The following is a 180,436-nucleotide window of genomic DNA, read 5'->3' as shown; positions in this document are numbered from 1 at the left end:
TAAGTATATATTTCATGTCTGGTAGCGATAGCGGAAAGGTCACACCTGTTCCCATACCGAACACAGCAGTTAAGCTTTCCAGCGCCGATGGTAGTTGAGACTTTGTCTCTGCGAGAGTAGGACGCCGCCAGGCATTTTTTTGTTTTAAATCGCCTCCACTACACCTTAATGGTTGGGCAATTGGCTGTTAATCAGCTATAAACTTTGTGTGTGGAGCTAATTATTTCCAAAACTTAATTGGCCCGTTGGTCAAGCGGTTAAGACACCGCCCTTTCACGGCGGTAACACGGGTTCGAATCCCGTACGGGTCACCATTTTTTTAGGAAGGCATATTAAATATGCAACGTCCTATTGCAACACATGTACTAGCATGTCCGATGCTTCGGAGGATTAGCTCAGTTGGGAGAGCACCTGCCTTACAAGCAGGGGGTCGCAGGTTCAAGTCCTGCATCCTCCACCATTATTTATATGTATTTTTACGATCACGGAGTGGAGCAAAGCCGAAACACCTCTGAATAGGCTTTGTGAGAAGTGTAAGCTTCCCCGAATTATCTCGAAACACGATGAACAGTCCTTATTCTATTATTATGCATTAACAAAACTTGCATATTTCTTATTATCGCGGGGTGGAGCAGTCCGGTAGCTCGTTGGGCTCATAACCCAAAGGTCGCAGGTTCAAATCCTGCCCCCGCAACCAAAAAATATTAATGCTAGTTGAATCGGTGGTACTTAGAAAGTGCAACCAAATAACATTAATGTTTTTAAAAATACAATTAAGGTCCGGTAGTTCAGTTGGTTAGAATGCCTGCCTGTCACGCAGGAGGTCGCGGGTTCGAGTCCCGTCCGGACCGCCACTATTATAAATGAATTATTATGGCTCGGTAGCTCAGTCGGTAGAGCATAGCGTAAACTTCTTCGAATTACTTCATTGTAGCTATGCGAGGAGTGCAACTTCGCCGAATAAGCTTGCAACACGACGAGCAACAACATCTTTGAACATGCTTCGAAACAGAACCCGAAGCGAGAGGCTAATTAAAATCAGTAATATTCCATGGCTCGGTAGCTCAGTCGGTAGAGCAACGGACTGAAAATCCGTGTGTCGGCGGTTCGATTCCGTCCCGAGCCACTTTTTTAAAAGCAGCACTACATAATATACGTTGGCCTAGCTCAATTGGTAGAGCATGCGAATTACATCCTTGCATGTACTTCTCCGAGGCGGCCTGCGAGGAGTGTACGCATCGTCGAATAATCTTGGAACACGACGAGCTTTCAAACTCCAAGCTCACATAATAAAACCAGCACCAAACTTACAACACGAGCCATTAGCTCAGTCGGTAGAGCACGCCGCGAATTACATCCTTGAGTGAACTTCTCTGAGGCGGCCTGCGAGGAGTGTACGCATCGCCGAATAAGCTTGCAACACGACGAGCTTTCAAACTCCAAGCTCATATAATAAAACCAGCACCAAACTTACAACGCGAGCCATTAGCTCAGTCGGTAGAGCATCTGACTTTTAATCAGAGGGTCACAGGTTCGAATCCTGTATGGCTCATCAATTGAATCACGGTTTTGGCGGGAGTCGCTAGTTGCAGAGGATCTCTAAACCTTCGCGGAGTCTGGTTCCGACTGAACCCCAGAACCATATAAAGCGCCCGTAGCTCAATTGGATAGAGCGTTTGACTACGGATCAAAAGGTTAGGGGTTCGACTCCTCTCGGGCGCGCCATATACATATTTGATTGCGTGAAAGCAGCTCAGAGATGACGGGCATAAAAAATACCAGTGAGGTAGTGAATTCAACTCCCACCGGTCACCCCATAAATACTGGACCCTTAGCTCAGTTGGTTAGAGCTATCGGCTCATAACCGATCGGTCGCAGGTTCGAGTCCTGCAGGGTCCATCGGTTCATCTAAAGAAGCATCATATAGTTCGGAGGTATACCCAAGTCCGGCTGAAGGGATCGGTCTTGAAAACCGACAGGCGGGTCAAACCGCGCGGGGGTTCGAATCCCTCTACCTCCTCCATTTTACATATGCGGGTGTAGTTTAGTGGTAAAACCTCAGCCTTCCAAGCTGATGATGAGGGTTCGATTCCCTTCACCCGCTCTTATTTCATGATGGGCCTGTAGCTCAGCTGGTTAGAGCGCACGCCTGATAAGCGTGAGGTCGGTGGTTCGAGTCCACTCAGGCCCATTAGAAAAACACTTGTTTCTGGGATAGGCAATACATAGTTTTGTAGGAAAATATATTGTTTATGTTGCGCTCTTAGCTCAGCTGGATAGAGCAACAGCCTTCTAAGCTGTAGGTCAGAGGTTCGAATCCTCTAGGGCGCATGAGCCATTCATTATTATTTAGCAGCTTAGGACTAGAATAGCCAACTATTTTACATATATTTTATCTTGGGGTCTTAGCTCAGCTGGGAGAGCGCCTGCCTTGCACGCAGGAGGTCAGCGGTTCGATCCCGCTAGGCTCCATCTAAGCAGGACTACAGTTAGCTTATTAGCTAATTGTAGTCCTTTTTTGTGGTAATTATTTCTTTTTCAATTCACGTTTAATTTCTACAACACGTGATACTGTTAATTCTGTAAAATTCGCTACTTCTTCAACCGCCATACCGCTACTTAGAAGGCGTCGTGCAGTTGTTTCGTTAGCAATTTTTTTACCTTGCTCTAAACCTTTTCTAAACCTTCATATAAACCTTGCTTTATACCTTGTTGGAGCCCTTGTTCTAGCCCTTGTTCTAATCCCTCCTTCATTATGCGTTTTCTACCTTCCTCGAGTCCTTCTTTCAATCGCAGTTCCATTTCTCGTTTAGCAGCTTCTTCATCTAAAATATATTTTAGCCTTGCTTCATAAGCAGCGTACTCCTTATCATTCATACTTAATTCTTCCCAATTTTTAAAGGCAGACTCTAATGATTTATCGTTCATTGCAATCTCCTCCAATTTTTGAAAAATGTCATCATAAACCTTTTTATTCTTCCTGTCAACAATTCCTAAAAGTAATAACCATCTTGCTAGTATATCATTCCAAGGGTCAAGCTGCTCTTTTTTCCACGCCTGGATGAGTTTAGGCATTTCTATAAAATGAAATTCCATCAACTCGGTCAGCTTGAACTTTTCTTCATCTTCGTACAGGTGATACGTGGTGTGGAATCGATCCGTTTGCATCAAGTAATTGAAGTTCATGATATTAATGGCAATGACTGGTCTTAGTTCCTTATAAGCCATACTCTTTTTCATTTGCCGGCGATAGATACCTGACCAATAATAAATCGAGCGGTTAATCATATTATGCTGATCCGTGAACTGGATTTCCACATTGATTCGTTCACCAGTTTCAGTTTCAACGATTATATCTAATCGTGACTGCTTGTCACCGTCATATTCCTCTACTTCCTCTACGTTTATAAAAATGATGTCCTTAATAGAGTTGCGATTCGTTTTTTGCAAAATTGCATTTAAAAATACCACAGTGATTTGTTTATTCTTTTCTGTACCAAATAACTGTTTAAAAGCATAATCAACTTTTAGATCCATAAATTTGTTCAAGGGTATCCGTTTGAGTAAAGTAGTATCCGAACGTTTTCGGTTTGACTTTGGTCGAACGTGTTCTTTGTCCTCCTTTACTTCCATTATGATTGGGGGAACAGTGGGATAAATTTCAGAGGTAGTATTTCGTGGCATATTGATGCTCCTTATTAAATTTTGAGGGTAGTTTCTGAGAGGTATTTCTACTGTAAGTATACCAAATATTTATATAAGATTCAGTTATTTTTTATCATTCCTCGGAGTATGAAGATGTGTAATTGTTATGGTGGCTCACTTTTAAGTTACCATATACGTAAATAATAGTTTTTTACACTTCATTGAAACAACCGAACAAATGTGCTAAGATAGATAAAGAATATTATCTTCTAGAAACCTCACCATAATATCTTAAAAGGACGGGATATCTTGGTAATGCCCCTAGTTATTAGAGAAAAAACGTCGACTTACACAAAACATGATCAGCTTCATAAAAAACTTATCCACACATTTTTCAAAGAATTTCTAAAAGTATTTTTTCCAGACGTGCATAAGCAGATTGATTTTCATGCGATTAAACCAATTTCAGAAGAAGTATATACAGATATAGTGGAAGGAGAGACTAGGCGGCTTGATATTGTTGTGGAAACTAAGATAAGAAATACAGATGTTGTGATCATTGTTCATATTGAACCACAGAGCTATGTGCAAAGGTATTTTCATGAACGGATGTTTCATTACTTCAGTTTGCTCTATAATAAGTATAGAAGACCGATTGTGCCCATTGCAGTATTTAGTTATAAGGAAAATTGGGAAAAGAACAAGTATACGATGGAATTTCCATTTCTTTATGTTTTGACATTTAACTTTCTGACCCTGCATTTGAAAAAGGAGAATTGGCGTGATTATATACGTTCGGATAATCCGGTAGCCGCAGCATTATTGAGTCAAATGGGATATGATAAAGTAGAAAAAATAGAAGTAAAAAAGGAATTTTTGCGTATGCTGACGAGAATGGAACTTGATCCGGCAAAACAACGATTAATATATGGCTTTTTTGAAACATATTTAAAACTATCAGAAGAAGAGGAGGAAAAGTTGATGAAGGAAATTAGGGATTTACCAGAGGCTGAAAAAATATTGGAAATTCCAATTTCGTATGAGGAGAAAGGAAGGGTTGAAGGGGTTAAGCAAGTAGCGATGGAAATGATAAAAGAAGGAGCCAGTTTAGAATTCATCTCTAAAGTAACAAAATTAACAATGGAAGAGTTAGAGAAATTAAAAAAGCATATATGAATATAACTTGAAGTTATTCCAAAAAACATTCAAGCTGGAGGGCACGTAAGTCTTCCCCAAGTGCTTCTTTTTGTTTTACGGGATCCAATACTAAATACTTCAAGATACCTTTCTTCGGCAAAACAACGATTAATATATGGCTTTTTTGAAACATATTTAAAAATATCAGAAGAAGAGGAGGAAAAGTTGATGAAGGAAATTAGGGATTTACCAGAGGCTGAAAAAATATTGGAAATTCCAATTTCATATGAGGAGAGAGGAAAGGAGCTAGGGAGAAAAGAAGGTAGAGTTGAAGGAGTTAAGCAAGTAGCGATGGAAATGATAAAAGAAGGAGCTAGTTTAGAATTCATCTTTAAAGTAACAAAGTTAACAATGGAAGAGTTAGAGAAATTAAAAAAGCATATTTGAATATAACTTGAAGTTATGCCAAAAAACCTTCAAGCTGGAGGGCACGTAAGTCTTTCCCAAGTGCTTCTTTTTGTTTTACGGAATTCAATTCTTCAAGATACCTTTCCTTGAACAGTACGAGGTCAGCTCGTTATGATGGGCGGGTTTATGTTAATGGATACTGAAAAGCGGGTTAATCAGAAAAACTTCTCTGATTAACCCGCTTTTTCTATTTCCTTATTCAAAAATACCCCCAAATCCCGACTAATCTCGATTATAGGAGTAAAAGGGAGGGAAATCAGATGGAAACACGTACCATGTCCGTTGAAGAAGTAGCTGCTTTCCTCGGATTGCACCGGGATACCATCTATGATCTAGTTAGAGAAAATAAGCTTCCGCATGTCAGACTTGGCGGCAGGATATTCTTTCTGGAAGATGTGTTGGAAAATTGGCTGCGTAAAAATATGGTGGAATAGGGCCGAGGCGCTAAAGATCGGGGGATAAAACCTTCGATCTGCAGTTGGCCTTTTTGGCGTGGTTTGCAAGTATAGCTAAAAAGCGGATTCATTTTAATGAAAGGGAGAGAAGAACGCATGACAAAATTAAATTTTCACAGGGAAAAGAATATGTTTATGGACTGGATCATGTTGAATGATATGTCTACAGGGGAGATTGCACTATGGCACACATTGATGAATATGGGAAATCGGCTGGGGCAGCGACGCTTGTTTAATGCGCCTGCTTCGACCTTAATGCGCTTAACCGGTCTATCCTTTTCTGAATCTGCACCAATGGAGTTCAGAAACTTGACCCAACAGTTGACCGAAGAGTTGACCATACATAAAGAGAAAGTTAAAGAAAAGAGAAGAGGAGGAAGCGGCGAAGAGGAACTGCACTCTATTTTTATAACGTATGAAAAAAATATCAACAAGCTGACCCCGCTTGTGAAAAGAGATCTATACCAATGGATACATGCACTTGGTAGGGAAGTGGTTGAAGAAGCGATTCACATTACAGTGAAAAAAGGCGGGAGGACATTCAGTTATACCGAAGCAATCTTAAACGAATGGGAATCCCACAACTTAAAAACATTAGAGGAAATCAGGCACTATGAAGCGGAGAAAGGGTTAAGAAATAGAAAGAAGCTGATCCAAATGCCGAGCAGTAAGCCTGACATAGAAGAAGAATCACTGGAAGAATGGGCAAGGGAGGTATTCCAATGACAACTGATGAAGCGCTGGAAATATTAAAGACGATTAATGAAATGTATCCGAAGTTTAATCTGACGAAAAGAAAAGCAAAAATCCTTATTCCAAGTTTAAAGCAAATGGACTATACCGGGGTCTTGAAGAATCTTAGCGCACACGTGATGCATCAATTGTACCCGCCAATGCTTAGTGAAATTGCTGCATATCCGCCAGTAACAGAGAAAGACTCGTCACTTGCGGAAATTGAAAAATGGGAAGAAGAAGCGAAAAAAGTGACACCAGAAATGAAACAACATTTCGAGGAGCAGTTCGAAAAATTACTTCAAAAGAAAGGATGGAATTAAACATGGATACGTATTATGCAGAAACAAGCCTGCTTGGTTCCATTCTACTCGAAAGTTCACTCTTTAAAGAAGTCGAGATTGATTCCAACTATTTTAACTATTCGCGGCACAAGGTAATTTTTGAGGCAATGGAGGAGGCTTATAAAGAGAAAGAAAAAATAGATGCAGTCATTCTCACGAGCGTGTTAGGAGAAAAAATCGGAGCAGTTGGAGGTGTCATGTACCTGACGGATCTCGCCGAATCTGTACCGAGCACTTCGACATTCAAACATTATGAGCAGATTTTGAAAGAATCCTATCAACTGCAGCAGGCAAAGTTAGCCGCACAGGAGTTTCTAAATCAACCCACTGTCACAAACTTAGACCGTCTGCTTGGTGACTTAAAGGATTGCAGTTCGTTAACAGCCTCCTCAATAAAAGAAAGCACCTATAGTGACTTAGTGGCGATCAGTGAGGAACTGATAGATCCTGCATCCGAACATATTGGGTATATGACCGGCTTAGGCTCATTTGATCAATTAACTGGAGGGCTGCAGCGGGGAGACTTGATGATCCTCGCTGCGAGACCTTCTGTAGGGAAGACGGCTTTCGCATTGAACTTGGCAGCAGGTCATTGTAAAAACGGCGGATCGACGCTTTTGTTTAGTCTCGAAATGGGAGACGCCAGCTACTCAAACGAATGATTTCCGCAGAAGCATTTGTGAACGGAGGCAAGTGGCGCGATATTAAGAACCGCTTTTCACCAGAGGATTACGAAAGAACGATGAACGCAATTGGAAATCTCACAAACTGGCAACTGGAGATTATGGACACGAAACGCAGCCTCGCAGAAATCCGTGCAGAAATACGGAAACACCTCCAAGATCCAGCAAAGAGGAATCATCTTGTCATTATCGATTACTTGCAGCTCATCACGCCTTCGATTCTGAGAAAAGATCGCCGCGATCTCGAAATCGGGGAGATTACAAGAGAGCTGAAGTTACTTGCGATGGAGCTGGATATTCCAATTATCCTTTTATCTCAGCTATCTCGGGGTGTAGAAACAAGGCAGGATAAGCGCCCGATGATGTCTGATTTAAGGGAATCAGGAAATATCGAGCAAGATGCGGATGTCATTGCTTTCTTGTATCGGGATGACTATTACGATAAGGATAGTGAAAAGGAGAATGAGCTCGAAGTAATAATTTCGAAGCATCGGAATGGGCCGATTGGGGTGGTGGAATTGGAGTTTTTGAGGGAGTATGGGAGGGTGAGGGAGTGGGATAGGGCTTGTGGAGGGAAGGAGCGGGAAATGTTGATTGTGTGATAGAAAAGATAAGAATAGAAGGAACGAAATAATAACTATTGGTTTAGTGTAAATTCAATTCCATCGACAAGCACGCATCCCCACCTCCCCGCAGTTAGGTTTATTAAAACTAGAAGTTTATTAGTACTGGCTATTAAATATGATATTCATTTAAAAATATTTTGATAAATTATTGAAGAACAAGAACGTATGTGCTATTATGCGAGTAGATGGCGGGTTTAAAGTATCGAATAATCAACCAAAAGGTTAGTCCCTATTGTCAGAAAAGTATTAGAGCAACATATAGTAGAGTTTAATATCTCCAAAAAATTTCAACTAAATCTATAAGAAGCTGTACTGATTACCTTCTTTGCCTTCCGCCATCTTTATAAAGAGTGCATAAATTTTTTACTACTCATCTGTTAAATCAATAATATCTCTAATGTCGTCAACACCCAATGCTTCTGCTATTTTTTCTATATGTCGGAAGTTAATGTTTTCTCTTTTATGGTTTGATAGCTCACTTAATGTCGCATGTCGAATATCGGTTAAGCGAGACAGTTCTCTTAATGATATATTATGTTCAACAAGTAATTCTTTGATTTTTATAACAACTTTTTTCTCCATAGGCCCCACCTAATAAAAAATATTTGACTATATGAAAAAGTTAGCATATACTACATGAAAACGTGGTACTTATATAAGTACCAACGAGGGCAGAAAAGTTAATACATCAAGTTTATGATTAATCGTAGAGGGTGGTGGTATCTTAATTGATTGTATCTCTAAGAGTACGTTGCGAGTGGTTAAAGTTATCCGAGTATAGGTGTGGGTGTAACTATTAAACTATTAGTTAGGAGGATTAATCACATGCTAAGGGAAAAAGTATTGAAAGAAGATCTTGTTAGAAATCTGTATCGCAAACTTGCCCTAGTAGAAATAGAAAGAGCACTCATTAAAATATCCTGTAGTTTGATGGAAGATGATGTATATACCGTTGACGATGCGGTAGGCGAACTAATAAAAATTATAGATTTAATTGAAATGGAGCGGCAGGGAATCGTGAGTGATATGGGCATTTCTTAAAGTCGTTTTAGGAAAAAAGTGATGACTAGGTAATAACGAGATTCTAGTATTTTTAATAATTAGTAAGGAAAGATTGTAAAAGGAGTATGCATCCATGCTATAAAGGAAAATGATGGATATTATCTATACTCTTTATTGATCGAGATACATTCTAACAATTTTAGATATAGAAGTCTAATCCTAAACTGAAGAAGGAAATAGGTTAATTCCACCTCTGCCATCTTTTTGGTCCACTTAAGACAGTTTTGAGCCACCGCTGCCAAGATTGAGCTAGTATGTTTGATACTATATATAGCAACACTCCCACCACCTTTGACCTTGTTTGTGTCCGTGTGGTTTTGATGCGGATGGCTAATAACCAGCCTTTAGAGCCCTATCCAAATCAATAGCATACCACAGACAATCGCTCCTAAGTTCCACTGGTGGGACTCCGAGCCCTTCCAGCCAGCATTAAGAAGTGGAATGGTAGTAAAGGGCGAGCGGCTAAAGCCTTGGTTAGATATTCTTATTTCTAGCAAGTGGTGTAAAGTTGCACACTATACCAGCTAAAAACGGGTGATTTTTTGCAAATTCGAACGGATATTTCTACGTTATTTCAGCCAAAATCTGGCGTAATGTACAAATTCACTACCATTTAATTACAATAATACGTTTGTGGCTTGACATGGAGCCTCTGTGGGCATGGGTTGTTGTGAAAGAGGAAATCGGCAAAACACCGATTTCACAAGGCTTATAGCCTACCATGCCCACTTCTCCATGTAAAGCCGTGTCACGGACTTTTGTTAGTATTTTCCAAGCCGGAATACTGTGCTAATGTGAATCTGTGATAATGTGGATATTTACACAAGTGGAACACCTCTGTCATAGCTGGATCATTTCCTTGTCAAGGTGAATCAAAAAGATGGCATAAATGGGGCAATCGGACGGCTGGAATCATCTGGAATCTATGCTGATTGCAGAATCTCTCCAATGAGTAAAACGAGTTTATGTAATAATCAAATTAAAAAGAAAGGGGAGAGCAAATGGATACAGTACTTCTTGTTTGTTCCATTGTAATAGTTATCTTCTTAGGTATTTATATTGTTGGGCTATGGAAGAAGCCAAAACTAGCTGCCCTTTATATAAAGCAAGTAAGAGCAACTTGGTACTTTGTCTTCCTAGCAGGTTCATTAGTATTTATCAATTCCTATCCAGAAAGTTTATTTATTCGCTGGGAGCAATATTTAATAGTATTAATTGGATTCTTTCTCATTGATTCTTTCATATTTCTAAATCTTTATGTTTCAAAATTTGGGGGAAATGAGCTAAAAGAACATCCAGAGGTAGAAGAAGCGATAGCGGAAACTCAAGAATTATTGAATCAAGCAAAAGCTAAAATAGACAATTTAACAGTTGTATTGCATGACCATAAGTTTGTGTCGTATACTGAAGATGAGGTATCTTATACACAAAAGTTTGAAGAGTTGATACAGGAATATTCTTCTTTAGAGAATTTAATGATTGACATCATTCCATACAGTACGGATGAAGAAATTAAGGATGTGGAAAAGGATGTTAGCCAGAGGTTCAAGATGAGAAGATGGTTGAGTAAGGACTTAACCTATTTTCATCCAAAGGAAAACTTCTTCCTACATCCATTATATATCTATGATAAAAAGTATGTGTTAAAGGGTACTCCATTAAATGAAACGAAAAACATCACCGAAACGGATGTTCAAGCAATTAATCTATTGTTTATCACCTATTCGCTAATGGTTGAAGTACAACCAAAGGAGGCAGATGTAGATGGGTAAGAATAAAAAACAAATTTATAAGAGCGCATCTGGTATAAAGATGGGTAAAGTCGGATTAAGTCCTGTTAGTAGGCGTGTAAAAAACAGAAATCAGGCATATATTGATGCTTATAAAAGTAGGGAAAAGCAAGGGAAAAAAGTAAAAATAATGTAATTAAGGCAGCACTCAAGAAATTTGAGTGTTTTTTCTTATTAATTTCATAAGTGACATACTTTTTGCATACCTTAACATAAGAGGTGACAAGTATGCAAAAAGAAAAAACGGCAAAATATATAAAGTTTGGAAGAGTTGACGATTCTCCCTATACACAAAAAGTAAAACAGAAGAACAAGTACATTATCGAAGCCATAAAAATGAAAAAAGCAGGACCATTTTGGTTTATAAAACAATTATTCAAAATAAAATAGGCAAAGGATAGGTGTTTAACATATAAGTTCCTTGTCAATATAAGAAGTAAAACTTTATTCACCAGGTTTTCCGGTTCTTAGATCGTTGTGTCACTGGTAGCATAACGAATCGCTTGAAATTCAAAGGCTTCTGAGAGGTTTAAAATATCTTGTTTTTCACGCTTAATTTCAATTAATACAATATCCCCTGTTATAAATTGCGGTCAAGTCACTGCCCCCCTTCCGCATTCCTTACTTCTTTCCGACAATCAGCATCAATTCTTCACCGTTACGAGTTATTTCAATATTTTGCCTTAGCAATTCCTCGATGTCTTTTTCTTTCATATTTAATTCCACAAAAGTGAGTGGTTCCAACTTGGTAGCATGATAATCAGAAATTCTATACATAATGATGCCACTTGTGGTAGTGATTATTGTAGCAGATGATTTTACATGTTTGAAATGACAATATAGATCAACTTCAACTTTACCTATACGAAAATTCGTTCGCTGGAAAGCAACAAATCTGGTAAGATATAGGTAGTAATACATACCCCACAAAATTAAAACTTGCTATCCATAAATACATACATATCAGCAATTTGTTTTTAGTTTACATCAAGGGAGAACAGAGAATGGGAAGTTATTTTTATCAGTTTCTAGAAGATATATCAGAAGAATTGGCGAGGACGTTGAACGAACTGGAAAAAGCAATCTACCAAAGTCCGCGCTCGATGTTGACACATAGTAGAACGTTTATCGAGGTATTGCTTGAAAAAGTGATGATCCACGAAAATATGCCCAATGAGCCGTATTTAACGATTAAAACCCGGATTCAAAATTTGGATGATAAAGGGTTGCTGAATGAAGAAGTGAAACATGCATTCCATGAGGTTCGGAAATTAGGGAACGTGGCAGCACATGACACACGACAATTCAGGTTTTCGGAGTCGCTCACGTCTTGGGAGCATATTCATACGATTGTGAAATGGTTCGTGGAAGTGTATGAATCCTATACGATTGTAGTTCCAGATTATGTGGATCCAATCATGAAACAGGAGCATTCCTATGGGTTAGAAGAGATGGCCCTGCGCTTCAAGAAAATTGAAGATTTGCTGAAGGAATCACTTGCGCATGAGAAACCGAAAGATGTCGAATTTGTAGAAAATGAGCTGACTGCAGAAGATAAAAAAGAGGAACGGAAGAAGAGGAAGGGCAGGCTTTTATTGCAGGAGGCTTTCAATGAAGAGCCTGGATTTATTCCTGTGCGTACGATTCACTATGGAGATGACTCCATCGATATCCCCTACTTTTTGCGTGATGCATTTCTACTTCCCCAGCGTTTTGAAGAGTCGGAGCGTTTTTTGGTTCGTCTAGGTGGAGAGCAACAAGCTAGAATAATGAGTGAACTGCCGAATTCATTGGAAGGTTTCCATTTAAGGGTAACGCGCTATACCGAATCTCATTCCGAAACATTCTTTAAAGAGTTGAAGGAATTTGTTGCGGAAGAAATTAGAAGGAAAAAGCTGATGAACAGCCGTCCAGGAGAGTTGTTCTTATTCTATAAGTCTAGTGAAATTGTGGTGACGGAGGACTTGGGTAATGTGGATATCAGTGTAGAGAATTTTACTGGTATGCCTGGGTTGATTGAGCAGTTGAATCAGGATGGGATTGATAAGGTTCGGGATTTGCCGAAGGAGTTGCTGATTCTTGGGAAGTATCGGAGAGTTGGGAAGAGTAGGGTGGAGAGCTTTTTTGGGCAGCTTGAGGAGATACAGGGGGATTTGGTGAAAGTTTTTGTTTGAATTTTAATCCTTAATGTGCAGTTAGAGTAATAGTAATAGTATTTTAGGTGTGAAGGTTTAATCCCAAAAGACAACATCAAGAATGTGTTTACAAACATGGAGGAAACGTAATGATTACATCAGATGATATTAAAAGAAGACTGTGGGACGGTGCCAATGACCTTAGAGGATCAATGGATGCTAGTCGATATAAAGATTATATGCTAGGGCTCATGTTCTATAAATTCCTTAGTGATAAAACACTTGAAACGTTTATGACAACAAGTGGTGTGAAAGGAAACGAAGAAGAGGTTGTTCAAGCTTATGAAGAGGCTTATGAAAGTTACGGGGACAATCTCATTCATATGATTCAGAATGTCCTTGGATATTATGTTTTACCGAAATACTTATATCAGACGTGGTTAAAAGATATTCGGGAAGGCGCATTTGAATTAGAGAAAGTAACAGAGAGCTTACAAAGTTTCGAACGGACGGTTGCGACGACTGGAGATATTGATGATTTTAAAGGACTTTTTTCTAGTTCAACGATTGATTTAACAGACACGGCATTAGGAAGTAACTTGAACGCTCGAAGTAAAAACATTCGTAAGCTAATTGAACTATTCGCTGACTTAAATATGGTTGCCCTGCAAAAAGGGGATGTATTAGGCGATGCTTACGAATATTTAATCGGTCAGTTTGCGATGGAATCGGGAAAGAAAGCTGGAGAGTTCTATACACCACGTCAAGTCAGTGAAGTCATGGCACAAATTGTTGCCAAAACGACGAAAGTAAACTCCATCTATGACCCTACTGTTGGTTCAGGATCATTACTGTTAACGGTTAGCCGATATTTAACAGAAGATAACCGCAAAGACCTTCATTACTACGGGCAAGAAAAAAATACGGCTACCTATAACTTAACTCGAATGAATTTATTATTACACGATGTCAGGCCGGAGAAAATGACCGTTAAAAATGGCGATACCTTAGGGCACGATTGGCCTGAAGATCCAGAACGCCCCAATGAAGGGGTTCAGTTTGATGCAGTCGTGATGAACCCGCCATACTCTGTTAAAAATTGGAATCAGGAAGATTTAAAAGTAACAGACCCACGTTTTGAAGTTGCTGGGGTTTTGCCACCAGATTCTAAAGGAGATTATGCATTTTTACTACACGGTTTATTCCACTTAGGTCAAGAAGGTACGATGGCAATTGTACTTCCGCATGGTGTCTTATTTCGTGGTGGTGCAGAAGGAGAAATTCGTAAACGATTATTAGATAAAAACTATATTGATACCATCATTGGGTTGCCAGACAAATTGTTTACAAATACAGGGATTCCTGTAATCGTGATGATTCTGAAAAAGAACCGAGCGCTAAATGATCCTGTACTTATGATTGATGCGTCTAAATCCTTTGTAAAAGAAGGAAAGCAAAATGTATTACAAGAGAAGGATATCGCTAAAATTGTTGATACATATATCGAACGAACAAGTGAGGCGGGATATAGTTATAAAGCAACGAAAAAAGACATCAAAGAAAATGAATATAATTTAAATATCCCACGTTATATTGAAACGGTAGAAGAAGATATTGCCCATGATGTGGACGCACATTTATATGGTGGCATCCCGCTAAGCCAAATTAATAATCTAGCAGTGCTCAACGAGATGACGAAAGATGTATTATACAATGCATTTACGGAAGTACGTCCAGGTTACGTAGAATTAACAAAATCAGTTAAAGACTTAACAGAAGAAGTGTTAACTCATAAAAACGTACAAAAACAAATCAAATCACTAACAGAAGCAACAAAAGCCTATATGGATACCTATTGGGAAAAGTTAAAAACAGTGCCTGACGTGAATGCTATTGACCAGTTAAAAGATGAAATGTTAACGGAAATTAAACTGTTATTAAAACAAGTTCCTCACGTTAGTACGTATGATGGTTATCAGATTATTGCAGAGTTATGGGAAAACACACTTGCAGGAGATGCAGAGAAAATTGCAATAAGCGACTTTTACACGGTTGCTCGAACACGTGAAGCGAATATGGTTACAAAAGGTTCCGGTAAAACGAAGCGAACGGAGCAAGATGGTTGGGTAGGAGCAATTGTTCCAAATGAACTTATATTAAAGGAACTCTATACAGAAGCATTACGTGATGTAGAAACAAAAAAAGAGACATTAGCAGCTATTCATGATGAAATAAATGAGCTCGTTGAAGCGGCAAAAGTGGAAGAAAGTGAAGAAGCAGAAGCATTAGGTGACACATTAAATGCTAGAGAAGACGACTTTACTTTATCAGCAGTAAAAGCAGAATTAAAAAAGGTTGCGAAAGACACCAGTGAAGCTGCTTTATTAGAAAAGGTTAGAAAACGATTAGATGAAAAATCATCTTTAAACAAAGCAATTAAAGAAAAAGAAAAAGTATTAACCGAACAAGTGGAAGAAAGAATAGAGAACTTAACAAATGAAGAAATCAATCAGCTTATGTATAAAAAATGGTTTGGTAATTTAATCGACGACATTACAAAGCTTGTAGAAGTACCACTTAAAAATGAACTGGATATATTGAAAGAGTTAAAAGAAAGATATGCGGATACTTTAAAAACGATTGAAGAAGAAAGTAAATCACTGGAGGAACAATTTGAAGCAATGCTTTCAGAATTGGTGGTGACGGAATGATGGAAGAGAAGAGATTAGTGCCGAAGAGAAGGTTTAAGGGATATTATAAAAACTGGTTTGAACTAAGACTGAAGGATTTTAGGGAAGAATCGGATAGATATTCATATACAGGGGGACCTTTTGGTTCTGATCTAAAATCAATAGATTATACTGAAACTGGTATACGGATCATCCAACTCCAAAATATTGGTGATGGTTTTTTTTCAAATAGTTATAAAATATATACCTCGAAGGAAAAGGCTGAATCGCTTTCATCTAATTTAATTTTTCCTGATGATATTATTATTGCCAAAATGGCAGAACCTTTGGCAAGAGCAGCTATAATCCCTAATGATGAAAGTAAATATTTAATGGCATCTGATGGCATTAGATTAAAGGTTGATAAAAGTAAATTTAACAATTACTTCATTTTAACTTTGATAAATCATGATAATTTTAGAAATAAAGCATTAGAGAATTCAACAGGGACAACAAGAAAACGTATTGGTCTGGTAACATTAGGAAATTTAGGTTCTTATGTACCTGAATTTGGTGAGCAACAAAAAATCGGTAAATTTTTTAAGATTTTAGATGAAAGAATTGCAAATCAAGAACGGAAGATTGCTAAAGTAAAAGCATTAAAGTCTGCCTATTTAACCGAAATGTTCTCACAAGAAGGCGAAACTGTACCGAAAAGAAGGTTTAAAGGATTTCAAAGTGAATGGTTAAGACGAAAAGTAGGGGATATATTTCAAGTGACAAGAGGTAATGTACTATCAACTACAAAAATTGAAAAAAAACAGAGTAAGAATTCACATTATCCGGTATATTCCTCACAAACCCAAAATGATGGTCTATTAGGTTATTATTCTGCTTATTTATTTGACACAGCTATTACTTGGACTACTGATGGAGCTAATGCGGGTACAGTTAATTACAGAGAAGGTAAATTCTATAGCACAAACGTTAATGGAGTCCTTATTTCTAATGAAGGGTACGCTTGTAAAGCTGTCGCTGAAATACTTGACTTAGAGGCATGGAAACATGTTTCTAAGGTTGGAAATCCAAAGCTTATGAATAATGTAATGTCAAACATAGAAATACTTATTCCTAATAATATAAAAGAGCTAGAAATGTTATCGTTGTTTTTCAAAAACTTAGATGATCAAATCGCTACCGAAGAAAAAAAACTACAAAAACTAAAGAAAATGAAAGAAGCCTATTTAGAAGAAATGTTCGTGTAGGAAGGAGGTACATACATGAGTAATGGCAGAAAGAATGCTGCAGAGAAAACTTTTCAAGATAAGTTCGTTGCTAAATTACAACAATATAAATGGATGGCGCCAGATTTTCTTGATGGAAATAAACAAAAAGTAACCGTACAAGATTTAGTTGATCATTGGCGCAAGGAACTAAATCGAATGAATGCGGATGTCTTGGAAAGTGTTCCTTTAACAGATAATGAATTTGCTCAAGTGATGGCAAAAGTATCGCAAATTGATAACAGTTATGAAGCGGCAAAAATTTTAGCAATGGAGCAATCGACTGGGAAAATTGATGGTATTTACCGGGATTCTCAACCAGACGTTACACGCGAACAAATTACATTGACAATCTTTAAAAAAGCACAAGTACGTGGTGGAGATTCGAGTTATAATATCGCTAGAGAAGTAGAAACACCGAACGGAAATCGTTTTGATATTGTTTTACTCATTAATGGTCTACCACTCATTAATATTGAACAAAAGCGTACAGATAAATCTTTAGAAGAAGCATTTAATCAGTTTAAACGTTATTATGCAGATGGTGAATATGTGAACAATTTTTTTGTCTTTTCCCAAATGATGGTGATGACATCGGAAGTAGCTACTCGTTACTTTGCAACACCGAAGTCCATTCAGGCATTTAATCCAAGTTTTGTTTTTCATTGGGCAAACAAATATAATCAACCCATTAATCATTGGGAAGATGTGATTAGTCACTTCTTAATGATTCCGATGGCACACCAAATGGTTGGTGATTATTTAGTCATTGATGAAGCAAAAGAAGAGGAAAATCGTAAACACATGTTACTACGCCCTTATCAAGTACATGCTCTGCAAGCTATCGAAGGTGCTGCACTAGGGTGGGATAATGATGATAAAGTTCCTCATGGTGGGTTTGTTTGGCATACAACAGGTTCTGGTAAAACGATCACGAGCTTTAAGACAGCTTTATTTTTATCAACTAGAGCAGGATTTGATAAAGTTGTCTTCTTAGTAGATCGCAAGGAACTCGACAGGAGGACGAGTGATAACTTCAAAGCGTATGCAAAATACGAATCGGTAACCGTCGATGATACAGCACATACCTATCAGTTACGTAGACTTTTATCATCTACTAGCACAGGTATCGTAGTCACTACTACATTTAAATTAAATAATCTCGTGAAAGATTTAGTTGAAGCGGGTGTTGAAAGTTTAGCAAATAAAAAATTAGTCTTTATTATTGATGAAGCCCACCGAACGACAATGGGTGAGATGATGGTAACCATTAAAAATTACTTCCGGAAAAATGGACTGTTCTATGGGTTTACAGGAACACCTTTATTTGACGAGAACCAAATTACAGGAATGATTAATGAAAAGAGTGAGCTCATCAATACAACCGAAAAACTTTTCGGACCAGAATTACATAAATATACGATAGATGAAGCGATTGCAGATAAAAACGTCTTAGGCTTCCATGTGGACTATATAAATACCGGAGAATTTGAAAGTTATGATAGATTACGTGATCAAATTGTTGACGATAAATTAGCTGAACAACCAGACGTACCAAGAAGAAAACTTGAACGCCTTGTGTATGAGCTTTCTGAGTTAGAAGTGGAAAAGGAAGCAAAAAAGCGTAAATTGCTGTTTTATCATGATGAGACACATATTCCGCGAGTAGTTGAGGAAATATTAAACAACTGGGAAGACCAATCACAGCATAAGTTTTTCAATGCCATTTTAACAGTTGCATTTAAACATCGCGTAATAGCTTACTATGAAGAATTTAAAAAGCAATTAGCCGAGCGAGATGATATTGCGATTAACATAGCAATGACCTTTAGTTTTGGAACAGATGCAGATACAAAACCTACCGACCCAGAACTAATTCAGACGATGTTTAAAGACTATGCCGTTTTCACTGGAATTGAATATGCTTACGGTGATAAACGACGAGGCGAAGATGCGTATTATGAAGATGTCGTCGAACGAGCAACACGCGGTGGAAGTGGTCGGAATCCGAAAAATATTGACCTCGTAATTGTAGCAGATCAGCTACTGACAGGTTATGACTCTAAATTTATTAACACGTTATATGTAGACCGAACACTAGCATTACAGGGATTAATTCAAGCATATTCACGCACAAATCGTATTTATGGAAAAGAAAAGGAATTTGGTTCGATTGTCAATTTCCAGTATCCAAGAATAACGGAAGAAACCGTAAATGATGCATTAATTTTATATGGTAGTGGCGGAAAGAGTAGTAAAGCAATTGTAGAGCCATACCCTGTAGCGGTCGATGAATTTGTAAAGTATTCACAAGAAGTGATGCAGATTTTACAAGATCCTACCGCATGGCAAGCCTTAGAAAAAGATGAAGAGGCGAAAGAAATTTTTGTAAAAGCTTTTAAAAAGGCAAACGGTCAGTTAAATACGATTCAACAATATTATGAATTTACTTGGGTAGACGACGTGTTCGGTATAACGGAGCATGAATGGATGCGTTATGTCGGTGCATATCGTAACGTAACAAGAGATGATAACGAGGATGATGATCCAGAAGATTTACCAGTATTACCTTTAGGTGAAGCAAAGCTAGCTGGTACACAAAAAATCGATGCTCACTATATTATCCAATTAATCGGGGATAAAGCTATTTCAACAGATGGAAAACAAACAGTTGACGCAGAAACATTACGGATTGTTTATCAACATATTGAAGAATTAAGTAATATGGGTGACTTTGAACAAGCCGAGCTACTCAAGCAATTTGTTGAAGAGGAACTAGAGCCAGGGAATGTATCGAGTGATGTGAACTTTGACGCGGCATATGAGGAATGGAAGCAAAGTAAATTACGCACAGAAATTTATCAGATTTCCCAAACGTGGGGCATCGATGAAGTTATATTTGAAAAGTCGGTAGAATCCTATTCAACCGCTAACCCAAAAGAAATCCCTTATATTGATGACATCACAAGAACCGTAGACTACAATTCTATTAAGCATCCGCAGACAAGCAATCAATTAGAGCATAATATGGAACTAATGAAGGCGTTGCCGGAGATTGTGCCGAAGTTGAAGAGGAAGTTTAGGTAGAGTATAAAGCATCTTCGCTATTTAATGTTTGGAGTAAAGTTAGAAGATGGAATTAAAGTTGATTTGATATGGATTCTCTGTGGGCATGATTTACGAGCTAAGCGCCAAGCATCAAGCATCAAGGGATGTTGATCCACGTATATTATGCTCTCATGCCCGCCTTCCCATTCTAACTTTCCATATTCAATAGCGAAGAAACAATTTCGCTATTGAATTCTAGGAAAAGGAGCTGCTAAGAATGAGTTTTGTTCACCTCATAAATGGTCATAAACTACCAATATTGTTCATAGGGTCTGGTCTTAGTAAAAGATATATTGATTCTCCAGATTGGGAAGGTCTGTTAAAACAAATATATAGTTATATGGGTAAAACGGATAACGACTATTCTAGACTAAAATCAAGAATAAGAAACACTTCTGACAATCGTGATATACCAGTTGGTGAATTAAATGCGCTCATTGCTACAGAAATGGAAAAATTATTTAATAATTATTATTTTAATAGTGACCTAATAGATAGGCATCCCGAATGGTTAAAAGATGAAATATCACCATTCAAATTATGCGTAGCCTCAATATTTGAGAACTATAAAATAATAGATGAAATGCAAGATGAGGTTGATTGGTTTAAAAAACTAAGAGGAAAAATGCATTCCATTATTACAACAAATTATGATCAACTTATTGAGGATATACTTGAATTTAAAGATGAAAGTATTTTCATAGGCCAGCATCAATTGTTTAATTCGTTGTCGGTGGAAATAGATGAAATGTACAAACTTCATGGTTGTGCGACTAATCCTGAACATATAATCATTACCAGTCGTGACTATGACCATTATAAGGATAATGCTAAACTCTTTAGCGCGAAATTGTTAACATTAATAAGTGAAAACCCTGTGGTATTTCTAGGTTATTCAATAGAGGATCCAAATGTACAAGATACATTAACGAACCTTGTAAGTTGTTTAACAGAAAAGCAAATAAAACAATTGAAAAGTCACTTTTTCATCGTTGATTATAAGCAGGGAGAGGTAGAGTTAATTGAACAACAATACATGTTTCCTGCTAAATCATATGATGGAGCCCAAGTCACTTTCCCTGTAACAGTTATAAGCACAGATAACTATTTAGAGCTATATAAGCAATTATCAAACCTAATGCCGGCAATGAACATTAGTGCAATTAAACAAGTCAAGCGAATTGTGAAAGATATTGTAATCGAGTCATCAGAAACTGTTCAAATAAAAGAACCCATTATTACTATTATGATGGAAGACCTTAATCAATTAACAAATCAAGGTATTGACAAGATGGCTATTGCGGTAGGAAATATTAACAAAATTAATGAATATGGCTATGGAGTAAAACCTAAAATTGAAATATTTGAAGATATATTATTAGATAATAAAAACTTAGATGCGATACGATTATTGAAAGGAACCTATGAGCAGCATTATTTGAAAATAAAACAAAATATTCCAATTTATAAGTACAGCACGAGTGTTAGTAAAACTGTAATTGATGATTGTCAATTGGTTACAGCTTACCTTGAAGAGAAGCAAACATTAAGTAACTATCTTAATAAATCACTATTAAAAGAATTGCGAAATGTACCAGAGGGGAATACATTAAAAGATATCCCAGATAGTTATACCTCAAGCCGCAGAAGAAAATACTTGTGGATTTTTAAAAATTTAGATAATATGAATTTGAAAGAAATAAAGGATTTTTTAGTTGAAGAATTGCCGAAGTATGATTCTTTTGATGGACATAATAAAAGTTATTATAATCGACTAATATCGATGTATGACTTGTTAAAGTATAAAAAATAACCCAAAGGAGTGTTCACACTTTACAGTGGGAATTCCTTTGAGTTATTCTATTTCTTTATTATCTATACTCATAATAAAGGATTATATTCTTATTGTCAATAGAAACTCTTGAGGATTATGCAATCAATGAGAAGTTGTTTCACTGGCAATCACAAAGTACGTTAAAAGAAGAAAGTCCTACAGCTGAGCGGTATATACATCATCAAAAGCAAGGACATCAAATAGCCTTGTTTGTAAGGGAATATAAAAAATAATATGGTTATACTGCACCATTTACATTTCTTGGTACATGTGAATATGTAAGTCATTCTGGAGAAAAACCAATTAGTTTTATGGAACCTGAAACATGAGATGCTTCCAGCGTTGGTGCCTGTTGCGAATAAGAGTATTATTTAATTAATATGCCCCGTATACTTCCTATCAATCATGTTAATAAATATTACTAACATGATAGTTTAGGGAGTGACACAAGATGTTAGTTTTAGAGTTAATTATCGGTTTAGTTCTACTGGCTGCATTTCTTCATTTCCGTTATACAAAAAGGAAACACCAACGGATAAACTCGCTCATTGATCGACATATCGAAGCAAGTGAAGAATTGAAGAAGACCCTTGCTATGGGGTTGTATTTACGATTCAAAACAGAATCAGCAGAACAACCGGTAAACTATTCTAGCATTTATCTTAAAGGTGATCCTATTTCCTTTGAATCATTTGTTGCGGACCTTATGAAAACAAGTAGAGGCGGAAGTATTTGGGTTTCTCCTTCCAGTAATGATCAAGGTGTGGATTTTGAACATACAACTGGTTCCGGATTATATCTAGGCCAAGTAAAATGCTATGAAGAAGATTTGCCTTTTGACCCGATTGCACTCATTCATTCGAATATGGTAAAACGGGATGCGGTTGGTGGCTATGTTATTACTACTGGATCTTTTACCGAAAATGCAAGACACTACGCACGAGGATTAAATATTGAACTGATTGATGGAGTTAAGCTTGTGGAAGAATGGTTTGCGGCTTTAAGGCACTCCGAGGAAGATATAAATAATTTGATAGATGATTAGTATCTAATCTTGTTTTTCGTCTCTGTTATATATTAAATAAAGTATGAAGGACAGGTTCCTTTACCATTGTTTTACCGAGAATCAATGGAAGAGGAGCCTTTCCTTTTATTTTTACTTTGATACAATAAATGTATCAATTAAAGGTGCTTTTTTGTTGAGGTATACGATAGGAAAAAATATGTAAAGGAATACTAGTATGAAAAAACTCTCGAGATTTATAAAGATTTTAATCATTGCAGTTGTTATCATATTTGTATTATTTAAAGTAGGGGATAAAATTTATGAATATTTTTCTCCTTTAAGTAATGATGGATATACCAGCCCACATATTTATCTGTTTGATAGAGAAACAGGGAATACTATTTATGAAAAAAATGTACATTCTAAAACATATCCTGCTTCACTGACAAAAATAATGACAGCGATTGTCGCCTTAGAAAATATTGATAACTTATCTGAAATTACCCCAATAGATGTAGAAACATACCAAGATATGGTTGATCAAAATGCTTCGATGGCAGGATTTTACGGGAGAGAGGCAGTCACTTATCGAGATCTGCTGTATGGAACGATTCTAAGTTCGGGTGGTGAAGCCGCCAACTCCTTAGCCATTCATGTAGCGGGAAATGTAAAAGACTTTGTTCAGATGATGAATGCTAAGGCTGCCCAACTAGGGTTGGAGGACACACACTTTACAAATCCAGATGGGCTCCACGATAAAAAACAATATACAACGGCTCATGATATGGCAAAACTTTTAGATTATGCATTAGATAACGGTCATTTTAAAGCGATTTTTACAAAAGAGACCTTCCAAACCACATCAACGCCTGATCACCCTGAGGGAATTTTATTAGAATCAACTGTTCTTACCTATCTGAATAAAGAGGAGCAAAAAGGGTTTGAGATTATTGGTGGGAAATCAGGTACAACCTATGAAGCAGGGCAATGTTGGGCAACCCTCGGAGTAGTAGAAAATCAAGAGTATATAAGTATTGTCATGGGAGCACCACTAGAAGATATTAGTCAACCAGACCAGGCACAAATAACAGACACGCTAAAGTTATTTAAACATATTAAATCTGGAAAATAGTTCATTATCGCTGTATTGTTAGAAGAAAGAAAATAACTACCCCTGAAGCCTCGCAAGCAGAAGAGTAGTTATTTTTTTAACCCCGGCTTTTGCAGTCAAAGTGAGATGAAAATAGCCTCGAACCCATCTGTTTATTGAATCCCCAGCTGTTTCTATTTGTCAAAAAGTTGTAATGTAAACCATCCCCGAGTTCTTTTAATCTCTCCTCATGATAGGCAATGAAAATGAAGTAAGCGCTTTTTTGAAGTATACTAGTTTTATACCTATAATCATCGTTCTAATTAACAAATGATAGATTTTGAATGGTTGCTAATTTTGTTCATCACGAAAAATAGTAGGATGCAACATTTATTACCATAAAATTCATACAAAGGAGCAGTGATCATGAAACAAATAGAGATTGTAGTAACGGGGATGGGGGCTGCCTCTCCATTTGGAATGGGTGTATCGACATTCTGGGATAATTTAATTGCCAATCGTTCTGCTGTAGCGGAAGTGACGGATGAGGAGTTACGTAGGTGGGCAAAGGTTGGTGCGCGTGTTCCAGAATTTCATGCAACGGATTTTCTTTCTAAAAAGATTGCCAGAAACACGGATTATTTTACACAGTTAGCATTAATTGCAGCCGAAGAGGCGCTAAAAGATGCAGAATTGTTAAAAGGTGATGGAGAATCCTTTGCAGCTGGCGTGGAAAGAGATCGAATTGGAACAGCGATTGGAACAGCATTTGGCGGTATTCAGTCGCTAGAGCAGGCTTCGGAAAAGCTCGCAACAGGGCGTGCAAAACGAGTTGGACCTCGTATGATTTCCAAGTCGATTCCCAATGCAGCGGCAAGTACGATTTCCATACAATATGGTTTTCGCGGTCCATCTAATACATATGTAACGGCTTGTGCGGCTTCAGCGAATGCGATTGGAGAATCTGCTTACTGGTTTTTCTGAGATGATGTAGATTATATTCTTGCTGGAGGAGTAGATAGCCTTTGGTCCAATGCATTTCTGTCTGGATTAGGAGATGCGGGGGCACTAGCAACGAAAGGGCCGGAAGACTTTTCGACATGGTCTCGTCCTTTCGATAAAGAGCGGACGGGAATGGTAATGGGAGAAGGGGCAGGTTTGTTTGTCCTAGAACCATTAGAACATGCCAAGGCAAGGGGGGCACATATTTATGCAATACTAAAAGGTTACGGGGCTTCCAATGATGCATATCATGATACGTCGCCAGACCCTGAAGGAACCAGCGCTGCATTGGCAATTGAGCGAGCGCTTCGTTCGTCAGGATTAACTCCTGCTGATATTGATTATATTAATGCACATGCGACGTCAACACCAGCTGGAGATATTGCAGAAACGAAGGCATTAAGACTTATCTTCGGGGAGAAGCTAGATGAAATACCTGTCAGCTCCATTAAAGGAAGTGTAGGACATTTACTTGGTGCAGCCGGAGCGATTGAGAGTATTGCGTGCATCAGAGCACTTGAAACAGGGATACTTCCTGCAACACTTCATTCTAATATTCGTGATGAACAAGCACCTTTAGATATCATTCCGAATAAGAGCCGCAAGCAGCGTATTACAACAGCGATGAGTAATTCATTTGGCTTTGGCGGTCAAAATGGAATTCTTATTTGGCAGGCTCCTTAATGAATGAAAGGGTGAATGGAGGGATAAAGATGCAAGAAACTCGATTAAGTGTAGAGCAAAGAAGAGAGGCATTAAAATTGGCTTATCCTAAATGGGAGAAAAAGACAATTGCAGCCCATTTCAAGGAGCAATGTCAACATTATCGGGATTATCCGCTGATTATGATGCCGGAAGATACTGTGACATACGAAGAGATTTGGGAAAGGTCACGACGTTATGCCAAAGCAATGATTCAGCTGGGTGTACAGCCGGATGATCATGTCGCTATCTTAATGGAAAATGATCCAGATTACATCGCTTTATTTATTGCTTCTTCGATGATTGGAGCTATTGTTGTTCCGTTGAATACACAGCTTCAAAAGGAAGAGTTGACCTATATGCTTCGCCAATCGGATACAAACTGGCTTTTCTTACATCAGGTTGCAAATAAAAAAGAACACGCGGAATCCTTAAAAGGCGTAATAGCAACCCTTCAGAGGGAAGCGGACAGTCCTTTTAAACAGGCTGTTTGTATTCCAATGAAGAAGGAAGAAGCTCCGGCAATTTACCAACATTGGAATTATTTTATAAAGGGGACAGAAGCGGTAGAGAATGTGGTTGTTGATCAACGTATGCTGGAAACAACTAATCCTGATTCCTGTGCTGCGATTATTTATACGTCAGGATCTACCGGTTTGCCAAAAGGTGTGATGCTTACGGATGATATGATGCTGCGTTCCGGATTTGCGACTTGTTATACAAGGGCTTATGAAACAGGAAGACGAATTTATGCACCGCTTCCGATGTATCATGTTTATTTTCTACAAGAAGGTTTATTTGCAGCCTCCTTTTTAGGGGGAGGGATGGTTACCTGTCAGGCCTTTCAGCCATTGCAATCATTGGAATTGATGGAAAAATACAATGTGCATGATTTTCTGGCGGTTCCTTCGATGCTGGTAGCTTTATTGAATCGACCGGAAATCAAAAATACCAAACTGAATCATCTCTATGCGTTGTTATGTTGTGCAGCTCCATCACCAGTTCCTCTGTGGAAACGTGCAGTAGAAGAGCTGGCAGTGACAGAGATTGGTACAGGTTGTGGGGGAACGGAAGCAGCCTCTACAACAATGCTGACAGAAATCGGTGATCCTTTAGAAATTGTATCGACAACTGTTGGAAAGGTGAAAACAGCTGGAGTAGCAGGAGACCCGGAGTTTGGAGATAAAAGTGTAACATACAAGGTAATTGATCCAGATTCTGGGGAAACCTTACCAAGCGGCTCCGTTGGTGAGTTAGCAGTTCGAGGCAACGTTGTAACAAAAGGCTATTATAAAAAACCGGAGGAAACGGCTTTTGCGATTGATGAAGAAGGCTATGTCCGTAGCGGCGATCTAGGAACCATTGATGAGATTGGCTATATCCGGCTATTAGGAAGAAGTAAGGACCTCTACAAGGTATCCGGAGAAACCGTAGCTCCAAAAGAGGTAGAGGACGTTATTTCAATGCATCCTGCTGTCAATCAAGTATACATTGTTGGTGTGCCAGATAAGTTAACGACTGAAACTGGTGCAGCGTTCATTGAATTGAAAGAAGGGGGGAGCTGCTCGAAGCAAGAAATCAGAAACCTGTGCCGGGAACGTGTAGCCCGTTTTAAAATACCGAGACATATTTGGTTTGTGAAGGCCTCCGAATGGCCGCTGACGGGAACCGGGAAAATTCAAAAGTTTAAATTACAGGCGATTGCAGAAGAAAGATTGAAAAAAGTAAAACAGACTGGAACAAAATAAATTTGTTTCAGTCTGAGTTCGAATAATAATTGAATATAGAAACGTATCTAAAGACTTCGTGGCTATATTGTCAGAAAAGAGAAAATAACCACCCTTGAAGCCGCACAAGCTGAAGGGTAGTTATTTCTTACTCCCAGCGAGTCGCCCCCTGAAGGGCTATTACACGCTTTGCCGCTTCATGTGATCAGCATGGAGCGGTTTCTTATATTATGATGATTCTCTACCTAAGTTAATACGAACAAAAAATGCTTGGGAGTTGCTATGTTCATCCAACAATACCACTCATTACACAACCCGTTAATTTATTTGATAGGTTTGCATGTCTAAATAGCCAATTTATAAGTTTTGGCTCTATAATAAATTCCTCAGCTCCAACTTTTCCTTCCGTAAACAGCAATGCCAGTTCACTTGTCAACGTAATAGGAATCCCTTCTTGCTTCCATCTTAATTCCGTAACCCAATGCTCATAACTGTCCAAATTCGTCTGGTGAGCATTATACCAATTTAAAATATAGTCGTCTCCAATCATAGCAACTAATTTCATATAAAAATCCGCAATATGCTCCTCGAAGACATTCTCTTTCAAAGTACCTTTCACAGTCTTGTCATCAACATGTAAGCTGTATTGCTCTAAATCGAACCGTTCATTTAAGAAGTTTTTCCATTCATTCTCGGACAATGCTCCAAATGACGTTGCTGTAAAATCTTTTACTATTCCAAGTGAGTAATATGTTGCCATTTTTTCACCTCATTTCTTGTAAAATTAGTTGTTAGTTTTCATTCTAACATAATATTTAAAAAATAAAATCAAATAGGGGAGCAGAGAGCAACCACCTCAAATCTATGTTGTTTTACTGCTCTGAGAAATCCAGTTATAGCTGACAATTAATCCGCTTCTCGGTTCGTTCATAGATAAGAAACGTTTCATAACAACTGCCCCTTTTTAATTACTGTAAGACCTTTCCGATAAGATGTTGCCATTTTTATCAAGGGCTTGGATTTTGAATTGCTCGGGTCTATCGGTTGGGAAAATACTATAACATGCATACAGATCTATGTATTTTTATGGAACAAAATTGTCTTGCATCCAGTTTTTTCATACGTTATTCTTAAGACAAGGAATCTCATTCTCTGATTTACAAGAAGACCACCTTTTTTCTATAGGAAGAGGTTAGCCGACCACTATACTTATGTAGTTGTTACACAGATTATAGCATAAGATTTATTAGAATAATAGATTAAATAGAATATATGTTTCCTCTTTTCAGTTAGCGTAATGGTATCTAGTTTCTTTTCCGAAAAGGGGGTGCCACAACTTGTGTGCTGCCCAAAACATCACTTATATCCATCGATTTCCCCCCCAGTTAAAAGTGCTGTTCCTCCCCGAATCATAGCAAATGTTGTGGAATTGCGAATTAGAGAGATAATTAAAGTATATAGAGGGAGTGATTTAATTGAGTAAGTGGGCTTTTCATATATTTAACATTATTATTTTACTTTTATTACTGTCGTTTAATCTCTTAGCCTTATTTGGAGCAGGAATAGGTGAGGGAGGAATAAGTTCCGGTATGTGGTTTATTACTGGTTCTTCATTGGTATTTTGGCTCATCTTTTACATTATTCAATTTGTAGGTTCTACTAAAATTTGGAGAATTTCCTGGTTTCTTTTTATGGTAGTATTTCTATGGTTTTGGGAAACAGGCCTTGGCTTTCTTGTCGGTGGAATGTGGTTTGATATGAGTTAAAAATATTCTATATCCATTTTGGAGTAGAGGAATCCGTATGACCAAGAACAAAATACGTACCGATAAAAGATTGAAGCTGGCAAGATTCAGCTTCTTCTTTTTTTGAGAATTTACACGTCTATCCATGAATCATAACTCTCAACCTGGGGAAACTATAAAAAATATGAATCCAAAAGGTGAAGTTATGTCATACATATGTTCAGTTGGCACAAGTATCCCGAAACACAACATCAACCAAGAAGAAGTAAAAGAATTAGTCCAGAACGTATTTGGCTATACCAATCGTGAGGTCAAACGGCTACTTCCCGTGTTCGACAATGCCCAGATTGAGAATCGGCAATTTGCTGTAGCTAAAACATGGTTTGAAGCAGAGCACACTTTTGCGGAGAAAAATAGTATCTATCAAGAAAATGCAATCCACTACTCGCTTGAAGCAATTGATGATTGTTTACAAAATGAACATTTCCTGAAAAACTCCATTCCTTATGAAGCGGTAGATTTAATTATTTATGTCTCCAGCTCTGGTCTATCAACTCCCACGATTGACGCTTTTCTGCTTAATGAAAGGCCCTTCCGACAAGACGTCCAACGAATGCCGCTCTGGGGATTGGGGTGCGCGGGTGGAGCAATCGGTTTATCAAGGGCTCATGACTGGGTCAAGGCACACCCTGAAAAAACTGCACTTATCATATGCTGTGAATTTTGCGGGGTGACCTTTCAAAAAGGAGACCATCGTAAAAGTAACCTTGTTGGTACCGCCTTATTTGGGGATGGAGTGGGCGCGGCACTACTTGTTGGAGAGAATTCGCAATACTTGGAGTATAAGAAACAGGCCGTCCCGCAAGTGATAGGGACGAGTTCACGTACAAAAAAGGATAGCACCGAGGTAATGGGGTGGAATGTAACGAATAGTGGGCTTGAAGTTATTTTTGCAAAAAGCATCCCTTCGCTTGTCGAATCTTTTTGGAAAGAACATATTGAGCTTTTCTTTCAACAATTTCAAGTGAAAAAAGAAGCAATACACACTTATATTGCCCACCCAGGAGGAGTGAAAGTGTTGCAAGCGATGGAAGAAGTATTAAAGGTGGAAAAAGATAAATTAAAGCATTCCTATAACGTGTTAAGAAATCATGGAAATATGTCGTCCGTCACTGTTTTATATGTCCTTAAAGAATGGATGAAAGAGGGAATAAAAGCTGGGGAGAAAAGCATCTTGTCCTCATTAGGGCCTGGTTTCTCGTCTGAATTACTGTTAATGGAGTGGAGTGAATGATGCCTGCTTATTTTTGGTGGATTTTTATATTTATTGCGTTAGAGCGTATCGTGGAATTAATTATTGCAAAGAGAAATGAAAAATGGATGTTGGAAAGAGGAGGGATAGAGTGGGGGAGGGAGCATTATAAATGGTTTATTGTTGTTCATCTGTTATTCTTCCTATCGATTTTGACTGAGGTTTCGATCCGTGATAATTCTAGTTTTGTAATGAACAATTATGTGTTTGCGCTCTTTCTCCTAACGCAAGCAGCAAGGGTCTGGTGTATTCAATCGCTTGGACCGTTCTGGAATACAAAAATCATTATCCTGCCTGACCGTTCTTTAATCAGCAGAGGGCCTTACAAGTATGTAAAACACCCGAATTATATCATTGTCGGTATCGAGTTATTCATTATTCCCATACTGTTTGGAGCGTATTTCACCGCAATTCTTTTCCCGATTCTTCATATTTCTTTAATGACCGTACGCATTCCAATTGAAAATAAAGCGTTAGCTGAATTAAAGAAAGGAACGTGACAGGCGTTCCTTTTAATTAGGGTGCTAAAGTTATACCTTCTATAAAGGCAATCCTGTTCCTGTTATCTCAATCGGCAAGATTTGATTCTTTCTCTAATATTTTCACGCTTTCCTTGTTTAGTCACTATAAAATGAGGGAATAAGCCTATCACGTATTAACGGTCTGTAATACCCCCACCTCTAACAAGAGGGAAAACCAAAATGTTAAGGTGGGGGATATACAGTCCGTAAATACCTGATTCTGTTCAACTAACATTCAGTGGGGGGAAGGAATTCCCCACTGAATGAAGTTTCACTTTACGAGCAGTTTTTAATTACAAAAGGGGGGGCATCAATTGGCACATACTTACAACGTTCAGTCATTTATTAAGAATAACAGGGGAGATTTCCGGTCGATGCTATTATCGGAGGCCGGGAATGTTACGGAGAAAATCAATCATATTTTAATAGAGGGAAACATTGATCTTTTGAAAAATGCAGAGCATATCTGCCTTTATGTATTGAGAGACAAGGAGAAGGAGCTCATCGCTTTTGCAGAAAAAGAAGGCATTACCTGGGCAAAACACGCTTTGACGCTATCCTTTAAATTGGAGTGGGTCCATGCAATAAGACGCACGTTATGGCATCTCCTTCATGAATGTAACCCGTCCGGCACTACTTCAAATTCGCTGGATGATTTTTTTGAGTTGGAGAAGAAAATAAACGATGGAATTGATGAATTTTTAAATACTTTTTTCATCAGTTATTCCAAATACAAAGATGAATTGTTCTTGAATCAGCGAAAACTTGTTGAACATCTGACAGTTCCAATCATCCCGGTTAGCTCTACGGTAGCTGTTTTACCGCTCATCGGTGAGTTCGATTCTTACCGAATGGAAATTATAGTGGAAAAAGTATTAAATGAAATAGCAAGATTAGAGGTAGAAACATTGATTATCGACTTGTCTGGTATCCCCGACATAGACGAATATATTATCCATACCTTTCAAACCGTGTTACATGGAATACGAATGATGGGTTCCAAGTCGGTCCTGACTGGCTTAAGGCCACAACTTGCGAAGAAAATAGCCTCTTTAGGAGCAGGCAATACTTTACAGACGGAAGTGAAAGGAACTCTCCAGCAAGCCCTACAGGAATATTTGACGGCGGAATCTGGAAAACTTGAGCACTTACCATCATAAGCAATTATTTCAACCTATTTCTCACATTTAACAAGTAGCTGAACCAGGGACACCCCTGATTCAGCTACTTATATTTTTGTGTTTTTCTTTTTTGCTCGCTGTTCCAATTGTGATTTAGGCTCCTGATTAGCAACATCCTCTGAATACCCTTGTGGATTCACGCTGGATCTAGCTCTTTTTTTCTTTGCATGGTCTGTTTCTTTTGACATGACAGCACCTCCAAGATTTAGTATGTGAAACGTTCTCATATATATACATGACCTCGTAGCGCGAGAAAATCGAAGTGGATAAATTCGTAGTATGAGGAGAATAGGATGAAAAACGTACGACAGCAATGACAAAGCACCCCGTGAAATCCCCAGGGTGCTTAAAGTGAATGTTAGTTAAGAAGATTGTTCCGATACACGTCCATCGTAAGCTTTCTTTCTTTTTCACGTCGTTGATTCAATTCTGACTCGAGCTGTCTAATGTAATGCGGGGGAAGGTCATGTTTTTTCGCCTGAAGCAATGTTTCCTCGAGGTACTTATCCGATTGATTCATCATGGTGCACATACCTCCTTTTTAATATTGAGAAACAATAAAAAATTTGCCCCGTAATGGGAGGCACAGTTTGTACGTTGCTGTGCAAATGCTCTTCGGTGGGACGAGTAATCGCAGTCCCAGGTGTTGCGAAACGAATCGCGTTTTAACCTGCAAGAGCGCTTGCGCCTTCGTACTATTATTGTTTCCGCTTACATGGAAGGTAAACGTAAAACTGGCTTACAAAATAGGGACAAGTTTATTACAGATTATGACAGAAATAGAAAAGTTGCCTTATGGTCATTCTATGCATAAAATCTCGATTTATGAATAAACCAAGAACAAACACATCTAGATAAAGAAGAGTTTGTTGCAGGTAGTTGTGTAGAGATTATATCCGTTGTCCACACTTCAATGTCAGATATATGTTTAATAATGATGAAGAAGGGAAATTTGTACACTGAAAGGAGTGGGCAACATGAGTGAAGGTTTCAAAAACAAAGTAAGTGGCGAGATTGATAAGGCTAAAGGAGAAGCGAAGGATAGGTTTGGAAAAGCAAGAGGTGATCTCTCCAAACAAGCCGAAGGGAAATTTGATAAGGCAAAAGGTGACGTTAAAAAGAAAATGGGAGAAATGAAAGATAAATTTGATCATGACTCGTCCGACCAAACAAAATAAATAATCTTATAAAGTTAAATGAGAAAGTGCTTTGCATTGCAGAGCACTTTTATATTGTCTCATACGCCCTGCTCGAATAATTCCACTACCAGAAGGGAAACTAATACAAATCTCTAAAGGAGGCTAAATTCATGGAAGAAAATAAAAATCGCCAATTTAAAGAACGTGGCCAAAGTGGCGAGCATCGCAATGGCCGTAAAAGTCAATTTAAGAATTATAACGCTGAAAAAGGAGAGGAACCGAACGAATTTTTGAGTAAGCGAGATGAATGAATTTAACCAATAAAAGAGCGGAGAATCCACACTCCGCTCGAAACGTAAAACCTTAAGCCCGTTCTCCAACTACCTCTTTCATCCTATTAGCAACGGAAATCGTCAATTTCTCGGTCGTTTTTGGGACAAACTTTTTTAAGATTTTATTAATCATCGGGCTCATCGCTCCACGAGCAGTTATATCTAAATAACCAGTCATTTTCGTGGAATTTTCATCAACTTTCTCTGCATCGAAATAGCCACCACCAGAGAAATTGTCAGACAGGCCGGAAAGATTGAAGGTAACAAAGTTCGGTTCTTTCCACTCGGTAATATCAACTTTTAGTTTGATTGTTTTCTTCATGAAGCCTAAATCTCCTTGAAACTCCCAGGTGGATTCGGAGTCATTAATAAGTTCATGGTTGATATAACCGGGGACAAGCGGAGCCCAGTTATTAATGGAACTTACAAACGTCCATACTTTTTCGATTGGTAAATTTAACCGTGTGCAATGTGATCCGTTAGGCATGATTTCATTCTCCTTTAATCAATTTGGTATACTCTTGCTTCATATGCGAGTAAACATCCTTGTATACGTGATTTGTACATATGTACAAAAATTTTCTTTATCCAGCTGCATGATTGTTGAATTAGTTAAATCTTATTATAATTTAAAATTCCGATGATGGGAAGTAGAGGGAATCTTTGTATCAGCTTATAATTTCCCTTCAAACGCTAAAATATATAATAAGGAGGTGTTTCGATGACGAAGAAAAAGTTAAGTAATGGTGGCTTCAGTGATGAGCAAGCTGTACGGAAAAAACTTTCCAAGAGTTTTGACCATGAATTTGCCAATGAGCCATTAACAGCGAATGAAAAGCTTAATAATAAAAAAACGAAGAAGCGTCAATAGCCTCGGTAACGGGAAAAAAAAGCTGGAGTTCAATAAATCGAACGACAGCTTTTTGTTCTTAGTAGTCGGTGCCCGAGATGCGCTTCAATTATTAATGCAGGCTTCTCAAATCTCCGTAGACAAGCTATAATAGTAACAAGGAGGGGAGAACCAGTGGAAGAAAAGGTAGCTTTGAAGGAAATTTTAAATGTATTACATGAACATTCGAAGCAGATCAATGAAAAAATGGACAAGCGCTTTGATGAAGTCGATCAGCGCTTCCAAGAAGTGGACAAGCGTTTTGATGAAGTCGATCAGCGCTTCCAAGAAGTGGACAAGCGTTTTGATGAAGTCGATCAGCGCTTCCAAGAAGTGGACAAGCGTTTTGATGAAGTCGATCAGCGCTTCCAAGAAGTGGACAAGCGCTTTGATGAAGTCGATCAGCGCTTCCAAGAAGTGGACAAGCGCTTTGATGAAGTCGATCAGCGATTTCAAGAAGTAGACAAGCGCTTTGATGAAGTCGATCAACGCTTCCAAGAAGTGGACAAGCGCTTTGATGAAGTCGATCAACGTTTCCAAGAAGTGGATAAACGCTTTGATAAAATTGATCAAAAGTTCGATAGTCTAAACCAAAAAGTAGGTGGAATTCGGATTGAACTTCAAGAAACGCAGGAAACAGCTGAATTTGCCGCAAGTAAAGTTATTCAACACGAAAAAGAACTTCGCCACATTAACACACAATAACTGTCCCCCCATACGATAATATTTCCTTACAATAAAGCCCTTGGCAACTTCCATTGAAGTCTCCAAGGGCTTAAAAGTCTCCAGGGAACATTACGAATTCTTGCTTTATATCGTTGAACCGCTGTATAAGGAGCGGTACGTACTTGCTTAGGACGCGGTATTCTTCTTTTTTCCATTTCTCATCGAAAGTTAACATTTCCAGTAACTTTTTCAAAAAAAATTTTCACGAAATGTTATGCGCTTGCATTACCATCAATTCAAGCAAACAGCTTAAAATGGACCTTCATTTCCTATTTATCTCCACTTGAGCTAGAAACTTCAATAAGCTATGATAGTAAGCATATTATTTTGATTTTTTAAATCAGCAAGATTTTTACATCTAAGAGGGAAGTGATCGTTTGGAATGGATAAAGTTAATTGGTATTGTCGTTATCGTCGTAGGCTTTTTATTGAAATTTGATACGATAGCAATTGTCATCATAGCTGCACTTGCAACTGCACTTGTTTCTGGTTTATCATTCCCGGAATTTTTGTCCAGTTTAGGTCAAGCATTTGTTGATAACCGGATTGTTACGCTGTTCTTACTGACATTACCATTGATTGGACTAGCTGAATCGCATGGGTTAAAAGAACAAGCGGTAAAACTCATTCAAAAGGTGAAAAGTTTAACAGCAGGGAAATTCTTAAGCGTTTATTTATTTATCCGCGAATTGGCGGGATTGTTCTCGATCCGTCTAGGTGGACATCCGCAATTTGTTCGTCCATTAGTTCAACCAATGGCGGAGGCTGCTGCAAAAACTACTGTTGGTGAATTAGATGAGAAAGAAAAAGAACAAATTAAAGCTAGATCCGCAGCTATGGAAAACTACGGTAATTTCTATGGTCAAAATACGTTCGTTGCAGCAGGTGGTGTCCTATTAATCTCTGGTTCACTAGAGTCACTAGGCTATCATGCACCAGCTATTGAAATTGCAAAAGCCTCTATTCCTATTGCAATTATCATGATTATCGTTGGGATTATAGATAACCAGCGATTTGATAATAAACTTAAAAACAATCAATCTAAAAGGAATAGGGGGTAGAGGTTATGGAAACATTTTTCGCTAATTTATTAGAATTTTTCTTTATTCTTATAGGAATTCAACTAGTTTATACAGCAGTTCGCGTATTTATGGATGAAACAAACCCTACCCGCTTAGGCAGTGGCTTATTCTGGTTGATTATCGGAGTTCTATTCGCTGTAGGTGAATACATCCCTTCTATGATAAGTGGTATTTTAGTAGTCATTCTTGGTGTGTTGACACTGTTCAAACAAGTAAATATGGGAGACGTCTATAATCCGGATCCGAAGAAAGCTGATGCTGAATCCGACCGTTTGAATAATAAAATATTTATCCCGGTCATATTACTGGCATTAATTGCATTAGTGGTTGCTACAATAATACCTGAATCTAGTGCATCGGTAATTGGTATTTCATCTATCATTGCGACGATCGTTGCTGTTGTTATTATTAAACCTAAAAATAGAGAGATTCTTATTGAAAGTGACCGGATGGTACAGCAAGTTGGTACAACAGGTATGCTGCCGCAATTACTCGCAGCCCTTGGAGTCATTTTTACGGTCTCTGGTGTTGGGGACGTTATTGCTGATATAATTGGTGGTATTGTTCCCGAGGGCAGCCAGTTAGCAGGTGTTATTGCATACGTAATGGGGATGGTTATCTTTACGATGATTATGGGTAATGCATTTGCGGCATTCACGGTTATTACAGCAGGAATTGGAGTTCCATTTGTCATGGCCGCGGGCGGTGACCCTGTTATTGCCAGTGCGCTCGCCATGACTGCCGGATTCTGCGGGACGCTCTTAACACCGATGGCTGGGAACTTCAATGCTCTCCCGGTTGCACTCCTGCAAATGAAGGATCAATTTGGCGTCATAAAAGTTCAAGCACCAGTTGCTGTTACAATGATCGTTATCCATATCGGGTTAATGTATTTCTGGGCATTTTAGTATTAATTAACAACGCACACAACATGAGATATAGGAGATGAAAGAAATGAAAATTTTAGTTACAGGTTTTGATCCATTCGGTGGAGATACGACTAACCCTGCGATTGAAGCAGTGAAAAGACTGCCTGATGAAATCAAAGGGGCTACAATCATCAAATTGGAAATCCCGACTGTTTTCTTTAAAAGTGCTGAAGTTGTAAAAGACGCAATGAAGAAAGAGGAGCCGGATTATATACTAAACATTGGCCAGGCAGGAGGCCGTTTCGGGTTAACACCTGAGCGTGTAGCAATCAACCAAGATGATGCACGCATTCCTGATAATGAAGGGAATCAGCCAATTGATACGCCGATTCAGCCAGACGGAGAAAGTGCTTATTTCTCCCAATTGCCGATAAAAGCGATGGTGGATGCGATGAAGAATGCAGGTGTTCCAGCATCTATTTCCAATACGGCAGGTACTTTCGTTTGTAACCATATCATGTATCAAACACTTTATTTGACGCATACAGAATTTCCAAATGCGAAGGCTGGTTTCATGCATATCCCGTTCTTAACGGATCAAGTGATTGATCGCCCGGAGACAGCATCGATGAGCCTTGATGATTTAGTAAAAGGGATCACAGCTGCAATCGAAGCAATTGTTGAATTTGATGGTAAAGAAGATGTGAAAATGGTTGGTGGAGCGACGCACTAATCATTTATAACGATTGAGAAAACCACAGAGGTGTTATCCTCTCTGTGGTTTTTACTATAGAAAAAAGTAACAGATAGGATAAGTGGACGGATAAAATTTGATGTCAGGACAGTTCTTGTGGTTTATTTTAACAAGAACTGTCCTTAGGTAATTTAATCATCTAGGGTCGTAATTTTCTAGCTTTAAATTATCTATTAATTCTTATACTCAAAAATGCGAAAACCCAATGGAGAGACTTTTATCTTATCTAACGCTGTCAGTTGAATAAGCTCTTGGGAATAGGCTGAATTGATGCTAGTTCCAACAACTAGTTCACTACAATATTTTTCAGGAAAATCTGGTAAAGCTAATGTCTGCTCCTCCGTACTATTATTTACAACAAAAAGGATACGCCGGTTACCCGCTTGCTTTTGATAGACTAATGTATTTGCTTCATTATCGTACATAACGATTTGGAATGTACCATCATTTCCAAAAGCAGGAATTGTTTTTCGCATTGTAATCAGATTTTTAACATACGTAAACAACTCTTTATCTTGCTTCGTTTCGTCCCATATCATACATGCGCGACAACCCGGATCTTGACCGCCTTCCATCCCAATTTCATCCCCATAATAGATACAAGGTGTACCAATGAAAGAGAGCTGAAAGAGATATAGAAGTTTCACACGATCCAACTCGCCATCTGCTAATGTCAAAATCCGCGGTGTGTCGTGGCTATCAAGCAAATTAAAGGCAACTTCATTCACATTCGCCGGATACATATGCAATACGTTGGTAATGGAATTCGCGAAGTCTTCAGGAGATCGCTCATTTTTTGCAAGAAAATCGATTGCACTATTTGTAAACGGATAATTCATGACAGCATCGAATTGGTCGCCGCCAAGCCAAGGCATTGAATCATGCCAAATTTCTCCTAATATATAAGCATCCGGTTTCACTGCTTTCACTTCTTTTCGAAAATCTCTCCAAAACTGGTGATCCACCTCATTCGCGACATCTAAACGCCACCCGTCAATATCAAATTCTTCAATCCAGTAGCGGGCAACTTTCAATAAATAGGCTTTCACTTCCGAATTTTCCGTATTGAGCTTCGGCATGGATCCAACAAAGCCAAACGCATGATAGTTTGGTACTGGCTCTGGTTTTACAGGGAATTCTCGAAGATGGAACCACTCCGTGTAAGCTGATTTCTCTTGTTTATCCAGTACATCTTGAAATGGAGGGAAATAATAGCCGCTATGATTAAATACCGCGTCAAGCATGACACGAATTCCCCGCTGGTGACATTCACGCACAAGGCGGCGGAAAGTTTCCTTATCTCCAAATTGCGGATCAATTTCCATGTAATCAATCGTGTCATATTTATGATTGGAATATGCTTTAAAAATTGGTGTGAAATAGATGCCATTAATTCCTAAATCAACTAGATAATCCAGGGAATCGATTACACCTTGGAAATCACCGCCAAAGAAGTTTGTAGCAGTCGGTGCAGCCGATCCCCATGGTAAAGTTCCCTCTGGATTTAATGATGGGTCACCGTTTCCAAACCGTTCTGGAAAAATTTGATACCAAACAGTGTCCTTAACCCAGTCTGGTGCTTGGAAGACATCGATTTGATTCAAGTATGGGAAGCAGAAGTAATTGGAAATATCTGCTGGAGGATCAGAATAAATACCACTCTCCATGTAATAGCATGTTTCACTAGAATCCGTACAGCGAAATCCATAGCGCATCCGGTAGAACTCAGGTTTTACGGCGATAAACCAATAATCATGTAAAGCGGTCGATCCTGACTTGATCATTTCAACCGTTTGCGTTTGCCATACCTCATCTTTCCAGTCATACGGGTCTCCAAACAGAAGTGCAACAGACTCCATATCATTCTTTTTCGTTTGCAGTACGATATGTAATGTTTCTTTGTCATAAGCGTATGCGAAGTTATTCTTTGGGCGGTGGTAGATTGCTTCTTTTAGCATTTAATTTTCTCCTTTCTAAAATAGAAACCCCGATTTCCGTAGTGTTGGAAATCGGGGTTGTTGTCATTTGTACAAAGCATTGCCCTTAAGTTGTTCTCCATTTAATGTAATGTAAGCGGATTAGGTTGTCAATAAAATTTATTGTTGCCAGTCTACAATTACTGTATCAGTCCCATCTTGAGGAGTTGTAACAGAATGGTTAATACCGGACTCCCACTCCACGTTTCCTACAGCGTCTTTTTTAATGAATTTATACTCTATGCTTTCATTGGCAGGAACACTTATATCATAATACCAACTAGGATACTCATATATAACTTGATTAAACATTGGCCCTATTGCTTCATCAGGATTCCAATTTCCTAGTTCGCTTACATTACCAACAATATAAACGTTCGAACCAAGAGTAGTAAATGCGTTATTTACCACAAAACGCATCGTTATTTGTTTACCAGTTAGTAATTCGAAATCATTATATGAATTACTACTATTATTATTTGCTGTGTAAACGGTTATATCATGTTTACCAGGATTGATGTTTGGAAGAAGAATTTCTATCTCTGTGTCAGACCAAGATTGAATCTCTACAGTAGATGAACCTAATTGAACTGTTCCCTCTTCAGTACCAAATCCCTCCCCATTTATCGTAACCGTATTTCCAGCTTTACCTACCATCGGACCGACATGTCCTATAAGTGGTGTAGTAGAAGATTCAGTGTACTGCCAAACGGATACGGCTCTTGGGCTGAGATTAAACGAGTCTACTGAACCATTTGAACTTACAGTTATATTATTACCGTCTAATAGAGTGTTCAGTTCATCATTATACCCTCCCTCTGGTAAAGAGGTATTCAAATTGGTAATATTATAACTTTCATGTCCACGATTTACAGCGGTAACAACAACATTATTTCCAAATTTTCTTTCATAAATATAAACATCAGAGTTTATCCAACGTTCATTGGTATCTCCGTATCCAAGTGCAGGGTTGGATTGTCTCAGCGATGTAAGTTGACTAGTAATTTGATAGGCATTTGTTGATGTATCAAAATTAGTCAGCGGTTTTCTGTTATCAGGATCGCTATCTCCAGTTAAATACTGTTCAGTTCCATAATATATAGTCGGAACACCTCGAGAGGTAAGTAATACAGCAAGGGCGATATCTGTATGTCTATTCGAGGATTCTTCTTCTGAAAATCTGCTCATGTCATGATTGTCTATAAAAGTTACTTGATCGATAACTTCATTATAATCTACAGAAGAGCTGTCAATCATTTCATGGAAATCGTACCAGTCAGAACTCCCGTCTTTCAATACATCACGGATTGATTGTCCGAATTGAAAATCCAGAAGACTCATGCCGCTCTCATTTGCAAAATGATGATTTTGTGGATCAATCTCACCCGATCCTAAAAACCACTCACCAAATGTAAAAACGGGTTCATAAGCATATATCTCACTCATTAAAGAAGTTTGCCAACCCTCTGGCATATGTTTAACAGCATCAACTCTGATTCCATCTATGCCTTTATCTAACCATAGCTTAATAGATTCTTTTAAATATTGATCCATTGTATCATTATGCAAGTTATAATCTGCCAAATCGTATAAGTTTCTATAGATACTGTCTTCATAGGAGGAAAAGTCGGTCCCGCCATTGTGATGGAATATATTTAATGGATCATTTGAATAGCTTCCCAATAATGTTCCGTTGTCGTATATGGCACCATTTTCTGCATAAGAAGGATCTGTCTCTAAAGCAGGGGAAGAATGATTAGGCGTGAAATCTACAATGACTTTTATGTTATTTGCATGTGCCGTTTCGATTAAACGGTCAAAATCATTGAAATCTCCATAATAAGGATTAGTTTTCTTATAATCTCTAGCCCAATACCCATGATAAGATGTATACCCACTGGGATGAAGTGCATAAACGTTTTCAACAGGTTGTGAGATCCAAAGTGCAGTTATTCCTAATCCAGTTAGGTAACCATCGTCTATTTTATCGATAATCCCTTGCCAGTCTCCTCCACAATATTTGTGAAGATTACTGCAGTCTGAACTATAAATATTGCCAGATGGATTATTTGTTGAATCTCCGTCGTAAAATCTATCAGTTACTATTTGATAGATAACATCTCTAGAATAATCAACCTTGTTTGAAACATCAGACTGCGCAGCCGTTGAAAAAGAAAAAGTGAAAAATAAAAATAAACTTAATGCAATCGATTTCATTAAAAGCCTTCTTTTATTCACCATATCACTCCTTAATAGTATGAGTTTTTTTAACTACACCCTCCTTCCTAGCAATATAATTAACCCCGGCTTTTATTTAATTAAAAGCCGGGGTTGTCTGTGATAACAAATCATTGCCCTCAAATTTTATATTTAAGTGTTTTCAAAGATGTTACTCAATTAATATCATAAATAGAGGGACTTATCAATGGGTATTTAGTATTACTTTTATCATTTTTGAAAAGTTTATGAAAACGCTTGCCAAATTAAATAGTTCGTTATAGAATGATATCAAAGCTAGGGCAAACGTTTGCGCAAAACTATTGTACTAATCTGATTTAGGCATATGTTTAGTTACTAGCTCAATTAGTTTAAAAGGGGAGAGGAATTGAGATGAAGAAAAGATACTTGTTATTATCGTTGGTTATGTTATTGTCTCTATTTGTTTTTTTGGCAGCCTGTGCACCAGACCGCGAGGAAGATATGAACAGTGGAAGTGAAGGTGAAGATAATGGCGAACAGGCGGAAAAACCAGAGGAGTTAACAGTCTGGGCAAATGATCAAGAAGAACAACTAGAAGCTGTTCGGAAAATAGCTGCCGATTATGAAGAGCAAGAAGGAATTAAAGTTAATGTGGAAGCGAAAAGTATGCTGGATCAATTACAAGAATTGTCATTAGCTGGCCCAGAAGGAAATGGCCCTGATTTATTCTATCAACCGCATGACCAAATAGGGAATATTGTGGCTCAAGGTCTTGCAGACCCGATTAATCTGACAGATGATGAACTAAGTCCCTATGCTGATGCTGCGGTGGAAGCTGTAACGTACAACTTTGATGGTGAAACAGATATATATGGAATCCCGGCAGTATTTGAAACATATGGGTTATTTTACAATACTGATATTGTGCCAGAAGCTCCTGAAACTATAGAAGACTTGAAGACGATCTTAGAAGAGAATACGAATGCAGCAGAGGACAAATATGGATTCTTAATGAAACCAGATGATTTATACTTTGCTTATCCGTTCTTCAAAAATTATGGTGGTTATATTTTTGGTGGAGATATAGGGGAGTATGATACTTCCGATATTGGTTTAAATAATGAGGGCGCTATAGAAGGTGGAGAGCTTTTCCAATCATTCTTTGGGAAAGGATTAATTCCTTCAGCAACAACAATTGATGTAATTGATGGATTATTCTCAGAAGGAAAAGTAGGCGCAGTTATTAACGGACCGTGGAGTATACCAGGTTATAAAGAGGCAATTGGTGATAGTCTTGGATTTGCTCCATTTCCTGCAATTAATGGTGAACCAAGTTCCACTTTAGTTGGAGTAAAGGCTTGGATGGTATCTTATTACTCTGAAAATAAAGATTGGACTAAAGACTTAGCATTGTTTATGACAAATGAGGAGAATTTGGAATATTACTTTGATGCGGCAGGAGAGCTCCCTCCAAATACGGCAGCATTAGAAAGTATTGATGACCCAATTTATGCTGCGTTTGCAGAACAAATTGAATATGGCGTACCAATGCCAAGTACACCTCAAATGTCTCAAGTTTGGGAACCGATGAACAATGCTTTACAATTCCTTGCTGAGGGTGAAGGAGCGAAAGCAGTTCTTGACGAGGCAGCTGAGCAAATTCAAACAAATATAGAAGCTAGTGGTGGAGGTCAATAAAACCAAAATAATAATGGGAAGGTTATTCTTCCCATTATTACTTTTAATGTTAAATAGAAAAAAGGAGGCAAAACGTTTTGTCTACTCCAGCAAAGAAAAATCCAGATGAAAATATAGAACAAAATAAAGTAAGGAAGAATGACAAATGGAAGAAACATAATCCGAAAGTGGCAATGATATTATCGATTGTTTTTGCAGGGTTCGGTCAATTATACAATAGGCGATATCTAAAAGGAACAATCTTTATTATCATGGAATTAGCTTTCCTTGTTGCATTTTTAGAATCTATTAACTATGGCTTATGGGGTCTACGTACACTAGGAACTATTCCCGGTACGGACCATTCTATCAGATTGTTAGTTTTAGGTGTATTGTCATTGATTGTAACAGTTATTGTGATCACTCTTTATGTATTTAATGTTATCGATGCAAAAAAACAAGCTGAAAAATTACGAGATGGTTGGAAGCCATTAAAGTTGAGAGCAACATTTAAAGAATTTTATGACCATGCATTTCCTTATATAATGACGTTTCCCGGTTTACTACTTATGATTTTTGTTGTTATCTTCCCTTTATTATTCTCTGTGCTTTTGGCTTTTACGAATTATGATTTATATAATTCACCACCTCGTAATCTAGTTGATTGGGTAGGGTTTGAAAATTTTAAAAACTTGGTTACAGTACCAATCTGGCAAGATACATTTATAAGTGTGTTTTCGTGGACTATTGTATGGACAGTTGTTGCAACTACATTACAAATTGCACTTGGTTTCTTTTTGGCTGTTCTTGTAAATGATCCACGAGTTAAATTTAAAAAATTGATTCGTACCATTTTAATTCTACCTTGGGCAGTACCAGCGTTTGTAACTATACTGGTGTTCTCAGCAATGTTTAATGATGATTTTGGAGCTATAAACAGGGATATTATTATTCCGTTATTAGGTGGAAATGGTGTATCTTGGTTGAGCGATCCTTTATATACTAGAATTGCCATTGTTATGATTCAAACGTGGCTTGGATTTCCGTTTATTTTTGCTTTAATTACTGGGATATTACAGAGTATTTCCACAGATTGGTATGAAGCAGCTGACATGGATGGTGCCTCGCGTTTTCAAAAGTTTAGAAACATAACATTTCCCCACGTGATGTTTGCTACTGCACCATTATTAATTATGCAATATGCTTCAAACTTTAATAATTTCAATGTCATTTATTTATTTAATGAAGGTGGCCCACCTATTCGAGGGCAAAATGCTGGTGGAACGGATATATTAATTTCCTGGGTATATAAGCTAACTTTTGATACAAATAATTACTCTATGGCTGCAGTAATCTCAATTATAATGGGGTTAATTGTTTCAGGATTTGCATTTTATCAATTCAGAAAGACAAGATCATTTAAAGAAGAGGGTGAAATCTAATGAATAGAAAGCAAAAGTCCAGAATGGAGTTAGCCTTCATTTATATAATAATTGCAGTTGTAGCAATTATTATATTTTATCCTTTAGTATGGACAGTTGGTATGTCTTTCAACCAAAGTACTAGTCTATATTCATCCAGTTTAATACTAGAAAATTTCTCATTAGATCATTATAAATGGCTATTTAGTCCAGACAGTGATTATTTACTGTGGTATAAAAATTCATTAATTGTTTCTATTGCAAATGCAATAGGAAGTGTAGTTCTAACTTCATTAGTTGCTTATGCATTTTCTCGATATAAATTTGTTGGAAGGAAAAATGGTTTATATATCTTCTTACTCTTGCAAATGTTTCCAGTTATGATGGCGATGGTTGCTTTGTATATCTTTTTGAATATGCTAGGTTTATTAGACACCCTGTCTGGTTTGATTTTAATATATCTTGGTGGTCAAATTCCGTTTAATGCATGGCTTGTTAAAGGATACTTTGATACAATACCTCGCGAATTAGATGAGGCAGCAAGAATAGACGGAGCAGGACATCTAAGGGTGTTTTGGAGTGTAATGCTACCACTTGCAAAACCCATTCTTGCAGTAGTAGCTTTATTCAACTTTATGACTCCTTTATTTGATTTTTTGCTACCCTCAATTGTACTTTCAAGTGAGGAAAATTATACATTAGCGGTTGGTCTATACAACTTTATTAATGATCAATTTTCAAATAACTTTACTAGGTTTGCCGCAGGATCTGTCTTAGTGGCAGTACCTATTGCAGCAGTATATTTATTCTTGCAGCGATATCTGATATCAGGACTGGCAGCAGGGGGAACTAAAGGTTAAACCTCTTAAAAAATTTACTGAAAACGTTTGCATGATTTTGAGATAGAATATATAATCAATAGAGAAATTGGGCAAACGTTTTCACAAATAATATTTGGAAAAGGAGAGATTTAATGACGAAAAGGTGAAGGTTCATTTATTTTACAGGAACATTTAGGCAAACGTCACGCAATTAGGAGAGGAGAAACAATGAAGATGAAGCACCACCAAAGAAGTATATCTATTTTTCTAACAGCTCTTATGTTTTTAAGTCTATTCTTTGGTATCCAACCAGTTTCAGCTGCAAGCTCAGAAAATCCTCATCAGAGTCCAGTGGTTGATGAGGAAGGGCTGAATGAAATTACGGATGATTCCAATTTGCCGACAGTTAAATTTGTTTATGAAAGGGAAAATCAAGATTACGAGGATTGGAATATTTGGGTATGGAACACAGGTGCCAAAGATGATCAGATTGATTTCGACGAAGTAGGAGAGGTTGCGACAGCGCATATTGAAGTTGGTTCAGCAACGAGCAGTATAGGCTTTAAATTAAGAAAAGGCGCGGATTGGGATGAGGTTGATGTAGACGAAGACCGCACGATTAACATCAGTCCGACAGAAGACCTGACAAAAGTGTTTGTGAAAGAAGGGGAAGTTGAATTCCGAACCGTTCCATTTATGCACCCCCCCAAAGTTGATGCGGGAAACGTGGAATTTTTCTATCGTGATGCTGATTTGTATCGCGGAGACGCAATGGATACGATTGAATCGGTTCAAGTGAAGCTGGATGGACAAGTTTACGATATGAATTTTGAAGCTGAAAACGAACGCTTTACTGGCACGGTGGAAGACTTGCCGGAAGGGGAATATGAGTATACGTATCTTGTTACGATTGATGGAGAGACGACAGAAATCGCTGATCCATACCATACCAATGGAGAAGGTAAATCAATCATTAATATTTCTTCAGAAGATTTAACAATTACGACGGAAGTGGCACCTCAAGAGATCGATTATAATCAACATGCAGTGTTGACATTACATATGGAGGATGACCTAGGACAAGAAGTTGACAAGGAATCGATTCGTGAGATGTATGTAGATTTAACTTCAGTTGGTGGGGCTGGTAAAACTGCTATTGACCCTGATTTAAAAGAAATAACAATCTCAGTTGCTGATCGTATTGGGGCTGGTACAAAGGTTTTGCCTGTTACAGTTATTGATGTATATGGCGGCACACATGAGGCAGAAGCTCAAGTAGATATCAAACCGCGGGCTGTCAACGGAGAAGAGGACTTCGACTGGGATGAGGCAAGAATCTACTTTATGCTGACAGACCGATTTGCTGATGGAAATGAAGAAAATAATAACAACATCGGCTATGATCCGACAAGTCCGGGTTCTTACCAAGGTGGGGATTTTAAAGGGGTTACTGAAAACCTCGATTATCTGGATGACCTTGGAATCAATACGATTTGGATTACACCGATTGTTGAAAATGTGTATCATGATGCTGCCTATAATGATGCCAATGCCGGTGGTATACCATACTATGGTTATCATGGATACTGGGCAAAAGATTTTGAGAAACTAAATCCGCATCTTGGAACGTTAGAAGAGTTCCATGAATTGATTGATGCTGCAAGTGAACGTGGTATAAAAATTATGGTGGACGTTGTATTAAACCATACTGGTTACGGCCTGAAAATGGATGATGGGAATTTGGAAGATCAACCGGAAGGCTATCCGACAGATAAAGATCGCATGAAATTTCGGGATATGCTTCGACAAGATGGTGGAAATCCAGGTGATGAAATAACTGGTGAACTTTCCGGACTTCCGGATTTTATTACAGAGAATCGGGAAGTACGTGAGCAAATTGTCGACTGGCAAGTAGGCTGGTTGGAAAAAGCGAAAACGGAAAAAGGGAATACGATTGATTACTTCCGGGTGGATACTGTTAAACATGTGGAAGATACAACATTGATGCATTTTAAAAATGAATTGACGAAAGTAATGCCAGAATTCAAAATGATTGGCGAAGCATTTGGGGCAACAATAACAAATGACTATGCCGATCGTTACTTAAATACAGGAACGATGGATTCACTTTTGGATTTTGAGTTCAAAAACATTGCAAGAGACTTAGTAAATGGAAATATACGTGCAGTTGATGGGAAAATCCAAGCTAGAAATGACTTATTGGATAATAAGGCAACAATGGGCCAATTCTTAGGCAGTCATGATGAGGATGGATTTTTACATTATATTGGTGCTGAGGATACGAGTAAGATAAAGGTTGCCTCTACACTACAAATTACTTCAAAAGGTCAGCCAGTCATTTATTATGGTGAAGAGTTAGGGCTTTCCGGAAAGGCAAATTGGCCGGAATATGACAACCGATATGTATTCCCTTGGGAGCAAGTGGAAGATAACGATGTTCATGAACATTACAAGAGGCTATTAAATATTCGCAATGATTATTCGAAGACCTTCTCTAAAGGAACCTATGAATTATTAGCTGGAGACAATGAATCCGGGTATATGATTTTTGAACGCAGTTATGAAGGAGAGTCAGTCATTGTCGGGATTAATACGACAGATGATGCGATAGATGTAAACATTTCAACTCCGTATGGTAAAAATGCGACTGCGGAAGATCTCTATAATGAAAAGTCTGTTGCAATTGGCGATGATCGCACTGTTACGGTGACATTACCGGCACGAACGGATGGTGGTACGTTCATTTTAGTATCAGACAGTGATGATGCTGAGGATGAAAATACGTTGCCGGAGATTCCTGAAGACACATTGCGTGTCCACTATCAACGTAACGACAATAATTATACCGATTTCGGATTATGGCTGTGGGAGGATGTAAAATCCCCATCAGAAAACTGGCCGACAGGAGCAACACCATTTGTGGAGAATCAAGTGACAGAGTATGGAGCATACCTTGACATACCGCTGCAAAGTGATGCGCAAAAGATAGGATTTTTAATATTGGATACCGCAACAGGTGATAAAGAGGGTGACGACAAGTTTGTCGAGTTATTCTCACCAGAAATTAATGAAGTATGGATTAAACAAGGTTCGGATGAGGTGTTTCTAGTAGAACCAATTGATTTACCAGACAATACGATTCGTGTCCATTATGAGCGTGCCGATCAAACCTATGATGGCTGGTCATTATGGTCCTGGGGCGATGTTGCAGCACCTTCTGATAATTGGCCGAATGGGGCGGAAGACGCGAATGGTATTGGGAAATACGGTGCATATTATGACCTTGTGTTAGCGGAAAATGCCGACGAGATCGAATTCCTTTTTATCAATAAAGATACAGAAGAACAAACTGGCGAGTATAGATTTAATATGCTTGATCACAATCAAATTTTCATAAAGGATGGGGATGACCAAATATATACAAATCCTTATGGGTCCATTCCTGTTATGCTTCTGTCAGGAGATTTACTGTCGGATGAGAAAATGCAGCTCCGATTTACAAAAACAGAGGATTTAACAGAAAATGATCTTCTGGAAGGCATTACGGTAGTGGATAAAGCTGGTAATGACGTTGTTATTGAACGCGTAAAAATAATGGATGATGCGATTGTAGAATTGTACAGTACATTTGATTTGGAGCAGGCGCCATTTTCGGTTACCTATGGAGAGAAAACAATTTCTGTCTCTGGTGGCTGGAAAATGATTGATGAAATGTATGCTTATGATGGTGAACTCGGTGCACGGCTGCATGATGATGGATCTGCGACATTAAAATTATGGTCACCGAAAGCCGAAAATGTTTCTGTTGTGCTTTATGATAAAGATGATCAGTTCAATGTTGTTCGTGAAGAAATTCCTATGACTTTAGGAGAACAGGGTGTTTGGGAAGTAACGCTAGATGACGAAAATACTGGCTTAAACAGTTTAAACGGGTATTATTATCATTACAAGATTACCCATGATGGAGAAGAAAAATTAGCACTTGATCCATATGCAAAATCGATGGCCACATGGGCAAACCCTGAAGCCGGCGGAGAATATCCGATTGGAAAAGCTGCAATTGTTGATCCGTCTTCCATCGGTCCAGACCTGGATTATGCTACGATTGATGGATTTGAAAAACGTGAAGATGCAATTATTTATGAAGTGCATGTGCGTGATTTTACATCAGATCCTAATATTTCCGATGAATTGGATTCACAATTTGGTACATTCCGTGCTTTTGCTGAGAAATTGGATTATATAGAGGACTTGGGTGTTACACATATTCAACTATTACCGGTCATGAGCTATTTCTTTGGTGATGAGTGGGCGAGTGATGAGCGCCTTATGGAGTGGTCATCATCGGATAATAATTACAACTGGGGATATGACCCGCACAGTTATTTCTCATTATCTGGCATGTATTCGGAAAATCCAGATGACCCAGAGTTACGAATTGCCGAGTTCAAACGTCTCATCGATGAAATTCATAGCCGTGGTATGGGAGTAGTCCTCGATGTAGTATACAACCATACAGCGCGTACAGAGATTTTTGAAGACTTGGTACCGAATTACTACCACTTTATGAATGCAGATGGCTCACCAAGAGAGAGCTTTGGTGGCGGTCGTCTTGGTACGACACATAAAATGTCCCGGAAAGTGTTGGTTGATTCGATTACGTATTGGGTGGAGGAATTTAAGGTTGATGGATTCCGCTTTGATATGATGGGCGACCATGATGCGGAAACGATTCAAACTGCTTATGATGCTGCAAAGGAACTCAACCCAAATATCATCATGGTTGGTGAGGGCTGGAGAACTTATGTTGGAGATGAAGGTGAACCGGTCATGCCGGCAGATCAGGATTGGATGCAATATACAGACAGTGTCGCTTCATTCTCTGATGAATTCCGCAATGAGCTGAAATCTGGTTTCGGCAGTGAAGGGGAGCCGCGCTTCTTAACAGGTGGAGCTAGAAATATTCAGCAAATCTTTGATAATCTAACAGCCAACCCCCATAATTTTGTGGCTGATGATCCGGGTGACGTGCTAACATACATTGCGGCACATGATAATCTGACATTACATGATGTGATCGCTCAATCGATTAAAAAAGACCCTGAATACCATGAAGAAGAGATTCATAAGCGGATTCGACTTGGAAATGCAATGGTATTGACCGCACAAGGTTCAGCGTTCATTCATGCGGGTCAAGAATTTGGCCGGACAAAACAGTTTAGAGCAGAAACGACGGAGGCACTGTATAAATCAACCTATATGACGGATGAAGATGGCAACCCATTTGTATATCCATATTTCATCCATGATTCCTATGATTCTTCTGATGCAATCAACAAGATTGATTGGGAAAAAGCAACAAATGAAGAACGCTATCCAATTCAGAATTTAACAAGGGAGTACACGACAGGATTAATTGAATTACGTCGTTCAACTGATGCATTTCATTTAGGAACAAAGGATGAAGTGGATCGTAATGTGACATTGTTAGATTTCCCAGAAATTGCAATAGATGATTTAGTAATTGCTTACCATGCGATTTCATCGGATCAGAACGAGGAGTATTATGTATTCCTTAACGCAGATAGCGAGGAACGTGCATTGTCATTAGGTGATCTTGATCTAAGCGATGGTGTCGTTATCGTTGATAATGATGAGGCTGGTGTGAGTGAAGTCACTGATCCGAGTGGATTTGAGCTTACTGAAGATCAATTGAAGATCGATGCGTTGACGACAGTTGTTGTGAAGCTAGAGGATAAAGCACCGGTAGACCCGGAGGACCCACCAGTAGATCCCGAGGACCCGGGTGACCCAGGTGATAAGGAGCCACCAGTAGATCCTGAGGACCCGAGTGACCCGGGAGACGTGGACCCACCGATAGACCCTGAGGACCCGAGTGACCCGGGAGATAAGGACCCACCGATAGATCCTGAGGACCCAAGTGACCCGGGAGATAAGGACCCACCGGTAGATCCCGAGGACCCGAGTGATCCAGGAAATGATAAGTCACCACCAGACCCGAAAGAACCTGGTGATGACGAAGGTAATGAAAAACCAGGGGCTGGTAAAGAAAAAGATAAAGGTCGAGATAAAGGGAAGTTTAACAACGGAAAAGATAATCAATTAACAGAAGGTAAAAAAGAAGGTGGAAAATTACCTAAAACAGCAACAACTAACTATAATTGGATGCTTGCTGGTCTCGTTTTACTGCTTGCAGGATTAATCACATATATCGTGCAGAGAAAACGTAGATTAAGGTAATAAAATAATAGCTGCTATATCTTAATTGGTATAGCAGCATTTTTATTTTTTAGTAAACGATAAAAATTCTTAGTGAAATCGTTTGCGCAAATCACAAGTTTAGTATATTATAGTAATAGAGGTTGTGCAAACGATTTCGCAAGCTAGTAAAACTACCATTTCGAAAGGAGATATCATACTTAAAACAAAGTCATTTTTTTTAGGCAATTTAAGAAAGCGTTTTAGTAGTTGTTCGGGGGTAAAAGATTGAATTAATCGACAAAAAACGAGAAAGAGGAGATGTAAAATGAATACAATGAATTGGAAAAAGTTCACATTAAGTATGATTATGGTTACAGTTCTGTTTCTAGCAGCTTGTAGTAGTGGCGAAAAAGACAAATCTGATTCATCCAATTCAACGGATGGAGGAGAAAGTACGGGATCCGCAACATTAGAAGTTGGGGTGGAGGATGATTATGTCAGCTTTATAGAGGAAATAGCTCCTGCATTTGAAGAAGAACATGGTGTCACCATTAAGGTTTCAGAAAAAGACATGTTCGACACGTTGGAGGCGTTGCCATTAGATGGTCCAGCTGGACTTGCACCAGACGTTATGATTGCTCCTTATGACCGTGTTGGAAACTTAGGCCAACAAGGACATTTAGCGGAATATACGTTCCCTGAAGATGGAAGATATGATGAAACAGACGAAATGCAAGTGACATTTGAAGAGAAAATTTACGGCGCTCCATTCGTTATTGAAGCATTAGTCCTTTATTATAATAAAGATTTACTAGACACGGCACCGGAAACTTTCGAGGAATTGGAAGCTCTAATAGATGATGAGCGTTTTGCATTTGCTTCTGAAAGTGGTAAGAGTACTGTATTCTTAGCAAATTGGTTGGACTTCTATAGTACATATGGACTCCTTGCAGGACACGGTGGTTATGTGTTTGGAGAAGACGGAACAGACCCGACAGACATTGGCTTGAATGATCCAGGTGCAATTGAAGGAATTGCGTATGCGACAGAATGGTTCCAGGATGTATGGCCACAAGGAATGATGGATGCAACATCTGCAGGAGATTTCATTGATGCCCAGTTCACAGGTGGAAACACTGCAGCTATTATCGGCGGACCTTGGCAAGCTGCGACTTATAATGAAGCGGGTGTCAATTACGGCGTATCCGCTATACCAACTCTTCCAAATGGTGAAGCTTACCAGCCATTTGCTGGCGGAAAAGCATGGGTTATCAGTGACTATGCAGAAGATAAAGAGTTGGCGGAAGAATGGTTGACTTATGTAACAAACGAAGAAAATCAACAAATACTATATGATATGCGAGCAGAAATCCCTGCTAACAATTTCACAAAAGAAGAAGTCAGCCAAGGAGATAACGAGTTAACAAGCGCGGTTATTGAACAATATAACACTTCTGTTCCAATGCCGAATATTCCTGAAATGGCTGAAGTTTGGACAGGTGCAGAAACATTAATGTTCGATGCTGCTTCTGGAAATAAAACGCCGGAAGAGTCAGCGAATGATGCAGTAAAAGTCATTCAAGAAAATATCGAACAAAAATATTAATAAGAAAAACAATGTAACGGCAGGGCCCAATTAGGCTCTGCCGGGCATTTTTGGAAAAGGGAGTGACACTGTTGTGGAACGTACAGAGGACGCGAAGAAGAGGGTAAGAACAGCGACATGGCTCTCGGTCATTCCAGGAATAGGTCAGTTTTATAACAAACAAACATTTAAGGGCATTGCCTTTCTAGCCGTATTTGCTTTGTTTATTTATGAGATGATTGTGTTTGGTTTTGCTGCGTTTACTGGTATGGTTACGTTAGGGTTAACACCAGGTGAGGATCATTCTTTATTCTTACTCATAGAAGGATCCTTGCAACTACTTTTGACAGTTATATTTTTATTGTTTTATGCTATTAATATTTATGATGCGAGAAAAGTTGCAATACAAATCGTTGAGGGAAAGAAAATAAATAAAACGGCGAAAGATATTTTGAAGAATGTGTATCATAATGGTTTTCCTTATCTATTCACGATACCCGCTTACCTCGTTATGATTTTTGCAATTATCTTCCCGGTTTTAGTTACGATCTTTATCTCATTTACAAACTATGACTTTTATCATATACCCCCAGCTAGCTTAATTGATTGGGTTGGGTTTGATAACTTTATTAATATGTTCTTCCTCAGCTCGTATCGTGATACATTTATAGCTGTACTTGGTTGGACGATAATTTGGACACTAAGTGCCACTACATTACAAATAGCCGTCGGTATATTCACGGCAGTTGTGTTAAACCAGAAGTTTATTAAATTTAAACGGTTATTTGGAATTATTTTCTTACTCCCGTGGGCTGTACCTGCATTCATTACCATTATGAGCTTCTCAAATATGTTTAATGATAGCTTGGGAGCAATTAATTCACAGGTCATTCCGTTTATCAATTCGCTTGTTCCTTTTATAGATTTGGGAGCTTTACCATGGAAGACGGACCCATTCTTCACTAAGATAGCAATTATATTAGTTCAAGGTTGGTTAGGATTCCCTTATATTTATGTGCTGGTGTCGGGAATCTTGCAATCTATTCCAGAAGAACAATATGAATCAGCAAAAATTGATGGGGCTGGTCCAATCCAGCGCTTTCGACATATAACCCTTCCTACGATATTAATGATTGCAGCGCCAGTGTTTATTACGCAATATACCTTTAATCTGAACAACTTCAACATGATTTACCTCTTTAATGAAGGGGGACCAGGAAGTATCGGAGCAGGTGCGGGTTCAACGGATATCTTGATATCATGGATATTTAAGCTTACAACTGGAACATCACCACAATATTCAATTGCAGCAGCGGTAACATTATTTATTTCGATATTTGTCATTGCTATTGCGTTGATTGTATTTAAAAAGACAAAAGCATTTGAAATGGAGGATTAACGATGAGTAATTTATTCCGATCACAAAAATCTTCCCGATTCTTTACAAAGTTTTTCACGTATGCATTTTTACTACTGGTAACCGTGATTATATTGTATCCTTTGTTGATAACAGCAAGCTCCGCATTTAAAGCCGGTAACATCTCGGTCTTTGATCTTAACTTCGATGCGACATGGACATTGGATAACTTCAGGAGATTATTTACAGAAACACTCTATGGCGAATGGTATATTAATACGCTGGTCATTGCATTTGTCACGATGATTATCCAGGTGGTACTTATTACATTGGCTGGTTATACATTTAGCCGTTATCGTTTTATTGGCCGTAAGAAAAGCTTGATGTTTTTCTTACTCGTCCAAATGATACCAACGACTGCTACTCTAGTTGCCTTCTACGTTATGGCATTGCTGTTAGGTGCACTCGACCAAAGTTGGTTCTTGATGTTCCTTTACATTGGGGGAGGTATTCCAATGAATACTTGGCTAATGAAAGGGTATTTTGATACGATACCATACGATTTGGATGAATCGGCAAAACTGGATGGTGCTGGTCACTTCAGGATATTCGCACAAATCGTGCTGCCAATGGCAAAACCGATGATTGCTGTTCAAGCATTATGGGCGTTTATGACACCGTTTGGCGAATACATGTTAGCTAAATTCCTATTGCGGTCACCTGAAAATTACACTGTAGCAATTGGATTACATACATTTATTAGTAATCCGCAAGAACAGAAAGTAGCACTCTTCTCTGCAGGGGCAATCTTAATTGCGATACCGATTAGTATCTTATTCTTTATGTTGCAAAAGAATTTTGTTTCCGGTTTAACTGCAGGCGGAACTAAAGGATAATCGATTTAAATCATAGAAATGAAGTGAGTATAGATGAAAACAGATATATTCCCATTAAATTACTTTAAAAGTATATTCAGGCCTACCGACATGTTTACGGGGAGACATCAATTAAACTGGTTGCAAATCATTCTTGTATTTTTCTTTTTAAATGGTTTGATTTTGATCCCAGTGTCGCTGGAGTTTGCGAAAATGGATACTTACGAAATTGATGAAACGTATCCGAATGCGTTTGCACTTATTGATGACGCGACCGTGACCTCGTTAGAAGATGCAACTTTCTCTCAAGGAGAAATGGAGCATGCTCCTATCTTTTTTCAAGAGAAAGAAACTGGCGTGATTGGCGGGAATTTATCAGAGGAAAAAAGAGAGCAAGCGCTGGAGATGGAAAATGCAGTCCTCTTCCAAAAGGAAGGCATAACAATTAAGGAAGCGGGACAGCCAATATCAAACATTAAATATACTCGGGGTTTCGATTTGTCAGGTGTAACCAATGAAAAAGAACTGCAAGCAGCGATTTCAAATCAATGGTTTACCCAGAATAAAGCAATCGTTGTAGGTGGCTTAATCTTTGCTGTTTTTAATATCGCATTTGCAAGCCTGCTCTTTTTTGTAATCGGTGCTTCATTCTTCATCTATTTGACGAAGAGAGGTCAATCCTCATCAATAAGGACATATAAAGAATCGGTCAATCTAATTGTAAACACACTTGGATTAGCAACTTTAATCGCAATGATTACGGGATTGTTAGGATTCGATGTTGCTGTCATTATGATGACACAGTCAACGGCTCTAATCTTTATCCTGCTCGCTGTGTTTTATTATACTCACTTCAGTGATGAGTACGTTGAAAGGAAACAACAACAGAAAATAGAGACCCAGTATGGGAAGTCAGGCTATTAAAGAAGTGAGGTGAAATGGAAAATGGTAACAATAAAAGACATAGCAAAGGCAACAGGTGTATCACCCTCTACTGTTTCTAGGGTAATTGCCGATAATCCGAGAATTAGTCCAGATACAAAGAAAAAAGTACGAAAAGCAATGAAAAAGCTAGGTTATCATCCGAATATCCATGCACGAAACTTAGTTGCCAAATCAACAAAGGCAATCGGTGTTATCTTGCCGTCATCTGCTGACAAAGCATTGCAAAACCCATTTTTCCCAGAAGTATTGCGGGGAATTGGATCTGTTACACATAAGGAACAATATACGATGATGCTTTCCAGCGGACAAACAGAGGAAGAAATACTTGCGGAAGTTGAACGTATGGTTTATGGCAGTTATGTTGACGGCATGATCTTACTTTATTCCCGAATGAATGATCCTGTTACGCAGTTCCTGAGGGAAAGAGAATTTCCATTTGTCATCGTTGGAAAACCCTATGAGAACATCAGCGAAACAACCCATGTCGATAATGATAACTTTTCAGCAGGAAAAGAAATTACCGAACATCTTATTGAACAAGGGCATGAAAAAATCGCATTTATTGGTGGGGCGAGGGATTTATTCGTAACAGTTGACCGTGAGGAAGGCTATAAAGCAGCACTGGATGAAGCTGGGCTAGAAAATAAAGAAGCGTATCAGATTCATACCGAATTTCTGAAATCAGGAGGGCGGGAAGCTGTAGAGAGTTTATTAGCGCTCGAGACCCCTCCGACAGCGATTGTAATTAGTGATGATTTAATTAGCTTAGGTGTTTTAAGCATGCTTGAAGATTCAGGATTGCATGTTCCAAAGGATATTTCGTTAGTAAGCTTCAATAATGTATATTTATCAGAAATTACGCGTCCTGCGTTAACAACAATTGATATACAAATCTATGAATTAGGCGCACAATCAGCTAAAGCGTTAATAGAAAAGACAGTTAATAAAAAGGAACCGGCAAAACGGATCATCATTCCGCACAACGTAATTTACCGTGAATCCGTAAGTGAATATAAGTCTGAGTGAATATGGAAGATTGACTAAACCCCTGCGCATGGAAAAGCGGATTCACCAGAGAAATAGCCGAGAAATAAACGAAGGAGGAATCGTCCTATGACAAAAATTCGTGTTGCTGTCATTGGCTGTGGAAGTATTGCAAAACACCGCCACTTAATCGAATACAACAATAACCCACATGTGGAGATTGTCGCAGTGTGTGACATTAATGAAGCAAGAGTAAAAGAAACTGCTGAAAAATATCATGCTAAAGCATATACAAGTTATGAAGCATTGCTGGAATCAGAAAATATCGATGCAGTGAGCGTCTGTCTCCCTAACTATTTACATGCAACAGTAAGTATCGCTGCCCTAAATGCAGGCGCTCATGTCTTATGTGAAAAACCGATGGCAACTTCCCGTGAAGAAGCTGAACAGATGATTGAAGCAGCTAAGAGAAATAATAAGAAACTCATGATCGGCCATAATCAGCGCTTCGTTTCTTCTCATCAAAAAGCAAGGAAATTAATCGAACAAGGTGAAGTTGGAAAAATTTATAGTTTCCGTACGAGTTTTGGACATGGTGGTCCAGAAGGCTGGAGTGCAGACGGAGCGGACAGTTGGTTCTTCAAAAAAGAGCAGGCCTTTATCGGAGCAATGGGTGACCTTGGTGTACATAAAGCGGATTTACTGCGTTATCTGTTAGGTGAGGAATTCGTAGAGGTAGGAGCTTTTGTCGAAATGAATGCGAAAGAAAATATCGATGTCGATGATAATGCAACGTTAATTTTAAAAACAACAAGCGGCATCGTAGGAACACTGGCAGCAAGCTGGGCATATACCGCAAAAGAAGATAATTCAACGATTCTTTATGGGGAAAATGCAACGTTAAGGCTTGAGGATGACCCCGAATACTCCCTTATTGTGCAATACAATAATGGGGAGGTAGTGAAGTATGAGTTGGATGGCATTCAATCGAATGAAGATGGTGGTCAAACAACCTCATATACAATCGATCATTTCGTCGAATCCATTCTTCATGATACAAATCCATTGATTGATGGCGAGGAAGGCAAGAAATCATTGCAAGTGATTCTAGGTGCTTTGGAATCAGTGGAAACGAAACGAATTATCAGCTTGGAGAAGTGAAATTGATGCGGAAATTGAAAATGGGAATCATCGGAGTAGGTGGGATAGCGCAAGATCGCCATATCCCAGCCTACCAGGCATTATCAGACAAAGTAGAAATTACCGCAATACAAGATCTTAAAATTACAAAAGCAAAAGAAGTAGCGAAAAAATTTAATATCCCTTACGTGTTTTCCAATTATGAAGAACTTTTTGCCGCCGTTGATGCGGTGACAATTTGCACACCGAATAAATTTCATGCAGAAATCTCTATCGCGGCATTAGAAGCGGGAGTCCATGTTTTATGTGAAAAACCGATGGCCATTACGGCCGAAGCGTGCGATTTAATGATTGAAGCAGCAAAGAAAGCGAATAAATGTTTAAGCATTGCGTATCATTATCGGTTCATGGAATCTGTTCAGCTGGCCAAACAAACAATGAAAGAAGTCGGGGACCCGCTTGTAGCAAGGGTCCAGGCATTGAGGTGCCGGAAAGTTCCAGGCTGGGGTGTGTTTACGAATAAACAATTACAAGGCGGAGGAAGTCTGATCGATTGGGGTTGCCATTTTTTGGATGCAGCACTTTGGCTATTAGATGAACCCAACGCAGTAGAAGTAACAGGAACAACGTATAACAGATTAAGCAAAACGCCAAATCAGCTCAACGACTGGGGCAGCTTTGATCATGAATCTTTTGATGTGGATGATCATGTATCTTCCTATATCCGATTTGAGAATGGTGCCTCTATGTTATTTGAATGCTCTTGGGCAGCAAATATAAAAGAAGATACGACAAATGTAAGCATATCCGGTTCGAATGGCGGATTGAATGTATTTCCATTTGAATTCTATCAGCCAAAAACTGGAGCATACCTAACAACCACAGCAAAAGTGGAAGATGATCAAGCAAAAGCAGGATTTCTTCAGGCTAAAAACTTTATTGAAAGCTGTCTTGGGGAAGCAGAATTAGTGAATAAACCTGAGCAAGCGAGAACGGTTACCAAAATAATTGAAGCGATTTACAAAAGTAGTGAAAGCAAATCAAGTATAACATTAAATTAACTGGAGGCGGTATCCATGAAATTAGGCGTATTTACAGTATTATTTAATGAAAAACCTTTTGAAGAAATGTTGGATCATGTAAAGCAAGCTGGACTAGAAGCAGTTGAAATTGGTACTGGTGGGAACCCTGGTACTGCTCATTGTGATGTGGATGAACTACTCGCGAGTGAGGATAAACGGAAGGAATTTATCGATAAAGTTCATTCAAGGGGCTTAACGATCAGTGCATTCAGCTGTCACGATAACCCGGTTTCCCCAAATAAAAAACATGCAAAAAAATCCCATGATACGTTCGTGAAAACCGTGAAACTTGCACAAATGTTGGATGTGCCAGTCGTCAACACGTTTTCCGGTACACCAGGAGCGCATGAAGATTCCAAATACCCTAACTGGCCTGTCACACCATGGCCAACCGAATACACGGATATTTTAAATTGGCAATGGGAGAAAAAATTGATTCCTTATTGGAGAGAGCAAGCCCAATTTGCAAAAGATCATGGGGTGAAAGTTGGATTGGAACTTCATGCAGGTTTTCTCGTTCATACTCCTTATACATTACTGAAACTTAGAGATGCAACGAACGACGCAATCGGTGCTAATCTGGACCCAAGTCATTTATGGTGGCAAGGCATTGACCCGGTTGCAGCGATTAAAATATTGGGTAAGGAAAATGCGATTCATCATTTCCATGCGAAAGACACATATATTGATCAAGATAATGTAAACATGTATGGCCTGACAGACATGCAGCCATATGCAGATGTAAAGACGCGTGCATGGAGTTTCCGTTCAGTCGGGTACGGTCATAGTATCCAAGAATGGTCTAACATTGTGAGTGCGTTACGGACGTATGGTTATGATTATGTCATGAGCATTGAACATGAAGATCCGATCATGTCGATTGATGAAGGCTTTCGCGCAGCAGTTCGAAACTTGAAAGCTATCAATATGGAAGAGGCCCCCGCTAATATGTGGTGGGCATAATCTTGCTTTACAGGAAAACAATTAGCTGATGTTTGATATCAAACCGTTCAGCTAAAGGAGGAAATAAGTATGACTAGCCAGTGGTGGAAGGAAGCGGTAGCCTATCAAATTTATCCGCGCAGTTTTATGGATTCAAATGGAGATGGTATCGGGGATATCCAGGGTATCATCTCGAAATTGGATTATTTACAGGATTTAGGGATTGATGTCATTTGGGTCTCACCAATCTATCCGTCTCCGAACATTGATAATGGTTATGATATTAGCGATTACCAAGGGATTTCAGCCGAATACGGAACAATGGAAGATTTCGATGAATTGCTGCGGGAGGTACATGCCCGTGGTATGAAATTGATTATGGACCTTGTCATTAACCATACATCAGATGAGCATGAATGGTTCATTGAATCCCGTTCTTCAAAGGACAATGCCTACCGGGATTATTATATTTGGCATCCTGGAAAAAATGGCAAAGCCCCGAATAATTGGGAATCTATCTTTGGAGGATCCGCCTGGGAGTACGATGAGAAGACTGGAGAATATTACATGCATGTTTTCGCCAGTAAACAACCAGACCTCAACTGGGAAAACCCGGAAGTTCGTCACGATTTGTATAAAATGGTGAATTGGTGGTTGGACAAAGGGATCGATGGTTTCCGAGTCGATGCGATTTCACATATTAAAAAAGTTCCCGGGTTTCCAGATATGCCGAATCCCGACAATCTAAAATATGTTCCTTCGTATGAGGGACATATGAATCGACCTGGAATTGAAGTTTTCCTGGAGGAACTGAGAAAAGAAACGTTTGATAAATATGATATTATGACCGTCGGAGAAGCGAACGGAGTCAAAGTTGAACAAGCGGATGCATGGGTCGGTGAGGAGAATGGCTTTTTCAATATGATCTTCCAATTCGAACACTTGGACCTTTGGGGCAAGAGTGCAACAGGCGGACTCGATATGCAAGGACTTAAAAAAGCGCTCAGTAAATGGCAAAAAGGTCTGGATGGTGTCGGTTGGAATGCGCTGTTCTTAGAAAACCATGACCAGCCTCGTTCTGTTTCCACATGGGGAAATGATACGGACTTGCGGGAAAAATCGGCAAAGAGCTTTGCAACCATGTACTTTTTAATGCAAGGAACACCGTTTATTTATCAAGGGCAAGAGATTGGGATGACGAACGTCGAGTTTGATTCCATTGATGATTATAATGATGTTGCAATTAAAACACTTTATAAAGAAGAACGGGAAGCCGGTAAGAGTCATGAAGAGGTAATGAAAATCATCTGGAAGAGCGGCCGGGACAACTCCCGCACACCGATGCAATGGAATAGTAAGGAAAACGGCGGATTTACAACGGGAACACCATGGATGAAAGTAAACCCAAATGTGAAGGAAATTAATGTAGAAGCCGAGCTGAAAGATCCTGATTCGATTTATCATTACTATAAAAAGTTGATTGAGCTGCGCCGTGGAAATGAGACACTCATATACGGCAGCTATGAACTTATCTTAGAAGAACATGAGCAAATTTATGCTTACGTACGAACGTTAGGCGAGGAGCAGTATGTTATTTTAACAAACTTATTGGATGGTACTGCTGATTTCGAGTTCCCTGAAGATTTACTAGGTAAGCAGGCGGAATTGCGATTAAGCAACTATCAGGTGGAAGAGGCTCATGAAACACTGGATACGATGACTTTCCGTCCGTATGAAGCCCGAGTGTATCAAATAAAATAAGATGTTGCTTGATCATTCAGGAGTAACCTGCTCATAAGGAAGCAATCCGCTAATCTTACATGATAAGGAGTACATCTAAATGGATGAGTTGATGATAGGTATAGATATTGGAGGCACTACTGTAAAAATCGGCTTAATCAATCATAATGGAGAACTTTTAGTTAAATGGCAAATACCAACGAACAAAGATAATGCAGGAAAGACAATTGTAAAAGATATTTGGGCATCGATAACGGATACCTTATCAAAGCACAAAATAGAAAATAAAATAATAGGAATAGGTGTGGGCGCTCCCGGTTTTATACATCCAGAAACTGGTATCGTTGAAGAGGCTGTGAATATTGGCTGGAAAAACTTCAATCTGACAGAAGAACTTCACCGATTATCAAGTTTACCTGTATTTATAGAAAATGATGCTAATTTAGCAGCATTAGCGGAGAACTGGAAAGGGAGCGGCAACTCTGCTGAAAACCTTATATTTATTACGCTTGGTACCGGTGTTGGTGGCGGAATTATCGCAAATGGAGAGATTTTGAACGGAATGAATGGCACTGCCGGTGAAATTGGACACATCTTGGTTGCGCCAAACGAATACCGCTGTAATTGCGGAAGAATGGGATGTTTGGAAACAATAGCTTCGGCAACAGGAATTGTGCACATGGCTATGGATCATATAAAAGAAGCTCCTCACGGTGTACTCGCTGCCCGTTATAACCAACGTGGTATGCTAGAAGCGAAAGATGTTTTTGATTGTGCAACGTCCGGAGATGAAGCGAGTCAAAGGATTATTGATCGAATGAGCGATGTGTTAGGTATGGCGATGGCAAATATGGCAGTTACGATCAACCCTAGTCAGATCATAATTGGTGGCGGCGTCTCCAAAGCAGGGGAGCCGTTGCTCGCTAAAATAACAGCAGCATTCAAAAAGTATGCCCTCCCTGGGGTAAGTGAATGTTGTGAAGTGAAGCTCGCACAATTGGACAATGATGCAGGAATGATTGGTGCGGCTTATCTTGTGAAAAGTCGATTTGAGAAGCAAGAGATTAAGCTGTAGTTTTTACTGAAATTGAAAATAATGCTGGGACATAACGCTTCCAACTTGGATTAAATCTAAACAAATCTACTGACTAGTTCTGGAATATCAGGAGACTACTGTAGTAAGAAAGGCATCAATGAGACCTCGCAGTGTATCGCACCCAAGGAGACTAATCAAGCCGCTAAAGGAAGCGCGAAGTTATATTCCTGGAGCGGCTGTTGATGCTCCTACACTTTGTTTAGATCGATCACCATATTTGGAAGTTATGTCTCGGCTATTATATAACTGGACAAACTGTTAACTATAAATTTCAGAATAATAAATATAGGTGATATATACATAATAATCAATCTTATGGTAAGCTATAAAGTAAAACTTGCTGAAAGGGAGGCAGGATTGAAAGATAACATGGTTGTTCTTGTAGTAGAATTTAAAAATTCCAAGGGGGAATGACGGATGCAACAGATGCTATTCAGCGACCCAATCAAATTAAATGCAATTCAATCAAGAGGAAATAATTGATTTTTGTTCCGGGAAATTAGCTAAATATAAGATCCCGCGCCGCGTAGATTTTGTAGATGAACTGCCGCGAAGTCTACAAGGAAAGTTACTAAAATATCAGTTGCGTGAGAGATATATAAATAATGTAACTAGTGAATAAGATGATTGATAGGTAAAGGGTCGAATAAAAAAATACTTCAAGTAAGAAATCGAGGAGGTATATTTCATGGAGAACATCGGAAACAAGATTCAATTTGAAATTTATTCAACGATGCATTGTCCTGATCCCAAAAGGCTTCCAGTGATTCTAGAAGATTGGGAAAAACTTGCCCGTGAGAAATTAGAAGATGGTCCATATTATTATATCGCGGGTGGAGCTGGCGGAGAACATACAATACGAGAAAATTTGAAAGCGTTTACCGGCGTGAAAATTATTCCGCGAATGCTTCAGGATGTTGATAAGCGGGACTTGTCGATAAATTTATTTGGTGAGATTTTCCCGTCTCCAGTTCTGCATGCGCCCATTGGTGTGCAATCTATTATTCATAAAGATGGAGAAATTGGTTCGGCATTAGCTTGTGCGGAATTGGGCGTACCTTATATAGCTAGTTCTGCATCGACTGTTCCCATGGAAAAAATTGCGGAGGCAATGGGTGATGCACCACGTTGGTTCCAGCTTTATTGGAGCAGAGATCCGGATATTACTGCAAGCTTTTTAAAACGGGCAGAAGCGTCCGGCTATTCAGCAATTGTTGTTACGTTAGATACGCCAATGATGGCTTGGCGGGAGTATGATTTGAAAAATGTATACCTACCGTTTCTTGCTGGTGAAGGAGTAGGGAATTATTTTACCGATCCAGCATTTCAAGCAAAACTTGAAAAAAATCCTCAAGAAGACCCACAAGCTGCGATTATGCATTGGACAAAAGTTTTCGGTAACACATCTTTATCGTGGAAAGATATTGCTTTTTTACGGGAGCATACGAACCTTCCTATCATTTTAAAAGGAATCCTCCATCCAGATGATGCGAAACTTGCTATGGAGAAGGGAGTCGATGGTATTATTGTATCTAATCATGGGGGACGCCAGGTAGATGGCGCAATCGGAGCATTGGATGCACTTCCAGAGATTGTGAATGTAGTCGAAGGAAATATCCCTGTACTCATGGATAGTGGAATTCGCCGAGGTTCGGATATTGTAAAAGCAATAGCCCTAGGAGCGGAGGCGGTACTAATTGGTCGTCCCCTTATGTATGGCCTTGCAGTTGCCGGTCAGCGGGGAGTTAAGGAAGTATTGCAGCATATGCTCGCCGATTTGGATATTACAATGGGACTTGCCGGACAAAGTTCTGTAAGTCGGCTGGATGAGTCGATTTTAAGAAAAAGTGAGTAGGGGATTTTTTAGATACGATTTTTTTCGCATATACTTACTATTTTGCAAAGCATGACTCAAATGACAATATTGATTTCTTGATTGTTGTAAAAGAAAAATAGCTATATATTTAGATATGATATGCTCCCCCGTATAGTATATTAGACTGAGAAATAATATAAGTCTCTTCTTCTATAGGGGGAGCATATGAGTGTTGTTCTTTTATTATACAGTTTAGATTAAATCCTCAAGCGGTGGAATATTGTCATTTTCATGGTTCGTTATTTCGTTTGTCTTACTTACTGACATTTACTTCAATTGGTTTGGAAACCAAATTCCAGTCTTCATCCAACATATTAAATGTATGCACAGCAAAGACTTCAGCTCTTCCAGGTGCTAGTGCTGTTATAGTATTGCCTGTCACATCTACATATCTATCATTATCGTGGCTATAAAGAGTAGTTTCCAGATTTTCTGAACGATCCATTCGATAATTTACAAATGTTTTTGCTTGAATGGTTGCGGATTTACCAACTTTTATATTCCGTTTTTTTATTGGCGTTTCAATAAATGTCGGTCCGTCGCTCAACCATTGTGTATAGTCAGTGATTGGGCCTATTAAGCCTTTTTTCAATAAATCCTTAAAAGGTTCCTGACTGCGGAAAGTCCAGTGCATATTGATTAATCCCCGTTGTCTCATATATGTTATAGATTCTTCAGAAAGGCTGCCATAACTTGCATTCAAGCGGGCACCAATACCTGTTGCATAGTTCAACATTCGTTCAGCATCTTGTATTCGTTGTTCCGGCGAATCGGGAACTGATGCAGAGTAAAGATAACCTACACTGATTTGCGGCGCGATTTCCCGAAATTTTTTCACACTTTCCATGTCAAAGCTTTGCAGGACGACATTTTCTTCCATGCCAACCTCGATGATTTCCTGAAGTACTTGTTCTTCTATTCCAATTCCTTTCAATTCCACAAGGAGCAGCACATCTTTGCCCTTGAAGCCTTCTAAAAATTCGCGGAAAGTAGGCACTTTTTCACCTGCGAATTCTTCATCGAAATGACTGCCGGCATCAAGCCCGCGAATTTCTTCCAGTGTCAATTCACTTACTGCACCTGTACCATTTGTTGTACGGTCGACTGTAGTATCGTGCATTATCACAAGATGACCGTCTTTTGTACGTTGGACGTCTGTTTCAATTAAATCAGCACCCAATTCATATGATAAGTGGTAACCAGCCATTGTATTTTCAGGTGCCAGGGATGGAACGCCTCGGTGTGCAACTACTATTGGACGTTGAACTATCGTTCTTTCAGGGTAATTTTCGAAAACTGCTGTAGTTTCTGCAGGATTACTGGAAATTATTCCATCGACACCAGCATGAATTAAATCATAAGCATTTTCTCCAATGCCCCACACAGAAATTGCCCGGGTATGGAAGTAGTGTGTATTGTCAATGGAAATATGTTGCTCCGGAAGAACTACTGTAAAGGAACGACTCATATTTGCATCTTCCACTAATTTCTTCAAGTCATGTTTATTCAAATGATTTTTCTCATAGAGAATGGCTCCCCGAGCGATTGGATAAGCAGATTTAATATTTTCCAATATGTCTACATTGGCTGATAATATATGCACATCATTGATTGACGTGGATTGTAAAGCATCAATGACACCTTCAACCGCATTCGGATCATCCACTTGAATGACTGGGATAACTTTTTCTTTTGAAACGGCTAGAATATCTGTTAAAGTGGAACCCCCGACCGTAACATGTCCATCATCATTTAATTCTGCTGGAAATAATACAGATGATACTCCTTCAAGTTCATCAAATTGATTAGGAATCTCACTTGATATTACAGTTGGTGCGTTGACGATATTTGTTTCAGGTTCCTCTGGTAGAAAGGCATTTGATTCTTCCAGTGGCGGGAGTTCCTGGGTGCTTGTTGTAACTTTAACATTGTCAAAAGCAACCGTGGCACCGGAAACTTGAAATCCTAGATCTCCTTCTAAATAGGTACCGACAAGATCTGAATCGATCACCAATTGATCATTGATATATTGTTGTACACGATCATGCTTTGCAATCACCTTTAACCGATATGTCTCATTATATTGGAAATCCTCTGGATAAAAGTTTGTCGCTTGTACATCCCACGTATTGGAAGGAGTACGTAAAGCCAACTCTATACCATTTAGTGCAGCTGTGCCTTTTCTAACAGCAAATTGGTAGTATGGATAGTTTTCATCTTGAATTCTATACATCAGAGAAGCCCAGCGGCCATCATCCACTGCTGATTTAAAAGAGACATCAGCCTCAAAGATATAATCACCCAGATCCTCCCCAACTGAAAATATAACGCGTGAAGGTTGAGATGTACTTGGTGACGTCAGCTCAAGCGCCCCATCTACAACGGATGCATTACCCTCAATTACTTTAAAACCATCTGGTAATCCTTCTTTTTCGAAGTCTTCTTCCAGCAGGATTTCCTCACTTGCTGCGGTACTTTGGGAATTCAGAAAACAAACACATAGAAAGGTGACGGTGAATGTTAATAGAAATGATAAGAATTTCTTCATTTTAAATCCTCCTTGTATATTTGTTTCTGTCTCTTCTAAGAGGTCTATGTTCTTGGGTTAATCCCTCCTTTACAAAAAAAATAGAGAAGACACCGAAGAGCCCCCATAAAAGGGTGACTCATGGTATCTTCTCTAAGACTCTACCTAAGTAATTATGAAATTACCATCAGTATAGCTGTGAAATAAATCCCTTGTCTATGGGGTTAATGGTTCATTTTGGAAAAATATCTAGGGAATAGGTAACAGATAACTAAATATTTCATTTTAACGCAATATTTTAATGGTTATGTATTTACAAATATGTAAGCGTTCGCTATAATGTTGATTAATCGAATATCTCTCGGAGATTGGAAGAGAAGAGAATGAAATAATACTTCTGCCACAGGAGTATGTTTTTTCAATCTCTTCTTTATTCATTTCCGAAAGTTTTTCGTAAATAGCAAAAGGGGGATGTAACATGAAGAAATTTCTATTGACTTTATTATTTTTAGTTTTATTTGTTGGGGCGCTTACAGCATGTGCAGGTGAAGAGTCTGAGTCCGAAGATGGGGAAGGATCTTCAAGTGATCCAATAACATTGTATTCACCGGAGACACCAGATTTAACTAATGAACTTGCTGCAAAGTATGAAGAATTATACGGACAGAAGGTTAATGTTCACTATGCGGGAACAAACGTTTTAGTGAATCAAATGATGGCGGAAAAAGGTAATCCCCAGGCGGATGTATGGTATGGGGGAGGGGGAATCCTTCCATTTGAATCTGCAGTCGAAAAAGAAATCATAACACAGTATATACCGGAAAGTGCAGAGGATTGGGAGGTAGTCGAAAATGGAATTAAGATGAAACATGAAGACGACTATTATGTCGGAACAGAATTATTTGTTCTAGGATTTTCTTATAATACTGACTTTGTGACGGAAGAAGAAGCTCCAAAGACATGGGAGGATTTATTAGATCCAAAATGGGAAGGGAAAATTCAGTTTCCCAATCCAGCAGCATCGGGAACGGCTACTTTAATGGTACTTAGTTATATGATGCAACATGGAGAGGAAGAAGGTTGGGAGTATTTTCAGCAGCTAGCTTCCCATTCCAATTCTATTCCTGACTCTGGCTCAGCTCCAACAAAAGCTGTAGCTATGGGGGAAGCCCATGTTGCAATTGGTTTTGACTTTATGGCGTATGAACATCAAGCAAAAGGAGAAACAGTAGATTTTGTTGTGCCGGATAAAACTCCTATTTTAGTAAATCCAGCCACTCTAGTTAAAGATGGGCCAAACCCAGAGGGTGGTAAGAAATTCATAGATTTCATGTTAGAGGAAGAAGCACAGCAAATTTTAGCGAATTGGTATCATATCCCTATCAACCCAGAAGTAGAGTCTGAGACACCATTAAATATTGACTCCATAAAGGATAATGCGGTGGACTTGGATATTGATTGGGTTAATGAACATTATGACCGAATTCGTAACGAGTGGACCAATAAAATAAACTAAAGGATGTTGATAAAATGGGGTCAGTTGTAATTGAGCAACTTAGAAAGGATTTTTCCGGATTAACTGTACTTCAAGATATAAACCTGGACATTAAAGAGGGCGAGTTTTTTGCCCTCCTCGGTCCGTCCGGCTGTGGGAAAACAACGACAATGAGATGTATAGCAGGTTTTGAAACACCAACTAGTGGCATCATTAAAATTGGAGATAAAAATGTGGCGAATTTAGCACCAAACGAACGAAATTGTGGAATGGTTTTCCAGAGCTACGCACTTTTTCCCCATATGAATGTATTCGATAATGTCGCTTATAGTTTAAATATTAAGGAATTGAAAAAGAGCAAATTCTTTAAAAAAGCTGGAGTTTATACACGAATGCTTAATAGTAAAATTGTAAAATATCCCCAACATATCGAGAGAAAGGTAATGGACATATTAGAGTACGTTGAATTAACAGAACATGCAAAAAAGCTTACCAGTGAATTATCTGGAGGGCAACAACAGCGTGTGGCGTTGGCAAGAGCGCTAGTAATGGAGCCTGAAGTACTTTTAATGGATGAGCCTTTGTCCAATTTGGATTTAAAGCTACGTCATACAATGCGAAATACAATTCGGCGTATCCAACAGGATTTAAAAATAACTACAATTTTTGTAACTCATGACCAGGAAGAAGCAATGAGCATGGCAGACCGGATAGCTGTAATGAAGGATGGAAAGATATTACAGGTAGGAACGCCTACCGATTTATACAGCAATCCCAACACGCCATTCATTGCAGATTTTGTGGGTACGTCTAATATCTTATCTGGTAAAGTTGTTGGAAGTGAAAAGGGGGAGACAATTGTGCAAATCGGTAATCAACAAATTAAGTCATCCACCCAAACGGATAAGAAAGATGTACAGGTAATCATTCGACCGGAAAATATTAATGTGTTAAATGGTGCTCCGGATGACTTTGGTAATTCCTTTGAGGGGACCATCCATTTGGCAACCTATCTTGGCTCAATTGTTCGCTACGATGTAAGAGTCGGTGAACATCAATTATTAATAGATACGACATATGAATCAGGTGACAGCATTAAGAAAAATGGTTCAACTATCCGTTTAGGTGTATCACCTGAAAGGGTGTTACTAATATGAACAAATTCAAACAAAACTTTATGGGATTGGGTTTAATTAAATTATTAATATACGGATTCTTTCTTTTGTTTTTAATCATCCCTTTATTATCCGTTTTTTTAGTCGCTTTTACAGATGAACCTATTAATGTGTTTGGCTCGCTCGTTAGCTGGGAGCAAATGCAAATTACAATTGACCAGTTAAAGAACGCTACATTAGATAATTTTAAAGCTATGTTTACTTATGGAAGTTATTTTAGAGGATTAATTAATAGTTTAAAGCTTTCTTTAATAGTTTCTTTATGGGTACTTATTATTTGTATTCCAATAGCGTATGGAATTGCACGCACAAAGATGCCGTTTAAAAGGACGATTAGCGCATTATGCACCGTGCCTCTAGTTATCCCGACATTTATTTCTGCCTATGCGTTCATTATTATGTTTGGACGTTCAGGATGGGTTACTTATATTTATGAAAAATTGGGTGGAGAAGGAATGTTGATTGATCCGTATTCGATGACTGGGATAGCGATTGTGCAAATTTTCTTTTTCTTCCCGTATGCACTTTGGCCAATGGTCGCGGCTTTTAAGATTAGTGATATATCCTTGGAAGAAGCCTCCCGTAATATGGGTTCTAGGGGTTGGTTAACATTTATAACAGTCACATTTCCACTGGCTTTGCCCGGTATGCTTTCTACTTTATTAGTAATATTTGCTGTCAGTTTTTCAGATTTTGGAACACCAATTATTTTGGCTCCAAATGATTTGAATCTTATCGTGGTGGATGCTTATCGGGAAATCGCTGGGTTCTTTAATTGGGGCGGGGCTGCTATTCTAACTGTAATTATGATCGCGGTTGCTGGGGTTGTCTATTGGTTGCAAAACTATCTTCTTAAGGATAAAAATTATGACGTACTTTCTGGCAAACCGAAGCAAGTGAAACTTAATAAAAATAAAGCTTTAACAATTCCGCTTACTATATTCTCAGGCATAGTTGTATTGATTCCAATTCTTGCTATGCTTACAGTTTTCTTGCAGTCCATAGCGACAACCTGGGGAAGGGATCCATTACCTAATGGATATACATTTGATCATTATCGCACCATATTTACTTCTTCTTTGGGGAATATCCAAAATAGTTTAGTCCTAGCGGGTGGAGCACTTATTCTAAGTGCAGTTATCGCTACATTTGTATCGTACTTTGTCGTCCGTCAGCGTTCGACAACCTTAGATTTTATGACAACTATTCCGTTGATTGTACCGGGAATTGCTTTTGGTATCGCCTTAATTCAAACCTTTAATACTGCACCTTTACAGTTGACTGGAACCGCTTTAATTTTAATCATTGCCTATAGTATCCGTAGATTACCATATATGGTTCGTTCTACAGTAGGAACGATGAGAGCTATAAAACAAGATATTGAAGAGGCTGCTGTCAGCCTGGGGGCTTCTACATTAACGGCAGCTACAACAGTCGTCGGTCCATTAATGCTTCCTGGTATTGCTGCTGGTTCTATTTTAGTATTTGTAACAGTTATAAAGGAAACCAGTGTTTCCATTTTAATGGCTCCTGCTGAATGGGCACCCATGAGTCTGGCGATTTTTCAAAATGTATTGAGAGCCGAATACTACTCAGCGGCAGCGATGTCAGTTATTTTGGTTATTATAGTTCTTGTACTGCAAGCTATCGCAAATAAGTTATCTGGAGGAAATAAGTCACACGAATAAAAAGGGAGCATTTTAGATAAATTTAAAGGGAGGATTAAGGTGAAAAGGGGATTTATCTTTGATTTGGATGGAACTGTTTATATTGATGATCAATTAATTGAGGGTGCACGAGAGGCTATCCAAGAATTACAAGAACGTGGCGATACAATAGTATTTTTAACAAATAAATCAATTGAAACAATTGCAAACTATGTGAAAAAACTAAGGAAACTAGGAATAGATATAAATCAAGAAAATGTAGTTAACTCAAACTATCTTACAGCTCGTTATTTAAAATCTAAATTACTTCCAAACGAGAAGGTGATGGTCATTGGGGAACAACCATTATATGACGAAATAACGAATATGGGGATAAAAATTTCAGGAAATGAGAATGAAGTTCGTTACGTTGTAATAGGATGGGACAGGAAGTTTACCTATGACAAATTGAATCAAGCTTTTCAAGCCTGGAAAAATGGAGCGATCGTAGTTGCTACAAATCCGGATCGAACTTGCCCTATTGAAGGAGGACAAATACCGGATTGTGGTGCGATGATAGGAGCCCTAGAAGGGGCAACCGGTGAAAAAGTAGAACTCATTCTCGGAAAACCCTCCCAGTTAGCGGCCAAATTCATTGTTGAGGATATACTTAGGCTCCCGCATCGTAGTTGTTACATGGTTGGAGATCGATTAGAGACGGATATTCGAATGGGAAATGACTATGGTTTAAATTCAGTTCTTGTTCTAACAGGCATAACAGAAAAAGCAATGCTAGAGCACGCAGAAGATCAACCAGACTTTATAATTAATAGTATTAAAGATTTACCAGAGTTAACTAAAGACTCAAATTCCAAAGCTTTGAATCACCTGCGGACATAGCCAAAGCGCCCGCTTGCAATCCATCTGTAATTTGATTTTTATTACTTACTAGCCCTCCTGCTATGATTGGTAGGTGGGTTAGTTTAGTCAAATTGTCAATGATGTCGGGCATGATTCCAGGAAGGACCTCAATTGCATCAGGTTTACTTGAGTGAGCAATTTCAATACCTTTTTTCATCGCATTTCCATCGATTAGGAATATACGCTGTATAGCCATAAGTCCTTCCTCCTTCGCAAATTTAATTAGATTACTTTTCGTAGTAATAATTCCTTTCGGTTGCCAGATATTTGCAATATATTCAATTGCACTTCTCGTGTTTGCTAATCCATCAATAAAATCTATATGAACAAATATTATCTTATTATATTTTTTTAAATGATTTATGTATTTTTTCGTCGTAATAAGATTTCCAGTTAATAAAAAAACAATATTAGCCTTAGAATTGGCAGCAAATTCTAACTGTTGTTTACTTTTTACAGAAGCAATTACTTGAGATTCAACTAAATCAACGATACCATTCACGAATATTCCTCCTAGTCATAAGATTTTATATTATTATACCATAGTGATTATACGGTGGGTTGTTTAGAAGAAAATGCTTCGTAATTAATTTTTGATAACACTTTGTTTTTAAGATACAGGGAAATGCGTGGTAATTAATTATATTTAATAGTTTTGGCTTAGATCTAAATAATTATTATGAACTTCAAAATGTTTGAAAGGTAGTTACCCATTGAATAGACAAATATTCAAGCGTTTACAGACCGGCTATATTGAGAAAAATATAATCGTTATCTGTAAAAATGGACCGATTGCCGTGCAATCAACAAAAGAAGCTGTTATCCGTTTGTTAAGTTTACCGATGGAGCTTGGTTTTCATGAAGAATGGAAATATGCGAGTAAAGCACTCGGAAGTGAAGATATTAAAGAAGGGTTGAAGGCTTTTGTTGAAAAGAGGGAACCGGTATATAAAGGGCAATAAAAATCTTATAATAAAATATAGACAAACTTCTATTATTTAATATTGCGGGTCAATCAGATACTTTAGTTGACCTGTTTTTTGTGTAATAAAAGAATGATAATCTAGGATCCTCGCGATTTTGAGCTTACTTTAAAACATTGTTGATATGCTATAAGAGGATGTTAATACATCCACTATATCCTACTAATTAAAACCTCTCCCATATCTTAATTTATAGGAGAGGTTTTTGTTAAGCTAAAAACTAAAATAAAACCAATTGTTTTATAGATTCCATATTCTCCTTCGACCATTTTGCAATCGGCATTGCAATTTCTTTTGCTAGATTTACTGGTACTGCATTTCCGATTTGTTTATATTGCTTGTTTAAACGATTATTTTTACTAGATTCCAGATTTCCTCCATCCGAAAATATAAACCAATCTGGAAACGTTTGGATGCGAGAAATTTCACTTACTGAGAGACGTCGATGCAATGAGGGATCATCTGGCAGTATCCAGTGATCCTTATCCACTTTTACCATTTCTGGTCCACTTGGGTGTAATGGGGCTTGCCTTCCAGAAGCTTGAATGGTAAAACTTTGTTCATCCCATTTCTTTTTTCTGTTTCGGGATAGATAGATTGGAGAAAAACCACCTTTATACCAATCTCCCGGATTATTTTCCAAATCACCTATTGCATTTTTTAAAGTAATGAATGGTTCCAGATCCTTTCCATGTCCATGTGTAGGTTCTGGGAACTTATAATTAAATTCTATATCATTTCGAATTCCAATGATAAATACTCTTTCTCTATGTTGGGGAACTCCATAGTCCCGGGCGTTTACAAGTTTAAATTTTACATTGTATCCAGCCGATGTAAAATCTTGCATAATCTGATTCATTACCTCTCCCTTGCCAAGTGTAAGCATTCCTTTGACATTCTCTGCAATAAAAGCAAATGGTTTTGCTTGTAATAAGCAACGGATAAAATGGATGTATAAAAAGTTTCTTTCATCATCTATTAATCGTGGTCCTGCTTCACTGAATCCTGGGCATGGAAAGCCACCAAGAACTAAATCCGCTGATGGAAACTCTTTTATTTTCCGAATATCCATTTCATGTTGAAATGTTGGTGGAAAGTTCAATTGATACGTTTCATTAGCTTCTTTAAATAGATCATTTGTATATATGGTGTGAAAAATACTTTCATTTCTAACAGCTCTGTAGTTCTCTCTGTCATGGAAGGCTTTTTGGGCTTTTTCCCTACCAATTACAGCTGCCAGACCTGCTAATTCAACGCCGAGATCCAAACCACCAGCTCCTGAGAAAAGACTGAGTACATTAATTTTATCATCTTTATATTGAACGATGGGTTTTGTCTCTTCGTATGCTAGTTTTTGTATTGTTTTTTGTTCTTCTTCTATTTTATTTAGTAACAGTTCCTTTACTATTTTTGGGTCATAGTCTCTTAATGGACGATGTTTTGCCCGTCCTCTTTCATTTATCTTCATGCTCATACCTCCCAAAGTATTTTTATTTTACCACTAAATGCAGCATAAGGCCAGTTTTAAGCTTTAGACAAAAATTCCCGTAATAGAAATAAATACGCTATAATTAGGTTGAGGTGTTTAATATGATAAATCCACGAAAACTTGGCGACAAGCATGTACACGAGGTTCATCAGGCACTTATGCTAGCAATTAATAAGAATCCACTAATTACAACATATCCCAAAACAGTAAGGGATACAGTGGAGTACATAATAAAATTATATCCAAATATCGTTTCTGCTCAATCTAAGTTTCAAGCGAAAAATACAAATTTAGCAAAAGACCTTACATTGCTCCTTGAGGATGGTAGCATCATCAATGTAAATTTGTTTTTGGTAAAAAGGAAAGCGAAAATACAGACTAAGAATTTAGGAGCAAAGAGTTTTTTTGCGAAATATTTTTTATCTGATTCTCTCCAAGAAAAATTTAATGAAGCATTTGAAAAGCATTACTTAGATTTTTTAAAAAACATAGTAAAATTAACGAAAAGAAAGATTTCTAATTCAGACGTAAAATCGTTGAAAAGAATCATCTCTGACCAATACCCTAAATTCAAGCCTGAAATCGAGGAGTACAGAAAGAAATTTTTATATAACATACGCGAAGAAGCTTTTACATTGTTGAAGGATTCCTATAATGATAGGAACAAAGGGTTTAATCATGCTTATCATAGCTTATTTATGACGGACGATACAACAATCATTACCCGTTATGGAAAATACGAAAGTTCTATATCTGTTGAGAGATTCAGTCCAAGTAGTCCATATTTTACAGCAATTGATATTTATAAGTCGGGGAAAAATTCAGTTGGTATTAAATATGGTGAAATAGCTTTAACATTAAGGTTTAAATTTGAAAGTGCTCCAACATCTTCTGTGAAGCTTGCTGTCAGTTATGAAACGTTTCCTAGTGAAGCAGAAAATGAAGCATCGAATAAACGGACGATAAGGAACATGACACATTTAATAGAAAATCACAACTATGAAGGTGGAAGAAATCAAAGTAATGCGATTGGCAAATGTCATGAAGCCTTAACATACTATTACTTTTTAAAATATTTTCCCGACGTTCTTCAAGTTGAGCATAATGAATGCGTTGAACAGCTGCACAAATATTATCACATTGTAAAGCCGGAAGTGCTCTCGGATCTCTTTCAATCAACTTCTACTATTATTCCTGCTATTAAAGACAAATTATATGAGAAATACTTGGATTATGAGATAGAAAGTATTGAATTAGTGCCTGAAAGCTATATAGATGATCGGTTGGATACTGGAGATCTTAAGTTGACCTTAAGGGTCAATAAATCCTATGAAATTGAAAGTATTTCTCTTAAAGCCACTGCTAAGAAGGGGAATAAATTGACGACAAAGAATCCTGGGATTGGCACTATTTTAGGACCTGCATATTTTGATATCGGTGATTTAAAGCCTGTAGTAGGATTGGTCAAACAAAGATTTGAAAGCGGGGAACTAAGTCATCGAGAGAGTTTAAAAGAGCTTGCTCAAGAATTAGGAACTCAATTAGAATATGCGTCTCAGGAGAACTTAAAACAAGGAATTGAAAGCTTGCTAGGTAAAGCAATGATGGCAATTACATACTATAAGGATTATGAAAGTATTTGTAAAGAGCATTCGCGCATCGATACTACAATACAAGTTCATACCCTAGTCCCTTCAGCTATTCAAAATACATTAACTTGGAATGAAGATGAAGAATCTATTAATCTTCGGGTAAAATTCAGTAGAGGACAACAACATGGATGGTCCTCTATTAAACTAACATCCGAGTATCAGGTAAGGTGAGGCTAGAAGGTAAAAGCACCTACATGTAATAGCGGGTCAATCAGATACTTTAGTTGACCTGTTTTTTGTGTAATAAAAGAATGATATAAGACCTGCTAATAAGTTATATTATAATTTAGTAATATTATTAATCCCAACAGAGGGTCCGCCTAACTGTTGGGATATTTTTCAAATACATCTTAGGATGCAATTTTCTCCCGATCCACAATCAACTTCGCATCAACCAACCGTTCTCTTACCTTAATACCAATCAAACTAGCCAAATAAGCTTTAATAAACCCTACCACAAGAAATGGATAGACACCAGCTACAAGTGCTGCATTCCATCCCAAATCCAATACAATTTTTAATTGTAACGTACCGAAAAGGAGCGTGACAAACATTCCTGCTATATTAGCAACAAGTGCCATCGTAATGGAGAATTTCGTTTTTTCAAGGATTAATCCGGTTACATAAGCAGCTGCGATAAAGCCAAAAATATAGCCGCCAGATGGTCCGACTAAAACTTGCGGTCCACCAGCGAAACCAGCAAAGACCGGGAGTCCAATCCCACCTATAGCTGCATAGCAAATCATGGCTAATGCGCCTTGACGACTGCCAAGAATTGTCGCAGCTATCCCAACTGCCAACGTCTGACCACTGATGGGGATGAGTGGTAGCGGGATTTCGATTTGTGCCAGTATTGCTGTTATGCTTGCGAAAATAGAACAATTAAGTAGAATTCTGAGTCTCCTGCTTTTTGCATTCATTGTACAAATCTCCTTTTTGATCAATCATCATTCATTCCATAGTTTTCTTATTAGTGGGATTGTATAATGTAAAAACTCGATTGTCAACTACTATTTTTTTGGGTTGACAATAGAACTATATGTTTCTAAATAAAAAGAAGAGGCTGCAGTTTAAGAATGGCTTTCTCCTTTTAAAGTTCTTTAGCAAAACGTTAAATAAAAGTTCTTTGATATTTTCCTGTAAATTGAAGAAACTAACAGGCAGAAAGGAGGTATTACAATGTCTATTAAAAATCCGTTAATAAGGTTAGTATGTGTATTTGCGGTGATCATGGTTTTTTCTAGTTTTGGCTCGCTACATGGGGTTGCAGAAACTGAAGCTCAGAATGCAGATAATGAGGTCGTGGTCGAATTGAACGATGATTTCTTTAATCCGGACGTAATTACGCTCCCCAATGAAGAAACGACAATTCTACTGCTTCAGAATAAAGGAATGAAAGAACATACCTTCACTGTAAAAGGACTAGCCATTGATGTGGAACTTCAACCGGGAGAAGAGAAAAAAATCTCGATAAAGCCCGGAAAGACTGGCACGTATGAATTGATATGCCGATACCATGAGCAGGAAGGCATGGTTGGAGAGGTAGTAGTTGAGTAATGAGGATTTGTTGACCATCGTTCTAATTACGCGTGCAGCATGACATCTCGGACAGAGAGGGTCATGCTTTTTTTATCGACAGGTGCTAGATACTTGCTGAAATAAGCTGCCGTTTTACCTGTTCTATTGATTCATCTAGGATGAGGGAAGAGGTCGTAATCGCCAGGTGGAAATGCCGCTGGAGTATGAGGTGGATGAAAATTAAGGGACAAACTGTTCTTATCCCGCCAAAGAGTGTATGATGGAAACATCACAACTTCAATATTTTAAGGAGCATACCACATGCCTAAAAAGAAATCTAACTACCTGGAAGATACCAAATCTATCATCGTCCAGGTGAAAGAACCCGATGAATTATTATCTTTTTTATTAAAGGTAATGTCTAACCGAAGCAGGAATTCGGTAAAATCCATCCTGGGTAGAGGCCAAGTAATGATTGATGACACAATCGAAAAACAGTTCAATTATAATTTAAAACCTGGTCAAACGGTCACTATTTTAAAAAACAAAGCTGCCATCAAACAGGATGCGTTAATTGGACTCCAGATTCTTTATGAAGACGATGATATTCTTGTCATCAATAAAGAAGCCGGATTATTGTCAATCGCTACTGAGAAAGAGAAAAGACATACCGCTCTGCATCAATTAATGAATTATGTGAAAAGGGAAAATCATGACAACCGAATTTTTATCGTGCATCGTTTAGACAAGGATACGTCGGGGATTATGCTGTTTGCTAAGTCGAATGACGTGAAAAGAAAACTGCAGGATAATTGGAATACTATGGTGAAAGAACGGACATATGCGGCTCTCGTGGAAGGAAAGGTTTCAAAAAAAGAAGGCTATATCACGTCTTGGCTCAGGGAAACGAAAACGCATGTTATGTACTCCAGTCAAACGCCAAATGATGGATTACTCGCAAAAACCCGCTATAAATTTATACAGGGTAATGCAGATTTTTCTTTATTGGAAGTAAATCTAGAAACGGGCAGGAAAAATCAAATTAGAGTTCATATGCAAGACCTGGGTCACCCGGTTGTAGGGGATAAAAAGTATGGAGCAAAGGAAAGAAATGCAATCGGCAGGCTCGGATTACATGCAAAGATCCTAGCAATGCATCACCCGACAATGAATAAATTGATGACGTTTAAAGCGGATGTACCAGCATCTTTCATAAAAAAGTCTAAATAATAAGAGGAGGGTGCAGTTTATCTGTCACCCTCCATTTTATCAGGCATTAACTGTAATGCCCCACTGAAGGAAATTTCACTTTATAAATGAAATTTCCTGGCGATTTTTTGCTTGATTCGCTCGGGCATCCCATATTTAACATAAATCATGATTAGTAATACAGGCAGTAGTTGCAGAACGGTAACAATCACCCAACTCAAAGGGTTTATTTTATTTTGATAATTTTGAATGAAAAAGTTAATCCACATCGTCAGAATAACAATCGCGATGAATAAGAATCCAATCACATTAAAGCCTCTAACCGATAACGCTCGAATCACACTCCAGTAACAGATTCCGATAACCGTTGTGCCAGTTACAATTGGAAATGCTAATGGGATAAACCATTCCAAGCTGCCGCTGAACATATCCAGGCCAAATAATAAGATAAGAGCATCTAAGCCGATCCCGATAATTACTTTATAATAATTTTTCACATATCCGAACGAAAAGTAAATCAAGACCCAACCTGCAAGCACGCTTAAGTTACTATATCTAGACCATGTAAATGTGTTATTCAGTTCATAGTCAATGTAAAACATAAGACTGACAGCTACGAATACTAATAACGTTATAAAGATAAAAATTCGATTTAGAACTCTTCTCGTATAAGTTGGATAGGGGTTTGTCGTTTTAGGGAACTTCTTGACCCTTAGAACATCCTCATTTTCTTCATGTACTTTTGGGATATGGAAGTTACATAGTGGACATGGCCGGTTATCTCTCTCCACTTTTATACCGCATTTTGGACAATAGGCCATTTTAATTCTCCTCATCGTTTGTTTCTACAGTTACTTCAATTCCGTGTTGCCTGAGACTCCGGAAAAATTCTCGCTCAACGACTCGATCTCTGGATAGATTTCCAAATGAAATATACATATGCTGTTTGTAGCTAATTAGTATGACCTTAACTTTATTTCCAATACTAGGTGGCGGATAACATTCGATCCTTTCGATGAATTCCTCCATTTCACTAGGGACTTGAACAATCCCCAAGTTGGATAGGCCACTTGTATATTGACCCTCGCCAAAAAATGAATAAATGGACGGAGCAACAATGTCTTTAATCGGTGAAGGCATTAATCGTAACGCCAAAGATTTCTCGCTGATAACACTACGCTTGATGTACTGCTTTAATTTTTTCGGTGTCAATAGGCGGCTGAATTCGATGTTTAACTCTTGAATAATTTCTTCAAAATCGTATTCGCCAAGCCGCGCATCAATCGAAGGTGTGATGCTTACAAAAAAGTTCCGCATCGTGTCGCTTGGAAAAAAAGCACGCATATTAACTGGAACATTGATGACAATCGGTTTTTTACGCCTTGACGTTTTTTCTTGAATTTTTAACAGACACTGGATATAAACAGCGGTAAGAAAAATCGTAATCGAGACATTATATTCTTTCGCTTTTTGCTTTAACGCTTCTACCGAGACAATTCCAGTTACGATATGATAATATCCCTTCTTATCTAATTCCAGCGGCAGTTTGTATGAACTTCCCACACGCGTTCTGGGAGCAGGTATTTTTTTATCATAATATTTGCGGAAAGCATTTTCTGTCTCCATTTGCAATTGCTCATTACTTATATTCTCCACCTCAATAGGGATAGATTCTTGCAAATGCAAGTATTGTTTGACGAGTTCATTTAAAAATTGTAACCCGCCAGTTCCATCCGTCATGCTATGCGACAACTCCAAAGCAATTCTATTGTTATAATAATATACCCGATAGGGGAAAGAACCACGCTTTTTAATCGATAAACTGATACATGGATAATAAATTTCCTTCTCTACTTTCGGCATTTGTTCGGTACCTTCAAAATAATACCAAAAAAAGCCTTGTTTTAATTGAACTTTAAAAAAAGGATAGCGTTCCAGTGTTAATTCGAGTGCTCGCTGTAAATAGGTTGGATCAATTTGAGTTGTAAGTGTAGCAGAAAGTCGGAATAAGGTTGTCGCGCGAGAGGATATGATAGAGGAATACAGTTTCCCAGCATTATCTAGTTTGTACCATGATTTTTCATTTCCCATAACTCCGAGCCCCTTCCGGATGTATCTTTATTACCTGGTCATTATACCATAAAAACTGGGACAGGGGGTCAGAGCATTTGTCCCAAAATTCTGGGACAAATACTCTGACCCCCTGTCCCGATGTCTGACACCTTTTTCATCATCTCATATTTTCCGAAGATGTTTGAGCTAAGTTCTCCTGCAAATCTTTAACAGCTCCTTTATTGCGAACAAATATAAAGTAGGAGGCGACAGTAAATACGGCTACTAGTGACGTAAGAATTGCTTGGATTCTTAACGATTCAATAAAGAACATGGCGCCGTAAATTCCAACAATAAATAGAATGGTTGCGTAGGTTAAATACGGGAATAACCACATTTTTATTTTCAGTGATCCCGGGTCTTCCGCTTCTAGCTTTCTTCTCATTCGTATATGGGAGAAGGCAATTACAAGATAAACGAGTAATGCAACCGCTCCTGACGAATTTACGAGGAAGAGAAATAGTGTATCTGGTGAAATGTAACTGAAAATCACAGCAACATAAGCAAATGATGTACTGAATAAAATAGCTCGAGCTGGTACACCTTTTTTACTCAACTTCCGGAAAGCTTTCGGAGCTTCGCCTTTCTGCGCCATTCCGAATAACATCCGGGAATTAGCATAGAGTGCCGAGTTTAAACATGAAAGGACAGCCGTTAGTACGACGAAATTCATAATCTGAGCTGCGGCCGGTATGCCGACATAATCAAGCACAGCAACAAATGGGCTGACTAAGATATTTGCTGAGTTCCATGGTAAAAGTGTTACAACGATTGCGATTGAGCCAATATAGAAGATAAGTATTCTCCAAATGACACTATTCGTTGCGATTCGAACGGATTTTGCTGGGTGTTTCGATTCGCCTGCCGCAATGGCGACAATTTCAGTTCCCATAAATGAAAAGATAACAACGGTTATTCCAATTAGGACGGAACTAAAACCAGTTGGCATGAACCCGCCATTACCGAATAGGTTGGATGTACCAGGTGTTGCAATCCCTGGGTACCAGCTGAAAATAACGCAGAGTCCTAATATTAGAAATGCAACAATACTAACAACCTTGATGAGGGAGAACCAATATTCAAATTCACCAAAGGATTTGACGGAAAATAAATTCGTCATGGTAAGGGAAACGGTTAGTATAAGTGCCATTAACCAGAGTGGAAAATCTGGAATCCAGTACTGGATAATGGCTGCACCAGCAATCGCTTCAATCGCGATAACAACCGTCCAGAAAAACCAGTATAGCCAACCAATCGTAAATCCTGCCCATGGTCCAACTGCTTCACTTGCATATGTGGAAAATGATCCACTTGTTGGACGAGCTGCTGCCATTTCTCCAAGCATTCTCATCACGAGGACGACAACTAGCCCTGCAAAGGCGTAGGACAGCAGCGCGCCTGGTCCTGAGGAATTAATGACTGCACCACTACCAATAAATAATCCTGCCCCGATAACACCTGCTATTGAGATCATGCTTATATGTCTAACTTTTAAATCTGATTTCAATTGTCCTTGTTGATTACCCACTAAAACCCCTCCCACTGTAATAGAGTTATAATCTTACTTTTTCAAACGAAAGATAGCGCTCACAAATAAGCGGATTGTTTGAAGTTCTTTCAATAATCATATAAAAAATCAAAGATAAAAGCTATAGATGAATTGAAAAAAGTGGGGTCAGAGCAATTGTCCCACCAGAATTTGGGACAACTGCTCTGACCCCGTGTCTCATCGAAACTTGGGACAACTGCTCTGACCCTGTGTCCCATCGAAACTTGGGACAACTGCTCTGACCCCAATGTCCCATTGACAACTTGGTTAGTATTAGTGTACTGTTTAAGTAGTACGCTAATACAACGTTTGGGAGGATGAAAAAATGAGTGCTTGGTTGGCGTTAACGAAGAAGGAGTTGCGGCTTGGTTTTCCAGTTTTTATTACTGCTTTGATTTTGTATGCTGGAATGATGGTTGGTGCGTATTTTTTAGGGAAACAAATTAATCATGAAGAGGCGTTAATGATGATGTCCTTTGCATTTGTAATAGCCCTTCATGTTCTTTTCCTAGTTTTTTATCTTTACTATACCTTGAGTTCTGAAAGAAAAAGATTACACCTTTGGTTGCATACACCAATGTCGATCGCTGGGTTACTTCTATCGAAATTGTTCACAGGGATCGTGTTTATGGCTATCACTTTCATTGTTAGCTTATCAGTAGCTGCCTTGTTTTTCAATCAGCATTTTGACTTTTTCAATGAGCAAACAATCTTTAACATTATGGGACTGTCAACGGTAACTGTCTTTAATGGGGCGATATGGTTAGCGGTCACATTTATCTTCTTCTGGTCGATATTTCTAACCTTTAGTCAGCGGATAAATGATTTTTTTAGTTTCATATTGACATTTATCCTTTTTCTTATCATCGGATGGATTTATAGTCTGATCTTGAGTATCGGATTTGTTGAAACGATTACGACATGGGGGCCAATTAACGTTGGTGATATTCTAGTTGGCTTTGAGTTTGATTATATAGATAATGCTTTCGAAGCGAACACGCTGAGTGAGGCTTCCATTTTCTATATTGGACATTTTATAAGAGACCTTATTGTTACCATTATTATGTTTTTCGCAGCTTGTTGGATGATTGACAGAAAAGTTGAGGTGTAGTGGAATGGCAGATTTATTCCATTCCTCAAAGCCGATTTATGAACAGATCGCGGAATTGATCAAGAAGCAAATTATTCGGGGGGAATTACATGCGGGTGATAAGCTACCGTCTGTTCGTGAGATGGCGATTGAGGTGAATGTTAACCCTAACACGGTACAACGAACATATAGGGAGTTAGAATCGATGGAAATTGCCCGGTCGAAACGAGGACAGGGAACTTTCATTACGGAGGATGCAGAAGTGCTTGCTGCAATCCGGGAAGAAATGAAAGCTGAAATTTTGCAGAATTTCACGCAACAAATGTATGAAATGGGCTATTCAAAAGAGGAAATTACACGGGGACTGGCGGATTTTTTAGAAGAGAAGGAGGACTAAGGGATGATTAAACTAACGGATGTCACCAAAAAGTATGGGACGAAAGCGGCATTGGATCAAGTGAATTTAACACTATCTAAAGGGAAACTAATTGGTCTTGTCGGGGAGAATGGGAGCGGTAAATCGACGACATTGAAATTGATTGCTGGATTGAATCACCCGACGCGTGGAGAAATTACGGTAAACGGTGAAAAAGTTACGCGGAAAATTGCTTCATCCGTTTCCTATCTATCGGAGCTGGATGAATATTACCGTTTCTTTACCGTAAAGGATGCAATTGAATTCCAAGCGAGTCAATTTGCGGATTTTGATATGGAGAAAGCGTATGAAATTATGAAGTTTATGAAGCTTGACCCGGAGAAGAAGTTGAAACATTTATCAAAAGGGAATCGAGGTCGGGTGAAAATTGTGCTTACTCTGGGACGGAATGCACCAGTCGTTTTGATGGATGAGCCATTTTCTGGGCTTGATCCGATGGTGCGAAATTCAATTGTTAAAGGGCTTATTTCCTTTGTCGATCTAGAGAAGCAGCTTATCTTAATTACAACGCATGAGGTTATGGAAGTGGAAAATATCTTGGACGAAATTGTAGGAATCAAAGATGGAAGCATTATCGCACACGATAACGTCGACGATATCCGAAAAGAAAACGAACAAAGCATCGTCGACTGGATGACAGAAATCTATGAATGATTGAGAGGGACAAAGGGGTCAGGGCAAGTGTCCCAATTACTGGGACACTTGCTCTGACCCCCTGTCCCGCCGCCGATTATCCGTTCATTGGAAAGAAGATGAGTTGTAGGAGGAAAAGGATGGCGAATAGGTAAATGAGCCAGTGGACTTCTTTGCCTTTTCCTCTTGCTAGTTTCATGAGTGGATAGGTGATGAAACCGACTGCGATTCCGGTTGCGATGCTTGATGTAAATGGCATGGCAATCATCGTGATAAAGGTTGGAAATGCTTCATCAAACGATTTCCAGTTGATTTTTGCTAAGCCTTGCATCATAAATGAACCAACGATTATCAAGACTGGTGATGTAATTGCCGGAACCCCAGCCACCACACTAATAATCGGCGTAAAGAATATTGATATTGCGAACAGCAAGGAAACGAAAAGGCTAGTCAGTCCTGTTCTTCCACCAGCCGCAACTCCTGAAGTTGACTCAATATAAGCTGTTGCCGGGCTCGTCCCGAATACAGAACCTACTGTTGTAGCTGTTGCATCTGCCAGTAATGCTTGTTTCGAGCGTGGTAATTTACCATTTTTCATGAATCCGCCTTGTTCAGCTACCCCAATAATTGTTCCGGTTGTATCAAATAATGTTACAAGTAAAAATGCGATAATAATTGTATAAAGTCCGTGTGAGAACACGCCAGCTATGTCTAAATCGAAAAAGACAGGGGTTGGTGGCGTTGATATGACACCTTCAAATTGGATTTGCCCCGTAAAGTAAGCAAGAATTCCAGTAATAACCATTCCGAGAAATAAAGCGCCTCGAATGTTTAACATATAGAACACTAATGTCAGGAATAACCCTGCAATTGTAAGCATCACCATGGGATCGGTCAAATCGCCCAACCCGATAATATTCGCTTCATTTGGAACGACAAGTCCTGAATTTTTTAAGCCGACGAAAGCGATGAAAAGTCCAATACCTGCAGTTATACCAAATTTCAAGCTGTCCGGAATTTTATTGATTAATGTCTCCCGTAAAGTCGTAAAGCTAAGGAGAAGGAATAAAATACCGGCGATGAATACAGTTCCGAACACGGTTTGATAGGATAATCCTTGTGTGGCAACAACCGAGGCGAAATATGCGTTCAACCCCATACCTGGTGCAATGGCAATCGGATAATTCGCAAGCAACCCCATCATTAACGAGCCAACGATGGCAGTGATGACCGTTGCCATAAATACTTGTTCAAAAGGTACTCCCGCACTATGAAGGATTGCCGGATTCACCACAACAATATAAGCCATCGTCAGGAAAGTTGTGAGACCTGCAGTGAACTCCGTCCGCACCGTTGTGTTATTTTCTTTCAGTTTAAAGAAGCTCTCTAACATACACACCATTCTCTCTTCAAATTATTGATCAACATTCCATATCATATCTATTATCCCCCCATTAATCAACAAAAAATATCTAAACATACCGTCATATGATTAATCCCATGCTAATCCGGGAAAAGTACATGCGAACGTACTTGGTAATCTTACATTCAAGGAGGTAATTCAACAATGGAAATGGAAAATAAGAATGGAAAAATAACCCCGCCTGCTCAAGTGCAGAACAAGCAGCCGGGAATTGAAGCGGAAATGAAGCCGGAACCGGAATATGCAGATCCGAATTATAAAGGAAGCGGTAAGTTGGAAGGAAAAGTAGCAATCATTACAGGGGGAGATAGCGGAATCGGCCGAGCTGTCAGTGTGTATTTTGCTAAAGAAGGGGCAGATGTTGCGATTATCTATCTGGATGAGCATGAAGATGCCGAGAATACGAAGCGGTTGGTGGAGCAGGAGGGACAGAACTGCTTACTTATTAGTGGAGATACTGGCAGTCAGACGTTTTGTGAATCAGCAGTGACACAAGTGTTAAAAGAGTATAAAAAAGTTGATATTCTAGTAAATAACGCAGGAGAGCAGCACCAACAGAAGGATTTTATGAATATTACGAGCGAACAATTGGAGCAAACCTTCCGTACCAATGTGTTCGGCATGTTTTATATGACGAAGGCTGTCTTGCCTAATTTGAAAAAAGGCAGCACCATCATTAACACTTCTTCTATCACCGCGTATCAAGGGAATGTGGATTTAATCGATTACTCTGCGACAAAAGGTGCTATCACTTCCTTCACACGTTCTCTATCCCAATCACTTGTGGGGAAGGGAATCCGTGTGAATGCTGTAGCACCAGGACCTATTTGGACACCGCTTATTCCGGCATCATTTGATAAAGAGAAAGTCGGGAAGTTTGGCGGCGATTCACCAATGAAACGACCTGGACAACCGAAAGAGTTAGCACCTGCCTATGTATATTTGGCAAGTAACGACTCCAGCTATGTTACAGGGCAAACAATCCACGTAAATGGAGGAACCATCGTAAACGGATAAAAAAGTGGGACAGGGGTCAGTGCAAGTGTCCCGATTGGGACATTTGCACTGACCCCCTGTCCCGATTCTAATAATAGTTACTGAATGTGTTTAGTTGTTCTATGTTTGTGATATCTTGGGATTGTAATGGTACATGGATGAGTTTTTGCTGCTGGAATGTATGTTTAATTTGTTCCAAGTACCGCTTTTCGTATTCTTTTCTCTTTATGAGAAATGCGCCGTCTGCTTCTTTTGGCAGTATTTTATTCACGATGACTGTGCGGACATGCAGGTCATATTTAGCTAGTAAATCAATTGCTTTTTTCGTTTCTAAAATCGGCAGCCTTTCTGGATTGAGTACAAAGATAAAGCTTGTCTTATTTTGATTCAACAGAATTTCCCGCGCTTTACTGAAACGATTTTTTCTTTCCAACAATACTTCATAAATTGGATCTTCAATTGGTTCCCCGTCATTCAATAACTGTACATAGTTTTCATTTGTTTTTTTTCTTTTCTTGAGCATTCCTTCTATCCAAACCCCCATCAGTTCCGGCAAGGTTAAGAGCCTGATTGTATGTCCGGTAGGTGCAGTATCGAATACAAGATGATCATAATCTTCACTTCCCTCAATAATAATGGAGATTAGCTTATCGAATAATGCTGCTTCATCTGCACCGGGTGAAGCTTTTGCTGTGTCCAGCTGGCGGTATACTTCGTCAGCCATGCTGGAATGAACGACTCCTTTTATATTAGCTTTGACTGAATTAATATATTTCGTCGTCTCATACTCCGGGTCAATTTCAAGTGCATATAAATTTGGAACGATTCTTCTTGCTTCTCCTCCAATCTTCACTGAGAAAATATCACCGAGATTATGAGCGGGATCAGTGGAAATAAGTAAAGTTTTTTTCCCTGCTGCAGCAAGTTTCCAGGCGATGGCTGAAGCTGAAGTTGATTTCCCTACACCGCCCTTACCGCCAATAAATAAAATCTTCTTTGTATCGTTTAGCATGTAAACCCACCTTTCAAGAATAATTCAACAGCAGCGAATACCAGATAGGGGAGACTTCTCCATGCCCATCCGTAAATGCCAGTCGTGGAACTTTTCGATCATGTAAGGATAGAGTTCCAACGTATAGTAATAGACGGGATTAGGAATCCCGATCATCTCCGAGTATAGTAAGAGTAAAAATAAATCATCCTCTTCCCGTAATTCACGAGCGATTTCCGTACGATGGGGCATACGGAGGATTTCTTCATATATCTCAATGATACGTTTCACACGGTCCAACATCATAACACCTTCTTTTATAATTAATATAAGAAAAGGGACCAAATGAATGATCCCTTTACAATTACTTATCCATCGCTTAATCGTCCGCGTTCTCTTGCTCAAATTTCCCTCTAAATACTTGTATCGCTGTCAGTGTTATCCATACGGCAAAGACGAAGATAATTGCTCCAAGGACAAAGAGTAAATTATTCGCTTCATTTCCGAACCAAATCCATTCAAAGAACACTTGTTGGAACATGGCGTACAAGGTCATGAACATGACAAAAATCATCGGTATGAGTGTAACAGCATAATTTATGCCTCTACGCTTCAACCAAATGGAAATGAGTAGTAAACTGATCCCTGCAAGCAACTGGTTCGATGTTCCAAAGAGTGGCCAGATTAAATATCCACCAGAACCAAATCCGCTCGGGCCTTCAGGAAGGATTGCTAAGGCAGCACTAGATAAAACGGCAACAGATGTAGCAACATGTTTTTTCGTAAGTGGTTGCACATTATATTCCGCACCAATCTCCGCAATAATATACCGCATTAGCCGCACTGCAGTGTCTAACGTCGTCGCCGCGAAACTTACAACAATGATCGAAACGATCGTTACTGAAATATGAGCAGGTATTCCAAGTCCACCTGCAAGTACGGATGCACCTTCGACGAAATTCCCAAGCCCAGCAGCATTTGCAGCACTGAAACTGGAATATGCTTCTTTAAAAGCAGCTGTATTGTTAAATAATGTTGCGACTGCAAGGATGGAGATAAGAGCTAATATACCTTCTCCAACTGCTCCTAAATAGCCAACAAACCGAGCGTCCGTTTCTTTATTCAATTGCTTCGCCGATGTTCCCGATGAAACGAGGCCGTGGAAACCGGATATGGCACCACAAGCGATTGTGATGAAGAGTAATGGCAGCCAAGGAGTATCCGGATTTGCATTTGTTGCCGGTGCCGTAATCGTAGGGTTTGTAAATAAGAGACCGAGATAAAGAATACCTAGGCCAACGACAAGTTGATGAGAATTAATAAAATCCCTTGGCTGAAGGAGCATCCATACCGGCAAAGTTGAAGCAAAGTAGACATAAATCATTAATATGACGATCCAGATCATAAACGCTGTTCCAACTGCACCTAAACCGAAGAGACCAGCCCCATTTTCACCGCCCATATATTGGACGAGATCGATTTGCAGAAATTGGTATTCAGCAGCAAGAATTGCAGCCAAATACATTACAGCAAGGGCAATTAACGAGGGAACAAGCATTTTCGCTTTCCGCTTGTACACCGCAAAACCAATCCAGATGGCTAAAGGAATTTGAATGAATACAGGGAATACACTTGCTGGATAGAAAATAAATAGATTAGCAATCACCCAAGCAAAGACAGCATTAACCATTAGAACGAGCGTAAGAATGATAAATAAAAACAGGATTTTCCCTCGTCTACCGATTAATTTTTCCGCAATGGTCCCGATGGATTGTCCTTTATTTCGCACTGAAATTGCCAGTGTTCCGAAATCATGGACTCCTGCTGCAAAAACCGTACCAAGGATAACCCATAGAAATGCTGGAAGCCAGCCCCAATATAATGCTATTGCGGGGCCTAAAATCGGGGCAGCCCCCGCTACCGAGGTGAAATGATGTCCCCATAGAATAATCTTATTTGTCGGAACATAATCGACCCCGTCATTGTACCTGTGGGCAGGTGTGACATAGTTCGGGTCAAGTTTGAAAATTCTTTCCGCCACAAATCTGGAGTAATAGCGATAACCGAGTGCCAACATAAGCATTCCAATAATAGCTACTAAAATTGCATTCACAGCATGTCTTCCTCCTTTATCACGTATTAACGGTCTGTAATACCCCCACCTCTAAACAAGAGGGAAAACCAAAATGTGAAGGTGGGGGATATACAGTCCGTAAATACCTGATTCTGTTCAACTAACATTCAGTGGGGGAGGGAAGGAAAGGGAAGGAAACCCCCACTGAATGAAGTTTCACTTTATCATAAGCTACTATTATGTATATTTTATTGTGTATAAAACATGAGAGATAATTTTAACCGTAAATAATTTGGAGAATATATAGAAAATCTATTCCACTTTGTTGACTTTTCTTTCTGAATAGATATATTATTAGAACAAGTGAATAAAGAAGATACACCTACTTGGAAGCGTTTACAGGTTGAGTTGTTTTGTTTCCAGGAAAATTATCCAAAGGGAGGCTACATAAATGCATACGGATGTTGGGGGAATTCAAGAAATCGTAAGGGAGAGCCAGTTGGTCCAGCCGACAGAGGAGGAACAGCAGAAAACGGAGCTTGGCAACAGTGAAGCTTTTACTGCATTATTGAAACGTTCACAAGAAGAGCCAGAAGCGTTTTGGGCGGAAGTTGCGCGAGAGTTGCACTGGTTTAAACCTTGGGAAGAAACGATGACGGGTGAATTGCCGAACTTTGAATTCTTTAAGGGCGGAATCAGTAACCCGTGTTATAACCTGCTAGACCGTCATGTTGAAAATGGCGCCGCTAATAGGACCGCGCTTATCTGGGAAGGGGAAGACGGGAAGACTAACTTTTATACGTATCAGATGCTTTTAGCTGAAGTAAGTCGTTTTGCCAATGTCTTAAAGTCTTTTGGAGTTAAAAAAGGTGACCCGGTTGCGATTTATTTGCCGAATCTTGCGGAATCCTTTATTGCGATTCTAGCATGTTTCCGGCTTGGAGCAGTATATAGCACAATTTTTTCCGGTTTTTCTGAGCAATCTTTACGTGACCGTCTACAAGCCTTTGAGCCGAAAGTAGTTGTAACTGCCGATGCAGCTGTCCGGCGCGGGCAAACAATTCCGCTTAAGCGTAAAGTGGACCAGGTTGTTCGGGATATTACAAGTGTTGCTGGTGTGATTGTTGTTGAACGGTTAGGAACCGAAATTGCAATGAAAAAAGGGCGAGATGTATGGTGGCATGAGGAACGGAAAAAAGTATCGCTCTATTGTGAACCGACGCCAATTGAGGCGAATGAGCCTGGAATAGTGTTTTATACGAGTGGAACAACTGGAAAGCCTAAAGGGGTAGTACACTCGGGAATGGCTTTTGTTATTCAGAATTATATTTATGCGAAGTATCATATGAACCATCGTCCTGACGATGTGTTTTGGTGTACGGCTGATGTGGGCTGGCTGACAATGCATATTTGGGGTGTCGCAGGTTCCTTGGCTAACGGGGTAACGACGGTTGTTTATGACGGGGCACCGAACTATCCGAATCAGGACCGAATCTATCAAATTATTGAAAAGTACCGTGTCAATAAGCTTTTCACAGCTCCTACAGCACTAAGGATGCTGCGGAGTCTTGGTGAGAAGACGCTTGAAGCGTATGATTTGTCTTGTCTGGATGTTGTATCTCTCGTCGGAGAGCCATTTGATCCAGATACGTGGCACTGGACAAGAGATGTTTTTGGCGCTGGCAAAATATGTGTAAATAATACGTGGGGACAAACAGAAACGGCGGGGACTCCTCTTGCTGGGGCAGCTTGGTTGACACCGATGAAACCTGGTTCTGCCGGAGTTGGCTTTCTTGGAATTGACGCGGCCGTTGTCGATGCTGCAGGTGAACCGGTTCCAGCAGGTACACTCGGAAACCTTGTCATCCGTAAGCCATTCCCGATGCTTTGCCGGACGTTATGGAAAGAACCCGAGCGTTATCATGCGACCTATTTTAGCCAAGTAAAAGGGAGTTATTATGCCAGTGATATTGCTCTAGTGGATGAAGATGGTTATTTCTGGGTTGTCGGTCGTTCCGATGATGCCTTTAATGTATCCGGTCACCGCTTGAGTACAATGGAAATTGAAAGTGCTGTACTTGAGGTTTCAGGGGTGTCGGAAGCTGCGGTCATTGGTGCGCCGGATAAAATTAAAGGGGAAGTACCAGTAGTTTTTGTGACGGTTGCAGACGGTTTTGTTGGAAATGAAGAATTAAGGGAAAATATTGAAGCGAGTATTGTTAAGGGGATTGGGCAAATAGCAAGACCACGTGATGTGTTCTTTGTCGAGGCGATGCCGAAAACAGTCAGCGGTAAAATTATGCGCCGACTATTAAAAGAACTGCAAGTAAAGGGAGATGTCGCTGGGGACTTAACAGGTCTAGAGGACCCGACAGCAATCCAGCAGATCAAGAAAATAGTCACTGCAAAGAAAAACTGAATGTGGGACATTGGGGTCAGAGCATTTGTCCCGCTGGGACAAACGCTCTGACCCCATGTTTCAATTATCAGAAAGTAGGTTATAGATAAAATGTAGCATTACATAGTTGGCGGTGGGTGAATGGATTGCCATTGTGGCTACAAAAAACATAAGGGGAGAGGATTTTAGATGGAAAAAGGGTTAAGAAAGCTTGGAGTCTTAGCATTTTTGTTCGGGCTAGTAGCACTGCTTGCGGCATGTGGAACGTCCGAAGATGGAGATTCAGACTCCGCTACCGAAGATGGGGATTATGACTTGGAAGATGCTTATACGGTTGTTAGTGATAATTCCTTCGTGCCCTTTGAATTCGTGGAAGACGGGGAACTTGTTGGTTTTGATATTGAATTAATTAAAGCGATTGCGGAAGAAGCAGGCTTTGCAATTGAAAATGATGAAATTGAGACGACGAACTTTGACGGAATTATCCCGGGACTGCAGACCGGTCAATTTGAAATTGCGATTGCTGGGATGAGTATTACGGAAGAACGCGCAAAAGTGATTGATTTCTCCGATCCATACTATGAATCTGGGATTGCAATTGGTGTGTTATCTGATCGGGATGATATTAACGGACTGGAAGATTTGGATGGGAAAACGGTAGCAACCCGCCTCGGAACTACTTCCGGGAACTACTTAAGAGAGCATGTTCCGGGCGCGGAAATCAATGAATATGAGCAAATGGATCAAGTTTATCTTGCTGTGGAAAATGGCAGCGCGGATGCAGTTATGTATGATCTTCCGAATATTGAATATTATATTGCAACAGAAGGAAATGGCAGATTGAAGGTCGTTGGTGATCTTTATCAGGCAGAAGACTATGGCATTGGTATAACAGCAGGGAATGAAGATTTAGTTGCTGCCATTAACGATGCATTAGCTACACTAAGAGAAAATGGAACATATGATGAGATTTATAATAAATGGTTCGGTGATGCAAGTAATGGTGATGCCGATGAAGAGGAAGAAAAATAGGTTATATTACGTAATCATAAGGCTTATCCGTTCCTGATAAGATAAGCCTTATTTTAATTGGAGAGGTGAAAAGATGCTGGAGCGATTTGAGCGTTTTAATTGGGCAAGTGTGATTGATTTCTTACCAAACTTAGGAACCGGGCTTTATTATACTCTATTAATCTCAGTAGTCGGACTGTTAATCGGTTTTATTTTAGGCGGGGTTTTCGGTCTCGGACGGATTTCTAAGAATAAATTTTTTTATGTAGTGTCTTCCATCTATGTAGAAGTGGTGCGTGGTACTCCAGTGCTTGTGCAAGCGATTTGGGTTTTCTATGCCTTACCGCTTATTACCGGATACAATATGGCTTCCGTAGCAGCCGGGATAGTCGTTATTTCGATTAACTCTGGTGCTTATATTGCGGAAATTGTCCGCGGGGCCGTTCAATCGATTGATAAAGGTCAGCATGAAGCAGGACGTTCCTTAGGGCTCAATCAGTCACAGACGATGCAATATATTATTTGGCCGCAAGCATTTAAGCGGATGATTCCTCCCTTAGGTAACCAGTTTATCATTAGTATTAAAGACACGTCGCTATTATCTGTTATTCTAGTTCCGGAGTTGATGTTCCAGGGTAGATTAATAGCTTCAAACCATTTTAATGCCGTTGAGATATATACGACAGTAGCGGTATTTTACTTGGTGATTACGTTGTCCCTTTCTTATATATTACGTTACGTTGAAAGAAGGTTGGATATCCAATGATTACGGTGAAGAATTTGCATAAATCGTTTGGAAACAATGAAGTTTTAAAGGGAATTAATTGTGAGATTGCCGATGAAGAAGTAGTTTGTGTGATTGGACCGAGCGGGTCTGGTAAGAGTACATTTTTACGTTGCTTGAACTTACTTGAAGCTATTACGGATGGAGAAGTAATTATAGATGGAGATAGCTTAGGTGATCCGAAAATAAATATTAATAAAATCCGGACAGAAGTCGGGATGGTGTTTCAGCATTTTAATCTATTCCCGCATAAGTCAGTTATTGAAAATCTAATGCTTGCACCAATGAAAGTTAGAAAAATATCTAAAGCGGTGGCGAGGAAGCGGGGGATGGATTTGCTTGAAAAAGTGGGACTTGCGGAGAAAGCGGAACAATATCCATCCCAACTTTCAGGCGGTCAGCAGCAACGGGTAGCAATCGCCCGGTCCCTTGCAATGGAACCGAAATTGATGTTATTTGATGAACCGACATCAGCCCTCGACCCAGAGCTTGTTGGGGAAGTGCTTGAAGTAATGAAACGTCTTGCAATGGACGGGATGACGATGGTAGTTGTTACTCATGAGATGGGTTTTGCCCGTGAAGTGTGCGATCGGGTCTTCTTTATGGATGAAGGGGTCATTATGGAGGAAGGAGACCCTAATCAAATCTTCACCGATCCGCAAAACAAACGAACGCAAGCATTCCTGAACAAGATTCTTTGAGAAATCGGGACATGGGGGTCAGAGCATTTGTCCCACTGGGACAAACGCTCTGACCCCCATGTCCCATATTTTTATCATCTCATGTAGAACTTCATGCATGTTATACACCTTCTCGTTTTTTTTATATGGATTTTTGTCATAATGAAATCGAAAAGAAAAGGAAGGTGATGGAAGTGCTGAAGTTGGATCAGATAACAAAGAAGTATGAAAAGAAGACTGCTTTGGCAAATATCTCATTGGAAATTCCGGCAGGTGTATGTTTTGGATTGGTCGGGCCGAACGGGGCTGGGAAATCTACCTTGTTGAAAATCATTGCCAGCGTCATTCGCAATTTTCAAGGGAAGATTCGGCTGACGAACCCACGGATGAAGATTGGTTATGTTCCCCAGGAAATAGCTCTTGAAGAAACAGTCACTGCCCAGGATAATCTTGTTTTTTTCGGTAAGCTTTATGGACTTTCCGGTAAGGTATTAGCGTTAAGGATAGGGGAAGTCTTGGAAGAAATCGGTCTTACGGAACGCGCGAAAGATAAAGTGACGACCTTTTCCGGTGGGATGAAGCGCAGATTAAATATCGGCTGCGCGCTCTTGCATCAACCTGATCTCATCATTATGGATGAGCCGACGGTTGGAATTGATCCGCAGTCCAGGCAGTATATTTTTCAAATGATTGAGCGGTTGAAACAGGAGGGGGCAACGATTATTTATGCGAGTCATTATATGGAAGAGATTGAACGAATTTGTAATGAAGCTGCATTTCTCGATCACGGTAAAGTTGTGGAAATTGGCAGTATTTCAATGATTTTAGAAAAACATGGTAAACCTTCAATATTCGTAAGTGGAAACGACTGCATGCCGTCCGGACTAGAAAGCTTCGGAAGGCTTCAAGAAAAAACAGAAGGCTATTTGCTTATCACGCGTCATCCGCTTCAGGCGATGGAATATATCGTGGGATATTGTAAGCAGAGCGGTAGTCATCCGGAACGACTGGAGCTTGCGAAACCACGTCTGGAAGATGTTTTCTTTTCTTTAACAGGAAGTCAATTAAGAGAATAAGGGGGGGCACATCATGAACGCGATCATCAAGTTAGAATTAAAAAAGAACATTCAAGACCGGGGAATGATTTTTTGGACGCTTGTTTTACCGATTTTGTTTACCGTATTATTTATCTCCGTATTCACTTCAGGACTTAATGAAGCAGAGAGCCAGCCTGTGATACTTTCAATTGTTCCTGGCTATACCGTAATGTTCGTCTTCTTTATTATGATAACGATGACAGAGTCGATGATAAAGGACCAGAAAAACGGTCTCGTTGCTCGGATTGCAAGCACCCCACTTTCAAGTTATTTATATTTACTAGGAAAATGGGTTCCCTACATGTATATTGTTTTTATACAGATTGTTATATTGTTATTGTTTGGTAAAGTTGTCTATAATGTTCCAATTGAACAGTTGTTTTATATCATTGTTCTTGCGTTCATTTTGACATTTATGGTGACTGGGCTAGGTCTCGCGCTCGCCATTCTAGTAAAAACGACAAATATGGGGATCGCACTTACGCAGGTGCTTGCATTAGGTGGCGCCTTAATTGGGGGATTGTGGATGCCGCTTGAAATGATGCCTGAACTATTGCAGACAATCAGCAGGTTCACACCACAATATTGGGGACACCAGGGCTTTCGCGAGGCGATGACCGGGACACTCGGGATGGGGGATTTCTTTAAAATCTCAAGTGTTCTGCTAGGTTTCGGTATCTTAGGATTTATACTAGCACTCATCGGTTATCCGAACTTTCTTAAACGAACAACGGGATAGGGGAAAGGGGGAGCTTCATGAAGATCAATATCGAAATTGATGATCAATATGATGAAACTTCCATCACGATTCAGACAAATGAATGGACAGAAGAGTTGGAAGAGATTGTAAAAATCTTAAGACGGAAAAATAGGAAGCGAATATTCGGGATGGAGGATGAGCAGACGATCCTCCTTGACCCGAAAAAGATTGATTTCGTTTATGCGGAAAGACGGAAAGTGTTTGCTTGTATGGGAAAGCGTCAAGTGGAAATTCGCATGAAACTGTACGAAGTGGAGGAGTTGCTAGCCCCGCATCATTTCATGCGCTTTTCCAAATCGGTCATCGGAAATTTAAGTCGAATTGAACGGTTTGAATTAGCTTTTAACGGGAATCTGTGTGTGTTTTTCCAGTCGGGAAATAAAGAATATATTACACGAAAATATGTGACGGCAGTAAAGAACAAGTTAGAGATGGGAGGCGATAACGGTGGTAATGGAAGCAATTAAAAGAAGTATGATGGGAATAGCGTTTGCAGGTATCATTTCATTAATTGCGATAACGATTCTGAAATTTACCGAGACGGAAACGACAATTTCTGAAATCTGGCTGGCCATGCTGCTATCATACGTACTCGGTATTTATTTCGGCTTATCTTCTTTCATCTTTACAGAAAATGGCTTGAGTATGCTTAAGCAAACGATAATCCACTATTGTATGTCCGTTGTCGTTTATTTCATCATCGCATTGTTCGGTGGTTGGGTACCGTTCACCTTTGTCGCCATACTTGTGACAACACTCGTGTTTACTGGAGTATATTCGATATACTGGACAGCTTATTACCTCTATTATAAAAAGGTAGAAGAGAATTTAAATAAGAGTTTACAGCGAGGCAGGGGCTCAGATTCAGATCTGACGTGACCCTGTTTCTCCCCGCACGAATCTTAGCACATGTTTCATCTGTTGATTCTGTTGCAAGGGAAAATATGCTTGAAATGGACACCCGATATCCTGCGCGCGCCGGGCTACTGTTTCAATTGTAAACTCGGACGGATTTAAATCTGTATCGACTTCATCCCAAAATAAAGGAGTGGCAACGGTACCTTCTTTTGTTAGTCTTGGGGAATACGGTGCGATAATCGTTTTCCCTTCTCCGTGCTGTACATAATCAATATATAATCTCCCGGCTCTTTTCTTTTTCATCCGCTCTGTTGTGAAATCATCGGGATAATTTGTTGCCAATGTTTTTGCAATCGCCTCTGTAAAAATTGCTGTTTCCTCATATGTCATACTGCCTTCGCGGATTGGAATGTGGATCTGGAGTCCTTTATTTCCCGATGTTTTAATAAAAGAATGAAGCTTCAGTTCATCAAGGAGAATCTTAATTAATTGTGCCGCTTGAACTGCCAGATGAAAGTGGTTCCTGTCTGGCGGATCAAGGTCAAAGACAATCTCGCATGGAACTGTGCTGCTGCTTCTCTCAAAAGGAATATGGTATTCGATTGCCCCGTGATTAGCGAACCAGCTCAGTGTTTCTAAGTTGTCACAACTAAAGAAAGTTTCTTCCTGTTGTCGTATCGCGGTTACAAATTCTGGAGCATAGCTTGGGAGGTGTCTTTGGAAAAAACTTTCTTTATCAACCCCATCAGGTGCCCGGATAATCGTGAGCAAGCGACTATTTAAAAATGGAAGAATATAAGGAGAGATTTCCCTTATGTAGGTGAGAAGGTCTCCTTTCGCAAGCTTGGGTTCTTTCCAGAGCAGTTTGTCTGTATTGGTAAGGGTAATTTCTTTAGGAAGCATGGCTAGATCAAGCTGCATTTTCTGAAACGTACAGGCTTCCGGTTTCATCTCTGGTATAAGTTGAACAAATTCAGGTTCCCGTAATTCATTGTCATATAAATCGAGAGTGTGGACCGCCGTGCAAATCGCTGGGGGAACGGTGTAACGGTTCCCGGCCTTTTTTCCATTTTCAATAAAAAATTGCTTTACCGTTGTGTAAGTTTCTGGATCTAAGCCATGCTTACATTTTCCCATATCTATTACGTTTCCGTTATGATAGACGCCGACATCGAAATAGCCGTTTTCCGTGTCGAAAGCTGTTAAGAATGTGAAAATCTGCCGCCAATTTTTTACTTTTTTCCAATCCTGATGGTTTTTCCCCTTTTTATATTTGCTCGTTAGCCGTTTGGCGACGATACCTTCTGCCTTTGAGTCGAACATTGTTTTTATAATTTTTTCTTTACTGTAATAAACCTTTACCGGAAAGACCCGCGCGGTATATGTTGTTAATATTTCTTCCAAAATAGCTTTTCGGAAGCTAAGTTTTTCTTCGGTATAATTCTTTCCATTTGCTTGCAAGACATCGAACACAATAAAGTTTGCCGGGCGAGAGGCTGCTGCTTGTGTGATTTTCATATTGTTCTTCATTCTTCCGCGGATTTGAATTTCAGCAAAGTTAGCCTGATAGCGGTTGTTTAACACAACAAGTTCCCCATCTAAGGTGAGTGGCAGAAACTTTTTCAAAGATGGAAGCATATCCTCAAGGCTTGCGATAATTTCCGGAAACTTTCCGGTGAGGTTATGATTATTTTTACTCTGTAATTGAATCCGTTCATCCGTCGTTATCGAAAGAACAGCGCGGAAACCATCATATTTAATTTCATATAACCATTCATCCCCCGTAGGTATATCCTCTATGTAGATAGGTTTCATAATCATCTTCAGCACCTCCTTTCCTTAAATTATGTAATTTGCGTCATAATAAACTGCATAAATAATTTTTGACTATACAAACTAGCTGTAAAGGAGGGATTGTGAGTGCATACGATGTGGAAAGGAACGATCAGCTTCGGGTTAGTCAGTATCCCTGTGAAGATGCATGCAGCAACAGAAAATAAAGATGTAAAGCTCCGCCAATTGCATAAAGAATGTCAATCACCGATAAAGTATGAGAAAGTTTGCCCGGTTTGCGATGTTGAGCTGAAGAATGAAGATATTGTAAAGGCTTATGAATATACGAAAAATAAATTTGTTGTCCTCGATGATGAGGACTTGGAAAATTTGCGAAAAGAACAGGAAGATAAAGCGGTCGAAATTATCGATTTTGTGAGCCTCGAGGATATTGATCCGATTTATTTTGAGAAAAGTTATTATCTATCCCCGAATGAAGGGGGAGGTAAAGCTTACGGATTACTGCGAAGAGCGTTAGAAGATACAGGAAAAATCGGCATTGCGAAAATAATTATCCGCCAGAAGGAACAACTAGCTGTTATTCGGGTATATAAAAATACAATTGTAGTGGAAACGATTCATTATCCGGATGAAGTACGGAATGTGGCAGATGTACCGAATGTACCGGAAGAAGTGAAGATTGTGAAGAAAGAATTGGATGTCGCAAAAATGCTGATTGAACAGCTGACAACGAGCTTTGATCCGGAGAAATATCAGGATGATTATCGCACAGCTTTACTTGAGTTAATTGAAGAGAGAAAAAATAATGCTGAAACAACAACTGCAAAAGAAAAGCCGTCACCGGATAATGTAACGAATTTGATGGACGCACTCCAAGCATCGCTCGATCGGGCTAAAAAAGATAAACCAAAACAAACGAAACGTAAAACCACACCAAAGAAAAAAGTTGCAACATAAATCGAAAGTGGGACATGGGGTCAGAGCATTTGTCCCGGGGACAAATGCTCTGACCCCATGTCCCTGTTCCGAAGATTTAACACTTTGTTAACAAAAATTCATCAATTGTTCATCGTTCGTTCATAATACTCCTGTATATAAGCTCTCCCTTATGGTAGATTAGGATATGTGGCAAATAAAACGTTATAAACAGGGATATGAGGAAAATATAGGATGGATATGTGAATGCGCTTTCCTATTACCAAAATCTACTAATCTACTGTTTATCGTAAATATTGAGGAGGAAAAGCAATGAAGTTTAGATTTCCACTTGGTATGTTGTTAGCTGCAATCATTTTCATTTTAGTTGCAACACCAGTGTCTGCACAAATTGCAGATGGTACATATCAAGTGCCTTATGAAATGAAGGAAAAAAGCAGTGACAATACGTCCATTGCCGATGGATACTTTGTCAGCCCCGCTACCTTAACGGTGGAAAATGGTGTACAGACTATTACGTTAACGGTAACGGGCAGTAATTACATCAAATCTCTATCTACACCTGCTGGAGCAGTCTCTGTAGTAAATGAAGACACAGCTAATGAAACGAGAACGGTGAGTTTCCGAGTAGATAGAGATCTAACCGCACCCCTGAACATGGACATGCATATCGTTGTTCCAGATTTATACGATACAGTACATACGGCTCGTGCAGTTTTCAATGTCAGCGGATTACCACAAGCTGGTGCTGCAGCTAGTACAGATGCGGGCGAAACGGCCACACCTGGTGACACAAGTAGTGCAACAGATGAGGCTCCAGCAACTGACGGGGGCGAAGCAGTCGAGAATCCAAAAACTGGAGAGAATACACCGATCGGATTGTACGCAGTCCTTCTACTCGTATCCGGAGTCGCATTGATTACAATTTGGAAATTCCGACCTGCACGTAACTAATTGAACACACAAGGGAGAGTATAAAATGAGAAAATGGTTTCTTGTTTTAATTGCCGCAGTACTGGCTCTGCCGCTTTTCGGCACATCGGTGTTTGCGGAAGAGGAAGTTGTTTATGAAGATGGGGATCATGCAATAAAAGCAATTTCCCTTAAAAAAGATTCAGATGATCCATCTGGTGCAGCTGGGTTCATTAATGAAAAAGCTGTATTAAAGATAGTGGATGGAAAAGCTATCTTGGTTATTACAGTGCCACATAATGAAATGGCTGAAGTTACAGGTATTCAAATTGAAGGGACTAAAGCTACTGTAACCGAGGATGCTGCTGCAAAGTATATGGCATTTCCGCTAGAAACTATTAAAGCAGAACTCAATGCCCAAGTGCAATATGAGGTTCCGGCAATTGATATGAAAGGTGACGAACCATTCCGATTTATTTTAGAGGGTTTGCAGGAAATACCAGTTGTTGAAGAGGAACCAGAAGAACCGGAAGAAGATCCAGCTCCTGAACAACCAGAAGAGCCTGCCAAACCGGAAAATCCAGAGCCTACTAAACCTGAACAACCAACAGAACCAGAAGATGACAACGAAGCGGATCAAGAAAAAGAAAACGTTGATTCAGAGTTTGCTCCAGATGAAGCATACACGATTACGTATAAATCAGATATTCCTTTAGAACGTTATTTCCATAATCCAGCTGCGTTATTATATAAAGATGGAAAAGCATACATCCAAATTGTTGGTAATATGGGGCAATACGTTGATTATCTGACGATCAATGGTGAGAAAATTACATTAAGTGATGTAGATACTAATGATAATTATATTGCCCAGTTCGAAGTTGCTTCACTGGATGCAACATATGAACTTGGTATGTACATAGACACTCCGATAGGCCCTATGGAACATACTGCAGAGATTTCGTTTGTAGAAAAAACGAAACAGGAAGTTGACGTGAATAACTACTCTTTGTTAGCACCAGAGCAAGGTAAGAAGCCAGGAAAAGATCCAAAAGAAGATAAAGACAAAGAAAAAGCACCAAAAGAAGACAAAGATAAGAATAAAGTAACACCAACAAAACCTGAAAAACCTGCAGGTAAAGATAAAGACAACAAAAAAACACCTAAAACTAAAGCACCGAAAAAAGATGATGGATTAGTCCCAGATAAAGCATATGAGATTAATTATGTAATCAAACATGAAACAGAGGATCGCCCATCTGCTGCAGACAGTTTCTTTGTTAAACCAGCTATTCTTTTAGAAAAAGATGGTGTCTACTACTTGCAAGTCACTGTTAAAGGAAGCGAGTTTATCAACTCCATCAAAAATGAGTTTGGCGAGTTCGTTTTCGTTCGAGAAAATGTGGATGGTTCTGTTGTTTATCAGCTAAAGATTGGCGGTAAATTAACGGACGAAATTATTCTTGATATGGTACTTACCGTTCCAGGAGTTTATGAAAACCAGGAGCACACTGCAAGGCTCATACTTGATCCGGGCAGTATGAAAGCTATTGATGTAAGCAATTATCTGTTAGTTGCATCAACAAATGCAAACGGACCTGATGCTGAAAATGCGCAAGATCCGGAAGAAAATGCTGGTATAACTCCAGGAAATAACAATCCAGGAAATAATAATGATACCAAATCTGGTAATAAAAAATTAGATCCAAACACACCGGAAAAACCGCTACTAGGTGATTCCAATAATATCACGGGAAATAAGTCTGTTGATACGAACACCAACTCAAGCGGGCCTAACCCAAAAACAGGCGAAGAAACAAACATTATGTTGTACTTGCTATTATTGATTGCATCAGCAATTCCGTTAGCTGTGCAACTGAAAAAACGCTTTGCGTAGAGTGAAACTTCATTTAGAAGGGGGAGACGCAAAAGATTTGCCGGGCCGTCGTAAAGACAGCTGCCCGTGCTTAAGTCGAGCGTTCTTTTCCCCACTAAATGTTAGTTGAACCAATCGAGCCGTTACTGGCTGTTAATCTACGCAAGACGGGACATGCAGAACCTGACGAACACCAGGATCTGAATTGTCCCGACTTGTATTTTAACTCCCCAACTTTCTAGCGCCTCAGATTATTTCTCCTTCTATCCTTTATACATAATGATGCGCAATTTTTTAAAAGAGGTGTAAACAGTGAAAAATAAATTATATGTATTTTTAATGCTTTTATTTATGATTGTACTAGCTGCCTGCGGATCTGATGAATCAGCAGCGAACCCGGACGAAAGTGCAGACTCAGAAGAAGCTGCTGAAACAACAGAGGAAACAGGAACAGAGGAAGAAGCTGAACCGGCCCTGGAAACAGATGGTGACATCATTGCAACAACCGTGGCAATCGTAGAAATGATGGACGAACTGGAATTAGATCTTGTAGGGGTTCCAACATCTTATAAAGATCTCCCAGCCCGTTATGAAGGCGTTACAGAAATCGGTATGGCGATGGAGCCGGATATGGAAGTCATCCTTTCCTTAAAACCAACAGATGTGCTTACCGTAACGACATTGGCCGATTATGTGCAAGATTCCTTTGCCCAAGCAGATGTACCAGCTACATATATGAATTTAGACAGTGTGGAAAATATGTATGAAGAAATTGAAGCACTTGGTGAAAAATATAATCGTGAAGATCATGCTGCTGAACTAGTAGCTGAATTCGAAGGGAAATTAACGGAAATAGAAGCGAAAATTGAAGGATTGGAATCACCAAAAGTACTTATTCTTCTAGGTGTCCCGGGCAGTTATCTTGTCGCAACGGAAAATTCCTATGTCGGTGACTTAGTCCGCCGCGCTGGTGGAACGAACGCAATTGCCGATACCGATCTAGAGTACGTATCAGCAAATACGGAAGTTTTACAGCAGACTGATGCCGATATTATTTTACGAATGGCCCACGGTATGCCAGATGAGGTAGTGGAAATGTTCAATAAGGAATTCCAGGAAAATGATATTTGGAATCATTTTAAAGCAGTTCAGAATGACAGAGTCTATGATTTAGAAGAGACCCGTTTTGGTACAACAGCTAACTTGGCAGCTGCAGAGGCACTGGAGGAGTTAGTCGGATTTCTTTACCCGGAATTAGTAGAGTAGGGCTTACGAAAGAGGTTTTTTAGATGTACAAAAAGTTAATCAGTTTTATTGCCGTGATTGGCTTGCTTCTTTTTGTAAGTCTTTATTCCATGATCACGGGCAGTATTGAAGTCGGACTTGGAGATCTTATTACTGGATTATTTACAGGTACAAATGAAAATGTGGAAATTATAAAAGATTTGCGCCTGCCGCGAATCATTATCGCTTTATTTGCAGGTGCTTGCCTCTCGGTTTCCGGTGTGCTTTTACAAGCAGTTTTACGGAACCCGCTCGCTGAACCAGGTATAATCGGGGTATCTTCAGGTGCTGGATTCGTTTCAATTTTGATGATCACCTTTTTCCCGACACTTTATTTCTATACACCATTATTCTCCTTCATCGGTGGGGCGGCAGCATTCTTGCTCGTTTATCTATTTGCATGGAAGTCAGGGCTTGATCCGCTGCGGATGATTTTGATCGGGGTTGCGATTAATGCATTGTTCACGGGGCTTAGTCAATTGTTATCCGCGCAAAATGCAAGCAGTCTCATGTCAGGTATTTCCGTTGATGCATCGACACTCACCATGAAGACCTGGGATGATGTGGGGATTATCACACTGTACGGGACGATTGGTCTTCTGCTTAGCCTGCTGCTTTATGCATGGTGTAACCATTTAGGTTTAAAGGATAAAACGTTGCGTAATCTCGGTTTCCAGGTGAACCGAGCGCGATTCATCATCTCTGTTGTAGCTGTTCTGCTTGCATCGATTGCAACAGCGATTGCCGGGATGTTCACCTTTGTCGGCCTGCTTGTTCCGCATATCGGACGAGTACTCGTTGGGAATGACCATAAAGTATTGATCCCATTTTCAGCGCTTGCGGGAGCCCTGCTTATTGTAACAGCGGATACTTTGGGGCGGACAATCATGGCACCAATTGAGATACCGGCATCGATCATTATGGCCGTAATTGGTGGACCATTCCTGATATTCCTACTTAGAAAGAGTGATCGGATTTATGGAAATTAAAGATATAACCTTTTCTTATCAGGATAAAGTAGTAAGACTGCATGGGATTGAAACTAGTATTACTCCAGGGAAAATTACGACGATACTTGGTCCGAATGGTTCGGGGAAGTCAACACTTCTTGGCGTCCTTACGAATAATCTCGCACCACAAAAAGGCAGCGTCATCTTAGATGGAAAAGCAATTAAACAATATAAACCGAAAGAACTTGCGAAAAAGCTTGGGGTTGTACATCAGCAAAATAACGCTCCGTCTGGAATGACGGTCGAAAAGCTAGTTTATTACGGAAGACTTCCCCATAAAGCAGCCTTCACGCAGCACGGAGACAAGGATGAAAAGAAGGTGACCTGGGCGCTGGAACGTACCGGACTAATCGAAAAGCGCCATGCCCCGTTAGACAATCTATCCGGCGGTCAGCAACAACGGGCGTGGATTGCGATGGCGCTTGCTCAGGATACACCGTATTTATTCTTGGATGAACCGACTGCCAACTTGGATATCTTTTACCAATACGAGATACTAGAATTGGTAAAAGAGCTATGTAAAGAGGAAGGTCTTACGATTGTGATGGTCCTCCATGACATCAATCAGGCAATCCAATACAGTCATGAAATCATTGCGATGAAAAACGGTCGGATCATTTCCCATGGTAATCCGCGGGATATTGTTACCAGGCAATTGATGCAGGAAGTGTATGGTGTAAATGTCGTTGTCAAAGATGATCCAGCGCTTGGCATGTATATCGTGCCAATTGGAATTTAACCGACTTAGGTGAGGTGGAGGTTATGAATAATAAAATGAAACGGATACTGTCAATTGGAGTAACACTCGTATGTGCAGGCGTTTTCGTCTATGCGGCCCATGGGTTAATCAGTACGTATCTTGATTATCACAAAAACAGTAAAACAATGGATGATCTTCAGCAAACCTTTTATGAAGGTGGAGGTTTTACAGAGTGGGCAGATAATGATGGCGATGAGCTGAAAGTCCGTTCGGGTTTCGATATTTTGCTAGGTGAAAATGAAGAGCTGGTTGGATGGATTACAGTAGACGGGACGCAAATTGATTATCCTATCCTTCAAGCGGATAATAACAATGATTATTTACGCAAGGATTTTTATAAAAATTATAATATTCTCGGCAGCATTTTTATGGATTACCGGAACGATGTTACATCCCTTGGCAAGAATACAATCGTTTATGGCCATCGCACAAAGGACCAATCGATGTTTGAAGGCTTAACGAAATACGCGGACAAAGCATTTTACGAAGAACATAAAACATTCACCTTTGATACGTTATATGAAAGCTACGTGGCAGAAGTTTTCGCTGTCTATAATACGACGACCGATTTCAATTATATTCAAACTGAATTTGCCGATGATGAAGATTTTAACGCATTGTTAAAGGAGAGTCTTTCCCATTCTTTATATGAAACGGATGTGGACGTCAATGCAGATGATCATATCCTTACCTTATCGACATGTGATTATGAGCTGGACGAATTTAAAGGAAGATTTGTCGTGCAAGCTAAATTAACGAAAAAAGACGGTGGCTCCATGCATGCCGTTCAATAAAAACGAGCAGGAACTCAAGGGGATTTTCGTGAGTTACCTGCTTTTTTTAGATGTATTGTGTTTTTCGATTTATTTCAATTGTTATCCAGTGTTAAACGCGCAAAAACTCTTCTTTATATGTTATTCCAATCTATCGGTATTTTAACTTTTTAATCATTATCGTAGTAAACCACTAATCTCTTAATACCTACAACAATCCAATCCACTGCCAATATGTGGCACTGAAAATAATGATGAGAAGATAGCCTATGACGGTTAATGGTATTCCCGATTTTAGGAAATCTTTTGCCGTAAAGGTTCCTGTTCCATAAGCAAGCATACTTTGCGGTGCATTCACTGGAAGCAGAAATCCGAAGCTTACAACAAACTGCATAATGACTACGAGCCCAATTGCATTAAAGTTAGTTGCCTCCATACTGCCTGCAAGCGCGATAACGATTGGAATGAATGCAGAAGCAAGACTTGTTGCACTTGCAAAGCCAAGGTGGATCAGTATATTAAAAGCAGCAAGCAATGCAATCATCATAACGAGTGGCATCGAATTAAGCCCCATCGCTTCAAAAGAGTTCGCTGATAACCAGGATGCACCCTCTGTGGACAATAGGACGGTTCCAAGTGATATACCGGTAGCAAAAACAATCAACGTTCCCCAAGGTACCTTTTGCTGAACTTCTTTCCAGCCAAAAATTCCGACAATCGGCGTCAACATGACGGCTACAGCGACAATCATAATGGTCGTCGAGTCGAATGGATGGAGCAATCCTTCCGTTGACCAGAGGATAAGCAGGGCGAGTGCAATAATGATAAGTTTCTTTTCTTTAGAAGACATCTTACCTAACTCGTCTAGTTGTTTTTTGAGACTGTTTCCTTTCGTTATATCTGGGATGTCAGGTTTAATGAGTCGAGTCATGACAATATACAAGACAACAGACATAATAATTGACCAAGGAGCGGCGTATAAGAACCATGCGCCCCATGTGATATCCATTCCATATTCGGCTTTGATAAAGCCTAAAGCGACCATATTCTGTGCGGCTGCCGTTTTAATCCCAATATTCCAGATTGAAATCGACTGAACTGCAGTAATCATCAATAAGGCCGCAAGCCTGCTTTCTTTCGCTAGACCAAAGGCGGCAACAATTCCTAGGAGGATCGGTACGAGTGTACCCGCTCTAGCTGTAGCGCTTGGAACAAATAAGGCTAGGACAAAACTTACTAAAATTGTACCCATAACAAGGCGGCCTGGCTGTGTACCCACTTTCGATAAGATATATAAAGCAATGCGCCGGTGCAAGCCAGTTATTTCCATCGCTGCGGCTAGAACGAGAGCACCACCGACAAGTAGTACGGCAGTGGAGCTAAATCCGCCGATTGCCATACTTAAAGCCTCGCTTGTACCGTACGTTACAGATGGGTCTTCTATTGTAGGGGATAGACCAATAAATAATGCGAGTAAACTGACGATCATCACAGCGCTCACAGGATATGTTACTGCTTCCGTTATCCAGAGAATAACGGCAAAAGCAAGCACGGCGAGAGCACGTTGTCCAGCTACAGGCAATGTTTCCGGATTTGGTAACAATAAGATAACGAACATGACAGCCGTTGCAATAAGTAGAATGCTGAAATTTCTGCTGTTAATTTTCATATGTAATTCCTCCTCTAACGTTGTATCTACTGCAGTATAACTGGCTGTAAAACTCCGAACTAAAAGTGTGGGATCAACAGCCAGTAACGGCCCGATTGGTTCAACTAACATTTAGTGGGGAAGAGAACGCTCGACATAACACGAGCATCTGTCGTAATGACGGAACCAGCTCATCTTGTGCGTCTCCCTCCACTAAATGAAGTTTCACTTTATCGCAGTGTAACTGGCTGTAATCCTCCCACTTCAAATTTTAAGAATGTTCAAGAATGCTGAGTGGGAGATCAACAGCCAGTAACGGCCCGATTGGTTCAACTAACATTTAGTGGGGAAGAGAACGCTCGACTTAACACGAGCATCTGTCGTAATGACGGAACCAGCTCATCTTGTGCGTCTCCCCCCACTAAATGAAGTTTCACTTTACTACTGAAAGCATTACCAACCCCTACCTTCATTATACGGTAATGGAAGATGCTATAATAACTTATCTCTGACATTTTGTTAAACTTTTACAGCTAACTTACTATTCCCCATATCGTGAAAACAAAACTGGCAAATAACAAAGGCGCTTGCGCCAGATGCGTGGCAAATTTAAGTTATCCAAAGAATTTTTATTTTAGTTTTCAAGACAAAGAAAAAAGAGGTTAAGCCGAACATATTAGTGGCTTAACCTCTTGATCACATTATTGATTATACTTTAAAGCACCGTTTGGCTCTGGAATTTCGTTTGGTTCGAGTTGGTTCATCTTGCAGAAATGTAAGAAGAATTCTTCAGCAAGTTGCAATTCATTTGGATCTTTCTTAAGTGCAATAATATCTTTCAAGATTTGCGCTGCCCAAATGTTATCGAAATAACGATATTTTCCTGTGTTCCATGTCATGCGGTGCGGATATTTTTCATTAATATAGTAATTCCAAAATAGCATGTCTTCTGCTTCTTCATCGGAAAGTTTTAATCTAAGTTCAGAATGGGCAGGAATGATTCCATCTTCTGCCAATCTGCCGATGAATGTTTCTTCCACCATGTAAAGGCCGACAATTTTTCGTTCCTTTTCCTCTTCTTTATCATCCCGTTTTGTTAACAAAACAAGACTATTTTGATGGAGACGCACGGGTTTGTTCGGTTTACCTTCGTTTTTACCGCTTCTAATTTCACCAGCGAATACTTGCCAATCGGTAAATGCTTGCTCTTCTTCTGTATCCTCAAGCCAAAATACTAATTGGGATTTATCATGGAGTCGATGGTTTTTCAGTAATTTTTTAAGTTCATTCATCCGTTGCTGTTCTAAAATTCGCTGTGCTTGTTCTTCTTCCCGTTCTTTCTCGAGTTGTTCTTGTTTGGCTTCAATCTTCGTAATAGCTTGTTTTAATGTAGCTTGTGCCGAATCATCTTTGAGCTTTAAAAACTTTCCAAAGGCATCAGGAAAAACAAACTTCTTCGTTACCTCATCAAAATCAATTGTTACAAACTCATCATCTTGGTCAACAATGCTACCATTACCGAAACTTTTGTGCATGACCTTTTTGTCAATCAGATTCATTTTTCCACTCCTTTAGATTATGCCCACGACATTCTTCTCGAGCGATACGACTTTTGCATGTATGCTTCCCTGTCCAACAGCAGGTGAGTTTTGGGACAAAAAGAGAGCATCCAAATTCAAAACTCAATGAAGATGCGCTGGAAAAGTATCGTCGTATAATTACAACAACTATATTATATCACTTTTCAGGGAAAGACACAAGTTATCTATTGACATCGATGTTTTACCTGTTGTATAATGAAAATTTTTCTGTATTAATATTTCAGCTGTTCCTACTGAAAAAGCTTAGAATCAAGGGAACATTTCCCAATCAGTCCCATAGATTCCATGGTTAATTAAATTATTAATGAGCTTCGCCATTTTATGCGGTGGCTCCTCCATTCCGCCAAGCAACCACATCTTCAACACATGCACACTTCCACTAATGATGAATGCAGTCAGATAAGAAGAGAGCTGTTGATCGGTTTGCTCAGATATGATCCATTCACTCCGAATGGAAGCTTGTGCAACTTCTCTTACTTTCCGTTCAAAAGACGTCTCATCACTAACATTTAACAGGATAATCAACTCTTCCTGCTTGGCGGCGAAATAGCTAATCAATTTCTCCGTCATCTTTAGTGCGTCTTCCTTTTCCTGTAAGTTATACGTGTTCATATATTGCTTCATATCCATAACGATTTCGTCTTCAATTGTTTCAAGAAGCTCGAATTGATCACGGTAATGGGCATAGAAGGTCGAACGGTTAATATCAGCTCGCTCGCATATTTCTTTGACTGTAACCTGGGAAAAGGATTTCTGCTTTAACAGCTGGAGAAGACTGTCCTTTAAAACCATACGTGTATATTTCTTTCTTCGGTCAAGTTTTTCAGATGTCATCTTTTTGTCCCCTTTATTTTAGAATTATCCAACACTTTCTTAAAGGAAGTTGGATATTGGACGAATTTTATCAAAGTGTTTGTTGATAAACCAACACTGTGTTTTATATAATGTTAGCGTGATAGATTATAAAAGTAAAGGTAAGCAGATAGAAAAGGGTGAGATACGATAAAGATTGCAGCTTGGATTATTGAAAAAAGAAAATCGATCGTTATTACGTTTGTAAGTCTTGCTATGATTAGTGTCATCCTCCAATTTTTCGTTTCCGTTAATTATAATATGGTTGATTATTTGCCGGATAATGCTCAATCAACTGAAGCAATTGAAGTGATGGAGGAAGAGTTCGAAGGAGCAATTCCCAATGCCAATGTCATGATTTATGATGTATCCATACAGGAGGCACTCGTATATAAGGAGAAACTCGAAACAATCGATGGGGTGACAGATGTTATTTGGCTTGATGACGTGATGGATATCAAGACCCCGATTGAAGTTGCTGATCAAGATGTAGTGGAAAGTTATTATCAAAATAATAATGCATTATTTTCCTTCGTTATTGCTGATGGAGAAGAGGTACGAATTACGGATGAAATTTATGAAATAATCGGTGAAGAGCATGCGCTAGCAGGTGAAGCGATGGACACGGCGACCCAGCAGAAGATGGCATTCACAGAAACGATGTACGCAACAGCGCTGCTCGTTCCGATTATCATTATTATCCTCATCCTTTCAACAACTTCATGGGTAGAGCCATTATTTTTCCTGATGGCAATTGGTATTTCAGTCCTGATTAACCTTGGAACGAATATCTTTATCGGAGAAATATCCTTTGTAACCCAGTCGGTTGCTCCGATCCTGCAGCTTGCCGTCTCACTCGACTATGCGATCTTCCTGTTGCATAGTTTCTCCGACTACAGGGAGAAGGTTGGGGATCCGAAAGAGGCAATGCAACTTGCGATTAAGCGCTCGTTTCCGGCAATTATTGCCAGTGCATCGACGACGTTTTTTGGATTTATTGCACTAAGCTTAATGAACTTTGAAATTGGTTCTGACCTTGGGTTTAACTTGGTGAAGGGAATCGTCTTTAGCTTTATTAGTGTTATGGTCTTCCTTCCAGCGTTTACGATCATGTTTTATAAATGGATTGATAAGACACAGCATCGTCTATTTATTCCCAGCTTAAACCGGGTTGGAAAGGGTTTAATGAAGTTAAAATATCCAGTTCTAATCCTTGTGATCCTTCTTATTGTGCCAGCATTTATGGCACAGAGCCAAACGGATTTTATTTACGGAATTGGTGAACAACCAGAAGAGACAAGGGCAGGTATTGATATTGTGAAGATTGAGGATGAATTTGGAAAAAATACACAGATGGTCCTGCTTGTTCCGAGCGGTGATATCGGGAAGGAAGAGCAGCTGGCCCAAGATTTGCTTAAAAATGATGAAGTGAAAAGCATCATGAGTTATGTTACGACGGTCGGTGCTGCTATTCCACCTGAATACCTGGATGAAGACATAACAGAACAGTTTTATTCAGACAATTACAGCCGGTTTATCTTAAATACGACAACGGAGGATGAAGGGGATGAAGCATTCGCATTAGTCGAAACAGTAGAAGAGATGACGAGCGATTACTATGAGGACTTCTATATGCTCGGGGAGAGTGTTACGTTATATGATATTAAATCTGTCGTCACAGATGATAATACATTCGTGAATGTGATGACGATTGTAACGATTGCGCTTGCACTTATTGTAGCATTCAAGTCTCTTTCCTTCCCGATTGTCTTGTTACTGACGATTCAAGCATCGGTTTGGATTAACCTGGCTATTCCGTACTTTACAGAAACACCACTTGTTTTCGTCGGGTATCTTATCGTAAGTACTGTACAGCTTGCGGCCACGATTGATTATGCGATTTTACTGACCGAGGATTATACATTGAAACGGAAGGAAATGCCGGCATTACAGGCAATAAAACAATCACTGAATGACAAGTTTTTTGCCATTTTGATCTCAGCATCTATTCTTTCTACTGTCGGCTTCATACTTTGGCTTACATCGACGAATCCAATTGTATCTTCCATTGGATTATTGCTCGGCAGAGGGGCATTGCTAGCATTTCTCTTAGTCATTATCTTCCTGCCGGCATTACTTGTGTTATGTGATAAGGTAATTGAAAAAACAACATGGAAAGCAAACTTTTTCAAGGAGTGATGATAAGAACGATGAAAAAAATCTTGATTGTTTTACTCAGTATTTTCCTCGTTCTGCCGGGAACATTCCCGGTCGCGGCTGCTTCCAGCAATGAAGAGAAGGAAGCCGGTGTGGACAATGCGGGGCAGGTAGTAGGTAAAGATGAAGTGGTTTATGCAACCTTAAGTCCTGATGGGATAGGGAAAGAACTTTATATCGTGAATAGTTTGGAGGTGAGCGAAGGAGGGCAAGTTGTAGATTATGGAAAATACAGCAGTGTAAAAAACCTTACCGATTTAACTGAAATTACTCAATCTGGGGATACGGTCGAATTGACAGCATCTGAAGGCAAGTTTTTTTATCAAGGGACGCTGGAACATACGAGTCTTCCATGGGAATTCCAAATTACGTATTTGCTGGACGGCGAAGAGGTAACGGCAAAGGAGCTAGCTGGTAAAGATGGGACCCTGGAAATCCTGATAGAGACGTTTGAAAATGAAGCAATCGATTCCGTTTTCTTTGATAATTATTTATTGCAAATATCCTTTACGCTGGACGGGGAGAAGACGAGTAATGTTGAAACGGAAGAAGGAGTCCTCGCCAATGCCGGTAAAGACATTCAAGTAACATACTCTGTCATGCCGGAAGAGGAAGCAGTATTATCAACGACGGCAGATGTAACGGATTTGGAACTGTCTGGCATCGATATAGCTGCCGTTCCGCAAAGCATGTCAATAGATGCTCCAGATGCAGATGAGTTTACGGATGAAATCGGCACACTCGCTGATGCGCTTCAAGAGATTGACCGTGGCGTGCTCGGATTAAAAAGTGGAACAGAAGAGCTTCATGACGGTACAACAGCACTGCAGAACGGTTCTAGTGAATATCAAAATGGGATTCATGCATTAAATAACGGTTCTAGTGAATTAATAAGTGGCTCAAAAGAAATCCAGGGGGCACTGGACGCAATTGATAAATCTTTAAGTGAATTTAAGGGAATGGACGGCAGTGGTTTTAATGAGATTACAATTGCTTTAGAAGAGTTTGCTAAGGCTCTAAGGGAGATTAAGGAAGGGCTTATCAGCTTGAAAAATGGTTTCAGTGGAGCGTATGAAGCCCTCGATCAAGCGATAGAGGCAATTCCCGCCCATGAGATTACCGAAGAAGAAATTATTGCGTTAAAACAAAGTGATGCGAATCAGGAAACAGTAGATAAATTGCTTGAAGTGTATACTGCCTCGCTGACAGTAAAAGGAACATATGCCGAAGTAAAAGAAGCCTTTACCTCTGTAACAAGCACATTGGAAACAATTACTGCTTCCCTGGAAACGATGGCAACCTCTATAGAAGATATGATGGACGGATTCCGTGACTTTCTTGATAAAATGGATCCGGCAGGTGGATTAAAAGAATTACAAGCAGGCATCTCGACGTTATCTGCTAATTACCAAGCATTCCATTCTGGTCTTGTTGCGTATACAGAAGGTGTTGGGGAACTTGCTTCGGGCTATGCAGAAATCAATCAGGGGATTGGTGAATTAAATAACGGTACTGGTGAACTGGCAAACGGTGTTTCTGAACTTCGTAATGGGACATCTGAACTTGCGGAAGCGACACAGGATATGCCGGAACAGGTAACAAAAGAAATTGATGAAATGCTTGCACAATATGATAAATCTGATTTTGAAGCCGTTTCATTTGTTTCCGAGAAGAATGAGGAAGTGAATTCAGTTCAATTTGTTTTAAAAACGGAACCGATTGAGAAAGTAGAAAAAGATAAGGAAGAAGAAGCAGAGCCTGAAAAGAAATCACTTTGGGAACGGTTTTTGGATTTATTCAGATAAAAAAGATGCACCTCAATATGGGTGCATCTTTTTGTTATCACGCATTAACGGTCTGTAATACCCCCACCTCTAAACATGAGGGAAGCCCAAGATGTGAAGGAGGGGTATACAGTCCGTAAAACCCTGATTCTGTTCAACTAACATTCAGTGGGGAGATAAGGAAACCCCAACTGAATGAAGTTTCACTTTATGTTACGCGTTTTTCTCTGCAATAGATTTCTTGTGTTCATTCTTAATTTGTTCGAGCAAAGTCTGATTCGAGAGCAGGCGGTAGCCGGTTGTTGCTAATGCCTTGGCACCGGTAAGGAGCGCGTGATCTCCCAGCTTGGATTTAGCGGCTTCTCGGAATTCAACCGTGTGGGCAACGAGATCCTCAGACCCAATTTTTATATAGCAGTGGGCAGTGGGAACCTCATGACTAATGTTACCGGCGTCTGTCGAGATTTTTCCTTCAGATTCCTGAATGACATCTTCTTCTCCCACTGCTGTTAATTCTTCTCCAAGCACTTTATCGAGCAGGGGAGTAATGACAAAGTCTTTTACTTCATTCTGGAACCGTTCAATTTCTACTTTTGCTCCGGTGGCAAGGGCTGCTCCTTCAGCAATCGCACGGACTTTAATTGCGACCTCTTCTGTTTTCTTCCACGATTCAGCCCGGATAAAAAAGCGAGCAGCTGCATATTCAGGGATGATATTTGGAGCGTCGCCGCCATCTGTTATGATTCCATGAATTCGCACGTCTTGCGGGAGTTGCTGTCTTAATGCACTGATACCGTTGAACAATTGGATAACCGCATCGAGTGCATTAATTCCTTTCTCTGGGGAAGTAGCCGCATGGGCCGGTTTCCCGTAGAACTTAAAATCAAGAGGTTCTACAGCGAGTGTATCTTGGGAATGCGTCGTTTTACCTCCTGGGTGGAGCATAAGTGCAGCATCAATATCTTTCAAGTAGCCATGCTTTACAAAGCTGCCTTTTGCGCTGCCATTCGGTCCACCTTCTTCGGCGGGTGTACCAAGCACAATTACGCGTCCGCCTGTATCCGCTACCACTTTTGAAAGCGCAATAGCAGCTGCAATACTTGATGTTCCGATAATGTTATGGCCACATGCATGACCAATTCCCGGGAGGGCATCATATTCTGCGAGAAATGCAACAGAAGGACCAGGTTTTCCGCTATCTTTTACCGCGTAGAAAGAAGTTTCATGGCCTGCAACAGCTTTATCAACTGTGAATCCTTCATTAATTAAGTTTTTAATATGTAAATCACTAGCGAAAAATTCCTCATTCCCAATTTCCGGATTTTCATGGATGGAATGACTCGTTTGTAAATAATGTTCTTTATTATTTTCAATCGATTGTATTAATACGTCTTTCACAGCTTGCGTTATCGCCACCAAAAACTCCTCCTTTTGAATTTAATAAACCAACAAACACGTCTAATGAATCCGAATCACTTCTATAATCGCCGTTCAGTTGCCCGGTGGACGGATGCGCATCCTAAGGCACAGCCGACGCCTCAACGCACAGGACGTTAATGTCAGACGTTGCCACATACGGGAGCGTTCTTAGTCTGCCTCGGGATGAGCACTAAGGGGTCTTCGGACTCGTGCTATTCCCGCAGGAGTCACCGTCCACCGGGCAACTGAACTGTAGAGAGGATTATTATTAATGGAAAATATCCCACCATGATAGGTGCCCTCTTACTAAAATGAAAAGTAGTGCTCCAAACTTGGCCTTTCCTCGGAGCAGTCCAGACACCTCGAGACTCCTGCGGGAGGATAGGCTTGGTGAGACCCCGCAGTGGGCTTGCCCACGAGGAGGCTCACCAGCCGCCCGCGGAAAGCGAGAGGTGTCTGGACTGCGGACCTCCAGAAGTAAGTTGCACATACTTACGCTGAATGAAAGTGATTACTTTGATATATACAGTATAAGTGATAATGGATACCTTGTGAAATCAAATAGGCTTATAGATCAATATAGGAGCATAAAAATGGTGAGATTGCGCAAAATAGAAGGAAAGGGCAATTCTATTGACAGGTTATTTTTGATAACTTACTATTGAGTTGTAATTAAATTTAAACAGAATAGGATGATTTAGATGACTAAAGTAGGTATAGTAGTAGGAAGTATCCGTAATAATTCATTCTCCGAGCAGCTTGCGAAAAATATTGTCGAGTTGTTCCCGGCAGGCTATGAAGCAGAGTTCGTCGAAATTGCAGATCTGCCACTTTATAACCAAGATTCTGATGAAAATATCCCGGAAGTGTATACTAATTTCCGTAACACGATAAAAGGTCTTGATGCAGTTATATTTGTAACACCAGAACATAACCGCTCGATTCCAGCTGCACTGAAGAACGCGTTAGACGTTGGGTCCCGCCCTTATGGCTCGAACGTTTGGGACGGTAAACCGGCTCTTATCGTGAGCCAATCTCCAAGTAATTTGAGTGGTTTTGGTGCGAATCACCATCTGCGTCAAGTGCTTGCATTCTTAAATATGCCGGTCGTTCAACAGCCGGAAGTGTATATTGCAAATGTCCACGAATTACTTGGTGAAGATGGTAAAGTCACCAATCAGGATACAATTGGATTCCTGCAATCGGTAGTAGACGCTTATGTTAGCTTTATAAAGCGGCACGAATCATAAGAATGACTCTAATTTTATAAAAACTTCATCCCATTAAAAAAAGGAAATGGTATAGTAATCATTTCCTTTTTTTTCTATATATAGAATTACTTTCTATTCCAGAATCGCATCTGGGCAATTGCTGATACAAAGTCTTCACCGAAGTTGGCATTATTTGCGGCAAATACGACACCTGCTAAATTATTCCCTGCTGAGGACTGAATAAAGCTCTCTCCAGTGGTTGCAACACCAATTGGTTTATAGTGCCGATATGCTACATGGACAAACTCTGTCACATCAACATTGAATTTCCTTTGATTGTTGGCACTACCTCCAACGACATATAGTGAGTCAACGAGATAAGGACTTGAGGTAAGAAATGTTTCATCTACTTTGAGCTCTGAGCCATCAGATCCGGTAACGGTACCAAGTGTTTCGCTGATAATGACAACAAAGACGCCATACCGCTCGAGCGTGTTCAGAACATTGTTTACTTCATTACTATTGAAGCCATCACCAATCAGTACACCTACTTTTTGTGTGTATGCGTATTTGGGAGTGTTTGCTTGGCTCAGGGAAGGGTAGCTGGTAGAAACAGGAACATTGGTGCCGCTAGGACGATTTACTCCAATATTATCTGCAATAATATTAGCTAATTCCTTATCCACGTTAACGAGAATGTCAACAACTTGCTGTCTGACAAAATCCCTTTTTACACTGCCTACCTGATAGCTAAGACCATCAATTGTATGTTGTTTTTCAACGGGAGTTAGACTATTCCAGAAAATTCTCGGTTGCGAATAGTAATCATTGAATGATTCACTTCGCTTTCGGATGACATGCCCTTCAACTTTTGTTGGATAATGCGCATACCCGCCTTCCTCAGGGGGCGTTGTATATGGGGTATTATTTGCTATTGAGTTCCTATGATAGTTTACTTGATCGACATCGATCCGATATCTCATAAACCCTTGTCGCTGGTTATTATGGAAAGGACAGATCGGTCGATTAATCGGCAGGTCTTGGAAGTTAGCTGAGCCAAGACGGTGGTATTGGGCGGTTTGATAAGCAATTAACCTACCTTGTAAGACAGGGTCATTCGAGAAATCAATCCCAGGAACAACGTTTGCAGGGTTAAAGGCTACTTGTTCTAATTCTGCAAATTCATTGTCCACATTTTTATTTAATGTCATTTTGCCGATGAGCTCAACAGGGATGAGTTCTTCCGGCCAAAACTTCGAAGGATCAAGAATGTCAAAATCATATTTAAATTCATCTTCTAATGGTATGAGTTGAACGCCCAATTCATATTCGGGGAAAGCGCCACGGTCTATTGCCTCTATCAGATCACGGCGATGGAAGTCTGGATCGAGCCCGCCGATTTTCAGCGCTTCATCTTGCAATAAAGAATGTACCCCGAGAACCGGTTTCCAGACAAATCTGACGAACGTTGCTGTCCCTTGTTCGTTGACGAGGAGATACGTATTAATGGACCAGGATTCCATCATACGATAGCTCCTTAAAATGCCGCGGTCAGACATAATCCAGAGCACCATATGCAGCGCTTCTGGGTTATTGGCTACATAATCCCAAAAATTATCGTGGGCCCCAGAAGCTGTAGGAATATCGGTACGTGGCTCGGCTTTGTAGGCATGCATCGCATCGGGAAATTTCATTGGGTCTTGGTTAATTAATACAGGCATAGCAATTGTGGTCAGATCATAATTTCCCTCTTCTGTATAAAATTTCGTCCCCCAACAACGTAAATCTCTTGCGGTATCATAAGAATCTTTGCCACCTTGTACAGTGGAGAAGCGGACGAATACAGAAGTCTTCTTCCCGGCTTCCTGCAAGAACCCGGCCTTTGTAAACTGCTTCATCGATTGATAACATTCAAACTCCCCGTGTGCCCCGTAGCCTCTTGCGTGAACGACTCGTTCCGGTATCCTTTCTTTAACAAAATGTGTCATCTTTTCAAAGTAGTGAAAATCCTCTAATAATCCAGGGCCCCGTTCTCCTGCTGTTAATATTTCCTCATCATTGGATATCTTTAATGATTGATTGGTTGTCAATGGTTTTCCGGTGTTTTTTACCCGGAATTTATCCAATTGTTCATTTTTTTCATTTTGGTTATGGGAGCCTTGATTTCTTGATGGCTTATCGTCCATTTATAAGCACCTGCCTTATTTTCTAAATTTCAATCCCATTTATATATCTATGCCTCAATCTTATTTCTAGAACTTAACTATCGAACCTGATTACTTTCATACAGCGTAAGTGTCTGCTCTTTCACTAATTAAGGCGCTCTAATCGCCGTTCAGTTGCCCGGTGGACGGATGCTTTCCGTGGGCACAGCTGGAGCCTCCTCGGGCTACCGCCCTGCGGGGTCTCCAGACTCGTGCTTTTCCCGCAGGAGTCACCGTCCACCGGGCAACTGAACTGGTAAGATGATTATTATTGAAAGCATTTATTCTAGTCCCATGTCACGATAGAAATTATATCTGTGGAATAATAAAGAGTGATCTAAATTAGGCTTTCCCTCGGAGCAGTCCAGACACCTCGAGACTCCTGCAGGAGGATAGGCATAGGTGAGACCCCGCAGTACGCAAAGCGTACGAGGAGGCTCACCAGCCGCCTGCGGAAAGCGAGAGGTGTCTGGACTGCGGACCTCCAGAAGAAAGTTGCACTTACGCTGGATGAAAGTGATTTGCTGTTTGGTTGGTGCAGGGCGGTGAATGACTGTCTCTTAACTAGGTTGTATTTTTCATAGATGAACAATAACTTTCATAAACATTTCATAAAGAAGGATGAATTCTATGGTAAAATAGGAGGAGATGTTATTTTGAAATAAGGTGATAGCTATCAGTAACTTAAGACGATGGGTTTATATTATATTAGGACTCATTTCTTTTGGGATTGGAGTGGCTGGGGCAATCTTACCAGTATTGCCAGGAGGACCTTTCTTCCTATTTGCTTCATATTGTTTTACAAAGAGCTCGGAACGTTTGGACAGATGGTTTAAGAGCACATCTTTCTATAAACAATATGTAGACCGCTACTTCATTAAACGATACATGACGAGATGGGAAAAAATTCGGATCAATCTTATTGCCGATTTTTTCATTATCCTCTCCGTCGTGATGATTGATATTCTTTTTATTCGGATCATCATGATTACACTAGGACTCGTCAAGCATTACTACTTCATTTATCATATTAAAACAATAAAACCGGAAGAAATAGCGTTCGTTATGGATAAATAGAAACAAGCGGGAAAATCAGTGGTATGCTGACGATCCTGCTTGTTTTTATTCGGCATCCGTAGTACAAAGAAATAAGAGGGGGGAAAGATCATGAAGAAAGTTTATTTAATTGATGGAGCAAGAACAGCTTTTACAGCATTTGGTGGTTCTTTCGCTAGTGTAACAGCAACAGAGCTTGGAACTGTAACAGCGAAAGAAGCGCTAAAGCGATCGAATGTTGCACCAGATCATGTTGACCATGTGATCTATGGGAATGTTATTCATTCCGAGACGAATGCAGCATACATCGCAAGACATATTGGGCTGGATGCAGGAGTACCAAAGGAAGTACCAGCTTATATTCTGAACCGACTCTGTGGTTCCGGGCTGCAATCCATTGTTTCCGGTGTGCAGGAAATATTACTGAACGATGCAGAAATCGTCCTTGCTGGTGGGGTAGAAAATATGTCCCAAGCACCCTATTCGAATTTTGAAAAAAGGTTTGGCGGTGGGAAACTTGGTGAACTAAAATTCCATGATATGCTTCTATCCACATTATTTGATGAATATACTGGATTTGGTATGGGTGTAACGGCAGAAAATCTTGCTAAAGCATATCATATTTCCCGAACAGAACAGGATGAATACGCAGTTCTTTCCCACGAACGGGCGAGTAAGGCGAGGGAGTCCGGCCGTTTCAGTGAAGAAATTGTCGCTGTAGACGTCAAATTGAGGAAGAAAAATGAATCCATTATCGAGGATGAACATATTAAACCGGATACGACAGTAGAGAAAATCAGTGGATTACGTCCATCATTTAAGAAAGATGGTACCGTAACTGCTGCCAATGCTTCTGGGATTAATGACGGAGCAGCAAGTGTTGTCATTGCGTCGGAACAAGCGGTAAACGAGCATGGATTACAGCCGCTTGCTGAAATCGTTTCTTGGGCTGTATCAGGGGTCGATCCATCGGTTATGGGTATCGGACCGGTTCCGGCGATTAAGAAAGCATTAGAGAAAGCAAGATTGCCACTTGAGAAAATCGATTTAATTGAAGTGAATGAGGCTTTTGCAGCCCAATACCTTGCCGTAGAAAAGGAACTTGGACTCGACAGGGAAAAAACGAATGTTAATGGTGGAGCAATTGCTTTAGGACACCCGGTAGGAGTAAGCGGTACTCGTCTAGCATTATCGGCGGCTTATGAACTAAGAAACAGCGATAAGGAATATGCACTTGTCAGTCTTTGTATTGGAGGCGGTCAAGGAATCGCGATGGTTATTAAAAGAAGTTAAGGAATCGGGTGACATTTTGCTCAAATATGTATGGAGATTTTTTACGATTTTTGCGATCTTAATATCTTTAAAAACATGGAAAGATACGAATCATGTAAAGGTAAATAAGGTAGCATTTAAAACGAATAAGTTCCGGGCCAATCAATCATTGCGAATTCTTCAGCTAAGTGATATGCATAATAAAAGGGCATGGAATATCCATCAACGTTTAATTTATAAAATAAATAGCTTATCACCGGATATTATTGTTTTAACAGGAGATTTAATCGACCGCAGAACAAGGAATTTCAAACAGATATTTGCTTTTCTTGATCAGCTGATTGCAATGAACAGGCCGATTTACTTTGTCACAGGGAACCATGAATGGGGAAATAGAAAAAGAAGAAAGTTCATGAAGAAATTAAGAAAACGAGACGTGACCATTTTAGGAAATGAAAACATTGAGATCGAGGTTGCGGGCATTCAGCTTACCCTCGTTGGCGTTCATGATTCATCCACACATCATGAAAATGTTGAGAAAGCGTTCCGACATATAAACGAAACAAGATATACGCTCCTTTTATCCCACTCTCCCTATGTGATTAAAACGTACCCGAATCTTCCCGCGGACCTCGTATTAAGTGGTCATACGCATGGTGGTCAAGTTCGCTTGCCGTTCATTGGCGCAATAATTTCGCCAGGAGGAGGAGTATTTCCGGAACTTGATAAAGGGACTTTTGAATGGAACTCAGGTAAATATATTTATGTAGACAGTGGATTAGGTACAAGTATGATACCCGTCCGTTTTCTGAATCAAAGTCAGATTAGTCTTATCGAAATAACAGGAGTCTGGAATACAACTAACTAAAACCGTAAATAAAAAGATTCCAAGCAATAAAAATTTGCTTGGAATCTTTTTTGGGATTTTCTCCATCTCCCAGCACTATTTTACCATTCATAGTGTTATAGAACGATTAGAGTAAAAGGATCCAGAAACTATTTAAGAATTCAAGACGATTATCTCGAAAGTAATGAAATGAATTTTTTACTTGACAATACATAACGAGGGTATGGTAATATAATGGCGAACAAAAAATTAGGAGGTAATGTAAATGGCAAATAAAACACTTCATGTACAAGGTATGTCTTGTGGACATTGCGTAAATTCTATTGAGGGAAGTGTAGCGGGACTGAACGGAGTAGAAACTGTAAAAGTTCATTTGCAAGATGGGAAAGTAGACGTAACCTTTGATCCAAAAAAGGTGGACTTGAAAGATATTACAGAAGTAATTGAAGAACAAGACTACGATGTTGCCTAAGAAGGGTGGCCGTGCTTCCATAGCATGATCTTCTTTTTTTAAAAAAATATACCCTTTGCCGGTATGTGAGGAAAAAACGATTAACTAAAATGGACCTGAGTTTTTGACGCTTCTGTAACATAAATGAATTTCTTTAGGTATGTTGTATATGCTGTTGGTTATCCTAGGATATGGATTAATCTCTGGAAAATAACCAACATGAAAATTCAGAAGTTTAAAAGGAGGGAAAGATAATGGATCATAGTCACAATGATCGAAAGGAGGTCAATTAACAGATGGCAAACTATCATTTGGAAATCTACACAAGACCTACTTGCTCGGATTGCTAAGACTTAAAGAAGTTCTTGAAAAAGCATCAAATTCCACACAAACAATATGATTTAGAAGAACAACCAGCTAAAGAAAAAGAGTTGAAAAAGCTAACAGGAAGCAGGATTGTTCCTGGAATTGTATTTTCTGAAACTTCCATTTTAGGCTTGAGAAGAAATACAAAAGGCATGACAGGATTTGAGCAGAATAAAGAGGAAATTAACAAGCTGTTAGAAGTTGGATAGTTTATGTAAATCAGAAAGGAGATATTGGCTGAACCGCTGATTCCCTCCTTTCTGAATTTTGGAATCTAATCGTTGTAACATTAAATTCACTCGAGTGGAGGAAAGGAAAATGAAAAATAAAAAATTATTAATTGGATTTGTTTCATTAATGTTTGCTTTTGTTTTAACGGCTTGTGCAGGAAATGATAAAACGACATCTAAAGATAATGCGGGCACAGAAAGTGAGTCAAATGAAAACAGGGATTTGAATGAAGGAGAGTCTGATTCCATGGAAGAGGGAATGGATCATTGAGCTACACGGATGCGGAGACTGGTAAGGAAGTGGAAAATCATAAATGGGTAACGGAAGCAGAACTTTCACCGGTGGAATAAATTGAAACTTCATTGGGGGTATCCTTATCTCCCCCAGTGAATGTTAGTTGAACAGAATCAGGTATTTACGGACTGTTTACCCCCTTCACATATTGGGTTTCCCTCTTGTTTAGAGGTGGGGGTATTACAGACCGTTAATACGTGATAAATTAAGCGAAGGGATGTTTCTACTTGCACAGCGCGTGAAGGACCATTTCGTGATAAGTTCAGCGGCGTTCTGTGAGTAGATATATCCCTTTAAAATTATCCCCTACTTAGGGGCGGTATTTATAAGAACTTTATGTTGATGTGGATAAATAGACGTAGCGTGAAAGAAGCTCCAGTTTTTATTCTTGGAGCTTGATCTTAATATTTCCAAGGATTTTTTACAAAATAGGAGATATTTTATTGACAAATATACTGTGCAGGGGTATAGTATAAATATAAAAGAAAAGGAAGTGATTCATTTGGATAAATTCTTACATGATCACCCAAGTAAACCAAGAACAAAAGATGAACAGCAAAAAGTCATTAACCGTTTAAAACGAATAGAAGGTCAAGTTCGTGGAATACAGAAAATGGTGGAAGATGATCGCTATTGTATGGATATTTTAGTACAAATAAGCGCAATTCAATCTGCCTTAAAGAATGTCGGTTTTGCTATCACCGAACGGCATATCAACCATTGTGTCAGTGATGCGATCAAACAAGGGGAAGGTAAAGAAACGATAGAGGAATTGATGGGAGTATTAAAACAGTTTTCGAAGTAAGGAGGGGATCTATGATGAGTGAAACAAATCATGCTACACTTGGGGTAACAGGAATGACTTGTGCTGCATGTTCCAACCGGATTGAAAAAACTTTAAATAAAATGGACGGTGTGGATGCCCAGGTTAATTTAACGACAGAAAAGGCAACTGTAGAATATGATCCGGATCAAACATCGATAGAAGATATTACGAAGAAAATTGAAAATGTCGGCTATGGTGTTTTAATGGAAAATGCTGAATTAGATGTGTTTGGAATGACCTGTGCAGCCTGTTCGAACCGTATTGAAAAGGTATTGAATAAGCAAGAGGGAGTTAAGTACGCAACAGTTAACTTAACAACAGAAACTGCATCGATTGAATATAATCCAGGACTTACAGATGTTAAAACATTGATTGAAAAAATCAAAAATGTGGGGTATGATGCGAAGTCTAAAGCGGAAGCAGCCGAAAAGCAAACACATAAAGAAAAAGAACTAAAACATCAGAAAACGAAATTAATCATTTCAGCCGTGTTAGCTGCACCACTATTAGTAACCATGTTAGTTCATTTATTTAATATGACGATACCGGATATATTCATGAATCCGTGGTTCCAATTTGCTTTAGCAACACCTATTCAATTTATCATCGGTTGGCAATTTTATGTTGGCGCATATAAGAACCTTCGTAATGGTGGAGCAAACATGGATGTGCTTGTTGCGCTAGGTACGAGTGCTGCTTATTTCTATAGTTTATACGAAGCATTCAAAACCATTGGCAACCCCGAATATATGCCGCATTTATACTTTGAAACGAGTGCTGTATTAATCACGTTAATTTTATTTGGTAAATATTTAGAAGCAAGAGCAAAAAGCCAGACAACGAATGCACTATCCTCTTTACTTAATTTACAAGCAAAAGAGGCTCGCGTGATAAGAAATGGCGAGGAAATCATGATTCCAGTGGATGAAGTTGTCGTTGGTGATCGACTAGTTGTAAAACCAGGAGAAAAGATACCTGTAGACGGGATCGTTGTAAAGGGAAGAACATCTGTAGATGAGTCGATGATTACAGGGGAGTCCATTCCAATTGAAAAAGAAATAGATGCTGGCTTAATCGGCTCAACGATAAACAAAAATGGTTCGATTGTAATGGAAGCTACAAAGGTTGGGAAAGACACTGCCTTGGCATCAATTGTTAAAGTTGTGGAAGAAGCCCAAGGATCGAAAGCACCGATTCAGCGATTGGCTGATGTCATTTCTGGTTATTTCGTACCAATCGTTGTAGGAATTGCCATTCTTACATTTATCGTATGGATATCCTTTGTCCAACCTGGTCAATTTGAATCTGCCTTAGTTGCAGCAATTGCTGTACTTGTTATTGCCTGTCCATGTGCGTTAGGTTTAGCAACACCGACTTCCATCATGGTAGGGACAGGAAGGGCAGCAGAGAGTGGCATCTTGTTTAAAGGTGGAGAACATTTAGAAAGAACACATCAGTTAAATGCCATTGTTATGGACAAAACAGGAACAATTACAAAAGGGAAACCCGAAGTAACGGACTTTACTGGTGATGAAGAAGCACTACAATTGTTGGCTAGTGCAGAAAAAGGGTCAGAACATCCACTTGCAGGAGCCATTGTGGCCTATGCAACGGAGAAGAATATTGACTTTGTAGAAGTGGATGAATTTGATGCTATACCTGGCCATGGTATTGAAGCTAAGATTTCTGGAAAACAAGTTCTCGTTGGAAACCGAAAATTAATGAATGATTATCAAATTGATATGGCAGGTAATGAAGAGGAATTAGTTGAATTTGAAACGGATGGTAAAACAGCGATGTTAATTGCGATTGATGGAGCTTATCGCGGAATTGTTGCGGTTGCTGATACCATTAAAGAAACAGCACCTCAGGCAATTAGAGAGTTAAAAGAACAAGGTTTAGAAGTTATCATGTTAACAGGGGATAACGAAAGAACAGCTCAAGCTATTGCAAAACAAGTAGGAATCGACCAAGTGATTGCCGGGGTATTACCAGAAGAAAAAGCGGATAAGGTCAAAGAAATTCAAGATGAGGGTAAAAAAGTAGCGATGGTTGGTGACGGTGTGAACGACGCACCTGCATTAGTGACTGCAGATATCGGAATTGCCATTGGAACTGGTACAGAAGTGGCGATTGAAGCGGCCGACTTGACGATTCTTGGTGGAGAATTATTACTCATACCGAAAGCCATTAGAATCAGTCATGCAACCATCCGAAATATTCGCCAAAACTTATTCTGGGCTTTTGGATACAATACAGCAGGAATCCCAGTTGCAGCGGTTGGATTACTTGCTCCGTGGATTGCTGGTGCAGCCATGGCGTTAAGTTCAGTAAGTGTTGTTTCGAACTCCCTTCGCTTAAAACGAGTGAAACTTTAAAGTTGGACTCATTTAAAGGAGGTGAAAAATAATGGAAAAAACATTAAATGTACAAGGCATGTCATGTGGTCATTGCAAAATGTCTGTTGAAGGTGCATTAAAAAAATTAGATGGCGTATCAGCAACTGAAGTTAATTTAGGAGCAGGCAAAGTAGACGTTACTTTTGACGAATCAAAAGTAAATGTGGATGCCATGAAAGAAGCCATTGAAGAACAAGGCTATGATGTGGAAGCCTAAACATAAGAAGCAACAGCTGGTTTTCTGTAAAGTGGAAAATCAGCTGTTTTTTTGTTGAAATGAAGTTTCACTTTATCCGCATTAACGGTCTGTAATCCCCCCACTTCTAAACAGGAGGGAAGCCCAAGATGTGAAGGGTCCGTAAATCCCCGATTCTGTTCAACTAACATTCAGTGGGGAGGTAAGGAATTCCCCACTGAGAAGTTTCACTTTATCAGAGGTTGTCTTTTTTGTGCATAAAAAAGTGATACTCACCATTTTCTAGCGCGTACCACTTATCTTTAATTACTGGGTTTTGTCCCAGTTCCTATTTTTCTTTTTCTGCAAGTTTGACGGCGGTTTCCGCAAATTGCTCAATCTTCTCAATTTCCTCGTTAGATGGTGTCAGATCAACTTTAAAACGTTCTGGTAAAAGCTTTGCACCAAGAAAATTAAGCTTATCGCCCATTAAATCGACAGACAAACAAAATTCATCATAGGCAGTATCTCCGGAACCGAATACAGCGAACACTGTGTTTCCAAACTCGGCTTCATCTAGTTCATCATAGAAATCTTCCGCTTCAAAGGGGACTTCGCCATCATCAGAAGAATGGGTTCCGATGAAGACGATATCATAGTCGGATAATTCATCAACATCGATTGGATCGAAGTCGAACGTTCTAATTTCTACATCATGATTTTTATATTCAAGATAGCCGGCAATTGCCTCGGCCATCATTTCTGTATTTCCAGTTGTGGAAATATAAAGTAGTAATACATTTGCCATTTTAAATTCCTCCACCTTCCACCCTCAATCTTAACGTATAGATAGAATTTGTTTCAATAAAAAGGACATTCTAGAAAAAATTTTACATCTGTTCTACAATAATAAAAGTAGGAGGAAATTAGAATTAGGTCTTTTTGGTCATATAAATCTGCTTAGAACTTTTAAGTAATGTAGAAAGCTGCCGATATAAGATAGGTAGACTTATGGAAATTCATAACATAGTAATCAATACATAGGGAAAAGGGTGAAGTGATTGAAGAAGGAACAGACCAAGAAGAAAAATAAGCGGCAAAAATTTATGACCGGTCTCCGTATGCAATTGACGATTCCATTTGTCATTCTAATCGTTCTCGCTGTAGGTATCGTCGCCTTTGTCAGTTACAACTTCAGTGTTCGAACGACAACAGACGAACTATCGAAAAATGTGGAACAGCAAATGAACAGTGTGAATCATACATTTGATATGTATTTTGGTCATATGGAGAACGCTTTAACCCGCATGGCGTCCAGTTCAACAATCCGTAAATATGGCGGGGATGATTACCTTGAATTATTTTCTTATTTACAAGAGTCGAGTTTAGCAAGTGAAGATCTGATGGCAACTTATGCAGGCTACGATGACAGTGAAGATATAATAATTTTTCCTCATGATGATGCGATAAAAGATATCAATCCTAAAGATCGGGGTTGGTATGTAGAAGCGGTGGAACGAGATGGGGGAATCATTTGGACAGAACCTTATGAAGATGCTCTATCAGGAGATATTGTAATTACAGCCGCGAAAGCTTTTTATGAATATAATCAGCTTGTGGGAGTAGCTGGAATTGACATTCATACGCAAGCCCTGTTTCGCTTGATTAATGATATTCAAATTGGAGATAACGGGTATGCAATTGTTCTGGACGAGGCTGGGAACTACATTACGAATCCTGATGAATCAAAAATGGGAGAAAATATAGCAGATGAAGCTTTTTTTCAAGAGATAATCGCTGCGGGGGATCAGGGTATGATTGAGACGACTGTAGGTGGAGAAGAGTTAACGATCGGTTTTATCAAAAACCCGACAACAAACTGGATTATTGCAGGAGTCATCAATCAAAGTGAATTTCGAGATAAGGCAAGTGCGGTAATGTTGCCGATATTTATTACCCTGCTCGTTGTATTAGCCCTTGCAATTAGTGCTGCAACAATTATCGCGAGTCGAATTATTAAGCCGATTCGTGACCTTCAACAATCAATGAAACGAGTGGAAAAAGGGAATTTAACGGCAACGAAAGTTCTTAATCGAAATGATGAAATTGGCGGGTTAAGTAAAAGTTTCAACTTTATGGTAAGTGAAATGCGGAATGTGATTGACCGAATAGCTTATAGTTCGAATAAAGTTGCAGATGCTGCGGAGAATCTTGTGGCGAGTACAGAAGAAAATACCGCGTCCGCAAATGAAGTTGCTCGAACGATGGAAGAGATTGCCGCTGGTGCGAGTAATCAAGCCGACTTAAATGAAAAGAATACAATGTCATTCCATTCCTTATCAAAGATGATTGAGGAAATTAAAGAAAAGAATGAGCAAATGTATACCCAGGCGCAAGATATGGGCCGGCTTTCCAGCACAGGTGTGGAATCGATTCAAGCACTAGCAACACGATCTGCTGAAACTGCAGAAGTTGCAAGTCAAGTGATGACAGCGATCGAACAATTAAATGAAAAATCCACGAACATCCATACAATTGTGGATAAGATTGCAACTATCGCTAGCCAGACGAATTTACTTGCATTGAATGCATCAATTGAAGCCGCCCGCGCCGGAGAGCATGGTCATGGCTTTGCAGTTGTAGCTAGTGAAGTAGGGAAGCTTGCTGAAGAGACGGCGGACGCTTTGAAAGATATTGCAGCAATCATCGAGGAAATGCAAGAGGAGACAGAGCAATCGGTTGAGCTTGTGCAGAACACAATGGAATTATTCGAACAGCAAAGCGAAAGTGTCGGTGATACAGGTCAAGCCTTCCTTGCGATATCTGGATCCGTGAATGAGAATAGTCAAATGACCGAACAGATTATGGAACTTACGAACAGGATTGTCGAAATGCAGAAAGAAATCATTCAGAATACGGAAAATTACGCGTCAATCAGTGAAGAAACAGCAGCAGGAACAGAAGAAATTTCCGCATCCATAGAAGAACAAACTGCTTCGATGGAAATGTTGAGTAATTTAGCTACAGATCTAGAAGCAATTGCAAATACAATGAATGAGGAAATTGATCGTTTTAAAATTAACTAAGCCGTTGCAAAAAGGCTACGGAACCGAGCTTTGGAAAGGATGTACGTGATGGAAACCAATCAATATCTAGATGTCTTTCTGGATGAAAGCAGGGAACATCTTCAAGTGATTAATGACCATACTCTAAGATTAGAAAATGAACCGCAAAATGAAGGATTAGTGAACGAAATCTTCCGTTCTGCCCATACATTAAAAGGGATGGCCGCAACAATGGGTTATGAAGACATCGCTTCATTGACACATAAAATGGAAAATGTTCTTGATTTAATTCGCAACAAACAATTACAAGCTACGACAGAAGTAATTGATATTATTTTTATCGCCATCGAATACCTGGAGGAAATGGTCGAGGCGATAAGTAATGGCCAGGATGGGAAGAAGGATGTCACAGAATTAGTTGCTCGCCTTGATCGTTTCGAAAAAGGGGAAGCAGCAGCTACAGCAGAACAGAACAAAGTAGAGGAGCCTGAAGATAATGCTACCGTACCTGTAGATCTGGATGAGTTTCAGATGACTATTATTGAACAGGGGGAGGAGCAAGGATTTGCTGCTTATCAGATCATCGTAGAGCTTTCCGATGAATCGATTTTGAAAGGCGCTCGAGCTTACATGGTCTTTGAAGCTTTGGAAGATAAAGGGGAAGTCATTAAAACAATTCCGGCGACAGAAGATATCGAGGAAGGTAATTTTGACAATTCCTTCGAGTTGATTTTTCTTTCCAAGGAAGCCCCTGAGAATTTTGAGCCTTTGATTTTAAAAGTTTCAGAGATTCGTAATGTCGTTATAAATCGGGTACGTTTCCATCAAGAGGAGGTCCAAGCTGAAGAACAGGAATTTGCAGTAAAAGAAGAATTGAATGAACGCAATCCTGTGGAGCACGCGGATTCAGCAGTCTCTAATCATCAGCCTGCAAAAACGATTCGTGTCAACTTAGATCGGATTGATGACTTACTTAATCTGTTTGAAGAAGTAGTCATTGATCAAAGCAGGTTAAATGTAGTAGCAGATGGGATTAAGAATCCAGAACTAACGGAAACGGTAGAGCATATGAACCGAGTATCATCTGATATGCAAAGCTTAATTTTAGCAATGCGCATGGTACCAATTGAACAAGTGTTCAATCGCTTCCCCCGTATGGTACGTGGTCTTGCCCGCGATTTGGAGAAAAAGATCAACTTGGAAATAATTGGTGCGGATACCGAGCTTGATCGAACGGTAATTGATGAGATTGGGGACCCGCTCGTTCACTTGATTCGTAATTCGGTCGACCATGGAATCGAACGACCAGAAGAGCGGAGAAATTCTGGGAAGGCGGAAGAGGGAAATGTCGTCTTACGAGCGTTCCATAGCGGAAATCATGTCTTTATTGAAATTGAAGATGATGGTGCAGGAATTAATTTAAATAAAGTTAAGAAGAAGGCTATCGATAATGGAATAATAACAGCACAAGAAGCGGATCAATTGTCTGAACAGGAAGTATGTCAATTAATTCTCGAATCCGGATTCAGTACAGCTGAAACAGTTTCCAGTGTATCTGGCCGTGGTGTCGGGCTTGATGTTGTAAAAAATAAAATAGAATCTCTTGGCGGTTCGATTTCTATTGAGTCGACGCAAGGGGAGGGGAGTATATTTTCCATTCAATTGCCATTAACCCTCTCGATTATTACAACCTTGCTCGTGAAATCCCAAGAAGAGACATACGCGATTCCACTTTCATCGATTATTGAAACCGTATTGCTTCAAAAAGAGCAAATCATGACGTCCCACGGTCAAAAAGTGATGGATTTCCGGGGGCAAATTGTTCCATTACTTGATTTACAGGAAGTACTGGCAATCCCGGAACTTGAAGCAGTGGAAGAAGAGCAGGCTGTAGTCGTAATGAAAAAAGGAGATAAACTTACTGGACTTGTCGTCGACCATTTGATTGGTCAGCAGGAACTTGTTTTGAAATCCCTAGGGGACTACTTAGGAGATGTATTTGCCATATCAGGAGCGACAATTTTAGGTGATGGACAAGTAGCTTTAATAATTGATCCGAACGCATTAATAAAGTAAGGTGGGAGTGGAATGGAAGAATCTCGTAAATATATATTATTCACATTACATGGGCAGGCCTATGCTGTAGATGCCCAGTATGTCATATCAATTGAACGGTTGCAGCAGATCACAGAGATACCGCAAACGAAGGAATTCATTCGGGGTGTAACGGAAATCCGCGACGAAACAACAGCAATTATTGACTTGCGAATCGCTTTAAGTTTAACGACGACGGAAAATACGAATGATACACGGATTCTCGTCGTTACATTAGAAGGTATGCAAATTGGCCTGATAGTAGATGCGGTGACAGAAGTGCTAGATATTAATTCAAATAATATAGAGGACGCCCCTTCAATCATTTCGGGAGTTCAAGCTGCTTACCTCGAAGGCGTTGCAAAGGTCAATGAACAATTGATCCTCCTCTTAGACATTGCTAAAATGCTTGATATGGAAGATAAAGAGGGATTAAAAGAAGTATTACAGTAGAAAAGTGGGACAGGGGGTCAGAGCATTTGTCCCAGGATTAGGGACAAACGCTCTGACCCCCTGTCCCGTTTCCTTATCGTTTTCGCTCAACCTTTGGTACAATGGTTTACGAACCGTATTATAAATGGGAAGTCCAATATTTATTTATATAGGAACAATAATTAGGGACGAATGGCAGGTCCATTAGTCGGTGGCTTTATAGTCGGTTATTATAATATTGAAATGTTGTTCTACTAATCGGACTACTTCTGATCCCTTCTATAACTACATTCCTGTATGACAAAAAATAAAAGCCGAGCAAGGAGGAGCATCATGAAAGATATTAAATTAATTGCATTAGATATGGATGGTACATTGCTGAATGACAATCAGGAAGTACCGGAAAGGAACCGAAAAGCAATAGAGCAAGCACTTGCAAAAGATGTTCATGTCGTATTAAGTACGGGTCGCGGATTTAATACGTGTTACCCTTACGCAGTTGATCTTGAATTGCCTTCATATCTTATTACTGCCAATGGTGCGGAAATTTGGACGATGGAGAAGGAATTACTTAGAAGAAGAAAACTGGAATCGGAAATGATCGAAAAGCTTTATAACATTACTACACAAGTAGGAGCAGAAATGTGGATGATTTCCACAGAGGGAGCATTTAATGGAAATTTCCCGAACGATTTCAATAAGTATGAATGGCTGAAATTCGGCTGTCATACGGACGATCAGCGGAAACTTGATATTCTTATCAAAGAATTTTCCAAGTTTGAGGAACTTGAGTTATCCAACTCGCTACCGATGAATATAGAAGTTAACGCTAGAGGAGTTTCCAAGGCGGATGCACTGGAGTTTTTATGCGAGCGAATCGGTATTACGATGGATAATGTGCTTGCCTGTGGAGATAGTCTGAATGATATTAAGATGATTCAAGGATCAGGAGTCGGTGTTGCAATGGGAAATGCCCAGGAAGCGATTAAGAAAGTTGCCGACTATGAATCTGTTACGAATAATGAAGGCGGAGTAGGAGAAGCAATTGAGAAGTTTGTATTAAATGTATAAAGTTAAGATACGAAAAGGCGATTCTTTCAACATGAAGAGTCGCCTTACTTTTATTCGACACTTTATGTAGTCAACAAAGTGAATCACTAGACACGTTTATTTTTACAAACTGCCACTTGCTTTCATTCAGCGTAAGTATTTTGAGCATTCATTTTATTGGCGTTCTAATTACCGTTCAGTTGCCCGGCGGACGGATGCTTTCCACGGGCACGGCCTCAGCCTCCTCGGAAGAAAACCGCTTCCTGCGGGGTCTTCGGACTCGTGCTTTTCCCGTAGGAGTCACCGTCCGCCGGGCAACTGAACTGGTCTAAAGGATTATTTTAAAAAGAAATTATTCCGTTATGATAAGGATTGTACTTTTGGAATATTAAACAGCAATCCAAATCACGCCTTTTCTCGGAGCAGTCCAGACACCTCGAGACTCCTGCAGGAGGATAGGCATAGGTGAGACCCCGCAGTACGCAAAGCGTACGAGGAGGCTCACCAGCCGCCTGCGGAAAGCGAGAGGTGTCTGGACTGCGGACCTCCAGAAGGAAGTGCACGCACTTACGCTAAATGAAAGTATCTCATTTATAAATTTAATTCAAATCATGTGCTTGCATTTTTTCTAATTCTTTTTCATGTTTTTTCTTTAATGACTTTCTCCCCTGATCCCATTGCTCTAATAGAAAGAGCAGTCCGATAATCAGGATGATGAAATAGAACCATAAACTATTAATACTGCCATTGATTAACGAGATGGTCATCCAAGTTGTAAAAACAACGGGTATTAGAGCGCCCCAATAGGGATTATTCCTAGTTGAAAGGAAATATTGTATACCGAGAAAAGCTGCAATGATAAATACATCATAAATTCCGTAACCAAACATTAAACTTCATTCCTTTCTTGCTTATATTTATCAATAATTAATTTCGCCTCTTCTAAGTTGATCCGATCATCAATCGATAGTTGTTTAATAAATTTGATAAAGCCCTCGTTTTCTACTTTCTCATTGATCTTAATCTTTTCAATTAATCTGTCGAGCCGGATTCTTACAGTAGGGTACGAGACATCATAGAGCTTGGAAATTTCTTTTAAGGAACCGGAGTGAATGACAAAGTTTTTGATGAATTCGATGTCTTCCGTTTCTAAAGCTAATATCCAGGCGGGAACGTTATTCATTTCCATCCTTTCACCTCATTTTTTATTATTTAAATATATCTTAACATAAAGATAAATAAAGTTAAAGTAAAAGTTAATATTATTTAAGTGTGCAATAAGAGATCGAGGCAGAGCAGTTGGCGAACGAATGAATTTGAGTTATGATACGGGGACAGATTATCTTATTATTTCGAAGTCAGGAAGTGTGTGAACATGGAGGAACATAAAGAAATGTCAAGGACAGAGACGAAGACCCCGACGAAAATGTTAACAATCACAGCCGCACTAGTTGCAATCAATTTAGTATTAAATCAATTTACTTTAGCATTTGGTACCTTACTGGAAATTGGCTTTGCCTTTTTGCCGATTGCAGTACTAGCCTATCTTTACGGACCAGTGAATGCAGGAATTGCTTCTGTTGTTGCTGATATTATTGGCTTTGTGTTACGGCCTGCGGGATTCTTTTTCCCAGGGTTTACATTTAATTCATTGTTAATCGGCTTATTATTTGGATGGTTTCTTTATAAGAAACCCGTCACACTCAGTCGGATTGCGTTAGCTAACTTGGTTGTTACCATTGTAATTACATTAATCCTAACACCGATTTGGTTGAATATTATGTTTGGAAGCCCCATTTTTGCTGGACCGCGGATGGTGAAGGCGATTGTTCTTTATCCGATTGAAGTAGGATTGTTATATGCCTTATTAAAATCGATTAGTAGGGTAGACTTAAAACTATAGTAAGTCGATTATCACCTGGGACTTTATCATGCATAAACTAAAGATATCAGGCTAGTAAAGGATGATTCTCTTGAAGCTTAAAAAATATTATGTTTCCGGAAATACAGCAGAAGGTTATATTGACAGCTTAGCGACTAATTTGCATGGAATAGAAGAAGTGATTCAACTCGACAATCCATCCTATAGAGTGAATACAGCGATATTACAGCAATTAATCGAACAGAATAAAGACGACACTCCGATTGAAGTGTTGAAAAGCCCAATCAGTGCAGAGTATCTTGAAGGGGTGATCTTTAGGGATAAGCAGCTCGCCATCTTGGGTAATCGGGAATGTCCATTTACGAATCAAGCATATGATCTATTTAAAAAAGGGTTGCGTATTCATGATGAACTCGAGCAAGTTTTTATCAAGGAAATGGATTTCGAGAAGGCAGATGATTTAGCAAAGAAATATATCGATGAACTGCTTCCGGATCATGTGAATGAAACTCGTGAGCCTTATATTTACCGCAGATTTTTCGGCACGAACACAATGGATGGTGTCGTAAATGAAGTGCCTAATCTGATTTCAGAACTTGATCTGATTTATCACATTAAAGGTCGAGCGGGCACGGGAAAATCGACATTTATGAAAAGAATTGTAAAAGCATGTCTTGAGCGCGGGTTGGATCTTGAATTATATCACTGCAGCTTTGACCCGAATAGTATTGATATGGTACTTGTGCCGGAACTAAAGTTCTGTTTATTTGATAGTACGGACCCGCACGCATTTGAACCAATTGACAAATCTAGAGAGAAAGTCATTGATTTATATGAGGAAACCGTTACACCAGGAACGGATGAAAGATATGCAGAAGAAATTGAGAACCTGACAAAGCAATATAAGAGCTACATGAAAAAAGGGGTGGCCGCCCTCCAAATGGAAGGTGCTGAAATCGTCGCACAAGATACGAAGAGGCCGTTCGATCAGATGGAAATAACGGAAAGTGTCAACAACCTCCAGGCGAAACTTGGTTAAAACTCTAATCCTTGGGCAAACTAAGCAAAACAGACAAGTTGGAGGACAAAGCATATGACGGGCCATACTATTCCAGAATATCCAGAATCCTACTGGTTAAAAAATAATGACACACTCCCAGAATATCCTCAACTTAAAGAGGATATCAAAGCAGATGTTACGATCGTTGGCGCAGGAATTACAGGGATTACTGCAGCGTATCTATTAGCAAATGAAGGACTGCGCATCGCAATAATAGATGCCGGACGTTTGATGAATGGCACGACGGGACACACGACGGCTAAGATTACGTCTCAACATGGTTTGATTTATGATGAATTAATAACAAATGTTGGAGTGGAAAATGCCAAACTATATTATGAATCCAACGAAGCTGCCAAGCAATTTATAAAACAAACCATTGAAGAGCAGAATATTGCTTGTGATTACAAAGAACAAGATGCAATCCTCTATGCAACGACTGAAGAATATGCAGTTAAAATGGAAAAAGAAGCTAAAGCATATGAACGCTTAGGGATTCCTGGTACCCTCACGACAGATATTCCGCTTGGGATTCCAATTAAGAATGCCTTGGTCATGAAGGAGCAGGCACAATTTCATCCGGTAAAATTTTTACAACATCTGCTTCATATCATCAAGGAAAAAAATGTGAGAATTTATGAGCATACAACTGCGGTGAAAGTTGAAAAAGGTGAAAATCAGAAGGTTGTTATGAGGAATGGTGCACAGATTTTAAGTAAACATATACTTGTCGCAAGCCATTTTCCATTTCATGAAGGACTCGGGTTATACGCAGCTCGCATGGATGTTGAACGTTCTTATATCATCGCGGCAAAAATGAAAAAAACCTTTCCAGGGGGGATGTATCTTCAAGTCGATCCACCTGTACATTCGCTCCGAAGTGTAACAATCGGCGGGGAAGATATGGTTCTGATTGGCGGGATGACCCATAAGACAGGGAAGGAAACAGAAACGAATAAGCTCTATGAATCGTTGCGAGATTTTGGTGACCAATTATTTGAAGTGGAGGATATTCCTTATCGTTGGTCAGCCCAAGATTTAATAACGTTGGATAAAGTGCCTTACATTGGAGAACTCACTCCAAACCATCCGTATGTGACCGTTGCAACCGGATTCCGTAAATGGGGAATGACAAACAGCGTTGTTGCAGCAAAACTTTTCCGTGATTATGTGTTAAGACAGAAAAATAAATATGAAGAGTTGTACACTCCGTCTCGCTTCCATGCAAAAGCAAGTATCCCATCTCTCGTGGAAGTGAATAAGAAAGTCGTAACGAGCCTTGTAAAAGGAAAGCTCGAAAGACCGGAGCGAACCCCGGAATCGCTTTCGAATGATGAAGGGGCAATCGTGACGTTGGATGGTCAAAGAAAAGGAGCCTACAAGGATGAGCAAGGGAACCTTCATATTGTTGACACGACTTGCACACATGCAGGGTGTGAGGTCAACTGGAATAAAGGGGAGCGAACTTGGGATTGTCCTTGTCACGGTTCTAGATTCGATTATACGGGGAAAGTAATCGAAGGTCCCGCGGAAAAACCATTAAAAAAATAAATAAAGTATGGACCTGAATGGTGATCAGGTCTGTACTTTTTTTATTCTGCAAAAATATTTTAGTAAATTACCCTTGTGTTTTTTAATGAAATCGGTTACAATTAATTAACTGAAAATTAGGATAGGACATTAAAAAAGGGTGGTGAAGTTATGGTAACGTTGAAAATGTTGAAACCTTATTACATTAAGAATGAGAAGAACTTTGTTCGGATTATTTTGGCTTATCAATATTTTTCGGTCATTATTAAGAACAAGGTTTATCAATTTATCCCTGTGGAATCAAATGAAATTCGCGTTAACCGCCGCACTGAAAAGATTGAGAATATCGATGCGGTATTTGCTTTTCAGAATGGAAAAGAAATTGTCAATGTCCCAATGGTGAAGCTCATTACTTTACCTGAGTTCCTGGAACAAATCCATGATATTGCAAGGCCATATTACTTCAGTGCCCAAAATGAAATAGAAGCAGAAGAACGTGAAGATTATACAGCAATTATTGCAGAATTAGAACGTCAAAACATACTGCGGCTTATTGATAAAGCATTGGACGAGAGGGATGAAGAAACATTTAAAGCAATGGCAACGGTCTTAAAGAATATGGATCAACAATGAAAAAGCTGGCAGAGAATTTTCTCTGCCAGCTTTTTTTAATCGTCTAGGAGTTTATTGCAGCAACATCTGCTCTGCGCACAAATGTATTACTATTTGAGTAAGCTTCTACAAGTAGTCTTCTTCCGCTTTTGCTATTAATCTTGATCATCTTGGTCTGGATAAAGCTGGTTAATCACTTCAACAAACTTTTCAACGGTATAGCCATTCGGTTTATCTTCCGTTTTTTCCATCATCATTGCGATTAAAATATCATGTGAATCATGCGGATATCCGACAAACCAGCTATTGATGGATCCACCCGCTTCGGCAGTCAATTTTAATTCGACCGTTCCCGTTTTTCCTGCAAGTGGAACATTCGCATCTTTCGCTTGTTGTGCCGTTCCATCTGTAACGACTGCACGAAGAATATCATCGATCAACTTCGCATCTTCCTTTGTAATAAGCTTATCTTTCCAGATTTGCCCTGTTTCTTCTTCAAGCAGTAAGGTAGGTTTCAACATATTCCCTTCATTTAAAAACATGGTATACGCAGTGGCTAAATGCAAGGCACTCATTTCCAGTTCTCCTTGACCGTAACTGGAGTTCGCAAGCAAGACTTCATCCGTTAATTCACCACTGTTTGAAAGGGTTGAACCTGCGATCGGATACTCGTAAGGAAGTTCTTCCTCAAAGCCGAACCGTTTAAATTCCTCTGTAAAAACGTCACTTCCCATGTCTACTGCTTGCATGGCAAAGTAAATATTGTCTGAACGGAGGAGGGCATCTCTTAAGTCAACAGGACCATTAGATTCTGATACCCGTGTAACTTTGTAATTTCCCCATTCTTCCCCCTTACTCCACTGTAACCCTTCAATTTCAAACGTTTCATCAGGGTCCAGGGTACCTGCGTGGATGCCAGCAGCTGCCGTTATTGGTTTAAGAACGGAACCCGGCGCAAAACTTGCGGCAAACCGGTTGAGAAGAGGTTGTTTTGGATCATTCTCTAATTTATCCCATGTGTTGCCGGAAGTTCCATATAGTATTTCATTCGGATCAAAGGAAGGTGCGCTCACAAGTGCGAGTGTCTCCCCGGTTTTTGGATCGATCGCTGCTGTAGTACCTGTATCATCCCCATAGCTGTCAAATATTTTTTCTTGAACATTAATATCAATAGTAAGTTGAATGGTTTCTCCATTTTCAACCGGTTTTTCAGCAATGGTCACTTCATTTCCATCTTCTTTACGGACGCTAACAGTGACACCTTTTTTACCCTTCAGCTGCTCCTCGTAAAGTTGCTCTAAACCACGACGGCCAACTTGATCATTTGGTCCGTACTCATCACTGTCTGTTTTTTCCAGAAAGTCTGCTGTAACGTTTCCGATATAACCAACCAAATGCCCAGTTGCTTCACCGCCAGGATATATTCGACCGGTTAATTCCTTTCGCTGCACACCGGGAATAGCCATTAGTTGATTATAAGTGTCTTCATTTGTCGGAAGGATTGTTGTAATGGGGACAAATAAATGATCCTCAACCCAAGCAGCATCTAGTGCTTCGTTAATTTTTTCTTCATCCATATTTAAAATGCTCGCAATCTGTTTTATGGATTGTTCCCGATTCTCTAAATCCTCTGGCTTAATACCAATTTGATAAACAGTATCATTCATTGCTAGCGGCATCTGATTTCTATCGAGGATTTCACCGCGTTGTGGCTCTACAGATTGAATTCCAATTTCCCCGCCATCCTGTAATTCCGGATGGATAAAACCAGCATCCCACTTAACAAACCAGTTTAATCCGGCATCATCTTCCTCGCTAATAGCTTCTTGAACGAGGGTAGCTTCATAATCAAAGCTGATCGGTCCTGCGAGAGATTCCATTTCAAGAGTGAATGGAAGGACCACACTCGGATCTTCTTCCTCTTTTACTGCTTGAATTTCTTCATCGGAAAGTTCATCAAACGTAATCTCGATATCTTTAATACTTAAATCTTCATAGATCTTTTTAAATCGTTCGATGGAGTCTTCTTTTGAAAAGTCCGATCTCGTTTCTTTGCTGAACATATCATAAAGCTTTTCAAATTCCTGCTCACTCCAATAGGAAGTAAAAGTAGAAAAACGTTCATTTGGTGAAACATCGTCTTCCTTGGAGCACGCAACTAAAGCTAAGACAATAAAAATTAATAGAAAAGTTCGCTTCATTTTAATAACTCCGCCCCCTGATTCGTCATATATATCTAGTATATCATCATGTAAGTATCGTTTATAGAGAAAAAACCATGAAAAAAATGTCACAAATTAGGAAAAGAACGCTAGAGGAGACCCCCTAGGCGTTCTTTTTTAACTTTCCATATGATTTCGGATCTCGGAATTAATCCGGTCGAACTCTGAATCTGGTACGACATAGTACCAGACACCATTAATGGTTGAACCAGAACCTTCAATTTCAAGTGTTTCTATATTATGTCTTGTTCCTAGATACCCAGTGAAAAGCTTCTGGATTTTTTTCATGTCAAGGTCGGTTTGAACATTTCCGCCTAAAATATCAAGGATCTCACCAAATTTAGTAATATTGGAGAAGCTTGCACCCTTTTCCATAGCAGCTGCAACTACTGCCCGTTGTCTGTTATTCCGCCCCATATCTCCACGTGGGTCTTGTTTACGCATACGAATGTAATCAAGTGCCTGTTCACCATTTAAGTGAATCGCTCCCTCAGAAAAATCGGAGCCGCCCTGGGAGAAGCTCTGATTATTATTCACTGTCACTCCGCCAATCGCATCAATACCTTGTTTAAATCCTTCCATGTTTACACGTGAATATACATGAACTGGAATGTCGAACGTTTCTTCCACCGTTTGCACCGCTAACTCTACTCCACCAAAAGCATAAGCGTGGTTGATTTTATCCATTCCTCGACCAGGAATATTCACATACGTATCCCTTGGAATACTTAGCATGATCATCGAGTCTGTTTTCGGATTCAAGGACATTAAAATCATGGTGTCGGATCGGCCGCGGTCACCAGGACGTTCATCGACTCCAAGTAATAACATATTTATCGAGTCTTTTTCATCAAGTAATCCTTTCAGCTCCTTTTGGCGTTCCGGGTCCTCGTCTCTTGCCAGCGGGGTATGCATTGTATTTACAGCACTGCCAAGCTGACTATAAACATAAAAAGCTCCCCCTCCGATTATAAGGATAAACAATAATAAAATTCCACCAACCCAATATGGCCATTTCCGTCTCTTTTTCCCACTACTTCTCTGCATTCTTGCCACTTGTAAATTCTCCTCTAATGTATAATGTTCTCTGTCACTGTTAACAGAGAAAGCGATTTTTCTCATGAAAACAGGACATAAAGTCCTTAACCAGTTTTAAGCTCTTTTACTGTATAAAATTATAGCCGAATTAGTCCATTTCGTCCATAAGAATTTACATGAAAATTGGTAAAATATGTGGGGATATGTCGGCGGCAATATAGAACAAAAATAAAAACCCGAGATGCGTTCACTCATCTTGGGTTTTTACAGGATATGCATACATAATGTAACGGTCTGGCGCATAGCCGACAAAGTTGAAAGGATAGCAAGTGGTAAGGGTAAGCACTTCTTCGCCGTGTGGAACAATAATTGTTCTGTCGTCTGCATCGACAATCTTCGTTTCTTTTATTTCATAGGTAAAGTCACCATAATCCATCTTAAGCACTAAATGATCACCAATCTCTAATTCACCCATCCGACGAAAGACTGTATCCCTGTGACCGGAAAGAACAATCTGTTCATTCTGCAACGGATAAGCTGTTCCCCGGTAATGCCCAACACCGCGGGCGAGATCATCTTCATGGGTTCCTTCAATAATAGGTAAATCAGCTTCAAGTGCAGGGATATGCAGAATCCCAGCTAGTTCTCCTGTATTTGGATCATAATTTTCTGCCGCAGCGTTTGCATCAAATTCATCCGCTTCTGTCTTGCGGGAAAGATCGCGCTCATCGATCATTGCTTGAGCTTCCGCTGTAGCTTCACTTTGGGCAGTAGTTGTTGTATACCACTGATAACCACCAAAGAATAGAACAACGATTCCGGCAATCATGAGCAAATAAGAAAGAAGTTTCATTTAATCCACCTCATTCTGAACGTTAACATTAGTATATCAAAATTACTGAATAAAAAGGAATGAAATTATAAAAAGATAACTAAATTAAAGGATTCGAGAGTATATTCAAGTAAAGTGTTCATTATATAGAACGAAAGGGCTTTTTTAAGGTTTTCTTCATTGAGCAAAATGAACTATACTACGGTCATGTTGTTCTTTAACGAGAACAAAGTATTCTTAAAAAGAACAACTATACATACAACAAAGAGGGAGGGGGCGAAGAAATAAACAGGCAATCTATCCCTTGTAGAGGGGGAAGCAAAGCTCTAACAACAAATATCAGGAGGAATGAAGCATGAATTTAAAGAAAAAAATAATTTCAGGTACTGTAACAGCATTATTAGGGATGGCATTAATTGGGGGCGGGACTTTTGCTTATTTTAGTGATACGGCAGAACAAACGAATAAATTTGCAGCTGGGACAATTGACTTGGACGTAGATCCTACTGTCCAAATACCAATGAATGAATTCAAGCCAGGTGACTGGATGCCGCGTAGCTTCGAGCTGCAAAATAATGGTTCTCTCGATATGAAATATGTTGATTTAACAACTGATTATACAGTCTATACGTCCAAGAATGAAAGTGTGCTTTTTGAATTTGATAACAAAAAACCGGGAGATACATTTAATCACAGCTTTAATATGAAAAATAACGGAACACTTGATATGAAGGAGGTTACCCTATATTCCGAACATACAACTTCTAATCGCGAGGGAACTCAGGAAAACAATGGCTTTGCTAATCAAATTGTCTTGCAGAGGATAGAAGTAGATGGTAAAAACATTCTTCAAAAACCAATGTCATTAGAAAAATTAAGTAAAACTCCAATTGTCTTAGAGAAGAATATAGCCGCTAATTTTCCAGCGATTCAAGTCTTTGTTGAATTCGAGTTCGAAAAGACGAAAGAAAATCAAAATGAGTTCCAAGGTAATCAACTGGAGCTTTTATGGACATTTGAAGCAATTCAAGCGGATGATTAAAGGGGAAATACTAAAAAAGGTGGAGAAGGAAGTGAGGATGACCCGCATAAGGAGATTCATAGATACCCATCGGCTTTTTTTCTTTATTAGTAAACTCGTTCTAATCTCGTATTTATTATTGTTTACTTTAACTTATTTGAACACGGCAACAGGGGCTGTTTTTACGGAAAGTTATACAGTAGTCAGTAACATCCATGCAGAGGCCGAGGAAGAAGTTATTGTGGAAGAAAATGAACCTGAAGAAGAAAAAGACATGGAAGAAGAGCAACGAATAGGGGAAGTAAAAGAAAAAATCCAAAAGAAGTGACAGATAAAACATCAAAAGCAGTGGAACCGAAAGAAGCGCTCGAAGAAACAGAACAAAATTCTCAGCCGGAAGTGGAGGAAGAATCCGTTAACCCGGAAGAAGACGAGAAAGAGGAGGAAGGAGCAAGTGAAAATGAAGACGGTATTTAAATGGCTGAATCGTATTGTTTCCACGATACTCATCGCTTTATTAGTAGCTGTAGCTGGATTAGTCATCGTGACGAAACTACAAGGTGGTACGCCAGAGGTCGCAGGATTCCAACTAAAGACAGTATTATCTGGTTCGATGGAGCCGGAAATCCAAACAGGTTCCGTTATTGCTGTTAAGACACTTCAAGAACAGGAGAAGAATGATCTCAAAGTTGGCGATGTCATTACCTTTATGGAAAAAGAAAATAAACTCGTCACGCACCGCATTATCGAAGTGAAACAAACTGTGGATGGTTCACTGTATACAACGAAAGGGGATAACAATAATGGACCGGACAGAGAAGCAGTTCTTGCTGCCAATGTTGTCGCAAGTTATGAAGATTTTACCGTTCCATATATCGGTTATATCGCCTCCTTTGCCCAATCGCCCAATGGTGCGCTAGCATTTTTAGTCCTTCCCGGTATTTTAATGGTTGGTTATTCGCTCATTACAATTACACTTGCAATTAGAAGAATCGATATGCAGGAAGAAAGTGAGCATGCTGACGCAAAATAATCGGCAGATAAACACAGAAGTAGGAAGGTGTATATGAAACGACGGAGATTATATATTCATCTTCCTGTCGTATTCCTGCTGATTTTATGTTTCGTGAGTTTTGATGTGAATACAGTTAGCGGGAAGACGGCCAAGGAAGAAATAATGATTGAACGTTACCCGGACGAAGCAATATATCAACTGGAGAATATGAAGCCAGGCGACATTGCCTACCGAACTCTTACCATTAAAAATAATAACAAGCGAGATCTTTTTTACACGATGGAGCTGAATAATGTTGGGGACCCAGCTTTATATAATGGGTTATTGTTGCGGATTATGTATTTGGACGAAGTTGTCTTTTACGGGAAACTGAAAGATTATGAGGGAGTAGTTGATCGACCGCTTACAGCTCAGACGGAAGAAATCATTAAGTTTGATTTAAAGTTCCCGGAAGAACTAGGGAATGAATATCAAGGTTTAACCGCAGCTTTCCGTTTTGAATTTACAGCAAGGACTGCAGATGATGAAAGTTTGATATCTACTATAACTAAAGGAGAGGGCGATTCTTTATCCAACCCCGGTAAAGGGATTGGCTCCGTTTTACCGAAAACGGCGACCTATATATTTACTTACTTGTTTATTGGTTTTCTCCTACTTATTATAGGTGCTCTGATAAGCTACCTGAATGAAAGAAAAAGACGCTTGGAAGCATGAAGCAAGTTCCAACATTTTCTGGCGCTATTACGTTTCCCGAATAAGAAAAGTCGACAAATGAAGTCAAATTATTCAATCAATTATATAGTATAATAGACATAGTAAGGAACCAACAGTTTACAGTTCATCTGTCCTACTAATGGGGCGAACGAAGTGATACTACAAAAAGGATTGATTTATACGGGAGGCGGCAAGGTGCAGAAAACGGAAAAAACTGTGAAGGTGGATTTAGAGTGGGTCGGATTAATCTTACAGGCGAAAGAGATCGGATTGAAGAAAGAAGAGGTGCGTTTTTTCCTTGAAGAACAAAAGGAAATTATTAAAACAATAAACAAAGGATAGAAGGCTCACCTATTATATGATATAATTCGAGTGAAAGTAGGTGAGTGGGTTTGCTTGGTGAACGAATTAAAACATTCAGAACAGAACAAAAAATGTCCATATCAGAATTAGCAGAAAAAGCTGGGGTAGCCAAATCATATTTGAGTTCGATTGAACGGAATAAGCAAACAAACCCATCCATTCAATTTATTGAGAAAGTCAGTGAAGCTTTAGGAGTTTCTGTCAATGAACTTCTCTATAATAGTGATGAAGTCGAAATTAAAGATCTGGACCGGGAATGGCTTGAAATTGTGTTGGAAGCAATGCAATCAGGAGTTTCCAAGAAACAATTTAAAGAATATCTCGAGTTTAATAAATGGAGAAAAGAACAAGAGTCAGAGTAGTCACCCCGTCTTTCTCTACATTAATCCAAGAAAGTCTGCAAACCATGGTGTCTTCCTATACTATGGTTTTTTACTGCAAGGAATACTATAAAATAAATATGCTCTAGATAACTGACGTGCCAAGAGTAGCCATATTTTCCCCGCACCAAGCAAAGCCCAAATGAATTACTTCTTGCTGCTTTTTCGAGGAATGTTTCTTCACTAAGTAAGTTTGCAGCACGGCGAGTGAGAAAATATTAAACTTTACACTCCCAGACCTAGGAAACTTACTGTAAGGGAACTTCCACCTTTGTTACGTTGTGAATAGATTGGAGAGTTTTCCGATTGGATAAAAAATATTGGTATTGGCTGCTTCCCGTTCTTTGGATGGGCATTATTTTCTATTCTTCCGCTACGCCATATGAACAGCAGGATATGAAACCATTTTTAGGTGAATCTGTGAACTTGGGGTTTCTCGAACCATTGGTAAATGAGGTGCGGTTTACATATAACGGATCCATTGTAAGCATCGAAACTCATGGTGTAGAGGGGATTGTAGAATTCTTCGTTCGAAAAGGTGCCCATGTATTTGTTTTTCTCTTCCTTACTTGTTTGTTTAAGATTGCACTTGCTAGGACAACGAGTCTGCGATTTAAAATCCAATTATTACTTGCCTTTTTACTAACCGTTGCATATGCTATTATGGATGAAATCCATCAGGGGTTCACCCCGAACCGTACACCATATATTGGGGATGTTTTCCTTGACAGCATGGGTGGTTTAATTGCTGTGGTTCTCCTAACTATCATTCGTAAAAGGAGCCTGTCCAAATAGCTTTTAATAAGCTTTCCCTAAGATATCTCATAAAAATTGCGAAAAAAGATGAAAATCTATGAAAAAAGTTGTATAATGTCCTATATGAAAAGTTAAAAAAACCCAAAGCTAGTACGTAAGCTATAACATTGATTCACCAACCTCTAGAGAAAGCTTACAATGACAACTGTTACAACGCTAGACTTCAAAAACACTAGAATTGAAAGCAATGAAAAGGCGGGAATAGAGTTATGGGTGAGCAAGAGCGGTACAAGAATATGTTAAGAAAAATAATCGACGAAACTGAAAATGAAAAGATTCAAACGTCTGAAGAATTAATTCGCACATTAATAAATGAACTTACAACAAATATTGGTGTGAAATCTCAACATCCTTTAGTCAAGTAAAGAAAAAAAGCTGCATTCTAATAAATGAATGGAGCTTTTTTGTTTTTAATAGAAAATTATTCTGTTGTGCTTTCAACATCGATTTCTAGATATTTTTCATCTGTAAAGTGGATATCTGCCTGGTCATTTGTTAAATCTATCATCCAATCTTTGAAATTATCCTTTTCCCCAGCTTCGACATAAACGATAAATTCAACATTCTCCAGATAATTTATCGTTTCGAGAACATGATCAGATTGTCTTAGCACATTTTCCAATTTACCGAGCAGACCGTAGTCGACCGTAACGGACACGCCTTGCATCAATACTCGTTTTACAATTCCCGTCGTTTTAATTGCTTGGCTTGTCGTATTGCCGTATGCGCGGATCAGACCTCCTGCACCGAGCTTAATCCCTCCAAAGTAGCGGGTCACGACTACTGCAGTATCTTTCAGATTCTGTTTCTTCAATACTTCCAGCATGGGTATTCCGGCAGTCCCGCTTGGCTCTCCATCGTCATTTGCTTTTTGAATTTCATTATTTTCTCCGATCATATAGCAAGAGCAGTTATGGGTAGCATCGTAATGCTTCTTCTTAATTTCCTGGATGAACGATTGAGCTTCTTCTTCCGTTTCGACACGACGTACATAGCCGATAAATCGGGATTTCTGAATGATTATTTCGTCCTGTCCTTCTTGTTTTACGGTAAAATAGTGTGATAGCATTGAATCACTCCTTATAATCTTCTTTGGGCAATCTTATCCCTGTATAGAGTACTTCATATCGGTAGATAATATTAGGTAAAAAGTTCTGAAAACGTGGAAGTAGGGAATAGACCCTATGAAAAATGAAATGTATCGCGTATATTATAACATACAGGGTGGTGGTAACGATGTTGATCAAAAATAGTGAAAAAGCAATTGATCAGGTCATCGATGAAATGATTCGTGTAGTCAAGAGTAGTAAGAATGAAATTTTTAATATTAGTGAACAGGCTCGTCACGAATATGATACCCTAAAAAAAGAACTGGAGGAAACGAAAAGACTTATAATAGAGTACATAGAAGAAGGCGATCGCTTGGAAATCGACATGCGGGCTTCTCGGAAGCGTCTAGCAGAGGTAAGTAAAGATTTCGTTCGCTACACGGAAAATGATATTCATCAGGCCTACAAGGATACCCATCAATTACAAGCACAGATGACGGTGTACAGGGAGAAAGAAGCAGACTTAAGAAAAAAACGCGACGATATCGAGCGCCGACTCGTTAATCTATATGATACAATTAATAAAGCGGAAGGGATTACAAGCAAGATTTCGGTGGTCGAACAATATCTTGCAGATGATTTCTTCCAGGTTAATGAGCTGATTGAAACTGCAAAAGAAAAACAGGCATTCGGTCTGAAAATCATTGAAGCGCAGGAAGAAGAGCGTAGAAGATTATCCCGTGAGATCCACGATGGTCCGGCCCAGATGCTTGCAAACATTCTGCTCCGTTCGGAAATTATCGAGCGGGTATTGCATGAGAATTCCGTTAAGGCGGCAATAGATGAGCTTCAAAGTGTACGAAAAATGATCCGTTCATCACTCTATGAGGTAAGAAAAATAATTTATGATTTACGTCCGATGGCACTTGACGATTTAGGACTGATACCGACAATCCGGAAATATATTGCAAATCTTATTGACTTCCACCAAATTGACATCGACTTTGTCTTTTTAGGGGAAGAAAAGCGTCTGAATGATAAATATGAAGTTGCTTTATTCCGGTTAATGCAGGAGTCTGTTCAAAACGCAATTAAACATGCCAATCCGACACTTATTCAAGTGAAATTACAAATTCAGAAAAAGAATATCATCATGATTATTAAAGATAATGGAAAAGGGTTCGATGTAAATATAAAGAACGAGAATTCTTTTGGTCTTGTTGGCATGAAGGAACGTGTGGACATGTTGGGCGGAGAATTAGACATTAGTTCAAAACAAAATGAAGGAACGACTGTCATCATACGCGTTCCTGACGCAGCAGAATAAGACACCGAAGTATTCACGAATAAAACAAATCGACAATTAAATGATTTTTGGGAGGAAGTACAGATGGTAAATGACAATATAATTAAGATTGTACTAATCGATGATCATAAGTTATTTCGTGAAGGAGTGAAGCGGATTTTAGAATTTGAATCATCCTTTGAAGTAATCGCAGAAGGAGATGACGGTACAGAAGCGGCAAAGCTTGTTAAAGAAAATAATCCAGATGTTGTCTTGATGGACATCAACATGCCGAATATTAATGGAATTGAAGCCACAGCTGACTTAGTCCGTTATTTCCCAGAAACGAAAGTCATCATCTTATCCATTCACGATGATGAAGCTTATGTTACCCATGCATTAAAAACTGGTGCACAGGGGTATCTTTTAAAGGAAATGGATTCTGATTCTTTAATCGAAGCGATCCGTGTAGTTAGTGAAGGCGGCTCTTACTTACATCCAAAAGTTACCCATAATTTAGTAAAAGAGTATCGTCGTCTTGCTACGGATAGCGTTGCAGCAGGTGCTGGTGATAAAGTTGTTGAATACCGTAAACCACTTCATTTGCTTACGAAGCGTGAATGTCAAGTACTCCAACTGCTTGCTGATGGTAAGAGTAACCGTGCAGTCGCAGAAACTTTATATATAAGTGAAAAGACAGTAAAGAACCATGTTAGTAATATCCTGCAGAAAATGAATGTTAACGACCGAACCCAAGCCGTCGTAACGGCAATTAAAAAAGGCTGGGTAGAGGTATTGTAAAGCTTAGGCTATCGCTAGCAATATTAGACACCTACGAGATATTTTTATGGTTTTCATATATAACCTAAAAAACCCTTGTTAAAACGAGGGTTTTTTATTTGGGAAATTATGTTGATGTTTAATGAATTTTTTCCGATTTTCATGTAAAATATAGGTCATACATTTGGGATTATAGAATACATACTTTAAAATAAAAAATAGTGAAATGAAGGAGAAGGTAAACGATGAAAATTGCTGTCATGACAGATAGTACAGCTTATATTCCGGCGAAAATTCGTGAAGAACTAAACATTCATATGGTACCATTGAGCGTCGTATTTGATGATACATCTTACCGTGAGGAAATTGATATTACAACAGAAGAATTTTATGAGAAACTAAAAAGTTATAAAGAACTGCCGACAACATCCCAGCCCTCCATCGGCTATATCGCGGAGAAGCTTGAACAGCTTGCTGAGGATTATGATGCTGTTATTTCCGTACATCTATCCAGCGGAATCAGCGGGACGTACCAGGCTGTTTTAAGTGCTGGTGAAATGGTTGAAGGCATTGATTTGTATGCTTATGATTCAGAAGCAAGTTGTTTTGTCCAAGCTTTTTATGTTTACGAAGCCGTGAAGCTTAGCAAGGAAAATAAAACACCGGAAGAAATTATTGTCCGCCTGGATGAAATGAAACAATCGATGCGTGCTTATTTTATGGTCGATGATTTAACGAACTTGACTCGGGGTGGACGACTTTCAAATGCTCAAGCTATTGTCGGAAGCTTACTGCAAGTTAAACCAGTGCTTCACTTTGTAGATAAATTAATTGTCCCATTTGAAAAGATCCGCACCCGTAAGAAAGCGGTGAACCGCCTTATTGGCATGCTTGAAGCAGAAGCGGAAAAAGGGAAAGACTTGAAGGTAAGCTTCATTCATGCGAATGACGAGGAAGCAGCTCTAGCATTGGAAAAAGATTTCAAACAAAAATATCCAAATATCGAAACGTCCATTTCCTACTTCGGACCAGTTATCGGTACTCACCTCGGCGAAAAAGCGATCGGAGTCGGCTGGTACGAGAAATAAGAAGTTGGTTAGCAGCTTTATACGCAATCCAAAAAAACAGTCTTTTACGGCTGTTTTTTATGGATTGAGTTACAGAAGCTTATGATATATACTAACAATTATAATAATTGAAGAAGGGATGATGCTAATGATCCAGCAACAATCAGTTCCTCCTCTACATGAACTTGCTGCCCTTTTAGATGGAAAACTGCTCCGCCTTGAAGAACTTCCCATTGAAGACAAGCTTGGTCGCCACCTCCTATCAGAAAACCTCTTAGCAACAAAGCCCGCCCTTCAAAAATCATTTCTCCGAACGAAATGCATGCGCTGTGGTAATGAATCTGCCCGCCAATTTGCTAAAATGCCCTGTAAAAAATGTGAAAATACCCATTTTTATTGTAGAAGCTGTATCGATATGGGGAGACTGATGGAATGTGATGTCCTTTATTATTGGAATGGGCCACCAGCAGTCTGGCCGAAACATGAAAATCCGTGTTCATGGGAAGGAACATTAACCAGGGCGCAAGAGAAAGCTGCTTTACGAATTACAGAAGCCATTTTAAACAGGGAGAACGAAATTCTGACTTGGGCAGTTTGCGGAGCAGGGAAAACTGAGATGCTTTTCCCGGCAATCTCCAAGGCATTGGAAGAAGGGATGCGTATTTGTTTGGCGACACCGAGAGCAGATGTCGTCCGCGAATTAAAGCCTCGGCTCGAGAAAGCCTTTCAGGATATCCCAATCCAAGCGTTGTACGGTGGCAGTAAAGATAAGCATAAACATGCACAACTTCTAATTGCAACAACCCATCAACTTCTTCGTTACGAGGATGCGTTTGACGTTATGGTTATTGATGAGGTTGATGCCTTTCCCTTTCACGCCGATCCAGCTCTTCCATTTGCCGAGAAGCGCTCTCGCAAATCAACTTGTACAACAATCTATCTCACCGCAACCCCTAGGGAAGTTCTGAAAACTAAGATTCTCCGAGACAAATTGGCGCATGTTTTCGTCCCGGTTCGCTTTCATGGCCATCCACTTCCCGTTCCACAATTAAAAATGTGGCTTGCACTAAATAAAGAACTTCCGAAACAGAATGCCTCTAATCCGCTCTTCCGCTGGCTTCTTAACAGGAGGAACCCAGAAAGACAGCTCCTTTTATTCCTTCCTACAGTAGAATTGACCAACCAACTGAAAACTCCATTTACGAATTTAATGCTCGAACACAAGCTCATCAACCATCCTGATGAATTAGATGCAGTTCACGCTGCTGACCCGGACAGGGAGGCAAAAGTCATGTCTTTCCGTGACAAAAAATTAAAAGTCATTTTGACAACGACTATTCTCGAACGTGGTGTAACTTTCCCTTCTGTTGATGTTGCGATTCTTGATGCTGGGCATGATGTATTCGATGAAGCAGCCCTCGTTCAAATAGCCGGTCGAGCGGGAAGAAATGCGAACGATCCAACAGGGGAAGTGATGTTTTTCCACGATGGGAAAACGGAGGCAATGCTTGCTGCCATTTATTCGATCAAACAAATGAATAAGCGAGGAGGTTTTTAGAATGAACTGTTTATGGTGTGAGGCAGAACAAAGTAGAAATATAGGTTGGAATAATTTCTTGTCTCTAATACAACCATCCGAACTATGTGATTCTTGTGTGACGAACCTAACGTTCTTGCAGGATGCCCCGAGTCGTTGTGCGAAATGTAGCAGAGAAACCGCGGAAGAGACTTGCTTTGACTGCCAACGTTGGGAAAAACGTGCACAGGGTGATCCACTTCAATTGAATTATTCTGTTTTTCAATACAATCCTTTCCTGCAAGAGGTCATTGCAAAATGGAAATACCGCGGTGATTATGTATTGGGAGAATTATTCCGTCCTTATTTACGGAAAGCGTTCTTTAAAAAATTCGGAAAGAAAAAGAAAGAATTAACAGCCGTCCCTATTCCTTTAAGCGAAGAAAGATTAGCAGAGCGCGGATTTAATCAAGCGGAAATGCTTGCCGATTTTTTGCCGGTCCAAACAAAGTCTGCCTTTATTCGAATAGATAGTGAAAAGCAATCCAAGAAGAGCCGTAAAGAACGAGTCACAGCTAAAAATCCTTTTTCACTCACCAAAAAAATTAAAACTCCTGTTCTTTTGGTCGATGATATATATACAACAGGAACTACATTACGGCATGCCAGCGAACTATTAATAAAACAAGGTTGTCCGCAAGTTTATGCATTAACGCTCATTCGTGGATAAAAATGCTATAATAAAGTGAAACTTCATTCAGTGGAGGATCCTTACCTCCCCCCACTGAATGTTAGTTGAACAGAGTCAGGGATTTACGGACTGTATATCCCACACTTTCACATGTTGGACTTCCCTCATGTTTAGAAGTGGGGAGTATTACAGACCGTTAATGCGTGATAAAAGAAGAACGAATAAAAAGGGGAATTTTTCATGGCAGAATTAGCTAACTGTTCCCGTTGTGGAGCAGTCTATGTAATGACGATTCGCGATATTTGTCAGGATTGCTATAAGAAAGAGGAAGAAGCATTCCAGACCGTATATCATTTTTTACGTGAGAAAAAGAACCGGGAAGCAACGATGATTGAAATTGTGGAAGCTACGGGTGTAGAAGAAAAAATGATTATGAAATTTGTTAAAGAAAGGCGTTTGTTGCCGACAGATTTTCCAAACCTTGCTTATCCTTGTGACAGATGTGGTAGAGGTATTACGACTGGTAAGCTTTGTGAGAATTGTCAAAAGGAATTGAAGAGTGAACTTGCTATACTCGAAGAAGAGGAACGGACAAAACAAGAACGTGAAGAAAGAGAACGAGAAAACGTCTATTTTTCTTTTAAAAAGGATAAAAACTAAATAATCCTTCATAACTTTGATTAGATGCCGATACTATTAATAGGTGTAAGTATAAAATAATTGCTCGTTATAGATAGATGGGAGGAGGAAGAGGAATGAAAATCAATCGACCGAATCAACTGAATTTCAATCCTTATAAACAACAGCTCCAAAAACAGACAGAAATGAAAAAAGCTGCAAAACGTTCGGATGAGCTACAAATTTCCAAGGAAGCTCTTAAGCTTCAGGAAAAAGGTCAGCCGAATAATAACCGTGCCAAAAAGGTTCAGGAAATCAAACAACAGATAGAAAATGGAGAATACAAAGTGGACCATGAAGTTGCTGCACAGAAAATGTTCGAGTTTTGGAAGAAGTAAGTTTAATGGGGAACAAGTCCATTCAAAGGAGGACCTATTAGTCCATGAATGAATTAAGACAAGCATTAACTGAATTAGTAGGCCTGCATCGGGAACTGCTCAGCATATCTGTTGAAAAAATGGAAGGTATCAAAGTTGGGAACATCGATAGCCTGCAACCTCTTTTAACCAGAGAACGGAAGCTTGTGCAAAAGATCGAGCAGGTGGAAAAGATACGCATTCAACTTGTAAATAATTGGATCGAAGCAGAAGAGATAACTGATGCAGAACCGACTATTACGTTCATACTGGAACAAATGACGAACGAAACGGAGAGGCTAGAGCTTGAAGAAGTGACGATTGAATTAACGAAGGTCATTACTGAACTGAAAGCTCAGGAAAAATTGAACATCGCCCTCATTAACCAATCCATGCAATTTGTACAAATGTCATTGGATTTAATGAGTCCGTCTCTAAAAAATATGAATTACTCGAATATGGATAAACCTGATGTTGAACAACCAAATCGATCCATATTTGATTCGAAGGCATAACTTAAGATAAAGGAGTAACAGCAAATGAGTACATTTCACGGATTGGAAATGGCAAAACAAGCATTATTTGCCCAGCAATCTGCTTTACATACAACTGGTCATAACATTGCAAACGCAAATACAGAAGGTTACTCGAGACAACGAGTGAATTATGTGACTGATATAGCGATGCCTAGCGCTTCAAAAAACCGAACGGGGATTCCTGGCCAAATCGGGACTGGGGTAAAAGCCGGTTCGATTCAGCGCATACGCGACCAGTTTCTTGATGGCCAGTTCCGCGGAGAGAATAGCTTAGCAGGGTATTGGGAAAAACGCGCGGACGCTCTTGGACGCATGGAGGATGTATTGAATGACTTGGATGATACTGGATTGTCCCAAGTGATGGACCAGTTCTGGAGTGCGCTTCAGGATCTTGCGGTGAATCCGACGAATGGCGGTGCACGTTCCGTCGTTGTTCAGCGTGGAAAGGCCCTAAGCGAAACATTTAATTATCTTAATCAGTCCTTAACGCAGATACGGAGTGATTTAAAAACGGAAATGAATCATGCCGTGGAAAGTGTCAACCGGATCTCAGAGCAGATTAGTGACTTGAATACACGGATTAAAGCACTTGAAATCAATGGCTATGTTCCGAATGATTTATATGATCAGCGTGACCTGCTTATTGACAAACTATCCGGAATCATACCGATTGAAGTGAGTTACGAGAAATCAAGTGAGCATGTTGGTGACGTCGCCCAAGGTCTTGCAGTGATTGAAGTGAAGACAGAGGAATTCACCGATGCAGATGGAAATATACAGAACGGTTATAAGCTTGTTGACGGAGCAAACTTAACGTACCAGTCGATTTCCCTTGAAGAAGCAGAAAGTGATGGCTTTTCTTATATTAGCGGAATTCAGCTTGATATAGACGGGGCCCCCCTAAAATTGGATACGGGAAAAGCTGGGGCATTGCAATCTCTGATTGATACTTACGGCAGTGGAGAAAATGAAGGAGAATTCCTGAAAGGTCTTAAAGATTTGGCTGCACTACGGGATAATTTTATCGATGCATTTAACGCGGTTCATCGTGAAGGAGTTCCAATTGGAGAGACTGACGGACCAGTTGATTTCTTTGTGATTGATGAGGATGGCAATATGGCTGTAAATCAAGATATTATTGATAACCCTAAATTGATCGCTGCAGCGCTTGAAGGAGAAGGCGACGGGAAGAATGCTCTAGAGCTTGCAAAAGTGTTTGATGAGGCAGGAATAAAAGAAGCTTACTCACAAATAACTGGTTCATTAGCCGTTCAAGTAGAGGACGCTGAAAGAATGAGAAGGAATACAACCGTGTTAGTCAGCCAGCTGGAAAACGATCGACAATCCATCGGTTCCGTTTCGCTGGATGAGGAAATGACAAACATGATTAAGTTTCAGCATGCGTACAACGCAATGGCTCGTTCGATGACGGCAACGGACGAATTATTGGACCGTATTATTAATAATTTGGGGCTTGTAGGAAGGTAGGTCATAATGATGCGTGTTACACAAAGTATGATTTCAAATAATCTATTAAGCAATTTAAATAGAAGCTATGCAAAGATGGATAAATATTTTGATCAGTTGAATACGGGGAAGAAGTTCAGCCGTCCATCCGAAGATCCAGTTGCAGCTTTGAAGGGAATTGGCTACCGGACGGAATTGCACCGAATCGAACAGTATCAGCGGAATACCGGTGAAGTGCAAAATTGGTTTGACAATACAGATGCCGCATTGGAACAGGCAAATAGTGGTTTGCAGCGACTTCGTTATCTCGCTGTCCAGGCAAGTAATGGCACATATGGTGAAGGCGAGCTAAAAAATATAGCTGAAGAAGCCGAACAAATTAAACAAGACCTCATCGATGTGGCAAATACAAAAGTAAATGATAAATATATTTTTAATGGTACGAAAACCAATGAACCGCCTGTCAAAATTGTAGACGGGGAAGTCGTTCCTAATTTTGATGAAAACGCGGTTGAAATCGAGATTGCAGCTGGTGTGAACATAACCGTGAACAGCGATGGGAATAAGATATTTACTGACGAAGAAGCGGATATGTTTGCAGTAATTGATTCGTTCATCGAAAGCTTGAAGAGTGGGAATGCTGACGGAGAAATCGACCAAAGCATTGCCGCTTTAGACGGAGTTATTGATAATGTAATCAATGCCCAGGCCGACCTTGGAGCGCGAATGAACCGGTTGGAATTGGTAGAGAACCGTCTAGAACAGCAAGAAATCGTAGCCACCGGATCTTTATCCGCAAATGAAGATGTGAATTATGCGGAAGCAATTACAAATTTGATTACGCAACAAAGTATTCACCAGGCGGCACTTGCCAGTGGTTCACGGATTATTCAACCAAGTCTTGTTGATTTTCTTAGATAAATAATAGAAGCCCTTAGCCCTATGAAAGGACTTTGGGTTTTTTTCTATGAAAGAAACCAGTCCCAAAACACGGTCGCCAAACCATGGAATGAGAGGAAGAATATTAATGAAACTTGATACGAAATATTTAGGTGTTGTAGAAATCGATGAAAGGAAAAAGATCAATTTTCCTAATGGTCTCCCGGGTTTCCCGGAAGAGACAGAATTCATTATTTTAGAATTGCCGAATAATGCAGCATTTCAATTACTGCAATCAACGAAAACGAGTAATCTTGCCTTTGTAATTACCAATCCATATCTATTCTATCAAGCGTATGAATTAAAGCTGGATGAAGATTTGCTCGATCTATTAAAAATTACAGCTAAGGAGGATGTGGCAGTCTACGCGATTGTGACATTGAATAAACCATTCTCGCAAAGTACGATGAATTTACGAGCCCCAATCATTATTAATACGAAGCAATTAATCGGTAAACAGTATATTTTAAGTGACCATACGTATTCTTCCAAGGTCGCGATTGCCCCAGACGAGAAGGGAGCTAGAACATGCTAGTTTTAACGAGAAAGAAAAATGAAGCAATCCAAATTGGGGACGATATTGAAATCAAGGTGCTGGGGATGGAAGGAGATCAAGTAAAGCTCGGGATTGAAGCACCGAAATCTGTAGATATTCACCGAAAAGAAATTTATTTGGATATTAAGGAACAGAATAACGCAGCAGCCAATCTTACGCTCGATTTGCTTGAGCTAATGAACGACAACACATTGGACAAGTAATTTGTAAATTCCCCTTCAAAACTTCGAAAACATGCCGATACTACTAGTAGATATATATGAGGGGGATGAATAGGGATGGCGATAGAAAAGATCGGATCTCAGCCAATCATTCAGAGCAACATTCAACTTAAACAAGAGAAGTCAGTTGATAGACCTATAATAGCTACGAAAGAAAACCAACAAAAAGAAAATTCAAATGTAAAAATTGAAAAATACGGTAAAATGCAAAGAGATGCGGTCGAAGAAGCGGTTGATAATCTCAATCAATTTTTAGAACCATCTCGCCGCAATTTGAAGTTCGAATTACATGATAAGCTTGATAAATATTATGTGACGGTAGTTGATTCAACAACGGATGAAGTAATTAAGGAAATTCCACCAAAGAAAATTCTCGATATGTATGCGGCGATGGCGGAATTCATGGGATTACTTGTCGATGAAAAAATATAAGGAAGTGAGCATATGCGTATAGGTGGCTTGGCCAGTGGTATTGATACAGATTCAATGATAAGAGACTTGATGAATGCGGAACGGATTCCGTTAAATAAACTCCAGCAGCAACGGACGAAAATGGAATGGCAACGTGACGCTTTCCGTGACATTAATAAGCAGATTGCCGAACTGGAACTGCTAATTGAAAACATGCGGTTAACTAGTGGCAATACAATTAACCCGAAGACAGTGAAATCTTCTATGGAAGAAGCAGTGACTGCGACAGGATCTGCTGTAGCTGGGAATGGTGCTTTTAAGATTGCTGTTACGCAACTTGCCTCTAATGCAATTAATAAGGGAAATGCTTCTAAGGAAGATATTGAGAGTAAAATCTCTGAATACGCTGATAAAGAGGTTTCTTTTTATACTTATGATGTAGAAGAAGGGGAAATGAAAGAGCGCAAATTTACTATCAGTGAAGACGATACGATTGATTCGATTGCAAAAAAAATCCAAGGTGCAGATAAAAATATTCGTGCCTTTTATGATGAAACATCGAAGACTTTTGTAATGGAAACGAAACGTTCTGGTAATTATAATACGACCGAAGAATTTGGTGGAAAAGAAATAGGGTTTGGAGAGGGAAGCGAATTTTTCCTTGATGTTCTTAATATGGATCAGGAACAAGAGAAAGGTGGAACAAACGCAAAATTTACCTATAATGATGTTGTTGAATTAGAGTCAAAGGATAATCGCTACACATTAAATGGTATGACGTTTACCTTCCACGATGTAACAGGAGTAGATGAAAATAATAAACCAATTAATGCAACCCTCACAGTTACGAATGATATTGATAAAGCTGTGGAAAATATTACAGATTTCGTCAATAAGTATAATGAACTCATTACAACATTGAACGGAACGCAACAAGAACCAATTTACCGCGATTTCCCACCACTTACGGAAGAGCAAATGGAAGAAATGTCTGAAAGGCAAATCGAGCTTTGGGAAGAAAAGGCAAAAAGCGGACTATTGCGCAGAGAATCTATTATTCCATCTGCATTAACAAGTCTCCGCTCGACCTGGTCGTCCACTGTTGATAATGAAGGGGCATTTCGCCTAATGGCTCAAATAGGAATTACGACAACGGAAGATTATATGGATGGTGGGCTTCTTAAAATTGATGAAAAAATATTACGTGAGAAGTTAGAAGAAGATGCAACATCTGTCCAAAATCTGTTATTCAATAGTTCGGAAGGTTCGAGCCGAGGATTATTAAATCGGCTGGAAGATTCGCTTGAGACGACAATTGGTAAAATTGAGCAACGAGCAGGAAAAGGTCACTTTACCAATCAGATGTATACAATGGGGCGCGAACTTGAAACAATGGAAAAACGGATTAAAGCATTTGAAGATCGCTTAGAGCAAGTTGAAGACAGATATTGGCGTCAATTCTCCGCAATGGAGCGGGCAATTTCCATGATGAACAATCAATCGGCGATGTTAATGGACTTCGGTGGTAATATGTACCAATAAGGAGTGATACAAGATGAATAGAGCATATCAAACCTATCAAAATAATGCAGTAAATACAGCATCTGGCGGAGAATTAACCCTTATGCTTTACAATGGTTGCATAAAATTTGTGAAGCAAGCTATGAAAGATATGGATGCAAATGACTATGAAGCGAAGAACAGAAATATTCAAAAGGCGCAAAATATAATTCGTGAACTATTAATTACATTAGATCCAAAAGTGGAGATATCTAAGCAATTCCAGCCACTTTATGAATTTATGCTTAATGAATTAACAGCTGCGAATATCGATAACAGCCCTGAAAAGCTAGAGAATGTTCTTGGTCTTGTAACTGAATTCAGAGATACATGGAAACAAGTACTCCTTCAGCATCGTAAGCAACAATATTCCCAAAGGCCAACAGTCTAATGGAAGTATTGGAGAAAGTCTATGAATTGACTAAAGAGTTGACAACATTACTGGAACAACCCGTAACATCAAAGAACCGGGATGATGTCATTCAACAGTTAAATGAACTTATTGAGGAACGGGGAAAATGGATGGAGCAACTGTCTCCTCCATACTCAGACGAAGAAATGAAGCTTGGTAATGAAATCGCCAAGTTGAATCCAAAAATTCAGATGAAAATGCAAAATCTTTTTACGGATTTAAAGACAGAAATGAAACAAATGCAACAACAAAAGAAATCCCAACAATTTTACACAAATCCTTATAAAAATGTATCCACCTTAGACGGTACCTTTTTAGACCGTAAAAATTAACAAGAAGGAAGTGCCATAACCTTTCGTAATCACAAGGTTAAAGTTATGGCACTTCCTTTTAATATACAAGAGAAATTGTCGATCACTTTCATTTAGCGAAATTGTGCAACGTACTTCTGGAGGTCCGCAGTCCAGACACCTCTCGCTTTCCGCGGGCGGCTCCAGCTGTGCCCGCGGAAAGCATCCGTCCACCGGGCAACTGAACGGCGATTAGAGCGCCTTAATTAGTGAAAGAGCAGACACTTACGCTGTATGAAAGTGCTTAGCAATTCATTGGAAAACAATATTAAAAAAAAGCCGTGTCTAGCCATATGCTTTGTCGACGAAAGCTGGGTTAACAAATTTGCTACGTGTAAGAGGAAATCTAGAGAAATATGAATCTAGTACAACGATATTGTAAATATAAATAAAAAAATGTTTCCAGCCTAAACATTGTTATATCAAGCTTTACCATTGCCCATCAGTGAAACCATTTACACAACGTAAACGTTTGAGGAGGAAAAGTACCGGGAAACATAGTATACTATATATATAAAGAATTAAAGGAGGACACTTTTATGAGATTTAACATTCGTGGAGAAAATATTGAGGTTACCGATGCTATTAGAGAGTATGTGGAAAAGAAAATCAGCAAGCTTGAGCGCTATTTCGATACTACTCAATCAACTGATGTTCATGTAAATTTAAGTGTCTATAATGATGAGCAGCGCATCGAAGTAACAATTCCAATGACCGACCTCCTATTACGTGGGGAAGTACGACACGACGATCTATATGCAGCAATCGATTTAGTAGTAGATAAGTTAGAAAGACAAGTTCGAAAATATAAAACCAAAATCAACCGTAAATCCCGTCAACATGGTGCACCTAAGCATGTATTTGCGGAAATGGAAAGAGAACTTGCGGATAATGAAGATACATCTGATAACTTTGAAATCGTGCGTACGAAGCGATTTGATTTGAAACCGATGGATTCTGAAGAAGCGATACTTCAGATGGATATGCTCGGTCACTCCTTCTTTGTCTTTAATAATGTAGAATCAGGTGAAACAAGTGTTGTGTATCGCCGAAAAGATGGTAAATACGGTTTAATTGAACCAACACTGTAAGAAATAGGATATTAAAAGGTTCCAAGCAAATTTTAAACGCTTGGAACCTTTTCACTTATTATTATTTTACTAGTTATGTCCGGCCTCTATTAGAATTATTCCTCTGCACCATAGCTGATTAAATTTGTGAAAATACGATATCCCCCTGGTACTTGACTGTCTATTTGACGATAGAAGACTAGGCTGGAATAAAGGTATGTTCCTTCACCATAATCTGCTAATAGGATACCACCGTCGAATGCCTCTTCATCGGGGTCTGCCATTTCTACGAATGTCTCGTAACGGTCATCCCAATTCATCGGGAAGTAGAGACCGCGTTCCTGCACCCAGTTGTCCCAGTCATTATCTGTGATCTGGTTTGGATAATTGAATAGCTTGTGCTCAGGCTGAGTCATTGTAACTTCTGCATTTTCATCGGTAACCCGCCATTCAATTGATGGTGAGCCGATCTCCAGATGATAAGGAGCTGAAGCTTCGACATCCCAGTTATCTCCTGGCTTGTGATATTGAACCACAAGGTGACCGCCCTCCTCTACATATTGAAGAAGTCTAGCGTTATTCTCGACTAAATCTGGTCGGGACAAGTTGGCTCTGATACCAGTCACAATAGTATCAAATTGAGATAAATCACTTGATGCTAGGTCTTCTTCTGTCAGTTTTGTAATATTAAAGCCAGCATTAATTAAGTGATTTGCGACATTATCAAATCCGCTTTCAATATAACCGACTTTAAGGTTGTCTGGGATAAGCAATTCAAAGGCTTCACCATCGGCAGCAGATGAATAAAGAAAATATTCATCATTTATATGATCATATTGAATCTCTTGCACTGTTGTGTCAAAGGTTTTTCCATTTGATATTGCATAAGCTTCAATTTCAAAATTGCCTTCCTCTATATCTGCAGGCGGACTAACAGTAAAGGTTACTTCCTGTTCTTCAAAACGCTCTGTGAATGAAACCTCTGTTGTATTTGGTTCACTTGTCCACCCTTCAGGCAATTTTAATGCTACTTCCGCATCTCGTGAATTTATGTCATAGTTCTTAACTCTAACCTTAAGTGGTATATTTTCTTTTACATCTGCGGTATTTACCATTATACTTTCAGGGTCAACGCTAACAGCAAGCTCCGGAAGCACAGCTGCGGTATTATCTAGTTCTAAAGGAACAGCCGTCTCTGTTCCTTTTTCCTTAAAGGACACGATAGGCTGTATTACAGGTTCATCATAAGGATGATAATATGCTTCATCTTCAGGAACTTCTAAATGAAATACTGCTGTTTTTGTTTCTCCCGGCTTCATATGTTTTACATTAACAGCCCCATTATATTTCCAGTTTTCAGGAAGTTCTAATGCAGCTTGTACATGATTAACTTTTTTATCTCCCTCGTTGGAGAGAGTCATCGTTACTTGCACTTTTTCACCTTGTGTTATTACAGATGAATCGATTGTCGTTTCAACATTTAGGTTTGATGAAACGAAGCTCACCTCTGTAAGCTGTTCGGCTTTCAATTCTAGTTTATGAAGTAAATCATGCTTTACATCTGGTGCTAGCTTAGCTTTATCCACTTTCTTTATTAAATTTTGTGTTTCTTTTAAAGCCTGTTGTGATTCAGGGAAAATTTCAGTTCGGTTCGGGTATAACTTGATAATTTTATCCAGCTTTTTTTGCAGCTTTTTTAGCTGGTTGCTTAGAACAGGCTGAGAAACAACCTCTGCCCATTCTTTTAAATCATAAGGAATACCCTCAAACAAATTATTTTCCTGTGTCGTTACTGCACTGTCAACTAATTCTAAATGCGTTTGCTTTGGTTCGGCTGGGATGTCTCTTCCCATTCCCTGGCTCTTATGCAGGTATCTCGATTCTTCTCCCAGCTGTGGGTAGGTCATATCGTAAACAGGATCATAATCACCAATTTCAATGGAAAGAGTGGCCGTTTCTTGTGATTCTGCAGGTAAATAAAGTTTTTTCACCTGCCAAGGTTCCAAGCCTTCTTCAAGTTGCTCAGGGAAAACGTTTGGATCTGCAGCATCAGTAAAAGCTCTTTCACTTAAAATTGTCATTGTACGATGATGACCGTGCTGACTATTAACATCTCGAAAGGAGGGCATGACAATATCAGGTTGATATGTTCTTATAAAGCGGATCAGACGCTCATAAGTAAGCTCTTCTCCCCATTTTTCCAAAGTTTCTTCAGGAGACTTTGAAAAGCCAAAATCATAAATAGAATCTGAAGTTGTTTCACTTAGATGGTAAGCTTTAACCCCTGTTATTTTCGCAGCTTCTTTCATTTCATTTGAACGGATAATGCCAAGTGCATTATCAAGCTCACTGCCGATTTCATTCTGACCGCCTTCTCCACGGTTAGCAATCAGGCTTGAGGTTTTTACACCTAATCCTCTGGATAAGTATGCTAGAAAATCACTGCGCTCATCATCGGGATGTGCACCTGTATTTAAAAAACTTACAGTAGTGCTCAGAGGTTTAACTGCATTCCATAAATCCATATCATGTTCGGTTTTTTTCTGAGCGAATCCAGACAAAGATACAGTTGGTAAAATAAGCAGGACTGCCATTAATAAAGTAAAAATCTTCTTCAATTTTGTAACCCCTTTCATTATATTAATTGTCAAATAACCTGCATAAGGCCTCCTTTCTATAAATAAGCTAAGTTAGTTAGCAAAACTAACTTAGTTAAACGCTATCACAAGCAATTAACGGTGTAAATATTCTAAAAGTTCCATGTTTTTCTTGATAAAATAATACTAGATAACAGATATTTTTATTGAAATGAGATATTACTGCTAGATTAAAATTATCCAAAAGGCTTGATACGGAATAAATTTAAGGGTGTCAGCATAGGTTAGAAGGATAGGCCTGATGGACTATTCTCTGAAAAATTAAAAAAAGACATTGACATGAAATCGCTTCCATATTATACTGGTCATACTTTGATAGTTAGCTTTACTAACTAAGTTTTTAAGTCAGCAAAAAAGAACGCGCTGTGCAGAAATGGTTGTGATGGCAAGTGAAAAAATCTACTCCTCAATTAGTTAAAATGATGAACAGAGAATTAATTATCAATGAATTAAGACGTAATCCAAAGCAGTCTCGGGCGGATTTATCTAAAAAGACAAAGCTCAGTAAGCCAACTATTTCAGAAATTGTCAGGGAACTGCTCGATGAAGAGTTAATTCTTGAAACAGGGGTAGGCGAGTCAAGTGGCGGTAAAAAGCCAATCTATCTTAAATACAATTCTCGCTTTAACTTTGTTGTTAGTGTTTTAATAGAAAATGATTCTATACATTTTGCATTAGGTGATATGAGTGGAGAAATTCTAACGCTATTTAAGCAGAAATTCATACCACACAGTGATGGAACGGTTATCATAGATTCAATTGAAGAAGGGGTTGAAAGACTTTTAGAGTTAGAGAAAGTCACGATGGATAAGGTGCTGGGCATTGTTGTTGGAGTTTCGGGTATTAAAATGGATTCCGATGACATGATTCGTTCATCACCGACGATTCGATGGGGAAATACGAATTTAAGAAAGGAATTATCTTCACGTCTGAAAGTTGATGTCATTATTGAAAATGACGTGAACTTGATGACAATTGGTGAATTTTATAAAGGACAAGGTCAAAACATCGCTAATTTCGTTTATTTGTTTATTGGTAATGGCATTGGCAGCGGGCTTTTCTTAAATGAAAAGTTTTATAAAGGGTCGCACTCTGCTTCAGGAGAAGTAGGCTTTATGATGATAGGAGATGAAAATAATATTAAGCAGGAGTTGGGTGTATTTGAAACAAATTATGGTTTATTTGGGGTCTCTGAAAGATTAAGAGAGTTAGAAGTTAATCTAGCAACGTGTGAGGCAGATTCTTTACTTCATATACTGCAATATCATCAAAATGATGCAAGGATAAAAGAAATTTTGGAAGAAACGATTGATCATTGGGCCAAAGCAGCGATTAATCTGATTAGTATTATTGATCCCCAGGCTGTCATTTTATCAGGAGAGCTTGTTAATATGAATCAAACTTCATTACATGCTTTTAAACAAAAAATTGAAAGATTTGTCCCGCAAATGCCTGAGATTAAAGTAACTGAATTAGGTTCTAAAGCCGGTATATATGGAGCGTTTCATCTTGGTTTAGCAGAATTTCATGTTGCTGGCTTTAAATATAAAAAATAACAATTCTATTTGGAGGGGTTAAGTTTGAAAAAGAAATTCGTATTAATATTAATGGCTGCCTTTATTTTAGTATTACTTGCGGCATGTGACGGCGATAATTCTTCAGATGGCACTGGGGAAAGCGATTCCGAAGAAGCTTCAGGAAATCTTGTCGTTTATACTGCACGTGATCAAACAGTAGTTGATAAGGTTGTAGAAATGTTTAATGAAGAATATCCGGATATTCAGGTAGATGTTCTGACAATGGGTGCACAGGAAATTATGGAACGTGTACGTGGTGAAAAGTCAAACCCAGGAGGAGACTTCTGGTGGGGAGGCACACAGTCTGCGTTTATGCAGGCAGCTGATGAGGATTTGTTAGAGCCTTTTACACCAAGCTTTGATGACGCAATTGAACCAGAACATAAGGATCCAGAGGGAAGATGGTATGGAGAAATGCTTTTGCCTGAGGTTATCATGATTAACAGTGATGTTTTAGATAAAGAATCTGGGCCTCAGGATTGGGATGATTTGCTAGACGAAGAATGGAAAGATGAGATTATCATTCGCGGCGTATTACCATCTGGAACGATGAGAACAATTTATGCTTCAATGATTTATCGTCAAGATCCGAATGATCCTGAAAAGGGTTATGAGTGGCTGGAAAAGCTTGATGCTAACACGAAGGAATATGCACAGGATCCTACTAATTTATACTTGAAACTTGCTCGTCAAGAAGGAACGCTTTCGCTATGGAACTTGCAGGATATCCTTATTCAGGCACATGCAAATAATCAACCATTCGATTATATTTACCCAGAGAGTGGTGCGCCGATTTTAGTTGATGCAGTAGGTATTATTAAAGACGCGAAGAATAAAGAGAATGCTGAACTGTTCTATGAATTCTTATTTGATTCTGAAACAGTTGTAGAGTTGTCAGAAGAAACATATCAAATCCCGTCACGGAATGATATTGATCCTGATGCAATGCCGGATTGGTACAATGAACTTGAACTAAAAGAACTTGATCTTGATTGGGAAGTCTTATCTGAAAATGAAATGGACTGGATGGATTATTGGGATAATAACATTAAAGATCAAAATTAATTTTAGCCTTAAATGTGTAGGGTGATGTACTCATATGTCACCCTGCTTTTTATCTCAGTGTAGCTGGCAGTAAGATCCCATCTCCTAAAAGTTGCGTTCCAACAGTCAGTAACGGCCCGATTGGTTCGACTAACATTAAGTGAGATGAAAAGATCCTCCCATTTAATGAAGTTTCGCTATAAAAGAAAGGTGAAGTTTATGAAAAGTGTCAGATTAGAACATATCACAAAGAAGTTTGGAAAAGCAAAGGGAGTAGAAGATGTTGATATTCATATCAAATCAGGTGAGTTTTTTACATTTTTGGGACCGAGTGGTTGTGGGAAAACAACAACATTAAGAATTATTGCTGGTTTCTACTTTCCAACAGAAGGTAAAGTCTATTTTGATAATGAGGATATTACAGGTTTAAAGCCGAATAAAAGAAATATAGGCATGGTGTTTCAAAACTATGCACTTTTTCCACATATGACTGTGTTTGAAAATATTGCCTTTGGTTTGCAAGTAAGAAAGCTATCAAGCAGTGAGATTAAAAACAAAGTAGAAAAGGCACAAAAGTTTGTCCATCTAGAAGGATATGGCAACCGGAAAATAACAGAGCTATCAGGTGGGCAGCAGCAGCGTGTAGCTCTTGCAAGAGCATTAGTAATAGAACCAGATATTCTATTGCTTGATGAGCCATTATCCAACCTAGATGCTAAGTTACGGGAAGAAACACGGATTGAAATTAAACGATTACAGGTTGAACTGGGAATTACAACGATTTATGTTACACATGATCAGCATGAGGCAATGTCGATGTCCGATCGGATAATGGTGATGGATAAAGGAGAAATCCAGCAAATTGGTACACCACAGGAGATTTATAATAAACCGGTTAATCATTTTGTTGCTTCATTTATAGGAGAATCCAATATTATAAAAGCCGATGTGAAAAACCTGACAGATACGCATGTCACGGTCGATATTGGTGGCGGTATCATACTAAAAGGATTAAGAGAGAATGGTTCTCCAATGCTTGACTATGCAAATGAAGATAGCGTGCTGCTCTCCATTCGTCCTGAAATGATTAACACTGGAGAGGGAGCAAATACATTAACCGGCATCATTCAATTGAGTGAGTTTACTGGGGTAAGTATTAATTATATTGTGAAAGTTGGAGATCACGAATTAAATGTAATGATTGTTAATGCAAGGACAAAAGTCTTGGAACGAGGTGATACGATTACATTGCATGTTCCTGAAAGCGGGATTTATTTTATGAGTGAAAAGAGGTAATAACATGACGACTAATAGTGAAACTCGTGCACCAAAACAAAGTGTGTGGAAAAGAATAACACAATCGAAATACTTTGTTTATGTTTTAATATCACCTTTGGTTTTCGTTTTATTAGCCTACGTCATCTTTCCGATGTACAAAACGTTTTTACAAAGTGTGGTCGATCAGGAAGGTTCATTGTCTTTAACAAATTACCTTAGATTTTTTACGTCAGAGGCTAACTTAGAATCCCTCTATAATAGTATATTTATTTCAATAGTTAGTGTTATCACTTGTGCAATCGTTGGTGTTGGGATGGCTTTTCTATTAAATAGATATGAATTTCCCGGAAGAAAAATATTATCTATCCTTGTTTTAGTTCCGATGGCATTACCGCCATTAATTGGTGCAATATCTTTTTCCTTTTTATATGGAAGCAGCGGGATTTTTCCGCGGCTCTTTCAATCGATCTTCCAGTTAGATAATGTTCCATTTGCGTTGGAGGGTATTTGGGGAATTATAATTGTGCATACCTTTACGATGTATACATATTTCTATTTGAGTGCATCGGCTGCAATCAGAGGTTTGGATTTATCACTTGAGGAAGCTGCAACTAGTCTAGGTTCCGGCCGATTGAGAATTTGGCGTAAAATTATTTTACCTATGTTAACCCCTGCGATGGTTGCATCATCATTATTAGTATTTATGATTTCTATGGCCTCGTATACAGCACCGCTTATGTTTGGAGTTGAGCGTGTGATGACAATGGCGATTACACTTTCAAGAACAAATGGAAATCTGGACATGGCAGCAACACAATCGACTATTTTGTCGCTTGTTTCCATTGCCTTTTTAATATTAATGACATGGTATCAAAATCGCAGAAATTATCAAAGTCAGAGTAAAGGTGTGGGTGTGCATCGAACGGAAGTAAGTTCACCAGTTGTAAAATACATCGCTGCTATTTTATCTACAATTGGGGTTTTTATTTTGATGCTTCCAATCTTGGTAATTGCCTTAATTTCGTTTGCGGTAGACGGTGAATGGACGACGCAAATTATTCCAACGTCATATACCTTTGAGCATTATATTGAATTATTTACTGATTCAAGAACTTGGGGACCAATTAAGAATAGCATTCAAATGAGTATTGTCGCAGTGATCGGGAATATTATCTTCGGTGTAGCAGCTGCTTACGCGATGGTGCGCTTTGCATTTAAAGGTAAAGTATTTATGGACATATTAATTATGGTTCCTTGGGCTTTGCCAGGGACTGTTGTGGCGGTAAACTTGATATCTGCGTTCAGTGAAGGGAATGTATTTTCCTTTAATCAGGTATTAGTTGGTACATTTTGGATTTTACCACTGGCTTATTTTGTTCGACAGTTACCGCTCGTTTTCCGGAATACACAAGCCAGTTTAATACAGATGGATGATTCTATTGAGGAAGCAGCGCAAAGTCTTGGGGCTACATGGTGGCATTCGTTTAGAAGAGTTGTACTGCCAATTATTATGCCAGGAGTTTTAGCAGGAACGTTGTTAGCCTTTGTACAAGGGTTAACAGAATTCGTTGCTTCTATTTTACTCTATTCACCTTCAACGATGCCTTTGTCTGTAGGTATATGGAATAAAATGTACTCCTTCCAATTTGGAACAGCCTGCGCTTATGGAGTATTGCAAACAATTTTGATTATTGTTGTTCTGCTCATAAATGAAAGGCTGAAAGGTGGCACAAATCAATCTGGTGCTTCAATTGGCTAATAACCAAAAGAAAGGATGTAAAAAAAGTGGTATCATTACATAGGCAAAAAATCTTAGAAAAAGAGGGTAACCAGTTTCCAGCGAAAACATATAAAGATTTGGTTCTTGAACCAGCGTATAATCAGGCGAAATTCAACGCCATTCGCCCAATGCTTCAAATTCATTTTGCACATTTGATTATGTTAGTTGAAGAGGGGATAGTTAAGAAGGAAGAAGCAGTAAAAATAGTCAAATCGCTTAATAAAATTGATATAAAAGAAGTCGGGGAACGATTTTATAACGGCTCTTATGAGGATTTATTTTTCGAGGTAGAGGATTTTCTTATTCAAGATGCTGGAGAACTTGCTGGGAATCTCCATATCGCTCGCAGCAGAAATGATATGGGAATCGCAATCTACCGTATGAATATTCGTGAGCGATTATTATATCTGATTGAAGCGGCTTTACATTTGCGGCAAAGTCTAATTGAGTTGACTGAAGAGCATATCGATACAGTGATGATTGGCTATACACATACACAACAGGCTCAACCTACAACACTCGGTCATTATTTTAATGCAATGACTGACATGCTTACAAGAGATATTGAACGGCTGCAGGCTGCTTTTGTAACGGTGAATAAGAGTAGTATGGGAGCAGCAGCGCTCACAACTTCAGGCTTTTCAATTAATCGTGGGACAGTTCAAGAGTTGCTCGGCTTTGAAGGGATAATAGATAATGCTTGGGACGCTGTTTCTGGTGCAGATTATATTGGGGAAACAGCAACTGCTGTCCAATTGGCTGCAATTGATTTAGGCCGTTCCACTCAAGATTTGTTATTATGGGGAACACAGGAATTTGGTGCGTTTAAGCTGTTTAGTCCGTATGTGCAAATCAGTTCCATTATGCCGCAAAAACAGAATCCTGTGTCTATTGAACATACACGTGCAATGTTATCGAGTGTGAAGGGGGATGTGGAAACGGTTTTATCCATGATGCATAATACTCCATTTGGAGATATTGTAGACACGGAAGACGACATGCAGCCATATATGTGGAACGCGCTTGAGAAGCTAACAAATATTTATTATTTATTGTCAGGTGTGTTAATGACAATGAAGGTAAATAAGAAAAAATTGCTGAAGCGGGCGAAGGAAAGTTTTGCCAATGTGACAGAGCTTGCTGATACACTCGTTCGCTCAAATAATTTATCTTTTAGAAAAGCACATGAAATTGTCAGTGCCTCTGTACAGGACTTAGTTGAAAATGACAAGGAGTCCTTGAGATATTTTACATTGGATCATCTAAACAAGCATGCACAGCAGATTATTGGACATAAGTTGAATATGAGATCAGAAGAATTGGCTGATGCATTAGATCCGGAACATTTTATTAAAATCCGTTCACTAGAAGGCGGGCCAAGTAAAGAAAGAATGCAGAAGACTGTTGAAGTAAGGTATGAGCAGCAACGCACAATAAGTGCCTGGCTGGCCGGCAAAAGAAAAGTATTGGAAGCGGCTAATAAAAAAATTGACAGTAAACTTAAAAGTTTGATGCCAGATGACGAGTAAAGAATATTTTTTCCATGCAGGTGATGACTTGAGCAAAACTTTTAAAAAATCCATACGGGAAAATCAACCAGCTGAACAAAAGGAATTGCCCATATTAGCCATTGATGGTGGAGGAACGAAGACAATTGCCGTGATTACAGATAAAGCAGGAAATGTATTAAGTACAGGGAAGTCTGGCACAGCGAACTACCATGTTGCAGGTAAAAAGGGTGCAATTAATACGCTTAAAGAAGTGATCGTAAAAGCAGTGAATAACCTAAAGAAATATCACTATCCAGATCGCTTTGTTGAAATAAGCTTTCATAAATGTGTGTTTGCTCTTGCCGGAATTGATACAAAAAAAGATCAAGTAAATGTAGATGAAATTGTTTCACAGGCGCTTGCACAGAGCGGTATCAAAATAGATAAAGTGATTATAGAAAATGATGCACTATCCGTTTTGCTTGGGGCAACTAATAATCAGCCTGGAGCCATTCTTATTGCGGGTACGGGCTCTATTGTTTTTGCACATGATGGAAAAGAAAATTATGTACGAACAGGAGGTTTTGGACACAGACTCGGAGATGAAGGCAGTGGCTATTGGATAGGGAAACAAGCCATTTCTGCGATTTTAAAAATGCATGATGGTCGAGGACCGAAAACGCTGCTACAGGAGCTAGTGTTGGAGCATTTTAATTTTACAGATCATGAAGCACTCTATAACTGGGTATACAGCCCCGATTTTTCCATTCATCAAGTTGGCGCTCTGGCAAAAATAGTTGAGAAAGCAAATTACGAGGGAGACGGAGCGAGCAGAACTATTTTAGAACAATCAGCTGACGAGCTTTATCAGCTTGTCAGCACTGCTGTGAATCGTGTTGGGATTGTGGATGTTCCATTTAAATTGCTGCTTCTCGGGGGTGTCCTGCAAAATAGTCATTTTGTGAAGGGACAATTATTAGATAGAGTGAAGCAAGCAATGCCAGGCGCTGATTTGCTGTATACGCATAAGAAGCCAATTGAGCTTATTATCCAAAGAGGGCTGAATGGGTGAACGGAATTGAGTGCAGGCTGGCAAAAGGATCGGAAAAGGAATTAAATGTCTTCCCGCGTAGGTTGATACCTCAAAAGGAAGCTGAATTTAGATGAATAACTCCTCATTGAGTATGAGGGGTTATTTTTGTAGATTACAAATATAAAAAAATGCAAACAGTGGGTGAGTAAAATCTTCTGTTTTACTTTTTACCCGGGCAAATTGGAGTTCATCGACGGGAAGAAATTTAACACGCATTCTCAGTTACTGCTTGGAATATCTGGTCGGGCTGCAAAATGGCTGTTGATTGGTTATGTCCCATTACTTTGGTTTTGGCTCTTTATCGAAAACGCAGTATCGTAACCGGTTGTTTTCGCCTTTGATTGTTGTCAGGCTTTGACATATAGTGTTATGATTATAGTGTTAAGGTATTGATTAGATTGAGGAGCGTATAATATATGGCAGGATTTCTGACAAAGATATTTGGCGATGGTAATAAGCGCCAAGTTAAACGAATTGAAAAAAGTACAGACGAAGTAGAAGCTTTAGAACCAGAGATGGAGAAGCTTTCAGATAATGAATTGAAAAATAAAACAGAAGAATTCAAGGAAAGAATTGAAAAAGGCGAGACATTGGACGACCTACTCGTAGAAGCTTATGCCGTAGTGCGTGAAGCATCAAGACGAGTGTTGAACATGCGCCCATTCAGGTCACAAATTATGGGAGCAATTGCCCTTCATGGCGGAAACATTGCCGAGATGAAAACGGGGGAAGGGAAGACTTTAGCTTCCACTATGCCGGCATATTTAAACGCTCTAGCAGGAAATGGTATCCATATTATTACCGTTAACGAATATCTGGCAGAGCGTGACGCAAATGAAATGGGTGAACTGTATAGTTTTCTCGGTCTAACTGTTGGATTAAACTTAAACAGCTACACGAAAGAACAGAAGCGTGAAGCGTACCAATGTGATATTACGTATGGAACAAACAATGAGTTCGGTTTCGACTACTTACGGGACAATATGGTCCTTTATAAGGAACAGATGGTACAACGGCCACTTAACTTTGCTATCATTGATGAGGTCGACTCGATCTTGATTGATGAAGCGAGAACACCGTTAATCATCTCAGGAGCAGCTAAGAAGTCTGCATCGCTTTATACTCAGGCGAACAGTTTTGTAACAACATTAAATAGAGAAACAGACTACACCTATGATGAGAAAACGAAAGGTGTCCAACTTACAGAAGAAGGTATTAACAAAGCGGAACGATTTTTCAATATCGAAAACTTGTTTGACTTGGATAATGTTTCCTTAACCCATCATATTAACCAAGCATTAAAAGCCCATGTGGCTATGCATCGTGATGATGATTATATGGTAGAGGAAGGGCAAGTTGTCATCATTGACCAGTTCACTGGTCGTAAAATGAAAGGTCGTCGCTATAGTGATGGCCTGCATCAAGCGATTGAGGCTAAAGAGGGACTACAAATTCAAAATGAAAGTATGACCTTAGCATCCATCACCTTCCAAAACTACTTCCGGATGTACAACAAGTTATCCGGGATGACAGGTACTGCGAAGACGGAAGAGGAAGAATTCCGTAATATTTATAATATGGATGTCATCGTTATTCCGACGAATAAGCCGATTATCCGGGAAGACCGTCCCGATTTGATTTATAAATCTATGGAAGCGAAGTTCCGCGCAGTCGTTGCAGAGATTAAAGAACGACATCAAGCCGGTCAGCCTGTACTTGTCGGTACGGTAGCTGTTGAAACTTCCGAATTGATTTCAAAAATGCTTAAAAAAGCTGGCGTTCGACATGAAGTGCTTAACGCAAAGAACCACTACCGTGAGGCGGAGATCATTGAAAAAGCCGGAGAAAAAGGTTCTGTAACGATTGCAACGAACATGGCAGGCCGTGGAACAGATATCAAGCTTGGAGAAGGTGTTCCTGAACTTGGCGGGCTTGCGGTAATTGGAACAGAACGTCATGAATCGAGACGGATCGATAACCAGCTTCGAGGACGTTCTGGCCGTCAGGGAGATCCTGGTGTAACACAATTCTATCTCTCCATGGAAGATGAATTGATGCGCCGCTTCGGTTCAGATAACCTCCGGGCTATGATGGACCGATTCGGAATGGATGAAGATCAACCGATTGAAAGCAAAATGGTGAGCCGTGCAGTAGAATCTGCACAGAAACGAGTTGAAGGAAATAACTTTGATGCGCGGAAGACAATTCTCTCCTATGATGACGTTCTGCGTGAACAACGGGAAATTATCTATAAACAGCGCTTTGAAGTGATCGATGCTGAAGACGGCTTAACTGAAATTATCATGAATATGATACGTTCCTCGGTAGATCGGGTAATTGATTCCCATACACAAGATGAAGATGAGGATCAATGGAACATCAATGCGATTATGGAACATATTCACGCGAATTTATTAAGTCCCGAAGCGATTAAGAAAGAAGATTTAATGGGTAAAGAACCGGAAGAAATGAAAGAACTCATCATGGAGAAAGTACAACAATCCTATGATGAGAAGCGGGAAGAGTTAGAACCGGATCAGTTCCACGAGTTCGAGAAGGTTATTGTACTTCGCGCGGTCGATTCGAAATGGATGGATCATATCGACCAAATGGATCAGCTCCGTCAAGGGATTCACCTGCGTGCATACGGACAGACAGAACCGCTCCGTGAATACCAGATGGAAGGATTCCAGATGTTTGAGCAAATGGTTCAATCCATTGAAGATGAAGTTGCAAGATTCATCATGAAAGCACAAATTCGTGAGAACCTACAACGGGAAGAAGTCGTGAAAAATACGACAGCAGCTCACGGGGGTCAAGACGGCAAGAAAAAGGTACGTAAACCTGTTATAAAAGAAAACCGAGTCGGCCGAAATGACCCATGCCCATGTGGCAGCGGCAAGAAGTATAAAAACTGTCACGGTAAAAACTAAAGAACTTTAACGAGGTAGGAGACATGACGATTCCGACCTCGTTCTTTTCCTTAGAATAAGAAATTATAAAATAAAAATGCTGTGGTAACATAGGTATCCAGGGCTAGCCACGTCCGGCTCCAACGCCCAGCAACTATCAAACTTCACACTCCTCTAATCGATAAGTCAACATCAACAACTCAAAACTAAAGGAGGGCCGCCTAAGTACGGGCTAAAGCCCAACAGCGGCATACCCCTAAAAGGGGCATGTTTCCTTTATCTCATTCCGTAAAGGGGAAGTTCGATTAAGTTCGCTCACGTATGGGGCAACATCGAACTACCTCCCGTCCTGGGAGGCACAGTTTGTACGTTGCTACGACGCACAGGATGTGCTAGTACAGGCGTTGCGACAGGACGTCGCGTTTTTAGCCTGTAAGGGCGCTAGAGCCTTTGTTCTTTAAACTAAACTTTTTATGAGGTGATGTGTCATGGATTTAGCGGAAATCAGAAATGAATTGGATAAAATAACTTCACGAGTTGAAGCTTTCAGGGGGTCTCTTTGACTTAGATGACAAGCGTGCTCGTATAAGTGAATTAGAACAACAAATGGCAGACCCGGCATTCTGGGACGACCAAAAGGCCGCACAAAAAGTCATTGACGAAACGAATGGCTTGAAATACCAAGTTGAATCATTTGAAAAAATGGAAGCAACACTGGAAGATCTTGAAGTTTCCTACGAACTGGTTAAAGAAGAAGCAGATGAGGAATTATTCCAAGATTTAAATGAACAATTGGAAACATATATGGAAAAGATAAACGATTTTGAACTGGAAATGCTTCTTAGTGAACCTTATGATGCGAAGAATGCGATTCTTGAACTGCATCCGGGTGCAGGGGGAACCGAATCCCAAGACTGGGCAAGCTTGTTATTAAGACTATACCAGCGCTGGGCAGAAAAGAAAGGTTTTACGGTTGAAACACTTGATTACTTACCGGGTGATGAAGCTGGAGTGAAAAGCGTAACCTTGCTCATCAAAGGGCATAATGCCTATGGTTATTTGAAAACAGAAAAAGGTGTCCATCGTCTCGTGCGTATCTCACCTTTCGACTCGTCAGGTCGACGTCATACATCCTTTGTTTCCTGTGATGTCACACCGGAAATGGATGATGATGTTGAGATTGAAGTGCGAGATGAAGACATCAAAGTTGATACGTACCGGGCAAGTGGTGCGGGTGGTCAGCACGTAAACAAAACTGACTCAGCCGTCCGTCTTACCCATTTACCGACAAATATTGTCGTCACTTGTCAAAACCAACGTTCCCAGATTAAAAACCGGGAATCTGCAATGAAAATGTTAAAATCCAAACTATACCAGCTCGAAGTGGAGAAACAGGAGCAGGAACTTAGAGCCCTTCGCGGGGAACAAAAGGAAATAGGTTGGGGCAGTCAAATCCGTTCATATGTTTTCCACCCATATTCGATGGTAAAAGACCACCGGACAAATGTAGAAATTGGAAATACACAGGCAGTAATGGACGGGGAAATCGATTTATTTATTGATGCTTATTTACGTTCCCAGATCAAGTAACCGGAAAAATAAAAAAAGAAGAAAGTGCCCGTGTTTTTGGTTAAATAAGGAAAATGTTGGTTTTTGTTCACAGACTTCAGATTAAAAAGGGTTTTAAAAATTTGTCAATAGGATATAATACTATTGATAAACTTATTACACAATATGAATGGGGGATTTATGTATGAAGAAGTGGTTATTAGCAGTATTATTTGGAGCAGTATTAGTTCTTGGTGCTTGTGGTGGCGGAAATA

Annotated in this window: 162 protein-coding genes, 13 tRNA genes, 1 rRNA gene and 3 pseudogenes (1 of these 179 running past the window's edge); 145 read left to right on the top strand and 34 right to left on the bottom strand. The window is 39.4% G+C overall.

Translation table 11 applies throughout. The annotated features are described in order from the left end of the window. Positions 1–17 precede the first annotated feature (17 nt). The 14 genes from rrf (at position 18) to WKU33_RS02355 (ending at position 2,472) form a co-directional block, all read left to right on the top strand. Positions 18–133, top strand: a 5S ribosomal RNA gene (rrf, locus tag WKU33_RS02420). Positions 134–239: 106 nt separating this feature from the next. Continuing rightward, positions 240–314 (top strand) — tRNA-Glu (locus tag WKU33_RS02415). Positions 315–384: 70 nt separating this feature from the next. Further along, a tRNA-Val gene (locus tag WKU33_RS02410) sits at positions 385–460 on the top strand. A gap of 160 nt (positions 461–620) precedes the next feature. Further along, positions 621–697: transfer RNA gene (locus WKU33_RS02405), tRNA-Met, on the top strand. An 80-nt stretch (positions 698–777) separates the two neighbouring features. Beyond that, positions 778–854: transfer RNA gene (locus WKU33_RS02400), tRNA-Asp, on the top strand. A 199-nt stretch (positions 855–1,053) separates the two neighbouring features. Next, positions 1,054–1,126: transfer RNA gene (locus tag WKU33_RS02395), tRNA-Phe, on the top strand. 353 nt (positions 1,127–1,479) lie between these two features. Beyond that, positions 1,480–1,552, top strand: a tRNA-Lys gene (locus WKU33_RS02390). A 96-nt stretch (positions 1,553–1,648) separates the two neighbouring features. Next, positions 1,649–1,725: transfer RNA gene (locus WKU33_RS02385), tRNA-Arg, on the top strand. Positions 1,726–1,825: 100 nt separating this feature from the next. After that, a tRNA-Ile gene (locus WKU33_RS02380) sits at positions 1,826–1,899 on the top strand. Positions 1,900–1,930: 31 nt separating this feature from the next. After that, positions 1,931–2,023: transfer RNA gene (locus WKU33_RS02375), tRNA-Ser, on the top strand. A gap of 10 nt (positions 2,024–2,033) precedes the next feature. After that, positions 2,034–2,104 (top strand) — tRNA-Gly (locus tag WKU33_RS02370). Between the two features lie 13 nt (positions 2,105–2,117). Continuing rightward, a tRNA-Ile gene (locus WKU33_RS02365) sits at positions 2,118–2,191 on the top strand. A 66-nt stretch (positions 2,192–2,257) separates the two neighbouring features. Continuing rightward, positions 2,258–2,331: transfer RNA gene (locus WKU33_RS02360), tRNA-Arg, on the top strand. 68 nt (positions 2,332–2,399) lie between these two features. Beyond that, positions 2,400–2,472: transfer RNA gene (locus WKU33_RS02355), tRNA-Ala, on the top strand. 195 nt (positions 2,473–2,667) lie between these two features. Here the strand turns inward: WKU33_RS02355 and WKU33_RS02350 are convergent. Next, positions 2,668–3,537 carry an Rpn family recombination-promoting nuclease/putative transposase gene (locus WKU33_RS02350; protein ID WP_340453003.1) on the bottom strand — a complete coding sequence of 290 codons (870 nt, stop codon included), beginning with the start codon at positions 3,535–3,537 and terminating at the stop codon, positions 2,668–2,670. A 423-nt stretch (positions 3,538–3,960) separates the two neighbouring features. Here WKU33_RS02350 and WKU33_RS02345 point away from each other — a divergent pair, with 423 nt between their 5' ends. The 6 genes and pseudogenes from WKU33_RS02345 (at position 3,961) to WKU33_RS19045 (ending at position 8,066) form a co-directional block, all read left to right on the top strand. Next, the gene (locus tag WKU33_RS02345) at positions 3,961–4,821 is read left to right on the top strand and encodes a transposase (RefSeq protein ID WP_340453001.1); all 861 of its coding nucleotides are present in this window, start codon (positions 3,961–3,963) and stop codon (positions 4,819–4,821) included. A gap of 60 nt (positions 4,822–4,881) precedes the next feature. Further along, the gene (locus WKU33_RS02340; RefSeq protein ID WP_194461826.1) at positions 4,882–5,229 is read left to right on the top strand and encodes a transposase; all 348 of its coding nucleotides are present in this window, start codon (positions 4,882–4,884) and stop codon (positions 5,227–5,229) included. A 281-nt stretch (positions 5,230–5,510) separates the two neighbouring features. Then, positions 5,511–5,684: a helix-turn-helix domain-containing protein gene (locus WKU33_RS02335; protein ID WP_188859786.1), complete on the top strand. Its 174-nt coding sequence runs from the start codon at positions 5,511–5,513 to the stop codon at positions 5,682–5,684. 117 nt (positions 5,685–5,801) lie between these two features. Beyond that, entirely contained in the window at positions 5,802–6,431 is a 630-nt protein-coding gene (locus WKU33_RS02330) for a DnaD domain-containing protein (RefSeq protein WP_188859788.1), read from the top strand. After that, the gene (locus WKU33_RS02325; RefSeq protein ID WP_188859790.1) at positions 6,428–6,760 is read left to right on the top strand and encodes a hypothetical protein; all 333 of its coding nucleotides are present in this window, start codon (positions 6,428–6,430) and stop codon (positions 6,758–6,760) included. The genes WKU33_RS02330 and WKU33_RS02325 overlap by 4 nt, the downstream gene beginning before the upstream one ends. Then, positions 6,667–8,066 (top strand): annotated as a pseudogene (locus tag WKU33_RS19045) (replicative DNA helicase). The gene WKU33_RS02325 and the pseudogene WKU33_RS19045 overlap by 94 nt, the downstream one beginning before the upstream one ends. Positions 8,067–8,456: 390 nt before the next feature. Here WKU33_RS19045 and WKU33_RS02310 read toward each other — a convergent pair. After that, the gene (locus WKU33_RS02310) at positions 8,457–8,672 is read right to left on the bottom strand and encodes a helix-turn-helix domain-containing protein (RefSeq protein WP_188859794.1); all 216 of its coding nucleotides are present in this window, start codon (positions 8,670–8,672) and stop codon (positions 8,457–8,459) included. Between the two features lie 243 nt (positions 8,673–8,915). On the opposite strand from WKU33_RS02310, the gene WKU33_RS02305 reads away from it, so the two are divergent. The 4 genes from WKU33_RS02305 (at position 8,916) to WKU33_RS02290 (ending at position 11,332) form a co-directional block, all read left to right on the top strand. After that, positions 8,916–9,131: a hypothetical protein gene (locus tag WKU33_RS02305; RefSeq protein WP_188859796.1), complete on the top strand. Its 216-nt coding sequence runs from the start codon at positions 8,916–8,918 to the stop codon at positions 9,129–9,131. 1,022 nt (positions 9,132–10,153) lie between these two features. Beyond that, positions 10,154–10,924 (top strand): type II toxin-antitoxin system SpoIISA family toxin, encoded by a 771-nt coding sequence (locus WKU33_RS02300; RefSeq protein WP_340452985.1) that lies wholly within the window; start codon positions 10,154–10,156, stop codon positions 10,922–10,924. Next, positions 10,917–11,078: a hypothetical protein gene (locus tag WKU33_RS02295; RefSeq protein ID WP_188859385.1), complete on the top strand. Its 162-nt coding sequence runs from the start codon at positions 10,917–10,919 to the stop codon at positions 11,076–11,078. The genes WKU33_RS02300 and WKU33_RS02295 overlap by 8 nt, the downstream gene beginning before the upstream one ends. A gap of 92 nt (positions 11,079–11,170) precedes the next feature. After that, a complete protein-coding gene (locus tag WKU33_RS02290; RefSeq protein ID WP_340452983.1) occupies positions 11,171–11,332 on the top strand; it encodes a hypothetical protein in 162 nt (53 codons plus the stop codon). A 231-nt stretch (positions 11,333–11,563) separates the two neighbouring features. On the opposite strand, the gene WKU33_RS02285 is transcribed toward WKU33_RS02290, so the two are convergent. Beyond that, positions 11,564–11,719 carry a hypothetical protein gene (locus WKU33_RS02285; protein WP_188859372.1) on the bottom strand — a complete coding sequence of 52 codons (156 nt, stop codon included), beginning with the start codon at positions 11,717–11,719 and terminating at the stop codon, positions 11,564–11,566. 227 nt (positions 11,720–11,946) lie between these two features. Here WKU33_RS02285 and WKU33_RS02280 point away from each other — a divergent pair, with 227 nt between their 5' ends. The 11 genes and pseudogenes from WKU33_RS02280 (at position 11,947) to WKU33_RS02230 (ending at position 27,519) form a co-directional block, all read left to right on the top strand. Then, positions 11,947–13,116, top strand: coding sequence for a DUF4145 domain-containing protein (locus tag WKU33_RS02280; RefSeq protein ID WP_340452980.1), 1,170 nt, complete (start codon positions 11,947–11,949; stop codon positions 13,114–13,116). Between the two features lie 110 nt (positions 13,117–13,226). Beyond that, positions 13,227–15,788 (top strand): type I restriction-modification system subunit M, encoded by a 2,562-nt coding sequence (locus tag WKU33_RS02275; protein ID WP_340452978.1) that lies wholly within the window; start codon positions 13,227–13,229, stop codon positions 15,786–15,788. Continuing rightward, positions 15,785–17,011: a restriction endonuclease subunit S gene (locus WKU33_RS02270; protein WP_340452976.1), complete on the top strand. Its 1,227-nt coding sequence runs from the start codon at positions 15,785–15,787 to the stop codon at positions 17,009–17,011. The genes WKU33_RS02275 and WKU33_RS02270 overlap by 4 nt, the downstream gene beginning before the upstream one ends. A gap of 15 nt (positions 17,012–17,026) precedes the next feature. Then, positions 17,027–20,116, top strand: coding sequence for a type I restriction endonuclease subunit R, EcoR124 family (locus WKU33_RS02265; protein WP_340452974.1), 3,090 nt, complete (start codon positions 17,027–17,029; stop codon positions 20,114–20,116). Positions 20,117–20,354: 238 nt separating this feature from the next. Beyond that, the gene (locus WKU33_RS02260; RefSeq protein ID WP_340452972.1) at positions 20,355–21,950 is read left to right on the top strand and encodes an SIR2 family protein; all 1,596 of its coding nucleotides are present in this window, start codon (positions 20,355–20,357) and stop codon (positions 21,948–21,950) included. A gap of 110 nt (positions 21,951–22,060) precedes the next feature. Further along, a pseudogene (locus WKU33_RS02255) lies at positions 22,061–22,346 on the top strand (DUF3427 domain-containing protein); the annotation flags it as partial. A gap of 76 nt (positions 22,347–22,422) precedes the next feature. Then, complete coding sequence (locus WKU33_RS02250) at positions 22,423–23,016, top strand: restriction endonuclease (RefSeq protein ID WP_340452970.1); 594 nt, start codon at positions 22,423–22,425, stop codon at positions 23,014–23,016. Between the two features lie 196 nt (positions 23,017–23,212). After that, positions 23,213–24,109 carry a D-alanyl-D-alanine carboxypeptidase family protein gene (locus WKU33_RS02245; RefSeq protein WP_188859364.1) on the top strand — a complete coding sequence of 299 codons (897 nt, stop codon included), beginning with the start codon at positions 23,213–23,215 and terminating at the stop codon, positions 24,107–24,109. Positions 24,110–24,493: 384 nt separating this feature from the next. Beyond that, positions 24,494–25,243, top strand: a pseudogene (locus WKU33_RS02240) (beta-ketoacyl-[acyl-carrier-protein] synthase family protein); the annotation flags it as partial. Beyond that, on the top strand, positions 25,226–25,753 hold the full coding sequence (locus WKU33_RS02235) for a beta-ketoacyl-[acyl-carrier-protein] synthase family protein (protein WP_340453020.1): 528 nt from the start codon (positions 25,226–25,228) through the stop codon (positions 25,751–25,753). The pseudogene WKU33_RS02240 and the gene WKU33_RS02235, both read left to right, overlap by 18 nt. Before the next feature lie 29 nt (positions 25,754–25,782). After that, the gene (locus tag WKU33_RS02230; RefSeq protein WP_340452968.1) at positions 25,783–27,519 is read left to right on the top strand and encodes a class I adenylate-forming enzyme family protein; all 1,737 of its coding nucleotides are present in this window, start codon (positions 25,783–25,785) and stop codon (positions 27,517–27,519) included. 265 nt (positions 27,520–27,784) lie between these two features. Here the strand turns inward: WKU33_RS02230 and WKU33_RS02225 are convergent, their stop codons facing one another. Then, the gene (locus tag WKU33_RS02225; protein ID WP_340452965.1) at positions 27,785–28,258 is read right to left on the bottom strand and encodes a hypothetical protein; all 474 of its coding nucleotides are present in this window, start codon (positions 28,256–28,258) and stop codon (positions 27,785–27,787) included. Positions 28,259–28,973: 715 nt separating this feature from the next. On the opposite strand from WKU33_RS02225, the gene WKU33_RS02220 reads away from it, so the two are divergent. From WKU33_RS02220 to WKU33_RS02205, 4 genes are all read left to right on the top strand, one after another. Further along, entirely contained in the window at positions 28,974–29,264 is a 291-nt protein-coding gene (locus WKU33_RS02220; protein WP_336252172.1) for a hypothetical protein, read from the top strand. A gap of 184 nt (positions 29,265–29,448) precedes the next feature. After that, positions 29,449–30,537, top strand: coding sequence for a type III polyketide synthase (locus tag WKU33_RS02215; RefSeq protein ID WP_340452963.1), 1,089 nt, complete (start codon positions 29,449–29,451; stop codon positions 30,535–30,537). Then, entirely contained in the window at positions 30,534–31,055 is a 522-nt protein-coding gene (locus WKU33_RS02210) for an isoprenylcysteine carboxyl methyltransferase family protein (RefSeq protein WP_340452961.1), read from the top strand. The genes WKU33_RS02215 and WKU33_RS02210 overlap by 4 nt, the downstream gene beginning before the upstream one ends. Before the next feature lie 395 nt (positions 31,056–31,450). Beyond that, positions 31,451–32,236, top strand: coding sequence for an STAS domain-containing protein (locus tag WKU33_RS02205; RefSeq protein WP_340452959.1), 786 nt, complete (start codon positions 31,451–31,453; stop codon positions 32,234–32,236). Between the two features lie 68 nt (positions 32,237–32,304). On the opposite strand, the gene sspL is transcribed toward WKU33_RS02205, so the two are convergent. Continuing rightward, positions 32,305–32,445 carry a small, acid-soluble spore protein L gene (gene sspL / locus WKU33_RS02200; RefSeq protein ID WP_188859354.1) on the bottom strand — a complete coding sequence of 47 codons (141 nt, stop codon included), beginning with the start codon at positions 32,443–32,445 and terminating at the stop codon, positions 32,305–32,307. Positions 32,446–32,615: 170 nt separating this feature from the next. Beyond that, on the bottom strand, positions 32,616–32,780 hold the full coding sequence (locus tag WKU33_RS02195; RefSeq protein ID WP_188859352.1) for a hypothetical protein: 165 nt from the start codon (positions 32,778–32,780) through the stop codon (positions 32,616–32,618). 454 nt (positions 32,781–33,234) lie between these two features. On the opposite strand from WKU33_RS02195, the gene WKU33_RS02190 reads away from it, so the two are divergent. Both WKU33_RS02190 and WKU33_RS02185 read left to right on the top strand, forming a co-directional pair. Beyond that, positions 33,235–33,435, top strand: coding sequence for a CsbD family protein (locus WKU33_RS02190; protein WP_336252176.1), 201 nt, complete (start codon positions 33,235–33,237; stop codon positions 33,433–33,435). Positions 33,436–33,566: 131 nt separating this feature from the next. After that, the gene (locus WKU33_RS02185; RefSeq protein WP_188859348.1) at positions 33,567–33,707 is read left to right on the top strand and encodes a hypothetical protein; all 141 of its coding nucleotides are present in this window, start codon (positions 33,567–33,569) and stop codon (positions 33,705–33,707) included. Between the two features lie 52 nt (positions 33,708–33,759). Here the strand turns inward: WKU33_RS02185 and WKU33_RS02180 are convergent, their stop codons facing one another. Beyond that, positions 33,760–34,215: a CoxG family protein gene (locus WKU33_RS02180; RefSeq protein ID WP_336252177.1), complete on the bottom strand. Its 456-nt coding sequence runs from the start codon at positions 34,213–34,215 to the stop codon at positions 33,760–33,762. Between the two features lie 234 nt (positions 34,216–34,449). Here WKU33_RS02180 and sspO point away from each other — a divergent pair, with 234 nt between their 5' ends. From sspO to pcp, 5 genes are all read left to right on the top strand, one after another. Further along, a complete protein-coding gene (gene sspO, locus WKU33_RS02175) occupies positions 34,450–34,599 on the top strand; it encodes a small acid-soluble spore protein O (RefSeq protein ID WP_188856219.1) in 150 nt (49 codons plus the stop codon). Between the two features lie 153 nt (positions 34,600–34,752). Then, complete coding sequence (locus WKU33_RS02170; RefSeq protein ID WP_340452955.1) at positions 34,753–35,322, top strand: hypothetical protein; 570 nt, start codon at positions 34,753–34,755, stop codon at positions 35,320–35,322. Between the two features lie 398 nt (positions 35,323–35,720). Then, positions 35,721–36,404 (top strand): DUF969 domain-containing protein, encoded by a 684-nt coding sequence (locus WKU33_RS02165; protein ID WP_336252180.1) that lies wholly within the window; start codon positions 35,721–35,723, stop codon positions 36,402–36,404. A gap of 5 nt (positions 36,405–36,409) precedes the next feature. Further along, a complete protein-coding gene (locus WKU33_RS02160) occupies positions 36,410–37,333 on the top strand; it encodes a DUF979 domain-containing protein (protein ID WP_156857137.1) in 924 nt (307 codons plus the stop codon). A gap of 46 nt (positions 37,334–37,379) precedes the next feature. Next, on the top strand, positions 37,380–38,027 hold the full coding sequence (pcp, locus tag WKU33_RS02155; protein ID WP_156857138.1) for a pyroglutamyl-peptidase I: 648 nt from the start codon (positions 37,380–37,382) through the stop codon (positions 38,025–38,027). A gap of 194 nt (positions 38,028–38,221) precedes the next feature. Here pcp and WKU33_RS02150 read toward each other — a convergent pair whose 3' ends face one another. After that, complete coding sequence (locus WKU33_RS02150) at positions 38,222–40,006, bottom strand: glycoside hydrolase family 13 protein (RefSeq protein WP_340452951.1); 1,785 nt, start codon at positions 40,004–40,006, stop codon at positions 38,222–38,224. A 138-nt stretch (positions 40,007–40,144) separates the two neighbouring features. Continuing rightward, positions 40,145–42,241: an alpha-amylase family glycosyl hydrolase gene (locus WKU33_RS02145; protein WP_340452949.1), complete on the bottom strand. Its 2,097-nt coding sequence runs from the start codon at positions 42,239–42,241 to the stop codon at positions 40,145–40,147. A gap of 393 nt (positions 42,242–42,634) precedes the next feature. On the opposite strand from WKU33_RS02145, the gene WKU33_RS02140 reads away from it, so the two are divergent. From WKU33_RS02140 to WKU33_RS02070, 16 genes are all read left to right on the top strand, one after another. After that, on the top strand, positions 42,635–43,921 hold the full coding sequence (locus WKU33_RS02140) for a sugar ABC transporter substrate-binding protein (RefSeq protein WP_340452948.1): 1,287 nt from the start codon (positions 42,635–42,637) through the stop codon (positions 43,919–43,921). A 173-nt stretch (positions 43,922–44,094) separates the two neighbouring features. Further along, positions 44,095–45,342: a carbohydrate ABC transporter permease gene (locus WKU33_RS02135; RefSeq protein WP_340453018.1), complete on the top strand. Its 1,248-nt coding sequence runs from the start codon at positions 44,095–44,097 to the stop codon at positions 45,340–45,342. Further along, complete coding sequence (locus tag WKU33_RS02130; RefSeq protein ID WP_340452947.1) at positions 45,342–46,181, top strand: sugar ABC transporter permease; 840 nt, start codon at positions 45,342–45,344, stop codon at positions 46,179–46,181. Before WKU33_RS02135 ends, WKU33_RS02130 begins: the two co-directional genes overlap by 1 nt. A gap of 189 nt (positions 46,182–46,370) precedes the next feature. Further along, entirely contained in the window at positions 46,371–52,424 is a 6,054-nt protein-coding gene (locus WKU33_RS02125) for a pullulanase (RefSeq protein ID WP_340452945.1), read from the top strand. Between the two features lie 295 nt (positions 52,425–52,719). After that, on the top strand, positions 52,720–53,991 hold the full coding sequence (locus WKU33_RS02120; RefSeq protein WP_340453016.1) for an extracellular solute-binding protein: 1,272 nt from the start codon (positions 52,720–52,722) through the stop codon (positions 53,989–53,991). A gap of 73 nt (positions 53,992–54,064) precedes the next feature. After that, complete coding sequence (locus tag WKU33_RS02115) at positions 54,065–55,369, top strand: carbohydrate ABC transporter permease (RefSeq protein WP_340452943.1); 1,305 nt, start codon at positions 54,065–54,067, stop codon at positions 55,367–55,369. A 2-nt stretch (positions 55,370–55,371) separates the two neighbouring features. Next, positions 55,372–56,223 (top strand): sugar ABC transporter permease, encoded by an 852-nt coding sequence (locus WKU33_RS02110; protein WP_340452941.1) that lies wholly within the window; start codon positions 55,372–55,374, stop codon positions 56,221–56,223. Between the two features lie 33 nt (positions 56,224–56,256). Further along, positions 56,257–57,126, top strand: coding sequence for a DUF1189 family protein (locus WKU33_RS02105; RefSeq protein ID WP_340452939.1), 870 nt, complete (start codon positions 56,257–56,259; stop codon positions 57,124–57,126). A gap of 21 nt (positions 57,127–57,147) precedes the next feature. Continuing rightward, positions 57,148–58,173 carry a LacI family DNA-binding transcriptional regulator gene (locus WKU33_RS02100; RefSeq protein WP_336252191.1) on the top strand — a complete coding sequence of 342 codons (1,026 nt, stop codon included), beginning with the start codon at positions 57,148–57,150 and terminating at the stop codon, positions 58,171–58,173. A gap of 87 nt (positions 58,174–58,260) precedes the next feature. After that, positions 58,261–59,292 carry a Gfo/Idh/MocA family protein gene (locus tag WKU33_RS02095; RefSeq protein ID WP_340452936.1) on the top strand — a complete coding sequence of 344 codons (1,032 nt, stop codon included), beginning with the start codon at positions 58,261–58,263 and terminating at the stop codon, positions 59,290–59,292. Positions 59,293–59,297: 5 nt separating this feature from the next. Continuing rightward, positions 59,298–60,332, top strand: coding sequence for a Gfo/Idh/MocA family protein (locus tag WKU33_RS02090; RefSeq protein ID WP_336252193.1), 1,035 nt, complete (start codon positions 59,298–59,300; stop codon positions 60,330–60,332). A 15-nt stretch (positions 60,333–60,347) separates the two neighbouring features. Beyond that, positions 60,348–61,316 carry a sugar phosphate isomerase/epimerase family protein gene (locus tag WKU33_RS02085; RefSeq protein WP_340452933.1) on the top strand — a complete coding sequence of 323 codons (969 nt, stop codon included), beginning with the start codon at positions 60,348–60,350 and terminating at the stop codon, positions 61,314–61,316. 69 nt (positions 61,317–61,385) lie between these two features. Then, positions 61,386–63,056, top strand: coding sequence for a glycoside hydrolase family 13 protein (locus WKU33_RS02080; RefSeq protein WP_340452931.1), 1,671 nt, complete (start codon positions 61,386–61,388; stop codon positions 63,054–63,056). Between the two features lie 79 nt (positions 63,057–63,135). Further along, positions 63,136–64,110: an ROK family glucokinase gene (locus tag WKU33_RS02075; protein ID WP_340452930.1), complete on the top strand. Its 975-nt coding sequence runs from the start codon at positions 63,136–63,138 to the stop codon at positions 64,108–64,110. A gap of 475 nt (positions 64,111–64,585) precedes the next feature. Then, complete coding sequence (locus WKU33_RS19040) at positions 64,586–64,753, top strand: AMP-binding enzyme (protein WP_445321671.1); 168 nt, start codon at positions 64,586–64,588, stop codon at positions 64,751–64,753. A gap of 66 nt (positions 64,754–64,819) precedes the next feature. Continuing rightward, entirely contained in the window at positions 64,820–65,986 is a 1,167-nt protein-coding gene (locus tag WKU33_RS02070; RefSeq protein WP_340452928.1) for a lactate 2-monooxygenase, read from the top strand. Between the two features lie 274 nt (positions 65,987–66,260). Here the strand turns inward: WKU33_RS02070 and WKU33_RS02065 are convergent, their stop codons facing one another. Beyond that, on the bottom strand, positions 66,261–68,555 hold the full coding sequence (locus WKU33_RS02065; RefSeq protein WP_340452926.1) for a glycerophosphodiester phosphodiesterase family protein: 2,295 nt from the start codon (positions 68,553–68,555) through the stop codon (positions 66,261–66,263). A gap of 457 nt (positions 68,556–69,012) precedes the next feature. Here WKU33_RS02065 and WKU33_RS02060 point away from each other — a divergent pair, with 457 nt between their 5' ends. From WKU33_RS02060 to WKU33_RS02045, 4 genes are read left to right on the top strand one after another with little or no spacing between them, the layout of a single operon-like run. After that, complete coding sequence (locus WKU33_RS02060; protein ID WP_156857153.1) at positions 69,013–70,050, top strand: ABC transporter substrate-binding protein; 1,038 nt, start codon at positions 69,013–69,015, stop codon at positions 70,048–70,050. A gap of 14 nt (positions 70,051–70,064) precedes the next feature. Continuing rightward, the gene (locus WKU33_RS02055) at positions 70,065–71,186 is read left to right on the top strand and encodes an ABC transporter ATP-binding protein (protein ID WP_336252200.1); all 1,122 of its coding nucleotides are present in this window, start codon (positions 70,065–70,067) and stop codon (positions 71,184–71,186) included. Continuing rightward, complete coding sequence (locus tag WKU33_RS02050; protein ID WP_156857155.1) at positions 71,183–72,892, top strand: ABC transporter permease; 1,710 nt, start codon at positions 71,183–71,185, stop codon at positions 72,890–72,892. The genes WKU33_RS02055 and WKU33_RS02050 overlap by 4 nt, the downstream gene beginning before the upstream one ends. A 39-nt stretch (positions 72,893–72,931) precedes the next feature. Next, positions 72,932–73,750, top strand: coding sequence for an HAD-IIA family hydrolase (locus WKU33_RS02045; RefSeq protein ID WP_340452922.1), 819 nt, complete (start codon positions 72,932–72,934; stop codon positions 73,748–73,750). Here the strand turns inward: WKU33_RS02045 and WKU33_RS02040 are convergent. Continuing rightward, entirely contained in the window at positions 73,707–74,273 is a 567-nt protein-coding gene (locus tag WKU33_RS02040) for a glycerol-3-phosphate responsive antiterminator (protein WP_336252202.1), read from the bottom strand. The two genes, WKU33_RS02045 and WKU33_RS02040, sit on opposite strands and share 44 nt — an antisense overlap. A 211-nt stretch (positions 74,274–74,484) precedes the next feature. Here WKU33_RS02040 and WKU33_RS02035 point away from each other — a divergent pair, with 211 nt between their 5' ends. After that, complete coding sequence (locus WKU33_RS02035) at positions 74,485–74,733, top strand: hypothetical protein (RefSeq protein ID WP_336252203.1); 249 nt, start codon at positions 74,485–74,487, stop codon at positions 74,731–74,733. Positions 74,734–74,974: 241 nt separating this feature from the next. Here WKU33_RS02035 and WKU33_RS02030 read toward each other — a convergent pair whose 3' ends face one another. After that, positions 74,975–76,222, bottom strand: coding sequence for a DNA cytosine methyltransferase (locus WKU33_RS02030; protein ID WP_336252204.1), 1,248 nt, complete (start codon positions 76,220–76,222; stop codon positions 74,975–74,977). Positions 76,223–76,344: 122 nt separating this feature from the next. Here WKU33_RS02030 and WKU33_RS02025 point away from each other — a divergent pair, with 122 nt between their 5' ends. Next, positions 76,345–78,066: a hypothetical protein gene (locus WKU33_RS02025; protein ID WP_336253615.1), complete on the top strand. Its 1,722-nt coding sequence runs from the start codon at positions 76,345–76,347 to the stop codon at positions 78,064–78,066. 179 nt (positions 78,067–78,245) lie between these two features. On the opposite strand, the gene WKU33_RS02020 is transcribed toward WKU33_RS02025, so the two are convergent. After that, the gene (locus tag WKU33_RS02020) at positions 78,246–78,815 is read right to left on the bottom strand and encodes a biotin transporter BioY (protein ID WP_340452920.1); all 570 of its coding nucleotides are present in this window, start codon (positions 78,813–78,815) and stop codon (positions 78,246–78,248) included. A gap of 259 nt (positions 78,816–79,074) precedes the next feature. Between WKU33_RS02020 and WKU33_RS02015 the strand changes: the two genes are divergently transcribed. Continuing rightward, positions 79,075–79,452 (top strand): cupredoxin domain-containing protein, encoded by a 378-nt coding sequence (locus tag WKU33_RS02015; protein ID WP_336252206.1) that lies wholly within the window; start codon positions 79,075–79,077, stop codon positions 79,450–79,452. Positions 79,453–79,734: 282 nt separating this feature from the next. Beyond that, a complete protein-coding gene (locus tag WKU33_RS02010; RefSeq protein ID WP_336252207.1) occupies positions 79,735–80,643 on the top strand; it encodes an RluA family pseudouridine synthase in 909 nt (302 codons plus the stop codon). A gap of 80 nt (positions 80,644–80,723) precedes the next feature. On the opposite strand, the gene WKU33_RS02005 is transcribed toward WKU33_RS02010, so the two are convergent. The 3 genes from WKU33_RS02005 to WKU33_RS01995 all read right to left on the bottom strand — a co-directional run bounded on the left by WKU33_RS02005 (position 80,724) and on the right by WKU33_RS01995 (position 84,208). Further along, entirely contained in the window at positions 80,724–81,458 is a 735-nt protein-coding gene (locus WKU33_RS02005; RefSeq protein ID WP_156857162.1) for a DUF6320 domain-containing protein, read from the bottom strand. Continuing rightward, positions 81,445–82,713 (bottom strand): alcohol acetyltransferase, encoded by a 1,269-nt coding sequence (locus WKU33_RS02000; protein WP_340452919.1) that lies wholly within the window; start codon positions 82,711–82,713, stop codon positions 81,445–81,447. The genes WKU33_RS02005 and WKU33_RS02000 overlap by 14 nt, the downstream gene beginning before the upstream one ends. Before the next feature lie 139 nt (positions 82,714–82,852). Beyond that, positions 82,853–84,208 carry an amino acid permease gene (locus WKU33_RS01995; RefSeq protein ID WP_340453014.1) on the bottom strand — a complete coding sequence of 452 codons (1,356 nt, stop codon included), beginning with the start codon at positions 84,206–84,208 and terminating at the stop codon, positions 82,853–82,855. Positions 84,209–84,608: 400 nt separating this feature from the next. Between WKU33_RS01995 and WKU33_RS01990 the strand changes: the two genes are divergently transcribed. Genes WKU33_RS01990 through WKU33_RS01980 form a run of 3 tightly spaced genes read left to right on the top strand, consistent with a single transcriptional unit; the run spans position 84,609 to position 86,463 of the window. Further along, positions 84,609–85,394 (top strand): hypothetical protein, encoded by a 786-nt coding sequence (locus WKU33_RS01990; protein ID WP_156857164.1) that lies wholly within the window; start codon positions 84,609–84,611, stop codon positions 85,392–85,394. A gap of 4 nt (positions 85,395–85,398) precedes the next feature. Then, positions 85,399–85,770, top strand: a complete 372-nt coding sequence (locus tag WKU33_RS01985) for a GntR family transcriptional regulator (RefSeq protein ID WP_336252210.1) — start codon at positions 85,399–85,401, stop codon at positions 85,768–85,770. A gap of 3 nt (positions 85,771–85,773) precedes the next feature. Further along, a complete protein-coding gene (locus WKU33_RS01980; RefSeq protein ID WP_336252211.1) occupies positions 85,774–86,463 on the top strand; it encodes an ABC transporter ATP-binding protein in 690 nt (229 codons plus the stop codon). A gap of 76 nt (positions 86,464–86,539) precedes the next feature. On the opposite strand, the gene WKU33_RS01975 is transcribed toward WKU33_RS01980, so the two are convergent. Further along, positions 86,540–87,835 (bottom strand): NCS2 family permease, encoded by a 1,296-nt coding sequence (locus WKU33_RS01975; protein WP_340453013.1) that lies wholly within the window; start codon positions 87,833–87,835, stop codon positions 86,540–86,542. A gap of 174 nt (positions 87,836–88,009) precedes the next feature. Here WKU33_RS01975 and WKU33_RS01970 point away from each other — a divergent pair, with 174 nt between their 5' ends. Next, positions 88,010–88,882: an SDR family oxidoreductase gene (locus tag WKU33_RS01970; protein WP_340452914.1), complete on the top strand. Its 873-nt coding sequence runs from the start codon at positions 88,010–88,012 to the stop codon at positions 88,880–88,882. Between the two features lie 67 nt (positions 88,883–88,949). Here WKU33_RS01970 and WKU33_RS01965 read toward each other — a convergent pair whose 3' ends face one another. From WKU33_RS01965 to WKU33_RS01955, 3 genes are all read right to left on the bottom strand, one after another. Further along, positions 88,950–89,873 (bottom strand): ArsA family ATPase, encoded by a 924-nt coding sequence (locus WKU33_RS01965; protein WP_340452912.1) that lies wholly within the window; start codon positions 89,871–89,873, stop codon positions 88,950–88,952. A 24-nt stretch (positions 89,874–89,897) separates the two neighbouring features. Then, entirely contained in the window at positions 89,898–90,158 is a 261-nt protein-coding gene (locus WKU33_RS01960; RefSeq protein ID WP_445321672.1) for a cory-CC-star protein, read from the bottom strand. 73 nt (positions 90,159–90,231) lie between these two features. Beyond that, on the bottom strand, positions 90,232–91,965 hold the full coding sequence (locus WKU33_RS01955) for a carbon starvation CstA family protein (RefSeq protein ID WP_340452908.1): 1,734 nt from the start codon (positions 91,963–91,965) through the stop codon (positions 90,232–90,234). Between the two features lie 412 nt (positions 91,966–92,377). Between WKU33_RS01955 and acs the strand changes: the two genes are divergently transcribed. The 8 genes from acs to WKU33_RS01915 all read left to right on the top strand — a co-directional run bounded on the left by acs (position 92,378) and on the right by WKU33_RS01915 (position 99,535). Beyond that, positions 92,378–94,345 (top strand): acetate--CoA ligase, encoded by a 1,968-nt coding sequence (gene acs, locus WKU33_RS01950; protein ID WP_340452907.1) that lies wholly within the window; start codon positions 92,378–92,380, stop codon positions 94,343–94,345. Positions 94,346–94,513: 168 nt separating this feature from the next. After that, on the top strand, positions 94,514–95,356 hold the full coding sequence (locus tag WKU33_RS01945; RefSeq protein WP_340452906.1) for a transporter substrate-binding domain-containing protein: 843 nt from the start codon (positions 94,514–94,516) through the stop codon (positions 95,354–95,356). 73 nt (positions 95,357–95,429) lie between these two features. Next, positions 95,430–96,101 carry an amino acid ABC transporter permease gene (locus WKU33_RS01940; protein WP_156855660.1) on the top strand — a complete coding sequence of 224 codons (672 nt, stop codon included), beginning with the start codon at positions 95,430–95,432 and terminating at the stop codon, positions 96,099–96,101. Beyond that, positions 96,098–96,820, top strand: a complete 723-nt coding sequence (locus tag WKU33_RS01935) for an amino acid ABC transporter ATP-binding protein (RefSeq protein ID WP_340452905.1) — start codon at positions 96,098–96,100, stop codon at positions 96,818–96,820. Before WKU33_RS01940 ends, WKU33_RS01935 begins: the two co-directional genes overlap by 4 nt. Positions 96,821–96,993: 173 nt before the next feature. Beyond that, a complete protein-coding gene (locus WKU33_RS01930; protein WP_340453011.1) occupies positions 96,994–97,875 on the top strand; it encodes an ABC transporter ATP-binding protein in 882 nt (293 codons plus the stop codon). A gap of 13 nt (positions 97,876–97,888) precedes the next feature. Beyond that, positions 97,889–98,635, top strand: a complete 747-nt coding sequence (locus WKU33_RS01925) for an ABC transporter permease (protein ID WP_340452904.1) — start codon at positions 97,889–97,891, stop codon at positions 98,633–98,635. Positions 98,636–98,652: 17 nt separating this feature from the next. Next, complete coding sequence (locus tag WKU33_RS01920; RefSeq protein WP_156855657.1) at positions 98,653–99,123, top strand: LytTR family DNA-binding domain-containing protein; 471 nt, start codon at positions 98,653–98,655, stop codon at positions 99,121–99,123. Further along, positions 99,110–99,535 (top strand): DUF3021 domain-containing protein, encoded by a 426-nt coding sequence (locus WKU33_RS01915; protein WP_232334344.1) that lies wholly within the window; start codon positions 99,110–99,112, stop codon positions 99,533–99,535. Before WKU33_RS01920 ends, WKU33_RS01915 begins: the two co-directional genes overlap by 14 nt. Here WKU33_RS01915 and WKU33_RS01910 read toward each other — a convergent pair. Continuing rightward, positions 99,521–101,335: a DNA ligase D gene (locus tag WKU33_RS01910; protein WP_340452903.1), complete on the bottom strand. Its 1,815-nt coding sequence runs from the start codon at positions 101,333–101,335 to the stop codon at positions 99,521–99,523. The two genes, WKU33_RS01915 and WKU33_RS01910, sit on opposite strands and share 15 nt — an antisense overlap. A gap of 99 nt (positions 101,336–101,434) precedes the next feature. Here WKU33_RS01910 and ku point away from each other — a divergent pair, with 99 nt between their 5' ends. The 7 genes from ku (at position 101,435) to srtB (ending at position 108,880) form a co-directional block, all read left to right on the top strand. After that, positions 101,435–102,265 (top strand): non-homologous end joining protein Ku, encoded by an 831-nt coding sequence (gene ku, locus WKU33_RS01905; protein ID WP_340452902.1) that lies wholly within the window; start codon positions 101,435–101,437, stop codon positions 102,263–102,265. Positions 102,266–102,556: 291 nt separating this feature from the next. Beyond that, entirely contained in the window at positions 102,557–103,198 is a 642-nt protein-coding gene (locus tag WKU33_RS01900; RefSeq protein ID WP_340452900.1) for an NEAT domain-containing protein, read from the top strand. Positions 103,199–103,223: 25 nt separating this feature from the next. Next, positions 103,224–105,053, top strand: coding sequence for an NEAT domain-containing protein (locus tag WKU33_RS01895; protein WP_188856258.1), 1,830 nt, complete (start codon positions 103,224–103,226; stop codon positions 105,051–105,053). 291 nt (positions 105,054–105,344) lie between these two features. Continuing rightward, positions 105,345–106,298 (top strand): heme ABC transporter substrate-binding protein IsdE, encoded by a 954-nt coding sequence (gene isdE / locus WKU33_RS01890; protein ID WP_268239577.1) that lies wholly within the window; start codon positions 105,345–105,347, stop codon positions 106,296–106,298. A gap of 23 nt (positions 106,299–106,321) precedes the next feature. Next, positions 106,322–107,305 (top strand): FecCD family ABC transporter permease, encoded by a 984-nt coding sequence (locus tag WKU33_RS01885; protein WP_188856259.1) that lies wholly within the window; start codon positions 106,322–106,324, stop codon positions 107,303–107,305. After that, positions 107,295–108,065 (top strand): ABC transporter ATP-binding protein, encoded by a 771-nt coding sequence (locus WKU33_RS01880; RefSeq protein WP_188856260.1) that lies wholly within the window; start codon positions 107,295–107,297, stop codon positions 108,063–108,065. Before WKU33_RS01885 ends, WKU33_RS01880 begins: the two co-directional genes overlap by 11 nt. 23 nt (positions 108,066–108,088) lie before the next feature. Next, positions 108,089–108,880, top strand: coding sequence for a class B sortase (gene srtB / locus WKU33_RS01875; RefSeq protein WP_188856261.1), 792 nt, complete (start codon positions 108,089–108,091; stop codon positions 108,878–108,880). A gap of 187 nt (positions 108,881–109,067) precedes the next feature. On the opposite strand, the gene WKU33_RS01870 is transcribed toward srtB, so the two are convergent. The 3 genes from WKU33_RS01870 to WKU33_RS01860 form a co-directional block, all read right to left on the bottom strand. Next, positions 109,068–110,528: a DASS family sodium-coupled anion symporter gene (locus WKU33_RS01870; RefSeq protein ID WP_188856337.1), complete on the bottom strand. Its 1,461-nt coding sequence runs from the start codon at positions 110,526–110,528 to the stop codon at positions 109,068–109,070. Between the two features lie 680 nt (positions 110,529–111,208). Continuing rightward, positions 111,209–112,066: a malate synthase gene (locus WKU33_RS01865; protein WP_188856262.1), complete on the bottom strand. Its 858-nt coding sequence runs from the start codon at positions 112,064–112,066 to the stop codon at positions 111,209–111,211. Positions 112,067–112,357: 291 nt separating this feature from the next. Beyond that, entirely contained in the window at positions 112,358–112,942 is a 585-nt protein-coding gene (locus WKU33_RS01860) for a TetR/AcrR family transcriptional regulator (RefSeq protein WP_229782569.1), read from the bottom strand. 234 nt (positions 112,943–113,176) lie between these two features. Here WKU33_RS01860 and WKU33_RS01855 point away from each other — a divergent pair, with 234 nt between their 5' ends. Both WKU33_RS01855 and WKU33_RS01850 read left to right on the top strand, forming a co-directional pair. Next, positions 113,177–115,159, top strand: coding sequence for an efflux RND transporter permease subunit (locus tag WKU33_RS01855; RefSeq protein ID WP_340452894.1), 1,983 nt, complete (start codon positions 113,177–113,179; stop codon positions 115,157–115,159). A gap of 11 nt (positions 115,160–115,170) precedes the next feature. Then, entirely contained in the window at positions 115,171–116,982 is a 1,812-nt protein-coding gene (locus WKU33_RS01850; RefSeq protein WP_340452892.1) for a YhgE/Pip domain-containing protein, read from the top strand. Positions 116,983–117,174: 192 nt separating this feature from the next. Here the strand turns inward: WKU33_RS01850 and WKU33_RS01845 are convergent, their stop codons facing one another. Next, complete coding sequence (locus WKU33_RS01845) at positions 117,175–118,377, bottom strand: M20 family metallopeptidase (protein WP_340452890.1); 1,203 nt, start codon at positions 118,375–118,377, stop codon at positions 117,175–117,177. A gap of 704 nt (positions 118,378–119,081) precedes the next feature. Between WKU33_RS01845 and WKU33_RS01840 the strand changes: the two genes are divergently transcribed. Further along, positions 119,082–119,630, top strand: a complete 549-nt coding sequence (locus tag WKU33_RS01840) for an NADPH-dependent FMN reductase (protein WP_156855644.1) — start codon at positions 119,082–119,084, stop codon at positions 119,628–119,630. Positions 119,631–119,716: 86 nt separating this feature from the next. Here the strand turns inward: WKU33_RS01840 and WKU33_RS01835 are convergent, their stop codons facing one another. After that, complete coding sequence (locus tag WKU33_RS01835) at positions 119,717–121,777, bottom strand: catalase (RefSeq protein WP_340452888.1); 2,061 nt, start codon at positions 121,775–121,777, stop codon at positions 119,717–119,719. 684 nt (positions 121,778–122,461) lie between these two features. Here WKU33_RS01835 and WKU33_RS01830 point away from each other — a divergent pair. The 10 genes from WKU33_RS01830 (at position 122,462) to copZ (WKU33_RS01785) (ending at position 129,754) form a co-directional block, all read left to right on the top strand. Further along, positions 122,462–122,872 (top strand): YbaN family protein, encoded by a 411-nt coding sequence (locus WKU33_RS01830; RefSeq protein WP_232334340.1) that lies wholly within the window; start codon positions 122,462–122,464, stop codon positions 122,870–122,872. Between the two features lie 90 nt (positions 122,873–122,962). Next, complete coding sequence (locus WKU33_RS01825) at positions 122,963–124,144, top strand: acetyl-CoA C-acetyltransferase (protein ID WP_340452886.1); 1,182 nt, start codon at positions 122,963–122,965, stop codon at positions 124,142–124,144. Further along, positions 124,086–124,991: a metallophosphoesterase gene (locus WKU33_RS01820; RefSeq protein ID WP_229782571.1), complete on the top strand. Its 906-nt coding sequence runs from the start codon at positions 124,086–124,088 to the stop codon at positions 124,989–124,991. Before WKU33_RS01825 ends, WKU33_RS01820 begins: the two co-directional genes overlap by 59 nt. A 244-nt stretch (positions 124,992–125,235) precedes the next feature. After that, positions 125,236–125,442 carry a copper chaperone CopZ gene (gene copZ / locus WKU33_RS01815; protein ID WP_156855641.1) on the top strand — a complete coding sequence of 69 codons (207 nt, stop codon included), beginning with the start codon at positions 125,236–125,238 and terminating at the stop codon, positions 125,440–125,442. Between the two features lie 344 nt (positions 125,443–125,786). Then, the gene (locus WKU33_RS01810; protein WP_340452883.1) at positions 125,787–125,996 is read left to right on the top strand and encodes an NrdH-redoxin; all 210 of its coding nucleotides are present in this window, start codon (positions 125,787–125,789) and stop codon (positions 125,994–125,996) included. A gap of 109 nt (positions 125,997–126,105) precedes the next feature. Beyond that, the gene (locus tag WKU33_RS01805; protein ID WP_336253044.1) at positions 126,106–126,288 is read left to right on the top strand and encodes a hypothetical protein; all 183 of its coding nucleotides are present in this window, start codon (positions 126,106–126,108) and stop codon (positions 126,286–126,288) included. Beyond that, positions 126,285–126,368, top strand: coding sequence for a DUF1541 domain-containing protein (locus WKU33_RS01800; protein WP_340453008.1), 84 nt, complete (start codon positions 126,285–126,287; stop codon positions 126,366–126,368). Before WKU33_RS01805 ends, WKU33_RS01800 begins: the two co-directional genes overlap by 4 nt. Before the next feature lie 446 nt (positions 126,369–126,814). Then, positions 126,815–127,117 carry a metal-sensing transcriptional repressor gene (locus tag WKU33_RS01795; protein ID WP_156855638.1) on the top strand — a complete coding sequence of 101 codons (303 nt, stop codon included), beginning with the start codon at positions 126,815–126,817 and terminating at the stop codon, positions 127,115–127,117. 14 nt (positions 127,118–127,131) lie between these two features. Then, positions 127,132–129,516, top strand: a complete 2,385-nt coding sequence (locus WKU33_RS01790) for a heavy metal translocating P-type ATPase (RefSeq protein ID WP_336253045.1) — start codon at positions 127,132–127,134, stop codon at positions 129,514–129,516. A gap of 31 nt (positions 129,517–129,547) precedes the next feature. Beyond that, positions 129,548–129,754 carry a copper chaperone CopZ gene (copZ, locus tag WKU33_RS01785; RefSeq protein WP_156855637.1) on the top strand — a complete coding sequence of 69 codons (207 nt, stop codon included), beginning with the start codon at positions 129,548–129,550 and terminating at the stop codon, positions 129,752–129,754. Between the two features lie 307 nt (positions 129,755–130,061). Here copZ (WKU33_RS01785) and WKU33_RS01780 read toward each other — a convergent pair whose 3' ends face one another. Next, positions 130,062–130,520 (bottom strand): flavodoxin domain-containing protein, encoded by a 459-nt coding sequence (locus WKU33_RS01780; protein WP_156855636.1) that lies wholly within the window; start codon positions 130,518–130,520, stop codon positions 130,062–130,064. Positions 130,521–130,773: 253 nt separating this feature from the next. Here WKU33_RS01780 and WKU33_RS01775 point away from each other — a divergent pair, with 253 nt between their 5' ends. The 4 genes from WKU33_RS01775 to WKU33_RS01760 all read left to right on the top strand — a co-directional run bounded on the left by WKU33_RS01775 (position 130,774) and on the right by WKU33_RS01760 (position 136,374). Further along, positions 130,774–132,798, top strand: coding sequence for a methyl-accepting chemotaxis protein (locus WKU33_RS01775; protein ID WP_336253046.1), 2,025 nt, complete (start codon positions 130,774–130,776; stop codon positions 132,796–132,798). Between the two features lie 48 nt (positions 132,799–132,846). Continuing rightward, positions 132,847–134,853, top strand: coding sequence for a chemotaxis protein CheA (locus tag WKU33_RS01770; RefSeq protein ID WP_336253047.1), 2,007 nt, complete (start codon positions 132,847–132,849; stop codon positions 134,851–134,853). Positions 134,854–134,865: 12 nt separating this feature from the next. Next, a complete protein-coding gene (locus tag WKU33_RS01765) occupies positions 134,866–135,324 on the top strand; it encodes a chemotaxis protein CheW (protein WP_336253048.1) in 459 nt (152 codons plus the stop codon). A gap of 312 nt (positions 135,325–135,636) precedes the next feature. Next, positions 135,637–136,374, top strand: coding sequence for a Cof-type HAD-IIB family hydrolase (locus WKU33_RS01760; RefSeq protein ID WP_156855632.1), 738 nt, complete (start codon positions 135,637–135,639; stop codon positions 136,372–136,374). Between the two features lie 578 nt (positions 136,375–136,952). Here the strand turns inward: WKU33_RS01760 and WKU33_RS01755 are convergent. Both WKU33_RS01755 and WKU33_RS01750 read right to left on the bottom strand, forming a co-directional pair. Continuing rightward, complete coding sequence (locus WKU33_RS01755) at positions 136,953–137,243, bottom strand: hypothetical protein (RefSeq protein ID WP_156855631.1); 291 nt, start codon at positions 137,241–137,243, stop codon at positions 136,953–136,955. Further along, positions 137,243–137,542, bottom strand: coding sequence for a DUF2089 family protein (locus tag WKU33_RS01750; protein WP_156855630.1), 300 nt, complete (start codon positions 137,540–137,542; stop codon positions 137,243–137,245). Before WKU33_RS01750 ends, WKU33_RS01755 begins: the two co-directional genes overlap by 1 nt. Positions 137,543–137,728: 186 nt before the next feature. Between WKU33_RS01750 and WKU33_RS01745 the strand changes: the two genes are divergently transcribed. From WKU33_RS01745 to WKU33_RS01730, 4 genes are all read left to right on the top strand, one after another. Further along, positions 137,729–138,256 carry a folate family ECF transporter S component gene (locus tag WKU33_RS01745; protein ID WP_340452880.1) on the top strand — a complete coding sequence of 176 codons (528 nt, stop codon included), beginning with the start codon at positions 137,729–137,731 and terminating at the stop codon, positions 138,254–138,256. A gap of 70 nt (positions 138,257–138,326) precedes the next feature. Next, complete coding sequence (locus WKU33_RS01740) at positions 138,327–139,274, top strand: hypothetical protein (RefSeq protein WP_336253050.1); 948 nt, start codon at positions 138,327–138,329, stop codon at positions 139,272–139,274. A gap of 54 nt (positions 139,275–139,328) precedes the next feature. Beyond that, positions 139,329–140,846 carry an FAD-dependent oxidoreductase gene (locus WKU33_RS01735; RefSeq protein ID WP_340452877.1) on the top strand — a complete coding sequence of 506 codons (1,518 nt, stop codon included), beginning with the start codon at positions 139,329–139,331 and terminating at the stop codon, positions 140,844–140,846. Positions 140,847–140,996: 150 nt separating this feature from the next. Continuing rightward, positions 140,997–141,458: an IDEAL domain-containing protein gene (locus WKU33_RS01730; RefSeq protein ID WP_336253052.1), complete on the top strand. Its 462-nt coding sequence runs from the start codon at positions 140,997–140,999 to the stop codon at positions 141,456–141,458. 134 nt (positions 141,459–141,592) lie between these two features. Here WKU33_RS01730 and WKU33_RS01725 read toward each other — a convergent pair whose 3' ends face one another. The 3 genes from WKU33_RS01725 to WKU33_RS01715 form a co-directional block, all read right to left on the bottom strand. Beyond that, positions 141,593–143,638 carry a penicillin-binding transpeptidase domain-containing protein gene (locus WKU33_RS01725; RefSeq protein WP_340452875.1) on the bottom strand — a complete coding sequence of 682 codons (2,046 nt, stop codon included), beginning with the start codon at positions 143,636–143,638 and terminating at the stop codon, positions 141,593–141,595. A gap of 138 nt (positions 143,639–143,776) precedes the next feature. Then, complete coding sequence (locus WKU33_RS01720; protein ID WP_340452873.1) at positions 143,777–144,781, bottom strand: LCP family glycopolymer transferase; 1,005 nt, start codon at positions 144,779–144,781, stop codon at positions 143,777–143,779. Between the two features lie 163 nt (positions 144,782–144,944). Then, entirely contained in the window at positions 144,945–145,550 is a 606-nt protein-coding gene (locus tag WKU33_RS01715) for a class D sortase (protein WP_156855622.1), read from the bottom strand. A gap of 334 nt (positions 145,551–145,884) precedes the next feature. Between WKU33_RS01715 and WKU33_RS01710 the strand changes: the two genes are divergently transcribed. From WKU33_RS01710 to WKU33_RS01670, 9 genes are all read left to right on the top strand, one after another. Further along, entirely contained in the window at positions 145,885–146,571 is a 687-nt protein-coding gene (locus WKU33_RS01710) for a TasA family protein (protein ID WP_340452871.1), read from the top strand. Beyond that, positions 146,546–146,878: a hypothetical protein gene (locus WKU33_RS01705; RefSeq protein ID WP_340453022.1), complete on the top strand. Its 333-nt coding sequence runs from the start codon at positions 146,546–146,548 to the stop codon at positions 146,876–146,878. The genes WKU33_RS01710 and WKU33_RS01705 overlap by 26 nt, the downstream gene beginning before the upstream one ends. Further along, on the top strand, positions 146,875–147,027 hold the full coding sequence (locus tag WKU33_RS01700) for a hypothetical protein (RefSeq protein WP_336253503.1): 153 nt from the start codon (positions 146,875–146,877) through the stop codon (positions 147,025–147,027). The genes WKU33_RS01705 and WKU33_RS01700 overlap by 4 nt, the downstream gene beginning before the upstream one ends. Next, the gene (sipW, locus tag WKU33_RS01695) at positions 147,011–147,583 is read left to right on the top strand and encodes a signal peptidase I SipW (protein ID WP_340453006.1); all 573 of its coding nucleotides are present in this window, start codon (positions 147,011–147,013) and stop codon (positions 147,581–147,583) included. The genes WKU33_RS01700 and sipW overlap by 17 nt, the downstream gene beginning before the upstream one ends. Before the next feature lie 33 nt (positions 147,584–147,616). Next, on the top strand, positions 147,617–148,279 hold the full coding sequence (locus WKU33_RS01690) for a hypothetical protein (RefSeq protein WP_336253504.1): 663 nt from the start codon (positions 147,617–147,619) through the stop codon (positions 148,277–148,279). 195 nt (positions 148,280–148,474) lie between these two features. After that, entirely contained in the window at positions 148,475–148,621 is a 147-nt protein-coding gene (locus WKU33_RS01685; RefSeq protein ID WP_229782573.1) for an anti-repressor SinI family protein, read from the top strand. Positions 148,622–148,671: 50 nt separating this feature from the next. Beyond that, the gene (locus tag WKU33_RS01680) at positions 148,672–149,004 is read left to right on the top strand and encodes a helix-turn-helix domain-containing protein (RefSeq protein ID WP_156855621.1); all 333 of its coding nucleotides are present in this window, start codon (positions 148,672–148,674) and stop codon (positions 149,002–149,004) included. 324 nt (positions 149,005–149,328) lie between these two features. After that, positions 149,329–149,817 carry a VanZ family protein gene (locus WKU33_RS01675; RefSeq protein ID WP_232334338.1) on the top strand — a complete coding sequence of 163 codons (489 nt, stop codon included), beginning with the start codon at positions 149,329–149,331 and terminating at the stop codon, positions 149,815–149,817. A gap of 230 nt (positions 149,818–150,047) precedes the next feature. After that, the gene (locus WKU33_RS01670; RefSeq protein ID WP_188856294.1) at positions 150,048–150,203 is read left to right on the top strand and encodes a hypothetical protein; all 156 of its coding nucleotides are present in this window, start codon (positions 150,048–150,050) and stop codon (positions 150,201–150,203) included. 56 nt (positions 150,204–150,259) lie between these two features. On the opposite strand, the gene WKU33_RS01665 is transcribed toward WKU33_RS01670, so the two are convergent. Continuing rightward, entirely contained in the window at positions 150,260–150,907 is a 648-nt protein-coding gene (locus tag WKU33_RS01665; RefSeq protein ID WP_156855620.1) for a YigZ family protein, read from the bottom strand. A gap of 167 nt (positions 150,908–151,074) precedes the next feature. Between WKU33_RS01665 and WKU33_RS01660 the strand changes: the two genes are divergently transcribed. The 17 genes from WKU33_RS01660 (at position 151,075) to hpf (ending at position 164,803) form a co-directional block, all read left to right on the top strand. Further along, positions 151,075–152,214, top strand: a complete 1,140-nt coding sequence (locus tag WKU33_RS01660; RefSeq protein WP_188856295.1) for a sensor histidine kinase — start codon at positions 151,075–151,077, stop codon at positions 152,212–152,214. A gap of 63 nt (positions 152,215–152,277) precedes the next feature. Further along, entirely contained in the window at positions 152,278–152,973 is a 696-nt protein-coding gene (locus WKU33_RS01655; RefSeq protein WP_188856296.1) for a response regulator, read from the top strand. 224 nt (positions 152,974–153,197) lie between these two features. Further along, entirely contained in the window at positions 153,198–154,040 is an 843-nt protein-coding gene (locus WKU33_RS01650; protein ID WP_336253507.1) for a DegV family protein, read from the top strand. A gap of 127 nt (positions 154,041–154,167) precedes the next feature. Then, positions 154,168–155,577 (top strand): DEAD/DEAH box helicase, encoded by a 1,410-nt coding sequence (locus WKU33_RS01645; protein ID WP_340452865.1) that lies wholly within the window; start codon positions 154,168–154,170, stop codon positions 155,575–155,577. A 1-nt stretch (position 155,578) separates the two neighbouring features. Further along, positions 155,579–156,265: a ComF family protein gene (locus WKU33_RS01640; RefSeq protein ID WP_188856298.1), complete on the top strand. Its 687-nt coding sequence runs from the start codon at positions 155,579–155,581 to the stop codon at positions 156,263–156,265. Between the two features lie 201 nt (positions 156,266–156,466). Continuing rightward, the gene (locus tag WKU33_RS01635; protein WP_340452863.1) at positions 156,467–156,886 is read left to right on the top strand and encodes a TIGR03826 family flagellar region protein; all 420 of its coding nucleotides are present in this window, start codon (positions 156,467–156,469) and stop codon (positions 156,884–156,886) included. A gap of 95 nt (positions 156,887–156,981) precedes the next feature. Then, complete coding sequence (gene flgM, locus WKU33_RS01630; protein WP_188856300.1) at positions 156,982–157,242, top strand: flagellar biosynthesis anti-sigma factor FlgM; 261 nt, start codon at positions 156,982–156,984, stop codon at positions 157,240–157,242. 44 nt (positions 157,243–157,286) lie between these two features. Then, the gene (locus tag WKU33_RS01625; RefSeq protein WP_156855612.1) at positions 157,287–157,775 is read left to right on the top strand and encodes a flagellar protein FlgN; all 489 of its coding nucleotides are present in this window, start codon (positions 157,287–157,289) and stop codon (positions 157,773–157,775) included. A 24-nt stretch (positions 157,776–157,799) separates the two neighbouring features. Beyond that, positions 157,800–159,284, top strand: a complete 1,485-nt coding sequence (gene flgK, locus WKU33_RS01620; protein WP_188856301.1) for a flagellar hook-associated protein FlgK — start codon at positions 157,800–157,802, stop codon at positions 159,282–159,284. 6 nt (positions 159,285–159,290) lie between these two features. Beyond that, positions 159,291–160,184: a flagellar hook-associated protein FlgL gene (gene flgL, locus WKU33_RS01615; protein WP_308425579.1), complete on the top strand. Its 894-nt coding sequence runs from the start codon at positions 159,291–159,293 to the stop codon at positions 160,182–160,184. 106 nt (positions 160,185–160,290) lie between these two features. Next, entirely contained in the window at positions 160,291–160,737 is a 447-nt protein-coding gene (gene fliW, locus WKU33_RS01610) for a flagellar assembly protein FliW (RefSeq protein ID WP_156855610.1), read from the top strand. Beyond that, a complete protein-coding gene (gene csrA, locus WKU33_RS01605) occupies positions 160,731–160,961 on the top strand; it encodes a carbon storage regulator CsrA (RefSeq protein ID WP_336253411.1) in 231 nt (76 codons plus the stop codon). The genes fliW and csrA overlap by 7 nt, the downstream gene beginning before the upstream one ends. A 75-nt stretch (positions 160,962–161,036) precedes the next feature. Beyond that, a complete protein-coding gene (flaG, locus tag WKU33_RS01600; protein WP_156855608.1) occupies positions 161,037–161,411 on the top strand; it encodes a flagellar protein FlaG in 375 nt (124 codons plus the stop codon). Between the two features lie 12 nt (positions 161,412–161,423). Next, positions 161,424–162,932, top strand: a complete 1,509-nt coding sequence (gene fliD, locus WKU33_RS01595) for a flagellar filament capping protein FliD (RefSeq protein ID WP_340452859.1) — start codon at positions 161,424–161,426, stop codon at positions 162,930–162,932. 13 nt (positions 162,933–162,945) lie between these two features. After that, positions 162,946–163,341 carry a flagellar export chaperone FliS gene (fliS, locus tag WKU33_RS01590; protein WP_156855606.1) on the top strand — a complete coding sequence of 132 codons (396 nt, stop codon included), beginning with the start codon at positions 162,946–162,948 and terminating at the stop codon, positions 163,339–163,341. After that, entirely contained in the window at positions 163,341–163,694 is a 354-nt protein-coding gene (locus WKU33_RS01585; RefSeq protein ID WP_188856304.1) for a flagellar protein FliT, read from the top strand. The genes fliS and WKU33_RS01585 overlap by 1 nt, the downstream gene beginning before the upstream one ends. A 557-nt stretch (positions 163,695–164,251) precedes the next feature. After that, a complete protein-coding gene (hpf, locus tag WKU33_RS01580; RefSeq protein WP_156855604.1) occupies positions 164,252–164,803 on the top strand; it encodes a ribosome hibernation-promoting factor, HPF/YfiA family in 552 nt (183 codons plus the stop codon). 95 nt (positions 164,804–164,898) lie between these two features. Here the strand turns inward: hpf and WKU33_RS01575 are convergent, their stop codons facing one another. Continuing rightward, entirely contained in the window at positions 164,899–167,400 is a 2,502-nt protein-coding gene (locus WKU33_RS01575) for an NEW3 domain-containing protein (protein ID WP_340452858.1), read from the bottom strand. A 428-nt stretch (positions 167,401–167,828) separates the two neighbouring features. Between WKU33_RS01575 and WKU33_RS01570 the strand changes: the two genes are divergently transcribed. From WKU33_RS01570 to cccB, 9 genes are all read left to right on the top strand, one after another. Then, positions 167,829–168,995, top strand: coding sequence for an ROK family transcriptional regulator (locus WKU33_RS01570; protein WP_340452857.1), 1,167 nt, complete (start codon positions 167,829–167,831; stop codon positions 168,993–168,995). A gap of 24 nt (positions 168,996–169,019) precedes the next feature. Beyond that, a complete protein-coding gene (locus WKU33_RS01565) occupies positions 169,020–170,081 on the top strand; it encodes an extracellular solute-binding protein (protein ID WP_442946218.1) in 1,062 nt (353 codons plus the stop codon). A gap of 198 nt (positions 170,082–170,279) precedes the next feature. Beyond that, positions 170,280–171,356, top strand: coding sequence for an ABC transporter ATP-binding protein (locus tag WKU33_RS01560; protein WP_156855603.1), 1,077 nt, complete (start codon positions 170,280–170,282; stop codon positions 171,354–171,356). A 4-nt stretch (positions 171,357–171,360) separates the two neighbouring features. Further along, positions 171,361–173,097, top strand: coding sequence for an ABC transporter permease (locus WKU33_RS01555; RefSeq protein WP_340452856.1), 1,737 nt, complete (start codon positions 171,361–171,363; stop codon positions 173,095–173,097). A gap of 26 nt (positions 173,098–173,123) precedes the next feature. Beyond that, positions 173,124–174,647, top strand: coding sequence for an argininosuccinate lyase (gene argH / locus WKU33_RS01550; protein ID WP_156855601.1), 1,524 nt, complete (start codon positions 173,124–173,126; stop codon positions 174,645–174,647). Beyond that, positions 174,637–175,680 carry a BadF/BadG/BcrA/BcrD ATPase family protein gene (locus WKU33_RS01545; protein WP_336253147.1) on the top strand — a complete coding sequence of 348 codons (1,044 nt, stop codon included), beginning with the start codon at positions 174,637–174,639 and terminating at the stop codon, positions 175,678–175,680. The genes argH and WKU33_RS01545 overlap by 11 nt, the downstream gene beginning before the upstream one ends. 437 nt (positions 175,681–176,117) lie before the next feature. Next, positions 176,118–178,634, top strand: a complete 2,517-nt coding sequence (secA, locus tag WKU33_RS01540) for a preprotein translocase subunit SecA (RefSeq protein ID WP_156855600.1) — start codon at positions 176,118–176,120, stop codon at positions 178,632–178,634. 467 nt (positions 178,635–179,101) lie between these two features. Next, positions 179,102–180,203, top strand: a protein-coding gene (gene prfB / locus WKU33_RS01535; protein ID WP_156855599.1) for a peptide chain release factor 2 whose coding sequence is annotated in 2 segments (ribosomal slippage) — positions 179,102–179,173 and positions 179,175–180,203 — 1,101 coding nt in all. Because the reading frame shifts where the segments join, the coding sequence is not laid out codon by codon here. A 163-nt stretch (positions 180,204–180,366) separates the two neighbouring features. Beyond that, positions 180,367–180,436 carry the 5' end (the start) of a cytochrome c551 gene (gene cccB, locus WKU33_RS01530; protein ID WP_156855598.1) on the top strand. 293 nt of this gene lie beyond the right edge of the window, so 70 of the gene's 363 nt are visible here — the first part of the coding sequence; its start codon is at positions 180,367–180,369; its stop codon lies beyond the right edge, outside the window.

The sequence above is a fragment of the Oceanobacillus sp. HCA-5259 genome, from assembly GCF_037892815.1.
Lineage (GTDB): Bacteria > Bacillota > Bacilli > Bacillales > Amphibacillaceae > Oceanobacillus > Oceanobacillus indicireducens.
This window is presented reverse-complemented; position numbering and strand designations above follow the sequence as displayed.

What these genes read in the sequence shown, in the direction of transcription:
- WKU33_RS02350 (WP_340453003.1), bottom strand. Translation starts at nt 3,537, where the DNA reads ATGGATCTAAAAGTTGATTATGCTTTTAAACAGTTATTTGGTACAGAA.
- WKU33_RS02345 (WP_340453001.1), top strand. Translation starts at nt 3,961, where the DNA reads ATGCCCCTAGTTATTAGAGAAAAAACGTCGACTTACACAAAACATGAT.
- WKU33_RS02335 (WP_188859786.1), top strand. Translation starts at nt 5,511, where the DNA reads ATGGAAACACGTACCATGTCCGTTGAAGAAGTAGCTGCTTTCCTCGGA.
- WKU33_RS02330 (WP_188859788.1), top strand. Translation starts at nt 5,802, where the DNA reads ATGACAAAATTAAATTTTCACAGGGAAAAGAATATGTTTATGGACTGG.
- WKU33_RS02325 (WP_188859790.1), top strand. Translation starts at nt 6,428, where the DNA reads ATGACAACTGATGAAGCGCTGGAAATATTAAAGACGATTAATGAAATG.
- WKU33_RS02310 (WP_188859794.1), bottom strand. Translation starts at nt 8,672, where the DNA reads ATGGAGAAAAAAGTTGTTATAAAAATCAAAGAATTACTTGTTGAACAT.
- WKU33_RS02305 (WP_188859796.1), top strand. Translation starts at nt 8,916, where the DNA reads ATGCTAAGGGAAAAAGTATTGAAAGAAGATCTTGTTAGAAATCTGTAT.
- WKU33_RS02300 (WP_340452985.1), top strand. Translation starts at nt 10,154, where the DNA reads ATGGATACAGTACTTCTTGTTTGTTCCATTGTAATAGTTATCTTCTTA.
- WKU33_RS02295 (WP_188859385.1), top strand. Translation starts at nt 10,917, where the DNA reads ATGGGTAAGAATAAAAAACAAATTTATAAGAGCGCATCTGGTATAAAG.
- WKU33_RS02290 (WP_340452983.1), top strand. Translation starts at nt 11,171, where the DNA reads ATGCAAAAAGAAAAAACGGCAAAATATATAAAGTTTGGAAGAGTTGAC.
- WKU33_RS02285 (WP_188859372.1), bottom strand. Translation starts at nt 11,719, where the DNA reads ATGTATAGAATTTCTGATTATCATGCTACCAAGTTGGAACCACTCACT.
- WKU33_RS02280 (WP_340452980.1), top strand. Translation starts at nt 11,947, where the DNA reads ATGGGAAGTTATTTTTATCAGTTTCTAGAAGATATATCAGAAGAATTG.
- WKU33_RS02275 (WP_340452978.1), top strand. Translation starts at nt 13,227, where the DNA reads ATGATTACATCAGATGATATTAAAAGAAGACTGTGGGACGGTGCCAAT.
- WKU33_RS02270 (WP_340452976.1), top strand. Translation starts at nt 15,785, where the DNA reads ATGATGGAAGAGAAGAGATTAGTGCCGAAGAGAAGGTTTAAGGGATAT.
- WKU33_RS02265 (WP_340452974.1), top strand. Translation starts at nt 17,027, where the DNA reads ATGAGTAATGGCAGAAAGAATGCTGCAGAGAAAACTTTTCAAGATAAG.
- WKU33_RS02260 (WP_340452972.1), top strand. Translation starts at nt 20,355, where the DNA reads ATGAGTTTTGTTCACCTCATAAATGGTCATAAACTACCAATATTGTTC.
- WKU33_RS02250 (WP_340452970.1), top strand. Translation starts at nt 22,423, where the DNA reads ATGTTAGTTTTAGAGTTAATTATCGGTTTAGTTCTACTGGCTGCATTT.
- WKU33_RS02245 (WP_188859364.1), top strand. Translation starts at nt 23,213, where the DNA reads ATGAAAAAACTCTCGAGATTTATAAAGATTTTAATCATTGCAGTTGTT.
- WKU33_RS02230 (WP_340452968.1), top strand. Translation starts at nt 25,783, where the DNA reads ATGCAAGAAACTCGATTAAGTGTAGAGCAAAGAAGAGAGGCATTAAAA.
- WKU33_RS02225 (WP_340452965.1), bottom strand. Translation starts at nt 28,258, where the DNA reads ATGGCAACATATTACTCACTTGGAATAGTAAAAGATTTTACAGCAACG.
- WKU33_RS02215 (WP_340452963.1), top strand. Translation starts at nt 29,449, where the DNA reads ATGTCATACATATGTTCAGTTGGCACAAGTATCCCGAAACACAACATC.
- WKU33_RS02210 (WP_340452961.1), top strand. Translation starts at nt 30,534, where the DNA reads ATGATGCCTGCTTATTTTTGGTGGATTTTTATATTTATTGCGTTAGAG.
- WKU33_RS02205 (WP_340452959.1), top strand. Translation starts at nt 31,451, where the DNA reads ATGCTATTATCGGAGGCCGGGAATGTTACGGAGAAAATCAATCATATT.
- sspL (WP_188859354.1), bottom strand. Translation starts at nt 32,445, where the DNA reads ATGTCAAAAGAAACAGACCATGCAAAGAAAAAAAGAGCTAGATCCAGC.
- WKU33_RS02195 (WP_188859352.1), bottom strand. Translation starts at nt 32,780, where the DNA reads ATGATGAATCAATCGGATAAGTACCTCGAGGAAACATTGCTTCAGGCG.
- WKU33_RS02190 (WP_336252176.1), top strand. Translation starts at nt 33,235, where the DNA reads ATGAGTGAAGGTTTCAAAAACAAAGTAAGTGGCGAGATTGATAAGGCT.
- WKU33_RS02185 (WP_188859348.1), top strand. Translation starts at nt 33,567, where the DNA reads ATGGAAGAAAATAAAAATCGCCAATTTAAAGAACGTGGCCAAAGTGGC.
- WKU33_RS02180 (WP_336252177.1), bottom strand. Translation starts at nt 34,215, where the DNA reads ATGCCTAACGGATCACATTGCACACGGTTAAATTTACCAATCGAAAAA.
- sspO (WP_188856219.1), top strand. Translation starts at nt 34,450, where the DNA reads ATGACGAAGAAAAAGTTAAGTAATGGTGGCTTCAGTGATGAGCAAGCT.
- WKU33_RS02160 (WP_156857137.1), top strand. Translation starts at nt 36,410, where the DNA reads ATGGAAACATTTTTCGCTAATTTATTAGAATTTTTCTTTATTCTTATA.
- pcp (WP_156857138.1), top strand. Translation starts at nt 37,380, where the DNA reads ATGAAAATTTTAGTTACAGGTTTTGATCCATTCGGTGGAGATACGACT.
- WKU33_RS02150 (WP_340452951.1), bottom strand. Translation starts at nt 40,006, where the DNA reads ATGCTAAAAGAAGCAATCTACCACCGCCCAAAGAATAACTTCGCATAC.
- WKU33_RS02145 (WP_340452949.1), bottom strand. Translation starts at nt 42,241, where the DNA reads ATGAAATCGATTGCATTAAGTTTATTTTTATTTTTCACTTTTTCTTTT.
- WKU33_RS02140 (WP_340452948.1), top strand. Translation starts at nt 42,635, where the DNA reads ATGAAGAAAAGATACTTGTTATTATCGTTGGTTATGTTATTGTCTCTA.
- WKU33_RS02135 (WP_340453018.1), top strand. Translation starts at nt 44,095, where the DNA reads ATGATATTATCGATTGTTTTTGCAGGGTTCGGTCAATTATACAATAGG.
- WKU33_RS02130 (WP_340452947.1), top strand. Translation starts at nt 45,342, where the DNA reads ATGAATAGAAAGCAAAAGTCCAGAATGGAGTTAGCCTTCATTTATATA.
- WKU33_RS02125 (WP_340452945.1), top strand. Translation starts at nt 46,371, where the DNA reads ATGAAGATGAAGCACCACCAAAGAAGTATATCTATTTTTCTAACAGCT.
- WKU33_RS02120 (WP_340453016.1), top strand. Translation starts at nt 52,720, where the DNA reads ATGAATTGGAAAAAGTTCACATTAAGTATGATTATGGTTACAGTTCTG.
- WKU33_RS02110 (WP_340452941.1), top strand. Translation starts at nt 55,372, where the DNA reads ATGAGTAATTTATTCCGATCACAAAAATCTTCCCGATTCTTTACAAAG.
- WKU33_RS02105 (WP_340452939.1), top strand. Translation starts at nt 56,257, where the DNA reads ATGAAAACAGATATATTCCCATTAAATTACTTTAAAAGTATATTCAGG.
- WKU33_RS02100 (WP_336252191.1), top strand. Translation starts at nt 57,148, where the DNA reads ATGGTAACAATAAAAGACATAGCAAAGGCAACAGGTGTATCACCCTCT.
- WKU33_RS02095 (WP_340452936.1), top strand. Translation starts at nt 58,261, where the DNA reads ATGACAAAAATTCGTGTTGCTGTCATTGGCTGTGGAAGTATTGCAAAA.
- WKU33_RS02090 (WP_336252193.1), top strand. Translation starts at nt 59,298, where the DNA reads ATGCGGAAATTGAAAATGGGAATCATCGGAGTAGGTGGGATAGCGCAA.
- WKU33_RS02085 (WP_340452933.1), top strand. Translation starts at nt 60,348, where the DNA reads ATGAAATTAGGCGTATTTACAGTATTATTTAATGAAAAACCTTTTGAA.
- WKU33_RS02080 (WP_340452931.1), top strand. Translation starts at nt 61,386, where the DNA reads ATGACTAGCCAGTGGTGGAAGGAAGCGGTAGCCTATCAAATTTATCCG.
- WKU33_RS02075 (WP_340452930.1), top strand. Translation starts at nt 63,136, where the DNA reads ATGGATGAGTTGATGATAGGTATAGATATTGGAGGCACTACTGTAAAA.
- WKU33_RS19040 (WP_445321671.1), top strand. Translation starts at nt 64,586, where the DNA reads ATGCAATTCAATCAAGAGGAAATAATTGATTTTTGTTCCGGGAAATTA.
- WKU33_RS02070 (WP_340452928.1), top strand. Translation starts at nt 64,820, where the DNA reads ATGGAGAACATCGGAAACAAGATTCAATTTGAAATTTATTCAACGATG.
- WKU33_RS02065 (WP_340452926.1), bottom strand. Translation starts at nt 68,555, where the DNA reads ATGAAGAAATTCTTATCATTTCTATTAACATTCACCGTCACCTTTCTA.
- WKU33_RS02060 (WP_156857153.1), top strand. Translation starts at nt 69,013, where the DNA reads ATGAAGAAATTTCTATTGACTTTATTATTTTTAGTTTTATTTGTTGGG.
- WKU33_RS02055 (WP_336252200.1), top strand. Translation starts at nt 70,065, where the DNA reads ATGGGGTCAGTTGTAATTGAGCAACTTAGAAAGGATTTTTCCGGATTA.
- WKU33_RS02050 (WP_156857155.1), top strand. Translation starts at nt 71,183, where the DNA reads ATGAACAAATTCAAACAAAACTTTATGGGATTGGGTTTAATTAAATTA.
- WKU33_RS02030 (WP_336252204.1), bottom strand. Translation starts at nt 76,222, where the DNA reads ATGAAGATAAATGAAAGAGGACGGGCAAAACATCGTCCATTAAGAGAC.
- WKU33_RS02025 (WP_336253615.1), top strand. Translation starts at nt 76,345, where the DNA reads ATGATAAATCCACGAAAACTTGGCGACAAGCATGTACACGAGGTTCAT.
- WKU33_RS02020 (WP_340452920.1), bottom strand. Translation starts at nt 78,815, where the DNA reads ATGAATGCAAAAAGCAGGAGACTCAGAATTCTACTTAATTGTTCTATT.
- WKU33_RS02015 (WP_336252206.1), top strand. Translation starts at nt 79,075, where the DNA reads ATGTCTATTAAAAATCCGTTAATAAGGTTAGTATGTGTATTTGCGGTG.
- WKU33_RS02010 (WP_336252207.1), top strand. Translation starts at nt 79,735, where the DNA reads ATGCCTAAAAAGAAATCTAACTACCTGGAAGATACCAAATCTATCATC.
- WKU33_RS02005 (WP_156857162.1), bottom strand. Translation starts at nt 81,458, where the DNA reads ATGAGGAGAATTAAAATGGCCTATTGTCCAAAATGCGGTATAAAAGTG.
- WKU33_RS02000 (WP_340452919.1), bottom strand. Translation starts at nt 82,713, where the DNA reads ATGGGAAATGAAAAATCATGGTACAAACTAGATAATGCTGGGAAACTG.
- WKU33_RS01995 (WP_340453014.1), bottom strand. Translation starts at nt 84,208, where the DNA reads ATGATCTCAATAGCAGGTGTTATCGGGGCAGGATTATTTATTGGTAGT.
- WKU33_RS01990 (WP_156857164.1), top strand. Translation starts at nt 84,609, where the DNA reads ATGAGTGCTTGGTTGGCGTTAACGAAGAAGGAGTTGCGGCTTGGTTTT.
- WKU33_RS01985 (WP_336252210.1), top strand. Translation starts at nt 85,399, where the DNA reads ATGGCAGATTTATTCCATTCCTCAAAGCCGATTTATGAACAGATCGCG.
- WKU33_RS01980 (WP_336252211.1), top strand. Translation starts at nt 85,774, where the DNA reads ATGATTAAACTAACGGATGTCACCAAAAAGTATGGGACGAAAGCGGCA.
- WKU33_RS01975 (WP_340453013.1), bottom strand. Translation starts at nt 87,835, where the DNA reads ATGTTAGAGAGCTTCTTTAAACTGAAAGAAAATAACACAACGGTGCGG.
- WKU33_RS01970 (WP_340452914.1), top strand. Translation starts at nt 88,010, where the DNA reads ATGGAAATGGAAAATAAGAATGGAAAAATAACCCCGCCTGCTCAAGTG.
- WKU33_RS01965 (WP_340452912.1), bottom strand. Translation starts at nt 89,873, where the DNA reads ATGCTAAACGATACAAAGAAGATTTTATTTATTGGCGGTAAGGGCGGT.
- WKU33_RS01960 (WP_445321672.1), bottom strand. Translation starts at nt 90,158, where the DNA reads ATGATGTTGGACCGTGTGAAACGTATCATTGAGATATATGAAGAAATC.
- acs (WP_340452907.1), top strand. Translation starts at nt 92,378, where the DNA reads ATGCATACGGATGTTGGGGGAATTCAAGAAATCGTAAGGGAGAGCCAG.
- WKU33_RS01945 (WP_340452906.1), top strand. Translation starts at nt 94,514, where the DNA reads ATGGAAAAAGGGTTAAGAAAGCTTGGAGTCTTAGCATTTTTGTTCGGG.
- WKU33_RS01940 (WP_156855660.1), top strand. Translation starts at nt 95,430, where the DNA reads ATGCTGGAGCGATTTGAGCGTTTTAATTGGGCAAGTGTGATTGATTTC.
- WKU33_RS01935 (WP_340452905.1), top strand. Translation starts at nt 96,098, where the DNA reads ATGATTACGGTGAAGAATTTGCATAAATCGTTTGGAAACAATGAAGTT.
- WKU33_RS01925 (WP_340452904.1), top strand. Translation starts at nt 97,889, where the DNA reads ATGAACGCGATCATCAAGTTAGAATTAAAAAAGAACATTCAAGACCGG.
- WKU33_RS01920 (WP_156855657.1), top strand. Translation starts at nt 98,653, where the DNA reads ATGAAGATCAATATCGAAATTGATGATCAATATGATGAAACTTCCATC.
- WKU33_RS01915 (WP_232334344.1), top strand. Translation starts at nt 99,110, where the DNA reads ATGGAAGCAATTAAAAGAAGTATGATGGGAATAGCGTTTGCAGGTATC.
- WKU33_RS01910 (WP_340452903.1), bottom strand. Translation starts at nt 101,335, where the DNA reads ATGATTATGAAACCTATCTACATAGAGGATATACCTACGGGGGATGAA.
- WKU33_RS01900 (WP_340452900.1), top strand. Translation starts at nt 102,557, where the DNA reads ATGAAGTTTAGATTTCCACTTGGTATGTTGTTAGCTGCAATCATTTTC.
- WKU33_RS01895 (WP_188856258.1), top strand. Translation starts at nt 103,224, where the DNA reads ATGAGAAAATGGTTTCTTGTTTTAATTGCCGCAGTACTGGCTCTGCCG.
- WKU33_RS01885 (WP_188856259.1), top strand. Translation starts at nt 106,322, where the DNA reads ATGTACAAAAAGTTAATCAGTTTTATTGCCGTGATTGGCTTGCTTCTT.
- WKU33_RS01880 (WP_188856260.1), top strand. Translation starts at nt 107,295, where the DNA reads ATGGAAATTAAAGATATAACCTTTTCTTATCAGGATAAAGTAGTAAGA.
- srtB (WP_188856261.1), top strand. Translation starts at nt 108,089, where the DNA reads ATGAATAATAAAATGAAACGGATACTGTCAATTGGAGTAACACTCGTA.
- WKU33_RS01870 (WP_188856337.1), bottom strand. Translation starts at nt 110,528, where the DNA reads ATGAAAATTAACAGCAGAAATTTCAGCATTCTACTTATTGCAACGGCT.
- WKU33_RS01865 (WP_188856262.1), bottom strand. Translation starts at nt 112,066, where the DNA reads ATGAATCTGATTGACAAAAAGGTCATGCACAAAAGTTTCGGTAATGGT.
- WKU33_RS01860 (WP_229782569.1), bottom strand. Translation starts at nt 112,942, where the DNA reads ATGACATCTGAAAAACTTGACCGAAGAAAGAAATATACACGTATGGTT.
- WKU33_RS01855 (WP_340452894.1), top strand. Translation starts at nt 113,177, where the DNA reads ATGATTAGTGTCATCCTCCAATTTTTCGTTTCCGTTAATTATAATATG.
- WKU33_RS01850 (WP_340452892.1), top strand. Translation starts at nt 115,171, where the DNA reads ATGAAAAAAATCTTGATTGTTTTACTCAGTATTTTCCTCGTTCTGCCG.
- WKU33_RS01840 (WP_156855644.1), top strand. Translation starts at nt 119,082, where the DNA reads ATGACTAAAGTAGGTATAGTAGTAGGAAGTATCCGTAATAATTCATTC.
- WKU33_RS01835 (WP_340452888.1), bottom strand. Translation starts at nt 121,777, where the DNA reads ATGGACGATAAGCCATCAAGAAATCAAGGCTCCCATAACCAAAATGAA.
- WKU33_RS01825 (WP_340452886.1), top strand. Translation starts at nt 122,963, where the DNA reads ATGAAGAAAGTTTATTTAATTGATGGAGCAAGAACAGCTTTTACAGCA.
- copZ (WP_156855641.1), top strand. Translation starts at nt 125,236, where the DNA reads ATGGCAAATAAAACACTTCATGTACAAGGTATGTCTTGTGGACATTGC.
- WKU33_RS01805 (WP_336253044.1), top strand. Translation starts at nt 126,106, where the DNA reads ATGAAAAATAAAAAATTATTAATTGGATTTGTTTCATTAATGTTTGCT.
- WKU33_RS01790 (WP_336253045.1), top strand. Translation starts at nt 127,132, where the DNA reads ATGAGTGAAACAAATCATGCTACACTTGGGGTAACAGGAATGACTTGT.
- copZ (WP_156855637.1), top strand. Translation starts at nt 129,548, where the DNA reads ATGGAAAAAACATTAAATGTACAAGGCATGTCATGTGGTCATTGCAAA.
- WKU33_RS01780 (WP_156855636.1), bottom strand. Translation starts at nt 130,520, where the DNA reads ATGGCAAATGTATTACTACTTTATATTTCCACAACTGGAAATACAGAA.
- WKU33_RS01770 (WP_336253047.1), top strand. Translation starts at nt 132,847, where the DNA reads ATGGAAACCAATCAATATCTAGATGTCTTTCTGGATGAAAGCAGGGAA.
- WKU33_RS01765 (WP_336253048.1), top strand. Translation starts at nt 134,866, where the DNA reads ATGGAAGAATCTCGTAAATATATATTATTCACATTACATGGGCAGGCC.
- WKU33_RS01760 (WP_156855632.1), top strand. Translation starts at nt 135,637, where the DNA reads ATGAAAGATATTAAATTAATTGCATTAGATATGGATGGTACATTGCTG.
- WKU33_RS01755 (WP_156855631.1), bottom strand. Translation starts at nt 137,243, where the DNA reads ATGTTTGGTTACGGAATTTATGATGTATTTATCATTGCAGCTTTTCTC.
- WKU33_RS01750 (WP_156855630.1), bottom strand. Translation starts at nt 137,542, where the DNA reads ATGGAAATGAATAACGTTCCCGCCTGGATATTAGCTTTAGAAACGGAA.
- WKU33_RS01745 (WP_340452880.1), top strand. Translation starts at nt 137,729, where the DNA reads ATGGAGGAACATAAAGAAATGTCAAGGACAGAGACGAAGACCCCGACG.
- WKU33_RS01735 (WP_340452877.1), top strand. Translation starts at nt 139,329, where the DNA reads ATGACGGGCCATACTATTCCAGAATATCCAGAATCCTACTGGTTAAAA.
- WKU33_RS01730 (WP_336253052.1), top strand. Translation starts at nt 140,997, where the DNA reads ATGGTAACGTTGAAAATGTTGAAACCTTATTACATTAAGAATGAGAAG.
- WKU33_RS01725 (WP_340452875.1), bottom strand. Translation starts at nt 143,638, where the DNA reads ATGAAGCGAACTTTTCTATTAATTTTTATTGTCTTAGCTTTAGTTGCG.
- WKU33_RS01720 (WP_340452873.1), bottom strand. Translation starts at nt 144,781, where the DNA reads ATGAGAAAAATCGCTTTCTCTGTTAACAGTGACAGAGAACATTATACA.
- WKU33_RS01715 (WP_156855622.1), bottom strand. Translation starts at nt 145,550, where the DNA reads ATGAAACTTCTTTCTTATTTGCTCATGATTGCCGGAATCGTTGTTCTA.
- WKU33_RS01710 (WP_340452871.1), top strand. Translation starts at nt 145,885, where the DNA reads ATGAATTTAAAGAAAAAAATAATTTCAGGTACTGTAACAGCATTATTA.
- sipW (WP_340453006.1), top strand. Translation starts at nt 147,011, where the DNA reads ATGAAGACGGTATTTAAATGGCTGAATCGTATTGTTTCCACGATACTC.
- WKU33_RS01690 (WP_336253504.1), top strand. Translation starts at nt 147,617, where the DNA reads ATGAAACGACGGAGATTATATATTCATCTTCCTGTCGTATTCCTGCTG.
- WKU33_RS01670 (WP_188856294.1), top strand. Translation starts at nt 150,048, where the DNA reads ATGGGTGAGCAAGAGCGGTACAAGAATATGTTAAGAAAAATAATCGAC.
- WKU33_RS01665 (WP_156855620.1), bottom strand. Translation starts at nt 150,907, where the DNA reads ATGCTATCACACTATTTTACCGTAAAACAAGAAGGACAGGACGAAATA.
- WKU33_RS01660 (WP_188856295.1), top strand. Translation starts at nt 151,075, where the DNA reads ATGTTGATCAAAAATAGTGAAAAAGCAATTGATCAGGTCATCGATGAA.
- WKU33_RS01655 (WP_188856296.1), top strand. Translation starts at nt 152,278, where the DNA reads ATGGTAAATGACAATATAATTAAGATTGTACTAATCGATGATCATAAG.
- WKU33_RS01650 (WP_336253507.1), top strand. Translation starts at nt 153,198, where the DNA reads ATGAAAATTGCTGTCATGACAGATAGTACAGCTTATATTCCGGCGAAA.
- WKU33_RS01645 (WP_340452865.1), top strand. Translation starts at nt 154,168, where the DNA reads ATGATCCAGCAACAATCAGTTCCTCCTCTACATGAACTTGCTGCCCTT.
- WKU33_RS01640 (WP_188856298.1), top strand. Translation starts at nt 155,579, where the DNA reads ATGAACTGTTTATGGTGTGAGGCAGAACAAAGTAGAAATATAGGTTGG.
- WKU33_RS01635 (WP_340452863.1), top strand. Translation starts at nt 156,467, where the DNA reads ATGGCAGAATTAGCTAACTGTTCCCGTTGTGGAGCAGTCTATGTAATG.
- flgM (WP_188856300.1), top strand. Translation starts at nt 156,982, where the DNA reads ATGAAAATCAATCGACCGAATCAACTGAATTTCAATCCTTATAAACAA.
- WKU33_RS01625 (WP_156855612.1), top strand. Translation starts at nt 157,287, where the DNA reads ATGAATGAATTAAGACAAGCATTAACTGAATTAGTAGGCCTGCATCGG.
- flgK (WP_188856301.1), top strand. Translation starts at nt 157,800, where the DNA reads ATGAGTACATTTCACGGATTGGAAATGGCAAAACAAGCATTATTTGCC.
- flgL (WP_308425579.1), top strand. Translation starts at nt 159,291, where the DNA reads ATGATGCGTGTTACACAAAGTATGATTTCAAATAATCTATTAAGCAAT.
- fliW (WP_156855610.1), top strand. Translation starts at nt 160,291, where the DNA reads ATGAAACTTGATACGAAATATTTAGGTGTTGTAGAAATCGATGAAAGG.
- csrA (WP_336253411.1), top strand. Translation starts at nt 160,731, where the DNA reads ATGCTAGTTTTAACGAGAAAGAAAAATGAAGCAATCCAAATTGGGGAC.
- flaG (WP_156855608.1), top strand. Translation starts at nt 161,037, where the DNA reads ATGGCGATAGAAAAGATCGGATCTCAGCCAATCATTCAGAGCAACATT.
- fliD (WP_340452859.1), top strand. Translation starts at nt 161,424, where the DNA reads ATGCGTATAGGTGGCTTGGCCAGTGGTATTGATACAGATTCAATGATA.
- fliS (WP_156855606.1), top strand. Translation starts at nt 162,946, where the DNA reads ATGAATAGAGCATATCAAACCTATCAAAATAATGCAGTAAATACAGCA.
- WKU33_RS01585 (WP_188856304.1), top strand. Translation starts at nt 163,341, where the DNA reads ATGGAAGTATTGGAGAAAGTCTATGAATTGACTAAAGAGTTGACAACA.
- hpf (WP_156855604.1), top strand. Translation starts at nt 164,252, where the DNA reads ATGAGATTTAACATTCGTGGAGAAAATATTGAGGTTACCGATGCTATT.
- WKU33_RS01560 (WP_156855603.1), top strand. Translation starts at nt 170,280, where the DNA reads ATGAAAAGTGTCAGATTAGAACATATCACAAAGAAGTTTGGAAAAGCA.
- WKU33_RS01555 (WP_340452856.1), top strand. Translation starts at nt 171,361, where the DNA reads ATGACGACTAATAGTGAAACTCGTGCACCAAAACAAAGTGTGTGGAAA.
- WKU33_RS01545 (WP_336253147.1), top strand. Translation starts at nt 174,637, where the DNA reads ATGACGAGTAAAGAATATTTTTTCCATGCAGGTGATGACTTGAGCAAA.
- secA (WP_156855600.1), top strand. Translation starts at nt 176,118, where the DNA reads ATGGCAGGATTTCTGACAAAGATATTTGGCGATGGTAATAAGCGCCAA.